211 protein-coding genes and 3 pseudogenes (1 of these 214 cut by a window edge) are annotated in these 230,686 nt (G+C 58.2%); 126 read left to right on the top strand and 88 right to left on the bottom strand.

Features of this window, described 5'->3' with window-relative positions:
• Window positions 1–690 carry the 5' portion of a GntR family transcriptional regulator gene (locus JZY08_RS16215; protein WP_216332517.1) on the bottom strand. 27 nt of this gene lie to the left of the window's left edge, so the window shows 690 of its 717 coding nt (coding positions 1–690); the start codon lies at window positions 688–690; the stop codon falls past the left edge of the window.
• A gap of 105 nt (window positions 691–795) precedes the next feature.
• Here JZY08_RS16215 and JZY08_RS16210 point away from each other — a divergent pair, with 105 nt between their 5' ends.
• From JZY08_RS16210 to JZY08_RS16165, 10 genes are all read left to right on the top strand, one after another.
• Window positions 796–1,656 carry a fumarylacetoacetate hydrolase family protein gene (locus tag JZY08_RS16210; protein WP_216332515.1) on the top strand — a complete coding sequence of 287 codons (861 nt, stop codon included), beginning with the start codon at window positions 796–798 and terminating at the stop codon, window positions 1,654–1,656.
• A 26-nt stretch (window positions 1,657–1,682) separates the two neighbouring features.
• On the top strand, window positions 1,683–2,648 hold the full coding sequence (locus JZY08_RS16205; protein ID WP_216332514.1) for a VOC family protein: 966 nt from the start codon (window positions 1,683–1,685) through the stop codon (window positions 2,646–2,648).
• A 185-nt stretch (window positions 2,649–2,833) separates the two neighbouring features.
• Window positions 2,834–4,090 (top strand): sugar ABC transporter substrate-binding protein, encoded by a 1,257-nt coding sequence (locus JZY08_RS16200; protein WP_216332512.1) that lies wholly within the window; start codon window positions 2,834–2,836, stop codon window positions 4,088–4,090.
• Window positions 4,091–4,123: 33 nt separating this feature from the next.
• Window positions 4,124–4,990, top strand: a complete 867-nt coding sequence (locus tag JZY08_RS16195; protein ID WP_216332510.1) for a carbohydrate ABC transporter permease — start codon at window positions 4,124–4,126, stop codon at window positions 4,988–4,990.
• Between the two features lie 15 nt (window positions 4,991–5,005).
• On the top strand, window positions 5,006–5,821 hold the full coding sequence (locus JZY08_RS16190; RefSeq protein WP_216332508.1) for a carbohydrate ABC transporter permease: 816 nt from the start codon (window positions 5,006–5,008) through the stop codon (window positions 5,819–5,821).
• Between the two features lie 10 nt (window positions 5,822–5,831).
• Window positions 5,832–7,004 carry an ABC transporter ATP-binding protein gene (locus tag JZY08_RS16185; protein WP_216332506.1) on the top strand — a complete coding sequence of 391 codons (1,173 nt, stop codon included), beginning with the start codon at window positions 5,832–5,834 and terminating at the stop codon, window positions 7,002–7,004.
• A gap of 1 nt (window position 7,005) precedes the next feature.
• Window positions 7,006–7,794 (top strand): PIG-L deacetylase family protein, encoded by a 789-nt coding sequence (locus tag JZY08_RS16180; protein WP_216332504.1) that lies wholly within the window; start codon window positions 7,006–7,008, stop codon window positions 7,792–7,794.
• A gap of 14 nt (window positions 7,795–7,808) precedes the next feature.
• Window positions 7,809–8,711, top strand: coding sequence for an aldo/keto reductase family oxidoreductase (locus JZY08_RS16175; protein WP_216332502.1), 903 nt, complete (start codon window positions 7,809–7,811; stop codon window positions 8,709–8,711).
• A gap of 53 nt (window positions 8,712–8,764) precedes the next feature.
• Window positions 8,765–9,391 (top strand): HAD-IA family hydrolase, encoded by a 627-nt coding sequence (locus JZY08_RS16170; RefSeq protein WP_216332500.1) that lies wholly within the window; start codon window positions 8,765–8,767, stop codon window positions 9,389–9,391.
• A 240-nt stretch (window positions 9,392–9,631) separates the two neighbouring features.
• Complete coding sequence (locus JZY08_RS16165) at window positions 9,632–10,924, top strand: SLC13 family permease (protein ID WP_253204123.1); 1,293 nt, start codon at window positions 9,632–9,634, stop codon at window positions 10,922–10,924.
• A gap of 32 nt (window positions 10,925–10,956) precedes the next feature.
• Here the strand turns inward: JZY08_RS16165 and JZY08_RS16160 are convergent, their stop codons facing one another.
• Complete coding sequence (locus tag JZY08_RS16160; RefSeq protein WP_216332499.1) at window positions 10,957–11,937, bottom strand: substrate-binding domain-containing protein; 981 nt, start codon at window positions 11,935–11,937, stop codon at window positions 10,957–10,959.
• 90 nt (window positions 11,938–12,027) lie between these two features.
• Between JZY08_RS16160 and hisD the strand changes: the two genes are divergently transcribed.
• The 4 genes from hisD to JZY08_RS16140 are packed head-to-tail and all read left to right on the top strand — an operon-like array spanning window position 12,028 to window position 17,154.
• On the top strand, window positions 12,028–13,338 hold the full coding sequence (hisD, locus tag JZY08_RS16155; protein WP_216332498.1) for a histidinol dehydrogenase: 1,311 nt from the start codon (window positions 12,028–12,030) through the stop codon (window positions 13,336–13,338).
• Window positions 13,335–14,108 carry an SDR family NAD(P)-dependent oxidoreductase gene (locus JZY08_RS16150; RefSeq protein ID WP_216332497.1) on the top strand — a complete coding sequence of 258 codons (774 nt, stop codon included), beginning with the start codon at window positions 13,335–13,337 and terminating at the stop codon, window positions 14,106–14,108. The genes hisD and JZY08_RS16150 overlap by 4 nt, the downstream gene beginning before the upstream one ends.
• Window positions 14,109–14,129: 21 nt before the next feature.
• A complete protein-coding gene (locus tag JZY08_RS16145; protein WP_216332496.1) occupies window positions 14,130–15,704 on the top strand; it encodes a Re/Si-specific NAD(P)(+) transhydrogenase subunit alpha in 1,575 nt (524 codons plus the stop codon).
• Between the two features lie 16 nt (window positions 15,705–15,720).
• Window positions 15,721–17,154, top strand: a complete 1,434-nt coding sequence (locus tag JZY08_RS16140; RefSeq protein WP_216332495.1) for an NAD(P)(+) transhydrogenase (Re/Si-specific) subunit beta — start codon at window positions 15,721–15,723, stop codon at window positions 17,152–17,154.
• A 105-nt stretch (window positions 17,155–17,259) separates the two neighbouring features.
• Here JZY08_RS16140 and JZY08_RS16135 read toward each other — a convergent pair whose 3' ends face one another.
• Window positions 17,260–18,738, bottom strand: a complete 1,479-nt coding sequence (locus JZY08_RS16135) for an FAD-dependent oxidoreductase (protein WP_216332494.1) — start codon at window positions 18,736–18,738, stop codon at window positions 17,260–17,262.
• Window positions 18,739–18,796: 58 nt separating this feature from the next.
• Here JZY08_RS16135 and JZY08_RS16130 point away from each other — a divergent pair, with 58 nt between their 5' ends.
• Together JZY08_RS16130 and JZY08_RS16125 are read left to right on the top strand one after the other, a co-directional pair.
• The gene (locus JZY08_RS16130; RefSeq protein WP_216332493.1) at window positions 18,797–19,279 is read left to right on the top strand and encodes a MarR family winged helix-turn-helix transcriptional regulator; all 483 of its coding nucleotides are present in this window, start codon (window positions 18,797–18,799) and stop codon (window positions 19,277–19,279) included.
• Between the two features lie 208 nt (window positions 19,280–19,487).
• The gene (locus JZY08_RS16125) at window positions 19,488–20,516 is read left to right on the top strand and encodes a LacI family DNA-binding transcriptional regulator (protein ID WP_216332491.1); all 1,029 of its coding nucleotides are present in this window, start codon (window positions 19,488–19,490) and stop codon (window positions 20,514–20,516) included.
• 273 nt (window positions 20,517–20,789) lie between these two features.
• On the opposite strand, the gene JZY08_RS16120 is transcribed toward JZY08_RS16125, so the two are convergent.
• Complete coding sequence (locus tag JZY08_RS16120; protein WP_216332489.1) at window positions 20,790–21,428, bottom strand: NUDIX hydrolase; 639 nt, start codon at window positions 21,426–21,428, stop codon at window positions 20,790–20,792.
• 105 nt (window positions 21,429–21,533) lie between these two features.
• Window positions 21,534–22,583 (bottom strand): LacI family DNA-binding transcriptional regulator, encoded by a 1,050-nt coding sequence (locus tag JZY08_RS16115; RefSeq protein ID WP_216332487.1) that lies wholly within the window; start codon window positions 22,581–22,583, stop codon window positions 21,534–21,536.
• A 273-nt stretch (window positions 22,584–22,856) separates the two neighbouring features.
• Between JZY08_RS16115 and JZY08_RS16110 the strand changes: the two genes are divergently transcribed.
• The 5 genes from JZY08_RS16110 to JZY08_RS16090 all read left to right on the top strand — a co-directional run bounded on the left by JZY08_RS16110 (window position 22,857) and on the right by JZY08_RS16090 (window position 29,835).
• Complete coding sequence (locus JZY08_RS16110) at window positions 22,857–23,999, top strand: PotD/PotF family extracellular solute-binding protein (RefSeq protein ID WP_216332485.1); 1,143 nt, start codon at window positions 22,857–22,859, stop codon at window positions 23,997–23,999.
• A gap of 12 nt (window positions 24,000–24,011) precedes the next feature.
• Entirely contained in the window at window positions 24,012–25,739 is a 1,728-nt protein-coding gene (locus JZY08_RS16105) for an ABC transporter permease subunit (protein ID WP_216332483.1), read from the top strand.
• A gap of 16 nt (window positions 25,740–25,755) precedes the next feature.
• The gene (locus JZY08_RS16100; RefSeq protein WP_253204183.1) at window positions 25,756–26,856 is read left to right on the top strand and encodes an ABC transporter ATP-binding protein; all 1,101 of its coding nucleotides are present in this window, start codon (window positions 25,756–25,758) and stop codon (window positions 26,854–26,856) included.
• Between the two features lie 49 nt (window positions 26,857–26,905).
• The gene (locus JZY08_RS16095; protein ID WP_216332479.1) at window positions 26,906–28,207 is read left to right on the top strand and encodes an aspartate aminotransferase family protein; all 1,302 of its coding nucleotides are present in this window, start codon (window positions 26,906–26,908) and stop codon (window positions 28,205–28,207) included.
• Window positions 28,208–28,683: 476 nt separating this feature from the next.
• Window positions 28,684–29,835 (top strand): glycosyltransferase family 4 protein, encoded by a 1,152-nt coding sequence (locus tag JZY08_RS16090; RefSeq protein WP_253204182.1) that lies wholly within the window; start codon window positions 28,684–28,686, stop codon window positions 29,833–29,835.
• Between the two features lie 91 nt (window positions 29,836–29,926).
• Here the strand turns inward: JZY08_RS16090 and JZY08_RS16085 are convergent, their stop codons facing one another.
• Window positions 29,927–30,970: a LacI family DNA-binding transcriptional regulator gene (locus JZY08_RS16085; protein WP_253204122.1), complete on the bottom strand. Its 1,044-nt coding sequence runs from the start codon at window positions 30,968–30,970 to the stop codon at window positions 29,927–29,929.
• 268 nt (window positions 30,971–31,238) lie between these two features.
• Here JZY08_RS16085 and JZY08_RS16080 point away from each other — a divergent pair, with 268 nt between their 5' ends.
• Complete coding sequence (locus JZY08_RS16080; protein ID WP_253204121.1) at window positions 31,239–32,042, top strand: TIM barrel protein; 804 nt, start codon at window positions 31,239–31,241, stop codon at window positions 32,040–32,042.
• Between the two features lie 83 nt (window positions 32,043–32,125).
• Entirely contained in the window at window positions 32,126–33,019 is an 894-nt protein-coding gene (locus tag JZY08_RS16075; protein WP_216332477.1) for a sugar ABC transporter substrate-binding protein, read from the top strand.
• Between the two features lie 40 nt (window positions 33,020–33,059).
• Here the strand turns inward: JZY08_RS16075 and JZY08_RS16070 are convergent, their stop codons facing one another.
• Both JZY08_RS16070 and iolD (JZY08_RS16065) read right to left on the bottom strand, forming a co-directional pair.
• Window positions 33,060–33,932 (bottom strand): SMP-30/gluconolactonase/LRE family protein, encoded by an 873-nt coding sequence (locus tag JZY08_RS16070; protein WP_216332475.1) that lies wholly within the window; start codon window positions 33,930–33,932, stop codon window positions 33,060–33,062.
• An 11-nt stretch (window positions 33,933–33,943) separates the two neighbouring features.
• Complete coding sequence (iolD, locus tag JZY08_RS16065) at window positions 33,944–35,821, bottom strand: 3D-(3,5/4)-trihydroxycyclohexane-1,2-dione acylhydrolase (decyclizing) (protein ID WP_216332473.1); 1,878 nt, start codon at window positions 35,819–35,821, stop codon at window positions 33,944–33,946.
• A gap of 165 nt (window positions 35,822–35,986) precedes the next feature.
• On the opposite strand from iolD (JZY08_RS16065), the gene JZY08_RS16060 reads away from it, so the two are divergent.
• The 7 genes from JZY08_RS16060 to JZY08_RS16030 all read left to right on the top strand — a co-directional run bounded on the left by JZY08_RS16060 (window position 35,987) and on the right by JZY08_RS16030 (window position 42,523).
• Window positions 35,987–36,721, top strand: a complete 735-nt coding sequence (locus tag JZY08_RS16060) for an SDR family NAD(P)-dependent oxidoreductase (RefSeq protein WP_216332471.1) — start codon at window positions 35,987–35,989, stop codon at window positions 36,719–36,721.
• A 22-nt stretch (window positions 36,722–36,743) separates the two neighbouring features.
• Window positions 36,744–37,886, top strand: coding sequence for a Gfo/Idh/MocA family protein (locus JZY08_RS16055; protein ID WP_216332469.1), 1,143 nt, complete (start codon window positions 36,744–36,746; stop codon window positions 37,884–37,886).
• Window positions 37,887–38,025: 139 nt separating this feature from the next.
• Window positions 38,026–39,012 (top strand): Gfo/Idh/MocA family oxidoreductase, encoded by a 987-nt coding sequence (locus tag JZY08_RS16050; protein WP_216332467.1) that lies wholly within the window; start codon window positions 38,026–38,028, stop codon window positions 39,010–39,012.
• A 91-nt stretch (window positions 39,013–39,103) separates the two neighbouring features.
• Window positions 39,104–40,231: a Gfo/Idh/MocA family protein gene (locus tag JZY08_RS16045; RefSeq protein WP_216332465.1), complete on the top strand. Its 1,128-nt coding sequence runs from the start codon at window positions 39,104–39,106 to the stop codon at window positions 40,229–40,231.
• 9 nt (window positions 40,232–40,240) lie between these two features.
• Window positions 40,241–41,224 carry a phosphoglycerate dehydrogenase gene (locus JZY08_RS16040; RefSeq protein WP_216332463.1) on the top strand — a complete coding sequence of 328 codons (984 nt, stop codon included), beginning with the start codon at window positions 40,241–40,243 and terminating at the stop codon, window positions 41,222–41,224.
• A gap of 3 nt (window positions 41,225–41,227) precedes the next feature.
• Complete coding sequence (locus tag JZY08_RS16035; protein WP_216332462.1) at window positions 41,228–42,004, top strand: HpcH/HpaI aldolase/citrate lyase family protein; 777 nt, start codon at window positions 41,228–41,230, stop codon at window positions 42,002–42,004.
• 255 nt (window positions 42,005–42,259) lie between these two features.
• On the top strand, window positions 42,260–42,523 hold the full coding sequence (locus tag JZY08_RS16030; RefSeq protein ID WP_216332461.1) for a DUF982 domain-containing protein: 264 nt from the start codon (window positions 42,260–42,262) through the stop codon (window positions 42,521–42,523).
• Window positions 42,524–42,809: 286 nt separating this feature from the next.
• Here the strand turns inward: JZY08_RS16030 and tcuB are convergent, their stop codons facing one another.
• From tcuB to JZY08_RS16005, 5 genes are all read right to left on the bottom strand, one after another.
• Window positions 42,810–43,970 carry a tricarballylate utilization 4Fe-4S protein TcuB gene (tcuB, locus tag JZY08_RS16025; protein ID WP_216332460.1) on the bottom strand — a complete coding sequence of 387 codons (1,161 nt, stop codon included), beginning with the start codon at window positions 43,968–43,970 and terminating at the stop codon, window positions 42,810–42,812.
• Between the two features lie 16 nt (window positions 43,971–43,986).
• A complete protein-coding gene (tcuA, locus tag JZY08_RS16020; protein WP_216332459.1) occupies window positions 43,987–45,378 on the bottom strand; it encodes an FAD-dependent tricarballylate dehydrogenase TcuA in 1,392 nt (463 codons plus the stop codon).
• Window positions 45,379–45,456: 78 nt separating this feature from the next.
• Window positions 45,457–46,461 (bottom strand): LysR family transcriptional regulator, encoded by a 1,005-nt coding sequence (locus JZY08_RS16015; RefSeq protein ID WP_216332458.1) that lies wholly within the window; start codon window positions 46,459–46,461, stop codon window positions 45,457–45,459.
• Between the two features lie 12 nt (window positions 46,462–46,473).
• Window positions 46,474–47,202: an IclR family transcriptional regulator gene (locus JZY08_RS16010; protein WP_253204120.1), complete on the bottom strand. Its 729-nt coding sequence runs from the start codon at window positions 47,200–47,202 to the stop codon at window positions 46,474–46,476.
• Between the two features lie 60 nt (window positions 47,203–47,262).
• The gene (locus JZY08_RS16005) at window positions 47,263–48,711 is read right to left on the bottom strand and encodes an aldehyde dehydrogenase (protein ID WP_216332457.1); all 1,449 of its coding nucleotides are present in this window, start codon (window positions 48,709–48,711) and stop codon (window positions 47,263–47,265) included.
• Window positions 48,712–48,944: 233 nt separating this feature from the next.
• Between JZY08_RS16005 and JZY08_RS16000 the strand changes: the two genes are divergently transcribed.
• The 3 genes from JZY08_RS16000 (at window position 48,945) to JZY08_RS15990 (ending at window position 53,214) form a co-directional block, all read left to right on the top strand.
• Window positions 48,945–49,898, top strand: coding sequence for an NAD(P)-dependent oxidoreductase (locus JZY08_RS16000; protein WP_216332455.1), 954 nt, complete (start codon window positions 48,945–48,947; stop codon window positions 49,896–49,898).
• A gap of 106 nt (window positions 49,899–50,004) precedes the next feature.
• Window positions 50,005–51,675 carry a thiamine pyrophosphate-binding protein gene (locus JZY08_RS15995; protein ID WP_216332453.1) on the top strand — a complete coding sequence of 557 codons (1,671 nt, stop codon included), beginning with the start codon at window positions 50,005–50,007 and terminating at the stop codon, window positions 51,673–51,675.
• Window positions 51,676–51,768: 93 nt separating this feature from the next.
• Window positions 51,769–53,214 carry an aldehyde dehydrogenase family protein gene (locus tag JZY08_RS15990; RefSeq protein ID WP_216332451.1) on the top strand — a complete coding sequence of 482 codons (1,446 nt, stop codon included), beginning with the start codon at window positions 51,769–51,771 and terminating at the stop codon, window positions 53,212–53,214.
• A 95-nt stretch (window positions 53,215–53,309) separates the two neighbouring features.
• Here the strand turns inward: JZY08_RS15990 and JZY08_RS15985 are convergent, their stop codons facing one another.
• The 7 genes from JZY08_RS15985 to JZY08_RS15955 form a co-directional block, all read right to left on the bottom strand.
• The gene (locus tag JZY08_RS15985) at window positions 53,310–54,047 is read right to left on the bottom strand and encodes an SDR family oxidoreductase (RefSeq protein ID WP_216332449.1); all 738 of its coding nucleotides are present in this window, start codon (window positions 54,045–54,047) and stop codon (window positions 53,310–53,312) included.
• Window positions 54,048–54,068: 21 nt separating this feature from the next.
• Complete coding sequence (iolG, locus tag JZY08_RS15980; protein ID WP_253204118.1) at window positions 54,069–55,091, bottom strand: inositol 2-dehydrogenase; 1,023 nt, start codon at window positions 55,089–55,091, stop codon at window positions 54,069–54,071.
• Entirely contained in the window at window positions 55,088–56,083 is a 996-nt protein-coding gene (locus tag JZY08_RS15975) for an ABC transporter permease (protein WP_216332447.1), read from the bottom strand. The genes iolG and JZY08_RS15975 overlap by 4 nt, the downstream gene beginning before the upstream one ends.
• Window positions 56,080–57,597 carry a sugar ABC transporter ATP-binding protein gene (locus JZY08_RS15970; protein WP_216332445.1) on the bottom strand — a complete coding sequence of 506 codons (1,518 nt, stop codon included), beginning with the start codon at window positions 57,595–57,597 and terminating at the stop codon, window positions 56,080–56,082. The genes JZY08_RS15975 and JZY08_RS15970 overlap by 4 nt, the downstream gene beginning before the upstream one ends.
• The gene (locus JZY08_RS15965) at window positions 57,594–58,631 is read right to left on the bottom strand and encodes an ABC transporter permease (RefSeq protein WP_216332443.1); all 1,038 of its coding nucleotides are present in this window, start codon (window positions 58,629–58,631) and stop codon (window positions 57,594–57,596) included. The genes JZY08_RS15970 and JZY08_RS15965 overlap by 4 nt, the downstream gene beginning before the upstream one ends.
• A gap of 11 nt (window positions 58,632–58,642) precedes the next feature.
• A complete protein-coding gene (locus JZY08_RS15960) occupies window positions 58,643–59,707 on the bottom strand; it encodes a sugar ABC transporter substrate-binding protein (RefSeq protein ID WP_216332441.1) in 1,065 nt (354 codons plus the stop codon).
• 390 nt (window positions 59,708–60,097) lie between these two features.
• Complete coding sequence (locus JZY08_RS15955; protein ID WP_216332439.1) at window positions 60,098–60,895, bottom strand: IclR family transcriptional regulator C-terminal domain-containing protein; 798 nt, start codon at window positions 60,893–60,895, stop codon at window positions 60,098–60,100.
• A 230-nt stretch (window positions 60,896–61,125) separates the two neighbouring features.
• Between JZY08_RS15955 and iolD (JZY08_RS15950) the strand changes: the two genes are divergently transcribed.
• The 4 genes from iolD (JZY08_RS15950) (at window position 61,126) to JZY08_RS15935 (ending at window position 66,935) form a co-directional block, all read left to right on the top strand.
• Window positions 61,126–62,973 carry a 3D-(3,5/4)-trihydroxycyclohexane-1,2-dione acylhydrolase (decyclizing) gene (gene iolD, locus JZY08_RS15950; RefSeq protein ID WP_216332438.1) on the top strand — a complete coding sequence of 616 codons (1,848 nt, stop codon included), beginning with the start codon at window positions 61,126–61,128 and terminating at the stop codon, window positions 62,971–62,973.
• A 3-nt stretch (window positions 62,974–62,976) separates the two neighbouring features.
• Window positions 62,977–63,810: an NAD(P)-dependent oxidoreductase gene (locus JZY08_RS15945; RefSeq protein WP_216332437.1), complete on the top strand. Its 834-nt coding sequence runs from the start codon at window positions 62,977–62,979 to the stop codon at window positions 63,808–63,810.
• Between the two features lie 12 nt (window positions 63,811–63,822).
• Window positions 63,823–64,800, top strand: coding sequence for a hydroxyacid dehydrogenase (locus JZY08_RS15940; RefSeq protein WP_216332436.1), 978 nt, complete (start codon window positions 63,823–63,825; stop codon window positions 64,798–64,800).
• 326 nt (window positions 64,801–65,126) lie between these two features.
• Complete coding sequence (locus JZY08_RS15935) at window positions 65,127–66,935, top strand: hypothetical protein (RefSeq protein WP_216332435.1); 1,809 nt, start codon at window positions 65,127–65,129, stop codon at window positions 66,933–66,935.
• A gap of 367 nt (window positions 66,936–67,302) precedes the next feature.
• On the opposite strand, the gene JZY08_RS15930 is transcribed toward JZY08_RS15935, so the two are convergent.
• Complete coding sequence (locus tag JZY08_RS15930; protein WP_216332434.1) at window positions 67,303–69,621, bottom strand: restriction endonuclease; 2,319 nt, start codon at window positions 69,619–69,621, stop codon at window positions 67,303–67,305.
• A gap of 156 nt (window positions 69,622–69,777) precedes the next feature.
• On the opposite strand from JZY08_RS15930, the gene JZY08_RS15925 reads away from it, so the two are divergent.
• Complete coding sequence (locus JZY08_RS15925) at window positions 69,778–72,345, top strand: P-loop NTPase fold protein (RefSeq protein ID WP_216332433.1); 2,568 nt, start codon at window positions 69,778–69,780, stop codon at window positions 72,343–72,345.
• A gap of 115 nt (window positions 72,346–72,460) precedes the next feature.
• A complete protein-coding gene (locus JZY08_RS15920) occupies window positions 72,461–72,712 on the top strand; it encodes a hypothetical protein (RefSeq protein WP_216332432.1) in 252 nt (83 codons plus the stop codon).
• 32 nt (window positions 72,713–72,744) lie between these two features.
• On the opposite strand, the gene JZY08_RS15915 is transcribed toward JZY08_RS15920, so the two are convergent.
• Together JZY08_RS15915 and JZY08_RS15910 are read right to left on the bottom strand one after the other, a co-directional pair.
• The gene (locus tag JZY08_RS15915) at window positions 72,745–72,966 is read right to left on the bottom strand and encodes a hypothetical protein (protein ID WP_216332430.1); all 222 of its coding nucleotides are present in this window, start codon (window positions 72,964–72,966) and stop codon (window positions 72,745–72,747) included.
• A gap of 183 nt (window positions 72,967–73,149) precedes the next feature.
• A complete protein-coding gene (locus tag JZY08_RS15910; RefSeq protein ID WP_253204116.1) occupies window positions 73,150–74,280 on the bottom strand; it encodes a site-specific DNA-methyltransferase in 1,131 nt (376 codons plus the stop codon).
• A 61-nt stretch (window positions 74,281–74,341) separates the two neighbouring features.
• Between JZY08_RS15910 and JZY08_RS15905 the strand changes: the two genes are divergently transcribed.
• Window positions 74,342–75,187 carry a hypothetical protein gene (locus JZY08_RS15905; RefSeq protein WP_216332428.1) on the top strand — a complete coding sequence of 282 codons (846 nt, stop codon included), beginning with the start codon at window positions 74,342–74,344 and terminating at the stop codon, window positions 75,185–75,187.
• A 123-nt stretch (window positions 75,188–75,310) separates the two neighbouring features.
• Here JZY08_RS15905 and JZY08_RS15900 read toward each other — a convergent pair whose 3' ends face one another.
• On the bottom strand, window positions 75,311–75,736 hold the full coding sequence (locus tag JZY08_RS15900) for a hypothetical protein (RefSeq protein WP_216332425.1): 426 nt from the start codon (window positions 75,734–75,736) through the stop codon (window positions 75,311–75,313).
• 286 nt (window positions 75,737–76,022) lie between these two features.
• Here JZY08_RS15900 and JZY08_RS15895 point away from each other — a divergent pair, with 286 nt between their 5' ends.
• Window positions 76,023–76,274 (top strand): hypothetical protein, encoded by a 252-nt coding sequence (locus tag JZY08_RS15895; RefSeq protein WP_253204115.1) that lies wholly within the window; start codon window positions 76,023–76,025, stop codon window positions 76,272–76,274.
• Window positions 76,275–76,320: 46 nt separating this feature from the next.
• Here the strand turns inward: JZY08_RS15895 and JZY08_RS15890 are convergent, their stop codons facing one another.
• Window positions 76,321–76,932, bottom strand: coding sequence for a type II toxin-antitoxin system VapC family toxin (locus JZY08_RS15890; RefSeq protein WP_253204114.1), 612 nt, complete (start codon window positions 76,930–76,932; stop codon window positions 76,321–76,323).
• Between the two features lie 453 nt (window positions 76,933–77,385).
• Between JZY08_RS15890 and JZY08_RS15885 the strand changes: the two genes are divergently transcribed.
• The 5 genes from JZY08_RS15885 (at window position 77,386) to JZY08_RS15865 (ending at window position 81,135) form a co-directional block, all read left to right on the top strand.
• Window positions 77,386–77,775: a hypothetical protein gene (locus JZY08_RS15885; protein WP_216332423.1), complete on the top strand. Its 390-nt coding sequence runs from the start codon at window positions 77,386–77,388 to the stop codon at window positions 77,773–77,775.
• Between the two features lie 35 nt (window positions 77,776–77,810).
• The gene (locus tag JZY08_RS15880; protein ID WP_216332420.1) at window positions 77,811–79,724 is read left to right on the top strand and encodes an AAA family ATPase; all 1,914 of its coding nucleotides are present in this window, start codon (window positions 77,811–77,813) and stop codon (window positions 79,722–79,724) included.
• The gene (locus tag JZY08_RS15875; RefSeq protein WP_216332418.1) at window positions 79,721–80,488 is read left to right on the top strand and encodes a metallophosphoesterase; all 768 of its coding nucleotides are present in this window, start codon (window positions 79,721–79,723) and stop codon (window positions 80,486–80,488) included. The genes JZY08_RS15880 and JZY08_RS15875 overlap by 4 nt, the downstream gene beginning before the upstream one ends.
• Window positions 80,489–80,655: 167 nt before the next feature.
• Window positions 80,656–80,832 (top strand): hypothetical protein, encoded by a 177-nt coding sequence (locus JZY08_RS15870; RefSeq protein WP_216332416.1) that lies wholly within the window; start codon window positions 80,656–80,658, stop codon window positions 80,830–80,832.
• A 120-nt stretch (window positions 80,833–80,952) separates the two neighbouring features.
• The gene (locus tag JZY08_RS15865; protein WP_216332414.1) at window positions 80,953–81,135 is read left to right on the top strand and encodes a hypothetical protein; all 183 of its coding nucleotides are present in this window, start codon (window positions 80,953–80,955) and stop codon (window positions 81,133–81,135) included.
• A gap of 40 nt (window positions 81,136–81,175) precedes the next feature.
• Here the strand turns inward: JZY08_RS15865 and JZY08_RS15860 are convergent, their stop codons facing one another.
• Entirely contained in the window at window positions 81,176–81,595 is a 420-nt protein-coding gene (locus tag JZY08_RS15860; RefSeq protein WP_216332413.1) for a hypothetical protein, read from the bottom strand.
• 449 nt (window positions 81,596–82,044) lie between these two features.
• On the opposite strand from JZY08_RS15860, the gene JZY08_RS15855 reads away from it, so the two are divergent.
• The gene (locus tag JZY08_RS15855; protein WP_216332411.1) at window positions 82,045–82,341 is read left to right on the top strand and encodes a hypothetical protein; all 297 of its coding nucleotides are present in this window, start codon (window positions 82,045–82,047) and stop codon (window positions 82,339–82,341) included.
• A 73-nt stretch (window positions 82,342–82,414) separates the two neighbouring features.
• Here JZY08_RS15855 and JZY08_RS15850 read toward each other — a convergent pair whose 3' ends face one another.
• Window positions 82,415–83,635 carry a Fic family protein gene (locus JZY08_RS15850; RefSeq protein WP_216332409.1) on the bottom strand — a complete coding sequence of 407 codons (1,221 nt, stop codon included), beginning with the start codon at window positions 83,633–83,635 and terminating at the stop codon, window positions 82,415–82,417.
• Window positions 83,636–83,823: 188 nt separating this feature from the next.
• On the opposite strand from JZY08_RS15850, the gene JZY08_RS15845 reads away from it, so the two are divergent.
• Window positions 83,824–84,156, top strand: coding sequence for a hypothetical protein (locus tag JZY08_RS15845; protein WP_216332407.1), 333 nt, complete (start codon window positions 83,824–83,826; stop codon window positions 84,154–84,156).
• An 858-nt stretch (window positions 84,157–85,014) separates the two neighbouring features.
• On the opposite strand, the gene JZY08_RS15840 is transcribed toward JZY08_RS15845, so the two are convergent.
• Together JZY08_RS15840 and JZY08_RS15835 are read right to left on the bottom strand one after the other, a co-directional pair.
• Window positions 85,015–85,254 (bottom strand): hypothetical protein, encoded by a 240-nt coding sequence (locus tag JZY08_RS15840; RefSeq protein WP_216332405.1) that lies wholly within the window; start codon window positions 85,252–85,254, stop codon window positions 85,015–85,017.
• 588 nt (window positions 85,255–85,842) lie between these two features.
• Window positions 85,843–86,673 (bottom strand): hypothetical protein, encoded by an 831-nt coding sequence (locus JZY08_RS15835; RefSeq protein ID WP_216332404.1) that lies wholly within the window; start codon window positions 86,671–86,673, stop codon window positions 85,843–85,845.
• A gap of 659 nt (window positions 86,674–87,332) precedes the next feature.
• On the opposite strand from JZY08_RS15835, the gene JZY08_RS15830 reads away from it, so the two are divergent.
• From JZY08_RS15830 to JZY08_RS15810, 5 genes are all read left to right on the top strand, one after another.
• Window positions 87,333–87,734, top strand: coding sequence for a MarR family winged helix-turn-helix transcriptional regulator (locus tag JZY08_RS15830; RefSeq protein WP_003500039.1), 402 nt, complete (start codon window positions 87,333–87,335; stop codon window positions 87,732–87,734).
• Window positions 87,735–87,823: 89 nt separating this feature from the next.
• Window positions 87,824–89,119 (top strand): MFS transporter, encoded by a 1,296-nt coding sequence (locus JZY08_RS15825; RefSeq protein WP_137038829.1) that lies wholly within the window; start codon window positions 87,824–87,826, stop codon window positions 89,117–89,119.
• Between the two features lie 295 nt (window positions 89,120–89,414).
• On the top strand, window positions 89,415–90,113 hold the full coding sequence (locus JZY08_RS15820; RefSeq protein WP_216332402.1) for an OmpW family protein: 699 nt from the start codon (window positions 89,415–89,417) through the stop codon (window positions 90,111–90,113).
• A gap of 200 nt (window positions 90,114–90,313) precedes the next feature.
• The gene (locus JZY08_RS15815; protein ID WP_216332399.1) at window positions 90,314–90,757 is read left to right on the top strand and encodes a glyoxalase superfamily protein; all 444 of its coding nucleotides are present in this window, start codon (window positions 90,314–90,316) and stop codon (window positions 90,755–90,757) included.
• Window positions 90,758–90,986: 229 nt separating this feature from the next.
• Window positions 90,987–92,093: an acyltransferase gene (locus tag JZY08_RS15810; protein ID WP_216332397.1), complete on the top strand. Its 1,107-nt coding sequence runs from the start codon at window positions 90,987–90,989 to the stop codon at window positions 92,091–92,093.
• A 51-nt stretch (window positions 92,094–92,144) separates the two neighbouring features.
• Here the strand turns inward: JZY08_RS15810 and JZY08_RS15805 are convergent, their stop codons facing one another.
• The 4 genes from JZY08_RS15805 to ugpB all read right to left on the bottom strand — a co-directional run bounded on the left by JZY08_RS15805 (window position 92,145) and on the right by ugpB (window position 96,325).
• Window positions 92,145–93,206, bottom strand: a complete 1,062-nt coding sequence (locus JZY08_RS15805; protein ID WP_003500027.1) for a sn-glycerol-3-phosphate import ATP-binding protein UgpC — start codon at window positions 93,204–93,206, stop codon at window positions 92,145–92,147.
• Window positions 93,206–94,054 (bottom strand): sn-glycerol-3-phosphate ABC transporter permease UgpE, encoded by an 849-nt coding sequence (gene ugpE / locus JZY08_RS15800; protein WP_003500025.1) that lies wholly within the window; start codon window positions 94,052–94,054, stop codon window positions 93,206–93,208. The genes JZY08_RS15805 and ugpE overlap by 1 nt, the downstream gene beginning before the upstream one ends.
• Window positions 94,055–94,064: 10 nt before the next feature.
• Entirely contained in the window at window positions 94,065–94,946 is an 882-nt protein-coding gene (gene ugpA, locus JZY08_RS15795; RefSeq protein WP_035243432.1) for a sn-glycerol-3-phosphate ABC transporter permease UgpA, read from the bottom strand.
• A 68-nt stretch (window positions 94,947–95,014) separates the two neighbouring features.
• Entirely contained in the window at window positions 95,015–96,325 is a 1,311-nt protein-coding gene (gene ugpB / locus JZY08_RS15790) for a sn-glycerol-3-phosphate ABC transporter substrate-binding protein UgpB (RefSeq protein ID WP_216333415.1), read from the bottom strand.
• 450 nt (window positions 96,326–96,775) lie between these two features.
• Between ugpB and JZY08_RS15785 the strand changes: the two genes are divergently transcribed.
• From JZY08_RS15785 to JZY08_RS15775, 3 genes are all read left to right on the top strand, one after another.
• Window positions 96,776–97,882: a GTP-binding protein gene (locus tag JZY08_RS15785; protein ID WP_216332396.1), complete on the top strand. Its 1,107-nt coding sequence runs from the start codon at window positions 96,776–96,778 to the stop codon at window positions 97,880–97,882.
• Window positions 97,879–98,172 (top strand): hypothetical protein, encoded by a 294-nt coding sequence (locus JZY08_RS15780; protein ID WP_216332394.1) that lies wholly within the window; start codon window positions 97,879–97,881, stop codon window positions 98,170–98,172. The genes JZY08_RS15785 and JZY08_RS15780 overlap by 4 nt, the downstream gene beginning before the upstream one ends.
• A gap of 81 nt (window positions 98,173–98,253) precedes the next feature.
• The gene (locus tag JZY08_RS15775; protein WP_003499998.1) at window positions 98,254–98,691 is read left to right on the top strand and encodes a YqaA family protein; all 438 of its coding nucleotides are present in this window, start codon (window positions 98,254–98,256) and stop codon (window positions 98,689–98,691) included.
• A gap of 159 nt (window positions 98,692–98,850) precedes the next feature.
• Here the strand turns inward: JZY08_RS15775 and zigA are convergent, their stop codons facing one another.
• Window positions 98,851–100,056, bottom strand: coding sequence for a zinc metallochaperone GTPase ZigA (gene zigA / locus JZY08_RS15770; protein WP_216332392.1), 1,206 nt, complete (start codon window positions 100,054–100,056; stop codon window positions 98,851–98,853).
• 434 nt (window positions 100,057–100,490) lie between these two features.
• On the opposite strand from zigA, the gene aztA reads away from it, so the two are divergent.
• The 19 genes and pseudogenes from aztA (at window position 100,491) to JZY08_RS15675 (ending at window position 118,481) form a co-directional block, all read left to right on the top strand.
• Entirely contained in the window at window positions 100,491–101,318 is an 828-nt protein-coding gene (gene aztA / locus JZY08_RS15765) for a zinc ABC transporter ATP-binding protein AztA (RefSeq protein ID WP_216332390.1), read from the top strand.
• On the top strand, window positions 101,311–102,177 hold the full coding sequence (gene aztB / locus JZY08_RS15760) for a zinc ABC transporter permease AztB (protein WP_216332388.1): 867 nt from the start codon (window positions 101,311–101,313) through the stop codon (window positions 102,175–102,177). The genes aztA and aztB overlap by 8 nt, the downstream gene beginning before the upstream one ends.
• A gap of 28 nt (window positions 102,178–102,205) precedes the next feature.
• On the top strand, window positions 102,206–103,225 hold the full coding sequence (gene aztC, locus JZY08_RS15755) for a zinc ABC transporter substrate-binding protein AztC (RefSeq protein WP_216332387.1): 1,020 nt from the start codon (window positions 102,206–102,208) through the stop codon (window positions 103,223–103,225).
• Window positions 103,226–103,411: 186 nt separating this feature from the next.
• Window positions 103,412–104,104, top strand: a complete 693-nt coding sequence (locus tag JZY08_RS15750; RefSeq protein ID WP_003499983.1) for a FadR/GntR family transcriptional regulator — start codon at window positions 103,412–103,414, stop codon at window positions 104,102–104,104.
• A pseudogene (locus tag JZY08_RS15745) lies at window positions 104,101–104,808 on the top strand (PLP-dependent transferase); the annotation flags it as partial. The gene JZY08_RS15750 and the pseudogene JZY08_RS15745, both read left to right, overlap by 4 nt.
• Before the next feature lie 173 nt (window positions 104,809–104,981).
• A complete protein-coding gene (gene tnpB, locus JZY08_RS27775; protein WP_080600525.1) occupies window positions 104,982–105,275 on the top strand; it encodes an IS66 family insertion sequence element accessory protein TnpB in 294 nt (97 codons plus the stop codon).
• Window positions 105,276–105,483: 208 nt separating this feature from the next.
• Window positions 105,484–106,293: a phosphonate ABC transporter ATP-binding protein gene (phnC, locus tag JZY08_RS15735; protein WP_006473175.1), complete on the top strand. Its 810-nt coding sequence runs from the start codon at window positions 105,484–105,486 to the stop codon at window positions 106,291–106,293.
• On the top strand, window positions 106,290–107,138 hold the full coding sequence (gene phnD / locus JZY08_RS15730; RefSeq protein ID WP_003501103.1) for a phosphate/phosphite/phosphonate ABC transporter substrate-binding protein: 849 nt from the start codon (window positions 106,290–106,292) through the stop codon (window positions 107,136–107,138). Before phnC ends, phnD begins: the two co-directional genes overlap by 4 nt.
• Window positions 107,139–107,208: 70 nt before the next feature.
• Window positions 107,209–108,015 (top strand): phosphonate ABC transporter, permease protein PhnE, encoded by an 807-nt coding sequence (phnE, locus tag JZY08_RS15725; RefSeq protein WP_006473411.1) that lies wholly within the window; start codon window positions 107,209–107,211, stop codon window positions 108,013–108,015.
• Between the two features lie 13 nt (window positions 108,016–108,028).
• Window positions 108,029–109,027, top strand: a complete 999-nt coding sequence (locus tag JZY08_RS15720) for a phosphonate dehydrogenase (RefSeq protein ID WP_003501101.1) — start codon at window positions 108,029–108,031, stop codon at window positions 109,025–109,027.
• 12 nt (window positions 109,028–109,039) lie between these two features.
• Complete coding sequence (locus JZY08_RS15715) at window positions 109,040–109,960, top strand: LysR family transcriptional regulator (RefSeq protein WP_003501100.1); 921 nt, start codon at window positions 109,040–109,042, stop codon at window positions 109,958–109,960.
• Window positions 109,961–110,305: 345 nt separating this feature from the next.
• Window positions 110,306–110,902: a recombinase family protein gene (locus JZY08_RS15710; protein ID WP_024710158.1), complete on the top strand. Its 597-nt coding sequence runs from the start codon at window positions 110,306–110,308 to the stop codon at window positions 110,900–110,902.
• Window positions 110,895–112,547 carry an IS481 family transposase gene (locus JZY08_RS15705; RefSeq protein WP_003501095.1) on the top strand — a complete coding sequence of 551 codons (1,653 nt, stop codon included), beginning with the start codon at window positions 110,895–110,897 and terminating at the stop codon, window positions 112,545–112,547. Before JZY08_RS15710 ends, JZY08_RS15705 begins: the two co-directional genes overlap by 8 nt.
• Window positions 112,544–113,524 carry an ExeA family protein gene (locus tag JZY08_RS15700; protein WP_003501092.1) on the top strand — a complete coding sequence of 327 codons (981 nt, stop codon included), beginning with the start codon at window positions 112,544–112,546 and terminating at the stop codon, window positions 113,522–113,524. The genes JZY08_RS15705 and JZY08_RS15700 overlap by 4 nt, the downstream gene beginning before the upstream one ends.
• A gap of 178 nt (window positions 113,525–113,702) precedes the next feature.
• Window positions 113,703–114,173, top strand: a pseudogene (locus tag JZY08_RS15695) (PLP-dependent transferase); the annotation flags it as partial.
• Window positions 114,174–114,210: 37 nt separating this feature from the next.
• The gene (locus JZY08_RS15690) at window positions 114,211–115,470 is read left to right on the top strand and encodes a sugar ABC transporter substrate-binding protein (RefSeq protein WP_003499972.1); all 1,260 of its coding nucleotides are present in this window, start codon (window positions 114,211–114,213) and stop codon (window positions 115,468–115,470) included.
• A gap of 151 nt (window positions 115,471–115,621) precedes the next feature.
• Window positions 115,622–116,566, top strand: coding sequence for a carbohydrate ABC transporter permease (locus JZY08_RS15685; protein WP_003525091.1), 945 nt, complete (start codon window positions 115,622–115,624; stop codon window positions 116,564–116,566).
• A 3-nt stretch (window positions 116,567–116,569) separates the two neighbouring features.
• Window positions 116,570–117,400, top strand: coding sequence for a carbohydrate ABC transporter permease (locus tag JZY08_RS15680; RefSeq protein ID WP_003499970.1), 831 nt, complete (start codon window positions 116,570–116,572; stop codon window positions 117,398–117,400).
• A 4-nt stretch (window positions 117,401–117,404) separates the two neighbouring features.
• Complete coding sequence (locus tag JZY08_RS15675) at window positions 117,405–118,481, top strand: ABC transporter ATP-binding protein (protein WP_216332386.1); 1,077 nt, start codon at window positions 117,405–117,407, stop codon at window positions 118,479–118,481.
• Between the two features lie 229 nt (window positions 118,482–118,710).
• On the opposite strand, the gene JZY08_RS15670 is transcribed toward JZY08_RS15675, so the two are convergent.
• The 5 genes from JZY08_RS15670 to JZY08_RS15650 form a co-directional block, all read right to left on the bottom strand.
• Window positions 118,711–119,709, bottom strand: coding sequence for an ABC transporter ATP-binding protein (locus JZY08_RS15670; RefSeq protein WP_082184902.1), 999 nt, complete (start codon window positions 119,707–119,709; stop codon window positions 118,711–118,713).
• Between the two features lie 12 nt (window positions 119,710–119,721).
• A complete protein-coding gene (locus JZY08_RS15665; RefSeq protein ID WP_129565653.1) occupies window positions 119,722–120,546 on the bottom strand; it encodes a carbohydrate ABC transporter permease in 825 nt (274 codons plus the stop codon).
• A 241-nt stretch (window positions 120,547–120,787) separates the two neighbouring features.
• Window positions 120,788–121,660 carry a carbohydrate ABC transporter permease gene (locus JZY08_RS15660; protein ID WP_135855660.1) on the bottom strand — a complete coding sequence of 291 codons (873 nt, stop codon included), beginning with the start codon at window positions 121,658–121,660 and terminating at the stop codon, window positions 120,788–120,790.
• Window positions 121,661–121,725: 65 nt separating this feature from the next.
• Window positions 121,726–123,003, bottom strand: coding sequence for a D-tagatose-bisphosphate aldolase, class II, non-catalytic subunit (locus JZY08_RS15655; protein ID WP_216332385.1), 1,278 nt, complete (start codon window positions 123,001–123,003; stop codon window positions 121,726–121,728).
• Entirely contained in the window at window positions 123,000–124,007 is a 1,008-nt protein-coding gene (locus tag JZY08_RS15650) for a sugar kinase (RefSeq protein ID WP_216332384.1), read from the bottom strand. Before JZY08_RS15650 ends, JZY08_RS15655 begins: the two co-directional genes overlap by 4 nt.
• Before the next feature lie 307 nt (window positions 124,008–124,314).
• Here JZY08_RS15650 and JZY08_RS15645 point away from each other — a divergent pair, with 307 nt between their 5' ends.
• The 10 genes from JZY08_RS15645 (at window position 124,315) to JZY08_RS15600 (ending at window position 134,539) form a co-directional block, all read left to right on the top strand.
• Window positions 124,315–125,628, top strand: a complete 1,314-nt coding sequence (locus JZY08_RS15645; RefSeq protein WP_082185879.1) for a sugar ABC transporter substrate-binding protein — start codon at window positions 124,315–124,317, stop codon at window positions 125,626–125,628.
• A gap of 229 nt (window positions 125,629–125,857) precedes the next feature.
• A complete protein-coding gene (locus tag JZY08_RS15640) occupies window positions 125,858–126,628 on the top strand; it encodes a galactitol 2-dehydrogenase (protein ID WP_216332383.1) in 771 nt (256 codons plus the stop codon).
• Window positions 126,629–126,644: 16 nt separating this feature from the next.
• Window positions 126,645–127,655, top strand: a complete 1,011-nt coding sequence (locus JZY08_RS15635; RefSeq protein ID WP_216332382.1) for a D-altritol 5-dehydrogenase — start codon at window positions 126,645–126,647, stop codon at window positions 127,653–127,655.
• Between the two features lie 116 nt (window positions 127,656–127,771).
• Window positions 127,772–128,785 (top strand): LacI family DNA-binding transcriptional regulator, encoded by a 1,014-nt coding sequence (locus JZY08_RS15630; RefSeq protein WP_003499958.1) that lies wholly within the window; start codon window positions 127,772–127,774, stop codon window positions 128,783–128,785.
• A gap of 262 nt (window positions 128,786–129,047) precedes the next feature.
• Complete coding sequence (locus tag JZY08_RS15625; RefSeq protein ID WP_167373937.1) at window positions 129,048–130,406, top strand: NAD(P)H-dependent oxidoreductase; 1,359 nt, start codon at window positions 129,048–129,050, stop codon at window positions 130,404–130,406.
• Window positions 130,407–130,423: 17 nt separating this feature from the next.
• The gene (locus tag JZY08_RS15620) at window positions 130,424–130,726 is read left to right on the top strand and encodes a putative quinol monooxygenase (protein WP_003499956.1); all 303 of its coding nucleotides are present in this window, start codon (window positions 130,424–130,426) and stop codon (window positions 130,724–130,726) included.
• 12 nt (window positions 130,727–130,738) lie between these two features.
• On the top strand, window positions 130,739–131,641 hold the full coding sequence (locus JZY08_RS15615; RefSeq protein WP_082185881.1) for an NAD(P)-dependent oxidoreductase: 903 nt from the start codon (window positions 130,739–130,741) through the stop codon (window positions 131,639–131,641).
• Between the two features lie 21 nt (window positions 131,642–131,662).
• A complete protein-coding gene (locus JZY08_RS15610) occupies window positions 131,663–132,658 on the top strand; it encodes a DctP family TRAP transporter solute-binding subunit (protein ID WP_046800386.1) in 996 nt (331 codons plus the stop codon).
• 55 nt (window positions 132,659–132,713) lie between these two features.
• Window positions 132,714–133,262: a TRAP transporter small permease gene (locus JZY08_RS15605; protein ID WP_052820014.1), complete on the top strand. Its 549-nt coding sequence runs from the start codon at window positions 132,714–132,716 to the stop codon at window positions 133,260–133,262.
• Entirely contained in the window at window positions 133,259–134,539 is a 1,281-nt protein-coding gene (locus JZY08_RS15600; protein ID WP_003499948.1) for a TRAP transporter large permease, read from the top strand. The genes JZY08_RS15605 and JZY08_RS15600 overlap by 4 nt, the downstream gene beginning before the upstream one ends.
• Window positions 134,540–134,554: 15 nt before the next feature.
• Here JZY08_RS15600 and JZY08_RS15595 read toward each other — a convergent pair whose 3' ends face one another.
• Together JZY08_RS15595 and JZY08_RS15590 are read right to left on the bottom strand one after the other, a co-directional pair.
• Entirely contained in the window at window positions 134,555–135,457 is a 903-nt protein-coding gene (locus tag JZY08_RS15595; protein WP_216332379.1) for a LysR substrate-binding domain-containing protein, read from the bottom strand.
• Between the two features lie 90 nt (window positions 135,458–135,547).
• A complete protein-coding gene (locus JZY08_RS15590; protein WP_216332377.1) occupies window positions 135,548–136,744 on the bottom strand; it encodes an MFS transporter in 1,197 nt (398 codons plus the stop codon).
• 124 nt (window positions 136,745–136,868) lie between these two features.
• Between JZY08_RS15590 and JZY08_RS15585 the strand changes: the two genes are divergently transcribed.
• Window positions 136,869–137,723 carry a helix-turn-helix domain-containing protein gene (locus JZY08_RS15585; RefSeq protein ID WP_137038808.1) on the top strand — a complete coding sequence of 285 codons (855 nt, stop codon included), beginning with the start codon at window positions 136,869–136,871 and terminating at the stop codon, window positions 137,721–137,723.
• A gap of 144 nt (window positions 137,724–137,867) precedes the next feature.
• On the opposite strand, the gene JZY08_RS15580 is transcribed toward JZY08_RS15585, so the two are convergent.
• Window positions 137,868–138,764 carry a helix-turn-helix domain-containing protein gene (locus JZY08_RS15580; protein WP_216333414.1) on the bottom strand — a complete coding sequence of 299 codons (897 nt, stop codon included), beginning with the start codon at window positions 138,762–138,764 and terminating at the stop codon, window positions 137,868–137,870.
• Between the two features lie 87 nt (window positions 138,765–138,851).
• Between JZY08_RS15580 and JZY08_RS15575 the strand changes: the two genes are divergently transcribed.
• The 6 genes from JZY08_RS15575 to JZY08_RS15550 all read left to right on the top strand — a co-directional run bounded on the left by JZY08_RS15575 (window position 138,852) and on the right by JZY08_RS15550 (window position 146,903).
• Window positions 138,852–140,123, top strand: coding sequence for a sugar ABC transporter substrate-binding protein (locus JZY08_RS15575; protein ID WP_137038806.1), 1,272 nt, complete (start codon window positions 138,852–138,854; stop codon window positions 140,121–140,123).
• 251 nt (window positions 140,124–140,374) lie between these two features.
• The gene (locus JZY08_RS15570) at window positions 140,375–141,235 is read left to right on the top strand and encodes a carbohydrate ABC transporter permease (protein WP_216332376.1); all 861 of its coding nucleotides are present in this window, start codon (window positions 140,375–140,377) and stop codon (window positions 141,233–141,235) included.
• On the top strand, window positions 141,232–142,068 hold the full coding sequence (locus JZY08_RS15565) for a carbohydrate ABC transporter permease (protein ID WP_082185888.1): 837 nt from the start codon (window positions 141,232–141,234) through the stop codon (window positions 142,066–142,068). Before JZY08_RS15570 ends, JZY08_RS15565 begins: the two co-directional genes overlap by 4 nt.
• A 10-nt stretch (window positions 142,069–142,078) precedes the next feature.
• Window positions 142,079–143,164, top strand: coding sequence for an ABC transporter ATP-binding protein (locus JZY08_RS15560; RefSeq protein ID WP_216332374.1), 1,086 nt, complete (start codon window positions 142,079–142,081; stop codon window positions 143,162–143,164).
• 36 nt (window positions 143,165–143,200) lie between these two features.
• Entirely contained in the window at window positions 143,201–145,204 is a 2,004-nt protein-coding gene (locus JZY08_RS15555; RefSeq protein WP_216332372.1) for an aldo/keto reductase, read from the top strand.
• A 466-nt stretch (window positions 145,205–145,670) separates the two neighbouring features.
• A complete protein-coding gene (locus JZY08_RS15550; RefSeq protein ID WP_216332370.1) occupies window positions 145,671–146,903 on the top strand; it encodes a Xaa-Pro peptidase family protein in 1,233 nt (410 codons plus the stop codon).
• 10 nt (window positions 146,904–146,913) lie between these two features.
• On the opposite strand, the gene JZY08_RS15545 is transcribed toward JZY08_RS15550, so the two are convergent.
• From JZY08_RS15545 to JZY08_RS15535, 3 genes are all read right to left on the bottom strand, one after another.
• Window positions 146,914–147,231, bottom strand: coding sequence for a cupin domain-containing protein (locus JZY08_RS15545; protein ID WP_216332368.1), 318 nt, complete (start codon window positions 147,229–147,231; stop codon window positions 146,914–146,916).
• Between the two features lie 41 nt (window positions 147,232–147,272).
• On the bottom strand, window positions 147,273–148,010 hold the full coding sequence (locus JZY08_RS15540; RefSeq protein ID WP_137038802.1) for a FadR/GntR family transcriptional regulator: 738 nt from the start codon (window positions 148,008–148,010) through the stop codon (window positions 147,273–147,275).
• Between the two features lie 133 nt (window positions 148,011–148,143).
• Window positions 148,144–148,941 carry an NAD(P)-dependent oxidoreductase gene (locus JZY08_RS15535; protein WP_216332366.1) on the bottom strand — a complete coding sequence of 266 codons (798 nt, stop codon included), beginning with the start codon at window positions 148,939–148,941 and terminating at the stop codon, window positions 148,144–148,146.
• Window positions 148,942–149,115: 174 nt separating this feature from the next.
• On the opposite strand from JZY08_RS15535, the gene kduI reads away from it, so the two are divergent.
• The 9 genes from kduI (at window position 149,116) to JZY08_RS15490 (ending at window position 157,956) form a co-directional block, all read left to right on the top strand.
• Complete coding sequence (gene kduI, locus JZY08_RS15530) at window positions 149,116–149,940, top strand: 5-dehydro-4-deoxy-D-glucuronate isomerase (protein WP_216332365.1); 825 nt, start codon at window positions 149,116–149,118, stop codon at window positions 149,938–149,940.
• Window positions 149,937–150,680, top strand: coding sequence for a 2-dehydro-3-deoxy-D-gluconate 5-dehydrogenase KduD (gene kduD / locus JZY08_RS15525; RefSeq protein WP_035225647.1), 744 nt, complete (start codon window positions 149,937–149,939; stop codon window positions 150,678–150,680). The genes kduI and kduD overlap by 4 nt, the downstream gene beginning before the upstream one ends.
• Before the next feature lie 113 nt (window positions 150,681–150,793).
• Window positions 150,794–151,705: a 5-dehydro-4-deoxyglucarate dehydratase gene (gene kdgD, locus JZY08_RS15520; RefSeq protein ID WP_003499897.1), complete on the top strand. Its 912-nt coding sequence runs from the start codon at window positions 150,794–150,796 to the stop codon at window positions 151,703–151,705.
• A 33-nt stretch (window positions 151,706–151,738) separates the two neighbouring features.
• Window positions 151,739–152,875 carry a D-galactarolactone cycloisomerase gene (locus tag JZY08_RS15515; RefSeq protein WP_216332363.1) on the top strand — a complete coding sequence of 379 codons (1,137 nt, stop codon included), beginning with the start codon at window positions 151,739–151,741 and terminating at the stop codon, window positions 152,873–152,875.
• The gene (locus JZY08_RS15510) at window positions 152,872–153,750 is read left to right on the top strand and encodes an amidohydrolase family protein (RefSeq protein ID WP_216332361.1); all 879 of its coding nucleotides are present in this window, start codon (window positions 152,872–152,874) and stop codon (window positions 153,748–153,750) included. The genes JZY08_RS15515 and JZY08_RS15510 overlap by 4 nt, the downstream gene beginning before the upstream one ends.
• 141 nt (window positions 153,751–153,891) lie before the next feature.
• The gene (locus tag JZY08_RS15505) at window positions 153,892–154,869 is read left to right on the top strand and encodes a TRAP transporter substrate-binding protein (protein WP_216332360.1); all 978 of its coding nucleotides are present in this window, start codon (window positions 153,892–153,894) and stop codon (window positions 154,867–154,869) included.
• Window positions 154,870–154,947: 78 nt separating this feature from the next.
• A complete protein-coding gene (locus JZY08_RS15500; RefSeq protein ID WP_082185897.1) occupies window positions 154,948–155,469 on the top strand; it encodes a TRAP transporter small permease in 522 nt (173 codons plus the stop codon).
• Window positions 155,470–156,750 (top strand): TRAP transporter large permease, encoded by a 1,281-nt coding sequence (locus JZY08_RS15495; RefSeq protein ID WP_137038797.1) that lies wholly within the window; start codon window positions 155,470–155,472, stop codon window positions 156,748–156,750.
• A 111-nt stretch (window positions 156,751–156,861) separates the two neighbouring features.
• Window positions 156,862–157,956 carry a glycoside hydrolase family 88 protein gene (locus JZY08_RS15490; RefSeq protein WP_216332357.1) on the top strand — a complete coding sequence of 365 codons (1,095 nt, stop codon included), beginning with the start codon at window positions 156,862–156,864 and terminating at the stop codon, window positions 157,954–157,956.
• A 177-nt stretch (window positions 157,957–158,133) separates the two neighbouring features.
• On the opposite strand, the gene JZY08_RS15485 is transcribed toward JZY08_RS15490, so the two are convergent.
• The 5 genes from JZY08_RS15485 to JZY08_RS15465 form a co-directional block, all read right to left on the bottom strand.
• Entirely contained in the window at window positions 158,134–160,629 is a 2,496-nt protein-coding gene (locus JZY08_RS15485) for a TonB-dependent receptor (RefSeq protein ID WP_253204113.1), read from the bottom strand.
• A 91-nt stretch (window positions 160,630–160,720) separates the two neighbouring features.
• Window positions 160,721–161,671, bottom strand: coding sequence for a FecR domain-containing protein (locus JZY08_RS15480; protein WP_216332355.1), 951 nt, complete (start codon window positions 161,669–161,671; stop codon window positions 160,721–160,723).
• A complete protein-coding gene (locus JZY08_RS15475; RefSeq protein WP_216332353.1) occupies window positions 161,668–162,192 on the bottom strand; it encodes an RNA polymerase sigma factor in 525 nt (174 codons plus the stop codon). Before JZY08_RS15475 ends, JZY08_RS15480 begins: the two co-directional genes overlap by 4 nt.
• Before the next feature lie 145 nt (window positions 162,193–162,337).
• Window positions 162,338–163,603 carry an ATP-binding protein gene (locus JZY08_RS15470; protein WP_216332351.1) on the bottom strand — a complete coding sequence of 422 codons (1,266 nt, stop codon included), beginning with the start codon at window positions 163,601–163,603 and terminating at the stop codon, window positions 162,338–162,340.
• Window positions 163,600–164,331, bottom strand: coding sequence for a response regulator (locus JZY08_RS15465; RefSeq protein WP_216332349.1), 732 nt, complete (start codon window positions 164,329–164,331; stop codon window positions 163,600–163,602). The genes JZY08_RS15470 and JZY08_RS15465 overlap by 4 nt, the downstream gene beginning before the upstream one ends.
• A gap of 202 nt (window positions 164,332–164,533) precedes the next feature.
• Between JZY08_RS15465 and JZY08_RS15460 the strand changes: the two genes are divergently transcribed.
• The 4 genes from JZY08_RS15460 (at window position 164,534) to JZY08_RS15445 (ending at window position 168,711) form a co-directional block, all read left to right on the top strand.
• A complete protein-coding gene (locus JZY08_RS15460; RefSeq protein ID WP_216332347.1) occupies window positions 164,534–165,151 on the top strand; it encodes a hypothetical protein in 618 nt (205 codons plus the stop codon).
• 124 nt (window positions 165,152–165,275) lie between these two features.
• Window positions 165,276–165,524 carry a hypothetical protein gene (locus JZY08_RS15455; RefSeq protein WP_216332345.1) on the top strand — a complete coding sequence of 83 codons (249 nt, stop codon included), beginning with the start codon at window positions 165,276–165,278 and terminating at the stop codon, window positions 165,522–165,524.
• A 2-nt stretch (window positions 165,525–165,526) separates the two neighbouring features.
• Window positions 165,527–166,750, top strand: coding sequence for an efflux RND transporter periplasmic adaptor subunit (locus JZY08_RS15450; RefSeq protein ID WP_216332343.1), 1,224 nt, complete (start codon window positions 165,527–165,529; stop codon window positions 166,748–166,750).
• A gap of 2 nt (window positions 166,751–166,752) precedes the next feature.
• Window positions 166,753–168,711, top strand: a complete 1,959-nt coding sequence (locus JZY08_RS15445; protein WP_216332341.1) for a MacB family efflux pump subunit — start codon at window positions 166,753–166,755, stop codon at window positions 168,709–168,711.
• Between the two features lie 16 nt (window positions 168,712–168,727).
• Here the strand turns inward: JZY08_RS15445 and JZY08_RS15440 are convergent, their stop codons facing one another.
• Window positions 168,728–168,964, bottom strand: coding sequence for an acyl carrier protein (locus JZY08_RS15440; protein WP_003499836.1), 237 nt, complete (start codon window positions 168,962–168,964; stop codon window positions 168,728–168,730).
• Between the two features lie 312 nt (window positions 168,965–169,276).
• Between JZY08_RS15440 and JZY08_RS15435 the strand changes: the two genes are divergently transcribed.
• The gene (locus JZY08_RS15435) at window positions 169,277–170,374 is read left to right on the top strand and encodes an acyltransferase (RefSeq protein WP_216332340.1); all 1,098 of its coding nucleotides are present in this window, start codon (window positions 169,277–169,279) and stop codon (window positions 170,372–170,374) included.
• Window positions 170,375–170,653: 279 nt separating this feature from the next.
• Here JZY08_RS15435 and JZY08_RS15430 read toward each other — a convergent pair whose 3' ends face one another.
• From JZY08_RS15430 to JZY08_RS15365, 14 genes are all read right to left on the bottom strand, one after another.
• Window positions 170,654–170,962, bottom strand: coding sequence for a hypothetical protein (locus tag JZY08_RS15430; RefSeq protein ID WP_003499825.1), 309 nt, complete (start codon window positions 170,960–170,962; stop codon window positions 170,654–170,656).
• 12 nt (window positions 170,963–170,974) lie between these two features.
• Entirely contained in the window at window positions 170,975–171,265 is a 291-nt protein-coding gene (locus JZY08_RS15425; RefSeq protein ID WP_216332339.1) for a hypothetical protein, read from the bottom strand.
• 577 nt (window positions 171,266–171,842) lie between these two features.
• Window positions 171,843–171,980, bottom strand: a complete 138-nt coding sequence (locus JZY08_RS15420) for a hypothetical protein (protein ID WP_216332338.1) — start codon at window positions 171,978–171,980, stop codon at window positions 171,843–171,845.
• A gap of 86 nt (window positions 171,981–172,066) precedes the next feature.
• Entirely contained in the window at window positions 172,067–172,345 is a 279-nt protein-coding gene (locus JZY08_RS15415; protein ID WP_082185907.1) for a hypothetical protein, read from the bottom strand.
• Window positions 172,346–172,493: 148 nt separating this feature from the next.
• On the bottom strand, window positions 172,494–172,709 hold the full coding sequence (locus JZY08_RS15410; RefSeq protein WP_003499818.1) for a hypothetical protein: 216 nt from the start codon (window positions 172,707–172,709) through the stop codon (window positions 172,494–172,496).
• A gap of 35 nt (window positions 172,710–172,744) precedes the next feature.
• Window positions 172,745–172,981: a 30S ribosomal protein S21 gene (rpsU, locus tag JZY08_RS15405; RefSeq protein ID WP_035225615.1), complete on the bottom strand. Its 237-nt coding sequence runs from the start codon at window positions 172,979–172,981 to the stop codon at window positions 172,745–172,747.
• Window positions 172,982–173,008: 27 nt separating this feature from the next.
• On the bottom strand, window positions 173,009–173,296 hold the full coding sequence (locus JZY08_RS15400; RefSeq protein WP_003499813.1) for a hypothetical protein: 288 nt from the start codon (window positions 173,294–173,296) through the stop codon (window positions 173,009–173,011).
• A gap of 111 nt (window positions 173,297–173,407) precedes the next feature.
• Window positions 173,408–173,617 (bottom strand): cold-shock protein, encoded by a 210-nt coding sequence (locus JZY08_RS15395; protein ID WP_003499811.1) that lies wholly within the window; start codon window positions 173,615–173,617, stop codon window positions 173,408–173,410.
• Between the two features lie 270 nt (window positions 173,618–173,887).
• Window positions 173,888–174,058 carry a hypothetical protein gene (locus JZY08_RS15390; protein ID WP_003499808.1) on the bottom strand — a complete coding sequence of 57 codons (171 nt, stop codon included), beginning with the start codon at window positions 174,056–174,058 and terminating at the stop codon, window positions 173,888–173,890.
• Between the two features lie 336 nt (window positions 174,059–174,394).
• Window positions 174,395–175,630: a Gfo/Idh/MocA family protein gene (locus JZY08_RS15385; RefSeq protein WP_216332337.1), complete on the bottom strand. Its 1,236-nt coding sequence runs from the start codon at window positions 175,628–175,630 to the stop codon at window positions 174,395–174,397.
• A gap of 19 nt (window positions 175,631–175,649) precedes the next feature.
• Window positions 175,650–176,471, bottom strand: coding sequence for a sugar phosphate isomerase/epimerase (locus tag JZY08_RS15380; protein ID WP_216332336.1), 822 nt, complete (start codon window positions 176,469–176,471; stop codon window positions 175,650–175,652).
• Window positions 176,472–176,497: 26 nt separating this feature from the next.
• Window positions 176,498–177,661 carry a dihydrodipicolinate synthase family protein gene (locus JZY08_RS15375; protein ID WP_082185909.1) on the bottom strand — a complete coding sequence of 388 codons (1,164 nt, stop codon included), beginning with the start codon at window positions 177,659–177,661 and terminating at the stop codon, window positions 176,498–176,500.
• A 10-nt stretch (window positions 177,662–177,671) separates the two neighbouring features.
• Window positions 177,672–178,814, bottom strand: coding sequence for a Gfo/Idh/MocA family protein (locus tag JZY08_RS15370; RefSeq protein WP_216332335.1), 1,143 nt, complete (start codon window positions 178,812–178,814; stop codon window positions 177,672–177,674).
• Window positions 178,815–179,059: 245 nt separating this feature from the next.
• Window positions 179,060–179,758, bottom strand: coding sequence for a TetR/AcrR family transcriptional regulator (locus tag JZY08_RS15365; protein WP_082185910.1), 699 nt, complete (start codon window positions 179,756–179,758; stop codon window positions 179,060–179,062).
• Window positions 179,759–179,876: 118 nt separating this feature from the next.
• Between JZY08_RS15365 and JZY08_RS15360 the strand changes: the two genes are divergently transcribed.
• The 4 genes from JZY08_RS15360 to JZY08_RS15345 all read left to right on the top strand — a co-directional run bounded on the left by JZY08_RS15360 (window position 179,877) and on the right by JZY08_RS15345 (window position 184,156).
• A complete protein-coding gene (locus tag JZY08_RS15360) occupies window positions 179,877–181,166 on the top strand; it encodes an ABC transporter substrate-binding protein (protein ID WP_035243412.1) in 1,290 nt (429 codons plus the stop codon).
• Between the two features lie 6 nt (window positions 181,167–181,172).
• Window positions 181,173–182,126 carry a carbohydrate ABC transporter permease gene (locus JZY08_RS15355; protein WP_020810284.1) on the top strand — a complete coding sequence of 318 codons (954 nt, stop codon included), beginning with the start codon at window positions 181,173–181,175 and terminating at the stop codon, window positions 182,124–182,126.
• Window positions 182,119–182,994 carry a carbohydrate ABC transporter permease gene (locus tag JZY08_RS15350; protein ID WP_035225589.1) on the top strand — a complete coding sequence of 292 codons (876 nt, stop codon included), beginning with the start codon at window positions 182,119–182,121 and terminating at the stop codon, window positions 182,992–182,994. Before JZY08_RS15355 ends, JZY08_RS15350 begins: the two co-directional genes overlap by 8 nt.
• Before the next feature lie 88 nt (window positions 182,995–183,082).
• Complete coding sequence (locus JZY08_RS15345; protein ID WP_216332333.1) at window positions 183,083–184,156, top strand: ABC transporter ATP-binding protein; 1,074 nt, start codon at window positions 183,083–183,085, stop codon at window positions 184,154–184,156.
• 42 nt (window positions 184,157–184,198) lie between these two features.
• On the opposite strand, the gene JZY08_RS15340 is transcribed toward JZY08_RS15345, so the two are convergent.
• From JZY08_RS15340 to JZY08_RS15315, 6 genes are all read right to left on the bottom strand, one after another.
• Complete coding sequence (locus JZY08_RS15340) at window positions 184,199–184,678, bottom strand: hypothetical protein (RefSeq protein ID WP_216332330.1); 480 nt, start codon at window positions 184,676–184,678, stop codon at window positions 184,199–184,201.
• Window positions 184,675–184,935 carry a DUF4160 domain-containing protein gene (locus JZY08_RS15335; protein WP_216332328.1) on the bottom strand — a complete coding sequence of 87 codons (261 nt, stop codon included), beginning with the start codon at window positions 184,933–184,935 and terminating at the stop codon, window positions 184,675–184,677. Before JZY08_RS15335 ends, JZY08_RS15340 begins: the two co-directional genes overlap by 4 nt.
• Before the next feature lie 99 nt (window positions 184,936–185,034).
• On the bottom strand, window positions 185,035–185,811 hold the full coding sequence (locus JZY08_RS15330) for a sugar phosphate isomerase/epimerase (protein ID WP_216332326.1): 777 nt from the start codon (window positions 185,809–185,811) through the stop codon (window positions 185,035–185,037).
• Window positions 185,808–186,824 carry a hydroxyacid dehydrogenase gene (locus JZY08_RS15325; RefSeq protein WP_216332324.1) on the bottom strand — a complete coding sequence of 339 codons (1,017 nt, stop codon included), beginning with the start codon at window positions 186,822–186,824 and terminating at the stop codon, window positions 185,808–185,810. Before JZY08_RS15325 ends, JZY08_RS15330 begins: the two co-directional genes overlap by 4 nt.
• A complete protein-coding gene (locus tag JZY08_RS15320; protein WP_216332322.1) occupies window positions 186,821–188,698 on the bottom strand; it encodes a DUF2264 domain-containing protein in 1,878 nt (625 codons plus the stop codon). The genes JZY08_RS15325 and JZY08_RS15320 overlap by 4 nt, the downstream gene beginning before the upstream one ends.
• A complete protein-coding gene (locus tag JZY08_RS15315) occupies window positions 188,691–189,755 on the bottom strand; it encodes a LacI family DNA-binding transcriptional regulator (protein WP_216332320.1) in 1,065 nt (354 codons plus the stop codon). Before JZY08_RS15315 ends, JZY08_RS15320 begins: the two co-directional genes overlap by 8 nt.
• 112 nt (window positions 189,756–189,867) lie before the next feature.
• Here JZY08_RS15315 and JZY08_RS15310 point away from each other — a divergent pair, with 112 nt between their 5' ends.
• Window positions 189,868–191,160, top strand: coding sequence for an ABC transporter substrate-binding protein (locus tag JZY08_RS15310; protein WP_216332318.1), 1,293 nt, complete (start codon window positions 189,868–189,870; stop codon window positions 191,158–191,160).
• A gap of 101 nt (window positions 191,161–191,261) precedes the next feature.
• Here JZY08_RS15310 and JZY08_RS15305 read toward each other — a convergent pair whose 3' ends face one another.
• From JZY08_RS15305 to JZY08_RS15260, 10 genes are all read right to left on the bottom strand, one after another.
• A complete protein-coding gene (locus tag JZY08_RS15305; RefSeq protein WP_216332316.1) occupies window positions 191,262–191,996 on the bottom strand; it encodes an ABC transporter ATP-binding protein in 735 nt (244 codons plus the stop codon).
• Window positions 191,993–192,862 carry an ABC transporter permease gene (locus JZY08_RS15300; RefSeq protein ID WP_216332315.1) on the bottom strand — a complete coding sequence of 290 codons (870 nt, stop codon included), beginning with the start codon at window positions 192,860–192,862 and terminating at the stop codon, window positions 191,993–191,995. Before JZY08_RS15300 ends, JZY08_RS15305 begins: the two co-directional genes overlap by 4 nt.
• Entirely contained in the window at window positions 192,859–193,854 is a 996-nt protein-coding gene (locus JZY08_RS15295; RefSeq protein WP_216332313.1) for an aliphatic sulfonate ABC transporter substrate-binding protein, read from the bottom strand. The genes JZY08_RS15300 and JZY08_RS15295 overlap by 4 nt, the downstream gene beginning before the upstream one ends.
• A gap of 149 nt (window positions 193,855–194,003) precedes the next feature.
• A complete protein-coding gene (locus tag JZY08_RS15290; RefSeq protein ID WP_216332311.1) occupies window positions 194,004–195,332 on the bottom strand; it encodes an LLM class flavin-dependent oxidoreductase in 1,329 nt (442 codons plus the stop codon).
• Between the two features lie 728 nt (window positions 195,333–196,060).
• Entirely contained in the window at window positions 196,061–197,182 is a 1,122-nt protein-coding gene (locus tag JZY08_RS15285; RefSeq protein ID WP_216332309.1) for a sn-glycerol-3-phosphate import ATP-binding protein UgpC, read from the bottom strand.
• Between the two features lie 40 nt (window positions 197,183–197,222).
• Window positions 197,223–198,107, bottom strand: coding sequence for an ABC transporter permease subunit (locus JZY08_RS15280; RefSeq protein ID WP_137038768.1), 885 nt, complete (start codon window positions 198,105–198,107; stop codon window positions 197,223–197,225).
• A gap of 7 nt (window positions 198,108–198,114) precedes the next feature.
• Window positions 198,115–199,005: a carbohydrate ABC transporter permease gene (locus JZY08_RS15275; protein ID WP_035243448.1), complete on the bottom strand. Its 891-nt coding sequence runs from the start codon at window positions 199,003–199,005 to the stop codon at window positions 198,115–198,117.
• Window positions 199,006–199,092: 87 nt separating this feature from the next.
• Window positions 199,093–200,436, bottom strand: a complete 1,344-nt coding sequence (locus tag JZY08_RS15270) for an extracellular solute-binding protein (RefSeq protein ID WP_216332307.1) — start codon at window positions 200,434–200,436, stop codon at window positions 199,093–199,095.
• A 260-nt stretch (window positions 200,437–200,696) separates the two neighbouring features.
• Window positions 200,697–201,170: a VOC family protein gene (locus JZY08_RS15265; RefSeq protein WP_216332305.1), complete on the bottom strand. Its 474-nt coding sequence runs from the start codon at window positions 201,168–201,170 to the stop codon at window positions 200,697–200,699.
• 165 nt (window positions 201,171–201,335) lie between these two features.
• Window positions 201,336–201,926 carry an isoprenylcysteine carboxylmethyltransferase family protein gene (locus tag JZY08_RS15260; RefSeq protein ID WP_216332303.1) on the bottom strand — a complete coding sequence of 197 codons (591 nt, stop codon included), beginning with the start codon at window positions 201,924–201,926 and terminating at the stop codon, window positions 201,336–201,338.
• A 293-nt stretch (window positions 201,927–202,219) separates the two neighbouring features.
• On the opposite strand from JZY08_RS15260, the gene JZY08_RS15255 reads away from it, so the two are divergent.
• The 3 genes from JZY08_RS15255 to JZY08_RS15245 all read left to right on the top strand — a co-directional run bounded on the left by JZY08_RS15255 (window position 202,220) and on the right by JZY08_RS15245 (window position 205,700).
• Window positions 202,220–204,004, top strand: coding sequence for a PAS domain-containing methyl-accepting chemotaxis protein (locus tag JZY08_RS15255; RefSeq protein ID WP_216332301.1), 1,785 nt, complete (start codon window positions 202,220–202,222; stop codon window positions 204,002–204,004).
• A 215-nt stretch (window positions 204,005–204,219) separates the two neighbouring features.
• Window positions 204,220–205,137: a transglycosylase SLT domain-containing protein gene (locus JZY08_RS15250; protein ID WP_216332299.1), complete on the top strand. Its 918-nt coding sequence runs from the start codon at window positions 204,220–204,222 to the stop codon at window positions 205,135–205,137.
• Between the two features lie 149 nt (window positions 205,138–205,286).
• Window positions 205,287–205,700, top strand: a complete 414-nt coding sequence (locus tag JZY08_RS15245) for a hypothetical protein (protein ID WP_216332297.1) — start codon at window positions 205,287–205,289, stop codon at window positions 205,698–205,700.
• 46 nt (window positions 205,701–205,746) lie between these two features.
• Here the strand turns inward: JZY08_RS15245 and JZY08_RS15240 are convergent, their stop codons facing one another.
• The 3 genes from JZY08_RS15240 to JZY08_RS15230 all read right to left on the bottom strand — a co-directional run bounded on the left by JZY08_RS15240 (window position 205,747) and on the right by JZY08_RS15230 (window position 211,004).
• Window positions 205,747–209,169, bottom strand: coding sequence for a TonB-dependent receptor (locus tag JZY08_RS15240; RefSeq protein ID WP_253204111.1), 3,423 nt, complete (start codon window positions 209,167–209,169; stop codon window positions 205,747–205,749).
• A gap of 313 nt (window positions 209,170–209,482) precedes the next feature.
• Window positions 209,483–210,406: a FecR domain-containing protein gene (locus JZY08_RS15235; RefSeq protein WP_216332295.1), complete on the bottom strand. Its 924-nt coding sequence runs from the start codon at window positions 210,404–210,406 to the stop codon at window positions 209,483–209,485.
• Window positions 210,407–210,494: 88 nt separating this feature from the next.
• Window positions 210,495–211,004 (bottom strand): sigma-70 family RNA polymerase sigma factor, encoded by a 510-nt coding sequence (locus tag JZY08_RS15230; protein ID WP_216332293.1) that lies wholly within the window; start codon window positions 211,002–211,004, stop codon window positions 210,495–210,497.
• A gap of 253 nt (window positions 211,005–211,257) precedes the next feature.
• On the opposite strand from JZY08_RS15230, the gene JZY08_RS15225 reads away from it, so the two are divergent.
• The 6 genes from JZY08_RS15225 to JZY08_RS15200 all read left to right on the top strand — a co-directional run bounded on the left by JZY08_RS15225 (window position 211,258) and on the right by JZY08_RS15200 (window position 217,649).
• Complete coding sequence (locus JZY08_RS15225; protein ID WP_216332291.1) at window positions 211,258–212,238, top strand: 3'-5' exonuclease; 981 nt, start codon at window positions 211,258–211,260, stop codon at window positions 212,236–212,238.
• Window positions 212,239–212,451: 213 nt separating this feature from the next.
• Complete coding sequence (locus JZY08_RS15220) at window positions 212,452–213,537, top strand: ABC transporter ATP-binding protein (protein ID WP_216332289.1); 1,086 nt, start codon at window positions 212,452–212,454, stop codon at window positions 213,535–213,537.
• 30 nt (window positions 213,538–213,567) lie between these two features.
• Window positions 213,568–214,857: a PotD/PotF family extracellular solute-binding protein gene (locus tag JZY08_RS15215; protein ID WP_035225495.1), complete on the top strand. Its 1,290-nt coding sequence runs from the start codon at window positions 213,568–213,570 to the stop codon at window positions 214,855–214,857.
• 237 nt (window positions 214,858–215,094) lie between these two features.
• Window positions 215,095–216,006, top strand: a complete 912-nt coding sequence (locus JZY08_RS15210) for an ABC transporter permease (RefSeq protein WP_216333411.1) — start codon at window positions 215,095–215,097, stop codon at window positions 216,004–216,006.
• A gap of 3 nt (window positions 216,007–216,009) precedes the next feature.
• Window positions 216,010–216,828, top strand: coding sequence for an ABC transporter permease (locus JZY08_RS15205; protein WP_216332287.1), 819 nt, complete (start codon window positions 216,010–216,012; stop codon window positions 216,826–216,828).
• Between the two features lie 11 nt (window positions 216,829–216,839).
• On the top strand, window positions 216,840–217,649 hold the full coding sequence (locus tag JZY08_RS15200) for an aspartate/glutamate racemase family protein (RefSeq protein WP_216333409.1): 810 nt from the start codon (window positions 216,840–216,842) through the stop codon (window positions 217,647–217,649).
• On the opposite strand, the gene JZY08_RS15195 is transcribed toward JZY08_RS15200, so the two are convergent.
• On the bottom strand, window positions 217,604–218,335 hold the full coding sequence (locus JZY08_RS15195; RefSeq protein ID WP_216332285.1) for a hypothetical protein: 732 nt from the start codon (window positions 218,333–218,335) through the stop codon (window positions 217,604–217,606). The two genes, JZY08_RS15200 and JZY08_RS15195, sit on opposite strands and share 46 nt — an antisense overlap.
• Before the next feature lie 675 nt (window positions 218,336–219,010).
• On the opposite strand from JZY08_RS15195, the gene JZY08_RS15190 reads away from it, so the two are divergent.
• The 5 genes from JZY08_RS15190 (at window position 219,011) to chrA (ending at window position 224,613) form a co-directional block, all read left to right on the top strand.
• The gene (locus JZY08_RS15190; RefSeq protein WP_082185937.1) at window positions 219,011–219,910 is read left to right on the top strand and encodes a hypothetical protein; all 900 of its coding nucleotides are present in this window, start codon (window positions 219,011–219,013) and stop codon (window positions 219,908–219,910) included.
• A gap of 50 nt (window positions 219,911–219,960) precedes the next feature.
• Window positions 219,961–221,829: a tyrosyl-tRNA deacylase gene (locus JZY08_RS15185; protein WP_216332283.1), complete on the top strand. Its 1,869-nt coding sequence runs from the start codon at window positions 219,961–219,963 to the stop codon at window positions 221,827–221,829.
• A 231-nt stretch (window positions 221,830–222,060) separates the two neighbouring features.
• The gene (locus tag JZY08_RS15180) at window positions 222,061–222,603 is read left to right on the top strand and encodes a hypothetical protein (protein ID WP_216332282.1); all 543 of its coding nucleotides are present in this window, start codon (window positions 222,061–222,063) and stop codon (window positions 222,601–222,603) included.
• Between the two features lie 134 nt (window positions 222,604–222,737).
• The gene (locus JZY08_RS15175) at window positions 222,738–223,220 is read left to right on the top strand and encodes a hypothetical protein (protein ID WP_082186097.1); all 483 of its coding nucleotides are present in this window, start codon (window positions 222,738–222,740) and stop codon (window positions 223,218–223,220) included.
• A 184-nt stretch (window positions 223,221–223,404) separates the two neighbouring features.
• Window positions 223,405–224,613, top strand: coding sequence for a chromate efflux transporter (gene chrA, locus JZY08_RS15170; RefSeq protein ID WP_216333407.1), 1,209 nt, complete (start codon window positions 223,405–223,407; stop codon window positions 224,611–224,613).
• Here chrA and JZY08_RS15165 read toward each other — a convergent pair.
• Window positions 224,608–225,498 carry a LysR family transcriptional regulator gene (locus JZY08_RS15165; protein ID WP_216332281.1) on the bottom strand — a complete coding sequence of 297 codons (891 nt, stop codon included), beginning with the start codon at window positions 225,496–225,498 and terminating at the stop codon, window positions 224,608–224,610. The two genes, chrA and JZY08_RS15165, sit on opposite strands and share 6 nt — an antisense overlap.
• A 266-nt stretch (window positions 225,499–225,764) precedes the next feature.
• Between JZY08_RS15165 and JZY08_RS15160 the strand changes: the two genes are divergently transcribed.
• A complete protein-coding gene (locus JZY08_RS15160) occupies window positions 225,765–226,931 on the top strand; it encodes an IS110 family transposase (RefSeq protein WP_072495381.1) in 1,167 nt (388 codons plus the stop codon).
• A gap of 132 nt (window positions 226,932–227,063) precedes the next feature.
• Here JZY08_RS15160 and istB read toward each other — a convergent pair whose 3' ends face one another.
• Window positions 227,064–227,969 (bottom strand): IS21-like element helper ATPase IstB, encoded by a 906-nt coding sequence (gene istB / locus JZY08_RS15155; RefSeq protein ID WP_246669768.1) that lies wholly within the window; start codon window positions 227,967–227,969, stop codon window positions 227,064–227,066.
• Window positions 227,911–229,470: pseudogene (istA, locus tag JZY08_RS15150) on the bottom strand (IS21 family transposase). Before istA ends, istB begins: the two are co-directional and overlap by 59 nt.
• Window positions 229,471–230,686: the final 1,216 nt, after the last annotated feature.

Here is a 230,686-nt window from a genome sequence, read left to right as displayed (position 1 = left end):
CAAACCATCGAGAATTATTTTGGTTGTCAGGTTGAGATGCTCACCCATTAACTTGGTAGCCAAGTCTACATTTCGGGCAAGGCAAGCATCACTCAAAGCCTTGTGCTCCGATGCAACATCTCGTTCCGCATCGAAGAGTGGCACGGACAGCCAGCGGTATCGCTCGCTGCGAAGATACAGTGTGTTTCTAACCCAACTTAGCCACGGATTGTTCGCTCCTGACACAAGTGCCTCATGGAAAGCACTGTGAGCGCTGGACCATTCACGGTTCAGGTTTTTTTTGCCGTCCGCGTTTTCTTCCCAATACGGGGTGCGCGACAAACGGTGGAACGTTGCCACGACGGCAGTCTCCCACTCAACTCCACCCAGATCGATCGACTTCACCAGGCACAGGTTCTCGATATCGATCCTTGCGGCAGTCAAATACTTGAGATCCGAGGTTGAAACCGGGGCAACCCGATATCCCTTTTGAGGTTCTGCGAGGACAAAGCCTTCTGCGGTCAGACGGGACAGAGCTTCCCGAACGCCACTCAAGCTAATGCCGTGCTCTTCCGTCAGGGGTCCGATCAGCAGTTTTGCGTTAGGCCGGAGACGGCACGTGAGGATATCCGCCTTCAGCAGATTATATGCCGTCTCGGCCATGGTGGCGCTTTTCGCACCTTCCCCCACGTTCATAAGTTTCTGCTCCATGGTGCTCCCTAATTCTTGCGAGATTGTCGCAAAAAATATATTTTACGTTGACGAATAGATATTCCTAGCATATCAAGATTTCAGTTCAAAGGCGAGAGATCTATAATGCGCTTCGCAATCTTTTCGAAAAACGACGTTCGCGGTATCGCGCTGGTAGACAATGCCGGCGGTGCCAAGGGTTTGCTCGAGACGGATACCAATTATCCTGGTGACCTCGACGCTCTGGTGAAAAAGGGCGACGGTGCGCTCGCAGATGCAGCGAAAGTGCTCTCTAGTGCGCCTGCCGTAGCGCTGCAGGAGGTCCGGGTTCTGCCGCCTTTCAGTAAGTCAAACAAGGTCCTCTGTGTTGGGCTCAATTACTCCGATCATACCGCAGAAACGCACTACAAGCAGCCGGATCACCCAACGATTTTCCCGCGTTTTGGCTCCACGTTGATTGGCCACAAGGCAGCAATCGTACGTCCCAAGGTGTCGCAGGCGCTCGATTATGAAGGCGAGGTCGTCGCGGTAATCGGTCGTCCAGGCCGCTATATCGCGGAGAGCAATGCTCTCGATCATGTTATCGGGTACACGATCTTCAATGACGGCTCAGTCAGGGATTATCAGCATCGTACGCCTCAGTGGACGCTGGGTAAGAACTTCGAGAATACCGGCGCGCTGGGGCCGCTATTCGTCACCGCAGACGAGCTTCCGCAGGGCGCAAAGGGCCTCAAGCTGGAAACTCGGCTAAACGGCGAGGTGGTGCAGTCGTCAAACACGGACAATCTGATTTTCAGCGTCGAGAACCTCGTAGCGGCGGTGAGCGAAGCCTTGGCGCTTGAGGCGGGCGATCTTATTATCACAGGCACGCCCGCAGGCATCGGTCATTCGCGGAAGCCTCCGCTTTACATGAAGCCGGGCGATGTCGTCGAAGTAGAGGTCGAAGGAATTGGCACGCTGGAAAATCACGTCGTAGACGAGATTTAGTCGGCCGGTCGAGGAGGAAGATCGCCATGACACAGATCAAGCATCAGTATCAACCGAACCGTAGGCCGGGGGAGCTCGGCGTTCACTCGCTGAACCACTTCGCACTTACGGTGCCGGATCTTAGCACTGCTGACCAGTTCTATAAGTCTTTCGGCCTCGACACGCGAGCTGCTGGCGATCGGTTGGCGCTACACACATTCGGTCGGCAAGAGCAATGGGGGGTTCTTGTCGAGGGTAGCCAGAAGCAACTCCATCACCTCTCGTTCGGCATATTTGAAGACGATGTTGCGCTCTTCAAGCGTCATGTCGAGGATTGCGGGGTCAAGCTCCTTGATCCTCCGCTTGGAATGGAATCCAACGGCCTGTGGTTCCAGGATCCAGACGGAATGTTCATCGAGCTGAAGGCTATGCCTAAGAGCTCACCCGACGAGAAGCAGTCCGCGACTTTCACTTCGACGCCCGCTGGCGTTCCCGGCGCACCCAAGAACAGTCAAAGGCCAAACGTGTCTCCCACCCGTCTGGCGCACTGCTTGATGTTCACCCGCGATGTGCAGGCGGCCATCACGTTCTATCATCGCGTCCTCGGAATGCGTCTGTCAGACCGGAGCGGGAACGATATCGCGTTCATGCATGGCATACATGGGAGCGATCATCACATGATCGCATTTGCCCGCTCCGATGCGCCCGGACTTCATCATTGCAGCTGGGATGTTTCCGGCGTCAATGACATCGGTATGGGTGCAATGCAGATGGCCGACAAGGGCTACTCGAAAGGTTGGGGCTTGGGCCGCCACGTCCTCGGGTCGAACTATTTCCACTACGTTCAAGACCCATGGGGAAGCTACAGCGAGTACTCCTGCGACATGGATTACATCCCGGTTGAGCAGAACTGGGAGGCGGCCGATCATGAAGCCGAGGACTCGTTCTACATCTGGGGCCCCAAGCCGCCGGAAGATTGGACGGTCAATTATGAAGCAGAGAACCTGCGGTAGCGCCGCTCGTACCTGATCTAAAGAATTCAAGCCTGCAGTGCACGCCAAAGCGATTGTGAGACCTCTCACATTCGTTGCTGGTGAGGCGCGCGCATGCCTGACGATGGTTCGGCTCCGACAGATGTCAGGCCGTTACACGCCTGCAAAGGCAGACAACTAGCTCGAAGAAAAGGGGAGTGCATAACATGCATGCAAATAAACAAAATCTTCGTACTCACGGGAGAATGGTCGTGTTGCTCGCGTGCGCGGCATCGCTGACGTACTCGTCGGCGTTTGCGCAATCTGCGAAAGTAGTCACGTTCTGGAAGGCTCCGCATCATGCCCAGGAAGCGGAACTCTGGCAGCCGATCATCGATGAATTTCAGAAGCAGCACCCCGACGTAAAAATCGAACACGTTGTGACGCCTTGGGCCACGTGGCAGGAGCAGTATTCGTCTGCTTTCGCCAGCGACAGCCCGCCATGCGTTTCGTACATGCCGGATTCTTACGGCACCTCCTTTATCTTCGGGAATAAACTGGTTGACCTGAGCGATGCGAAATACGCTGACCAGGTGAAGGATGGATACGGCCCGAACTGGAAGGCGGCCAACTTCGGTGGCATCCAGGCCGGGATTCCCTTCGCTGGCGCGCCCACGATGTGGATGTACAACAAGGATATCTTCGACAAGGCCAAGGTTGCCTATCCGAAGGACGATTGGACATTCGACGACTTCAAGAACACTTTGAAGGCCCTGAAGGACGCGGGCGTTGAAGTTCCTGCGAACATCCCGACGGGTGGCTTCGCCGGTGGCGGTTTCCAAGGCTACCTCCCGTTCCTGTGGTCAATGGGCGGGGATCTGCTCACCAAGGATCAAAAAGCGCCAGCTGCGAATAGCCCCGAAGCCGTAGCCGCGCTGAAGTTCGTCAAGAGCCTCTTCGATGAGGGCTTGGTCGCGCCTGTTGGCTCCTATACGCACCTCGAAGGCGAAGATCTGTTTGTCCGCGGGGGGATGGCCATGGACAACATGGTTGCAGAGTACCTCGGTACGCTGCGCTCTCAGGCACCAGACCTTCATTACGGAATCGTTCGCGCACCCAAGGGCCCGGCACTCCAAGCCAATTTCGGGAACTGGGGCTTCTTTGCTCTGTCCAAGGATTGCAAGGCCAAGGATGAAGCTTTCGAATTCATGAAGTTCATCACGTCGAAGGAAAACACTGAAAAGTACCTCGGCGCTGTCGGTTTGTATCCTGCACGCACGGACACGACCCTCTTCGCCGACAAGCCTGAGGAGAAGCAGTTCCTTGCTGGCATGCAGTACAACAAGAACGTCCCGATCGTGCCCAAGGGTCAGGAACTGATCGACGTCTTCTTCCGTGAGATCGAAGGCGCCCTTACCGGCCAGGTGACGCCGGAAGAAGCCAGCGAGAACGCACAGCAAGCGATGCAGGCGATCATCAAGTAGTAGCTGAAAACTGAAAGTGAGAAAGGGTCTCCTGTGAAAAACAGTCGCTCATCCACTCTAGTCGCACTGGCTTTCCTGGGCCCCTTTCTCGCGATGTTCGCGATTTTCATGGCGTATCCTCTTGCAGAAACGCTTTGGCTATCGCTGCATCGCGGAGGCCTCATCGGCGGACTAGAATTCAATGGCCTGAATAGTTATTTCGACGCATTTCACGACCGTGCGTTTGTGCGAGCAATGCTCTTCACCATCACTTATGTCGTGTTGATCATTCCAACGGTATTGCTGATTTCGCTGCTATTGGCACTTCTGGTCACCAAGAGCTGGGTACGGGGTGCGAATGCGTTTCGTGCGCTCCTGTTCCTGCCGAACCTTATGCCGATGGCTACCTTGGCAGTGCTTTGGACCTTCATGGTTCATCCCCAAATCGGTCTCATAAACATGGGCTTCAAGTCGCTTGGCTTGGTGCCACCCGTCTGGCGAGGCAGTGCCTCCGCGGCAACTGCCTCGATTGTTCTGGTCGAACTGTGGCGGGGTATCGGGTTTTACATGATCACATTCATGGCGGGCATCGTGGCGATTCCGCGCGAACTCTACGAAGCGGCCAAGATGGACGGGGCAACGGACTTCCAGCAGTTCATGTTCGTGACGTTGCCCAACCTCCGTAAAACGATCTTCTTCTGCGTCGTTATCGCGACGATCTTCAATCTACAGGTCTTCGACTCGATCTTCGTGGTTACAGGCGGCGGCCCCGCTGGCGCGACCGAGTCAGTTGCCTGGTACATCTTCTCAAATGCTTTCCGATACGATCAGATCGGGCGTGCTTCGGCCATGGCAACCTTGCTTTTCATCGCCATCGGAGCTCTCACGTTCGTGCAGTTTCGCCTCTTTCGGAAAATGTAAGGAAAGGCGAAAGCGATGAAAATCGGCAAAATATTCGGGTACCTTGTGTTGGCCGCGATGGCCGGTCTGGTGATCTACCCGATCGCATTCATGATCTCGCTGTCGTTTCAGAACGCCACCCAGATCTTTAGCGAACCCGGTCGGATTATTCCGGCCGAGCCCACCATTGGCAACTACGTCAAGCTGATTTCGGAAGGCAACATTCTAAAGTGGCTGACCAACAGTGCGATCGTGGCGGTCTCCACGACAATACTCAAACTCTTCATCGATTCACTGGCTGGTTTCGCTTTTGCTCGCTTGAAGTTCCGCTACAAGGATTTGCTGTTCGGACTTGTCATTGCCACAATGATGGTCCCCGTAGCCGTGACGATGATACCGCGGTTCCTGCTTCTGAAAGAAGCTGGTCTGTTAAATTCGCTCTGGGCTCTGATCCTCCCATATCTTGCCTACCCGCTTGGAATTTTCCTTCTGCGTCAGGCGATCAGTGAGATCCCGGAAGAATTGGACGAAGCCACCATCATGGATGGCGGAACTATGTTCGACGTCTACTGGCGGGTCATCCTCCCGCTGGTAAAGCCTGCCTTGGCGGTCGTGGCGATCACGACATTCATGGCTCAGTGGGTCGATCTGTTGTGGCCTGTAGTTTCCATTAACGCGACCGAGCTGCGAACCGTCACGGTCGGCGTTGCCACGATGAAATCAGAGCAGACCACCAATCAATGGGGCTTGATCATGGCGGCTAATACCCTGGCAGTCCTCCCAATCATCGTTGTCTTCCTCTTCGCCCAACGGTTCTTCATGTCCGGGCTGACGGCGGGAAGCGTTAAGTAGGTTATCGAAAATGAGTCAGATCGAGCTGAAGCAAGTCGCTAAGAAGTATTCCGTCCACGAGGTACTTCGAAATATCAACTGTTCCGTTGAATCCGGGGAATTTCTCGTTCTTGTCGGTCCGTCCGGATGCGGAAAGTCAACACTGCTGCGGATGATCGGTGGTCTCGAGGACATCAGTTCCGGAGATTTGTCGATGAATGGCAAAGTCCTGAACGACGTGCAGCCTCGCGAGCGCGGGATGGCTATGGTCTTTCAGAATTATGCGTTGTATCCCCAGCTCACGGTTGCGGAGAATATCGGCTTCCCGCTGAAGCTTCGTCGCGTTAAAAAGGAAGAGCGTACCCGGCGCGTAAAGGAAGTCGCCGCCTCGATCGGCCTGAGCCATCTGCTTGATAGGAAGCCGAAAGAACTCTCGGGCGGCCAAAGACAGCGTGTTGCGATCGGTCGTGCGATCGTTCGTGAGCCTAGTGTGTTCCTCATGGACGAACCACTGTCGAACCTCGACGCAAAGCTTCGTGTCGACATGCGCGCAGAACTTCGCGCCCTTCACAGCAGGCTTGGTATCACCACCATCTACGTTACACACGATCAGACGGAGGCAATGACGCTCGGTACACGAGTTGCTGTGCTGCGTCCGTTGACGGAAACGATGTCGACGAACCTCCAGCAGATTGCCAGCCCTGCAGAGATGTATCGCCGTCCGGCGAACGTGTTCGTTGCTGGCTTCGTCGGAAGCCCCAGCATGAACATGATGCTGGGAGCCGTCGAGAGTAAGGGTAGCGATTTTCGAGTTTCCGTTGGTAGCGGCTATTTCGATTTTGAAAGTGGGGATCGTCTCGCACCTCTACTGAGGGCCGCTGTCGGTAAGCAGGTAATTGTTGGCGTGCGGCCAGGGGACTTCGAAATCGGGAGAAACGGATCCGAGCTTTCAGGCACCGTGAAAGACAGTGAGCTCCTTGGTGACGACATCGCGGTCCAGGTTCAAATCGACGCGCCTTGTGTGCCCTATGATTGGCGGTTCGGTGAGCAAAAACTCGAAAGCCTAAGCAAGACTGCAACGATCGTAGCTAGGCTGCCGGCGACGGCATTGCCTGCCCGCGGTGAAAAAATTTCACTGAAGGCAAAAAGCCAGCGGGTCATGTTATTTGACGCTGCTCACGGAAAGAACATGGAGTTGGTGTGAGATGGCAAGTCGCCTCTACGTTTCCCCCCACCTAGATGACGCGGCCCTCAGCTGCGGCGGTCGCATATCTCGCGACATCGCCAATGGCGACGATGTACTTGTGCTCAACATATTCACGGCGGACCCACCGGAAGAAGGACTGTCCCCTCTAGCTGAGCACTACCATAAAGAATGGAGCAATGGTGCCGCAAGCTATCAGGTCCGTCGCCAGGAAGAAGTAGCGGCGATGGGAACGTTACGCTGCCAATACATCAACGCCGGATTGTTGGATGCCATCTACCGGAGGGGCGACGGTGGAGAGTTTTATATGAGCAATCTCGAGCTGTTCGCGAAGTCGACCCCTGAGTGGGACGGCAATGTCAAAGAACTCATCCGGAAAGCACTGCAGCGCATGTTCCAGTCGCGGCACTGGACTACTGTTTACGCGCCTTTGGGCGTCGGCGGCAACGTCGACCACATTCAGGTAAGAGACGCCCTTGTGAGCCTCCGGAATGATATCCCGAACACGGAAATCATGCTTTACGAAGAAATCCCTTATGCCATGCAAAGCTACCCGTGGCCGGAATATGACTCCACGCAGGAAGCGCTGAAGAGATTTCCGAGAGCGGGGGAACCCGATGTCGCGTCGATCTCCTTCGATTACAAGGCGCCGGCGATCGGTGCCTATACCAGTCAGCTCGAGGGTCTATTCGGCTCGATGGGAACTGCGATCGAGAAGGTCGAGGCGTACGCCAAGAAACTCGGAAACGGGAGTCCGGCCGAGCGCGCCTTCTATATGACCAAAAATTGAGGAACGGAAGCCAGATGAGCGACCTGCACACTCCGCCGCTATTCCGGAAGCTTGGAAAAAGTGACATCACCGTCAGCTCGATGTCGTGGGGTATGTGGCGGTTTGGCCAACGGGAAGGGGATCCCGCACGGTCTCTAATCGAAGCCGTTTTAGAGACGGGTGTCACGCTTTTTGATACGGCCGACATCTACAGGCCGGACGATCAGCCATTCGGCACGGCGGAAAGAGTGCTAGGCGATGTCTTCGCGGCAAGCCCATCGCTGCGCGACAAGATGGTTCTTGCGACAAAGGGCGGCATCGACTTCGGGACGTATGATTCCTCGGCGGAGTATCTAGCGTCCGCCATTGACGGTTCGCTGGCTCGCCTTCGTACGGACTATGTCGACCTCTGGCAGGTACACCGTCCGGATATTCTGACGCACCCGGCGGAGATCGCATCGGTGCTCCAGAAGGCTTATGAGGCCGGGAAAATTCGATCCGTCGGGGTTTCGAATTTCACGACGGAACAGACGAGGGCACTTCTCGCATTTCTTGACCTTCCTCTTGTCAGTCATCAGGTGGAGTTTTCTCCGCTGGCACTCGACCCGATCGTCGATGGAGTTCTCGACCAGGCGATGGAGCATAATCTGGCAGTTCTCTGCTGGTCGCCTCTCGGCGGCGGAAGGCTTGGTTCGCCGCAGGACGACAGAAGCAAAACGGTCGCGGCGGCACTTGACGAAAAGGCTGAGCGGGAGGGCGTCTCGCGCGCAGCTGTTGTCTACAGCTGGCTGATGGCTCATCCGTCGCGTCCGATACCGATCGTTGGAACACAGGATATTCAACGTATCAAAGACATCCCGAAGGCGTTTGTGCCCAGGTGGACCCGGAAAGAGTGGTACGCCATCTTTGTTGCTGCGACAGGGCGGCCCTTGCCATAAAGGGGTATGTCGTGGTGGTTTCTGAGGAGGCCGATTTCTTGGTGTCTTGGCCCATGGACATCCAACCCGATGGCGCGTTCTTGTTCGACATGGACGGCACGCTCGTCGACTCGACATCCGTCGTTGAGCAACTTTGGCTGGATTGGTCAGATAGCCACGGTCTCGACTACTCGTCGATAATCGCAGTTGCCCACGGAAGACGAGACGTTGACGTCATCCAAGAAGTTGCGCCGTGGCTTGACGCGGAAGAAGAAGCGATTTGGATCCTGAATGAAGAGCTCAAGCGAACCCATGGCCTCAAGGCGGTGCCAGGGGCAGCTAGGCTTCTTTCAAACCTCGATCCAGCGAAATGGGCAGTCGTAACATCAGCATCAGACGAACTAGCCCGTATGCGTCTAGGCGCTGCAAACTTGCCGGTTCCCCCGGTCCTTGTCAGCGCCGAGGACGTATCGGTTGGAAAGCCCGATCCACAGGGCTACCTGCTGGCTGCTGCGAGACTGGGTTGCGACATACGCCATTCAATCGTGTTTGAGGATACGGTAGCTGGTCTTACCGCTGGAAGCGTAGCCGGCGCATCGGCTGTATTGGTGAAAGCCACGGCGGCCGCGAGAACCATTGAGTGGCCAGCGAGCATTCGGGACTTCCGCGATGATCGCTTACGACTATCGCGTAAGCTGTGAGGCGGTCATACCCGCTATCAGAATTCCGGTGAGGATCGCGTTTTCCTAACTGACGCGGTCAGCACAGCAATCAGGTGCGATCCGACTCAGGCAAATCGGAGAAGTGCCGCGGCGAAGTGCGGTCCTACTATGTATAAAATGGATCTGCTGGATATGCAGATCGTGCGCATGGGAGGGCAAAATGTGGGTGATTAGCCGCTAAACTCCAATTCACTTTAAGCCGACAAACTGGGGCAAATCGTGGACACGAACCTTCTAATAGTCACCGCGCTTATTGCGACGACCGTCGGTCTTTGGGCAACTGGAAAGCTACCAGAGTACCTGACTGCGCTCCTGTTTTTCACTTTCGCGATGATCTTCGCTGTCGCGCCAGCCTCTGTCGTCTTTTCAGGCTTTGCCTCCTCGGCCTTTTGGTTGGTGGTAAGTGGATACGTGATCGGCATCGCGATCGCAAAAACCGGGCTAGCGGCCAGAGTTGCTCGGGTTCTCGCTGCGCGCTTAGCCAGTTCCTATCCGCGCATGGTATTCGGCACAGTGGGACTGAGCTACGCGCTGGCCTTCGTCATGCCGTCGAACATGGGCCGCATCGCACTTCTAATGCCTATCGTTTTGGCGCTAGCAGACCGCACGGGCTTTAAACAAGGACGCGCCGGTAGAACCGGATTGGCATTGGCCGTGGGATTTGGCACCTTCCAGCTCTCGGCCTCGATCCTACCGGCGAATGTCCCCAACCTCGTGATGGCCGGCGCGATCGAAGCCAACTACGGCTTGCATCTTTCTTACGTTCCATATCTCTTGCTTCATGCACCGGTTCTCGGTGTCCTGAAGGGGATCGCATTATCGGTATGCGTCCTGATCCTATTCCGGGATAGTCCCGACATGGCGACAGAGCTGGAACCCGCCAGTCCATTTTCGCCGCCTGAAAAGCGACTTGCAGTAATCTTGATGGCCACACTTGTTCTGTGGTTTACAGACTCGATACATGGCATAGCGCCCGCTTGGGTCGGGCTTTTCGCAGCTTGCATTTGTCTGCTTCCGAAGGTCGGCTTCGTCAGCGGTGAGGAATTTGGCAAGGACGTCAACCACCGTACTGCCATCTACGTTGCTGCGATTCTTGGCCTTGCGGCTTTAGCAGGCCAGAGTGGTTTGGGTACGGTCGTTGGAACGGCGCTGTTGAGGTTCGCGCCGCTTGATCCCTCAGCATCGTTCCTGAGCTTTGCTTCGATCGTCGGCATCACGACGGCGCTAAATTTCATTGTGACAGCGAACGGTGTCCCTGCACTCTTCACGCCACTAGCCAATTCCTTAGCATCGGCTTCAGGGTTGCCTCTGCTCACGGTTTTGATGATTCAGGTGATCGGCTTCTCTACCCCGCTGCTTCCGTACCAAGCGTCTCCGATTGTTGTGGCGATAGGGATGGGGAAAGTACCCATGATGGCGGCTGTGCGTCTCGGAATTGCTCTTGCAGCGATCACCTTTCTAGTCCTGTTGCCAATCGATTACATATGGTTCGGCCTTTTGGGCTGGATGTGACCGCCGGTGTCGTCCTAACGGCGACCGACCCATCAAGCGCTAGTTCTAACGACTAAGCTGCCTGGTATGACACGTACTGAACCGTCGTCTGAGGGCCTAACGGTGTCGTCGTTGATCATGTCCAGAGCTTCCCGGATCATCCGATCAACCGGCTGCTGGATTGTTGTCAGTTGGTAAGAAGTCCAGGAAGCCATCGGAATACCGTCGAAGCCGATAACTGCAACATCCTCACCGATTTTCAGACCCCGCTCCTTTGCAACGTCGATGGTAGCGAGCGCCATAATGTCGTTGCAGCAGAAAATGGCATCTGGCGAGCCGCTTCCTGAAAGGAGTGATGTCGCCGCTGCGTACGCTCCGTGGTAGGAGAAATTGCCGACTGCCTCCCCGTGAACGGTCATCCCGGCCTCTCGCAACATATCCTTAAATCCGCGAGACCGTTCGACATGGGTCGAGGTGTTCGTGATGCCCCCGATGAACCCAATTCGCTTGCGCCCCGTCGTTATGAAATGACGTGCAACGTCCTGCCCCCCGCCGTAATTATCGCAGGCGATGCAATTTATTTTGATGTTTCTTTGGATGCGATTGAGCAAAACAACCTTGATCTGATGTTGCCTACACGCGCGCGCCATGCCGGAGGAAAGCGAAGCCGACGTGACAATCACCGCGGCTGGCCGCGCCGCTAGGATCTGTTCGGTTATGGCGTCGGTATCCTGGCCAGCGGGTAACGCATAAACGAGCAACTGTTTGTTGGATAGCTGGAGCTGCTTAGCGAGCCTATCGAGAACCATCGGATAAAACGGATTGAGAAGATCGCCTGCCACAAGAGTGACCGTGTTTGCCGCAATTGCCTCGGCCGTGCGGCGGGCGGGACTGATGTAGCCGATTGCCTCGGCTGCCGCGAGAATCTGCCTTCGTTTTTGAGGATCCAGCGATGCTCCCGGCGTAAATGCCCTCGATACTGCGGACAATGACACCCCCGCAGCGTGGGCAACTTCTTTGGCGGTCGGTTTCATAGGAGGCCTGAAAATTTTTCACTGGAGCGCTGAAAACTTGCAATCCCCTTCTATCACCATATCCTCGCGCTCGAAAGGGAGAACACTCTTATGGCAATCACTTATCTGAAACGCGGCAAACCCGAACAGGCCCGCTCCGAAGACGATGCTAAGGTTCGCGCAACCGTCGAAGGTATCCTCAATGATATCGAGATCCGCGGAGACGCGGCCGTCCGCGAACTGTCGGAGAAGTTCGACAAATACACGCCGGCGTCGTTCCGCCTGAGTGAAGGCGAAATCGAAGCGCTCATGAACCGGGTTTCCGCGCGGGACATGGAAGACATCAAGTTCGCGCAGGCGCAGGTCCGCAATTTCGCCCAGGCCCAGCGCGACTCCATGTTGGATATCGAAGTCGAAACGCTCCCGGGCGTCATCCTCGGACACCGCAACATCCCGGTTCAATCCGTAGGTTGCTACATCCCAGGCGGTAAATTCCCGATGGTCGCTTCCGCTCACATGTCGGTAGCTACGGCCTCGGTAGCAGGCGTGCCTCGCATTATCGCTGCAACCCCTCCATTCAAGGGCGAGCCGAACCCGGCCGTGATCGCCGCCATGAAACTTGGCGGTGCACATGAAATCTATGTGATGGGCGGTATTCAGGCGATTGGTGCTATGGCGATTGGCACCGAAACGATCAAGCCAGTCGACATGCTCGTCGGTCCTGGTAACGCCTTCGTTGCCGAAGCCAAGCGCCAACTTTACGGTCGCGTTGGTATCGATCTCTTCGCGGGCCCCACCGAAACCATGGTCATCGCGGACGAGACGGTGGATGCTGAAATCTGCGCAACTGACCTCCTTGGGCAGGCGGAGCACGGCTATAATTCGCCTGCTGTTCTTCTTACTAACAGCCGTAAGCTGGCTGAAGCAACCTTGGCTGAGATTGATCGGCTTCTCGGTATTCTCCCAACCGCCGATACGGCGCGCCGCAGCTGGGAAGATTATGGCGAAGTCATCGTGTGCGATACACACGAAGAGATGCTCGACGTCGCGAATGACATCGCTAGCGAGCACGTTCAGGTCATGACCGATCGCGATGATTGGTACCTCCAGAATATGCACAGCTACGGTGCTCTTTTCCTCGGTCCTCGGACAAACGTCGCCAACGGTGACAAAGTCATCGGTACGAACCACACGCTGCCGACCAAGAAGGCCGGGCGTTACACTGGCGGCCTGTGGGTCGGCAAGTTCCTCAAGACGCACAGCTACCAGAAGGTTCTGACCGACGAAGCTGCGGCGATGATCGGCGCGTATGGATCGCGTCTGTGCATCCTCGAAGGTTTCGTGGGACATGCCGAGCAGTGCAACGTCCGCGTTCGACGCTACGGTGGTCGCAACGTCGGTTATGGGCAGGCCGCCGAATGAGTGCCCCGTCGCTGCCAAGGACGCCATCGTTCCGCTTAGACGGGAAGTCAGCACTTGTGGTTGGTGCGTCATCTGGAATCGGCATGGCAGCGGCAGTCGCTCTGGCCGAAGCGGGCGCGCAGGTCACTCTTGCGGCCCGTTCGGCAGACAAATTGGAGCGGACCGTCGAGGAGTTGGTGAAGGTGGGCTTGGCTGCTACCGCGCTCTCCCTCGACGTCCAAGACATTGCGGCAACGGAGCAGGCCATCGAGGCCTGCTCCCCGTTCGACGTTTTGGTAAATAGTGCAGGGCTCGCACGTCACGGCCCTGCGCTTGAAACCACATTGACGGATTTCGACACCGTCATGGGTATTAACGTCCGGGGTGCCTACTTCGTTACTCGAGCAGTCGCACGGAAATTGATCGCTGCAGGGAAGCCTGGCTCGCTTATCAACATTTCCTCGCAGATGGCTCATGTCGGCGGGATCGATAGGGCGGTCTACAGCGCCACCAAACACGCCATCGAGGGCTTCACGAAGTCCATGGCGATCGAGTGGGGCAAACACGGGATTCGGGTCAACACCATATGCCCAACGTTCATTCGCACTCCGCTGGCTGAGCAGACCTTTGCCAATCCCGAACGGGTTCGCTGGATTGAGGAGAAGATCAAGCTCGGACGCATCGGGGAGCTTGAAGACATTATGGGGCCAGTGACATTCCTGGCGTCAGATGCAGCTGCAATGATTACCGGATCAGCTTTGCTTGTAGATGGCGGCTGGACGGCGGACTGACTGGAGCAATAGGGGAGAGATATGAGAATAGGGACGCCGCGGGAGATATCTGCCGGTGAGGCACGCGTCGCGATGACGCCTGACAGTGCCACGCAACTGCAGAAAATCGGATACGCTTGTTTTCTTGAAGCGGGCGCTGGCAAGGCGGCGGGCTTCTCCGACGATGCTTATCGAGCGGCAGGAGTAACATTGGTCGATACCGCTGCGGCCCTGTTCGAGGCCGTCGATGTCGTGGCCAAGGTCCGTCCTCCTGAAAAAGACGAGCTCGCTAGATTGACGCCTGGCAAGACGCTGATCTCATTCTTCTACCCCGGCCAGAGTAAAGACCTGGTGGAGCAGGCAAAAGCAACCGGCGCAAACGTGATCGCCATGGATATGGTACCGCGCATCTCGCGGGCCCAGAAAATGGACGCGCTTTCCTCGATGGCAAACATCGCGGGCTACCGTGCAGTTATCGAAGCGGGCAACAATTTTGGCCGCTTCTTCACGGGCCAAGTAACGGCGGCAGGCAAGGTTCCGCCAGCCAAGGTTCTGGTTATCGGAGCGGGAGTCGCCGGCCTCGCCGCGATCGGCACTGCGACTTCTCTTGGCGCTATCACCTATGCATTCGACGTGCGCCCGGAAGTCGCCGAGCAAATCGAGTCGATGGGTGCCGAGTTTGTTTTCCTTGATTTCAACGAAAGCCAACAAGACGGTGCAGCGACGGGCGGCTATGCTGCTCCGTCATCGCCGGAGTTCCGCGAAAAGCAGCTTGCTAAGTTTCGGGAGCTCGCGCCGCAGATCGACATAGTCATCAGCACCGCGTTGATTCCGGGTCGGGATGCACCGAAACTGTGGTTGGCGGACATGGTCGCAGCCATGAAGCCTGGCTCGGTTATCATCGACCTTGCTGCAGAACGTGGCGGCAATTGCGACCTTACAATCGCCGATCAGAAGGTGGTGTCGGAGAACGGCGTCACCATCGTCGGTTACACCGACTTCCCCAGCCGCATGGCGGCACAGTCATCGACCCTCTATTCGACCAACATCCGACACATGATGACGGATCTAACGCCTGCGAAGGACGGTAAGCTCGTCCACAACATGAGCGACGACGTGATCCGGGGCTCGACCGTCGCATATCAAGGCGAAATCACTTTCCCGCCACCGCCGCCCAAAATCCAAGCGATCGCAGCGCAAAAACCTCGTGAGAAACACAAGGAGCCAACACCTGAAGAGAAGCGTGCTATCGAAGTCGCGGCATTCAAAGCTCAAACGAAGAGCCAAGGTTTTCTGCTTCTCGTAGGCACCTCGCTTCTCCTCCTGGTCGGAGCGTTTGCGCCTTCAAGCTTCATGGCGCACTTCGTCGTTTTCGTTCTTGCCTGCTTCATTGGGTTCCAGGTGATCTGGAACGTGTCGCACTCATTGCACACGCCGCTGATGGCCGTAACAAACGCAGTTTCCGGCATCGTCATCCTTGGCGCTTTGTTGCAGATCGGGTCTAGCAGTTGGCTCGTCGTGGTGCTGGCGGCTCTCTCGGTGCTCGTCGCCACCATCAACATCGTTGGTGGGTTCCTTGTGACACGGCGCATGCTCGCCATGTTCCAGAAGTCTTGATCGGGTAGGATTCAACATGACGATCGGTATTGTTTCGGCAGCCTATATCGCTGCCGCGGTTCTATTCATCTTATCTCTGGGCGGCCTCTCTGGTCAGGAAAGCGCCAAACGAGCTGTGTGGTATGGCATCGTCGGAATGGCGCTTGCCGTTGTTGCGACCATCTTCGGCCCGGGTGTTGGTAACTGGGCGATCATCTTAGGCATGATCGCCGTAGGTACGGTAGTCGGTACCTTGGTTGCAAGCCGTGTGCAGATGACTGAGATGCCACAGCTCGTAGCAGCCCTGCATTCCTTCGTAGGTCTTGCAGCCGTGTTCATCGGGTTCAACGCCCATCTTGAGGCGGAGCACGTTCGAACGCTTGACGAAGCGGGAAGAGCCGCGCTCTCAGGGTTTGCGGCAATCCTTGCTCATAAGACTCCTGTCGAGCTTGCGATCATGAAAGTAGAGGTCTTTCTCGGTGTCTTTATCGGTGCTGTCACGTTCACCGGTTCGGTCGTCGCCTTCGGTAAGCTGGCAGGCAAAGTCGATGGCAAGGCGAAGAAGTTGCCAGGCGGCCATTTCCTGAATGCGGCCGCAGCCGTGCTATCACTCATCCTGCTGCTCATGTACGTCAACGGTGGAGGAGTTTGGACGCTGCTGTTGATGACGCTGCTTGCCTTCTTCATCGGCTACCATCTGATCATGGGTATCGGTGGCGCGGACATGCCTGTAGTCGTGTCGATGCTAAACAGCTATTCCGGTTGGGCTGCAGCGGCAATTGGTTTCACTCTCGGCAACGATCTCCTCATCGTCGTCGGCGCGTTGGTCGGCTCTTCCGGCGCAATCCTTTCCTACATAATGTGCAAGGCAATGAATCGATCGTTCGTTTCGGTCATCCTTGGTGGTTTCGGTGGCGCGGCGGGACCGCAGATGGAAATCGTTGGCGAGCAGATCGCGATTGATGCGGATGGTGTCGCGGCCGCACTCAACGACGCGGATTCCGTGATCATCGTTCCCGGCTACGGAATGGCGGTCGCCCAAGCTCAGCAATCGGTGTCGGAACTGACGCGCAAACTCAGGGCTGCCGGCAAGAACGTTCGCTTCGCTATCCACCCGGTAGCTGGCCGCCTGCCAGGCCATATGAACGTGCTGTTGGCAGAGGCGAAGGTGCCTTACGACATCGTTCTGGAGATGGACGAAATCAACGAGGACTTCCACGAAACGGATGTGGTGATCGTCATCGGTTCCAACGATATCGTCAATCCTGCTGCAGAAGAGGATCCGAATTCGCCGATCGCAGGTATGCCGGTACTTCAGGTGTGGAAGGCGAAACAAGTGTTCGTTTCTAAACGTGGGCAGGGGACCGGTTACTCCGGGATCGAGAACCCGCTCTTCTTCAAAGAGAACACGCGGATGTTTTACGGCGATGCCAAGAAAAGCATCGATCAGCTGGTAGCCCTACACACTTAGGCCGCTAGCAGACGCGGCCGGGTTATAGCCTTTGTTCGATGTCGGGATAGTGACCGAGCCGTTGAAAACCGGTGGCCCACGGGCCACCGGAAACGTTTGAGGCAGCTAAACGACGCCAACCGCTGAGAGATGGCTTTCCAAAGCTCCGAGGCCATCGGAGGCCGCTGTGCCAGCTATATAGCCATCCGGGCGCACCAGTACCCAATCACCCGCTTTAAGAGCGTAGATAGCAGAGAAATGGCCCTGGTCGTCATGGTAGTCTCCGCCAGCTCCGATGGTGTGCACATGCAATCCCTGCCTGGATGAAACAGTTCCACCTCCAACCTCATATCCTAGCAGGGTCCAATGCGGTCCCTTCAACAGATTGAAAACGCGAGCCGGCTGTCCTGCCGCTCCACGGATCGACGCATCGGGCGCACGACTGCCGGCGATCAACAACGCGTCTGGCTTGGATGTCCGCAAAGACACCTGTGAGCTTTCATAGGAAACATCCAGTTGGTGGACCTCGCGTCCGCGACGCATGTCGCCGTGCCTAGCCTTTTCCAGCAGACCCGTTGCCAAGCCAAGCATTCCGGCAGCGATGGGACGTCGCTCTGCCTGATAGCTATCTAGCAGCCAATCCGGCGCGCCAGATAGGACGCCGTCTAGTTTCCAACCGAGATTGTAAGCGTCTTGCACGCTGGTGTTAAGACCTTGGCCGCCAGTTGGGGGGTGAATGTGCGCGGCATCCCCGACGAGTATTACGCGACCGACCCGATATCTTTCCGCTAGGCGCGCATTCATGCTGTAGCACGAAGCCCAAGCTACATCGCGCACAGTGATCTTGCCGATGGGAAGCCTACTGTCGATGAAGGATTGTAGAGCTTCAACAGAGAGTTCCATATCGCCGTCGTGCGAAATAGGTGCTTGAAGCTGAAATACGTCCCCGTGCGGTAACGGGCAAAAGGAGATTTGCCTTGCCATATCTCCATCGTTAAAGCGGTGCCACGCGTCGCGCGGGAGACCGTCCAGCGAGATGTCGGCGACGATGGCCCTTATTCCAAGCGTTTTGCCAGGGAACTCCACACCCAACGCATGGCGGACCACCGAACGTCCGCCGTCCGCCCCGACGAGGTAACGGCAAACAATTGTCTCCTTGCCATTCGCTCCATCGACTTGAGCTTCAACGCTATCGTTAGTCTGCTCGAAACCAATCAGCTCCAAGCCATACTCGGGAGCGCCCCCAAGCTCGGCTAGCCGATTGCGCATAGCCAACTCCGTCAGGAATTGCGGAATAAGGAGGGGAGTGCGGTAAGGCTCACCGACGATCGGCGCTTCGAGAGCCATGTTCTGCTCGTCGCGATAACTGTCATCCCCGCGATGAAGTCGCTGCGGGGGATATTTGCTGCCGGCAGCAGCAATCCGGTCGACAATACCAAGATCCTCAAAAACCTCCAACGTACGGGGTTGGATGCCTTTTCCTCGCGAACCTGAAAAGGGAACATCGAGCCTATCAATCAGACGGAACGAAACGCCTCGGCGGGCAAGATCAATAGCTAGCGTCAAGCCAGCCGCCCCAGCGCCGGAAATCAAAACATCAATCATGCTTATCCCTTTCAATGGGTGAACATAAGTGTATAATACACATATATTCAGGAGCAAAATGATGTCAACTAATAATGTGCAGAATACACATATCTTGGCCACTCTGCCCGAACTGCATAATTCGCTTCTTGAAATAGTCAGCGCCATAAATCGGCCCGAGCGAGATGAGGCCCTTCTCGAAAGGGCTGGCCTCAGTCTGGAGCGCGCCCTTTTTCCCCTCATTGTTATAATTGGGCGTTTGGGGCCTATCGGGATTGTCGATCTTGCGGGCCGCGTTGGACGCGACTACACGACGGTGAGCCGTCAGGTGGCAAGGCTCGAAGAACTCAAGCTTGTAACGCGCCAGGCCAGCGCCAATGACCGCCGCGTGCGAGAAGCAGCGATCACAGCCGAAGGGAAAGTTGTGACGACGGCTGTAGACGAGGCGCGGGGCCAAATGGCCGTCGAGCTTTTCAAAAACTGGAGCCACAAGGATTTCGATGATCTCGCTCGGCTACTGAAGCTGCTTGCTCAAGATTTCAGCGCCTTGCCTGAGAAGTAACTTGGTCGCAGGAACTCGGCCAGGAGGACTTCTCTACGCAATGATCGTCCCCGCCAGTTCCGTTCTATAAGGCGCGCAATAGGAATTCGCCTCACGAGGGTGAAGCTACGAAGAGTGACCCTACACGGCATTATATCTTCTAGTAGCCAACGTTCTTAGGAGATATATGGGGTCGAAATCTGGAGGCGCGCGAGAGGACGTAAACCACGTGGATCTCAAACAGCTGTCGAAAATGTTGGGCCTTTCCCAGACCACAGTAAGCCGCGCTTTAAGCGGATATCCAGAGGTCAGTGAGGAGACTCGCGGGCGAGTGCTGCGAGCGGTAGGGGAGACTGGCTATCGGCCAAACAAAGCTGCACAGCGACTGGCAACCGGAAAGGCCCGTTCAATTGGGCTTGTCATGCCAACAGCGCCTGCTCACCAATCCGACGTTCAGATTGGAGAATTTCTTATCGGGCTTGGCGAAGAAGCCGCGCGCCACGAATTTCACCTAGTGGTGATGCCCGCTGATCCTAACGACGAATTAGGGGCGCTCCGGCGGCTGGCTTACAGCGGAAATGTCGATGCGCTATTGGTGACCCACATGCGAGGACATGATCCCCGCTTGCAACTGCTGAAATCCCTTTCGATAACCTACATTGTGCATGGCCGTTCATTCGGAAGCGCGGACGATTATCCGTATCTCGATATCGACAACCAGAGTGCATTTTACCAAGCAACGCGGCTGCTTCTGCAGCTCGGACACACGCGCTTGTGTTTGCTAAATGGACCGGAACTTCTCGACTTTGCAGTCCGACGTAAAAATGGCGTTATCGGTGCTCTCGCGGAGCATGGGCTGAAGCTGGCTCCAGAGCACATCAGCCATTCGATGATGGATGACGAGCAGGGACAGCTAGCAATGAACGCGTTTTTAAGATCGCGAGAGCGGCCGACCGCCGTGATATGTTCGAGCACCGGTCTTGCGATTGGCGCGATCCGCGCGGTGAAACAAGCTGGACTGAGGCTCGGCGAAGACATTTCGTTGATCGCTCATGATGATGGGTTGCCGCATTTTAAGCCGGAGAATTTCCCGGTCCCACTAACAACAACGAGATCGTCGCTGCGAGCCGCTGGGGTTCGAATAGCTGAACGCCTCATCGGTACAATCACGCAGCAGGAGTCATTCCCAACGCAGGAGCTTTGGAAAACGGAGCTCATTGTTCGCGCATCGACTGGTGCCGCGCCATCCAGCGGATAAGAGTGCGACAATCGCCAGTTCTCGCCCCCAGAAGATTGGCTACCGCCGCCCGCACCCCGACGTGCCGATCTGCGCTCGGGGTTCGGATGTCCATGGAACGACACTGTTCTGTGGGCATGCGGTCGTCCGCCTTGGCAGGCGTCACCGACCGGGACTTTTGTTCCGACCCACCGTGACGACGGTCAAGCCGGACGCAGTAGTTCGGACTTTCTAGTTACAACGTGGAAGTGTTCTAGCGAGCGAGCCTTTCCACACGAAAATCCGAATAGCCGATCAGTCGAAGTCTGTCGCCAAGCCAGGCTGTTCTTTGTGTTCGAACATACGCTTGATCTGTTTCATCATAACGCGCTCAGACGACAGTTCAGCTGGAAGTTCGTACTGCCAAAACCACCGCACCTCAGACGTTTCGAGCCCAGTCGCCGGCGCTCCACCCTCGACCTCACACGTGAAGAACATCTTGCAGCAGGAGAACACACCAACGGGATGTCCTTGTCGGGTACGGTCCCAAACGGCCGCGAGCTTCGTCACACGGACCTGGTATCCGCTTTCTTCCCGGACCTCCTTCACGACGTTCTCGGCCGCCGTGAGATTGACGTCCGCCCAACCGCCGGGAAGCGTCCAACGTCCGTTGTCTGCGGTCTCGCGCACCAACAGTATGCGTCCTTCATCATCGAAGACCGCGCCTCGAACATCGACTTTGGGGGTCGCGTATCCGACTTGCCCAGCGAACAATCCCGCTATGATTTCCGGTGAGACATCGGAATGCCTATGGAAAATCTCAGCCGATAAAGCGAGAAGGCGCTCATAGCGTTCGCGGTCATAAGGGTCTTTGGTGAAAGTCAGCCCGCATTGGGCCATCGCTTGCAATTCCCGTGCCCAAGGAAGCCATTTCGGTTCGCTATAAGTCGTCATTCTCTTCTGCACCGGGGTTGGTTTTTTTCACGACGGCGTGTTTGCTGAAGGACGATCGCATTCCCTCGCTCACACCAAAGGCAGTATCGCACGATTTTGCGGCGATCAATTGATCGATCGAGTTCCACTCGACTTGCGCTCGATTATCTCGGAGGGTGTCACTCTAAGTATGCCCGCGTCAGGGCTGCCATCGCGAAGCATTATGGTGAGAACTTCGAGCGCTTCCTGGACCATCAGCTGAACATTTTGCCGAGCCGTGGTAAGTTGGTGGCTCGGCCAGGCAGCCATGGGAATATTGTCAAAGCCAGCCACTTTAACATCTGTTGGGACATCCAGCCCAAACTCGAAGCGAATTGCCTCCATCGCTCCAATAGCCATGAGATCGTTGGCACAAAAAATGGCATCCGGAGGTGATTTCGTACGCATTAGACGAACAGCGGCCTCGTAGCCACTCTCGTAGCTGTAGTTTCCATTCTCGATAAGCATCCCCGAGGAGCCATTGGCCATAAGGTAGCCTGCGTAACCAGCCAACCGCTCCTGACTTGGAAGGTTGTTGTCTGGAAGCCCAATATAGGCAAACCTTGATGCTCCATTCGCGACGAATATTTCTGCGATCCCACGGCCGCCCGTGACGTTGTCGCAGCAGATAGAAGCGACAAACTTGTTACGGACCTTTCCGTTGAACAGCACAACCGGGATACCCATGCTTGCGCATGTCGCCGCTGTCTCGGGAGATCGCATGGCCAGTGCCGAGATAATCGCATCAACCCGATAAGGCAAAATAGTCGGGATCACCGCGTCCATATATTGTACGTCTTTGACCGCGAAAAGCAGAATTCGGCTTCCCATTTCCTGGGCCATCAACGCAAAAGTTTCAACCGCGACTGCATAGTCGGGATGTTCTAGCCCCCCAACCACCAGCGCAATCAACGCTGATTTCCGTGTGAGCATCATCTTTGGGAAGACGCTAGGGCTGTAGCCCAGCTCCGCAGCGGCCTTTAAAACCTTTTCCCGCGTTTTGGCCGATACGCTGCCGCCGTCAGTGAAGGTTCGCGACACAGCCGACCTCGAAACACCTGCTCGCGCCGCCACGTCGAATGAAGACGCGTAGCCAGATTTATCGGACGGCTTTTTGGATGGCGTATCTTTTGTCATTCGCGTGCCTAAGGAAGGATTCTTTAGGGATATCCCGAGCGTACGGTATCGTCAAGATGCACAGCGTTCTAAACCAGAAACGAGCGAAAAACGATGAAAAATTTTCAAAAACAAGCATCGATAGTTCATTAACATACCGAATTTGCTTAGATATTATCAAATATGGATCGATCAAACTCATCACAAAACAAATTTGCAACGCTGTGCAGTTTTTGTTAAGGTTTGCTGGTCCGATAAATCTAACGAGCAGCCAAGCTGCCGGGGAACAAAACGATGAAGAAAGACAAGGATACTGCACGCCTTTCTCTTACCCGCCGTACCTTCCTAACAGTAGCCGGCGGCGCAGCTTTGGCCGCTCCTATGGTTCTCAAAGCCCAGGCTGCCGATAGCGGCGAGGTTGTGGTGATGGGATGGGCTCCATATTGGACCGCTGAAATGACGCAGCTGTTCAAAGCCAAGACGGGCCTCAAGTTGAGGATGATCGGCGCTGCGGCCGACCAAGAGATGTTCACAAAGGTGAGGGCAGGGGGCGCGGGCGACTATGACCTCGTCTATGCCAATGCCGGTTGGACACCTGTGTACAATCAAGCTGGCCTCATCGAGCCGATAGCCATTGACGAGGTTAAGGCGAGTTCCAACCTTTATCCAGAATTCCTCAACACCGCATCGCTTCCATTCGTTTCCTCGCCAGGAAAAGAGCTGCTGTTCTATCCGAACATGTGGTCTCCTCTGGCAATGGTTTGGCTGGATAGCGCCATTAAGGCCCCTGACACCGTAAGTTGGAAGATGCTGTGGGACGCTTCCATTAAGCCGGGAACGATACTGCTCGGCGGCGGCGGCGGCGATGATTTCCTTGCGGTTGGCGGCTTGGCGCTGGGGTTGAAGCGGGAAGAGGTCTACTCGATGAGTGCTGAACAGCTCGATACCGTTGTCGCGAATATGCGAAAATTGAAGCCGTTCCAGATCTTGTCGGGAGCTGAGCAGGAGTTCCGAGCTCGCTTCCGTAGCGGGAAAGCGACAATAGGCTTGGCCTCGCAGATCGGCGTCGCCGCATTGATCAACGCTGAAGCAAAAGAGGATATTGCAAAGGCGGCAATCCCCGTTGAAGGAAGCCTTGGTTGGGTTGATGGCCCGATGCTGATGAAAAATGCAAAGAACCGCGCCAATGCGATGGCCTTCTTGGAATTCATCGGCTCGGATGTCGATTATGGCAAGATGATTTTTAAGGAGACCGGTGGGTCTCCGTGCAGCCGGACAGTCACGGAGGCAATTGTTGCGGGTGGCGGCGACGATGCCCAGACCATCAAGACGATTCAGGCCGACAATCCGGCTCTGGCGACGCAGGTTGTGATGCAAGCTCCTCCAGCCGACCCCGTTGCCTACGCCGAGGCGTGGGACAAAGTTCTCGCATCATAAGTGGTTCGAAACATGTCTATCTCAAATGGAACTCATGCGGACGGTGCGCCGCATGAGTACGTGGCATCGCGCGCGTACAATCTGGATGGTTCGCGACGCCGCGGCTTCCAGCTTCCGGCATTGCTCCTCATCCTTGGGGCGTTTGTTCTTCCGCTGAGCGTTATCCTCTGGTACTCGCTCCACGGCTTCGTCTACGGGGCGATTTCCGGCTCTCCGACTATCGCAAATTACACGCGTATCTTTTCCAGCGCAGCATATAGCTGGACCCTGGTGCGTAGCATTGTCTTTGTCGCCGTAGTCTCCGCGATCACGACAGTCGTAGCGTTTCCTATGGCTTACTATGTCGCCATCCACGTGCGCGCGAACCGACGGATTGTCTTCTTGGCACTTGTTATCGTGCCGTATCTATCGAGCTATCTGGCTAAGGTGATCGCCTGGTTGGCCCTCTTGGGGGACACTGGGATCATAAACACCGCTCTCATGTCCTCCGGAATTATTTCCACGCCGATATCAGTCCTTGGGATAGGTCAGCCGGCGATCATCCTCACTTTCGTATATCTCTGCTCGCCCCTCGCTTTCATGACGCTCTACAGCACGCTAGAGCGGATCGATCCCGACCTTTTCGAGGCAACCTCTGATCTTGGCGGACGGCGTTGGCACATATTCTGGAAAGTGGTCCTTCCCCTTTCAAGAAATGGCATCCTCACGACATTCGCCTTTGTCTTCGTGGCCATGTTCGGTGACTACGTCACGCCGGTTTTGATCGGCGGCACCGATGGCGTCTTGTTCGTGAATTTGCTGGTCAATCAGTTTGGCGCATCGATGCAGTGGGGCTTCGGGTCGGCGATGGCGATTGTAATGCTGTTCAGCAGCATTGTGCTCTTCTCCGGACTGCGCGCTGTGTCTGGAACCGTGAAGGGAGGCGAATTCACGAGCCGCACGGTCAAACCTGCCGCGCTCGGACTGAAGGTCTACGTTGGAGCGTTCGTTCTGTTTCTCTACGCTCCCATATCTTTACTCCTCCTGTTCGCAGTGAACGCATCTCCGGCGGTCGGTCTGCCCATTACAGGCCTTTCATTGAAATGGTTCGCTGCGGCCTTTGCCGATCAAGGCTTCAGGGAGTCTTTCCAGAACAGTCTGATTATCGCAACAGGGTCCTCGCTCATTAGCACCTGCTTTGGCACTATGGCGTCAATGTCTCTGGCCCAGTCCACCGGGAAACGCAGAACAGCCGTCGTCGCAGTTTTGACCGCGCCCATGTTCATGCCGCCCGTCATTCTTGGCATTGGCATTTTGATCGCCTGTAGTGCGGCAGGCGTCGATCGTGGCATCTGGGTCTTGATGGTAAGTCATGCCCTTTTGTCGATGCCAGTCGCTATCTTGATCATGCTTGCGAGGCTCGAGGGCATGAGCGGCAATCAGGAATTGGCAGCGATGGACCTTGGTGCGACGCCTTGGAAAACGTTTGTTCGAGTTTCTCTTCCACAGATGATGCCGGCCCTCATCGCCGCTTTGGTGCTAACCTTCGCATTCTCGTTGGACGAGTTCATTCTCACCTTCCTGGTGACCGGACGAACGTCGACGCTACCCATCTTTATCTTTAGCAGCATCCGCTTCCAGTTGAGCCCGAGCGCCATCGCCGCCGCGTCGGTCGTCATGCTCCTATCGCTCTCGCTAATTGCGGTTGGCGCTATTGCATATAACTGGCGATCACTATCGCGCCGCGGAATAGAAAATTAGGAGTAAGCCGGTGTCGATGCTCGAATGCCGAAAAATTACCAAACGCTACGGTGGCCACTTTTATAGCTTGGGCTCTCCGGAAACCAGCGTTGACTTCGACGTGAAGCCCGGCGAGCTGTTCGCCGTGATTGGGCCAAGCGGTTGTGGAAAGTCCACCCTGCTCAAGCTGATCGGCGGTTTTACGTCGACGAGCGCTGGAAAGATAACGATCCAGGGACGAGATGTGACTGGGCTCCCACCCTATTTAAGGCCGACCAACACTGTCTTCCAGAACTACGCCCTCTTTCCTCATCTCACCATCGGAGAGAACGTTTCGTTTGGGCTGGAAATGGCACGCGTACCTCAGGCTGAGTGTGCCGCACGGGTTGAAGATGCGTTGCGCTTGGTTGGGCTGGCGAGCTTCTCGCGGCGTTACGTAAGCGAGATGTCTGGCGGCCAGTTGCAAAGAGTAGCTCTTGCCCGCGCTATCGTGAACAAACCTGCGATCCTGCTACTCGACGAGCCGTTAGGGGCGCTCGATCTCAAGCTTCGGCGTCAAATGCAGGACGAAATCGTCGAGCTAAAAAGAGCGCTCGGCATGACGATTCTGCACGTCACTCACGACCAGGAAGAGGCCTGCGCGATTGCAGACCGGATCGCCGTAATGAACGCCGGCCATATCCTTCAAATTGACTCGCCGGTTGACTTATATCGCAGACCGCGAACCGCATTTGTCGCAGAATTCATCAATGCCGGGACCATCCTACGCGGTGACGTCAAACTGGCAGGCCAGGATGGCCGCCTCTGTTCCAAGGCTGGAACGTTTCTCGGCAGAAACAACTGCGGCGAGGTAAGCGGGAAACTGGCTTTGCTGCTGCCGAGATACGGGGCCAAGGTCCGACGGATATCGGGCAACGAAGTTTCGGACGTCAATTCACTCGTCGCAACCGTCGTGCGGATCGCCTTCACGGGCACTGAATTTGCAGTCCAGCTTGAGGCGAAAACGGGTGACCGTTTCACTGTCCAGCTAACAATAGAAGAAATGGCTCAGGGTGGCCTCGATCTAGGCGCACAGGTGAATGCGAGCTGGGCGGCTGAAAATCTTCAAATCGTTCGGGACGACTTACCGGAAGCATAGGCATCCGCCGTCTCGTTAGGTGCTAAATCTGTTAATTGAAGGAGTCGATATGAGTGTCAACTTGAGGAACGAGCGGTCGACGGAGCTGTTCGATCGGGCCAAGCTGGTGGTTCCAGGCGGAGTCAATACCGCGCGTCGTAAAATCAATCCGCCATTGGCAATCTCCCACGCCAAAGGTTCCCGGATGTGGGACCTTGATGGGAACGAGTTCATTGATTACCACGCTGCATACGGAGCTGTTTTCCTTGGGCATAGCGATGAGCGCATTGTTGAAGCTGTCACCAAGGAAGCCGGGCGGCGTGTTCTGACCGGGGTTGGCATTACGGAGACCGAGGCCGAACTCGCAGAACGGATCGTCAGGTCAATCCCTTCAGCAGAACAGGTTCTACTGTGCAACACTGGCTCTGAAGCAACGTTCTATGCGCTGCGTCTTGCTCGTGCGATCACCGGAAAGCAAAAAATTCTGAAGTTCCAAGGCTGCTATCATGGCTATCATGATGCCGTCGCCATGAACAATCAGAGTTCAAAAGACGCCTTGGGTCATAAGGACGTCCATTCCGCTGGTCTGAATCCGGGCGTAGTCGAGAACACCGTCATCGCGCGGTACAACGATCTGGAAGACGTTAAGCGGGTGTTTGCGGAAAACGCAGGCGAGATCGCTGGGATCATCATTGAACCTATCGCCCATAGCTCTCCAGCGATCGTTCCAGTTCCTGGTTTCCTCGAAGGGCTCCGATCGATCTGCGACGCCGAAAACGCCTTGCTCATATTCGATGAGATCGTCACTGGCTTTCGCCATCATATCGGCGGCTACCAGGCTATCGTCGGCGTACTTCCGGATATCACGACCGTCGGCAAGGCCCTCGGCAACGGCTTTCCTGTCGCGGCGGTTTGCGGCAAGGAAGAGCATATGCGGAAGTTTAATACGCACGCAGATGGTATCGCAATGTTTGCCGGAACCTACAACGGCAACGGCGTTGCATCCGCTGCGGGCCTCGCAGTGCTGAAGATCCTCGAGGACACCAACCTCTACGCGCACGTCTTCTCAATGGGCAACATGATGCGCGACGGATTGTCCGAGATCGTGAAACGAAATGGGATAAACTGCGTAGTTTCGGGCTTCGGCGGGGTCTATGCTCTGAGCTTCATGCAGGGACCGCTCAACTCTTACGACGACGTTGTTCGCAACGACGGAATTCAGCAGGTCAGGTATCGGCAGCAGCTCATCAACCGCGGCGTTTTCGAAATGCCAGAGCGGGGCGGACGCAATCACATCAGTATCGCGCACAGTGAAAGCGATATCGCCAAGACACTTGAAATCGCTGAAGCCGCATTGCTAGCCTCACGCTGATCCCCACACCCTGACGTCACTCTGGCGTCAGGGTATTTTCTTTCGGAGCAAGAAGATGTGGAAGTTATCTGTACGGCACTGGTTACGACACTTAAACCAAATCTTGAACACAGCTTCCGACGGTGCACCACGACGCAAGTCTGAAACGGTTTACACGCTTGGGCAAGCCACCGCTATGCATGCGGGTTGTGGTAGGCGTGAAGAAGAACGGTCGCGACGCGCAAGGGTCGCAAGGCGAGATTTTTAACCAAAAATTCATCTGTCGGTTAAGGTTCGCAGGCTATTTGAAATTTAGCCTCGAACCTTTTGTAAGGGAGGGTGCTAAGTTGAAACTCGACCCATATACCGCAGAGAGGTTGGCCGCAGCCTCTTCCACAGCTTGGGGCCATGAGGTAGAACCGTTGTCCACTGCCGCAAAGAGCGTTGAACGCTCATCTTCCGTCGGCGATTCTCGCTTTTCCACCACAGCGCGGCCGTTGATCGTTCACGTGATCCGTCAGTTCCTACCAAACCTCGGTGGCCTGGAAGACGTTGTTTCGAACTTAGCCCGAAAGACAATTGAACGTGGCTTTCGAGTGCGCGTTATCACGCTCGATTCTTTGTTCACCGAACAGGGGAAGACGCTGCCAGCACACGAATACATCGACGATATTGAGGTTGTAAGAATTCCTTGGATTGGCAGCTCTCGGTACCCGATCGCCCCGCAAGTCTTCAGGCATCTTGACGATGCCGATGTGGTTCATGTCCATGCAATCGATTTCTTCTATGACGCACTCTCGTGGGGTCGCCTATTCCATCGAAAACCCATGGTGGTGACCACCCACGGCGGATTTTTTCATACCAATAGATACTCTTTCATCAAAAAACTTTGGTTTCAGTCGCTTACCCGTGTTTCGGCGTTGGGCTATCGCAAGGTTATTGGCTGCAGTGTTCCCGACGTAAGAAGATTTTCAGAAATAGCGCCAGAGCGCACGATTTTAATCGACAACGGTGCGGACATTGGCAAGTTCGCAAACTGTGCCTCGTCAACGCCGAGACGTCGGATCGTAACGATTGGCCGGTTCTCAACGAACAAGCGTCTGGACAACCTCCTTGAAACGGTTGCTGTTTTGCGCAGTCGTAATACGGATTGGCATATCGATGTAATAGGTGTCGAATCCGATCTGACGCGACGAGACCTGGTCCAACATATTGAACGTCTTCGACTTGAGGACGCGGTTTCCATTCACGTTGCTGCCCACAACGACGCTATCGGAGACCTCATTGGCAACTCGTCGATATTCGCCTCAGCTTCGGACTACGAGGGCTTCGGAATCGTAGCACTTGAAGCCATGAGCGCAGGATTGCTTCCGGTGTTGAACGCCAATGCCGCCTACTCCGCGCTAGCCGAGCGGCATACGAGCTTGCGGCTAACGAATTTCAATGAGGCGGAACGCGCTGCTGACGATGTCGAGAGCGCATTCGATTCCTTGATGGCGGACTGTGCTACGATCCGCGAAAATCTAATCGCTGAAGTTCGGCCTTATTTGTGGGATGTCGTTGCTGACAAATACATGGGCGTCTATTGCGAGATACTCGGCGCCGACATGAACCCGCTCTCGGCTGCAGCTAAATCCCGGGCCGTTTGAAGCTCTGGCGCAGCCGCCATTCGTCCGGGCCTGTAAACAGCTTAGCTGGTGACACACGTTGATCAGTCACTGTCCCGACACTGCAAGTTTCCTACAGCGCCCGTGCAGTGGACCCTCGCTCCACGAGAGGTGCATGAATGAGATGAAGGGAATTGCCTGCAAGATGTTCGCCTTCAACCATTCGGGCAAGTTGATCCATTGCCCTGTCGATCATGGCGTCGCCGTCTTGTCGAACCGTCGTCAAATCAAAGCTTGGCCACGCTGCCGAGGGGATGTCGTCAAATCCCGCAATAAGTACGTCGCCAGGCACAGTTAATCCAGCTGCCTTGACTGCTTCCATAGCCCCCATCGCCATCAGATCATTCGCACAGAAAATGGCGTCCGGTCTCTTGCGAGCCGAAAGGAGTTTCTTCGCAGCTTCAAACGCATCATCGTGCCGGAAATCGCCATGAGCTACGGCAACGTCACTTATTCCGTTTTGCATAAGCACACCCAGATAGCCTGCAAAGCGATCTTCACTTGCAAGATTGCCGCGTTTCCCACCGATGTAGGCGAAGCGTTGTGCGCCGCGCTTTAAAAACAATGCTGCGACCTGCCGGCCACCTTCGACGTTGTCGCTGCAGATCGATGCGACCCATTGGTTGGAAAGCTTGTTATTGAAGAGTACGACAGGGGTGTGCATTTTGGCGCAACGTTCGGCGGCCTCTTTCGAGACAATTGACAGAGCCGAGATGATGCCATCGACACGGTAGCCGAGGATATCCGGGATGATTTCATCGATGTACTCGCCGTGGTTCACCGAAAAAAGCATTACGCTTGAACCAGACCGTTGAATGGTCTGGGACAATTTTTCAACGACGTTGGCATAGAAGGGGTTGTACAGACCCCCGCTCACGATCGCGATCAGCGAAGACTTGTGAGTAAGCATGATGCGCGGGATCATGCTGGGACCATAGCCGAGTTCGTCGGCAGCCCTCATTACCTTTTCTCGGGTTTTTGCCGAGACGCTAGCTCCTTCGGTATAGGTGCGGGAAACGGCTGACTGAGAGACGCCTGCCAGCCGGGCGACGTCTATCGAAGATGCATACTTCTTCCGTGCGGCATTGGTTTCTAACTCGGTCAGGGTCTTTTTCAAATCGGCTTCCCATTTGCATCTGTAAACAACAGACGAATTCCACAGCGTTCAAGCGAAAATAACACAGGTTGAAGAGAATCCTAGCGGCGATCGCATAGCCATTCAAAAATATTGCATTGCTATGCAAAAATCGATATTGGTGATGCGGGCCGGCGGAGCTGCGCCGGATAACGGAGGTATTTATATGCAAGTGAGATTGGCGAACGCACCTGTGTCTTGGGGTGTAGATTATGCTGGGGACCCCAATAACCCGCCGTGGCAGAAGGTGATGGACGAGATTTCGCAGGCAGGTTACTCCTCTACCGAACTCGGTCCGTACGGTTTCTATCCGACGGACCCAGAGGAACTTTCCAACGAATTCAAACGTCGTTCGCTGAAGGTCGAAGCGGGCTTCGTATTCCAGATACTGCATGATCCGGCAAAGACCGAGGTGGTACTTGAGAACGCCAAGAAGACCGTCGGATTGCTCGCGGCCGTGGGCGGAAAATATCTTGTAACTATCGATCACATTTCCGAAGCGAGAATGGCGACAGCCGGTAGACGCGACCTGGCCCAAAAGCTTAGCGCTAGCCAGTATCAGCACATGATCAGCATCATTGATCGCATTGCCGATATCGCTTTGGCCTCTGGTGTGAAGCCTGTGATCCATCAGCATGCAGGATGCTACATCGAGTTCGAAGATGAAATCGAGGGCGTGCTCGAAAAATTGGACCCGGAACGGGTGGGCATTTGCATCGACACAGGCCACATGGCGTATGCGGGGATCGACCCGGTTGCATTCTACGAACGCCATGCGAAACGTGTTCAGTACTTCCACTTCAAGGACATTGACCGCAACGTCCACGAACGTGTGCTGGCCGAGAAGATCCCGTTCCTGGCAGCCATCGAACAGAAGATTTTTTGCCCGATGGGGGCAGGGGTCGTAGACTGGAAGCGGCTTGCTGGCGCATTTAAGGCACATGGTTACGATGGTGCCGCGAACATTGAACAGGATATCGATCCGACGATTTCGTTCGATCCGCTTGGTGACGCACGCAAGAGTCTGGCCTATCTCAAGTCTGTAGGCTTCTAATAGACGGTGGGCGGCAGATTTGCCGCCCACTTTCGTCCAAAGCAACAAGGTGAAGCCATTCTTGTCTGAGATCGAGATGCACAATGAGTAAGAAGCTAAAAATCTATGCCGTCACCCACGACATCCTGGGCGATGTCTTCTGGGAAGTTTTTCGTCGCGGACTTCTTGATGCTGCGGCTCGTTTCGACGTCGACGTCGAACATCTGCGGCCGGGCAAGTTCTCTCCTGAGATCCAAGCGGGTTTGATCGACGGCGCTCGTCACGCTCGTCCCGACGGCATAATTTCTACCGTGCCGGATGTCGCCGCGGTCGAAGGGGCGCTGAAAGCAACAATTGCTGACGGCATCCCCGTTATCTGCGTGAACGCAAAGGACAGTCGGCCGGAAGGCGAGCGCATTCCCTATCTCTTCTACATTGGAGGTGACGATTTCAACGCCGGTGAACTCGCAGGGCGCTACCTGCTTGAACATGTGAAGCCCAGAGCGGCGATGTGTGTCGATCACTATCTGTACGAGCACATTTGCCACAGCGATCGCTGGCATGGTTTCAAAAGTGCTTTCGACAAAGCGGGCGTGCCTGCTGAGCGGCTGCGTGTTCCAGGCGGTCAGCCTGAAGAGTGTGCCGAAGCCGTTGCAAAGTACATGGAGAACAATCCGAACGTTGACGCCGTCTTGACGCTTGGCCCGCCAGGCGCGCAGGCCGTCCTCGATGCCGAGGCACTTGTCTCCAAGGGGCGGTCGTGGAAGCACCTGACATTCGATGTCGCACAGCTTCAGATCGACGGAATCCGCTCGAGCCGTATCATGGCGACGATTGACAGCCAGCAATACCTTCAAGGCTTCCTTGCGGTCCAGCATATGTGGATGCACAAAACTCAGGGCTTCACACTCGCCGCTGATATATACACCGGACCGGCGATCGTCGACATTTCCAACATTGATGAAGCTGAGCAAGGTGTCAAAGCGGGCACGCGCTGATTAAAAAAAGCCCGGACGCTAACGCATCCGGGCTTTCTTTCTAGCCGAAGAGGTGAGGTTGGAGGCCTCTCACGCCGGGCTCGATAACGAATAGGTCTCCTGCGTGCGGCTGCTCTTTCCGCCCTGCCTCGTCCAGAAGACGCTTGGTCGTGATGATGACCAGGTGCTGCAGATCAGGCCCGGCAAATACGCAGGACGTGACCTGGGTCGCAGGCAACTCCACGGTGCTGACCAGAGTTCCTTCTGCCGAGTAGTGATGCACAGCACCGCCGCCAAATTCGGCAATCCAGAGGCCTCCTTCAGCATCGATTGCCACGCCGTCGGGCATTCCTTTGAAATGGCTGACGTCGATAAAGGTTTCGCGGTCGCTGAGGAATCCTGTTTCGGGATCGTAGCGAAAGCGCCAAACCTTCTTTGTCACACTGTCAGCGAAAACCATCTGCTTTCCGTTTGGCAACCAGGCCAGAGTGTTGGGCACGGAGATTTCACTCAGGACTTCGGTCACGGATCCATCGTGTTCCAACCTGTACAAACACCCGGTGGGAAAGCGTCCAAGGGTGGAGATTGAACCAACCCAAAAACGTCCCTGCGGATCACACTTTCCCTCGTTGAGACGGTGCTCAGGCTTGTGTGGCTCGGGATCGGTCACAAAATCAATCGACCGGGCGGAAGGATCGATTATGTGGATTCCGCTTTGAAGGCCCGCTATCAGGCGTCCGTCCCGCATCAGTGCCAGCGCCCCTCCGAGCGCTGGCAGTTCTAGTACCCGGTCTTCGCCTGTCGACCAGTCGAAACCGTGTAGCGTCTTGCCTGTGATGTCCATGAAGAAGAGAGTGTTGCGGTCTGCATCCCAGACGGGGCACTCTCCCAACTCGGTCTGCGCGGCGAGCAGTAGCTTTGGATCGAAGCTCATTGCGCTCTCCGTTAACCGAGGTAGCGCTGATGTTTGACGCCGGCACGGATCTTGGAGGCAGCATCCGCTGCAGACTTGGTGTTTGTCACCTGCGATGCGCCTACGTCCCACCATACGCCGGAGTTGATCGAGCGCCCGCGCGTTTCTGCCTTGACGGTAATCACTGTAGGGCCGGACGTGGCCCTTGCCTTCGCAAGCGCCTCTTTCAGTTGCTCTTCGTCGGCGGCCGAGAAGACGGTTGCTCCCATCGACCTTGCGTTCGCTGCGTAGTCGATCTCCATGTAGTTGCCATTGGGACGTAGCGCATCGTTATCGCGGGACCGGAATTCGTTGCCCAAGTTGTCGATACCGCTTGAGTATTCCTGGAGGTCACGGATGCACTGATAGCCGTAGTTCTCGATGACAACCACCGTGATCTTGGTGTTCTCCTGGACAGCTGTGACGATCTCAGTCGGTCCCATGAGGTAGGTGCCATCTCCGATGATCACGATGATCTCCTCATTCTGGCGGGCACCGAGGCGGGCACCGATCGCAGCCGGAATTTCGTGTCCCATCGCGGAGAAACCGAACTCGAGAAACGCCTTTGATCCATTGGCGTTATCCCAGGCTTTCAAGATTTCGCCAGGAGGGGTTCCGGCAGCGGCGATCACCACGTCGCCTGAGTTGGTCGCCTCGTTGACGACCCGGACAATGGTCCCCTGGTTCAACTCGCCTCCCGGCGCAACTTCAATATCTTGGCGGTAAGCGGCACGCCAATTGGACTTCTGCGTCTCGACTTCCTGTCGATAGGCGGCCTGTGTCGCATAACGCGCCTCGCGGAGGCCCGCACCGACCCGCTCGATCGACAAACGCGCATCTCCAACGACCGGAACCCCACGGAGCTTGTGGGCGTCGTAGCTGTTGGTGTTGATCGAAATGAAAACGACATTTGGGTCGTGGAAGGCTGAGCGCGATCCGGTTTGGAAATCCTGCAAACGCGTGCCGATCGCAACGACGACGTCGGCGCGTTCGGCGATTCGACCGGACGCCCCGTTCCCGGCAACGCCCATTCCGCCCAGGCAGAGCGGAGTGTCCAGGCTGACGCCTTTGCCAGCATGGGTTTCCGCGACTGGAATGCCGAATTCGTTGGCGAAGTCACGCAGAGCGTTTTCGGCGGCAGAGTAACGTACGCCTCCGCCTGCGATGATAAGAGGCGAGCGTGCGCGTGACAGCGCGGCGACAGCTTCGTTGATGTCATCCTGCGAGGGTTCCCGGCGTCGGATGACCCAGTTCCGCTCGCGGAAGAATTCGACAGGATAATCGTAGGCCTCACCTTCAACGTCCTGAGGGAAGGAAATCGTAACAGCGCCAGTGTCTGCCGGGTCGGTCAGGACGCGCATCGCCTCAGGCAGCGCGGTCAGTATCTGCTCCGGGCGGGAAATCCGGTCAAAGAAGCGGCTTACGGGCCTGAAGCAGTCGTTGACGGTCAGATCGCCGTCGATCGGGTGCTCAAGCTGCTGGAGCACGTTGCCTGTGCGGCGATGGGCGAACGTGTCCGAAGCAAACAACAAAACAGGCACACGATTTACGGTCGCGGTCGCAGCGCCGGTGATCATATTTGTCGAGCCCGGTCCAATCGAAGCGGTGCAGGCAAGGGTCGCGCGACGGTTACGCATTTTTGCATAACCTATAGCAGCGTGGACCATCGCTTGCTCGTTCTTGGGCTGATAGTAGGGCAATTCATTGCCGTACTCGTCGATTGCTTGGCTGATCGATGCCACGTTGCCGTGACCGAAAATGCCGAAAATGCCACCGATAAGCCGCTCTCTTTCCCCGTCGAAAACAGAGAATTGCTTCTGTAAATACATGATGGTGGCTTGTGCTGCGGTTAGTCTGATCGTGTTGGACATGAGTACCTCCCATTTGCGGCGGAGAATTCCCGCGGACTTGGATTTTTTCACTTAAACAATTTTGCAAAGCTATGCAAAGACAAAAATATCCTCTATACGCCAAATATCGACGGTGAATTGGCTGTTGCCTGCCTGTTCACCAGGGGAGAAGGCGAGACATAAGCTATGCAAAGATTCGCAAATAAAGTCGCATTGGTCACTGGCGCATCGACTGGCATCGGCCTGGAGACGATCAAGCGCATTCGCGCGGAAGGCGGAACGGTGTTCGCCGCGCATCGTCGTGGCGTACTAGAGATCGAGGGAGTTCCCTCGATCGCCCTGGACGTCACCAATGAAGAGCACTGGGAGCGCGCCGTCTCCGAGGTCGTTGCAACCGCGGGACGCCTGGACATACTCATCAATAACGCCGGCGTCCGGGAGAGCGGCTCAGTGGAAGAGACCACTCTTGAGCAGTGGCATCGCCTTATCGACACAAACCTCACAAGCATATTCCTTGGATGCCGTGCGGCGGTTCCGGCAATTCGTAACGCAGGTGGCGGAGCCATCGTCAATGTAGGGTCGATCACTGGGATACGGGGCACCGAGAACATGGTGGCCTACAGTGCGTCCAAGAGCGGGGTAACCTCGATGACCTCGTCTCTTGCGTTGGATCTCGCCCGCGACAACATCCGAGTGAACGCTGTCTGCCCCGCGGCAATCCGGACCCGCATGGTAACCGATTGGCTGGGCGCTGCGGATGACGTCGACGCCGCTGAGGCTGCCGTTCTGGCAAAGCATCCGATCGGGCGTATCGGTCGGCCGGACGAGGTTGCGAGCGTCATCGCATTTCTAGCAAGCGACGATGCGTCGTTCATGACCGGAATGTCCATCCCAGTCGATGGCGGAAGAAGCATTCGTTAATCAAGCATCCAAGGAGGAACTCATGGAAAAAATCCGTTTTGGTATCGTTGGCTCCGGCTACATGGCCAAGCTGCATAGTCTCGCGCTACGTAACATTGGTGCGTACCTCTGGCCCAAGCTGCCCCAGATCGAGATGGTCCGGATGGCGGATATCGTGCCGCAAGCCGCAAAGGACGGGGCCGAACGGTGGGGATGGAAGAGCCACACCAGCGACTGGAAGGAAGTCACCCGTGCGGACGACATCGACGTCGTCATCATCATCACGCCCAACAACAGCCATGCCGATATTGCGATCGATGCCTTCGAACACGGAAAGCACGTTTTCTGCGAAAAGCCGCTGTCGAGCACTGTCGCGGAAGCAGAGCGGATGACCAAAGCAGCCCAGGCGTCGGGCAAGGTGAACCTGGTCAACTTCTCGTATCGGACGTGGCCTGGTGTCGAGCTTGCGCGACAATTGATCCGGGAAGGTGAACTTGGCGAGGTGCTGCATTTCGAGGGCCGCTACTTCCAGGAATATGCGGCCGATCCCGAGCTCCCTTTCTCGTGGCGTTTTGATAAGTCGGTCTCCGGCGGCGGTGCGTTCGGCGATATCGGCTCCCATATCATGGATATTGCCTGCGCCCTGATGGGCCCGGTCGACTCTATCGCTGCGAAAACAAAACGCTTCTACGAAAAGCGTCCGGTGAATGGTCCGAACTCGAAGGAGGTAACGGTCGACGATCTGACTACATCTCTGGTGCAGTTTTCAAATGGGGCCCTCGGATCGGTGCACGCTTCGTGGGCCGCCACAGGCCATAAATGCGATCTCAGCTTCTCGGTTATCGGCACAAAAGGCTCACTCTCCTTTAGCTGGGAACGCAGCAACGAACTGCATTTCTTCAGCGCTGACGATCCTCAACGCGTCGGCGGCTTCCGCCGGATCATGCTCGGCGGTATCCATCCCGAGGCGGATCCGTTCTGGTATGCGCAGGGCCAGGGGCTTGGCTACGGTGAGGCCTTCGTTATCACGGCACGCCGCGCCATCGAGGCGGTTATCAACGCCAACACTAACGCCGCCCCGAACTTCGCGCAGGCTCTTCACATCAACCGCGTTATCGCAGGCGCGTTCCAGGCCGCGGAAGAGGACCGCTGGGTGAAGATCGAGAAGACGGACGCGTTCGACTGAGCGGTCTCGGACCGGTAGCAGCAAACAAACGACGCGATTATCGAGATGCACAGACCACGCGGCGGCGGACACTCCCCCGCCGCGTATGGCCGCGCTCGAAAGCGTCTGCAACTGAGTCTAAACACGCAGGGAGGATGTCATGGCAAAATACAAGGTCGTGATTATCGGCACGGGGCGGATTGCCGATGTCCACGCCATATCGGTAACGCGCAGTCCCCGCTTGGAGCTTGCCGGTTGCGTCGACCCTTTCGGCGGTGCGAGCTTCGCAGACAAGTGGTCGGTTCCTGGATTTACAACACTCGATGCGGCTGTTGATGCCTGCAAGCCGGATGCGCTTGTCATCGCATCGCCAACCGAAACGCATGTTCCCTACGTGCTCGAAGCCTGCCGTTTGCGCATTCCGACGTTGTGCGAGAAGCCAGTTGCTTTTACGCGCGAACCTATCGTCGAGGCGATTGCAGCGGCGCGTGCTGTGGCCATACCTGTCGTGCTCGGCTTTCACCGGCGGTTTGACTCGTATCGGCAGGAAGTGCATGCCCGTGTGCGGGAAGGAGCCGTCGGCCGCCCTGAACACATCCTTCAGTTCAGCCGTGATCCGCGCCTTGCCGGTCGCTCTGAGGTTGCCCATCAAGGCGGCATTATCGCTGATATGGTCGTCCATGATCTGGATGAGCTGAACTGGCTTATGGGCCGACTTCCCGACCACGTTTGCACGCGGCTCGATCGCAATGTCGATCCGACTCTGGCTGAAATCGGCGAATTCGACACTGCAAACATCATGCTTTCCTGGAGCGAGGGCACCGTGGCCCATATATCGGCGACGAGACGCGCGGCACATGCTTTCGAGCAGCGTCTCGAAGTCTTCGGAGGTGAGGGCCGGATCATCTGTGAAGATCCGCGCCTCAGTCCGATTGTATTCGATGGCCTCAATGATACGCGCATTTCCAGGCGGTTCGAGCATTTCTGGGATCGCTACCGCCCCGCTTACCAGGCGGAGATCGACCATTTGGGGGACATCCTCGCGACAGGAGCAGCTCCGCTCTGCACGTTGGAGGACGGCCTCAAGGCGTACGATCTCGTCGAAATGGTGATGGCAGGTATCCAGCCGCTGCCAGAGACCGCATAATCGCGTTTTCGCGATTTTTTAGAGCCCGGTCGGGGTTGAACTGACATCCGATCGGAGTTAGATGTTGCATAGCTATGCATTGGAGGAATTCATGACTGAAGAAAAGACGATTGGCGTTGGGATGATCGGCCACGCGTTCATGGGCAAGACCCATTCAATCGGCTACCGAGACGTGCCAGTGATCGCGCCGTTGGACGTGCCGCGCCCACGCCTCAAAGCGATCTATGGGCGTGACACCACCAAACTGGAGGAAGCACGACAGCGCTACGGTTGGGAGCGCGCCGTCTCCGACTGGCGTGAGATTATCGACGACCCGGATATTCAACTCGTCGACAATGTCGGACCGAATTCCATCCACGTTGAGCCGATCATTGCTGCTGCACGTGCTGGCAAGCACGTCTATTGCGAGAAGCCACTTGCTCCAGACGCGGCTCAGTCCTTTGAAATGTGGAAAGTGGCCCATGAAGCGGGCGTGAAGCACATGTGTGCCTTCAACTACCGTTTTTTTCCGGCGTTGCAGCTCGCTCGCCAAATGATTCAGGACGGTGAACTCGGCGACATCTATCATTTCCGCTCGAATTTTCTTGTTTCCTCCTCTCTCTCCGAGAACCGGGTGAAGGGATGGCGCGACGACAAGACCCTAGCCGGTTCCGGGGCGCTAGGCGATCTAGGCTCGCACCACATCGATATCTCGCGCTTCCTCTTGTCGTCCGATCCCGTGCGCGCCACTGCGGTGACGGGGATCGCGGTCGGCAAGGCCGGCGACGAACAGCGCATCGAGACCGACGATTTGTTTGCCGCTATCCTGACCTACCAGAACGGTGCGCTTGGTGTGCTTGAAGCCTCGCGTGTAGCCGGAGGCAACATGGTGACCAGCCGCATCGAGGTCGACGGATCGCGTGGCTCGATCCGCTTTTCGATGCAGAACCTGAACGAGCTGGAGTTTGCTGGGACAGACAAGACATGGCGCAGAATCAATGTGCTGCGCGACGGCGATCCCTATCAGAAGAACTGGTTGCCACCGGGACATCCCTTGGGTTGGGTCGACACCTTCAGCCACGAGGCAATGCACATGCTCGCAGCGATCGGTGGGCTGGGGGAAATCGCGCCCATCGGCGCAACGTTCCGCGATGGCTACTACTGCGCGGAAATCGTCGACGCAATCGTCCGCTCGGCGGCCGAACGCACGGGTGCCGACATTTCCTATCGCAAGGTGTGAGGATCGGACATGGCAAAGATTTTCGTAAGCTGGCCCGGCTATAGCCCGGCCGACAATGACACAGGTGCGCGATTGGTCGCCGCCGGCCACGAACTGGTGTTGCGGCCCAAGACCGGCAACCGGACGCCGGAAGAGCTCGCAGCGCTACTCGAGGACTGTGACGCGGCCATCGTATCCACCGATCCCTTCACCCGCGACGTTCTTGCTGGTGACAGAAACCTCAAGGTGATCGCGCGCGTTGGCGTCGGTACCGACTCGATCGACCACGAAGCGGCGAAAGAGTTCGGCGTTGGCATTTCGATTACGCCTGGAATGAATGCCGAGACGGTGGCCGACCAAACACTCGCGATGATCCTCGGTCTGTTGCGCCGGGTTGTTACGCAGGACCAAGCCGTAAAAGCGGGCCGCTGGGACCGCGTAGGGGAGGCGACGCCGACCGAGCTCTACCGCAAGACCGTTGGCCTGATCGGCGCGGGCATCATCGGTAAGGCCGTCATCCGCCGTCTCCTCGGGTTCGGTGTTCGCGTCATCTATTTCGACGCGATGGTCGAAAGCGTCGAGGGAGCGGAGCGCTGTGGTTCCTTGGAGGAGTTGCTTCAGATTTCCGACCTGGTTTCGCTGCATGCTCCATTGCTGGCCGACACCCGCGACTTGATGAACGCCGAACGGATCGCACTGATGCCGAAGGGGTCCTATCTAGTCAACACATCGCGTGGCGGGCTGGTTCATCAGCCGTCGCTCTTCGCCGCACTTCGCTCCGGCCACCTTGCCGGCGCGGCTCTCGATGTCTTCGAAGTCGAGCCGCCAGGAGCAGAAGCGCTAGCGGACGTGCCGAACCTTATCACCTCGGCTCATATCGGAGGTATCAGCAGAGAGTCGATCGCGCGCATGACCCAGTCCGCGACAACCTCTGTACTCGATGTCCTGGGCGGAGAGATCCCCGACACGGTGATCAATCCTGATGCGCTGCGCGCTCGTTTTGCAGGAGCTTGAATCATGGAAAGAACCCGTAGTTTCAAGGCGCGCACCCGTGCACGCGAACGCACCGTGGGAACATGGATAAAAACGCCATCGAGGATTGTCACGGAGGTTCTGTCGGGCTCCGTACTCGACGTGCTATGCCTTGATGCCGAGCATGCGCCATTCGACAGAATGGACCTTGACGGTGCGATCCTCTCGGCTCGCGCCCAGGACATGCCAGTCTTGGTGCGCGTGCAAGCGCCAACTGCCTCCGAAATCCTGAACGCCCTCGACCTCGGCGCAACGGGAATCGTGATCCCGCACGTCTACGACGTCGCCAATACGAAGGAACTCGTTAAGTCGTGCCTCTATGGGCCTGGCGGGCGAGGATTTGCGGGCTCTACTCGTGCTGCTGGCTACACGCGTGTGAAGATGGCCGATCATATCGCGGCGTCCAACAGCCTCACGACGATTGTTGCGCAAATCGAAGATGTCGAGGCGCTTTCCGTTCTCGATGATCTGATGGCGATCGACGAGATTGACTGCTTTTTCATCGGCCGGGCGGACCTTGCTGTCGCTCTTGGCGCGCCGTCGGCGGTAGCGCCGGAAGTGATTGAAGCATCGAAAAAGATATGCGAAGCCGCCGCACGCCATGGCAAGGCCGTGGGGATGTTCGTACCCAACCTGGCCGAAATTCCCGAATGGACCAAGCTCGGAGTTAGCCTCTATCTTCTCGAATCCGATCAGGTGTTTCTGCTCAACGGAGCAGATCGGTTAAAGAAAGCCGTCGAGCAGCAGGCTAGTGGCGGCTAGAACTGTCACAATGAGCAGAGCCGTGCCTCGACGGCTCTGCTTCCATGCGACTGACAACTGAGGATTATCTTTATGTGTTCTGCCGCGGGTGCGCCTCTTCAGTCTTCAGAGACGTTATCGACCGAGGGTTATGTTTCCAATTGCGCCGTCGAATGTGGGTGCACAAAAAATTTAACGCTTTGCTTTTCAATTTTTGTTGCCTAGCTGCCTTGCTTTCCTAAAATCTTGGCCGAAAGCCCGCCGCTGGAGGACAAGATGAGCGAGCGTAAGGATGCTTTTCCGGAGGCAAGAATTTGGGAAACGCCCGTGTTCGTGCGGATAGGACACGGTATGACCGAGCCCATAAATGGTCCCCGGGAGGCCTTGTACTATCTGTCGAATAGGTGGCCTGCCGAGCGGGGACCAAAGTTTGAGATTGCCAAATTGGCCTGCAGGCTGACCGTTGAACACTACGGTTCACTCAATGACGCCCGCCAAGCGTTCTTAGACGCTGCTGTTGAAGTAGATGTTTTGGCTTAGGCTCATACGCCACCCCCGACGAGCAACGCTCCTGAACCACCGAACCACCGTGAAGTCGCAGCGAGTAGTTGTTACGAGATCGCGGATCGCGGTAACGATTGCCTCTTCTTCGTTCTCGTTGGTCAGCACGTCTGGTGATCAGGGCGACGAGCACGATGTAGGAGCCGGTCATTTGGTGCGGCCCATGCACCTGCGCGATTTAGCTATAAGGACACACTCTCCGCGTATCGTATCTGCAGTAGAGTCTCCATGCGACGATTGATGGGTCACGCTACTAGCGACGAGCTCAATCGCTGCCGGCCTGAACCGGATTAGGCCGCCGTTTCTCGATAGCGTCTTTCAAGAGTGCGGCGCAGCGGAATATCCCGTGTGCGAACTTGCTGTAAGGCAAAGTCAAAAACAGCCCCATCACAAATCCAAGGTGGATCGCGAGCAGCAGCGGCATCCAAGATGTGTCACGCAAGAACATCAGCGCAAGCCCTGTGAGGCTGATGAGGAATAAGAGGGCGATGAATCCCCGGTCCATAGGTTTCTGCCGTTCGTCTGTTTGCAAGTCATTTCGCTGGATACTAAGCCAGAGGAGCCCAGCTGGGCCGATGAGGAGGCCGATGCCTCCCGCCGTCCCCAGAGCTACGGGAAGACTAAAGATTGGATAGGGTGCCTCTAACCCAAACAGGTAGTGATAAGCGGTTGCGACGGAAGTGGATGCAAAGCACAACATGAAGCCGTAGAAAGTGAAGTGGTGAAAGCGCCGACGCCATAGGCTGAAAGCATCGTTCTCATTATTGCAGCCGTCCCCGTGCCCGCCACCGAGATATCGCAGGGTGAGGGCCGACGTCGCCGCCTCGCCAATAGCGCTTCCCATCGCAACGGGTGTTCCCGGTTCCGAAACACGCCGCCAGAAACGGGTTACGCCTATGGCCAATGCGATGACAGAAAAACCGAAAGCCGAGCCGAAGACGACTGCTAGCGTGTTGTGCGGAAAAATGGCGTAGAATTCGCCTTCCAGGCCGTGCACAAAAAGACTTCCTTGGCTCAGGATCGTCGCGATGAGGAACAAAGCGATACCAATGCTTGTCGCCATTGCAACCGCCAGGCCGTTGCTGCGGTACATTTCACCGAAGGCCCGCGGAAACGCATAGTTGATGTATGTGTCTCGTCTGACGCGGGCCAATGTTTTTGGCAGATTGACGCCAAAGTCATGCGGAGGGGCGTATTGGCAGGCATAGAGACAGGCAGAGCAGTTGTGGCACAGGTTGGCTAAGTAGTGAGCATCCGCAACGTTGAAGTCTAGCCTGCGTGTCATGGCGGGAAAGACCGCGCAGAAACTCTCGCAATACCGGCAGGCATTGCAGATGTGAAGGAGGCGGTCTACCTCCATGACGTTCGCATCGAGCTCCTCGGATGCTTTGCGGGCTAGATGGCTCAGATCGTCGATGGCAGTCATTCATTTTCCCCGAAATTTATATCGTTCGCCCAGCCGCCGCAGCAGCGCGTGTGCCAGCTATTCGGCCGAACGCCGTACCAATGCTCATTCCGACACCGGCCGTGTAGCCTTTGCCAAGGACGTTTCCGGCCATCATCTCGCCAGCGACAAACAAGTTGGGACTTGGTCGGCCACCAAATCGGACAGCGGCTGTATCATCCACCTTGAGCGACAAGTAAGTGAATGTAATTCCAGGCCGGAGCGCGTAACCGTAGAACGGTGGACTATCGATGCGCTGTGCCCAATGCGTTTTCGCAGGAGTCACGCCTTGGGTGTCGCAGTCATCGAGGACCGTGTGATTAAATGTTCCGGGACGACATGCAGCGTTGTATTCCTCGACAGTCTGAAGAAAGCTTTCAGAGGGCAGGCCGAGTTTTGCCGCCAATTCCGGTAGCGTCTGCGCGACAACGCCGGGAAATACCGGGGGCATAAAGCGACCGATGACCTTTTTGTCGATGATCGAATACCCAATCTGTCCTGGTTGCTGTGCTACAAGGCGGCCCCAGATTGCGTAGCGCTTCGGCCAGAAATCTTCGCCTTCGTCATAAAAGCGTTTGCCTTCGCGGTTCACGACTATGCCGAGCGAAACGCAGTCAATGCGAGTACAGATCCCGCCATCGTAAAGCGGAGCTCGGGCGTCGATGGCGACACAATGGCCCTGCGATGGATCGCCGATGGTATCGGCCCCGGCACTCATCATATATTTGAGTAGGACGCCTTGGTTGAACCTCGTGCCTCGGATGATGAAGTTGTCCGCCGGCCATTCACCTCTGTCATTTCGGCCCCAGGCCTCACGTAGCCATTCGCGATTGGATTCAAATCCACCCGCCGCCAAGACGCCCGCCTTGGCGTAGATCTTTTCGCCCGATTCCGTAACGACTCCGACGAACCTGTCGCCATCCAGGATTACTTCGGACACCGGAGTGTCGTAGCGGATCGTTACGCCGAGAGTTTCTGCGCTGCGATAGTATGCGTTCACGAGAGCCTTGCCACCGCCCATGAAGAACGCGTTCGTCCGAGCGACGTGCAGCGCGCCCGACAGCGGAGGCTGAAATCGGACGCCGTGCTTGCGCATCCAGTTGCGACAGTTCGAGGATGCTCTAATGACGAGCCGAGCTAAATGTTCGTTCGTCTCGCCACCGGTGACTTTCAAGAGATCCTGCCAATACTCCTCTTCGGGGTAGGCTTCGATCAGAACATCCTGCGGTGCGTCATGCATGCATCGCAGGTTCCGCGTGTGCTGGGAATTGCCGCCTCGCCATTCCTTGGGCGATGCTTCGAGCATCAGTACAGACGCTCCTGCCTCCCTTGCCATGAGAGCCGCACAGAGTGCCGCATTACCGCCCCCAACGATCAAGACGTCGATCAAGTTTTCCGCTCCTCAAGGTGTCGCCCTTTTGTATGGAGATCGGCGTTCATAATCCATCGGAGGACCGTTAAGTGGCCTTCACGATTCGTGAAGGGTAGCCCCTCTCCATCGGTCGTTGCGGACAAGCCCCGTGACTACCTTGCGCAGTTGAGCTCGTAGCGCGAGGGCGGCTGGTGACAATTCTTGATCAGGAAGAGAGGCCAACAGATTTCTGCGACATACCCCAGAATCGGAGATCAGCTTGACCGACAGATTTTGGGCCGGGGCGCGCGTTAGCGCCGCGCCTGGTTGGATGGAATATCCTAAATTGGCGGTGATCGCATCCAGGATGACTGCGAGCGAGTCGATTTCCATCACTATATTTGGACGTACCTTCAACGCATCGAACGAGCGGTCGAGGCTTGCTCGAAGGCCGTGGGTTCTACTCGGGAGGATGAGCGGTAAAAAGGCAATGTCCTCCAGCGCTATGGCATCCGATGACGTGCCGCCGACCTCGTCAGCAGTCAACGGGGTAGAGGGTCCGATCAAGAAAAGGCTTTCATCGAGGAGCGGTATCGCTTCACTCTTGGCGAAGGTTACAGCCTCGTCGTTGAACAGCACCGCGAGATCAATTTGACGAGCCTTGAGCATATTCGCCAAATGACCTGACATCCCTTCTACCAGTTGAAGCCTGATATTCGGATAGTTGCGTGCCAATGCCTCAATGAGTGGGACGGCCAGAACAGAAGAGGTCGTGGGTGCAAGGCCGAGCGAAACAGTGCCTGACAGACGGGCTCCTTCTGCGGATGCTGCCGCCGCGTCGATATGTCTTAGTGCGAGCGTGGCGTGTCTGCAAAATGCGCTGCCGGCCTCAGTCGGCGTTACTCCCGAAGTCCCCCGCACTAGGAGACGTGCCGACAGTTCGCTTTCAAGGCGGCTAATCTGCTGACTGAGGGCGGAGGTCGCCAAGCCCAATTGTGCAGCCGCCCTTCCTAAGCTGCCGCACTCCACCGCCGTGACGAGGTATCTCAGTTGCCGGATTTCCACGAAACCCTCCGAAAGCTCGCAGCCGAGCAAATTCTGCTCTCGATAGAATGTCGGCACTCCAACGCAATATCAAACTGGAGTGGGAACTCCTCCCAGTGCGCTCGTCGCACGCGCAACCGCCTCCAGCAGCAACGTCTCCATCCGTCTCACGGCCTCGATAGTGAACCGTTCGTTTGGACCAGAAAGGGAGATAGTGCCAACAAAGCCGCCTGGGCCGAATACGGCAGCCGCTAGGCCAGCACAGTTAGGATCCCTTTCGCCTCTTGAGAGTGCAATGGGAATCGGCTCGAAGCCAGCGCGCGAATAGCTTCTAATGACCCGACCAGCGGCACCTCGGTCGAGCGGCAAAATGGAGCCCGCGTTTATTCGATCCAAGGTCGCATGGTTTGAATCGACCCGGAACAGACATATGCGGGTGTCAGCGCCGTGAAGGACATGAAACGATGCGCTCTCGGTGTCTTGATCGACCAGTGACTGTAAAATTGGCGGAATATGCTGGCGAAGAGGATTCTGCCGTTCGTAAGCCGTTCCCAACCTCAAGGCGGATCCGCCAAGCCCATACTGGCCGCCCGGAAGGCGGATCGCGTAACCCGCCAGCTCTAAAGAGGTAAGCAGCCTCAAAATCGTGCTTTTGTGAAAGCCAGTAGCCCGCGCGATGTCAGCAAGAGGGATGGGTTCATCGCGTTCCGCCAGCGTCGAGAGAATGGCGAAAGCCCGGTCAACCGCTGCCACCCCGTCCGCTTTGGCCATCGGTTCAGCATCTGAGGGCTTGGTGGTTTCGGTTCGAAGGTCACGCATCAAGGGCGCTTTCTGATTGCCTCGTCCGCATAGCGGCCTGGTTTAGAAGGGAGGCACGCGTCAAATAGACATGCCGCCCAGGTAGATGCTCTTCGATTGTTGATAGAGTCGCAAGCCGGCAAGCCCCTTCTCTCGACCGAGGCCGCTGCTTTTGAATCCACCGAACGGTGTCGAAACGCTCAGCTGCTTGTAGGTGTTGATCCATACTGTCCCTGCGTCGATCTGACGAGCCACACGCATGGCACGCGTTACATCCGGCGTCCAGAGACCGCAAGCAAGTCCATAATCAGTGTCGTTTGCCTGAGCGACTAGATCGTCTTCGTGGTCGAAAGGTAAAATGACCAGAACTGGTCCAAATATTTCCTCCCTGCAAACGCGAGCTCCTCCGCTCAGCCCCGTGATGAGGGTCGGCAAATAAAATGCACCCTTTTCAAGCTCTCGGTCGTCCGGTCGCTTTCCGCCGGCTAGGATTTCCCCGCCCTCATCACGTGCCGAGGCAACGAAACGCTCGATTGTTTCGCGATGCTGGAAGCTCGCGATCGGTCCCATCCGGCTGTCGGGATCAAATGGCATGCCCACCTGTATCCGCTTTACACGGTCCTGCAAGCGCGCGATTACCTCGTCCAAAATCGAACGTTGAACGAAAAGCCTGGACCCGGCCACGCAGGATTGGCCGGAACCCTCGAATATGCCATCCTGCACCGCGTCCAAGGCGGCTTCGAGATCAGCGTCGGCGAAGATAATGTGAGGCGATTTCCCGCCAAGTTCCAGGGCGCATGGGATCAGTCTTTCAGCTGCCGTTTGCGCAATCAGCTTCCCGGTCGCCGTGCCTCCCGTGAAGGAAATCATTCGAACCTTGGGGTGGCGGATAAGTTCGAGCCCCGTCTCCCGACCTGTGCCGGTCAAGACGTTCACGATCCCTGCCGGCACCCCGGCCGCTTGGGCTATCTCGGCAAGTAGAATGGCTACAGTAGGTGTGACCTCCGAGGGCTTCAAGATAATTGCGTTGCCGGCAGCCAGAGCCGGAGCGACCTTTTGAGCCTCCATCGTCAATGGCGAATTCCAAGGGGTCACGGCAGCAACTACGCCGTAAGGCTCGTAGGTTGTCATAGAGAGATAATCGCCGCGTGAGGGGGTAAGCTCACCCCCAACGGTTTCGCAGGCCGCAGCATAGTACCGGAAAACTGCCGCGGCGTTCGAGACCTGCTTGCGCGACTCTGCGATTACTTTGCCGTTCTCTCGACTTTGCGTGATTGCGAGGTCTTCGGCTCGGGACATCATTCCGTCGGCTATCCTGTGCAGGAGAGACGCGCGTTGATGGGGTTTCAGGTTTCGCCACTGGAGGCTGGTAGCCGCGGTCGCGGCCATTTCCACGCAGCTAGCGACGTCGGCTTTGCTGGCCCCCGATACCTCATAGTTTGTCTCGCCAGTAGCCGGGTTCACAGAGCGGAACGGCTGCCCAGCTCCTTCGACACGTTCACCTGCCACCATAAATTTAATCAAGGACATTGCAGCCACTCAGGTTGGGAACATCAACATCGTTCTGCCTAACAGAACACGAATTCTTTTATGTCTTAATATGACGCCGATCCCTTTTGCGCAAGCCCGATTAGTCTTCATAAAATCCCCGTGTCGCGCTTGCCGAGCCATAAGAATGTTGTTAAACAGAATTCTTGTTCTGTCAGACAGAACATCGCTCACGTGGATCTCATCGTAGTGGCCGTTTGAAAGAGGTAATTCGAATGTCGGATTTTAAGGCGGCGGGTTTTATCGGCCTTGGGGTAATGGGAGAGCCAATCTGCCTCAACCTTGTCAAGAAGAGCGGTCTGCAAGTGATGGTTTTTGACCTGAACGCGGAACCGCTTTCGCGACTGGCGGGGCAAGGCGCGATTGCTTCCGGATCCGTTCATGAGGTAGTTGCCAGGTGTGATGTTGTTTTCGTCTGCCTCCCGAGTGCGAGCCATGTCAAAGCGGTGTTCGATATCGAAGGGCTGAGTGATATCCTTCGGCCGGAACAGTTGATCATAGATCTTGGCACGACTTCAGTAGCGCAGACGCGCGAATTCTTCGATTTGATGGCATCCAAAAGCGCTGTCTGGGTCGATGCGCCCATTGCGCGGACACGGCAAGCCGCTCAGGACGGGACGCTAAGTGTAATGGTAGGAGCAGCGCCTGACGTTTACGCTAAAATTCTGCCGCTAATTCGTTGCTTTGCGAGCGATGTGACTAACTGCGGTCTTGTCGGTACGGGCCAAGTCGCCAAGATTCTAAACAACATGGTCTTGTTCGAAACCGTCAATGCGCTCGCCGAGGCAGTCGTGGTAGGCAAACGCAGCGGCATAGACCCGGCGATCCTTCTCGAGACATTCTCAAAGGGTTCGGCCGACAGCTTCGCCCTAAGAAATCACGGCATGAAGGCGATCTTACCCGGCGTCTATCCCAGCCGTGCTTTCTCTACCAAATACGCGCTCAAGGATCTGTCCTATGCCCTTGAGCTGGCGGACGACGCCGGAGTGAAGATACGAGGTGCGGAATTGATGGCGGTAATCCTGCAGGAAGCCACCGAGGCTGGTTCGGGTGATCTGTATTTTCCCGTTGTCGCGCAGCACATTCCCAATGTAGCCAGATTTGAGCAACCGTCGCCCACAAGCGCGAAAGAGAGCAATGTGGGCAAAGTTCCCTTGTGGAGCACCTGACGCCGAGCCGCCTGGCGGCCTGCTGCAAATGCGCGTCGCCCAAAGCGCTGGCGGAGAACCACAAATTACCAGGCCAGACGCCTGTTTCGAAACCCGAGGAGGGGTGATGTCTAGCGAATACACTGTCAGCGATCTTCTAGCTGATTTTCTTGAAAAACTGAATATCGACACGGCATTCGGTATTGTGTCGGTTCATAACATCCCGATGCTCGACGCCCTTTCGCGCAAGAACCGCATGCGGTTCGTAACCTCGCGAGGGGAGCTCGGAGCCAGCCACATGGCTGATGGATACGCTCGTGCCAATGGTCACATCGGTGTTCTAGTTACGAGTACCGGCGCGGGGTCCGCCAACGCGGTCGCGGGCCTGGTGGAGGCTCGGTTTGCAAGTACGCCACTTCTTCACATCACTGGCCAGACGTCGACCAAGTTTGTTGATCGCGGTATGGGCACGGTTCACGATATTCCCGATCAGCTGGGGATCATGGCTAGCGCTTGTAAGTCTGCCTACCGCATCCGCGCCGCGTCAGAGGCGTTCGCCGTTCTGCAACGTGCTGTCGCCGACGCTGTTACCTTTCCGCGTGGCCCGGTTACCGTCGAGATCCCGATCGACATTCAGAGAGCGCCAGTCGAGCGTCCCGCTAGCCTGGACTATTACGGGCTTGCTGACGATACCATCGTCCCCAGCCTGGACAGCGAAGTGGACGCACTGGTTGAGGCGGTTTTGAATGCAAAGCGGCCAATGCTATGGCTCGGTCGGGGGGCGGCTAAAGCAAGAGAGCCAGTACTCGAACTTCTCGATCTTGGCGTCGGAATGGTGACCAGTTGGGCCGGACGCGGCGTGGTTCCCGAGGGGCACCCGATGAATCTAGGGGCGCTGAACGGAGCTGGAGTGCTTCCTGTCGAGGATTTCTACAAAACCGTCGATTTAATGATCGTCGCGGGCTCAAGGCTACGCGGCCATGAGACCCTGGACTTTAGCGTTGGCCTGCCCGGAAACCTATGGCAAATCGATATCGATCCGGCAGCGAACAACCGAACCTATGCAAACAAGGGCTTCGTCACGGGCGAAGCGACGCTGGTATTGGCGGAGCTCGCCCGCCGGATTAGGGGTAAGATCCAGATCGATCCGGGTTACGCCGAAGACTTCAAGCGCATGAAGAATGAAGCTAGGACCTCGTTTGCGCGAACCCTTGGTCCTTACGAAACATTCTCGGAGCAACTTGCCGCCGTTATGCCCAAAGACGCACTCTGGGCTCGTGACATCACGATCAACAACAGCACTTGGGGCAACAAGCTCCTTCAGTTGCAGGATACACGCCAGAATATTTACCCGATCGGCGCGGGCATTGGGCAAGGAATGTGCTTGGGTATCGGAGCTGCGCTTGCGGCGAACGGACGTAAGACGATCGTCATGACCGGAGACGGCGGCTTCTTTCTAAGCATGGCGGAGCTGTGGACTGCGACCCAGGAAAATCTCGATATGGTCATTTTGATCATGAACGATCGCGGGTACGGCGTTATCCGCCATATCCAGGACAAGGCCGCCGGCGGACGCCGCCGGTTCGACACCATCGACGGACCCGATCTGAAGGAGCTGTGCGCGATCTCGGGGATCCCATTCTGGCGGGTCGATCGGGTTGAGGATTTCGGCGCGACTGTCGCGAACGCGATTGCCGTCAAGGGGCCGACAGTTGTCGAAGTCGATATGAAGACCATCGGCGATCACCCACCGTACTTCCCTTATGGCCCCAAGGCGGGACGGCTAGAAGCCAGCTGATGGCTCATCGACGGGCGTGGCAAGTAGGTCAACGGTAATCTCCAAAACTTGCCACTGATGATCGCGCCGCATTGATCTGAGAGGCATTTTGTAATGAAAAAAGCTGTCGGCAACTACATTAATGGCGAATGGCGAACACCCGATGCGGTGAAAGCCAATGTCAATCCGTCTGACCTTGCGGACACGATTGGCGAGTATGCCAGTAGTAGCGCCTGGGATGTCGACGAGGCAGTTAGTGCGGCGAAGGCCGCCTTTCCGAAATGGTCGCGTAGCGTTCCCATGGAACGGCATGTCATATTGAAGCGCATCGCGAGCCTACTCGCCGACCGTGCGGCGGAGCTTGGCGAGTTCATCTCGAGAGAAGAAGGGAAGATACTCTCCGAAGGAATTGGCGAGGCGAACCGAGCCGCGCAGATTTTCGACTTTTTCGCTGCGGAGACTATACGTCTCGCCGGCGATGTTGTCGCGTCGGTTCGCCCTGGTGTGGGCATTGAGGTCACCCGCGAGCCGATGGGAACTATCGGCATGATCACTCCTTGGAACGTGCCCCTAGCTATCCCGGCATGGAAAATCGCACCCGCGTTGGCTTACGGAAACTGCGTAGTTTTGAAACCGGCCGATCTCACTCCAGCGTCCGCACAAATGCTCGCGGAGATCATTGCGGCGTCAGGTTTGCCGAAGGGTGTGTTTAATCTCGTCTTGGGGCGGGGCGGGACTGTCGGCCAGCGACTGCTCGAGCACCCCGACATCCACGCGATCTCGTTTACAGGATCGGTGAGTACAGGTCGGCTAGTCGCCGCAACGGCCGTTGGCAGCGTAAAAATGAAGAAAGTCCAGCTCGAAATGGGCGGAAAAAATCCGCTCGTCGTTCTAGACGACGCCGATCTAGATATCGCCGCTGACGTTGCAGTCGATGGCGCCTATTTTTCAACCGGTCAGCGGTGCACCGCATCTTCTCGTCTCATCGTGACGGAAGGCATTCACGATCGCTTCGTCGACGCGGTAAAGCAGCGCATGGAAAAACTGGTCGTCGGCCATGCCTTGGACCCGGCGTCACGTATCGGTCCTGTTGTCGATGCACGGCAGTTTGAACAAAACTTCCGTTACATCGACAAGGGAAAATCCGAGGGCGCGCACTTGGCTTTCGGAGGGGAGCAGCTCGTGCGGCCTACTAAAGGATTTTACATGTCACCAGCGCTGTTCACGGAGGCAACGCCACACTTGACTATCTCTCGAGAAGAGATTTTCGGGCCGGTCGCAGTCGTAATCCGTGTTAAAGACTATGATGAGGCTCTTCATGTTGCCAACGACACGACCTACGGCCTCTCCTCGGGCATCTGCACCACCAGCCTGAAGTATGCGACGGATTTCAAGCGAAATTCAGAGTCAGGTGTGGTGTCCGTAAACCTACCGACTGCAGGGGCAGACTTCCACGTGCCCTTCGGCGGACGAAAGGGATCGTCATATGGACCGCGTGAGCAAGGATCATACGCGCGGGAATTCTACACGCAAGTGAAAACGGCCTATACACGCGCATAAGAGCCGGTAACGGGGCCTAACCTTTGATCGCCGCGCAGCTAGCACCCTTGCATCGAATGTGGGGACGATTAGGCGGTTCGTCCCCACGGAAGACTCTAGAGAAGCGTTCGACCACCGTTAACAGCGAGCTTCTGCCCGGTGATGAAATTTGCCTTCTCAGACGCGAGGAAGACAACCATGTGGGCAATATCGTGAGGCGTTCCGAAGTGTCCCATAGGAGTTCGGTCCAGGTACCAGTCGATCCGCTCCTGAGGCGAGCCTTCGTGTCGTTCCACGGGGATCCAACCTGGCGCTACGAGGTTGACTGTGATCCCCTCCGGAGCGAGTTCCTTCGCCCAAGAGCGGGTCATGGAAAGCATAGCGCCCTTCGCGGAGGCGTAGTTCCCGAAATTGACGTTCCCGAGTTCGGCGATCTCCGAGCCGATATTGATCACTCGTCCAACCTTACGATTGCGCCAGTCGGGCAACACCGCCTGTAGCAGCTCAAGGGGAGCCTTCACGAAAAACTCCAATTGGTCGAGGTGTGTACGCCATGATTGCTCCATCAATGGCATCTCGGGCTGCGGACCGGTCGCGTTGTTTACGATGAGGTCGACGGGCCCGATAGCATGACTGATCGCATCCAGACCGTGCGCGATTGAAGCTTTGTCAATAACGCTGAATTTAGCCGCATGCGCTGTTCCTCCTGCTTCCCGGATTTTGGCGACTACCGATTCCGCTCCATTGGTGTCATTTGCGTAGTTGACGGCGACCGCCCACCCTGCTGCGGCCAATTCGTGCGCCATTACGGCCCCCAGGCCGCGAGACGCTCCCGTTACGAGTGCGACTTTCATGTTGTGTCCTTTCGGTGATTGTCAGACTAGAGCGACCATTTGCCCGGTTTTTGCTGACTCTTCGGCGGCGTAAGCGATCTCCAGCGCTTTAAGGCCGTCGGAGACGGTCGGTGAAATAAGGCTTCCTTCCCGCACGGCCGTGACGAAATAATCAAGTTCGGAGCGATATGCATTTGAGTAGCGTTCAAGGAAGAATGGCTCGGGATTGGCATTCCAAGTGCCCGAACCGCCCATCTTCGTAACGCCATTTTGCAGCCGATTGGCAACTTGCAGCATTCCCAACTTGCCAAGAACCTCGACGCGCTGATCGTAGCCATACGCAGCCCGCCACGAATTGTTGATGGTAACGATCGCACCGGATGGCATGCACATCGTGAGAACGACCGTGTCAGCCAGTCCGGCATCGCTCATCGCCTGCGATGTCAGAGACGACGCGGTTGCTTGGACGGATACGGGATCTTCACCGGTCAACCATCGAGCTACATCGATATCGTGGATTGTTGTTTCTCGAAAAATCCCCCCAGACTTCAAGATATAATCTATTGGAGGAGGGGAGGGATCTCGGCTCGTGAGGACCGCGAATTCGATAGCGCCAATTTCGCCTTCGCGCACGCGACTGACCAGAGCGGCAAAATCGGGGTCGAAACGGCGATTAAAAGCCAGCAGAAAAGGAAGCTTGCTTTGCTCGACCAGGTGGGCGACCGATCGCACGGCGTTCAGGTCGCGTGCCAACGGTTTCTCGCAAAAAATTGCCTTCTTTGTCTCGACGGCTCGTTGGATCAGATGCGGATGAGAGTCGGCTGCACTGGCAATGACGACTGCGTCTATCGTAGCGTCAGCGAATACCGCATCCTCGTCCAATGAAGGGACCGTATATCGGGCAGCCAATGATTCAGCGTTAGCACGATATGAATCGACGATCCCGGCAAGCTGGGCACCGGGATGCCGATCCAACGTCCCGGCATGGATGGCCCCCATCCGCCCCGCTCCAAACAGGGCGACCCGCAGCGGAGCCGCGCTGGCGTCAGTCTTGGATAGCATCATTTAATTATGCCGATCTTTTCACGGTCAATCGTTAAAGCGACCGAGACGACTACCATGACGCCGAACAGGATGTTTTGGTAAGCGGGATTCAGGCCGAGCATAACGGTGCCAAGTCTTACCATAACAGCTATCAGTCCGCCGATGAGTGCGCATCCAACGCCACCAACGCCACCTGAAACTGCGTTGCCTCCAACCACCACTCCCACAATTGCTGGGAGAAGGTAGTTATTGGCCATAGCGGGGGAGCTGTATCCAGTTTGGCTGACGAACATCAAACCAGCGACTGCCGCAAAAACCGACGAGATCGCAAATGCAATGGCTTTCACTCGACCAACTTTGACACCCGCCACCAGTGCAGCTCTTTCTGAGCTTCCCACCGCGAAGAGATCGCGTCCGAGACGGGTGAAGCGCATGGTCAAGCTGAGAGCAATCGCACATAGGACAGCGACGATTAGGCCATGAGGTACTCCTGCTGTCTTCGCTCCAAGCAGAGGGATAATCGTTGAGGGGCCAAGTGGCGCAGCAGTGGCCTGTGTAATGTAATGGGCGGTCCCATAAAGTACGCCCAGGGTGCCAAAACTGACGACGAACGAAGGTATCTGAGCTCTATGGTGTATTGCGCCCTGTGCGAAGCCAATGATTGCCGCGAGTCCAAGGACGACAAGAATGCCGGCGTCTCCAGTCGTAGGCAGAATGATCACGAATAGAACCGCAGAGAACGACGCCATCGTGGCGACAGACAAGTCGATGCCACCGATGAGGATGACGATAGCGGACCCAACCACGAGCATAAGAAGAGGTGCCGCGTCAGTGGCGACGGCCGTGAGCGCCCGTAGGGAAAGGAACCGAGGTTGGAAGAAAGTGATGACTGCGCAGATGAGCAGTAGCGTGAGAAACGGCACAATAAGCATTCGCGTCAATCTGCGTGCCGAAATCTGCTTTAACTTCCGCTTCTCTTCCTGCAAGTCGTAGTTTGGATTGATGACGGTCATACCATAGCCTCCACGATCTTTTCGGGCTTCGGTTTTTCTTTGTAGAGATTGGGGAATGTGGCTGAGACTTTGCCGTCGCGCATTACGACGACGGTATCCGCCATCCCAAGCGTCTCCTCTAGAGTTTCCGAGACAAATACAATTGATATCCCGTGGTCAGAAAGATCACGAATGGCTTCAAACAGATCCGCCTTCGCACCAGGGTCGAGGCCGCGGGTGGGGTGATCTAGAATCAGCAGCCGAAGATTCTCCGACAGCAACCACTTCGCCAGTGAGACCTTCTGTTGGTTTCCACCGCTCAATCGCTCCACGTACTCGGCCGCGTTAGGTGCCTTAACCTTGAGGCGCTTCATCCACCCAAGGGCCGCGTCGATTTCGCGGTCCCTGTCGACAAACATCCCCGTCCCAAGGCTGCTTCCAAATGAGAGGACGATGTTATCGGCAATTGTCCGCCCCGTGACGACGCCTTCTATCTTGCGTTCTGCTGAAACATACCCGATGCCCTGTCCGATCAGGTCACTCGGACGCGCATTTAGAGATTGCTCTTTACCATTGAAAATGATCCGGCCACTTACGCCGTCTTCTAAGCCGAACAGCGCGCGGCAAAACTCCTCCGCGCCGGATCCAGCAACGCCTGTGATAGCAAGAATTTCGCCTTCGCGAACAACGAGCGAAACATCGTTGAAGGCTCCATCGACCGATAGTCGTTCGGCTTGCAGGCTGGGCGGTGCTGAACTCTTGTCCTTCCGCCGTTCTTCGAGGAAGTAGTCCTCCGAACGCCTCGTGCCGACCATCAAGTGATACAGCTCCTTATGATCGGTCTGCGATGGAGTTCGTTCCGCAACGTTCTCACCATTGCTCATGACGTGGACGCGATCGGAAATTTCAAGGACTTCGTCCATGCGGTGCGAAACGAAAACGATTGAAGCACGCTCCTTGAGCCGTCTGATTTGGCGGAATAGGCCGTCAATCTCTGAGGGACTGAGAAGCGATGTGGGTTCGTCGAAAAGGATGACCAATTGCTCGTCGATCAGCTCTTCGACAGCAAGAACCTTTGCAAACTCCACAAGCTGGCGCTCCGGAAAGCTTAGCTGCTCGACGCGAATGTCGGGCGGGATATCGCATTCCAGCTTAGCGAGTTGGCGCTCCGCTGCCTTGTTCAGGGTCCGCCAATTGAAGAAACCGTATCTCTTCCCGGCCGCTTTCTTATCGAAGAAGATGTTTTCTGCGACCGTGAGGTTCGTGATCAGCGATTGTTCCTGGTGCACCATGCCGATGCCAAGCGAAGCCGCTGCTAGAGGAGAGCGTATTACGGTTTCGTTACCTCTTAGGAGCAAAGAACCATTCGTGGGCTGTTCGACCCCGGTGAATATCTTCAGAAGGGTGGATTTCCCGGAGCCGTTTTGACCGATCAGCCCGAGGATTTCGTTCTCGCGCAATTCCATGGACACATCTGCAAGCGCACGTACGCCTGGATAGCTCTTCGACAAATTTCTAGCTGCGAGAACGCTCATTTTACAACCCTCGTACGAGCTCGAAGCTTCCAGTTCCCCACTACGAGCGCACCGATGATAATGATCCCCTCGATGACGTGTCGCAGGTAAGGATCGACGCCGACCTGAACCATTCCGTTCCGGAGAACCTCCAAAATCAACACGCCGACGACAGAGTGCAGAACCCCACCTTTTCCACCGCTGAGCAGCGTACCGCCTATGACTGCGGCGCTGATGGTCGGGAAAAGAAAACCTTGGCCCGCGGTAGGATTGCCGACTGCGAGTTGAGCCGAGATCATAGCGCCGCCAATTCCGGCAAGCAGTCCCATGAACGAAAACGCGAGGATCTTGTGGAGCCGGACTGAATTGCCGGAGAGACGTGTCGTCTTCTCGTCGATCCCGATAGCCAAGGACATGCGGCCAAATTTGGAGTAGTTCTGTAAGAGGACGCCGACCACGGCCGACAAGATCGCAAAGCAGGCAAGATACGAAACGCCAAAAGGCTTCGAAATCGCTAGCATCGTAAGCCGAGGGTCTAGGATTTCCGGTTGCCTTCCGGGAAACAACAAGGTTGCAACGCCAAGGCCAATGAACCAAGTCGCCAAGGTCACTATAAGCGAGGGCAGGCGTAGGTATGTGTAAACGAGACCATTGCCCAGTCCGAAGGCCACGCCCAAGGCCGGCCCCGCGGCGATGGCCAGCCATCCGTAATCATATCCCGTAATCGAGTTGGCGATCAGGAGCGCAACGACCATACTGGACGCTGCCATTACACCTTCTATCGAAAGATCTATCGATCCCTGCAAGATGATGAAGGTGATCCCGACTGCCAGTACCACAGGAATTGCAGCGGATTCGAGAATTGCCTGTGCGTTGGGTATCGATAGGAACTGCGGAGATAACACTGAAAAAGCGAGGGCCAGACCAATTAGGGTAAGTACTGGTCCATAATCCTTGAAGCTCAATTTTGAAGCCTTTGTCGTTTTCTTGGAAAACGGTCGCCCCTCGTCGAAACGAGGGGCGACGCCGGCGGCCGCGCTTGGGAGGTTCGCCATCGTTTGTACCCTTATTTGTTGGCACCGGCCGGAATCTGGCCTACTGAGACAGCCCAGAAATTCTTCTTGAGAGTGTCATACGTGAAGAGAGAGGCGTCTTTCTTCGCTGACAGGATAGAAGCTGCGTTGTCTTTAGTTACGAGGGTCTGCGACAGGTAGAAGTCGCGCTGACTTTGCTTCAACTCATCGAGCTTGATGTCGCCTTTGACGGCAGCGGCGGCGATCGCGACAGCGTAAGCGCCCTGGACATATCCATCGACATACATTGTCGAAAGCATCTCGCCCTTCTCAATGAGCTTGATCACGTCACTCGAGCCATCCGAGCCCGTGACCGGGATTTTTCCCGCTAGGCCTTTTTCGCGTAGAGCGGCGACCGCCCCTAGCGCCATGCCATCGTTGGCGGAAAACACGCCATTGAGGTCATTGCCATACTTCGCGAGCCACGCGCGCGTGATCGACTGACCCTGCGTTTGGTCCCAGTTACCTACCTGCGTATCCAGAAGCTTCACACCGGGGCACTCTTGAAGCGCCTTATGGAGCCCGGCAATTCTCTGCTTTGCCGGCGGATTGTCGGGAATGCCGTTGAGAGCGACAATGTTCCCCTTACCATTCAGCGCCTTGCAAAGGGCCATCCCGTTTTGGTAGCCGGAGTCAACGCCGTCAAATGAGATATTTGCTACCCAGGTGTTAGGCGCGGTGTCCCAAGGATGAATTTCGTCCGGGCGGTTCCAAAGGTTTACGTACTTAGCGCCAGCGGCGTCGGCACGCTCGACCATTGCCTTTGTAAACGCATTGGAAGAGGGGTCGACAGTCACGACGCAATCCTCGCACCCTGCAGCGAACACCGCACCGAACTGCTCGAGAAGCTTTTGCCCATCGAACTCGCTCGGGATCACTTTCACTTCGGTATCGAGCGACTTCGCGACTGCTGTTCCGCCCGCAATGTAGGCGGCCCAGTACTCGCTAGAGGCACTACCGACGCCCAGATAAACCCCGCTGACGTCGTTGGCCGCGGCAGAAGCTGCGAATGCAATGGTAGCTACGCCCGCAATGAGGGCAGTCATCAATTTTTTCATTGTAGTCCTCCAGTGAAAGCTCCTTCTCCCGAGGAGCCGCCATTTTTGTTGCACACATTGCATAGCAATGCAATTGGCTTTAATTCAATTTTTGAAATCCGGCTTTTGGCTTGCTGGGGAGCCTTAGGAGTGGAAGCCGATTTTCATAGCGAAAACAAGCGTAAGGTGCGTGTTTTCCGGAATTGGAGCGGAGGATCGCTGCTCTTGGGCTCGGAGGGCTTTCATTGATCAGTGTGCAATGCTATGCACTTACTGCCCGTTCTGATGACGTGCGTGTCCTGTTTGGGCTCAGCATGGGGATGCTATAAATTGCACATCTGGAACGATCGGCGCGGTCGACGAGGCAGGACTAATGATGACTCGCGCGCTAAGGCAGTGTCTGGATCGTTGTTAAAGTACGGCCCAATTTCTATCCTGGAAATCGCGCAGGATTCCTTGAACTTCCATTGCGGACGCTCGGAGCGACGGTAGGACCCTGTCAGCCAAATCATTCGGTCCCATGCGATCGCGGTGCGATGCAACGCTCATAGCGGCTACAACTCGGCCACCTCTTTCGCGGAGCGGAACTGCAATCGAAATGGTGCCGTTCTCCATTTCATCGACGGCGGTAGAGAAGTCCGCTTGCCGTGCGTCATTGAGGACCACTTTCAGCGTCTCTACATCGGTTATTGAGGCGGGACCCTGTTTGCGCAATGTAATTCCAGAGAGCCGTTGATCCAACTCGCTGACAGGCAATGAAGCCAAGAGCATCTTTCCGCTCGCGGAACAGTGCGCCGGCAGTCGATCTCCCACGCCCAGTCGTGAGGTGTAGATTCGCCGCGTCGCGTCGCGGCTAACAAACAAAATATCCAGGCCCTCTAGCACCGAAATCGAGCATGGCTCGTTCAATTCGTCCGCGAGGGTCATGACGATAGTCGAAGCCGCGCTCCACACATTCGTCCTCCGGAGCACTCCTCTGCCGAGTGACAAGACCTTTGGGGTTGAAGCGTACAATCCCCGCTCTTCTTTGACGTAGCCAAGGCTCTCTAGCGTCAGGAGGATACGCCGGGCCGCGGCGCGACTCACATCCATCGCCCGCGCGACCTCTGTGCAGGTGGCTGCGGCATCGGTTTCCGCCAATTTTTCGAGGCAAGTCAAGCCTCTGGCCAGGGTCTGGGCGAAGTCGCGTTTTTGAATCTCGTTGTCCATGAGCATTTCATCTCACGCCAAGAAAAATCTGTCAATGTGCGATTATCGCACGATTGCGCGATATGTTGACAATAAATTTTGGATATGAAATAGCTGTCGCCATCGTCCCTAAGGCAGACGCTTAGGGAGGTGAACAGATGAGGAGGTCATCTGTCGCGTGAGGAGATGAGGCGGCCGACGGCTTGCTGCCACTCACCGACTTGATGACGGACGACCCGCAGGAGGAATAGATGGGTACGGTTCGGTTGACGCTCGCGCAGGCGATTGTTCGTTTCTTGGTTTCACAGAAAATCGAAGATGGCGGTGATGTTCTCCCGCTATTCACAGGCGTTCATGCCATCTTCGGGCATGGCAACGTGACGTGCTTGGGCTCCGCACTTGAGGAGGTTCAGGGAGAACTCCCAACTTACAGAGGTCAGAACGAGCAGTCCATGGCGCTGGCCGCGGTTGCCTACGCCCGCGCTCGTCGTCGTAAGCAGATCCACGTATGCTCGGCCTCGGTTGGCCCTGGATCCTCGAATATGGTCACGGCGGCTGGCGTTGCGCTTTCGGACCGCCTCCCGGTTCTCTTTTTGTGCGGCGACAACTTCGCTTCGCGCTTACCTGATCCGGTTCTGCAGCAGGTCGAACACTTCCATGACATGTCGTTGACGACCAACGACGCCTTTAAGGCCGTATCCTCCTACTTCGATCGCATCACGCGCCCTGAGCAGATTCTGACCTCGCTGCCTCAGGCAGTTGCGCTGATGCTCGATCCCGCCGCCTGCGGCCCGGCGACAATCTCACTGGCCCAGGATGTACAGGGCGAAGCCTTCGATTATCCGGAGGCGTTCTTCGCCGAGCGTGTGCACCGTATCCCACGCTATCCGGCTGCCGATTATCAAATCGAAGCGGCCGTTGAGCTGATCAAGAAGGCGAAGCGGCCTCTGATTATCGCCGGCGGAGGTGTCCATTATTCCGGCGCTACCGATGAGCTCGCCGAATTCAGTGACCGCTTCGGCATTCCGGTTGCCGAGACGATCATGGGCCGCTCCGCCCTTCTCCACGACCATCCGCTCAACATCGCCTCCATCGGCGTGATGGGCGGCAACGCAGGGAACAATCTCGGTCAGAAGGCCGACCTTGTGATCGCGATCGGCACCAGGATGGCGGACATGATCACCGGATCGTGGAGCGTCTTCCGCGATCCTGACGTGAAGTTCCTGTCCCTTAATGCCAACCGCTTCGACGCGAACAAGCATATGGCTCAGCCTGTCGTCGGTGACGCGAAGCTGTCTTTGGAGGCAATCTCAGGGAAGCTGGAAGAGTGGATGGCTCCCTCTGCCTGGGCAGACGAGGCAAGCCGGGAGAAGGCGGAGTGGGATGCCATTGTCGAACAGCGGACAGGTCGAACCAACCAAGATGTTCCAAACTACCCTCAGGTAATCGGCGCTGTGCAAAGAAGCGCAAAGCCGGACGATGTGATCGTGTCCGCTGCAGGAGGCCTGCCGGGCGAGCTCTATTGCACGTGGAAGTCCATTGGGGTCGGGACATTCGAATCCGAATACGGGTTCTCGTGCATGGGCTACGAGATCGCTGGAGCCTACGGGCAGAAGATTGCCAACCCGCAGCGCGAGATCATCGCCATGCTCGGCGACGGCTCGTACATGATGCTGAACGCCGACATCTACTCGTCGGTTCTAACGGGCAACAAAATCATTTGCATCGTTTGTGACAACGGCGGGTTTGCTGTCATCAACCGTCTTCAAACTGGGAAGGGCGGGGCGGAGTTCAACAACCTACTCGCATCATCAAAGCACGTTGGAGAGGTTCCGCGTATCGACTTCGCTATGCACGCCCGGTCGATGGGCGCTGAATCGGAGAATGTCACGACCATCGACGAGCTCGAGGCCGCGATCGAGCGCGCTCGGCGGAGTGACCGGACCTACGTTATTGCTCTTCGCACGCATCCATACGAGTGGATGGACGGCGGCTCGTGGTGGGACGTCGGTATGCCTGAAGTTACCAACCGAGCTTCGATCGCCGCGGCCCGGGAAACGCAGGAAGATCAACGCAAGCACCAGCGCAAGGGAATCTGACGGATGTCCGCATCGACCGCGAGGCGCGTTCTGATGACAGGGTCGACGGGAAACCTCGGGCATAAAGCTACCATGGCACTCCAGTCAGTCGACGGCCTGTCGTTGACAAGGATCGGTCGAAACGGGACTGCGGATCCTCACGTCATCACTGCAGACCTTGAAGTCTACGACGACAGTTGGGTGAAGCATTTCAACGGCGTTGATACGGTTATGCATCTCGCTGCCGACCCGCGTGCAGCGGGAGATTGGGACACGGTCTCGCCGTTGAACATTGATCTCGCTCTCAACGTGCTTCGGGCGGCCCGACTTGCGGGTGTCAAGCGGTTCGTCTTCGCGAGTTCTAATTGGGTACTGGGCGGGTATCGTTTCGGGAAGGAGCGCCTGAACGCGGCTCTGCCGCCTCGACCCGTCAATCCATACGGCGCGTCGAAGCTTTTCGTGGAGCGTTATGGACGGATGGTCAGCGACGAGGCGGGTATGGCGTTCCTATCGCTCCGGATCGGTTACTGCCAGCCGGGCGAGAACAAGCCCGGCGCGCAAATGGCATTCGGCACATGGGGTCAGCAAATGTGGCTCGGAAACGAGGACTGGGCGCAAGCAGTCGTCAAGTCCGCCACCGCCTCATACCAGGGGTTCCACGCGATCAACATCGTCTCCCGCAACAATGGCATGCGGTGGGACCTGGAAGAGGCTGGTCGCGTCATAGGCTACGCGCCGCTTGAGCGGCATCGACCGGAGTTAAGTTTTGCAGGCTGGCTGAAGGATCGCGGCGCGCTTCTGCGCGAGAGACTCGCACCATCGGGAGCTTCCGCGCCGCCAATAGGCAGACGTTGGTAGGGAGGGATAGAAATGAAAAAGATACTCGTAGTGCAACCGCTTCGACCGGAAGCTCTGAACCTGTTCGACCAAAGATCCGACGTCACCTATGAGATCGTCACCGACTTCTCTCGCGAGAACCTGCTGAACCACGTCACCGATGCGGACGCCATCACAGTTCGCGATGCGCCGCTTCCAGTCGATGTGCTCGAAGCGGCTCCGAACCTCAAGATCGTATCGCGGCATGGGGTAGGCTACGACAATATCCCCGTCGATTACTGCACCTCACGCGGCATTCCCGTCACAGTCGTCGGCGATGTCAACGCGATCTCGGTGGCCGAGCAGACAATGTTCCTGATGTTGGCGGCAGCCAAGTCCGGTGTCCAGCTCGACAAGGCGGTTCGTCAAGGTGACTTTGCGGCACGGTCGAGATTGATAGGCGTAGAACTACGCGGTCGCACGCTTCTGGTAGTCGGCTTCGGACGCATCGGGCGCGAGGTAGCGAAGCGATCCGCGAGCTTCGGAATGAACATTGTTGTATTCGACCCCTATGCCGCCCGGTCCGACGCCAACGACGCTACCTTCGTGGATCGCCTTGAAGACGGTCTCGCGGCCGCGGACGTCGTAACCCTTCACATTCCCCTCTCGGACGCGACGCGTAATCTCATCGACGCCACGGCACTCAAGCAGGTCAAGCGCGGGGCGATCGTCATCAACACCGCCCGTGGCGGGATCATCGATGAGAACGCGCTCGCCGACGCGCTCGCGGACGGGCATGTGCGGGCCGCGGGCCTAGACACTTTCGAGACGGAGCCGCTGCCTTCAACCGATCGCCTGGTGTCGGAAGAGCGGGTCGTCCTCAGCCCTCATAATGCGGCGCTTACTGAGGAGTCATTGGTTGCGATGGGTGTCATGACCGCACGCAATGCCCTTGCCGGGCTGGATGGGAATCTCGATCCGGCGCTGGTTGTCAATCGCTCCGTCTTGAAGGTCTCCGCCGATGCGAAATAACAACATTCGTGATGTCTGGGGTCGTGGCGAGGCCGCAGTCTCGGCTTGATGCCGTAGTGTCAGCCGGCGCGGACATCGCTGCTAAGTTGAATCTCTTGCGGCACGGCGACCCTTCCCAACGAACGCCGGAAAAAGGTACATCGACCGATATCCACGTGAATTCGCTTTCGGAGCTGATAGACCACGGCGACGGAAAGTCGGACTATGGCGATAGGATAGATTACTCTTACGTCCGCGCTGCAGAACGTCTGGCCTGTTCATCTTCGAAAAGCCAGCTGGAGGACTTCCTTCGTAAGCGACCCCACCTAGAAGGGGATGCAAAGTTTATGGCTGAGATCGCTCGTCGTTTCCTGAACTTGGGTCATCGTTCAGACGCCTTGAGATATTTCACGGCTGCGGAACGCGCTGCATATTCTGGACATTGGTCTAGATTCCTGGGCGGCGAGAAACTGGCGGTCCAGCGCGTTCGGCTGGAACTTTACGGCAAGCCAGCTGCTATCCAATCTGGATTCGATATTCTCATTGATGAGCTGTCAAGCGGACAAACCAGCGGTAGCTCGCTTTTCCTCAACATGGACACGGTGCTCGAACTTGTCACCGATCCGCTCCCGTTTGAAGAGTTTTGGGGTGAGACCGAACGGCACCTCATGCAGTATCGCGAGTTCAGGTTGGCGGAACCGGTGACGACGATCGACTCGATTCAGTCTCACCTCGACGTTGTTGCTTTCCTCATTGCGAAGGCATTTAGCTTCAACTGCCCCAAGGTAACGCAACATGCGCGACGAGCGGCGCAGCTCGTTGCTCAATCCGACCTGGGTCCCGCGTTCCTGGAAAAGCTGCTACCTTACCTTCGCGAGTTTCCTGACGGTCCCAGGGAGGCTGCCGCCTTGGTTGATAGGTTGCGAGGCCAGTCGCACCTTCAAGCTATGATAATAGAAGACGCAAAAATCCAAGTAACCAGTCACGACTTTGTCGTCGTCACTCTCGCGAGACGAACGTTGAGCGATCTCGGCGAGCGTTATCGAAAGTCGTCAGCATCGCTGCCGCCGTTCTATCAGATCACCACATCGCAGTCGGATCAGGCAGACGATTTTGATCCGGCACCCGGCCTGCTATCGGGACAGCGTCCCGTCTGGTCGGAAGACCCTTGGACTTGGACAAGCCTTTTGCCTGGCCCATTCAAACTTCTAGCACGCGCAAGCGATTTGCCAATCGAGACCTTGCGTCGCCGTTGCGCACTTTTCATGTCTCAAGAAGGCGGCCGGCATGCTTTTGGACCGGAGGTAGAAGAGCAAATATTACAACGACTGACCCGCGTTTCGCTTCAGTTCAATTATCGGAAGCCAATGGCCAGTTCTTGCCTTCGCGCGTTCGGTAAAGTCTTAGAGGAACTCGACTCGGCGAATGCGGTTGATCCCCGGGTATTCCTATCGATGTGGGGTGATGTCGGTGGCCCCGCCCTTAGCGGGTTCACGCTCGGAGAGGGCCTGCGTCCGAGTTGGTTATCCTGGCCGTCGTTTCCTCGGAGGCAGTACGGTGGCATCGAGACCGATCGGTGGCTTGAACAGGCTAATGCGATGGCGTGCCTACCTTTGTTGCCGGGCGAGTTTCTTCTCGCCGAAGAGTCTTATTTTCTTGTCCAGGCATCGCATGCGGAAGCGGATATGAGGCGCGTGACTTTGCCGGATTATCGGGATTCGACGAAGGGCACGTCCGGTCTCCCTAGATTGCGATCTTGGGACGATCTGCGGCCGCTATACAGACAGGAGGAGAGCCGTACTGTTTGCCGACTTTCCGGTAATCTATTTGACGATTTCCAAGACGAAGCAATGACCATTTGTCCATACCTGGCGAACGAGCTCGGTTGGTCTCGCTCGTCGGTCAATCCACTTGAGCTGTATGATGAAGAAGAGCAGCTTGTTGCGAAAACTATCAGGTGGGTTGAAGGGACGCGCCAGCACGGGCGGAAGTACGACGCGGAGCTATTTGGCCGCGGGCAAGCCGTGGTTCTGACCGAGGCGGGTAGATCTCAGCTGAATGACCTTGGACGGCGGTTATCGCTTAGCGTCAAAGTGACAGCCACTACGAGGGGCGAGAATGGCGAGGTTGATCGGCAAGAAGTCTTCGCCGGCTAGAAATGATCTTCCAGCCACCAGCCCTCGAAGGCAGCACGCTTATCGTTTATGCGTGCCCGCCGTACAGGATTGTTACAACGGCTTGAAAGCAAGGTTGGCAAAATCATCACGGAGTCATCGGAGCAGGTTTTCGAGGGAGCTTCCTCCTTTGACCCAGAACGAGAGATTGTCCTGGAGACAATGCCAGAGCCACGATACGCTGGCGATCAACATGCGGAGGACCGCGGCGAGGGGGTATAAGGGGGCGGGACTGGCAATTATCGAACGTCGCAGCGGAATCGGTCTAGTGCAACAGAGACGGCTATTTGCGATGTGCCCACCGTCATGTTCGCCCAGTACACCGCTCCCGCGGGGGCAGGATCAATCACTACAGATCCACGTCCGAAAAGACAGAGCGGTGTTTCTTCACGTCCTTTTCTTCCGTTACCTCACCCGACAATTTTGCGGTCGTTGCCATTGAGTTCCAATTGGAATTTAGCTCCTGCTCGTGCTCGTCTCTCTCCTCTTGCTGCCGTTTTACATGAGCCACAGCGTCCGCGATCGCCTCGTCAGCCTTATCGAGAAGTTCGAGGGTCGCTTCATCTTGAAAATCAACCCCGCGTAGAACCCGAATGCTTCCCGCCAAATGCGAGAACTGCGACTCCGCGTCGTCATCGAGGTCGGCTTCGATAGAAATTCGCTCGATCTCCTTGGGGATCATGTCCAAAAAATCCGCTCGCAGCCTGAAGCCAAGGGTGGCCAGGCGATACGGCGGAATCAATGCGAGCATTCGCTCGTCGTCCAGGAAGGAGAAGTCGAGCGCGGAAGCAAGGTTTTCAAGCTCGTTTGCCGCACGGTCACGTTGCTCCGAGGAAAGAAGGCCCAACCGATGAAGCCGGGCATAAACCTGCATATCGGTTCCCGGTCCGGAATTGCGGTAGCTCCAAATCTCGCGCTCGAACAAGTCCGGTACTCTATCAACCAGCAACCTCAGAACCTCGTCAGAGGCGGCAAAGGCGAGGAACCATAAAAGGGTACGATTGAGACGCCCCGATCGATCGCCTGAGGAAATGCGGTCAACCAAAACAGCGTTCAATGAAGCGGGAATAACGGCTGCGTCGGTCATGATATCAACCTCGCCCTCGCATACAAATCCTCCCAAAATCGTCTCGAGCCCCGCGCCTCTAAGCAGTGCCGCAACCAGGTGAGGCGATGCGCTCAAGATGCTCGTGATCGCATCTGCGATCGTGGGGTGTGCGAAGCCCCATACATCCTTACCCTGCTCGCGAGACTTATGAGCGAAGGATCCAAGGAGCTGTGGCATGAATTCGAGGATACGCGCGAGCGGTATGCTCTGCATCTCTGCAACGGCCATACAGGCTTCGTCGTTGAAATCTTGGCTCGATAATTTACCTCGGTGCACATAGATGAGCATTAATCCCGATCTCAACTCCGGAGCGAGCGCATTGATCGTTTCGATGAGGTGCTCTTTCGGCTCTCGCATGAACTTGAGCAGTGCATCCTCTGTAGTGGGTAATGTCTTGGTAAAATCCGTGTTTCCCAGTCGTTCTGCGATCCCGGGTAGGAAATTTTCAACGCCAGCGACTTTGTCGAGATGCGATTTCACGACTCGCTTCCATGCAGGCGACTGGTCGCCGAAGGTTATGTGGTTGTAGAGGATTTGAACCTTTTCCTCGGGAGTCAGTTCACCCACGTCGACGACGCAGCGACCCGTTGCCAACAGAGAATGATTACGTTGGCCAAGTTTGACATAGGCGGCATTGTAGATATGACGGCGAGACGTCATCAAAACTTTGTTCCCGTGCGCCAAAGCCGCCTGCATTTTGGCAAAAGCCGATGGCCACTGCTCGATGTAGTCCTCGCGTAACGTGTTCGCGCCAAAGGCATCGTCGATCCAGTAGAAACGGTTCCGTTCAGAAGGAGCCCAATTTCGCTCAAACTCCAAAGGGCTTCCTACCTTCAAAACAGTCACACCCTCACTCTCCGCGGCGATGGTGGACAGAATTGCTCCGATGGTAGACTTTCCGCTAGACGGATTTCCCAATAGCAAGACAAGGCCGTGATCCAGTAGCATATGTACCGCTCGGCGGTGCGGAGCGGTCGGAACATAGCGTTTGAGTGTCGGTATCCAGTTCGCCAAAAGGACTTTGGTTTGTTCAATGATACGCTCATCGAGAATGACGCTGAGGTCGCCAAGACCATAGACCTGAGGGACCAGCGCACGCAACCTTGAACTGCTGCGGATGGCGCGGACTAGAAATTCCTTACCCAGGACATGGGGCTTCTTCACGCCGACCGAGCGTAGCCTCTCTCTGATTTCGCGCCCGACGGCAGCATCGAAGCTCATGCTCGTCATCAGCACGTAGGTGTGTGCTTGCCCTGCTGCGACCAGGCTTTTGACGTTCTCGAGCTCTTCACGGAGGTCCCCCGGTTTTAGTCTCCTACTGGGATCTGAGGAGTGCTTGCACTGGATGGTCGCATCCACCGCATTTCCCTCCTTGTAGGCAAAGAAGACCGCATCCTGACCACCGTCCTGGGCTTCCCGATGAATCTGAACAGGTTGGCGCAGAATTTCGGACGCCACCTGAGAGCAAAGGTCCTGAAAGGCCTTCCATCCGATGGTGTGGAGTGCCAGATCGTTCCATGGCCCCTGCGCATGCGCGCCTTTGTTTCCCACTTGATCCATTCCGTGCCCCAAACATTCAACTTCGCGCGCCTTCTCTCAGATGCTTTGCCCCGGAGGAATACGACTCCGTAAGATTTGTCGCACGTCGACGTTTGCATTTAAATAGTACGCAACTGCCGGGTCGCTACTTTCTGAGCAGTCTGACCCGAGTCGCCGATGTCTCCTTTTTACCTGTCGCCAAAAGCAAGGACCCAAACACCGGGACGGATTCGAGATCATCCGGCTGCACGTGTCGAGATGGGTAAATTTCCAGTCGTTGGTCCTGATCTAGCCGGCCCGACCTATCTCATGGTGCATTGCTGTTTTTTGAGAACTTCATTGCGACATGTGGTTGCATGGGCTTGCCGCCCGCGCCCGAAAAAACTAACAAAAACTATTCGATTTTTTCAGCGATTGTTTCCAATGCGCCACAGCGACCGCCCGATAACACAACCCTCAGAAGACGCTCTTGGAAGAAGCGAATTCGCTTTGGCCTTGGCGCAAGCGATAGACCAACTTTTAGTGGCGAAACACGGGTTCGTTATCGGACTGATCGGCGAATGGGGCTCCGGCAAGTCAAGCGTTGTTGAGCTGACGCTGCGGTTCCTGAGACACAAGGAAATGGCGCTGATGCATGCCGGGAAGGATCAGGAGATCAGCCTCTCGGAACTAGACGTGATGTCAGAGCGGTTCGCGCGAATAGAACCGGTCATAACATCGCTGGAAGCCGAAAACCGCGACGCCACTTTATGGGAGCGTACCCACCGTGACAGAGAATTCCTCCGACTGTGTGGATCTGCCGAGGACGCGGAAATCGCCTCTCAATACTGGGCGCTGCTGCGGAAAGTGCAGGAAAAACCCCGCAACATCGTCGTTCGCTTCTCACCATGGCTAATAGCCCGGAACGCCGAACTGGCAAGCGCCCTGATCAGTGACCTCGCCAGGGCGTCAGGTGAAGCCTTAGGTGAGGAGGTGCGAAACGCGTTCACCGTCCTACTGAGCCGCCTAGCCCAAGTCACTCCGCTCGCGGGAGCCGCGGTGGATATTGTCGGCGGCGGCGGGTTTGGCGGGCTCTTTTCTGCTGGCATGGACATTTCCGACCGTCTGGCAAAGCGTATGACCACCGGACCCACGCTAGACCAAGTCCGATTGCAGCTCCGCAAGACGCTCGGCTCTCTGGTCGACCAGAAGATCGTCGTTGTCGTCGATGATCTCGATCGTCTTACGCCGCCCGAGGCAGCCGAAATGGTAGCACTCGTCAAAGGCTTGGGGGATCTACCAAACGTAGTTTACATCCTGTGTTACGATGAGGATCGCCTGGCAGGTCTGCTCAAAACAGCCTTAGGAATAGACGGCGGCGACTACCTGCAAAAGATCGTTCAGTATCCGGTGCATCTGCCGCCAGTGGAAGTCGAGGACTTGGCGGCGCTTCTTGACGCCGACATACGAAGCATTCTTCCGGAAATCGAGGATGAGACTCGGAGCCGTGTGGGAAACGCTTGGTTCGCCGTCCTCCAAAACTATCTGCGGACACCTCGGGACGTCCGGCGTCTTATGAACGCATACTCGGTTGCGATCGCAGGACTCTCAGATCACACCGATCCCGTTGATCTCCTTCTGATCGAAGCGATACGCCTACATGAACCCGATATCTACACGTGGATACGGCGAAACCTCGGCAATATTACGCAAGGCGAAGAAGAGGACGAAGACAGTTCGTTGATTGGCGACCTGGAAGTCCATCTTGCTAAGACACAGTCGAGAGGTCCACTAGAGGCCGCTCTAGCCCTGCTATTTTCCAAACTTGCAGCCCCGCTAGGTGTCCATCTCTCAGGACTAGAGGACGACGCGGAATCAAATCGATCCTATCGCATTGCAAATAGGGATTCCGCGAGATCGTATTTTCGTCTCACTCCGGACGCCAATGTCTGGAGCAAAACCTTTGTGGAAAGCATCAAGGCCTCTGAACCCCAGGTGGCTCTTGCGAAGCTAGCGTCGCTGTTGGAACATGCCGATGACAAGGACAGGACCCGATTCCAAAGCCGGATTTTAACGATTGCGGAAGATGTCATGTCCGCGCAAAACCCCAATCTCGCCGAATGGTTTGGCGCGATTGTAGACAAACCGTCGATTTTCATGGACGAACGAGGGTGGGAAACTGCGCCGCCCTTTACTAGAAGCTTCCGCCAGCAGGCATCAATCGTTATTGAGAGTGCCCTGCTGGCGTTGCCGCTCGAAAGGCGAGCACGCATCCTTGAGCGTACAATCCGAAGCGCGCGCGACATCTCGCTGCTCTCGATACTTGTCCGCACGCTAGCGCGTGATGTAAACCCTCAGGAGCCATATGCCAGCTCGGAAGCGCTTGGCGGGTACACCAACCAGATCCGCGATTTGTTGTTGAAACGTGTTCGGGTCATGGCGCGGGATGGGTCGCTCCTCGGCCAGTATCGTCCATCTGGCATTCTTTGGTTCTGGTGGGGAGCTGGCCAGGTCGAAGCAGTTCGCAGGTTCACGGAGGTGGCAATGGACAGCAAGGCAGGACTACCGGTCCTCCTTCGAATGCCGATCTCGCTCGTGAAGTCTACTGCGGGCAACTACGAGCGCATCGATAGAGCTGACTGGCAAAATCTATTGGATCTTGATAGGCTCGAAATGCGGGCCATGCTGCTGGCACATAGTGAGGACCCGGAAAATGAGGCGATCGCTCAGAGGTATATCGCGGCGCTTCACCAGACCTTGCAGTAGCGTGACGCGAATTCGGAGATTTGATTAGGCCCGAAGCGCGCGTATAGTGCTCGGCGAGACATGTCTTTTAAGCGGCCATGATGTCGCTGGATGACGATCTGCCGTGGAGGTAAGTGTGAGCGAGATATCGGACAGCCGCTATGTCCAACTGACAACGCAACTGCGTTCGGTGGAGGGCTTCTGCGATTTTCTTACAGGTGGCGGCATAGTACGAATCGCTGAAAATGATGGGGCCGCTTTTATAGAGGTTACGGCATCCATGCTTGCGCGGCAGCGGCACGAAGCCGATGTTATCCGCAAAAGACGCCGGCAGTTGTTTCCCGACTCTCCGGATGAGGAGTTGCAACCGCTTTACAACAGCCATTGAGGCGGCCGTCAGACGGCTAACGATCATCGGCGTCACTCCGCTGCTTGCTTTAACGGGTGGTCGTCAGGTGGATTAACGAGAGCAACAAGCTCGAAATCGCTAATCATATGATGCTGGTCCGACCCAATAACTGCCAAAGTCCAATAGTCAGGGTGCGCGCCGAAAATCGTGGAGACCTGGACGATTGTCATGTGGCCGTCCGGGAAATCAGCAGAGCGAGCCCAGTAGTAAGCCTGCGGAATCAAACTCGTCATAAACCCCACTCCGACACAGGACCGCGACGATACCATAACATCGCATGTTGGTACCCACGGAATCGTGGTTAGTGTGGTTTCCGGCATCTACCCCACTTTAGAGAAAGACACATAGCGCCCCGGTATCGCGACAATTGCGGGCGGAGTAGTCACGCAATCGCGATTGTCGTGCCGCTCAACCGATCAGCCCGCGTTGAAGGCAGAACAAATGCTGGCCTCATTGAGCTCCGTAGTAGGGATGATTGCTCGGAAAAGGTCGCTAATACCCGGAGCGAGCGGGACTACGTCGGTCAGCAGGTCCCGTGGTTTCGTCGCCGAGCCAGACAATCGCTTACGGATGATTTCGACATACTCCGGCGCTCTCTCGACGAGGACGGATCTCCGCTCTAGTCGATTGCATACCGCCCCCACGGTGCCAGAGCCCGCAAACGGGTCGAGGACTGTTTGGCCAGGCGTCGTCAGACTCGTGACGAGACGCTCGACTAGTTCCTCGGGGAACTGACATGGATGGCTGGTCTTCTCGGGATGTCGGTTCTTTACGTTGGATATGTCCCAGACGTCGCCCGGATTTTTACCTAGTGGATTTCCGCTGAGCTGTCCCTTGTTCGGACCTTTGTAATGCCGCTTATTGGGATACTTCTGGGGCACCCGAATGCTGTCCAGGTCAAAATGGTAGTCGTCCGACTTTGTGGCCCACACAATCGTTTCATGGCGGCCCGAAAGGCGCCTCGTGCAGTGCATGCCATGGCCGAATGTCCAGACCACCCGGCTCCTGATCTTCATGCCGAGATTACGGAAGATCGGAATTACAACACTATCCAGCGGAACGATTTCGCCGTCGGAGACCCAGTTTCCCACCTGCCAGCATATCGAGCCGTTTTCGCTGAGGACGCGAAAGCAATCGTTGATGACGTTGGTCTGGAAGCTGACGTATTGGTCAAGCGCCGAACGTTTTTCATACGCTTTGCCGATGTTGTAAGGGGGGCTCGTAACGATGAGATCCACGGATCCATCTTGAAAACTACGAAGGACTTCGGCGCAATCGCCAGTATGGAACGAGCAGAGACCGATAGCCTCCGCGTTCCCGCGAGCAGGTTCATTGAACATAGATATCTGGTTTTCCTTAGGTCTGGGGCGTCGCCCAAACGAGTTGATGTGACGATGGTCATCTGAATTTTCGCGATGCTCAAGCCCATCGATGAAGAAAATCGGAATTTGTTTCGATGGATGTCGCCGCATCGCACACTCGCCAAACGGCATAGATGGGCACGAGCGCCAGAGCGCCAAAGCCTCCATTCGTGCGCCTTTGGTCACACACGTTTTCTATCTTGCAAGAAATTCATCCAAGCTGATCAGACAGTAAGGGAGAATTTGCGTGGAAATTCGGAGAAGAAGAAAGGGGCCCAGGACAGTTTCCGCAACCGTCGTGCCTAACCAGGTTTTTGTCAAAGACGGCTTTGGAACTATTCGTGTGCCGACAAGAGAGTGGCGTAGCCGTATCGCGGCGACGTCGTTCACGCTCGATATCATCAAGACGAGGAAAATTCCTGATAATACGCTGCAGATGCACCAATCGATTCACATGGTAAGAGACATGTTTCGTCGCGTGCACGCCGGCGATAGCTATGACTGGTTCTCGACGTCCAGGCTCTTGGGCCATCCCTCAGCCGAGCTCTGCAAGTCTCTGTTCCTCGATCTGGGAGCAATTCGAGGCTCTATTCGTGCCCGCGATGCGATCCTCTTCAACAGGACGATCGATCGGTTTGAAGAAAACTTCGGCGACGAGATGCTCGAAAACTATCTGCGGATGACAGTCAGTCACGGCCACCTGGTTCGAGAAGAGGGTTGGGCATACGTTCTCTGGTCGTCCTCGTATCGCGACGTCCTGCAGATCGGCGCTACTTCAGGCGAGATCGAGCAAATGCTCCGTCATCTCGATTCCGAGATGCCCAAACGAAATCCATACGGTGTTCTTGCTGCGTGGCTTGTTCACGACCCTGCGCTCGCCCATGACGATATTAGTAAGGACTTCGAACAATACGCCTTGGGCGACGGCTTTTTCAAAATCGACCTTGGTACGGCGAAAGAGCGTATCAGCACCTTGCTCAAGAACGCGAACAACTTCGCACTCTCGCCATGGCACAGCTACGAAGACGACCAGGAAGTGCAAAACGTGTCGACTTCCCCTGGTCTCGAGATGGTGGGCTGTCATAGTCCATAGGGGAATGACATTCAAAACGGCATCCCAAGGGAAGCGCGGACCCAGCATCGGTTGATTCGATGGGCCCGCGTCATCAGATAGCCGGCGGGATGAAACACCGCTGGCTGCCTCACATCAATTCCTTCAAACAGCGAGCTGCTGCAATTTGGCCCTCCACCGCTCCATTGCTTCCAAATGTTCATCTTGCTGGCGAGTCGTCCGTCCGTATAGTTCGAAATCGACAGCCTTCCAGCCACGAGTGTGCTTCCATACCACCTTGGCGATATCCAGCGCCGGCAGCCCATCGTACGTCCACGGACCATAGGATGGATCCCAATACCCTCCGTCGCATTCGCCACTTTCCGCATCTTCAGCGCAATTGTGCAGCCAGTGCTCGACCTCTTCAGCCAAGCCACAAGATCTCTTCAGCCCACAACGCAGGACGTCCTTAATATGGTCGGGGGAATTTGTTTGGAACCAGTTCATAAAGTGCGCCGCACATTGGCTAAGGTGATCCTGAACCAGGATCGGCGAAACGCAGTACTGGATACGCATGGCGGCTTTTGTCACATTGTACTCCTCATCTAGGTTGCCTCTGACGGATACGTGGGAGGAACCTTCCGAGAAAACAAGCGGCAAACCCAAAAAATGTTTCCGTTTTGTTCTAGGTGCATCAGATGGCTTCGCCGGGACTTCAAAAATTGTACTGGGCAGGCGCGCACAAACCACGGAGGTGTGAAGGAAGCTTTCAAATCCAGACTCCGATACGGAGTTCCCTGCCCGGCTACGATCGTCGAGCGCATCAAACGTAGTCGGGTTCGAGCAGGTATTCTGGTGTCCTGAATTCCTCGGAGTCATGCTATTCACGACAGCAGCGGCGAGCTATAATGTGAGTCTAGCTTGGGAGTTTGATCGGATGAGGGACCAACAAGAGTGGTCGCGGGTCGATGCGGAAAAGCGCATACGCGAAGTTTTCGATGACGCCAAAGCAGGTTACCCGCAAATCGTTCGTGACAGCGGCGGGAAGTTTGAAATCAAATTCGTCGCGGATGATGTTGCTGAACCAGCGGGAAGTTATCTGTCCCGTGGCGGACCTGATGAAGGCTGATCGTCTATACCAGCCGGCATAAACTTGCGCGTCAGGTGCAGGCCTCCTAACGTGGAGCCAAAAACTCGAACGACGCTTCCCTATCACTTTCGGGCCTTTGTTCTTCTATAGGGTTGCTGTCCCGGAAACGCGGGAGCTGCAATTCATCGGTTGATTGGGCAATATTTCCGGCTCGTCGTGACCGGGGAACGGCCCATAGGTTGCGATTGGGATTATACACGCCAGGCAACGGGTGGAATTTGTTTATTTGCAGAAAATCGCCGTGGTTCATCGTTGCGATTGGCATATTATATACGATTGAGATCGCCGCAATGAACAGGTCTTGGCCAGGTTTTTTGTCTTCCTCAGGATACCAAAGCTTATGTAGCGGACGGCAACAGTAAAGCTTAGCAAGCACTCGTGCGACTTCAGGCGTGGTAGGCGGATAGTAGAAGCTCGTCTTCAGCAGGCCGTCGATCCAATCGGTCAACTTCCTAGCTCGAACGGGGTCCACCGGTCGCAGCTCGGCTATTCCCGTTTCCACCTCCAAGATGACCGCGAACGGTATCGCGAGAAAACGGGCTTGCTGATCCAGCCACCTTGATACCGCTGGTAATGGAGATGTCTTGCTGGAGTTGCTGATCACGTTTGTGTCCAGCAAGAAGATATCCTTGGTCATTCCTCCGGTCCGCATCACGATGAGTAGTACACCACGGTCACCCGCCATGATTAATAACGGGTAAAGGAAAGGTTAGATTTTCCTAATTTAGATAAGGGATTTGACTCGCACAAAAATGTTCGCTATATGTTCCCGTATGAGCCAGATCGCTGTGAGCCGAATTATTCGAATTATTTGAACGCAGCCGCGCGTGCGGAATTGTGTCCAGTTCGTATGATGTAGGGGTCACACATGCCATCTCAGGATTACGCTAAGCAAAAGCGACGCTCTCCCGAATCCTCCAATCCCATAATCTACCGACCGCAGTTAAAGGGCCCACCACGCCCCTCGTTCCGTTCGAATGCCGTGCGGGATATGGCCTCCATTTTGGATCTAAATCCTAGCGTCCAATCCTGGGCGGGCGGTACCACTGCGTTGAGGGCGGGGCGCACCCGACATATTCCCGACTTCCAGATGGAAGATGCCGACGGTCGCCAATGGCTGCTGGATGTATTCGACCGGCGAAACCCTCCCGATGAAGGCGTCCTGCAGGCCGCAGCGTCCGTGCTCTCGGTCCGATACCGCATGGTCGATCGCGCAGAAATCTACGACGGATTCAGGCTTCGGAACGCTAATGACCTTCTGCGATACGCCGGGCACGTCGTTCCATTGGGTGACCGGATTCGTCTGCTGTCTCTAGTAGGCGAGCACGGCCCGCTTTCCCTGTCCGACTGCTTGCGCGCAGTCCGGGAAACCCAGCCCGTCGCCGCAGTGGCATCCCTTATCCTGCAGGGGTACTTGGAGGTTGAGCTCGACGAGGAGCTGATCGGGCCCGAGACGATGGTGAGGCGAATTAGTAGCTGAAGCTACCGTCGCCGCTCTAATCATCGAGGCTCGCTATGAAAAATCCGAACTGGACGCGATACTTCAATCCACCCGTCAATCTGGTAACAACGGTCGCGGGAATGTCCGTACGCCGATCCATCCGACACTTCCTACATGTTACACACTACATTATCGCCATCCGCTTGCCTGATTTGAATGACGCGCGCGTCTACGAGACGGCGGCGCGCACTCTTCTCGATCCGGAATGTTTAACGGATGAAGAAGGTCACACCCTCGTGCTGGTGACAAACGCCACCAATCTCAAGGAGGGTGCGTGGGACCTGGTGCGCAAGTTCGACAAGCTTCAACGGGCGCTCATCTTTTACACCGACAACAGCAGCATCACAAAGGATATTGCTTTGCTGGTCGATTTCCGGATCGACATGAGGTTGCCTGAGGCAAGACACTTCAAAGCGGCGGCTAAAACGCTAGGTCTCGTCATCGACGATGATGACGCGGACTTCCTGGCAACCGTTCCTCTTTCCGATATCCGATTGGCGTTGCGGCCAAATCGGTCGGTCCGAAGCCTCGTACAGCGCCTGAAGTTTGTCGCTCCTCAGGAACCGCAGCCAGTCGAAGACCAACCTCAACCTCTTCATCCGCGTCTGGAAGACCTTGCGGGGTTTGGAGCAGCCAAGGTATGGGGGTTGCAGCTCGCTGCAGACATCAAGGCTTGGATGGCCGGCGAGATTGAATGGGCCGACGTCGACAAGGGCATTGTGTTGGCGGGCCCAAGTGGCACCGGAAAATCGACGTTTCCAAGAGCCTTATCCAATACCTGCGGCATTAGTTTCGTCAGCAGTTCGGCCGCGGCATGGCAGGCGATGGGACATCTCGGGGACATGCTGAAGGCAATGCGGGCGACCTTTAAAGAGGCGGCGGCCGTCAGGCCCGCGGTCCTATTTATCGATGAAATCGACAGCGTCGGCGACCGAGAAGCAAACAGAGACAGCAGCCATCATGACTACAAGCGGCAGGTGATCAATGGGCTACTGGAATGCATGGATTCCACGGAGGGGCGGGAGGGCGTCATTGTCGTCGGGGCGACCAACGACGCAAGCGCGATCGATGCCGCTTTGTTACGGCCAGGTCGATTTGAGCAGGTCGTCCCAGTCGAACTGCCGGACGAGGATGACCGCAAGGCGATCCTAAAATACCATCTCCCGGAAGTGGCGATCCAGGATTTCGGTCCGTTCGTTGCGCAAACTGAGGCATGGTCGGGTGCCGACATTGAGAAGCTGGCTCGCGACGCACGACGAAAGGCCCGTCGTGCGGGGCGGAAAGCCGTAACAGACGACGACTTGCGAAGCGTAATGCCGGTACTATCGCCTTACACAGATGAGGAGCGATATCGTCTCGCGGTGCACGAAGTTGGCCATGCCGTCGTCGGCGCTACTTTGCGATCCAAGCTTCTACTCCATGTCAAGATCAATAGGTGGAAGCCGTCCAAAGTCGGCTGGAATCAAATCGGCGTTACCTACTTCAGCGACAACCCCGCGCTGATGACGACCGCCTCCTACTTCACAGACACCATCGCGATCCTCCTGAGCGGAATGGCTGCGGAGCGGATTTTCTTTGGCGAACACTCAATCGCGTCCGGCGGCGACACGACATCCGATCTGACCAAAGCCACCGATCTCGCTACGATGATGGAGCGTTCCTTCGCCTTTGGCGACGGGCTCCTCACCGACATGGGCGGTGGCACTCGGCCCATGGAAAACCTGAGGCAATTTGATCCGCACCTTCGGCAGGCTATCCGGCAACGTCTCGACGCTCAATACGATCGGGTGGTCCAAATCCTCACTTCAAAGCGCGCGGCTGTCCAAAGCTTGTCCGAACGACTGTCGGAATGCCTTGAGCTCGATGCTGCGGTCATCCATGAGGCCTTGCGCGACCAAAAGGAAATCGAAATGGGGGTTGAGCGATGAGAGCCTTGGTGTTGTCCGACCTTCATCTAGAATTCGGCAAGCCTTTCAGCGTTTCTCCGCCGGGAGACATCAACGTGATCCTTTGCGCGGGAGACGTCGTCGACAAAGGTGTCGTCCCAAGCATCGAATGGCTTGCCGCCTTCGCGGGTCCAAAGGTTCCAGTGATTTTCGTCGCAGGAAACCACGAATTTTATCGCAGTTTCGTTTCCGACAGCATCGCGGCCGCAAACGGGCTGCGCGAGCGTTACCCGAACATCCACTTCCTCGACGATCGGGATATCGTGATCGACGGCGTCCTTTTCGCCGGGGCGACCTTTTGGACGGATTTCCGTTTGTTCGATCGCAATCCGGAAACGTCAATGTGGTGGGCTGAGAAGGGCATGAATGACTACAAGAAGATCAAACTCTCGAAGAGGCCATTCGGGAAGTTCAAACCCATTCACTCTTTCCGGAGGCATGACGCCTCTGTCAAGTTTTTGACGGAAAGCCTCAGGCAGACGGACGTTAGGAAAAGGGTTGTTATCACGCATCACGCGCCTTCGTCTAGGTCCATTTCTCGGTTCTTCCGAGATGACCCATTGGCACCTTGCTATGCCTCCGATTGCGATGCGTTCATCAGGGAGGCGGAGCCCGACATTTGGATCCATGGGCATGTGCATCAACGCTTCGACTACACGGTTGGCTCTACCAGGGTCGTCTGTAATCCGCGTGGATATCCGGGGGAGGCGACGGGGTTCGATCCGGGTTTAGTGGTTGAAATCTAACTGAGGCGCGGGTGCCTTCTTTAACTGAACGAGCCCGCAGATGGAGGTGGCTACCACCGAGTCTCATCTTGGTTGACGCTGAATCTCACCCCGTTCGCCGCTACGCAGTGCGCCAGGGCTTGACGAGTGAGTTGCCACGCGGTGCAATTTACAGCAGGAGGATGTCAATGAGCGCTGATTTGAGAACGGAACAACGGAACCAGACTGACGCTGGCGACCAAATGGTCGCTGCGCGACGTCTGCATGACTTGCTGGTAGGTAAAGATGATCTTGAACGGTTGCCCTCGATTGAAGAATGCAGGGAGATCGTCGACCTTTTAGTAGCGCACTACAAGCAAGCTTAAACTGTCCTAGATAGCCCAACTTGACGTCGTGGGAGAAGTTATGGCGGCCGAGAGGGCAGTCCTCGACACGAGCCAGCGATCTCTGTAAGCTATTGATAGGGTCGATAGGAGGCCGGTTCAATGGGAACGTCTGTACCGCCAACTGATAACCAAGCCGATGAAAATGCCAGCTTTGGTAGCGGGCTCGGCGCGGACTTCAAGCCCCTCGGTAAACGGATCACTGTCAAGATGGCCCGCGATGCCAAGCCTCTGAAGACAAGGCTTCAGTCGACGGGTAACCCAATCTCGCCGCGCAAACCCTGATGGCCGTCCTGAGTTAACGGCTGGCTAAACGTCTCGCCTGTCATCGAGCGGCGAAAGTTGAGTGGTAGTAGATGGCACCTGCCAGCATCTTCGCCTCAGAAAGCGGCTCGTACTCCGACATGCCACGTTCGGCGTCGACAATACGACGAAGCGACAATCTATTGTGTGGTTCTCTAAGCAGCGCCAAAACATGCTTGGCGGTGGCATGTGCACCGAGGAAAGTTGCGTCGACGCTGGTCCCCCCATGGGCAGAGCCAGTGCGTCGGTAGCGCGGCACAATTTCGTTCGAAGTCACAATCAGTGAGACAATGCGGGTAGCCCGCTCCGTCTGCAGACTCGCCTCGAATTTCGCTACGATGACGTTCGATTCATGGCTCGGCGGGGGTGGCGGCGCATGCGGCGCGAGATCGCCGGAGAATTTGATCCTGATGTTATTTAGCTTATTTGTTTTCTTGGCCACTTTTGGCTGTCTCGTAGGTTGATTTTCTATTGTGTTCAGAAATGGGCTATTCCGCAACAGCCGACAAAGAATAAACGACGCTCTCCGCGCCTAACGGGGGGAGCGCCGTCCAAGCCTGACGGAGTCGACGGTCGGCAGGTGCGCCGGCTGGGGAACTGCCCGGAATGCTTCTAGCAGCAGCTGGTACGCAAATCTTCCAGTTATCCTTTAGTCCCGGAAGACCCTTGGCCCGTCAATCAATCGCCGCCAAGGGAATTCAACGGGCTCTTTCGCTAATATCATCAACCGAAGTGCTTTGCTGGCTACCGGGTTAGGATGCATGGCTGCGTGGAGCTTCCAGTTTGATGCCGCATGGGGATTCTGACACGTCAAAATTTCCATTGCGGCCGACGGCACCCGGCATCACGCTAGGAGCGTAACGAGTCAAGTTCGAACGAATGGAAGCAACTATGTCAAACGAGATACATATCGCTCGTACCAGATTTCAAACGCTGGACGAGGTCGGAAACGTTGTCAGCACGACTTACGGCGCTCGCATCTACGATGACCTTGGATGCACATATGTGAATTTCCATGAAACGCTGGACGAACTGCTGGAATTGGACGCAACCGAACTTGTTGAGTATGTCAAAGGGCACAGCGAGTTAGGCGCGGAGATGCTTTCCATGACCGATTTTTCGCGATTGTTCGTAGATGATGAGTGGCTGAACGAGCCATCGACGGATGAAGATCCTACCTTCGCCTAATATCATGCCGACGGAGCTGGGGACGTAGCCGGCGTGGGGGCGCGGGGAAGGTGATACCATCGTCCAACTCTCGCTAACTGTCTCCGATTGCACGGGAGGCTTCGTTGACTGAGAAGACTCCGGGCAACAACTGATCCGCCAGTTCGACCGGGAAGGACAGTCTGAGCCTTGAATGCGATGTTTCGACTTGGGCTATCCCGCGATCAATTAGCGCTGCGACGGGCGGCGATTTGAAACCGACGCTTGTCCCCGCTAGGCCGTCAATCTCGGCGAAGTCCACCGTACCACGGCCGACTAGGGTCGACACGACCACGTCGGACTTTGGTGGCATTGAACCTGAGCGTATTCCGTTTTGCGCCCATGTCCTAGCTCGTTCACGCAGCTTGTGCGTATCCATGAGGTTGGTCATGAACGCCACCTCTTCGATACAGGTCACCAGGAAGTACTCAGCGAAGGCAGCAAGGGCGCCTTCACTGAGCGTTCCTCGACCATCGAGACCGCCGCGCCGAGGCTCGTCGCACGACTGGAGATGTGCTCTGTATTCCTTTTCCGTTCGCGCAAGACCTCGAGAGAGCGACCAGAGAGAGCTGGTGCTGGTGGCCGACTGAATGGCGGCGTTGGAGACAAGCCTAGCGACGCGACCGTTACCGTCGAGGAACGGATGTACCCAGAGCAGGCGGTGATGGCAGCATGCGGCGGCGAGTATCGCTTCTGCCGGGCCTCTGATTTTGTATGCCTGCTCCATCCGAACGAGAAACCGAGGCACTGCGCCAGGGCTGATCGCAACGTGTCGGCCCACCTGGACTCTCTCGGTCCTTATGGCTCCAGGTTCCAACACGATTTTTCGCCCCTCCTCACTGGGGCCGATTACAAGGAAGGCGGGCGGGAGGCGCTCGCAAAATCGCCTGTGGATTTCGTGGACAACGCCAACCGAGAAACCGGCAGCTAGAACTTTTTCGTCGTCAATCCACTTTTGCGTGGCGATGTGTGCGCAAGCTTCCAACTGCAGATCGCGTATCCTCGCGTCAGGGCTGAATTCACCACGCATCGAACGGTCGATATCAAGCGGATCGATTTGGTGGCCTTCGATCAGGTTGCTACAATAGCATTCTACGGAGCGGACGATATCAGCAAAGGCCTCTGCGATTGCGCCGGGCAGCGAAGCTGAGAACGCCAACGACATCTCAATTAGCGACAAAGTCAGTTCGTTCAGTTTGGTGCGCGTCTTCGCTCCTTCGGAAACGATGAGCGGTTCGAATTGGCCAATGCTTTCGCCGTCATCGGTCGCTGACACATTGGCCTCCTCTCTTCGTCCTCACCCTCGTAGTTGGGGCGAATACGCGCAATGCAAAGACGGCAGATGCGACCGCAGGCACATCAAGAACACCATATGTCCATATCGGCACTCGAAGTTAACTTTTGCAGCATACGAGCACCCTGTCTTAGGTCGATCTGAACACAATATGGATGAGTTGATACAGAATGAACAAGAAAAATATACTCAGGCGCGTCGTGGTCGCCTTGGGTGCCGTTGGCGTGCTGACAATCGTACTGCTGGTGGGCGCGTTGGGGACAGGACTGCGTATCGTCGATGTCCCCGCCGATGATGCATCTGGTAAAATGCGACGGGTAATAGGTCTGCCGCTCTACGGCTATTCGATCCTCGACACTGTTTCAGACTTCTGCTCACGCCGGTTTCCGGAAAGCGGCGCGATTAGCGGCTACGAGAGAACCAAGTGCGTTGACGACGCGGTGCACAACATTGCCACTAAAAAATTTATTGTCACCATCCGCGAGTGGGAGACAGTCTTCTAGTTTTCTGCACGCCGCGGCGTCGGTGAGGGGTTACTTTTGGCCGAATCTTCTCGGTCTCTCAAGTTCATATACCCTTGCCGCTTGCGCGCCTTCTCAAGCATCCCATCTTATAGGCACACAAATGGACTACATAACTTTTTCTCAGGGCGTCCATGTTCTTACCGCAGTTAATCGAGAAAGCATAAAGTGGTGGGACCGCCGGTTCGGAATGTACCCTATTCTCCCAAGGGATATCTGCCAACAGCTGATCGAAGGAATCGATTACCCTCCCCGGTTCGACTTAACGCGGATGTTGACTGAACCTCGTCTCGCTCGTTTTGAAATCGAAAGCTTCGACGAGATCGGAGAGGTTTACCGCGCGGAGCGTGAACTGGTTTTGGACGATGGGGGAAGCTTACATCAATGCTTCTTGGATATACGTCCCAATCTTCGAGATAGTGGTATCGGGACGCACTTCGCGCGAAACTGCTACAACTTAGCTCAGAGGTACGGCCTGTCCCGCTTGACCGTCAAGGCAGTCGCTGGGGGAAGTTACTACTGGGCACGTGCAGGATTTTTACCATCTCGGGAGAGCTGGAACGGACCCGACTGCAAGCCAGCGATCCGCACTAGACTGGATGCTATTCCCGGACTTTCGCCGACGGTGAGAGGGCGAGCAGAGGCGGCACTCGATTCATCCGAGCCAAAAGATATCTGGCAGTTAACGGCGTTACGAACCTTGGTGCGCTCCAAAGACGATCCTTCCCGACACGTAACGTTGGGACGGTCACTGCTTGGCGAGAGCGGAGCGAGCTGGGAGGGATCGATACTGTTTCTCGATCACGAACTCCATGAGCGGCAGCATGCGCGGGCGAGGCTCTATATGGGATTGGGCCCACTAGAATGAGTGGCTTCGTAATCCCTGGCGACTTCTCGAACGAGATTGAGGTCAATGACGAGTAGCTCCGCCACCGCCTCTTCCGGGAGATTCTCTTCCTTCAAGAAGCTCAAAATGTCATGGCGAAGTACATCGGTAAGCTGTCCAGCGTTTGCTCTGTCGATCTCGTCCATGTCCGACAGCATGGCTTCGGTACCATCAATGAACCCTTGTCGTGCCATTAAACTCTCTCCAAGTCCGCAGCTTAACGAGGCCGGCAAAATCCACTGTGGTTAAGTGGATAGCGACCCAACGATCTCCTGGCAAGTCTGATATGCAATCAGGATACAGAGCGTGCCTTATTCAGATAGACACGAGTTTTCGGCCGTTGTCTGAATGGCACAAGTGGGCAGTTGCTAAAAAATTTGCTGGCATCCGAACGCTCACCAGCCTTCCCGTCGGCGACGCCATGGTAATTTGGAAACGATTGAATGAGTAGGCCCGACGCTGCCGTTCAAAACGGTAATACCGCCGTGTTGCAGGCGTTTCGATAGAGGTCCGGACTGCCTCGGTCGCGTTGGCCGGGCTGCGTCGGTCTGCGAAACCGACTTCGAAATTTTACAAGGGTATTGAGTGGCTGTGGGGCTTTCATCCTGGCTCCCACAGATTGGTCCCACCGGCACAACCGCTGTAACGGTAAATCGCACAACGGCCTCCGGATCAAGCGGACTTCGTTTGGTGCGCATTTGACGCACTAGGTAGCGCAGAGTACGCAGTACATGCGTCTCGCCACCACCGTTCGCTGTCATGTTAGCCTAACGATACTGATCTCATCTTGTCAGGCGACGCCTACTGGCATTCACAGCGCACTCTAAGGCATCATAAACTTGGTTCAGCTGACGTCCCGCAAACGCAGGTATCGGCGAGCGAAGCGAGCTCCAGCCGTGGCGAACAACAGCCGGTCGCTCGCCATATCGCTTTATGTAGGTCATTTCCCGGCCGACGGCCGAGCCATTAGCGTAGTCGAACCTGACGATTGCCAGATCGTCATCATATGGGAGAAACTCGACGTTCGTTATCGTCACCTCCTGCACCTCAAGCTCGGACGGAGATAGGAAACGCGTCCAGTCACGGCCTTGGAACAAGTCATCCAAGTTCGCTCCAATGTCGCCGCAAGCCTTAGGGTCCCACAAGAGCAGGTTATCGAATGCTTGTAGGTAGCGGACGACACCATCATTGATGACCTCAAGTGCCGCATCATCCTCCCCGAGATCCTGTGCGCGATATCGGAGCAGGCGCTCCGCTGTTGCAAACTCCTTAGACGCGTCGAATATCTCGAGCTTGTCTTCAAAGGTGACCGATCTCCGCACACCCCATTCGTCGTAGCCGTCCGTAGAGCGATGCTCCTTACCAGGGAAGATGATCTCGTAGCAGTCGTAAGATCGCCCATCTTCAGGCATGCGACGTGCGCCGAATATCGCCGGCTTGGGTGCGATCGACGGCAGCGCCTCGGTGATAGCCATGGAAAGGGTAGGGGCCTCGCCCAGGCGGTTACCGTCGCTGTATTTATCGAAGAATCTCAGCGGAAGCACGCAAAGGTTAGGACAGTCGAGTACTGGATCGAAGGCATGTTCGTTAAATGTGGCGGTAGGTGCAATCACGGGAGTCTCTCGGTTGTCTGTATGACAAAATGGTCGTGTGGATATTGATGCGCCGCAAGTGAAATCTTCTGCAGCGCTCATACGACAGCGGTGGCGATGGGCCAGAGCGATGTCTGACGCGCCAAGGCGTCTGCTCGAACGCGGCTATCAGCGTTGCGCTGCGAGGGTTTCGCAAAGAGGTTCTGGGTTTCGATTATTCGGCTGGCTGGTGAACGGCCCTTGGCAAACGGCGAGCACATAGGTGGCCGATTTAGCGTAATGCTAGGTGACTTTTGCTTCGCCAAGCCCCCCGCATTTGCCTGCACAAGCCGCTGCTGGATATCCGTGGAGCCGGTCTTTGAAATAAATCATTAGTAGTATAAAACGAAAAAATAAAAAAATTTGGAAAATATAAGTATTGTTGCGTAGAACCGAATTAAATCGGTAATTTGGTTTCTAAAAGCGACATGTGCTTCCCAATTATGCGTATTGAATATTTGTAATCAAAATCGATTGCGGCTTGCGTTCGCCTCATGTTCTTGAAGTGTTTGGGCGGAATGGTCGGTGTCGGCAAGATTATTCTAGGACATTAGGTGCTGTTGGGGCGTTCTTGCTGGCTCCCCACACAATCTTCCAAACTCTCTTGCGTTCGGCAGTTTGCGGGTATATACCCGAAACAAATGTCAAACGATAGCTGCCACTGCATTCTGTTGCGCAAAGCATCCCGCAAGGTCTCGTCCTATTATGACGAGGCGCTGGCGCCGCTTGGCGTCAATATCGGCCAGTTCAGCCTGTTGCGGAACATTAATCGCATGGCGCCGGTGTCGCTCACCGATCTCGCCGCACGGGTGGAGCTGGATCGCTCCACCGTCGGCCGCAATGCCAAGGTGCTGGCGCGCATGGGGCTGGTGGCCATCGGCCATGGCGAAGACCAGCGGGAGGCGATGCTGACTGTGACCGGGGAGGGGCAGGCTATCCTGAAGGCGGGTGCTCCGCTCTGGGACGGCGTGCAGGATGAGATCGAGGCCCGGCTTGGCCCGGAAAAGACCATGCAATTGCAGGAACTGCTCGCAGCACTGTAATTTTTTGATGATAAAACGGGTATCTGCCCGCAATATAGGGTATATACCCGTAAAATTCGGCCCTCGGCCGCTGGAAAGGGATTTTGAACATGCTCTCCACACGCCTTGCCAGCTGGATGGCCGGCAGAAACATACACTATGGCTGGCTCGTTGCCGCAACCACCTTTCTGACCATGCTGGCCACTGCCGGTGCGATGGGATCGGCCGGGGTGATGATCCAGCCGCTGCACCAGGAATTCGGCTGGGATATTGCCGATATCTCCTCCGCCATGGCGGTGAGGCTGGTGCTCTTCGGCCTGCTCGGGCCTTTTGCTGCCGCTTTCATGAACCATTTCGGCATTCGCCAGGTGGTGTCGACGGCGCTTGCCCTGATCATGGGCGGCATTGTCGCCTCGTTTTTCATGACTGAGGTGTGGCAGTTGCTGCTGCTCTGGGGCGTGGTGATCGGTGTCGGCACCGGCATGACGGCGCTGGTGCTGGGGGCGACCGTGGCGTCGCGCTGGTTTTCCAAGCGCCGGGGACTGGTGATCGGTCTGATGACAGCCAGCAATGCTACCGGCCAGCTGGTTTTTCTGCCCCTGCTCGCGGCGTTGACGGAAGCGTACGGTTGGCGAACCGCGCTGACGCTGTCGGTGGCGGTGATTGCGGCCGCCATGATTCTCGTGCTGCTTTTGATGCGTGACCATCCCGCCGATGTCGGCCTTCCCGCCTATGGCGAGACGGTGGTGGCGAAACCGCCGAAGCAGGACCACAAGCTCCTTGCAACGCTGGTATCTCCGCTTGTGACGTTGAAGAGCGTGTCCGGGAACCCGGTGTTCTGGGTGTTGTTCGGTACATTCTTCGTTTGCGGACTTTCGACCAATGGTCTTATCCAGACGCACTGGATTTCCATCTGCGGTGATTTCGGCATGGCCGCGGTAACGGCTGCGGGCACATTGGCGGTCATCGGCATTTTCGATTTCTTCGGCACCATCTTCGCCGGCTGGCTTTCCGACCGTTTCGACAACCGCTTCCTGCTTTTCTGGTTTTATGGCCTGCGCGGACTGTCCCTGATTTATCTCTCCTTCTCGGGTTTCAGCTTCGTGGAGCTTTCAGTCTTCGCCGTGTTTTACGGGCTGGACTGGGTGGCGACCGTGCCACCGACGGTGAAACTTGCCGCTGAGAATTTCGGACGCGAAAAGGCGGGCCTCGTTTTCGGCTGGGTGTTTGCAGGGCATCAGCTGGGGGCTGCCACTGCTGCCTTTGGCGCCGGCTTCTTCAAGAGCGACTTCGACACTTACATGCCCGCACTCCAGATTGCCGGCCTGATGTGCATGATCGCCGCTGTCTCGGTGCTGCTGCTCAAAAAGCCGGGCTCCGCGACTTTGGCAACGCAGGCCGCATAACAGCCAGTCGATGCAAACAGGGAGGCCTGTGGACGCGGGCCTCCTTCTTATTGTCCTGCCTCTCTTTGGCAATTGATCGTTGTCACGGCTGCTTGTTGCGCAATTGTCACAATATGCGCCGTGTAGACTTTCTGGCTCCGCATTGGCCTTTCGGTTTGATCCATCTCAATCCGCTTGCCTCTCCCTTGGCGATAGTGGCTGCAGCGGTTGCGGCAAGCGAGGATTCGCGAGGGCCCGCCGTCTTCAGCCGGTTTCCCGGGCTTGCCCGGCTGCGGCGCGCTATAGGAGAGATGGAATGACGAACAGGAACAAAAAAACCGCCTTGCTTGCCAGTATTGCGACCAGTGTCGCAGCGATGCTGATGTCGGCCAACGCGATGGCCGCCGATCTTGCCCCGGCTGCACCGGCGCCCACCGCCGAAGAGGCGATCGCGGCGGCAAGCCCGTGGATGCTGCGCGTGCGTGGCCTGGGCGTCATCACCCATGACAGCGGCAGCGTGGACGGTGTGCCGGGTGCCGGCCTGTCCTATTCGGATACCGTGATCCCCGAACTCGACATCAGCTATTTCTTCACCCCGAATATCGCTGCCGAACTCATCCTTGGCACCACCTACGCCAAGATCAATGGAGAGGGCGTGCTTGCCGGCACGCCGGTGGGCAAGACATGGCTGCTGCCGCCGACACTGACCCTGCAATATCACTTTACCGATTTCGGCGCCTTCAAGCCTTATATCGGCGCGGGCGTGAACTATTCGATGTTTTACAACCAGTCCGAAAAACCCGGTTTCAGCAATCTCGACGTCAAGAACAAGTTCGGTGCGGCCATGCAGGTTGGCTTCGACTATATGCTGGACGAGCATTGGGGTGTGAACTTCGACGTGAAGAAGATTTTCCTGAAAACCGACTGGACCGCGGAACTCGGCGGCACGCCGATCAGCGGCAAGGCAAAGCTTGATCCCTGGTTGATCGGCGCGGGTATCACCTATCGTTTCTGACGCCCTTGTCGCGCCTTTGACGGGCGGCGCGTTATCGGTTATACGGACGGCCACGGGCAAAGAGCCCCGGCCGTCCGCAGGCGTTTACGCCCCTGGTGAAGCTCTTTCCTGAATAACGGTCATCCCCATGTTTTGCATGTCGTCGATGGCAACGCGGACCCCATTCGGAAAATTCGGCATGCGCATGTTGGAGAACCGTTATGAACGCGCCCAAACCGCTTCCCGCGCTTGAGGGACTGAAAGAACAGGCAAAACGGCTGCGTGCCGCCCTTGAGGCAGAGGGACAGGCAATCACCCATTCAAAGGCGCTGGAACTCATCGCCGCGCAATATGGCTTCCGCGACTGGAACACGCTGCATGCCGCGGCCGGCAATCGCCCGGCTTTCAACCCCTATCTGTTGGGTTCCAGGGTGGAGGGTTTTTACCTTGGCCAACCCTTCGTGGCCTCCGTGCTGGGCGTGCAGGCGCTCGGCGGCGACCCGGAACGATATAGGCTGACCCTGCATCTTGACGATCCTGTGGACGTTGTGACTTTCGAGAGCTTCTCGGCTTTCCGGCAGCGCGTCCACTGCAACATCGACACGTCCGGGCGCACGGTGGAGAAAACCTCCAACGGCCGGCCGCAGGTGGAGCTGGTCTGGTAGGGTAACGAGGCAGATTCTGAAGGTTGCGAAGCCAGTCGCACCGCGTTCCGGCCAAGGGTCGGAATGCGGTTTGCCGCTATTGGTGTGCTGTTGTTCGGGTACACACGCTACTACTCGCTTTAATAGGCAGAAATCGCGTAAGCGGTTGCAATCTGGGTTTGGGCGGCAGTATAGTCTCCTCCAAATTACGATTTTTGCATTTTCATAAATAATTTTGGATGAGGTATTGATGAGCGCGGTCCGCAATCCCGGGCGTTGGATTTACGTCGATTCCATTCGAGGCATAGCGGCTCTGGCGGTGATATACATTCATATCGCTGAAGTGGCGTATAAGAATAAATTTACGACAAATGCGCCTGAATATTATCTGTTCTATTTTTTCACGGAATACTTCGACCTCGGAAAAATCGCCGTTGTCATGTTCTTCGCTGTTTCCGGTTTTGTTATTCCATTCTCACTGCTGAAGGCAAACAGGGCGCCTCTGCGCAGCTTTGCGATTTCGCGATTTTTCAGGCTTTACCCCGCCTACTGGGTGTCGATCGTCCTTGCTCTGGCAATTATTCCGCTGGTTCGGGGAGATGCCTTCTCGCCTACCCAGATCATCGCCAATGTGACGATGCTGCAGCAGTTTCTGGGTCAGCAAAATATTCTCGGGGTCTATTGGACGCTGCAGATAGAAATCCTGTTTTACGTCGTCAGCGCCATGCTGTTTTATGTCAGGCTTCTTCACAAGCCGGAGGGGGCCGCCGGCGCCGTGGTGTTCTTCCTGTTCTGCGCGCTCGCCATGGGGGCTGCGCGTTATGGTACGGGCATCAAATTGCCGGTCGCCATTCCGCTTGGGCTGACCGTCATGTTCTGGGGATTGTTATGGCGTCACGGTGCCAGCGAAGAGGCCGGAGCGCCTATGCGGCGGCTCATCCATGCCACTTCCCTCCTCATCATCTTGACCGTGCCCGTCGTCAGCCTTCTGAGCTATAATGTGGATATGGGTTTCGGCGAGACCTGGTATCGTTATACGATCGCCTATTATGCGGGGATGGCGCTGTTTGCGCTCTTCACGACAAGGCTCCGCATCACGCATCCGGTTTTCGTCTGGCTTGGCGCAATAAGCTATTCCGTCTATCTACTCGGACCTGTCGCCCAGCCGATCGTGGAATATATGCTTCCCTATCGACAACTGGCGCCCTATCCGGTTCATGTCACGATCGTCTTGGCCTGGGCTCTGACGGTGGCCATGGCCTATGTGAGCTACAGATTGATCGAATTGCCGGCGCAGACATTGGGCAAGAAACTCGCCTCACGCCAGCCCGCTCAGGCGGCGGTATCATCGGCGTAAAATAGGCCCCGGCATTGCCGCGCTTGGCGGTAATGCCGGGTGCGATCAGTCTCAGATCCGCTTGCCCGATGCGTCGAACAGGTGGAAATCCTTTGCCTGAGCGGCGATCCGCAGTGTTTCGCCAATGCGCAGCTGCGAGCGGCCGTGGACGCGAAAGACGATGGTGGTGCCGTCGGCGAAGGAGCCGTGTACGTAGCTTTCCGCGCCCACCAGTTCCACGGCGTCCACCTGTACGTTGCCCGTAAAGGCGGCGTCCATCGGTTCCGCATCCGCCAGCGTGATGTCTTCCGGTCGGATGCCGAGCGTGGCGACGTTTTGCGGCAGCGCGCCGGTTCCATTCACCGACCAGCCGGACGAAGCGTTGGCTGACGCCGCACCATAGGTCAGAAGGTTCATGGATGGCGAACCGATGAAGGTGGCAACGAAGGTGGTGGCCGGTTTTTCATAGAGCTCGATCGGCGTGCCCATCTGTTCGATGCGCCCGGCATTCAGCACCACCAGCCTGTCGGCCAGCGTCATGGCCTCCATCTGGTCATGGGTCACGTAGACGCTGGTGGTGGCGAGCGAGCGTTGCAGACGGCGGATTTCGACGCGCATCTGCACGCGCAGCTTGGCATCGAGGTTGGAGAGCGGTTCATCGAACAGGAAGGCTGCGGGTTTGCGCACGATGGCGCGGCCCATGGCCACACGCTGGCGCTGGCCGCCGGAAAGCTGGCGCGGCTTGCGCTCCAGGAACTGTTCGATTTCGAGCGCCTTCGCAGCCTCGGTGATGCGCCGCTCGATCTCGTCCTTGGGCGTGTTTCTGTTCTTCAGGCCGTAGGCAAGGTTCTGGCGCACCGTCATATGCGGATAAAGCGCATAGTTCTGGAACACCATGGCGATGTCACGATCGGATGGTTCCAGATCGTTGACGACCCGGTCGCCGATGATGATCTGACCGCCCGATATGCCTTCCAGCCCTGCGATCATGCGTAGCAGCGTGGATTTTCCGCAGCCGGAGGGACCGACCAGCACGATCATCTCGCCATCGGCGATTTCCATCGATACGCCCTTGATGGCCTCGACATTGCCGCCGTAAACCTTGCGGACGTCTTTCAGCGCAATTTTTGCCATTACTTCTCGGTCTCCACCAAACCTTTGACGAACCAGCGCTGCATCAGCACCACAACGATAATCGGGGGGATGATGGCGAGGATCGCCGTCACCATCACATAATTCCAGGGCGTCGAAGCGTCGGTGAAATCCACCATGCGCTTGAGGCCGATGATGATCGTGTTCATCTTGGCGTCGTTGGTCACGAGCAGCGGCCAGAGATATTGGGTCCAGCCGTAGATGAACAGGATCACGAAAAGAGCGGCGATATTGGTTTTCGATAGCGGCAGCAGAATATCGCGCATGAAGCGGAACGGGCCGGCATTGTCGATACGCGCCGCCTCGACCATTTCTCCCGGTATTGTCAGGAAGAATTGCCGGAACAGGAAGGTCGCCGTCGCGGACGCCATCAGCGGCAGTGTCAGCCCTGCATAGGTGTCGATCAGGCCCAGATCAACGATGACCTTGTAGGTGGGCAGGATGCGCACTTCCACCGGAAGCATGAGCGTGATGAAGATCATCCAGAAGAAGCCCATGCGGAATGGAAAGCGGAAAAACACGATGGCGAAGGCCGACAGGAACGAAATGACGATCTTGCCGATGGCAATGGCGAGCGCGACCACGAAGCTGTTGAACAGCAGCCGTTCAAGGCTGACGCCAACCACTCTTTCGACGCCCCCGACCATGGCGTCCTTATAGTTTTCGCCAAGATGGTCGCCGGGCAGCAGCGACATTGGCGGGCGGATGATGTCATTCGACGTCATGGATGACGCGATGAAGGTGTAATAGATCGGGAAGGCCACGATGATGATGCCGAGAACCAGCATCAGATGGGCGATCACGCGGGCGACCGGGCGATTTTCAATCATCAGGAAATCCTCAGCCGTAATGCACGCGCTTCTCGACGAAGCGGAACTGGAAGGCGGTCAGCGCAATGACGATCACCATCAGGATGACGGATTGCGCGGCGGAAGAGCCGAGGTTGAGGTTCACGAAGCCATCATTATAGACCTTGTAGACCAGCGTTTCCGTCGCCTTGGCCGGTCCACCGCCGGTGACGGCATGGATGATGCCGAAGGTATCGAAGAAGGCATAGACGGTGTTGACGACCAGAAGGAAGAAGGTTGTCGGCGCAAGCAGCGGGAAAACGATGGTCCAGAAGCGTCGCGCACCGCGCGCACCGTCAATGGAGGCTGCTTCCAGCAATGATTTCGGAATTGCCTGCAAGCCTGCGACAAAGAACAGGAAATTGTAGCTGATCTGTTTCCAGGCCGCCGCCGCGACGACGAGCAGCATGGCCTGATTGCCGTTCAGCAAAGGGTCCCACATGATGCCGTTGCGGCGCAGGATATAGGAGAAGGTTCCCATGGCCGGGTTGAACATGAAGAGCCACAGCATGCCCGCCACGGCGGGCGCCACCGCATAGGGCATGATCATCATGGTGCGGTAAAAACCCTTGCCGCGTACGACCCGGTCTGCCGCCGTGGCGAGAAGCAGGGCGAGGCCCATCGAGACGAGTGCTGTCAGAATGCTGAAGATGACCGTAACGTGCAGCGCGTTCAGATAGCTTTCGTCCGAAAGCACGGCGGAAAAATTGGCGAGCCCGACGAAATTGCTGTTCAGCCCGAAGGCGTCCTCGCGCATGGTCGACTGGTAGAGCGCCTGGCTGGCGGGCCAGAAGAAAAAGATCACCGTCAGGATGATCTGCGGCGCGACCAGCAGATAAGGTAGGATCTTGTTGGGGAATACGACGCTTTGCACGGCGATCTCCTGATGAGATGGGAATGCCGCCCGCACCCGATAAGGATGCGGGCGGGGCAGGGGATCGGTTAGTTGCCGGCGGCCTGCTTGATGGCCGCATCACCGCGCGTGACAATCTTGTCGAGTGCGGATTTTGCGTCCTGCTTGCCGGCCAGCATCGCCTCGAACTCCTCGTTCATGATGTCGCGCACCTGCGGCAGGTTCACGAGACGCACGCCCTTGGAGTTTTCTGTCGGCGGCTTGCCCATCATCTGCAGAAGCGGTGTTTCGCGGCCGGGGTTCTTTTCATAGAATCCGGATTTTTTGGTTTCCTCATAGGCCGCGATCGTCACCGGCATATAGCCGGAGACCTGATGCAGACGAGACTGGATTTTGGTCTGGGAAAGGAAATGGAAGAATTCGGCCACACCCTTATATTCGGCTTCGCTCTTGCCGCCGAAGACCCAGAGGCTGGCGCCGCCGGGAATGGTGTTTTGCGGACCATGGCCCTCGTAATAGGGAAGCTGGCCGATACCGTAATTCATGCCGGTCTTGATGATATCGCCGAGGCCACCGGAGGATTCGGTCAGGATGCCGCATTCGCCGGACATGAACAGCTGCTTGGCTTCCGAAGTGCGGCCGCCATAACGGAAGGTTCCGTCCTTCGCGAGGTCGGCGATGGCCTGGAAGTGCTCGACGAAGAGCGGTGCATTGACCGCAAGCTTCACATCGTTGCCGCCAAGGCCGTTTTCATTGCTGCCATAGGAGACGTTGTTCCAGGCGGCAAAGTTCTCGGTCTGGATCCAGGTGAGCCATGTGGAGGTGAAACCGCATTGGGCCGCACCGCTGTTCTTGATCTTCTTGGCAGCTTCGAACACCTCGGGCCAGGTCTTTGGCGGATTGGCCGGATCGAGGCCCGCCTTCTGGAAGGTGTCCTTGTTATAATAAAGGATCGGCGAGGACGAATTGTAAGGGAAGGACAGCATGGTGCCGTCAGGCTTGGAATAATAGGCCACGATGCCGGCCAGGTATTCTTCCTTGTTGAAGGTGTAGCCACCTTCCTTCAGCACTTCCGCCACCGGCTTGATGGCGCCGGCAGCGCCCATCATCACGCCGGAACCGGCGTCGAAGACCTGAATGATCGCGGGCGGCTGCTTGGCGCGAAATGCGGCAATGCCGGCATTCAGCGTTTCCGGATAGGTGCCCTTGAAGACGGGCGTGATCTTGTAGTCTTTCTGGCTGTCGTTGAACTCTTTCGCAAGCGCGTCCACGACCTCGTTATTGGCGCCGGTCATGGCGTGCCACCACTGGATTTCCGTCGCAGCGAAAGCATTCGATGTGACAAAAAACGAAAGCGCGGATGCCGCAGCAAGGCGGTAGCTGAGTTTTTTCAAGGCGATTCCTCCCGTTATGAAAACAGTAAAAGATACAGCCCCTTATTGCAGCCTATCCTCCACGATATGGCTACGGGCGACCCTTTCTGTATTAGCGATGTGATTTAAAGCGAACTCTAACGAAAATGCAATAGAACGTGGAACGATTAAAACGAAAGTGAACGAAACGGTTTTATTATTCCATTTCGTCGGCGCTTTGGTTTTTTCGTGTGCTGGCGGTCGAGGGTGAGCAGCAAGGCGTCGGGAGAGGTTCGTCAGCTGCGACGTTGGTGGCTTTTTTGAAGCGCCAGCCTCCCCTCATTCCTGTGACAGGCACAGGAATGAGGGTGGAGGGTGAGGGGGCGCACAAGCACCGGCATGGTGGCGAGTTAAAGTGCGCGGGATATTGATATGTTATTACATTACGTATTAAAGTGCCGCAAATCCTATAACCATAAAGGTGCGGCAGTGTTCGGAATGAAGCGGAAGAAGGCAATTGCACCAAAAGACGATTCGGCTGTCGCGCCATCCTCCCGCACCGTACCGGTCACCCTGCTCACCGGCTTTCTGGGTGCGGGCAAGACCACGCTTCTGAACGAACTTCTGGCCGATCCGGCGATGCGCGATGCCGCCGTCATCGTCAACGAGTTTGGTTCGGTGCCTATCGATCACGGTCTGGTCCGAACGGGTTCGGAACGTTATTTCAGAACTACGACAGGCTGTATCTGCTGCACGGCCATCAGCGATATCCGAACCTCCCTTTACGAGTTGCATCAGGCCTTTCTGGAGGGGATGACGTCGGAAATATCGCGGGTTGTCATCGAGACCACGGGCCTTGCCGATCCCGCGCCGATCATCAACAGCCTGATCCCCGGCGGCACAGCGGCTATCGGCCTGCGGGACCATATCGTCGCCCGGCACTTTCATCTCTCGGGCGTCGTCACGGCCTTCGATGTCACCTCGGGTCGGGTAATGCTCGACAGTTTCATCGAGGGCTGGAAACAGCTCGCCTTTGCCGACCACATCGTTCTGACCAAAACCGATCTCGCCGATGCAACCGCGATGAGCCGCGAAAGCCTCTCCGATCTCAATCCCGCCGCCGCCCTGCATGATCGCAATGCAGGCGATTTCGATCTTCTGTCGCTGTTTGCGGAGGCGAATTATTCGTTGCGCGGCAAGCCGGAGGATGTGCCGGGATGGCTGGCGGTCGACAGGCTGAACCTGCATGCCGGCCATGACCATGATATCAACCGACATGGTGCGGGTATCGAGGCTTTCGATCTGACATTTGACGGGGCGTTCGACCCGCAGGCGATTATTACCTTTCTCGAACTCGTCACCAGCAATGTGCATTCCGGTCTGCTGCGGCTCAAGGGAATTTTCGGCGCGACGGATGATCCGGAGCGTCCGGTGGTCGCCCATGCCGTGCAACACCGGCTTTATCCGCTGAGTCGGCTGGAGCGCTGGCCCGACGGCAACCATGCGACGCGAGTCGTCCTCATCGGCAGGGACATGCCGCAGCGGCCGATCCGCGATCTTTTTGACACATTGGCCTCACAGGCGGGGCGAAAGGTTTATCGATGACGGCGAGAACAAATCCGCTGGCGCGCAGCGGCTCTGCCATCGTTTCGCAGGCCCGCCTTCTAAAGCAATGGACGCGGGAACTGCTTTGCCTCTCAGCGGATGACACCGTTTCCGTCAGCGAGCTTTCCTGCGCCCTGCCGGATTGCCCTCCCATTGAAACCGTGATCCTCGTTCTGTCCACATCCGGCGAAAGCCGGCAATTGTCTGTTCACAAGGCACTTCTGGATGTCGCGTTTGACGATATTGTCAGCGCCATTGCCGCCGAACCGCCTGAAGCCGGCCGTGAGTAACACCGCCGCGCTTGACGGCAACCACCGTCATCCGGCACTTGGGCGGCGGCAGCAGGATTCGCTGATTGTGAAGGGGAAGGGATGGCCGATCTGGCGGTATATGCGGGGTTGTTTCTGACGGCCTTTGTTGCGGCGACCATCCTGCCCATGCAGTCGGAGGCCGCACTTGCCGGCCTCATCCTTTTGAAAGCCCAGCCCGTCTGGCTGCTGGTTGTTGTGGCCAGCGCCGGCAATGTCGCCGGCTCCTTCGCCAACTGGCTGCTTGGCCGCGGCATTGAGCGCTTTCGGCACAGGCGCTGGTTTCCCGTCGGTGAAGCGGCGCTGCAAAGGGCGCAGAACTGGTACAGGCGTTACGGCAAATGGTCGCTCCTTTTAAGCTGGGCGCCGCTGATCGGCGATCCGCTGACGGTTGCCGCCGGGATTATGAAGGAGCCGCTGCCGATTTTTCTTCTGCTCGTCACCATCGCCAAGGTTGGGCGTTATCTCGTGCTGACGCTGGTGACGTTGAATTTTCTCTGAATTCTCTCGTCGCCATGCCGGACTTGATCCGGCATCCAGCCACGGCGCGTCTGCGCCGTGAAAACACTCTTTCGCGATCAAGGACTTGATCGGGCTGGACCCCGGATCTAGTCCGGGGTGACGGCGTGTGGATGCTTCGCCTTAGTCAAAAAGCTTTACTCAAGCCGCCCGCCGATCCCAGCTGGCGAAGGGATCGGGCAGGTGCCGCCACGCATCCGGCGTGAAAGCCTCGGTGTTGATAAGGCAGGCATCAAGCTGGGCGCGGATGCGCGCTTCGCTCATCGGATCGGAGCCGATGAAGACGATTTCCTGTCGGCGGTCGCCAAAGACCGGATCGAGATAGGGCTTCATCATGTCGAGAAACTGCTGTTCGCGCGGCCATTGTTCCCTGGGCACGGCAGACCACCACAGGCCCATCTTGCCGGTGCGCACCAGTGCGCCCGCCTGGCTGATCTCGCCCACATAACCCGGCCGGGTGGCCAGCCAGAAGAACCCCTTGGCGCGCACCACGCCCGGCCAGGCACGGTCGATGAAGCGCTGGAACAGCACGGGATCGAACGGCTTCTTGGCGCGATAGACGAAGGAGCGGATGCCATATTCCTCGGTCTCGGGAATATGGTCCTTGAAACCGTGCAGTTCCTTGAACCACAGGGGATGTTCTTCGGCTCTGGCGAAGTCGAAACGGCCGGTGCCCAGCACTTCTTTCAGCTCCACCTTGCCGAAATCCGCCTCGATGAGTTTCGCATCCGGGTTCAATCCGACGATGATCTTTCGGGCGGCGTCCCGCTCATCCGGCGTCGCGGTGCCGATCTTGTTCAAGACGACGACATCGGCGAATTCGATCTGCTCCACCAGAAGGTCGACGATGGTGCGGTTGTCGCCTTCGCCCGCCGTCTCGCCACGGTCTGCCAGAAAATCGGAAGAGCCATAGTCATTGAGAAGATTGGCGGCATCCACCACCGTCACCATGGTGTCGAGATGCGCCACATCGGAGAGACTGCGGCCGTTCTCATCACGAAAATCGAAGGTGGCTGCGACCGGAAGCGGCTCGGCGATGCCGGTGGATTCGATCAGGAGATAATCGAACCGCCCCTGTTCGGCGAGTGCCCGCACCTCGGTCAGAAGATCATCGCGCAGCGTGCAACAGATGCAGCCATTGGTCATTTCCACAAGCTGTTCCTCGGTGCGGGAAAGATTGGCGCCGCCATCGCGCACCAGTGCCGCGTCGATATTGATCTCGCTCATGTCGTTGACGATCAGCGCGACCCGCAGACCATCGCGGTTGGCGAGTATATGGTTCAGAAGCGTCGTTTTGCCGGCGCCGAGAAAGCCGGAGAGGACGGTGACAGGGAGTTTTTTCGACATCAGGACCTCGTTTTGTAGCAACGGTAGTGTGGGCCTCACAGCGGCCACGGCAGGCGATCTGAAAACGATGTGGCTTACTGCACCATCGTTTTTCGATATGTAACGTAATAACATTACATACACGCATAGTGTCAACAGGTTGTCGGAAAATTGCGGGTCGAGTTGGGTAGTCGTTCGCGCGGACGAGTAAAAAGTGCCCTTTCGTCATCGACGATAAGCCTGGCGCCACACTTGCCGTCATCCTCGGGCTCGACCCGAGGATCCATAGCCCGGTGCGACCATGGACCCTCGAGGCAAGCCCGAGGGTGACGGCGTGGGTGGGGTAGAGTCCGCCTTTCCAAGAGTTAATGTTATTTCATTACGTATTCGTTTGACGAATGTAATAACATTACATATTAGGGGTCATCAATTGAAATCCTGCCCCGGAGGGATCGATGAACGATCCGTGCCTTGCCTTCAAAAATCTGACGCTTGGATATGGCGGCCGCGCAGCGGTGCATCATCTGGATGGCGATATCGCCAAGGGCTCGCTCACGGCGGTGGTCGGCGCCAATGGGTCGGGAAAATCGACGTTGATGAAGGGTATTGCCGGCATTCTGAAGCCACTCGGCGGTGAATGCCGTGTCAGCCCCGGCGTTTCCATTGCCTATCTGCCGCAGCAATCTGAACTCGACCGTACCTTTCCGGCGCAGGTGCGTGATCTCGTTGCGCTTGGTCTCTGGCCGAGGCGCGGCCTGCTCGGCCGCCACCGTTCTGAGGATCGGGTGGCGATGGCCCGCGTGCTGGAAGTGGTCGGGCTTTCCGGTTTTGAAAAGCGCAATATCGATTCACTCTCCGGCGGCCAGCTGCAGCGCGCCCTGTTTGCACGCGCCATGTTGCAGGATGCGCAACTGATTCTGCTGGATGAACCATTCAACGCCGTCGACGAGCGCACGGTGTCCGATCTTCTGGCGATGATCGAGGCCTGGGTTGCTGAGGGGCGGACTGTTCTGGCCGTTCTCCATGACCAGCAATTGGTACGGCAGCATTTCCCGCAGACGCTGTTCCTCGCACGAAAACTCGTTGGACTTGGCCCGACGGCCGACGTCCTGAAGGCGGATAACATCCGGCAGGCGCGGCATTTCCACGAGGCGTGGGAGGAAAATGCGCCCTGGTGTGAACCGGCTGACGCACCTGTGCTCAATACGCGCGCCGTAAGTTCGCCGGTGGCGCCCGCACATTCTCATTCCCCCTCCCACGCGAATTCGAATGCCCATGGCTGATATCTTCATCGAACCATTCGTTCAGTATGTCTTCATGCAGCGCGCCCTTGCCGGCGCCTTGATCCTTGCCATCAGTTGCGGGCCGGTCGGAGTTTTTCTGATGCTGCGCCGCATGAGCCTGACGGGTGACGCCATGTCACACGCCATCCTGCCGGGTGCTGCCGTCGGCTTTCTGTTTTATGGCCTTGAGATTTTGCCGATGACCATCGGCGGGCTGGTTGTCGGCCTTCTGGTCGCGCTCGGTGCCGGTGCGGTATCGCGTTTCACCATCCAGAAGGAAGACGCCTCGCTTGCCGCCTTTTATCTCATTTCGCTGGCGCTTGGCGTGCTGCTAGTCTCGTGGCGCGGCTCCAGCGTCGATCTCATGCATGTGCTTTTCGGAACGGTGCTTGCGTTGAACAATGAAGCGCTAGGCCTGATCGGCGGCATCTCAATCGTAACGCTGGTGGTGATCACGGTGTTCTGGCGGGCGTTGCTGGCGGAGTGCCTCGATCCCCTGTTTCTGCGCTCCGTCAGCAACTGGGGCAGCCCCGTGCACTTCCTCTTCCTCGCCATCGTCGTTCTCAATCTGGTCGGCGGGTTTCAGGCGCTTGGAACCCTGCTTTCGGTGGGGCTGATGATGCTGCCCGCCGCCGCCAGCCGCTTCTGGTCCAACCGCGTCGCGCCCATGTGTTTCATCTCCATCGGCATCGGCATTGTCTCCTGCTTTGCGGGCCTGCTTCTTTCCTATCACGCGTCGCTGCCATCCGGCCCGGCGATCATCCTTTCTGCGGGCGTCATCTATGCGCTTTCCATTCTCGTCGGCACGCGTGGCGTGCTCAGCGATCTTCTCGGTTCCGGTCGTCACCGAACGGCCTGAAAACAGCGTTCGAAAAAAGGAGAACCTCATGTTCAAAACCTTCCGTCTAGCCACTTGCGCTAGCCTTCTCTCCCTTTCCCCGGTCCTGATGGCGCAGGCGTCCGCCGCCGAACTCAAGGTCGTGGCCAGCTTCTCGATCATCGCCGATTTTGCCAAAAATGTCGGCGGCGACCGCGTCGAGATCACCACGCTTGTCGGGCCGGATGGCGATGCGCATGTCTATGAGCCGCGCCCGGCCGATGCCGTCGCCGTCAGCAAGGCGGATGTGGTGCTGGTCAACGGCCTCGAATTCGAAGGTTTCCTGAAGCGGCTGATCGACACCAGCGGCACCAAGGCGCCGGTGGTGGAACTGACCAAGGGCGTGGAACCGCTGAAGCTTTCCGACGAGCCGGCCGGTCACGCCCATCCGGAGGCAGAAGAAGAGGAACCTCACGACCACAAGGCAGAGGAGGCGGGCCACAAGCACGAATCCGCTGAGGCGCATGACCACGATCATGAGGGGCACCACCATCATGGCGAGTTCGATCCGCATGCCTGGCAGTCGATCAAGAATGCGGAAATCTACGTGAAGAATATCGCTGGCGCATTTTGTGAGGTCGACAAGGCGGGTTGCGCCACTTACACCGCCAATTCCGAAGCCTATGTCGCCAAGCTTGCGGCTTTGAACGAGAAGGTGAAGACCGAGATTGCCACCATTCCGCCGGAGAAACGCGTCATCATCACCTCGCATGACGCCTTCGGATATTTCGAGCACGCCTATGGCCTTGAATTCCTGGCACCGGAAGGTGTGTCGACGGAATCGGAAGCATCGGCGGCCGACGTCGCCAAGCTTGTGGACCAGATCAAGCATGACAAGGCCTCGGCCATCTTCGTCGAAAACATCACCAACAAGCGGCTGGTGGACCAGATCGCCAGCGAAACCGGCCTGAAGGTGGGTGGCACACTCTATTCCGACGCGCTTTCCACGGCTGACGGCCCGGCCGCGACCTACATCGACATGGTCAACCACAACATCAATACCATCAAGGCGGCTGTTCTCAGCCAGTAAGTCCTCGATTTCCTGTGAGCCTGGGGAGGGTGATCCGCGTCACCCTCCCTATTTTTTTGGGCAGTCCCCCTCTGCCTGCCGGATTTGCTTCGCCCCATGCTGGTTGACAATCGATTTACCTTTTGAAATGGTAAGATGTCAGACCAATTTAAAGGGCACGTCTTGGACAAATCCAGCCGCGAACTGATGCAGCCTATTCCGCCCAGCGACCGCGTTCGCCAGGTTGAGGCCGCACTTTCGGACTATGTCGAGAGAGCAGGGCTGAAGGCTGGCGACCGGCTGCCGGCCGAGCGGGAACTAATGGTGGCGCTCGGTGTCGGCCGTTCCACCATCCGTGAAGTCATCCGCAAATTTCAGGCGCTTGGCGTCATCGACAGCCGCAAGGGCAGCGGCAATTATCTGTTGAAGCCTATTTCCGCCGCCACCGTGCATATGCCGATTTCCATCGATGCGGAGAGCCTGCGCGACGCGCTGCTGATGACGCTGGAAGTGCGGCGCGGCATTGAGGTGGAAGCCTCCATGGCCGCCGCGCGCCGCCGGACGGCTGAGGATATCGCCACGATGGAAGCGCGGCTCGACGAAATGGAGCGGGTGCATCTGGCCGAGGGAACCTCCGGCAAGGCCGACCTTGCCTTTCATCTTTCGATCTACGATGCCACCCACAACACGCTTTTCAAGCAGCTTCTGGAGCAGATGCGCGAAGGTTTCGAACGCTTCTGGTCGAAGCCGTTCGACCGCCCGGATTTTGCCGGTCGCTCCTTCCCCTTTCACCGCACGCTGTTCAACGCCATCGCCGCCGGCGATGCGGAGACCGCCCGTGAAGAAACACTGAAAATCCTCGCCGTCGTCGAGGAGGATATCAAGGACATGTCGAAATGAACCAAGGCAACGATCTCTTCGATCCCGCCTCCCTGATCGTCGCGCATGACGAGACCCACGCTTTTGAAGCCGTGGTGCCGCCCCTCGTGCAGACCTCGCTTTTTACCTTTTCCAGCTATGACGAAATGGTCTCCACCTATCGCGGCGAAAAGGTGCGGCCGGTCTATACGCGCGGACTGAACCCGACCGTGCGCCTGTTCGAAGAGATGCTGGCGAAGCTCGAAGGCGCGGAAGATGCGCTGGGTTTTGCGAGCGGCATGTCTGCCATTTCCTCCAGCGTGCTCTCCTTCGTTTCGCCGGGTGACCGTATCGTCGCGGTCCGCCATGTCTATCCCGATGCGTTCCGCCTGTTCGGCACCTTCATGCAGCGCATGAATATCGAGGTGACCTATGTTGACGGCCGCGATGAGGCGGCGGTTGAAAAGGCGATGCCGGGCGCAAAACTGTTTTACATGGAAAGCCCGACCAGCTGGGTGATGGAGGCCCATGATGTCGGTGCACTCGCCGCGATTGGCAAGCGGCACGGCGCCGTCACCGTCATAGACAATTCCTGGGCAAGTCCGGTCTTCCAGCAGCCGATTACGCTCGGCGTCGATCTCGTCGTGCATTCGGCCTCGAAATATCTCGGCGGGCACAGCGATGTGGTGTCCGGTGTGGTGGCTGGTTCCAAGGCGATGATCGACCGCATCCGGGCGGAGACCTATCTGTAGCGGCTTGCCAACATAAGCGCCTCTGCTCGCAAACATCGGCATTTTCTGCTCGAATTATCTGACAATGGAGCGGGCGTCGTGCTCACGCTCTTTGCCAATGTGCTCGCAAACATCCGGGTCTGCTTGCAAACATCCGCCACGTGCTCAGATTAATTGCCAGCGACGGCATGGTCAAACCGGGACGCCTGCCTGTCGTAGTTGCTCGGTCAGCTGACGGGAATATTCGGGATCAAGGGTGCCCGCCAGGAAGGCGCGGATATACGGACATGCGCTGTGGCTTTCCCTCCTTGGCGCTTCGGGTGCAGGAGGTTCTGCAGCATGATCCGTTGTCAGGGCATCTCTTCGTCTTCAGGGGCCGCAGATCGGATATTTTGAAGATCATCTGGCATGATGGTCTGGGCGCCTGCCTTTTTACCCGGCGGCTGGAGAAGGGCCGGTTTATCTGGCCGAATATGGGATAGCATCCGTCAAGGTGGTGTAGAATTGGGACCGGGCCGTCATGATCAGGCGGCTCTGGGTGAAATTTCTCCATCGCAGCTACGCGAGGAGGTAGAGCTGAGTTTAAGTGCTGTCATTGAAGTTTCACGAGCCTGATAAACGGACGTCATATGTCGCCCATAGTGATGCAAATATTCAATCGATGCACCACTAACGATCAGGATTATTGTGATGCTGGCTCTGAACGGAGTTGCCGTGACCTATGCCAACGGCACCCAAGCTTTGAAGACAACGACATTGACGTTCAACCAGGGTCAGTTCGTCGTGCTCCTCGGTAGATCCGGCGCAGGCAAATCTACCCTCATCCGGACACTCAACGGCTTGGTTGCGCCGACGTCTGGTTCGATCACTTCTAACGATATTGGTGCTCTGGATGCGGAAACTAAGCTTCGCATTCACCGAAGGCGAACTGGGATGATATTCCAGCAGCACCAACTCATAGGGCGCTTGAGCGCGCTCGACAACGTCATGACGGGCCGCCTGGGCTACCACTCTGGCTGGCGTACGTTGTTCCCTATGCCGCGTTCGGATCGAAGGCTGGGGTTGGAATGCCTTGAACGCGTAGGCCTTCTTGATAAGGCTCTCGTCAGGGCGGATCAACTATCCGGCGGTCAGCAGCAACGGGTGGGCATTGCGCGCGCGCTGGTCCAGAAGCCCCAACTGGTCCTTGCAGATGAGCCCGTTGCAAGTCTGGACCCTGAAACGGCTGTCGAGGTCCTGTCGCAGCTTCGCGAAATATGCACAGCCGACGGCATCACTGCTGTGATCAGCCTTCATCAGATCGATCTAGCTCGCCGGTTCGGCGACCGGGTCATTGCTATGCGCGACGGGGAAGTGGTTGCGGACGCCGCTGTCGACGAACTGACCGATCAAATGTGTGCGTCGATCTACCGCAGCGCCCCAAGAAATCCGACCACAACACAAGATTTGTCCAACTACGAGTATGATCAACCTTTAGCTGCCATGGAGGCCGCATTATGAAGAAGCTTCTGTCCCTCGCATTCCTCGCCGTTCTTGGCTGGAGTTCGTTGGCGCATGCTGGCTCAAATCCAGAGACATTGCGCGTCGCGTTGCTACCGGACGAGAACGCCGCCACTGTCATCAAAAACAATCGTCCTCTCGAGGAGTATCTTGAGAAGACACTCGGTCGGGAGATTGAACTGATCGTAACGACCGACTACTCGTCAATGATCGAAGCGATGCGTTTCGGCCGGCTTGAGTTGGCTTATTTCGGGCCGCTCTCTTACACGCTCGCGAAAACCAAGGCTGATATCGAGCCTTTCGCAGCACTTATGAAGGATGGCGAAACCACCTATCGCGCTGTAGTTGTCGCCAATGCAGAGGCTGGCATCGAAAGCCTTGAAGATGCAAAAGGGAAAAAGGTCGCGTTTGGGGACGTGGCTTCCACCTCAAGCCACCTTATCCCGAAATCTATGCTGCTTAAGGCCGGAGTTGAGGCTGGAAAAGACTATAGCGAGAACTTCGTAGGGTCGCATGATGCCGTGGCTATTGCAGTGCAGAATGGCAATGCTCAGATTGGCGGACTTTCGTTGCCCATCTACAATTCAATGGTCGCTCGTGGCACCATTGATCCTAAGAAAGTTATCGCCCTCGCCGAGTCCGATCCGTTCCCGCAGTACCCCTGGACCATGCGGTCGGATCTTGACACTTCGTTGAAAGAGGCGATCACCAAAGCCTTCATCGACCTTAAAGACGAAAAGGTATTGGCATCCTTCAAAGCCGATGGGTTCGCTCCGATCGATGACAAAGCCTACGACGTCGTCCGTGAGCTCGGTAAAGTGCTGAACTTGGACCTGAGTCAGTAAGGCGCGTTCGAGACAGTTTCTCACCTTTCGACGCAGGCGCTGGCCTGCGTCCTTTCTTCCAGGATATGTGATGACACAGCCGTCGGCCGACTACGACTCTATCCTTCAACATCAAAACAAAGCTTGGACCAGAGCTGGCGTGATCGCGTTGGCAATTGCGTGTGTGATCATTGTTAGCAGTTATCACTCCGGTCTTCTTGATCTGGAGCGTCTGGGATCTGGGTTTCCTGCGCTCTGGCAGCTCGGTACGGAAATGTTTCCCCCGGATTTCAACCGAGGCTTGGAGTGGATCAGCCCTCTCATCGACACTCTGGCGATGAGTATAGCTGGGACTGCGATCGCGGTACTGATATCACTTCCAGTTGGCTTTTTCGCCTCAGGGAAAACAGCACCCAACGCTGTCATCTATATGATCTCGCGTGGATTGTTGAATGGTCTACGGTCGATCCCGGAGCTGATTATGGGCATCGTCTTCGTGGCGGCAGTGGGATTTGGAGCGCTCCCAGGCGTGCTGGCTCTTGGTCTTCACTCGGTTGGCATGGTGGGCAAGTTCTTTGCGGAGGCGATCGAGCATTGCGATAATGCGCCTATAGAAGCCGCACGCGCAGCTGGTGCGTCGCCGTTCCAGATCGTGACGCGGGCGATCTTGCCACAAGTTCTACCGCAATTGGCCGATGTGACCATCTATCGGTGGGAGTACAACTTCCGCGCCTCGACAATCCTGGGCACTGTGGGAGCTGGTGGTATCGGTTTCGAGTTGATGACATCCCTCCGGATCATGAATTATCAGGAGGTTCTTGCGATCATGCTCGTTGTCCTTCTGATGGTCACCATCGTTGACCAGGTCGGCGCTCTCCTCCGCCGCCAGCTGCAATAGAAGGATAAATTAAATGCTCCCAAAGGTAGTAATCACCCATCGCGTCCACGAGGAGATTATCTCAAAGCTATCTCCCCACGCTCGTTTAGTTTGCAACGATACTGATGATACATGGCCCCGCGAGAAACTGCTCGCAGAATTGAGCGACGCCAAGGCGATGATGGCGTTCATGCCGGACATGATCGACGCGTCTGTACTCGCGCACGCTCCCGATCTTCAACTTGTGGCATGTGCGCTGAAAGGCTTCGATAACTTCGACATCGAAGCCTGCACGCAGCGTGGAGTCCACGTCACGATAGTGTCCGATCTTCTCACTGACCCGACAGCCGAACTTACAATCGGTCTGATGATTGCTCTTGGGCGGCACATTCTGCCAGGCGACAAGAGCGTCAGGAGGGATTACAAAGGTTGGCGCCCTCGGTTTTACGGCCTTGGGCTGCAGGGCACAGCAATCGGCATTTTAGGGATGGGAGCGATCGGAAAAGCTATAGCACAGCGCCTAAGTACCTTCGGCGCCATTGTGTCGTACTGGGATCGTCAATCCCTGGACAAAGCCGATGAGATCAGACTGAACGTAAAGCCTCTTGAATTTGACCAGTTGATCTCGTCGTCTACCTTTCTTGTGTGTGCACTCCCGCTTTCGGCCGAAACGAAGCATCTCCTCGGCGCTGAACAACTCGCCAAAATGCCCAAAGGAGCACTTCTTATCAATCCTGCACGCGGAAGCGTGGTTGATGAAGAGGCTGTTGTCGCTGCATTGCAGGCGGGGCGCTTGGGAGGCTACGCCGCTGATGTTTATGAGATGGAGGACTGGGCCAGACCCGACCGGCCTGACAAGGTCCACGGGGGTCTCCTCAATCGCGAACATGATTCGATCTTGACACCCCACATAGGCTCAGCAGTGGCGAAGTCGCGTTTGGCTATCGAGCACGAGGCTGCTGACAACATTATAGATTTTGTCCAAGGCCGAAGACCTCGTGCGGCAATTAACGAGGTTCAACTAATTCCTTGATTAGAGAAAGTAATGTTTAGCCTTTCGCATGTCGCAGCATTCATAGAGGTAATCGAAACTGGCAGCTTTCACGAGGCGTCGCGACGGCTTCAGATATCCCAACCGACTGTCTCACATAATGTGAAACGATTGGAGGATATACTAGGGGTGCGGCTGGTCGAGAGGAGGAAGGACAAGTGTGTGCCGACTCGGCAAGGGCTCGTATTCTTGCCATTCGCACGCAGCCTTTTGACCGTCACGAAGAGATCTCTGGACCGCCTGCACAGCGGCCGGATTACGTTGGGTGCCAGTACTAACATCGGTACCTATATTTTGCCAGTCCACTTGAAGCGTTTACAGGATGCTCAAGGCCGGCCACCTGAGGTGGCCGTTGCCTCAAATCCTGAAATCATCGAAAAGCTCTTGAGGAAGGAGATTGATCTAGCCTTTACCGAATGGTGGGACGATCGAAAAGGATATCAAGCCCGCCTTTGGCGGAAGGAAAAGCTGGTAATAATCGTATCCCCACAGCATAATTGGAGGACGCGAAAAACAATTGAAGCGGCAGAGTTATTTCAAGAGTCCCTCATTGGCGGAGAACGTGGAACCGGTACCGGATCCGTGCTCCGCGAGGCCTTCGGCCAAGCGGCAGAGCAATTCCCAATCTCATTCAATGTCGGGAGCACTGAGGCTGTGAAGCATGCAGTTCGAGCTGGTCTCGGCATTTCGATCGTGATGAGGAGCACTGTCCTCGATGAGCTCGCGTCGGGTAGGCTTTATGAGGTTTCTGTTGAGAATGTGGTTCTCGAAAAGTCTGTGTGGGCTGTACATCCCGTACATATGGAGGATGGTTCACCGGAAGCAATCGCGCTTAAGGTTATACTCGATGCGAGCGCCCCTCTGGGTGACCTAGAGCACGTCCACATTACTCGGGGTCATATCCGCAAGATTTGAAGTAGTTGGCGCATTCCTGCGGCTCGAACATGGTAACGGCCTGGCCGACCGCATCCTTTGGTATCGCCGCCTCAATTCCCGGAGTATCCCATACAAGGGGACAAGATCGGGGACCGCCCGATTTTCGATGCGTAAGGTTCCCTGCTCCATGTCGCGAATATTCGGCCGTCAGACACATAGTTGGTTTCCATGGATCGTTTGTCATAAACGAGGGTTTTTGAGCATGCCATAGCGCATGCCGTCACGCCCCTTGAATGGCGCGATGGAATCTTCTCAAAACTGTTATAGAAACGGTTGTCGCAAAATGCTATGTGTCCAACGACTTTCAAGAACATTTGGATGGCTATGCGGGTCGGGTACGCCAGGGTCAGCACGATCGATCAAAATCCGGAGCTTCAGCTTGAGGCGCTGAGACGCGCCGGTTGCGAGAAGGTGTTTACCGAGCGCGGGTCAGGCGCTCGCGATGACCGCCCGGAATTGGGCCGAATTCTCTCCGACGTGCTTCGCACTGGTGACACGCTCGTTGTCTGGAAACTCGATCGGTTGGCGCGATCGCTAAAGAAGCTCATCGCGACGGCGGAAGAGTTGGAGCGCGCGAAGATCGGGCTCGTGTCCTTGACCGAGAGCATTGATACGACGACGCCGGGCGGCATGCTGACCTTCCATGTCTTCGGTGCGATCGCCCAGTTCGAACGTGCTCTGATCCGCGAACGCACGACGGCTGGACTGGTCGAGGCGCGGCAACGTGGCCGCAAGGGTGGCCGCCCGCCCGCGATGCGCCCGGGCGATATTGCCGCGGCGCGCGCCCTGATGAAGGAAGGCAGCATACCGGTACGCAATATTGCGCAGCGCATGGGGGTTTCTGTTGCAACCCTCTATCGTCATATCGGCAAGAAGGGTGGCTCTCCCAAAACAGTGGAATCCGAGGACGTCCATGGCTGAGCGGAGAAAGCGGCCGCCCGGAGAGGCTCTTGTCGATCTTCGACGCCGATTGTCGCTGCTTTCTCCCCGTGATCCAGGCCGTACCGAGATTGTTGCTCGTGCCGCCGATGCCTACGGCATCTCGATCTGGACCCTGTATCGGGCGCTGCGGGAGTTGAACCGCCCGAAATCCGTACGGCGCGCCGATCACGGAACCTCCCGGATCGCCCCGCAGCCGGAGATGGAAACCTATGCCGAAATCATCGCGGCCCTGAAGATCAGAACGGCGAACCGGAAGGGGCGGCATATCTCCACGGCGCGCGCCATCAAGCTGCTTGAGGAAGACGGCGTGGTGACGCCCGATGGCCTGGTCCGTGCACCGCCCGGCATCTTGAAACGCGCAACGGTCGATCGGCTGCTGCGTGTTTCCGGCCTGGATTATGCGCGCGTCACCCGCCCGGTGGCTGCCGTCCGATTCCAGGCGCGGCGTTCCAACGAACTCTGGCACTTCGACATGAGCCCGTCCGACCTGAAGCAGGTGGAAGCGCCGCTTTGGGTCGAGGAAGGGCGCGGCCGGCCGACGCTGATGCTGTTCTCCGTGGTCGATGATCGCTCCGGCGCGAGCTATCAGGAATACCGCTCCGTCTACGGCGAGGACGCGGAGTCCGCCTTGCGCTTTCTCTACAATGCCTTCGCCGCCAAGCCTGAACCGGAACTGCCGCTTCAGGGGATTCCAACGACCATCCATATGGATAACGGGCCGGTGAGCCGCTCGCGCGTTTTCCAGTCCGTCATGGGTAGCCTTGGTGTCCGGGTTCTCACGCATATGCCCCCGTCGGACAGCGAGCGGCGCACGCCGGCGCGAGCGAAAGGCAAGGTCGAGCGGCCGTTTCGCACGATCAAGGAAGTGCACGAGACCCTCTATCATTTCCACAAGCCGAAGGACGAAGAGGAAGCCAACCTTTGGCTCAGGCGCGCCTTGGTCACCTACAATAACGGCGACCATCGCACAGAGTCTCATGCACGCATCGAGGATTGGCTGCGGCATCTTCCTCCTGACGGGGTGCGGGCGATGTGCTCCTGGGAGCGGTTCTGCGCCTTTGCGCGCGAACCGGAACGACGGACGGTTGCTGGAGACGCGACCGTATCGGTCGAAGGCGCATCCTATGAGGTCGAGCCCGAACTTGCCGGCGAAACGGTGACCTTGCTCTGGGGCCTGTTCGATCAGGAACTGTTCGTCGAGCATGAGGGCAAGCGCTTCGGTCCATTCCAACCTTCGCGCGGGGCGGTTCCCCTCTTTCGCTATCGCAAATACCAGAAGAGCAAGCTCGAAGAGCGGCTCGACAAGGTGGTGCGCCTGGCAGACCAACTTGGGCTCCCCCGCGCCGCGGTCACCGGCGGGGATCGTCCATTGCCTTCGCTGCCCCCGACCACGGCTGGGCTGAGTGTACGGCGGACACCGTTTCCGGAACCCGCAATAGAGACCGCTTATCCAAATGGCCTCGCAGCCCGTGGGGCCATCGCCGACCAGCTCGGCCGGCCGATCGGCGCGATGAATGCCGGTGACCGCGCCTTCATCAATGAACTGCTTGGAGAAACACTCGACAAAAAGATGATCGCGGCCCGTATCCGCGAACGCTTCCAGGCGCGAAGAAAGGAAGAATGATGCTCGCTGACGTTCAATCCAGTTACGGCCTCGACCGGCCTTTCCAAGGGGCCGGCAACTTTGAGACCGAGCATCAGCGCACGATCATCCGCGAGGTGTGTGCGGCCGTCCAGACCGGTCGGCTTGTCGTGGTCTCCGGCCTGGTCGGTTCGGGGAAAACCCACCTTTTGCGCCGCATCGAGGCCGAACTCACCAAAGCCGGCAAGGTCGCACTCGCCAAATCGCTGGCGGTCGACAAGCGGCGCACTTCGCTGCCATCGCTCATTGAAGCCCTGTTCTACGACTTGTCTCCCGGCGATCGTGCGCAGGTCAAGATCCCCAAGCAGGCCGAGCGCCGGGAGCGCGACCTGCGCGACATCATGAAAAAAGGCAAACGGCCGATCGTCCTCGTGGTCGACGAGGCCCATGACCTGCACCACAAGACCTTAACCGGCCTGAAGCGACTGATGGAGGTGGTCGCCGACGCCGGCGTGCTCCTTTCCGTACTTCTTGTCGGGCATCCCCGGTTGCGCAATGATCTGCGCCGGCCGCAAATGGAGGAGATTGGCTACCGCACGACCATTTTTGACTACGAGGGGATCGGCTCCGCGCGCCGCGACTATGTTGCCTGGCTGCTTGGCGCCTGTGCGGCCGAAGGCGTAAAGGTTGGCGAACTCCTCGAGGAAGAAGCCATCGACCTCATCGCCGAACGTTTGCGCACGCCGCTTCAGATCGAGATGCATCTCACCCTCGCATTCGAGCAGGGCTTTCGCCTCGGCGCCAAGCCGGTTACCGCCGAAATCGTCGAGCAGGTCCTGTCCCGCGCCATCGACGATCTCGAACCGACGTTGACCCGAAATGGTTACGATGCGACGGCTCTGGTCACGCACCTCAATGCTCGGCCGTCGGATATCCGCGCCTTCCTGGCGGGCACCCTTGATCCCGAATATTCCCGTCAGCTGACCGAGCAACTACGACAGGCAGGCGTCCCGGTTTGACCATGCCGTCGCTGGCAATTAATCTGAGCACGTGGCGGATGTTTGCAAGCAGACCCGGATGTTTGCGAGCACATTGGCAAAGAGCGTGAGCACGACGCCCGCTCCATTGTCAGATAATTCGAGCAGAAAATGCCGATGTTTGCGAGCAGAGGCGCTTATGTTGGCAAGCCGCTACACCTATCCCTATCTCGGTGGCAAGATGTCGCCCTTCGATGCATGGCTGCTCATCCGTGGTTTGCGCACCCTGCCGCTGCGCATGCGAGCCCATCAGGCCTCGGCGCTGGACATTGCGAGCCGCCTGCAGGCGCTCGATGTGGTGGAAAAGGTCTGCCATCCGGGGCTGGCGAACCGCCTGCCGCCCGGCCTTAACGGCACGTCGGGCCTGTTTTCCTTCATTTTCAAGGAAGGGGTGGATGTGCGCGCTTTCGCCGATCGCCTCAAGCTTTTCAAACTGGGTGTTTCCTGGGGCGGGCACGAAAGCCTGATCGTTCCGGGGGAAGTGGTGCTCGAACAGAAGGCGCAGCCGAACTCCGCCCACACCTTCGGCATCAGCGCGCGTTCGGTGCGCCTGCATATCGGACTGGAGGGCACGGAGGCGCTCTGGAACGACCTCGAACCCGCGATCAAGGCGGCGTCTGCCGCCGCCTGACGCGTTTTTAAACCGACGACAAAAAGGGGAGAACGACATGAAAAAACTGGTAGCAGCAGCAATCTTCACCGCCCTGATGACCGGAACGGCGCTGGCGGACACGACCTTGAAACTGGTCGAAGTCATCACAAGTCCCGAGCGGACGGAAACGCTGAAGGGCATCGTTTCGAAATTCGAAGCGGCCAATCCCGGCACCAAGGTGGAAATCATCTCCCTTCCGTGGAGCGAAGCCTTCCAGAAATTCGCCACTATGGTGTCGGCCGGCGATATTCCCGACGTGATGGAAATGCCCGACACCTGGCTTTCGCTCTACGCCAATAACGGCATGCTCGAAAGCCTCGAGCCCTATCTCGCCAAGTGGGAGCACACAGCAGGCCTCAGCGAGCGCACGCTCGAACTCGGCCGCGACGTGAAGGAAACGGCCTATATGCTGCCCTATGGTTTCTACCTCAGGGCCATGTTCTACAACAAGAAACTGCTGGAACAGGCCGGCGTGAAGGAGCCGCCGAAGACGCTCGACGAGTTCGCCGATGCCTCCAAGAAGGTCGCGGCACTTCCCGGCAAATACGGCTATTGCCTTCGCGGCGGGCCGGGTGGCCTTAACGGCTGGGTCATGTTCGGTGCATCCATGGCGGGCTCGAACGAGTTTTTCACCAAGGACGGCACATCCACCTTCGACAGCCCCGGCTGGGTGAAGGGCCTGACCTATGTGATTGATCTCTACAAGAACGGGCTGGCGCCGAAGGACAGCGTCAACTGGGGCTTCAACGAGATCGTTGCCGGCTTTTATTCCGGCACCTGCGCTTTCCTTGATCAGGATCCCGATGCCCTTATCGCCATCGCCCAGCGCATGAAGCCGGAAGATTTCGGCGTCATGACCATGCCCAAGGGACCTGACGGCAAGACCTTCCCGACCATCGGTTTCGCCGGCTGGTCGATCATGTCGGCCTCCGCCAACAAGGACCTCTCGTGGAAGCTGGTCGAGACGCTTGAAGGGCCAGAAGGCAATATCGAGTGGAACAAGAAGACCGGCGCGCTGCCGGTGCACAAGTCGGCGGAGAAGGATCCCTTCTATGCCAGCGAGCAGTTCAAGGGCTGGTTCGACGAACTCGCCGACAAGAACGCCGTGCCGACGACGATGCCGACCTATCTTGAGGAATTCGCCTTCTTCAAGGATTCGCTTGTGATCAAGACATCGCAGGAAGCGCTTCTCGGCGATATCACGCCGGAAGACCTCGCCAAGCAATGGGCAGATTACATGACCAAGGCGCAGCAGAAGTTCCTGGCCTCGAAGTAACGACACTGACCAGCCGCGCGGGCGAAAAATGCCCGTGCGGCGGGTCTTGCCGGCCTTCGCTGCGACAGGCCTTTTCCTGCAATTTTTCGGATCGGTAAGCCGAGAGGCTGGAAAACCCGTCCGTTCCGTCGTCCGTTCAGGGAGCGATACAATGTCCTATGCCCATGGCGCCGGGCCGGTGGCCGCGCGCAAACCGGCTGGCAAACCAGCGATGCGAAGGTTTGCCGATTGGGCCGAACCCTGGCTCTACAGCGCGCCCGTGCTGGTGCTCATCGTCGCCGTCATGCTGGTGCCGCTGGTGCTTGGCCTCTCCTATGCCTTTCGCGATGTGCAGCTGCTCAATCCGTTTTCCGGCGGTTTCGTTGGCCTGAAACATCTGGAGGCGCTGTCGCAGGATGCGGCCTTTTACCGGGCGCTGAAAAATACGCTGTGGTGGACGGGCGCTTCCGTCTTCCTGCAATTTTTCTTCGGCCTCATTCTGGCGCTGCTGCTGGACAAGCCTTTCGCGGGCAGGGGGTTGGCGCAGGCGCTGGTCTTCCTGCCATGGGCGGTGCCGACCTTTCTTGCGGGTCTCAACTGGGCATGGCTGTTCAACCCGGTCATTGGGCCGCTGCCACACTGGATGGTGTCGCTCGGGCTGTTATCCGCACCCAACAATATCCTCGCCGATCCGCAGCTTGCCATGTGGGGGCCGATCATCGCCAATGTCTGGTGGGGCATTCCCTTCTTCGCCATCACTTTGCTTGCCGCACTTCAGGCCATCCCGCGCGATCTTTACGAGGCGGCGGAAATCGACGGCGCGAACCCGCTGCAGCGTTTCACCTCCATCACCCTGCCATTCCTGGCACCCACCATCGCCATCACCATCCTGTTGCGCACCGTCTGGATCGCCAATTTCGCCGATCTCATCATCGTCATGACCAATGGGGGACCGGCCGACCGCACGCAGATCGTCGCCAGCTATATCTTCACCCAGGCCTTCCGGCGTCTGGATTTCGGTTATGCCTCGGCCATCGCGCTGGTGCTTCTGGTGCTGCTGCTCGCCTATTCCATGCTGATCGTGCTTTTGCGCCAGCGCCTGATCGAGAAGGACTGACCGATGACATCAAGGATATTCCTCACCCTTGCCCATCGCCTCGCGATCCTCGCCTATATCGCCTTTGCGCTTTTTCCGCTGTTCTGGCTGCTCAAGGTCTCCGTCACGCCGAATGACCTGCTTTACAGCGAAGGTGTGCGGATGTGGCCCTCGCGCGCGACATGGGATCACTATCGTTTCGTCATAGAAAACAGTGCCTTCCCGACGTTTTTTAAGAACAGTGTCATCGTCGCCGGCTCCACGGCGCTTGCCGTTACGGTACTCTCGTCACTATCAGGCTATGCGCTGTCGCGCTTCCGCTTCAAGGGCAAATACTGGATCGTCGCGCTGATGCTGATCACCCAGATGTTTCCGCTGGTCATGCTGGTCGCGCCGATCTTCAAGATGCTGTCGCCCCTCGGCCTCACCAACAGCCTGACGGGCCTCGTCATCGTCTACACCGCCTTCAACGTGCCCTTCGCCACCTTCCTCATGCAGTCGTTCTTCGATGGCATTCCGAAGGATCTGGAAGAGGCGGCGATGATCGACGGGGCGAGCCGGTTTACGGCCTTCCGCCAGATCATCCTGCCGCTCACCTTGCCGGGCATCGCCGCCACTCTGGGCTTCGTCTTCACTGCCGCCTGGAGCGAGCTTCTGTTTGCGCTGATGCTGATTTCGGGCAATCAGAGCGCCACCTTCCCGGTCGGGCTTCTGACCTTCGTTTCCAAATTTTCCGTCGATTTCGGGCAGATGATGGCCGCGGGCGTTCTGGCGCTCATTCCGGCCTGCCTCTTCTTCCTGCTCATTCAACGTTATCTCGTGCAGGGCCTGACGGCCGGCGCGGTGAAAGGATAATCCCATGGCTTCCATCGAGCTGAAGAATGTCGGCAAGACCTATGGCGACCTCGCCGTGCTGCACGGCGTCGATCTCAAGATCGAGGATGGCGAGTTCATCGTCCTCGTCGGCCCCTCCGGCTGCGGAAAATCGACGCTGCTGCGCATGATCGCGGGTCTGGAAGAGATATCATCAGGTGATTTGTCCATCGACGGCGAGCGTGTCAACGATCGCAGACCGAAGGATCGCGACATCGCCATGGTGTTCCAGTCCTATGCCCTCTATCCGCATATGAGTGTCGCCGACAATATGAGCTACAGCCTGCGCCTGCGCCGCAGCACCAAGGAAACCATTGCGGCCGCCGTGGCCGGCGCCTCCGCAAAGCTCGGGCTCGATCCCTATCTGGCGCGCCGTCCAAAGGCGCTCTCCGGCGGCCAGCGCCAGCGCGTTGCCATGGGCCGCGCCATCGTGCGCCAGCCCAAGGCCTTCCTGTTCGATGAGCCGCTCTCCAATCTCGATGCCCGGCTTCGCGAGCAGATGCGCGCCGAAATCAAGCGCATGCATGCCGATCTCGGAGCAACCTCGGTTTACGTCACCCATGACCAGATCGAGGCGATGACGCTCGCCTCGCGTATTGTCGCGATGAATGCCGGCCATGTGCAGCAGATCGGCGCGCCGCTCGATCTTTACGATCGCCCCGCCAATCTTTTTGTCGCTGGTTTCATCGGCTCACCGGGCATGAATTTTCTGGAAGGGCGGATCGGACGGGAGAATGGCGGCAGTTTCGTCGTGCTCGGCGATGGCACGCGCCTTGAACTCGGCCGCGATGTGAAGCTTGCCGACGGTGAACCTGTCACACTCGGCATCCGGCCGGAACATGTCACTGTTTCGCCCGCCGAGGGCGGTGTCGAGGCAACCGTCGATCTCGTTGAGCCGACCGGCCTCGGCGTCATCCTGCATCTCACCGTACACGGATTGCCCTTCAAGCTGTTTTCATCGGACCGGGCGCTGTTGCAGCCGGGCAAGTTCCTGCGGGTCGGTTTCCCGCAGGAACGGCTTCATGTCTTTGACAGAGACGGTGTCAGGATCGGCGAGGCGTGAGGTTTGGCATAGTACTCGGCAGGAAGATTTTCTGTGCGGTTGCACATCCACCTCCGTCATTCCGGCCTTGAGCCGGAATCCAGCCGACGCGCGTCTGCGCGGCGGGAGACCCCTTTCAGCCCAAGAACTTGGGATGGCTGGATTCCGGCTCAAGGCCGGAATGACGGAAAGTTGGGAGCCTTTGTAAACGCCGCGCCTCTGGCGTCAGATTATCCTTCCAGTCTCCCCGTCATATTGCGATACCCTTGTCATCGAACCTGTGGATCTTGGTCTCGTCGGGCGTGATGAAGACGGTATCGCCATGCCTGCATTCGAACTCGCCATCGGTCCTTGCGGTGATCGGCCCGATGCCGGGAACATCGAGATGCAGGAAGGTATCCGAGCCGAGATGTTCGGCAACCGTGACCTTGCCTTGCCAGAGACCGCTGTCCTTCGACAGCTTCAGGTGCTCGGGCCGCACACCGGCGGTGGTGGCGCCCTTGCTGCGGGCGTAATCGCCGGTCACCAGGTTCATGCGCGGCGAGCCGATGAAGCCGGCGACGAAGAGGTTGGCGGGGGAGCGGTAAAGCTCCATCGGTGAGCCGACCTGCTCGATATTGCCGCGGTTCAAGACGACGATCTTGTCGGCCATGGTCATGGCCTCCACCTGGTCGTGGGTGACATAGATCATCGTCGTCTTCAGCGTGTTGTGCAGCTCGGAGATTTCCAGCCGCATGGTGCCGCGCAGCGCCGCATCGAGGTTGGAAAGCGGTTCGTCGAACAGAAACGCCTTCGGTTCGCGCACGATGGCGCGGCCGATGGCGACGCGCTGGCGCTGGCCGCCGGACAGCTGCGAGGGCCGGCGTTCGAGATAATCGGTGAGATTGAGGATGCGGGCGGCATCGTCGACCTTTTTATCGATGACGGCCTTGTCGAGCTTGGCCATCTTCAGCGGGAAGGCGATGTTGTTGCGCACGCTCATATGCGGATAAAGCGCATAGGACTGGAACACCATGGCAAGGCCGCGCTCGGCCGGGGCCTTTTCTGTGGCGTCGTTGCCGTCGATGACGATTCTGCCGCCGGAGACGTCTTCCAGCCCGGCAATCAGGCGCAGCAGCGTTGACTTGCCGCAGCCGGACGGGCCGACGAAGACGACGAACTCGCCGTCATGGATATCGAGATCGATCGACGGGATGACTTTTGCCTCACCGAAGAGCTTGGACACGTTCTGAAGGGAAATGCTGCCCATTATTGTCGTTCCTTATTTCACGGCGCCAAAGGTGAGGCCACGCACGAGTTGTTTCTGCGAGAACCAGCCGATGACGAGAATGGGGGCGATCGCCATCATCGAGGCGGCCGAGAGCTTGGCCCAGAACAGCCCCTGCGGTGAGGAGAAGGAGGCGATGAAGGCCGTCAGCGGGGCTGCATTGGTGGTCGTCAGCCGGATGGTCCAGAAGGATTCGTTCCAGGCGAGGATGACGTTCAAAAGCAGCGTCGAGGCAATGCCCGGCACCGCCATCGGCGTCAGCACATGCACGATCTCGTTCCACAAGGATGCGCCATCCATGCGGGCAGCTTCGAGAATCTCGCCGGGGATTTCGCGGAAGTAGGTGTAAAGCATCCACACCACGATCGGCAGGTTGATGAAGGTGAGCATGACGGTGAGCCCGATGCGGGTATCGAGCAGGCCGGCATTGCGGAAGATCAGGTAGATCGGCACCAGCACGGCGACGGCCGGCATCATCTTGGTGGACAGCATCCACATCAAAATGTCCTTGGTGCGCTTGGTCGGCGAGAACGCCATGGCCCAGGCGGCGGGAATGGCAATGATCAGCGCGATGATCGTCGAGCCGAGCGACAGCACCACCGAGTTCATGAACGGCTTGAAGTAATCGCGCTGGGTCTGCACGGTGATGTAGTTTTCGAGCGTGCCCGAGGGAATGAGGCTGAAGCCGGCGATTGCCTCCGGTTCGGTCTTGAGCGAGGTGAGGAAGGCATAGAGGATCGGGAAGAACAGCAGGAGCGCCACGGCCCATGCCGCGATGGAAAAGCCGATCTTCGCACGTGTGGTTGTCTTGCGGGCCATGATTAGACCTCCCCTGAGGTAGCGGTAAAAGCACGGGGCCGTTTTGGTGTGGAGACGGAGGCATCCCCACCTCCCTCATCCCTGTGCTTGTCACAGGGATCCAGCCAGCCCAAGTCTTTGGGCTGAGAAAGAGTCTTCCCGCCGCGCCGACGCGCGTCGGCTGGATTCCTGTGACGAGCACAGGAATGAGGGGTGCTGGAGGATACGTTCGAAGATAAGATCATTGCCCGTGTCCTTCTTCTCAACGATCCAGGTTCTTGCCGACGGCGCGCATCAGGAAGATGGCGACGATATTGGCGAGCACGACGGCGATGATGCCGCCGGCCGATGCGCCGCCGACGTCGTAACCCAGAAGCGCCGTGCGATAGATGAGGAAGGCAAGGTTGGTCGAGGCATAACCGGGCCCGCCATTGGTGGTGACGAGGATTTCCGCGTAGACGCCGAGCAGGAAGATCGTCTGGATCAAAATGACGACGGTGATGGCGCGCGACAGATGCGGCAGCGTCAGGTAGATGAAACGGTTGACGAAATTGGCGCCATCCATCTCGGCCGCTTCCTTCTGCTCGCCATCGAGCGACTGCAGGGCGGTCAGCAGGATCAGCGTCGCGAACGGCAGCCATTGCCAGGCGACGATGATGATGATGGAGAGCAGCGGAAACTGCGCGAACCAGTCGACCGGCTGGAAACCGAAGAAGCGCGAGAGATCGGCGAGCACGCCGTAACCGGGATGCATGATCATGTTCTTCCACACCAAAGCTGCCACCGGCGGCATGACGAAGAAAGGCGAGATGATCATGATGCGCACGATGCCCTGGCCGAAAATGTCATTGTCGAGCAGGAGCGCAATGGCGATGCCGCCGATGACGGTGATCAACAGCACGCCGCCGACGATCAAAAGCGTGTTCCAGATCGACTGGAAGAAGGCCGGATCGGTGTAGAAATACTGGTAATTGAACAGGCCCGCAAAGCTGACATTGGCGGGGTTGAGGAGATTGTAGTTCTGGAACGAGAACCACAGCGTCATCGCCAGAGGCACGATCATCCACACCAGCAACAGCAGCACCGATGGCGCAAGCATCACCCGCGCAAGACCGCTCGTGTTTCGGGTTGCCATTGGTAGTTCCCTCCCTGACCATCCCCGCAACGTCTCCGCCGGGGCATCCTAATTCAACGATTGCCTCAGTGGCGCCCTTCGCCCGTCGCCGCATGGTAGGTCGCCAGCACCTGATCCACCGCCGCGACCAGAACCTCCTCCATATCCTTGCCCGCAACCGTGGCGAGCGGCAACTCGCCGAGATATTGGCGCAGCAGCGTTTCGGGAATTGTCTTCCCTTCAAGCGCCTTATGCAAGGCGGAAACGGCCGCGAGCGCCTCCGGCCTCGTCCAGTAATAGCGGATTCGATCACTGTAGCTGTAGTGACGCTGCAATCTGAGCGTGATGTCATCACCATGGTAATGACCCTGCCAGTCGCCGGGTGCGCCGAGCATCAGCTTTTCCATGGTCCGCGCCAGCGGCCGCTCGCCATAATCACCGACCATCTCGGATGCGATCATATCGAGAGCATAAAGCGCCTCTCGGTAAGCGAAAGTCAGGCCAGGACCGACTTTCAGGATCGGATATCCATCGCGCACCAGAGCGGCTAGCGCTGGTCTCGTCTGATAATCCGTCGAATGTGCCTCGAAGACCAGTTGCGGTTCGCCGTCCAACACCGCGCTGAGCGCCGTGGCTGCCTGCGGATCATAAGCAACGACATTGTCGCTGCCGAATTCCACGCCGGGCTGCACGACGAAGGCGATGACCCGTTCGAACGCATCGGAAAGATCGTGCTGCGCGAATATCTCGCGGTGAAGGTCGATGGTCTGGCGCGCCGCCTGCGGCTCCGTGGGTGCCACCGTGTCGAGCACGTGATCGGCGCCGCCCGGCACCGGCACTTCGGTGCCGAGAATGTAGAGCGGTTTCGGCAGGCCGGCATCGGTGGCGGCCTTTTCTGAGACGGCCGCGAGTTTCGCGGCGCGGTTGGCAATCGTCACGTCATCCAACGCCGCCGGCTCGCCGGCGCAGCCCATCGATGCATCCAGATGAATCTTGCGAAAACCCGCTGTTACATAGGCTTCGACCATGGTGGCGGCCTTTGTCAGCGCATCCTCGGCTTTCTCCCTGCGCCAGGGATTGGGGCCGAGATGATCGCCGCCGAAAATCAGCAGCTCTGAGGGCAGTCCTTCTTCCTGCGCAATGGCGTTGACGAAGGCAACGAAGTCGCGCGGGGTCATGCCGGTATAACCGCCGAGGTGATTGACCTGATTGCAGGTCGCCTCAATCAACACGGCTGTTTGACTGGCGGCGGCGCGGCGGATCGCGGCGCGCAGAACAACGGGGTGGGCGGAGCAGACCGACGTGATGCCCGCGGGCTTGCCGGCGCGGCGCGCGGCGGCGAGGTTTTCCAATATGCCGGTCATCGGGCTTCTCCGGAAGTTTGTGCGGCCAGGAAGGCGTCGAGTTCGGAAAGGCTGGCGGCGCCCTCCATCGGGCCGCGCCTGATAACGTTGTGCGCGCCTGATGCATTGGCATAAGTCAGTGCCTGCGCGGGATGCATGCCGAGGCGGCGGCAGGTGAGATAGGTTGCGCCGAAACAGTCGCCCGCACCGGTCGGATCGATTTCGGTGACCCTCAGCCCGGGGGCGTCGATGCGGCCATGGGCGCGGCTGAAGTGGCTTGCCCCGCCGGCACCGCGTTTCAGCACGATCTCGCCGATACCGGAGGCGAGGAGCTTTTCTATCGCTGCGTTCTCATCATCCAGACCGGAGGCTGCCTGAAGTTCTTCGCCGGAAGGCAGCAGAAGGTCGGTGACACCAAGGAGATCATCGATCAGCTTGCGGCCCTCATTGCCCTGCACCAGTTCCTTGCGGATGTTCGGATCGAAAGATACCGAGCCGCCGCGCGCCTTGACGCTTTTGATCGCCTCCAGAATGATCTCGCCGATACCGGCAATCGCAAATGCCGATCCCATGACGTGCACATGACCCGCCTGTTCGATGAGAGCCTTTGCTTCAACCGTCATGCGCGTTTCGCGCGCCGCCGAATGGGCGATATTGAAAACGAAGTCCCGCGCGCCGTTCTCCCTGTAGCGGACAAAAGCGCTGCCGGTCGGCCGGTCCTCTATGGTGGCGATGGCCGATATGTCGACGCCGTCGCGGCGCAGCCGTTCGATGTTGAGGCGGCCGAAATCGTCATCGCCGACCGCCGCGATGATGCCGGCGGTTCCGCCGCAGCGTGCCACCTGATCGATGAAGATGGCGGGTGCGCCGCTCGGGAAAGGGCCGATCAGCGATTGTGGCTCCAGAAAGCCGTCGCCCACCGTCGTCGCCATGATTTCCACGAGGATTTCACCCGCCGTAATCGTCGGGCCCTTCGCGTGCGGCGCCAGTGCGGATACCTGCCTCATCGTCTCCTCCATATGCATTCGGCTCCATCCATGCGGGGTGCAAACCCCGGCATCGCGGCTCTGTTGTTTTCCGGATAGCAGTTAAAATTTACGCGCGTCAAGATATTGTTTGGCAGAAATTTTGTTGCAACGCAGCAAGTGAAATCGGTATGGCAATAATTTTTAGTGCTATTATTGGCGTTAAAACAAACGATTAGGGTAATATGCCCGTATGTTCGCGCGTCATCGTTTATTTTTGGATGTTGACAAGTGGCGTGAGTTTGCGAGATAAAAATTTACGCATGTATTGTTGTGCGTGGACATCCGTAAAGGAGGAGCGGGTCTCATGAGCAAATTCATTGGAATTCTGTCGTCGTCTGTGGTTGGAGCGGGCCTTTTGGCCGGACTTGCACAGGCGGAAGAGATCAACATCGCCACCGTCAATAATGGCGACATGATCATCATGCAGAAGCTTTCCAGCGCCTGGGAGAAGGAAACAGGAAACAAGATCAACTGGATCGTGCTGGAAGAGAATGTTCTGCGCGAACGCGTCACCACCGATATCGCCACCAATGGCGGCCAGTTCGACATCATGACCATCGGCGGTTACGAAGCGCCGATCTGGGGCAAGCAGGGCTGGCTGGCGCCGGTTGATGATCTCGGCGACGATTACGATTACGCCGATCTGCTCGACCCGATCAAAAAGGGCCTGACGGTGGATGGCAAGCTTTATGCCGTGCCGTTTTATACCGAGAGCTCGTTCACCCTTTACCGCAAGGACCTGTTCGACGCTGCCGGCCTGAAAATGCCTGACAATCCGAGCTACGACCAGATCAAGGATTTCGCCGCCAAGCTGACAGACAAGTCGAAGCAGCAATATGGCATCTGCCTGCGCGGCAAGCCGGGCTGGGGCGAAAACATGGCTTTCCTCGGCACCATGATCAACACCTATGGCGGCCGCTGGTTTGACATGGACTGGAAGCCGCAGCTGACGAGCGAGCCGTGGAAAAAGGCGATCTCGGATTATGTGGCGCTGATGACGTCTTATGGCCCGCCCGGCGCGGCAGCCAACGGCTTCAACGAGAACCAGACGCTGTTTTCATCCGGCCGCTGCGCCATGTGGATCGACGCCACCTCGGCTGCGGGCCGGGTCTATGATCCCAAGCAGAGCCAGGTTGCGGACAAGACTGCTTTCACGCGCGCTCCGGTGGAGGCAACGCCGAACGGCTCCAGCTGGTCGTGGTCGTGGAACCTTGCAATCCCGAACACTTCCAAGAAGCTCGAAACCGCCAAGTCCTTCGTCAAATGGGCGACCTCGAAGGATTACGTGAAGACGGTTGGCGAAAGCGAAGGCTGGGTCGCGGTGCCGCCCGGCACGCGCAAATCCACCTATGACCTGCCGGAATACAAGAAGGCGGCGCCATTTGCGGATACGGTGCTGAAAGCCATCATGTCGGCTGACCCGTCCAAGCCGACCAAGGATCCGGTTCCCTATACCGGCGTGCAGTTCGTCGCCATTCCGGAATTCCAGTCCATCGGCACGATTGTCGGCCAGCAGATCGCGGCAGCCCTTTCCGGCCAGCAGACCGTCGATTCGGCACTCGAAGGCGCGCAGAAACAGGTCGAGCGTGACATGACCCGCGCGGGCTACATCAAGTAGCCGCGTCCTCCCGGCGTGCCGCCCGTTCGCCTTTTGGCGGCGGGCGGCATGGGTCGGTCTGGCGCACCCGCCGCCCTCATTCCTGTGACAAGCACACGAATGACGGGGTGTAGGGCGTGCTGTCACATCTAATCGTTACCCGGTGTTCCGTGTTCGCGGTTGCCGGAAAAATTGCATCTGACAACAAGCGAGCATGGCCAAGTACCCGCCATGCATCACGGAGAACGACATGAGATTGAAGAACAAGGTCGCGCTGATTACCGGCGCTGCCCGCGGCATCGGCCTTGGTTTCGCACAGGCTTTTGCTGATGAAGGCGCGAAGGTGATTATCGCCGATATCGATATTGCCCGCGCGACCGCCTCTGCCGCCGCTATCGGCCCTTCCGCCAAGGCCATCCGGCTGGATGTGACCGATCTGGCCGGGATCGATGCCGTGGTGAAGGCGGTGGATGAGGAATTCGGCGGCATCGATATTCTCGTCAACAATGCCGCGATCTTCGACATGGCGCCGATCAATGGCATTACCGAACAGAGTTATGAGCGGGTCTTCGACATCAATCTCAAGGGACCGCTTTTCATGATGAAGGCGGTTTCCAATGTGATGATTGAGCGGGCGCGCGGTGGCAAGATCATCAATATGGCGAGCCAGGCCGGCCGTCGCGGCGAGGCGCTCGTTACGCTTTATTGCGCCTCCAAGGCGGCGATCATTTCCGCCACGCAGTCGGCGGCGCTGGCGCTCGTCAAGCACGGCATCAATGTCAACGCCATTGCGCCGGGCGTGGTGGATGGCGAGCATTGGGAAGTGGTCGATGCGGAATTTGCCAAATGGGAAGGTCTGAAGCCGGGTGAGAAGAAGGCGGCAGTGGCGAAATCCGTGCCGATCGGCCGTTTTGCGACGCCTGACGACATCAAGGGGCTGGCGGTTTTCCTCGCCTCTTCAGATAGCGATTATATTCTCGCCCAGACATATAATGTCGACGGCGGCAACTGGATGAGCTGAAAAGCCGGAGATGACCATGCATGCCATTCAATTCGTCGAGAAGGGTCAGGCCGTTCTGGCGGAAGTTCGCGTTGCCGATCTGCCGCCGGGCCACGCGCTCGTGCGGGTCAAGGCTTCGGGGCTTTGCCACACCGATATCGATGTGCTCCACGCGCGTTACGGCGACGGTGCCTTTCCGGTCATTCCGGGCCATGAATATGCCGGTGAAGTCGCGGCCGTGGCCGCCGATGTGACGGGCATAAAGACAGGTGACCGGGTGGTGGTCGATCCCAATCTGCCCTGCGGCACCTGCCCGAGTTGCAGGAAGGGGTTGACCAATCTTTGCAGCACGCTGAAGGCCTATGGTGTTTCCCATAATGGCGGTTTTGCGGAATTCAGCGTCGTACACGCCGATCATCTGCACGGCATCGGCTCCATGCCCTATCATGTCGCCGCACTTGCCGAACCGCTCGCCTGCGTCGTCAACGGCATGCAGAGTGCGGGCATCGGCGAGAGCGGGCCGGTGCCAGACAACGCCCTTGTTTTCGGTGCCGGTCCCATCGGGCTGCTGCTTGCTTTGTCGCTGAAATCCCGGGGCATCGCGACGGTGACGATTGCCGATATCAATGAAAGCAGACTGGCCTTCGCCGAAGAACTCGGCCTTCAGGCAGCGGTTTCCGGGTCTGAAGCGCTGCTGCGGCAACAGAAGTCTTTCGATGTCGTCGCCGATGCGACTGGTATTGCACCCGTTGCGGAAGCGATGATCCCGCTGGTTGCCGATGGCGGCACCGCGCTGTTCTTCGGCGTTTGCGCGCCGGATGCCCGCATTTCGGTTGCGCCCTTCGAAATCTTCCGGCGGCAGCTGAAGCTTGTCGGCTCGCATTCGCTGAACCGCAACATACCGCAGGCGCTCGCCATTCTGGAAACGGATGGCGATATCATGGCGCGGCTGGTGTCGCACCGGCTGCCGCTTTCGGAGATGTTGCCGTTCTTTACGAAAAAGCCGTCCGATCCCGCCACGATGAAAGTGCAATTTGCAGCCGAATGATCGTTTGGCCGTTGATAACCGTATTCGACCGGCTTTTCGTGCGAAGGTCGGTCGATATAGAGTACCACATGTAATATTTCATGGGGGCAAGCACTTTGGCCAAATCTATCAGGACGATGGAAGAGTTCTCGGAATTCGTCGGCCTTTCCCGCCCGACCGTTTCGAAATACTTCAATGATCCGGCCTCGGTCCGCAAGAAGACGCGGGATGCCATCGAGGATGCGCTGAAGAAATCGGGCTTCCGGCCCAATATTTTCGCCGTCAACCTCAACCGCCGCCGCTCCAATATCATCGGCATCATCATTCCGAACTCGACCGACCCGTTCTACATGGCGTTGACGAGCCGTATCGAACTCATCGCCAACGAGGCTGGCTTTCTTGCCTTCGTGCTGTCGTCGGATGGCAAGGCGGAAATCGAAGACCGTGCCATCCGCACCTTCAAGTCGATGAATGTCGCAGGCGCGATCATCGCCCCGCTCGGCGTCAAATCCCACCGCGCCACGCTCGAACAGCTGGGGGCCAGCATTCCGATCGTTTATGTCGATTCGCCGCTCGATGAGACCTCGGCCTTTGTCGGCACCGATAACCGCCAGAGTGTCGGCCTGATGGTGGACTACCTCTGCCGCTCGGGCGAACCGCCCTGTTTCTTCGATATGCCGCAGGTCAACACCAACGCGGCGACGCGCCGCACCGCCTATGTTGAGGCCATGCAGCGCCTCGGTTTCGAACCGCATGTGCTCAACGTTCCCGATATCGTTACCTGGGATTTCGAGCGTTTCGCCTTTGACGAAGCTGGCCGGCTGCTGGACCGAAGGGAGCTTCTGCCGTCGCGCACCATCCTGTGCTCGAACGACCGTATCGCCTTCGGCGTCATTGCCGCCGCCTTTCAGAAGGGCATCAAGGTCGGCCATGGGGCGGATTACGACCTCAGGGTCGCCGGCCATGACGATCATCCACTGTCGCGTTATGCCTGCCCGCCAATTACCACGGTGGCGCAGAATTATAACGAGATCGGCAGGCTGTCGATCGAGCTTCTGTTGCAGAAGCTGAATGAAGAGGCGGATGACACGACGCGGATGCGGGAACGCATCCTTCTTAGTGCCGATCTGATGTTGCGCAAATCGGCCTGAAGGTTTGTTAGAAAAATTAAACAAAAAATCTGATTTTCTAAATAGAACTAATATTTGAACACTCCTACTCTGCTCCCAAGGTTGCTTTGGGAGGCGACCGCGAGAACCGGCGCAAAGGCGTGCCGGTATCCGGGAGGAACGCAGAAACGTCGTGTTGTCGGTGCCGCGAGGGGGAAGCCTTCGTAGCCTCGGTATCGCATGGCCTTCGCCGGGAAGCCTGGGTTCTCTCGCCAGCAATTTCCCCAGCGAAGGATGTCAAAACATGAACCTCTATTCTCTTCTGTCGCAGCGTGCAGCCGGTGGTAAGCCCGTGCGGGTCGGTCTCATCGGCGCTGGCAAGTTCGGCTCCATGGTGCTGGCGCAGGCGCAGCGCATTGCGGGTTTCCACATGGTCGCCGTCGCCGATCTCAACGTTGGCAAGGCAAGGGAATCGCTGGGCCGGGTCGGCTGGGCCAAGGAGCGTTATGACGCGACGAGCTGCGCTGATGCGCTGAAGAGCGGCAAGACCTATGTGACGGACGATGTGAACGAGCTTTTCGCCTGCGGCGAGATCGAATGCGTGATCGAGGCGACCGGCCATCCGCTTGCCGGCGCTCGCCATGCGCTTGGCGCCATCGACCACAACAAACATGTCGTCATGGTCAATGTCGAAGCCGACGTCATGGTCGGCCCGATCCTTGCCGAAAAGGCACGTGCCAAGGGCCTGATCTATTCCATGGCTTACGGCGACCAGCCGGCGCTGATCTGCGAACTGGTTGATTGGGCGCGCGCCACCGGCTTCGAGGTCGTTTCCGCCGGCAAGGGCATGAATTTCGAGCCACGCTATCGTTATTCGACGCCCGACACGGTCTGGAGCTATTTCGGCTGGACCGACGAAGAGGTGGCCAAGGGCGACTTCAATCCCAAAATGTACAATTCCTTCACCGACGGCACCAAGGCGGCCATCGAGATGGCGGCCGTCGCCAATGGCACGGGACTGGATTGCCCGGATGACGGTCTGGCCTTCCCGCCCGCCGGTCTGCACGATCTCGCCCGCGTCTTCCGCCCCGCTGCCGATGGCGGTCGCATGGCGCGCTCCGGTCTCGTGGACATTGCCGCAAGCCAGGAGCCGGATGGCCGCGAGGTGTTCAACAACATCCGCTACGGCGTTTTCGTCACCTTCAAGGCGCATAATGAATATGCCCGCGCCTGCTTCAAGCAATATGGCCTGCTGACCGATCCTTCAGGCTGGTACGCTTCCATGTGGCGTCCGTTCCACATCATCGGTCTTGAAACATCGATCAGCGTGCTCTCCGCCGTCCTGCGCAACGAAGCGACCGGTTGCTCAAAGGAATTTCGCGGCGATGCCGTCGCCACGGCGAAGAAGGATATGCAGCCCGGCGAGATGCTGGATGGTGAGGGCGGTTACGCGGTGTGGGCCAATGCGATCCCGGCCACCCGCAGCCTCGACATCAAGGCGCTGCCGATCGGCCTTGCCCATAACGTCAAGCTGAAGCGCGCCATCAAAAAGGATCAGATCGTCAGTTTCGACGATGTGGAACTGGTGAGTGATCTGGATGTGGTGAAGCTTCGCCAAGATATGGAAAACCAGTTCCGCCCGCAAAAAGACGCTGCGGCGTGATGGGCGGAGAACGGGACATGTCGAATGGAGCTTTCGTGGTGATCGCGGAATTCCGCGTCAAACCTGACGCGATGGATGCCTTTCTGGACGCGGCGCGCGATGATGCCACCCATTCGGTTCAGGACGAACCGGGTTGCCGGCAATTCGACGTTGTGCGGCCGGAAGCTGGAAACAACGTGGTGTTCTACGAGGTCTATGACAGCCGTGAGGCTTTCGACGACCATCTGAAAACACCGCATCTCGACCGGTTTCGCGAGGCGTTTCCCGCCCTCATCGAAGAAGAATTGCCGGTGCGTTTCCTGAACCGGCAATGGCTTTGAAGGATGGAGAAAATGCAGGACATCCGCGAGATCGCCGTCATCGGCACCGGCATCATGGGCGCACCCATGGCAACGCGTCTGGCTGAGGCCGGTTTCTCGGTCAAGGCCTGGAACCGTAGTGCTGAAAAAGCCGCTATTCTGGCGGAAAATGGCGTGAAGCCGGCGGCGACAGCCGCCGACGCCGTGGCGAAGGCGGATGTCGTGCTCTGCATGCTGAGTTCCGGCCCGGTTTGCAACGAGGTTCTGCTCGGTGCTTCAGGTGCCATGTCAGCAATGAAACCCGGTGCGGTTCTTCTGGTGATGAGTTCCATTCCCGTCGATGACGCGGTGGAACAGGCGGAGGCGGCCAGGGCTTGCGCTATCAGATATGTCGATGCCCCGGTTTCCGGCGGTGAAAAGGGAGCGATCGAAGGAACGCTCGCGATCATGGCCGGAGGAGAACAGGCGGATGTGGAGGCGTTGAGGCCGCTATTCGATTGCCTTGGCCGCGTCACCCATGTCGGTCCGGTGGGCTGCGGCTCGCTGGCCAAGCTCGCCAACCAGCTGATCGTGGCTTCCACGATCTGCGCTGTCGCGGAGGCCCTTACGCTTGTCGAAGAGGGCGGCGCCGACCCGGCGCAGGTAAGGCAGGCTTTACTTGGCGGCTTCGCCGATTCCACCGTTTTCCGCCAGCACGGGAAACGCATGGTGGAGGGCGATTTCCGCCCCGGCGGGCCGGCAAAATATCAGCTGAAGGATACATCCACGGCGCTGGCCTTTGCCAAAAGCCGTGGCCTGAAACTACCGGTCGGCGAGGAGGTTGACCGGCTGTTCCGTTCCATGGTCGAGCATGGTGCGGGCGAGCTTGATCACAGCGGTGTGATCCTTGAAATTAAGCGCATGAATGCGTTCGGAGGAACGCTCGAAACTGTTTAGAGACAACAAAGGGAGGAACACATGAAAATTTCAAAACTTTACGGGCTGGCTCTCGCCGCCACCATGCTGGTTGCATCGATCGCTCAGGCGGAAACGCTCACACTTTCTACGCCGGATCCGGACAATTCCGAAATTACGCTCGCGGCCAACAAGTTCGCCGAGCTGGTGTCCGCCAAGACAAATGGCGAAGTCACCGTCAAGGTCTTCCCGAACGGCTCGCTTTACGGCGGTGATCCATCGGGCGCCGTGAAGCAATTGGCAGGCGGTTCGCTCGACATGCTGCTGCTTGCCACATCGCTCTATGCGAATTTTGATCCGCGTTTTTCGGCGATTTCAATTCCTTATCTTTTTGACGATGAAGAACAGCTTCGCACCTATCTGGAAGGTGAGCAGGGCAAGGAGCTGATCGCCGGACTGGAAAAGATCGGCATCAAGGCGGTGGATCTGTGGCCGCGCCCTTTCCGCCAGATGACCAATTCCAAGCGCCCGATAACCTCGCCGGATGATCTCAAGGGTTTGAAGTTCCGCGTTCCCAACAATCCGCTCTGGGTGGAATTCTTCAAGAAGATGGGTGCCGCACCGACGCCGCTCGCCTTTGCCGAGGTTTATAACGCGCTGCAGCTGAAGGTCGTCGACGGGCAGGAAAACCCCATCAACGTCCCATTGTCCGCGAAATTCTACGAGGTCCAGAAATACGTCTCGATCACCAACCATATGGGTGACGGCTGGGTTCTGGGCATCAGCCCCGCGAAGTTCAACGCCCTGAGCGATGCACACAAGGCGGCCGTCGAGGAGGCGGCGAAAGAAGCGGAAGTGTGGAAGGTGCAAAACGACGCCTCGAGCGCCGAAGCGACGATCGCCGAACTGCAGAAACACGGAATGGAGATCAATCGCCTGACGCCGGAGCAACAGAAGGCGTTCGTGGAAGTCTCAAAGGGCCTCTATCCCGTCTTTGCCGGGCTGGTGAAGGATCAGGCTTTCTTTGACAAGACCATTGCCGCCGTCGGCAAGAAGTAAGGCCATCAGGTCTTCCGGGCCGGCGCGCAGCCGGTCCGGTTGGGAGGACAGGTTTATGGACGAAACGTCATCATTTTTCGGCAGGGTCATCAGATTGGCGACCGACGTGCTGGCCGGTCTGGCCGCTATCGGGGTTCTGGCCGTCGTGCTTTTGCAGGTGTCGACCCGAATGTGGGGCACTCCGGTCTCCTGGACGGAGGAAGCGACACGGTATCTTTTCATATGGATGGTGTTCCTGGGCGTGGCGGGCAGCTTCCGCACCGCCGACATGGCGCGGGTAACGGTGTTCATCGCGCTGATGCCGGCCTGTGTGCGGCGTCTCGCGCTGCCCATCTACGTCGTGTCGTCGGTCGTCTTTTTCGGCCTGATGATCTGGACGGGCTGGACGCTGGTGCGCCAGCAATATGTGATGAATGAAGCCGCCGCGACGCTTGCCACGCCGATGTGGATGATCGGCATCATCATTCCGCTCAGCGCGGCTCTCGGCATTGCCGCCATCGTGGAATCCCTGCGCCAGCATCGCGACCGCATCGAACTGCCGGAAGGCCTGCAGCCTCTCGCCGATGCCGATCTGGTCGTTGGAAATATGGAGAAACGGCCATGAGCCTGACGCTGCTTGGACTTTTCCTTCTCATGAGCGCCTTCGGCGTTCCGCTTGCCGTTGCACTTGGTCTCGCCAGCCTGGCATCCATCGCGCTTTATACGTCGATGCCGATGGACCTTCTGGCCCAAACCATGTTTTCGGGCATGAACTCCTTCCTTCTGGTTGCGGTGCCGCTTTTCATTCTTGTCGGCGTCCTGATGGAACGGGGCAAGGTCGCCGAACGGCTGTTCGACTTTGCCGAGGCGATTGTCGGCTGGCTTCCAGGCGGTCTCGGCCACGTAAACGTCGCCTCGTCGGTGATTTTCGGCGGTGTTTCCGGTTCGTCCGTCGCAGACATCGCCTCCATCGGGGCAATCGAGATCAAGGCCATGGAGCGTCATGGTTTCCCGAAGGGATACGCCGTTGGACTGACGCTTTGCACATCCACGCTTTCTTCCATCATCCCGCCGTCGATCCTCATCGTCATCGCCGGTTCCGTTGCCAATGCCTCCATCGGAACCCTGCTCGTGGCGGGGCTGGTGCCGGGATTGTTTCTCGCCTTCGTATTCATGGTCTTCAATCACATCTACGCGGTGCGCAACGGCTTCAACCCGCCGACGCCTTTTAATGTTCGTCGTGTCGTGACGACGGGCCTTGCGGCCATTCTGCCGATGCTGACGCCCGTCATCCTGCTGATCGGCATTGTCGACGGATATTTCACGCCAACAGAAGCAGCTGGCATTGCCGTTGTCTACACGCTGTTTCTGTCGGTGATACTTTACCGGACGATCCCGTTTTCGGCGCTGCTCGGCATTTTCATGGAAACGGCACGGACATCTGGCTCGATCCTCTTTATAGCGGCAACGGCGAAACTGGCTGCCTGGGTCTTCACCTTCGATGGCTTGCCGGCGCAGGTCGCAGTCTTCCTTGGCCACATCAGTACCGGGCCTACGATGGCAATGGTTCTGATATTCTTCTTCCTCATTGTCGTCGGCATGTTCATGGATGCGATTGCAGCGATGTTCATTCTCATCCCGGTGCTTATGCCGCCGGCCGTATCGCTCGGGGTCGATCCGATACATTTCCTGATCGTCATGGTCATTACCCTGACGCTCGGGCTGGTCACACCCCCGGTTGGCGTGTGCCTGTTCGCGGTCGCGCAGGTGGCGAAAATGTCAATCGAGGATGTGATCAAGGGCTCGCTCGCGCCCATGTCCATTCTGGTCGCCGCGATCTTCGCTCTGGTGCTCTTCCCGGATCTGACGCTTGCTCCTATCCGGCTCATGGGCCTCTATTGAGGCGATCAAAACAATCTACTGACCCTGAGCGGGGCGACTTTTCCAGTCGTCCCGCTCTTTTCGCAACCAGTCGAGGAAAATCCGGACCTTTTTTTGCCTGAGATGGGCATGGGGGCAGACGATCCATTGCGTGACGAGCCTGATGCGGGGCGCATCGGGAACGGCGGCGATCAAAGCACCGCTTCGCAGCTCCTGCTCCATCATCAATGTGCTTTCCAGCGCCACTCCGATACTGAGTACGGCGGCATCGATCGCCATATGGCTACGATCGAAAAGAACCCGCCGCCACCGCTTTTCTGCTGTCACGCCAGCCAGAGGGAACCAATGGTTCCATTGCGCCTGTGCCTTGACGGAATGAATCAGTCGCTGATTTTGCAATTCTTCGGGTGCATACGTACCTGCTTTCGGATAATTGGGCGAACAGACCGGCAGGAACTCCTCCTCCACCAGTCCCTCCACGAACAGGCCCGGCCAGCGGCCATCACCGTGGCGCAACTCTATATCGACAAGCTCCTGCGAAAAATCCGTGGGTTCGTTGGTGCCGTCGAGGCGCACTTCCAGTTCGGGATGCTCCTCTAGAAAAGAGCCGAGACGTGGCAGAAGCCATTTGTTGGAAATGGTCGGCGTCGCCCGGATTGTCAGCGTCGTCACCGAGCGAAAGCCGCGAATACTATCGGTGGCATCGGTAATCTGCTCGATCTGGGCGGTGATCATCGAGAAATAACGCTCGCCCGCCTCGGTCAGCGTCACCTTGCGCCCCGTTCGCGCCATCAGTGTCGTGCCAAGCTGGCCCTCCAGCAACTGGATCTGCTGGGAAACGGCCGACGGCGTCACGCTCAGCTCTTCCGCCGCCCGCGAAATGCTGCCAGCCCTTGCCGCAGCGTGAAAGACAAGGATCGATTTTATCGGTATCTGCATGGGGCTGGTCTTCGCTCAACGAATTACGGCAGTCACCTGTTGATTAACACAGGTGACTGCCGTGACGAAATGCTTGAGAGCGAAGGGCTTTTACCGGTGGCTTGGCAACTTTGGCAAAAGCACGGTCAACAGGCCGAGCAGGGGCATGTAGGAGCAGATGCGATAGACGAACTCGATGCCTTCCTTATCCGCATAGACGCCCAGAACCGCAGCCCCGATGCCGCCGAAGCCGAAGGCGAAACCGAAGAACATGCCGGCGATGAGGCCGACGCGTCCCGGCACCAGTTCCTGCGCGAACACCACGATGGCCGAGAAGGCGGAGGAGAAGATGAAGCCGATGACGACGACGAGAATGGCGGTCCAGAACAGGTTCGCATAGGGCAGCATCAGCGCGAAGGGAATGACGCCGAGGATCGAGAACCAGATGACGACGCGCGAGCCGAAACGGTCACCGATCGGGCCGCCGAAGAACACGCCGGCCGCCGAGGCGCCGAGGAAGAGGAACAGCAGAACCTGCGCATCCTGTACGCCGAGCCCGAATTTCTCGATGGTGTAGAAGGTGAAGTAGCTGGAAAGGCTGGCGAGATAGGCGTTTTTGGTGGCGGTCAGAACAACCAGCACGGCAAGCGTCATCATCACGGTGCCGCGTGCCAGCGGCAGTGCACGGCTGACCGGAGCCTTGCCGACATTCGCGCGCCGGTGGCGGGTGTACCAGACGCCGACCCAGGACAAAACGGCGAAACCCAGAAGTGCGATCAGCGAGAACCAGCTGAGGCTGGACTGGCCAAGCGGGATGACGATGAAGGCGGCGAGCAGCGGGCCGATGGCCGTGCCGGTATTGCCGCCAACCTGGAAGAACGACTGCGCAAGGCCGTGGCGTCCGCCAGACGCCAGGCGCGCGACGCGCGAGGCTTCCGGATGGAAGATCGCCGAGCCGATGCCGATGAGGCAGGCGCCGATCACCAGAACCTCGAAGCTGTGGGCGAAAGCGAGCGTGATGAGGCCGGCGCAGGTGGACAGCATGGCGACAGGCAGGGAGAATGGCATGGGCCAGCGATCGGTCACCATGCCGACAACCGGCTGCAGCAGCGACGCCGTCACCTGGAAGGCAAAGGTCAGCAGCCCGATCTGCATGAAGTCGAGCGCATAATTGGCCTTCAGCAGCGGATAGAGCGACGTCAGCAGGGATTGCATGATGTCGTTGAGCATGTGGCAGAAGCTGGCAGCTGCTATGATTGAAAACGCCGTGCGTTGCGGGCTGAACCCGGCGCTGGTGACGGTGGCCATGATGTATCCTCTCCGAATTCCCGATGGAAGGGCGGGAAACGTGTCTTTATTTCTTTCCGCTTTTATTCATATTGTTTCTGGCCTGCATTTGTGTTCTGGACGATTTTCTTTGTGAGTGGGCCAAATGGCAAAAATCAAATCGCGGCAGCCTTCAAGCCTGGCGCAGGACGAACATGAGCGAAGCCTGAAATTGATCGACGGCACCAATGAACCGGTGCTGGCGCTTTGCCGCGTTTATCCCACGGGGCACCGGACCCCGCCCCACAGCCACAGTCGCGTGCAGATCTGGTGCGCCCGTCAGGGTGTCGTGCTGGTCAGCACCGCAGACGGGCGCTGGATGATACCGCCCGGCCACGGGCTTCTCATTCCCGCCGGGCTGCAACATGAGGCCGAGACCATCTCCACGGTGGAGATGCACTCGATCTATGTCCATCCGGACCTGTTTCACGCCGAGGCCCCAAGGGTCGTGGAGATAACCGATCTCGCCTCCAGCCTGATCTCGGAATTGCTGGGCGAGGAGCACCAGCCGGCCGCTTTCCACCGGCAGGGTCTGGTGCGGGCCCTTTTGCTGGATGAGGTCAACCGTTTGCCGGAACGTCCGCTTGGGTTGCCCTTTCCCGAGAACCAGCGTCTGGCTGCCCTCTGCCGTGATTTCCTGAAAAAGCCGGTCGCGCGGGTGGAGATAGACGATTGGGCGGCGGCCATGGGCATCAGCCGGCGCTCGTTCACGCGGCTCTTCCGCAAGGAACTCGGGCTGAGCTTCGTCACCTGGCGCCAGCAGGCCTGCATTTTCGCATCGCTGCCGAGACTTGCTGCGGGGGAGGCGGTGACGAATGTGGCGCTCGACGCCGGTTATGAAAACATTCCGGCTTTCACCACCATGTTCCGGCGAATGCTGGGCAGTTCACCCCGGGCTTATCGGCAGGCGGCGCGGCAGCGCAGCGCTGCTTTTTCTGATTTCGAAGAGATGGGTGGCTAGGTTTGGGGTGCTCACTCACCCTCATCCCTGTGCTTGTCACAGGGATCCAGCCAGCCCAAGTCTTTGGGTTGAAAGGACTCTTTTCGTCGCGCAGACGCGCGTCGGCTGGATTCCCGTGACGAGCACAGGAATGAGGAGGGTACCCTAAGCCGCCGTCGCGCGCATGTCGCGGCGGAAATCGGAAGGCGACATGCCGGCGATCTGGCGAAACGCCTTGTTGAAGGCGCTGACGGAGCCGAAGCCGCTTTCCATGGCGATTTGCAGAATATTGTCCTTGCCGTTCATCAGCATCGCTTGCGCGCGGGAGAGCCGGAGCAGGGTCAGATATTTGATGAGCGTCATGCCGGTGGATTTGCGAAACAGGTTCATCGCATATTTCGGATGAAGCGAAGCGGCCCGCGCAATTTCCGTCGCGTCGATGTCATCTAAAAAATTGGCCGCAATGAAATCGCACATGCGCACTACGCCGATGGAGGGAGCCATGCCCTCGTCATCCTGCTTGCGCCTGCCATTGGCGGCGGAGGATATGACGGAATAGGGCTCAAGGAACATGCGCTCCACCCGCAGCAGCAATTCCTCCACCGCGTGCTGCGCCCTGGCCGGGTCCCCCGACGTGACGTAACGGAACCAGCGGCCGAAATTTTCGGCGTCGGCCCGGTCGGTCTCAGCGCTCACCATCGTCGCACCGCTCATCAGCAGGCTGGAGACAGCGGCGGGCAGGCGCATGCGGAAGAAATGCACGAGTGGCAGATGGGCGCCCGCATAAAAGGAATCGTCGGAGGAGCGATCCATCTGGTGCGGCTGCCCGCCCCAGAAAATGCACATCTGGCCGGCATCAAGCGAAAGATCGTGATCGCCCATGCGGTAATGCACCGACCCCGACATCACATAGTTCACCTCCACCTGGGCATGCCAGTGCGGCCGGAGCATGATGGGCGGGTGATTGTGAAAAAGCTGCAGCGTCGTTGGCATGCCCTCGATGCTGCTGGCGCCCGGCTGGTAGAAGGCTCTTTCAGCAATCTTACTTTCCGCCAAATCGATGTTCCCTTTTTACGAGACAGATTTCCTGCCGCCGGTAATGTGCCCATGTTCGCTGAAGAACGGCAATTGAAAAAAGGGAGGTTTTCAATGTGCTTTAAATTTCTTGGCGCGTCTACTGCTCTGGTGCTTCTCGCAGCCCCGGCATTCGCGCAATCCGAGACCGTCACCATCTGGAGCTGGAATGTCGCGGCTTCCGCGCTGAAATCCACGGTCGAAGGCTTCAACAAGCAGAATCCGGATATCAAGATCGTCGTTGAAGACCTTGGAAACAATCAGGTTTTTGACAAGACGCTCGCGGCCTGCGCCGCCGGTGGCGATGGTCTGCCTGACATCGTAACCATTGAGAACTTTGAGGCGGAGCTGTTCTGGAGCCGTTTTCCCGATTGTTTCGCCAATCTGACCGAGCTTGGCTACTCGCCTGAGAAGCAGGCGCTTTTTCCCGATTTCAAGCGCACGGAACTGGAGGTGGAAGGTGTCGCCTATGCCGTTCCTTGGGATTCCGGTCCTGTGGCGGTGTTTTATCGCCGTGACTTCTACGAAAAGGCGGGCGTTGATCCGGCCACCATCAAGAGCTGGGACGATTTCACCGATGCGGGCAAGAAGGTCATGGCGGCCAATCCCGGCACGGTGATGGCGCAGGCCGATTTCAACGGTGACAGCGAATGGTTCCGCATGATCGCCAACGAGCAGGGATGCGGTTACTTTTCGACCGACGGCCAGAGCATCACCATCAACAAGCCTGCCTGTGTCGCGACCCTTGAAAAGGTCAAGCAAATGAAGGACGCGGGCATCATCACGGCCGCGATCTGGGACGAGAAGATCCAGGCCAATACGGCCGGCAAGGCTGCAAGCCAGATGTATGGCGCCTGGTATGAAGGCACGGTTCGCTCCGGCTCCCCCGATCTTTCGGGCAAGTGGGGCGTCTATCTGATGCCGAGCCTTACGCCCGATGGCCCGCATGCCGCCAATCTCGGCGGTTCTTCGCTGGCGATCAGCTCGACGTCCGAGCACAAGGAAGCCGCCTGGAAATATATCGACTATGCGCTCACCACCAATGAGGGGCAGGTGACGATGCTGAAATCCTTCGGCCTCGTTCCCTCGCTGCTCTCCGCCATCGATGATCCTTTCGTCAAGGAAAAGCAGGCCTATTGGGGCGGGCAGGCGGTCTGGACCGATATTCTGGCAACCCTGCCGAAAATCGTGCCGAGCCGCGGAACCGCGTTCCAGTCGGATGCGGATGCGATCTACAAGGCGGCGCAGACCAAATATTTCGCAGGCGGTTATCCCGATGCGAAAGCAGCGCTCGACGATGCGGCCAAGCAGATCGAAACGGCGACAGGGCTACCGGTCGCGGAATAGGCGGTCGGGAACCGAGCGGGTGCCACGAATTTCTTCTCCCCGAGGGGGAGAAGTCCGCGGCAGCGGGATGAGGGGGCGAGGTTGCGGTCCATCGCTGGCGTTGCCCCCTCATCCGACCCTTCGGGCCACCTTCTCCCCCTCGGGGAGAAGAAACACGCCGCGACGCTTTGCAATGGCTTGGCCCCCTAAAGGGCGGGCCTCTTCCAAGCTTTTCCATTTATCCGGCCATCGTCCGGCATCTGGAGGTCGTCATGCCGTCAAGGAACAGGATCGCTTATGCGTTCCTTGCGCCCTATCTCCTGATTTTCGCCACCTTCTGGGTCTGGCCGATCATCAGCTCGTTCATGCTGTCGTTCCAGAATACCCGCATCAATCCCTGGCAGTTCGCGCCCTCCATGAACTGGGGGCGGCTCGTCTCCGATCCGGCGTTTTACAACGCGCTTTATAATACGCTGATCATTCTCGTCATTCAGGTGCCTGTCATGATCGCGCTTGCGACCGTCATGGCGGTGCTTCTGAACTCGCCGCTGTTGAAGGTGCGCCCGCTTTATCGTTTTGCCTTCTTTGCACCCGTCGTCGTTGGAGAGGTCGCTTATGCGGCCGTTTTCCGGCTGATGTTCAGTGCCGATTTCGGCATCATCAACAAGCTCATCACCTCCGTTGGCCTTTCGCCAATCTCGTGGTTCGACAATGCCAATGCGGCGATGGCGCTGGTCATCATCGCCGTCACCTGGCGCTGGGCGGGGTATAACGCCATCATCATTCTGGCCGGGCTGCAATCCATTCCGGGCGATGTCTATGAGGCGGCGACGCTGGACAAGGTGAGCAAGCGGCAGCAGTTCTTCCACATCACCCTGCCGCTGTTGAAGCCCATCATCCTCTTCTGCGTGGTCCTGTCGGTCATCGGCACCATGCAGCTTTTCGCCGAACCTTTCCTCATCACCAACAGGGGCGGGCCGGGCGGCGGCACGGAAACGCTGGGGCTTTTCCTTTACCGACAGGGCTTCACCTCGCTCAATTTCGGTTACGCCTCGGCCATCGCCTACACCATGGCGGCGCTCGCCATCGCCATTTCGCTTCTCAATCTCTGGGTCGGGAGGGAGCCGAAATGAGATCGAAATCCAGATCGCTTTTCTGGCAGAAGATTGCCCTGCATGCGGCGCTGACGCCGCTCGCCGTCATCTGGCTGTTTCCGCTGTGGATGATGTTCGTGTTTTCGACCATGCCGGATTACGGCATTTTCAGCCCGGATATCGTGCTCGTCCCCTCCACCAATTTCATCGAGAATTTCAACAACCTGCAGGCGGATACCGACTTCCTCAGGGCCATGTTCATCTCAATCACCGTCGCCGTCATCTACACCGTTCTTTCGGTATTCCTGACCTCGATGGCGGGCTGGGCGCTGGCGCGGTACCGCTTTGCGGGACGCTCGGTGGTGATTGCCATCATTCTCGGTACCATCACACTGCCTTTCGCGGTCGTCGTCATTCCACAATTCATCATGGTGGCGCGGGAATTCAAGCTCGCAAACACATGGGTGGCGCTGATTGTGCCCCCGCTGTTCAATTCGCTCGGCGTGCTGTTCATGCGGCAGTCCTTCTCGATGATGCCGACGGAGCTTTTCGATGCGGCAAGGGTCGAGGGCGTGAAGGAGTGGCAGATATTCCTGCGCATCGCCCTGCCGCTGGCGCGGCCCACCATGGCGGCGTTGTCGATCATCCTCTTCCTTGCCTCGTGGAACAACTATCTCTGGCCGCTTCTCATTAATTCCCGCCCAGGAATGATGACCGCACCCGTGGCGCTTGGCACCCTCATCGGGCTCACCAAAGTGTCATGGGGCGGCATCATGGCCGGCGCGGTTCTGCTCACCGCGCCCATCCTCGTGGTTTTCGTGGCTCTGCAGCGTCACTTCATCGCCGGCATTTCCGCCGGTGCAGTCAAGTAAGGGAGGCCGCATGGCGGAACTTTCGCTCAAAAACGTCGTCAAGCGTTTCGGCGCGCTCGAAGTCATCCACGGTGCCGATCTCGAAATTGCCGATGGTGAGTTCGTGGTCTTCGTCGGCCCGTCCGGCTGCGGCAAATCCACGCTTCTGCGCATGATCGCCGGGCTGGAGGATATATCGGACGGCGATATCAGCATCGGCGGCAGGACGGTCAACGACGCCGATCCGGCCGATCGTGGCATCGCCATGGTGTTCCAGTCTTACGCGCTCTATCCGCATATGACGGTTGCCGAAAACCTCTCCTTTGGTCTGAGGATGAACGGCAATCCCAAAGCCGATACGCAAAAGCGCGTCAGCCGCGCCGCCGAAATTCTGCAGATCAACGAGTTGATGGAACGCCGGCCGAAACAGCTTTCCGGCGGGCAGCGGCAGCGCGTCGCCATCGGCCGCGCCATCGTGCGTGAGCCGCAGGTCTTCCTGTTCGATGAACCCCTGTCGAACCTCGATGCGGAACTTCGGGTGCAGATGCGGGTGGAAATCTCGCGGCTGCACAAGCAGCTTGGCACCACGATGATCTACGTCACCCATGACCAGACCGAGGCAATGACGCTGGCCGACAAGATCGTGGTTCTGCGCGCGGGCAATATCGAACAGGTCGGCGCGCCGCTCGATCTTTATGACGACCCTGCCAACCGTTTCGTTGCCGGTTTCGTCGGTTCGCCGAAAATGAATTTTCTGGAGGCGACCGTCATCGATATGGGCGCGGAAAGCGTAACGCTGTCGCTCGACAGCGATCCCGCCGTACGGCTGACCCTGCCTGTACGGGATCGCTTGAGCGAGGGAAGCAAGGTCTCGCTCGGTATCCGGCCCGAACATTTTGCCGATGCCGGAAAGGGCGATGCCGATCTCACCGTGCATGTCGATGTCGCCGAGCATCTCGGCAATACCAGCTACGTCTATGCCCGGACGGAAGGCGGCGAGCAGCTTGTGATCGAACGCCCGGAATCGCGCGATGTCGCCAATCGCGACCGGCTGACAGTCGGTCTCTCGGCCCGCAAGGCCTTTCTTTTCGACAGCAAGGGCACCCGCCTGCGCTGAACCTTTTCCCAAGCACCCATGACAGACGAGGATTTCATGACGACCGACAAACCGATCCGCTGGGGCATCATCGGCCCGGGCACCATCGCCAGGACTTTTGCAGACGGCATTGCCCATTCCCGTACCGGCAGGTTAGAGGCCATCGCCACCCGCAATCCGGAAAAGCCCGGCCTTACTGACGCCTTTGTCGGCGCGCGCATCATTCATGGTTACGATGCGCTGCTTTCCGACCCCGATATCGACGCAGTTTATATCGCCACACCCCATACCGGCCACGCGGAATGGGCGATCAAGGCGATCCGGGCGGGTAAGAACGTGCTGGTTGAGAAACCGATCGCGCTTTCCGCCTATGATGCCGACGCCATTTTCCATGAGGCGAAAAAGGCCGGTGTCTTTGCCGGCGAGGCCTATATGTACCGCCTGCATCCGCAGACGGCGAAACTGGTGGAATTGATCAGGAGCCGAGCCATTGGCGATATCCGCATCATCCGCTCCAGCTTCGGTTTCAACATGGGCTCTTTCCGGGCCGATCATCGGCTTTTCGCCAATGAGATGGCGGGTGGCGGCATTCTCGATGTCGGCGGTTATCCCGTATCCATGGTGCGGCTGATTGCCGGCGCCGTGGATGGCAAGCCCTTCGCCGAACCGGAAAAGGTTGTGGGTGCGGCCCATCTCGGCCAGTCAGGCGTCGATGAATGGGCTTCGGCCGTTCTCAAATTTTCAAACGGCATCGTCGCCGAAGTCTCCTGCTCGATCATGGCGGGGCAGGACAATGTGCTGCGCATCATCGGTTCGGAAGGCCGTATCGAGGTTAAGGATTTCTGGTTTGCCGCAGGCCACAAGGGCGGCGCCGGCCGCATCGACATCATTCGTGGTGACAAGGTCGAAACCATCGAATTGCCGGAGGACCGCTGGCTCTATTCATTCGAGGTCGATGCGGCGGGTGAGGCGATCAGGCAGGGCAAGCAGGAGTTCGCTGCGCCCGGCATGGGCTGGGCCGACAGTCTCGGCAATCTGCGGGTCATGGACCAATGGCGCGCCTCTGTCGGCCTTGAATACAGCGTCGAAAAGGCGACCTCTCGTGTCGCGAATATTGCCGGTGGAAAGGTCGTGGCCGGTCATGCGGTTCCGAAGCGGCAGATACCGGGTGTTGCCAAGCCCGCTTCGGTGGTTGCGCTCGGTTTCGAGTTCTTCCCCAACTTCGCCTCCGCATCTCTGACGCTCGATGCCTTTTATGAGGCGGGCGGCAATCTGTTCGATACCGCTTATGTCTACGGCGCGGGCAAAACAGAGGCGATTTTCGGTGACTGGCACACCAGCCGCAACGTGCCGCGCGAGGAGATCGTGCTGATCGGCAAGGGAGCCCATTCGCCGCTCTGCTATCCGGATATGATCGCCAAACAGCTCGATCAGTCGCTCGAGCGTCTGAAAACGGATTATGTCGATGTCTATTTCATGCATCGTGACAATCCGGGTGTGCCGGTTGGAGAATTCGTGGATGCGATGGATGCCGAAGTGCAGCGCGGCCGTATTCGCGGAATTTTCGGTGGATCGAACTGGACGCGCGAACGCATGGACGAGGCGGCGACCTATGCGCAGAAGAATGGCAAACAGGTGCCTGGTGCGCTTTCCAACAACTTCTCGCTTGCCGAAATGCTCGATCCCATCTGGGCTGGATGCGTGGCGGCGTCGGATGATGAGTGGAAGGCATGGCTCCAGTCCCGTCAGATCCCGAACTTCGCCTGGTCGAGCCAGGGGCGCGGATTCTTCACCGACCGCGCCGGGCGGGACAAGCGTGATGACGAGGAGATCGTTCGCGTCTGGTATTCCGACCGCAATTTCGATCGCCGCGACCGCGCGATCGAGCTTGCGCGGAAACTCGGCCGCCACCCGATCCACGTCGCGCTTGCTTACGTCATCGCACAACCCTTCCCGGTTATTCCGTTGATCGGGCCGCGCACCATCGCTGAGCTTGAAGACAGTCTTTCGGCGCTGGATATTGCGCTGACGGCTGAGCAGGTGAAGTGGCTGGAGGCGTGAGGCGTTAGCGGATTCTCCGGGGGCGGTGGGAGCAATTGCCAAAAACCTGTCATCCTCGGGCCTGACCCGAGGATCCACACCCGCCGAAAAAATGGATCCTCGGGTCAGGCCCGAGGATGACGTCGCGGCTGTGGGGAGATTTGTGAGCAGCTCTGCAGTGGATTGCCCCGAACGTCAATCTATGAGGCGTCGCCGCCCGTTTCCTCTCCCCGCCGGGGAGAAGATGCCCCGAAGGGGTAGATGAGGGGGCAAGCTCTCCGCATATCTCTACCGTCGCCCCCTCATCCTGCTGCCGCGGACTTCTCCCCGCGGGGAGAAGAAACGAGAGGCACCCGCTCGCGCCGAATTGTGAGCTTCCGGTTGTGGGTGTCATCTTCCACCTTCATTCCTCTCCCGGCGACTGCTAAAGCGTAGGCTCATAAGCGGTGCGGTCTCGCACCGCAGGCAAACGATCTACGGGGTTACCATGAGCGATATCGACCGAAGCCGTGCGCAGCAGCTGATGCGGGAGGCGGATATCGAGGCGCTGGTGCTTTTCCAGCCGGAAGCCTTTCGTTATGCGGTCGGGGCGCATGCGGGTGTCGCGACGATGTGGGGCAGGGCGGGTTCGGCAATCGCGCTGGTGCCCGCCGATGCCGGGACGAGATTGGGCGCTGTCGTCAGCGATCATGCCGCACCTCTTGTCGCAGGGGCCGCGCCCGATGTCGATTTGCGCTGCCATCGGATCTGGATCGATATGGTCGATCTGTCGAACGTCGAAAACATCTCGCAGGTGGACGATGCCTATCGCCGCCACAATTCCGGTGGGCCGAGACCCGAGACATTCGATCGGGCCGCCTGTTTCGGTCTGCTGGCCGATCTTCTGCGGGAGCGCGGGCTGTCTGTGGCGCGCATTGGGGCGGACTTGGAATTCATGCCCGCCGCTGATTTTCTCGCCCTGCGTCAGGCGCTTCCCGATGTCACCTGGGTGGATGGTTCGACGGTGCTGAAACGTCTGCGTGCCGTGAAATCCGAACGCGAGACAGGGCTCCTCAGACGGGCGGCCGCCGCCGCCGAGGCCGGATTGATCGAGATGGCGGCTGCCGTTCGGCCGGGAGCGGCGCTTGGCCAGCTTTCAGCCGCCTGGAAATCGGGCGCGCAGGCGCATGCCCACAACTCGGGTCTTTCGCTGAGCGGCCATTGGGATTACATATCCATCGGCCCGGCTTTGTCGGATATGGCGGCGGTCGTTACGCCGGGCGCGCTGATCAAGGCCGATGTCGGCACGCTGGTCGACGGTTATTCGTCGGACGGCGCGCGGACGTTTTCATGGGGGCCGGTCTCTCCGCTCGCGGCCGATATTTTCAAGGCGCTGGAGGCAGCCTTTGACAGCGGGCTCGAAGCTCTCCGTCCCGGCAATACTTTCGGTGCGGTGCACGCCGCCATGCTGGCCTCGATGCGCAAAGACGGGTTCAGCGAATATTATCGCGGCCATTTTGGCCATTCGGTTGGCGGCGGGGTCGGGATCGAAGAATGGCCGTTCTTTTCCCATGACAATCCGGAAATCATTCTGCCCGGCATGGTCGTGGCGCTCGAAGCGCCCTTCTATGGCGAAGGGCTAGGGGCGCTGATGATCGAGGACCAGTTTCTCGTCACCTCGGCAGGGGCAGAGTGCATGAACAGCTTGCCACGCACCCTGCGGGATTTGTCTCTAGACTGATTGCCGTCCCTCAGAGAAAATCGTCGCGGCGCGGGGTGAAGCAGTCGATCAGCTCGCCCTCTTCCAGACACAGGCAGCCGTGCTCGATATGGCCGGGAACGACGAGACTGTCGCCTTTCTGCAGGTCGTAAGCCTCGCCATCGCGGTAAAAGCGGAAGCTGCCGCTGGCGACATAGGTGGATTGCACATGCGGGTGGCTGTGCAGCTTGCCTTCCGCACCGGTCTTGAAGCGGAACGAAACCACCATCAGTTCAGGCGCTTCGGACAGCACGGTGCGTTCAACGCCATCGTCGGGTGAAACTGTCGAGAATGTCGGAAGCTGCTGCATGTCGTTCTCCTCGGTCTTGCAATGTGGATATGCGGGAAGTTTCAGCGCGGTGCGCGCAGCATGGCGCGATACCGCGTCTGGCTGCTTTTCAGGTGGTGACGCATGGCGCTTCTGGCCGCCTCTTCGTCACCGTCCTGTATCGCAATCAGGATTGCTTCATGCTCGCCGACAAGCCGGTTGAGATCGGCGGGCGAAAGCACGGTTTCGGTGCCGTTTTCAGCAACGGCGCGGCGTGGAATGAGGGTCGGGCCCAGCACCTGTAGAAACTCACTGAAGCGCGGATTGTTGGTCGCCTCGGCAACCGCCAGGTGAAAGGCGAAATCAGCTTCTGCCGTCGGAATGCCCTTGGCGGCGCTGGCGCGGAAGGCATCGAAGGCTTCGATGATCTTTTCCTCCTGCGCCGGCGAGCGGCGAAGGGCGGCAAGACCGGCAGCATCCCCCTCGACGGCGGTGCGCAGTTCCAGCATTTCGATCAGCGACGAGACACGGGCGAGATCGACATTGTGGAAAGGCCGTCGCTCGACTGGCGCTGGCTCCAGTACAAAGACGCCCGCACCCTGACGCGGTTCGACCAGACCATCGGATCTGAGTGACGCGATGGCCTCACGCACCACGGTGCGGCTCACGCCGAATTCCTGCGTCATCTGCGCTTCGGAAGGCAGGCGCTCGCCCGTCTTGTAACGGCCCTTGGCGATCTGGCTGCGGAGCTCCTCCGAAACCTTCACCACAAGCGTCTTGGCTTGCGGAGCTGCGGGTTCGGAGGTTGTCGCTTTTGTCATTGTCATCGCCGTTCTAAAAAAGGGTGCAGGTTGCGCCCGGTATTCCTCGATACGTTATTCGCGGCCCGGCTTGCAATCCCGCTCCTCGCACAGGAAAGACCGGTTGTCGCGCCTGCCGGTCTCATAGGGCATTTCAGTCCGCCTTGAAGATCGGGTTGTCGATGAAAACGCCGCCCTGAAACCGCGCCACCGCATCTTTCGGGTCCGGTTGCGGCGTTGTCTCGGCAATATGCTGCCGGAAGGTCTCTGCATTGTCCTTCGGTTTCCAGCCAAGCCAGCCGAGGTGCGAATTGTCCCACCAGCCCGCATCATTCGCAGACGCGCCCCAGACGACCGGGCAGCCGAGAACCGGCGCGCGGAAAACCGCCTCGATCAGCGATACGAAATCATCCTGCGAAAACCAGGTCGACAACATGCGGTGGTTTTGCGGTTCCGCCGTGCAGGAGCCGATACGGACCAGCGCCGTCTCCTGACCGAATTTTTCGAAATACATGCGGGCGAGGCTTTCGCCGAAACATTTGGAAACGCCGTAAAGACCGTCCGGCCGGAAGGGGACGTCCGGTCCGAGCCGCTCGGTCTGGGAATAATAACCGATCGTGTGGTTGGAACTGGCGAAGACGATGCGCGGCTGGCCGTGGGCACGGGCGGCTTCGTAGAGATTATAAAGCCCGATGATATTGCCCTGAAGGATCTGCTCGAAAGGCCGCTCCACCGATATGCCGCCGAGATGGACGATGCCGTCACAATCGGCCACCATCGCATCGACGGCCTCGGCGTCGGCCAGATCGCATTGCAGGCATTCTTCGTTCGGCCCGGCCGGATCGAGCGGTGCAAGATCGGCAAGGCGCAATATCTCGGCCATCGGTGCGAGGCGCTTGCGCATGACGCGGCCGAGCTGGCCTGCCGCACCGGTAACAAGAAGCCGTTTCATTGCAATTCTCCTAACGAATGGGCTGCGGATCAACGAAGCTGCGGAAAGCCCGCATCCAGCCTCTCCGGCGTGGTCGAGATATCTCAGCACCTCTTGACCTTATCATACAGATCGTACAAAAAGCGGATAACATATATTATGTCCTATACGCAACAATCATGAAGGATGAGTTTGATGCTGACCGTCGAAACAAGGCAGGCCGTCAACCCGGAATTTGCTAAAACGCTCGATACCGAAGGGCTTCGCAAGCATTTCCTCGCCAGCGACATGTTCCGTTCCGGTGAAATCAGACTGATCTACACCCATTATGACCGTTTCGTCATGGGCGGCGCGGTGCCGAACGGCGCACCATTGACGCTGGACAAAGTGGAGGAAACGAAGACGCCGTCTTTCCTTGATCGGCGCGAGATGGGCATCGTCAATATCGGCGAGACCGGCACCGTCAGCGCCGGCGGACAAAGCTACACGCTCAATCGTGGCGACGTGCTTTATCTCGGCGCGGGCAGCGGTGCCGTTACTTTCAACGGGGCAGGGCGATTCTACATCACGTCGTGCCCGGCCCATCGCAGCCTGCCGGCAAAGCTCGTCAGCCTTGCCGACAGCAAGGAGGTCAAGCTCGGCGCGACGGAGACTTCCAACAAGCGCACCATCAACCAGTTCATCCATCCGCTTGTCATGGAAAGCTGCCAGCTGGTGCTGGGTTATACGACGCTGAAGGACGGTTCCGTCTGGAACACCATTCCGTCCCACATTCATGATCGCCGCATGGAGGCCTATCTCTATTTCGGCATGGATGAGAAATCCCGTGTTCTGCACCTGATGGGTGAGCCGCAGGAAACCCGGCATCTGTTCATCTCGAATGAAGAGGGTGCGGTTTCGCCGCCCTGGTCGATCCATTCCGGCGCCGGCATTGGCTCCTACACCTTCATCTGGGCGATGGCGGGAGACAATGTCGATTATACCGACATGGACTTCATCCAGCCGGGGGATCTGAAATGAAAAATCCCTTTTCGCTTCAAGGGCGTAAGGCATTAGTGACGGGCGCCAATACGGGGCTCGGCCAGGCAATCGCCATCGGCCTTGCCGCCGCCGGTGCGGAAGTGGTCTGCGCCGCCCGCCGTGCGCCGGACGAGACGCTGGAACTAATTGCGAAGAATGGCGGCAAGGCCAGCGCGCTCACGATCGACTTTGCCGATCCCTTGGCGGCGAAGGACAGCTTTGCCAATGCCGGTCTGGATATTCTCGTCAACAATGCCGGCATTATCCGCCGTGCCGATTCCGTCGAGTTTTCCGAACTCGACTGGGACGAGGTGATGGACGTCAATCTCAAGGCGCTGTTTTTCACCACGCAGGCTTTCGCGAAAGAGCTGCTGGCGAAAGGCCGTTCCGGCAAGGTGGTCAATATCGCCTCGCTCCTGTCGTTTCAGGGTGGCATCCGCGTGCCCTCCTACACGGCGGCGAAACATGGCGTGGCCGGTCTCACCAAGCTTCTGGCAAATGAGTGGGCCGCAAAGGGCATCAACGTGAATGCCATCGCGCCGGGTTACATCGAAACCAACAATACCGAGGCGTTGCGGGCGGATGTGGCCCGCAACAAGGCTATTCTCGAGCGCATCCCGGCTGGCCGCTGGGGTCATTCCGAGGACATTGCCGGGGCGGCGGTTTTCCTCGCATCGCCGGCGGCGGATTATGTGCATGGCGCCATTTTGAATGTGGATGGCGGCTGGCTGGCGCGCTGATTTACGCCAGTTCCGAAAATTCATCATATAACTTGTATGATGACTTGTTGACAAATATGCGGCAAGCGGTTTAGGTGGCTTCCAGTCAGTGAACTTGCAGAGGAATACCGATTATGAACCCTGAACAAATCAAGGCGGCGCTTGGCTCCGGCCTGCTCTCCTTCCCGGTAACCCATTTTGATTCCGAGGGCCGTTTTGCGGCCGATAGCTACAGGGCGCATGTGGAATGGCTCGCCGGTTACAAGGCGCCGGTGCTGTTTGCCGCCGGCGGCACGGGCGAGTTCTTCTCGCTGAAGCCGGATGAAATCCCCACCATCGTTTCGGCTGCCAAGGAAGTGGCCGGTGAAACGGCAATCGTTTCCGGCTGCGGCTACGGCACCGAGGTTGCGGTCGATATCGCCCGTTCCGTCGAAAAGGTCGGTGCTGACGGCATCCTGCTTCTGCCGCATTACCTCATCGATGCGCCGCAGGAAGGCCTCTACGCGCATATCAAAAAGGTCTGCCAGTCGGTCGGCATCGGTGTCATGGTTTATAACCGCGACAATTCGGTGCTCCAGGCGGATACGCTGGCGCGTCTTTGCGATGAATGCCCGAACCTTGTCGGCTTCAAGGATGGCACCGGCGATATCGGTCTCGTTCGCCAGATCACCGCCAAGATGGGTGACCGCCTGATGTATCTCGGCGGCATGCCGACGGCGGAACTGTTTGCCGAAGCTTATCTCGGCGCCGGCTTCACCACCTATTCCTCGGCCGTCTTCAACTTCGTGCCGGGTCTTGCCAACGAATTCTATGCGGCGCTGCGTGCCGGCGAGCGCGCCACCTGCGAACGTATCCTGACGGAGTTCTTCTATCCGTTCATGGCGATCCGCAACCGCGCCAAGGGTTACGCCGTCTCCGCCATCAAGGCCGGCGTTCGCCTGCAGGGCTTTGATGCCGGCCCGGTGCGTGCGCCGCTGAAGGACCTGACGAACGAGGAAATCGGCATGCTCGATGCCCTGATCGGCACGCACAAGCGCAAAGCCTGATCAAGGTCTGATCCGGAAAACGGGAGGGGAGCGATGAAGATAACGGCGGTGCGCACGCATCTGCTCGAACATCGGCTGGACACGCCGTTTGAAAGCGCCTCCATGCGCTTTGATAGGCGTGCCCATATTCTGGTGGAGATCGAATGCGATGATGGAACCGTCGGCTGGGGCGAATGCCTCGGTCCGGCGCGACCGAACGCCGCCGTGGTTCAGGCCTATTCCGGCTGGCTCATCGGCCAGGACCCGCGCCAGACCGAAAAGATCTGGGCCGTGCTTTATAATGCCCTGCGCGATCAGGGCCAGCGCGGCCTCAGCCTCACCGCTTTGTCCGGCATCGATATCGCGCTCTGGGATATCAAGGGCAAGCATTACGGTGCTTCCGTCTCGATGCTGCTGGGTGGACGCTGGCGCGAAAGCGTCCGCGCCTATGCCACCGGCAGCTTCAAGCGCGACGGGGTCGACCGAGTTTCCGACAATGCCGCTGAGATGGCGGAACGTCGGGCAGACGGTTTCCAAGCCTGCAAGATCAAGATCGGTTTCGGCATCGAGGAGGATCTTCGCGTCATCGCCGCCGTGCGCGAAGCGATCGGGCCGGATATGCGGCTGATGATCGATGCCAATCATGGTTATACCGTCACGGAAGCCATAACGCTCGGCAACCGTGCGGCTGACTATGGCATCGACTGGTTCGAGGAACCGGTGGTTCCGGAACAGCTCGATGCCTATGCCCGTGTGCGGGCAGGACAGCCTATTCCGGTTGCGGGCGGCGAGACCTGGCATGGGCGTTATGGCATGTGGCAGGCGCTTTCCGCCGGTGCGGTGGATATTCTCCAGCCCGATCTCTGCGGCTGCGGCGGTTTTTCAGAAACGCAGAAGATCGCCACGCTCGCAACACTCCACGGCGTGCGCATTGTGCCGCATGTCTGGGGCACCGGTGTGCAGATTGCCGCCGCCCTGCAATTCATGGCGGCGATGACGCCTGACCCGGTGCGGGTCAACCCCATCGAGCCGATCATGGAATTCGACCGCACGCCCAATCCCTTCCGCCAGGCCGTGCTGAAACAGCCGATCGAGGCGGTGGGTGGCGTTGTCGCCATTCCCAATGGCCCGGGTCTCGGCATCGAGATCAATCGCGATGCGCTCACCGAATTCAGGATGCCGGACGCATGAGCGACCTTGAACGCCAGCTGACCGGTACCCAGCCGAAGCCGCCCTTTCCAAAGGGCGCCGTGGACACGCAGATGCATCTCTATCTGCCGGGATATCCCGCCTTGCCGGGCGGGCCGGGCCTGCCGCCGGGCTCGCTTCCGGGGCCTGCCGAGTACCGACAGCTGATGCAATGGCTTGGCATAGACCGCGTCATCATCACCCAGGGCAATGCCCATCAGCGCGACAATGCCAATACGCTTGCCTGCGTTGCGGAGATGGGCGAGGCGGCGCGTGCGGTGGTGATCATCGATGCCGGCACGACGGAAAAGGACATGGAGCAACTGGCGGCCGCTGGCGCTGTTGGCGCGCGTATCATGGATCTGCCGGGCGGTGCCGTGAACCTTGCCGAACTGGAAGCGGTGGACGAGCGCGCTCATGCGGCCGACTGGATGGTGGCGGTGCAGTTCGACGGCAACACGTTGCTCGATCATCTGCCCAGACTTGAGAAAATTCGCTCACGCTGGGTTTTTGATCACCATGGCAAGTTCTTCAGGGGCATTAAAACCGATGGCCCGGAAATGGCCGCGCTTCTGAAGCTCATCGACCGTGGCAATCTCTGGTTCAAATTCGCCGGGGTGTATGAAAGTTCGTGTGAGAGCTGGCCCTATGAGGATGTCGCCGCCTTTTCGCGCGTAATCGCGGCCCATGCGCCGGAACGCATCGTCTGGGGCACCAACTGGCCGCACAATTCAATCCGTGAAACCGCAGCCTATCCGGATGATGCGCGGCTTGCGGAACTGGTTCTTGGCTGGTTGCCGGATGAGGCGGCACGCCAACGCGCGCTGGTGGAAAACCCTGAAGCGCTGTTCAAGCTGCCACCGTTCAAGGCGGCATAGCGTCAATCCGGGATGGTTGGGAAAGGGAGGTCCCATCGTCCCATCAAGTGAAAGGTCTTTGCATGCCGGCCCGGATGGGCGTGAAAATTCGGTCCTATAGCCTGGAGGGGCTGGACCGTTGTTACAACGGAGGAGGAAGACATGAAAAAGATTGCAAGCATGATGTGCGTCGCGATGGGGATCGCGCTCGCGGGCGTTTCCGCCAAGGCGCAGGAAATCACCCTGCGTTCTGCAGACATCCATCCCGACGGTTATCCGACGGTCGAAGCCGTGAAATATATGGGCGAGCTCCTGTCTGAGCGCTCCAATGGCCGCATCAAGGTGCAGGTCATGAACAATTCGGTTCTCGGCGGCGAGAAAGACACCATCGAGCAGACCCGCTTCGGCGTCATCGACATGAACCGCGTCAATGCCGCGCCCTTCAACAATCTGGTGAAGGAAACCACCGTTCTCGGCCTGCCTTTCCTGTTCCGTTCGACGGAGCACATGCACAATACCGTTGACGGCCCGATCGGCGACGAGGTTCTTGCGGCCTTCGAACCGCATGGCCTTATCGGTCTGGCCTTTTACGATTCCGGTGCGCGCTCTTTCTACACCACCAAAAAGCCCATCGAAAAACTGGCGGACCTCAAGGGCCTGAAAATCCGCGTGCAGCAATCGGATCTGTGGATTTCGATGATGCAGGCGTTTGGCGCCAACCCGACGCCGATGCCGATGGGGGAGGTCTATTCCTCGCTTGAAACCGGTGTCGTCGACGGTGCGGAAAACAACTGGCCGTCCTACGAATCCGCTCGCCACTATGAAGTCGCGAAGAACTATTCGCTGACGGAACATTCCCTCAACCCGGAAATCCTCGTGATGTCCAAGGTCTCCTGGGACAAACTTTCTCCGGAAGACCAGAAGCTCGTGCGCCAGGCTGCGAAGGATTCTGTCGGCAAGATGCGCGAATTGTGGAGCGCGCGCGAAAAGGCCTCGGAAGAAAAGGTGCGTGCCGGTGGCGTCAACGTCATCAAGGTCAACAAGGAGGAGTTCGCTGCAGCGATGGGTCCGGTCTACGACAAGTTCGTGACCGATCCGAAGATGAAGGACCTTCTGGAACGGGTCAAAGCGGTCAAGTGACATAGGGGAAACCGGCTCTGGCGACAGGGCCGGTTTTCTTTTGCAGCCGTCTTGTTTGAAGGAGGAGGAGGAAGGCAAATGCGAAACTTCATGCGGGCGGTTCGCCCATTTCTCGGCGCGCTCAGTCACGTGTCGCTTTATATTGCCGGTATCGGCATGGTCGCCATGACGCTCATCGTCGGCTGGCAGGTTTTTGCCCGTTATATTCTGAACGATTCACCCAGCTGGTCGGAGCCGTTGTCGCTTCACCTCATGTCGTGGTTCATCATGCTGGGGGCCGCGGTCGGTGTGCGGGAGAGCGTGCATCTGGGGCTGGATATCCTGCGTTACATGATGCCGCCGCGCATACAGAAGGGAATGGACCTGACCAGCCTTGCCCTGATCTTTTTCTTCGGTGTCGGCATGGCCTGGTACGGAACATCGCTTTCCATCGGGACATGGACGGCAACGGTCCCGGTTCTCGGCTGGCCGGGCGGCACGGATTTCTTCCCGCTCGTGGGTGGTGGTTTCCTCATTGCGCTGTTTGCGGCCGAACGTTTTGTCGATCTCGCCATCGGCGAGGAGATCGCGGCGGATATTCTCGTGCAGGAGGCCGCGTAAATGGCTTACACCATCCTCTTCGGTGTCTTCACCCTTCTGATGCTGATCGGCACGCCGATCGCCTTCTGCCTTGGCATCGCTTCTTTCGTTACCGTGCTTTATCTCGGCCTGCCGCCCATCGTGGTGTTCCAGCAGATGAATTCCGGCATGAACGTGTTTGCGATGATGGCGATCCCGTTTTTCATCTTCGCCGGTGACCTGATGGTGCGCGGCGGTATCGCCCATCGCCTCATCCGTTTCGCGGCAGGGCTGGTCGGCCATCTGCGCGGCGGTCTCGGGCAGGTCAATATCGTCGCCTCGACGCTATTCGGCGGCATTTCCGGTTCGGCTGTGGCGGATGCATCCGCCGTCGGCGGCCTGATGATCCCGCAAATGGCCAAGCGCGGTTATGACAGGGACTATGCCGTCAATGTCACCGTCAATGCTGCCATCATCGCGCTGATGATCCCGCCATCGCACAATATGATCCTTTATTCGATCGCGGCGGGCGGCAATGTCTCGGTGGCCGATCTCTTCACCGCCGGCATCATTCCGGGCTTCCTGCTTGCCGCGGCCCTGATGGTTACCGCCTATATCGTTGCGCGGCGCAAGGGTTATCCCTCCGAGCCGTTCCCCGGCTTCTCCAAGCTGATGTATTATCTTCTGGCGTCTTTCCCGGGCATCCTGCTGATCGGCATCATCTTCGGCGGCGTGCGTTCGGGCATCTTCACCGCAACGGAAAGCTCCTGCATCGCCGTTCTCTATGCCTTCCTCGTCGCCATGCTGGTCTATCGCGAGCTCAACTGGAGCGGCTTCGTCGAAGCGGTGATGGGAGCGGTTCGGACGACGGCCATGGTTCTGCTCGTCATCGGCACGGCGGCGGCCTTTGGCTGGCTGATGGCGTTCCTCCAGGTGCAGACGCTGATGATCGCAGCCATCAGCGCGATTTCGGACAATCCGATCATCGTGCTTCTGGTCATCAACGTCATCCTGCTGCTGCTCGGCACCTTCATGGACATGGCGCCGATGGTCATCATTTCCACCCCGGTGCTGCTGCCGGTGGTGAAGGCCTTCGGTATCGACCCGGTCCATTTCGGCGTCGTGATGATCCTCAATGCCGGCATCGGTCTCAACACCCCGCCCGTCGGAACGGTGCTTTTCGTCGGCTGCGCGGTCGGCGGCATATCGATCAGGGAGGCGATGCGGACGATCTGGCCGTTCTTCGGAGCGAGCATCGCGGTGCTGCTCGCCGTGACCTATATCCCGTCACTTTCGCTTTGGTTGCCGTCGCTCTTCCGGTGAGTGTAACAGGATTTTCAAAACAAGGCCTCGCCGTTCCGGCGGGGCCGTCATGCATTGGGCCTGGCGCAGGCAAGGCTCATTTCATCTATCCAGAACTTATTGAGAAAACCTATGAAAGCCACTGATTATTTTGACCAATTCTCCATTCGCTATAAGCCCTACAAGGGCGATAGCTGGTGTTATGAGGATGGATGTGTCTATCGGGGGCTACAGCTCTTATTCGAGGCCAGTGGCGATGAGCGCTGGCGTCACCACCTCCATCGGCTGGCCGACGCCCAGATATCGGCGGACGGAACGCTCGCCGGTTACAAACCGTCAGAATATAATATCGATCATATTCTAGCCGGCCGCATTCTCTTTCCCCTTGCCGCGGAAACGGGTGACGCGCGTTACCTTGCCGCGGCGAACCATCTGGCCGGCCAACTCCGCACCCATCCGCGCATTGCCGCCGGCAATTATTGGCACAAGCAGCGTTATCCGCAACAGGTCTGGCTGGATGGGCTTTACATGGGGCTGCCCTTCCAGATCGAATATGCGCAGGTGACAGGCCGCACCGAGTTGGTCGACGATGCGCTAAGGCAGTTTTCGTCCGCACTTTCGCTCACCGCAGATGCCGGCGGGCTATACGTCCATGGTTATGACGATAGCCGCAGCCAGCGCTGGGCTGATCCCGCGACCGGCCAGTCGCCTGCCATCTGGGCGCGCGCCGTCGGCTGGCTTGCCATGGCGCTGGTCGATGCATTGGTCATTCTGCCCGATGACGACGCGACAGCACCGCTTCGCGAGCGCGCGCGTCGGCTTCTGGCCGGCATCGTTGCGCGGCAGACGGAAGCCGGTCTCTGGATGCAGGTGCTCGACAATCCGACCCTTGCCGGAAATTACGAGGAAACCTCCGCGTCGGCCATGTTCGCCTACGCTCTGCTGCGTGCGGCCCGGCTGGGACTTTTGAAGGGCGAGGAGGCCGATGCCGCCGTTTCGGCGGGCCGCCGCGCGCTTAAGGCGCTGCTGGAGACGCGGCTCAAGGTGGACGAAGAGGGTGTTACCCGCCTCACCGGCATCGTCCATGTCGCGGGTCTCGGCGGCTTCGAGGGCAATTATCGCGACGGCTCGCCGGGATATTATCTGACCGAGCCCGTCGTATCAGATGACGCCAAGGGTGTGGGGCCGCTGATGATGGCCTATGCCGAGGGGCTTCTTCTGAGATGATAGTTGGGTGAGGAAATGGAAACGGTTTCCACTGACGGGAGTAGTGCAAAGCCCTCGTCACTCTCGACGTCATCCTCGGGCTTGACCCGAGGATGACGGAAGGTGAGGGCAGGTTTGGATGCCCTTTATCGATGTTCAGGGCGGAAAGCTCCGTCCGCTGGCTCAGTCATCTTCCGCTCAGAACTTGCGGCTGATCGACAGCTTGAAGTTACGTCCCGGCATGGCGGCAATGCGGTCGCTGAGATAGGGGAAGTAATATTTGTCGAACAGGTTGTCGATTGAGGCGTGCACTTCCGTTCCGGCCATCATGCCTTCCTTCGGCGTCCAGTCGAGGGCAATGCCGTGGACCGCGTAGCCGGGGCTTTCGGGCCGAGCGTAGGAGGCGCCCCCCTGGTTGGCGGGTGTATTTTCCTGCGCGGCGACGAATTGTCCGTTCCAGCTGAGCGCCAGATCCCAGTCAGGCAGCTTGTAGCCAAGCTGAACATTGGCTGTGAACGGCGAAAGATCGTTCACATAGGTATCCCGGCCATAGACATTGTTGATTGCGCCGTTACGCGAGCCGTTCATCCACGACAGGCCGAGATTTCCGAAGATGTGGTCGGAATCGTAGCTTGCCGAAACATCGAGGCCGTAAATCTTGTAGGATGGGGTGTTCCAGTAGAAGGGCACGTTCTTGACGCCGGCAAGGTTGGCGGTACCGAACCGGCGCGTGATGGGATTGGTGACGTTGTTATAAAAGCCGCCGATCGAAGCCGTCAGGCTGTCACCATTCAGGAACACGTCGTCGAATTGCTGCGAGACGCCGATGTTGAAATTGTTGTTGCGCTCCACTTTCAGGTTGCGCGATGTTCCCGACGCCGTGGTTGCCAGGCTTTGGCTTGAATAGATCTCGTCGATGACGGGTGCGCGCATCGCATAGGCCCAGTCGGCGAAAAAGGTGGTGCCCGGAACCGCTTCCCAGCGCATGCTGAGAGCCGGCGTCGCGCCGCTATGGGAGACGGCGGAATAATCGTGCCCGGCGGCCGGAGTGTTAAAGCGCGGCGCCGCATTTGGAACGCCTTCGGAGCGGACGTGGTCGAACCTGATGCCGGGTGTCACCTTGAAGGTGTCCGTCAGGCTGATTTCGTCACGGAAAAAGGCCGCTATGGTTTCCTGCGTGCCTTCCGGTTTGATCCACGATGCATAATAGCCGTAATTATATTGCGCACTGGTGCGGTTGGCGATGTCGTACATCCACGAGTCCCGGTCGTGGCGCATATATTGCACGCCGTAATTGGCGACGTGGGACAATCCGCCCAGTTCGAAATTGGAGGTGTTCTCCGCTTCCAGCTTGAAGTCGGTATATTTCGTGTCGTCCTGCATGCCGCCCAGCGATCCGCTGGGAACGAAACCCGGAATGGTCGGGCGGGTCATGTCGAGGCTGGTGGCGGAGAAGCTCGCCATCGCCTTGAAATTCACGAGATCGCTGTCGCCGTCATAGGAATATTTCAGCGTCGAGGAAAAGTCCTCCATGTCGCGCCAGGCAAGTGCCCTCAGCCGCGCCAGATCGTAACCATAGGTCTTGATGGTGTAGGCGGTGAGACCCAGATCGCCGCGATTGGCGGCAAGCGGGCCGTAATCGGCGGATTTGCCGTAGATCACCGAGGCGCGCAGCTCGTGGCCGTCATAGGCAGCGCCGGCATTGGCGGAAAAGGAGGTGATCTTGTCGTTGGAGGCGTCATAGACCTGTCCGCCGCCGACGCGCACATTGTCGCTCTTGCGCCAGATCACCGAGGCAAGCCCGTCATAGGTCACGGGGCCGCCGAAATCCGATTTGCCGTAAATGGCGGCCGATCCGAGCTGCTGCCTGTTGGCCGACTGATAGCTCGTCTTGCCCCAGGCGCCGAAGGTCTGTCCCGGTTTCAGCATGTCGGAGGCCGTCTTGCTTTCCATGATGACGGTGCCGCCGAAGCCGCCATTGCCATAACGAACGGATGTCGCGCCCTTTTGGATTTCCACGCGTTTGAGCAGTTCCGGATCAATGAAGACCGTGCCCTGATCGTAGCGCTCGAAGTTCTTCGGAGCGCCATCGAGCAGAAGGCGCACGTCTGACTGGCGGGCGAAGCCGCGAATGGCGGTGGATTGCCCCTGCAATCGCACGCCGCCGCTGGAACTGACACCGGGCGTCTTCTGGAGAAGTTGCGGCAGGGAGGTGGCTTGCGCCGCCTCGATGGCGACCTGATCGATCTCGACAACGCTTGGCGCGTCGCCGTTGAACACACGGCCGCCCTTGAGCGTGATCGGCTCGAGAAGCGTTCCGTCACCATTTTCGGTCGTTCCGGCGGAACGGCTCGCCATCTCCATCCTGACGGTTTTTTCACCGATGAACTGGTAGCGGATTCCGGTTCCGGAAAGCAGCCGTTCCAGCGCCTCGGCCGGGGTCATGGTGCCCGAAACAGGAGCGCTTTTGAGGCCTCTGGCGACAGAGGCGTCATAGACCATCTGAAGGCCGGACTGGCTGGCAAGGCGGTTAAGCGCGCTTGCCATGTTGCCGGCGGGCAGATTGATCGCGATCCGCTGCGTCTGCTGCGCCAGGGCCGATGCCGGAATGGTTGCCGCCGCCGCACTCGCAAGCAAAATGGATAATAGCGATACGCGGGTCCGGTGGCGGAAAGTCGGTTCTGGTCTTGTCATGGCGGGCACCTCTCCGGGGCAGCAAATGGGGTTCTGCTTCACGAACGAACGAGCCCGCTTTTCAGGGACACCTCCGCCGGAGAAATTTCATTCAATAAAGAACGGTCAGATAAGGACCCGCCCTGACGACACCGATCTCAAGCGCGGCGGCCAGATCCGCAAGGGCCGTGCCCGGGTCGGAAAGGTCGAAATTGCCCGACAGCCGTTTTCTCCTAAGGCTCTCCCGCGTCACGACGATGCGGCCGGGAAGATAACGCTCAAAGGTCTCCAGCACTTCGGAAAGCGGCCTGTCCTCGAAGACGAAGCGGCCGTTGCGCCAGGCGGCGATGGAGGAGGGGTCGACCGTTTCAATGCTGCCCAGCAGGCCATCGGACGAATAGTCGACGCGCTGGTTTTCGTTAAGCCGGCCGTTCTGGCCCTGCTGGCCTGTCACCACGGATACGCTATGTTCCAGCACCGTCACGCTCGTTGCCTCGTTGCGCATATCGATGTCGAAGGCGGTGCCGAGCGCGGTGGTCGTGCCGCCGGCGGCCTCGACGGAAAAGGGCCGCGCCGCATCGGGCGCGACTTCTACGAAGATTTCACCGCGTAGCAGCAGTAGACGCCGCTCCTTTGCGGAAAAACGCAGGGCGATGGCCGAATTGGCGTTCAGGGTAATGGTTGAACCGTCCGGCGTGGTGACGACCTGCCGCTCCGCCGTGGCGGACATATGGTCGGAACGCAGGCGCATGGGCATATCGGTCAGGTAAAAACCTGATAGCAGCGAGACGCCGGCAATTGCCGCCGCTGCCGCCTTGCCTTTGGCGCTGCCGCGCTTGCGGGTCGCCTTCAGGAGAAACGCCCGATCAGCCGCAAGCAGGGCGCTGGCGTCGCCCATCAGACATCGGACACGCTCATAGGCTTTTGCATGTCTCTCATCCCTGGTGAGCCAGGCATCGAAATCCGCTGCCAGTGCTGAGTCGTCCGGCCTTTCCCGCCGTTGCAGAAACCAGTCGACGGCTTCCTCGCGCAGCGCCGAAGCGGTTTTTACCGCCCCCGTCACAGCGTTTCCTCCAGGCATTCCAGGCAATGCAGATAGGCCTTGCGGAGATGGCGATCGACCATGTTCTTGCTGATGCCGCTTCTTTCAGCGATCTCGAGCGAATTCAGGTTTCCGATGCTGCTGGCAAGAAAGACCCGCCGGCGCTGCAACGACATGCCCATCACCGCGCGGCGCAACACTTTCAGGCGATGTTCCCTATCGGCAAGGCTGTCCGCATCGGCTACCGGCTGCGGGGCGGCGAGCGCTTCTTCCATGCTGCCGGAAAACAGCCTGCGCTCGAATTGTTCGCGACGAAGGCGGTCAATGCCGAGATTGGCGCAGGCGCGGACCAGGAAGGCGCGGATGAGCGAGGTATTCTCAGGCAACCTCGGTTTTCCAGTCAGCCGCACGTAAAGATCGTGGACGATCTCCTGCGAAATGGCGGTCGTGTGCCCGCGCCGGTTCATGGCCTTGCACAGTTCCTCATAATAGAGCTGTACGGCATCATCAACGAGTGCGCGTGACGTGGGCTTGCTCCACATGAGGCGGGTTCCCGGTCGGAAGAATTGAGCGATCCCCGGGTCAATAGGTGAAAAATCACCCGATGGCAAGAAACATGACTAATTTTATCATGTATCTTTTTTCTCAGCAAAAAAGGTCAGGCCGACAGACAATGCCGGCCGTTTTTCAAGGTGCCGCTCTGGCAAAGATCACTGTCTGGATCAGGCCCTGTTTCTTGTGGTTCGCAATGGTGATCGTGCCGCCGAAACGTTCGATGATTTCCCTGGCGATGGCCAGGCCCAGCCCGACGCCGGGGATCGATTTGCGCCGGGCGAGATCCACCCGGAAGAAGGGTTCGAAAACCCTGCCGATCAGCTCCTGCGGAATTCCGGGACCTTCATCCCGTATCGTCACGACGATCTCGCTTTCATCTTCGGTCAGGTCGATATGCGCCTTTTTCCCATGGGTGACGGCGTTGAGGACGAGGTTGCGCATGGCCCTTTTGAGCGCGAGCGGCGCGGCCCTGATCGTCATGGTCGCCTCCGGCTCCATGAAATCCAGCGCACCGGCATGGCCGAGATCGGAAAGGTCTCTCACGATTTCGCGGAGCAGCGCGCCGACATCGATCGTCTTGACCGTATCCTGGTTCACCTCTTCGCGCACCAGCATGATGGCGCTGTCGGCGATGGCATCCAGTTCTTCGAGGTCCGCCAGCCATTTGGCCCGTTCCTCGTCGTTTTCGATGAATTCCGCCCTGAGGCGCATGCGGGTCATCGGGGTTCTGAGGTCATGGCCGGCGGCGGCGACAAGGCGCATCCGGCTTTCCATCGCCGCCTTCAGGCGCGTGGCGAGTTCGTTCAGCGCCCGTGCCGTGGCGCGGATTTCGCCGGGCCCTGTTTCCGGCAGGCGCGGCAGCGAACCGTCTGGCCCGATGCTGGCGGCGGCATTTTCCAGCATGTCGAGCGGGCGGGTGATCTTGGTCGCGGCAAAGATCGAAACCGCAGCACTGCCGAGAATGATGAGGCCGATCCACATGCCGAAGACCTTCCAGCCGCCGGGCGGCGGGCCCATATGCGGAATTTCGGCGACCAGCCATCCGCCTTTTTCAAGCGCGATGGCCGCGACCGGCGCGGGGTTTCCCGGCATGCGAACGACGATTGCGGCGCGGGGTTCTCCGACACGGGTGAGCGCCTTTTCCAGAAATTCCGAAAGCATGCCGTCCGGGTCACCTGTCGGCGGCCGTTGTTCGATGCGAAAATAGCCTGGTTGTTGCAGGGTCGGGTCGCGCTCGGCCATCGTCACGGCAAAGGCGAGACTGCGCGCCAAGGGCTCGATGGTGGCGTCGGGCGGCGGCGGCCGCAATGTCCGGTCGGCCACGACAGTCGCAAGCGCGATGACCGCGATGATGGAGGCGATCAGCAGGGCGGCGATACGGTTTCTCAGCGAATTCATCGCGGCACCGGCAGGGTTTTGACCTGCACCGTCATCTGGTAACCGCCGTTGCGCACCGTCTTGAAAATCGGGCTTGCTGCGTCGGCGTCCAGCTTTTTGCGCAACCGGCTCATCAGCACGTCTATCGAGCGGTCGAAAGGACCGCGGTCCCTGCCCTGAGTCAGATCGAGAAGCTGGTCGCGGGAAAGAAGCCGGCCGGGCCTGTCGAGAAAGACTTTCAGCAGATCGAATTCCGCTCCCGTCAGCTCGATCTTTTCACCGCCCGTGTGGATGACGGAGCGCTGTTCCGGATCGGCGGTAAACTGCGCAAAATGATAGGCGGCGGATGCGGCGCGGGGAACTTCCTGCGGTGTCGCACGGCGCAGCACGGCCTTGATGCGCGCCGTCAATTCGCGCGGGTTGAAGGGTTTGCCGAGATAGTCGTCGGCGCCGATCTCCAGCCCGACGATCCGGTCCACATCTTCCTTGAGCGCGGTTAAAAGAATGACGGGCGTGCGTGGCCGGCGGCCCTGAAGATCGCGGCAGATATCGAGGCCCGAGCCATCGGGCAGCATCACGTCGAGCACGATGAGATCGGGATCGGAACTGACGATCTTTTCCTCGAACTCGCGCCTGTCGGCGGCCATCGACACGCGAAATCCCTGCGAGCCGAGATATTTCGCGAGCAATGTGCGTATTTCCGGATCGTCATCAACGATCAATACATGTGTAACCGAAACCGTCGTCATATCGTCCAACCTTTTGATGCCACTATACATAAGCGCCGCAAGGAAACGGCGGATTTTTGCAACGAAAGCTTTCCACGGCCCGTCTGGCAACATTCGGTTACAAATAGGCCGGCTGCGAAAGAAAATCGGAAACATTCGGACCAAAGCCGGAAACCCGGCACTCCTATCGTCCTTTCATGTTGGAAAACGGAAGGAAGGTAAGATGAGAAACTCGTTATTGGCCACCGCCGTCATCGCGACCGCAATTTTGGGCGCTTCCGCCGTCTCGCAGGCCGAGGAGCAGAATGCGCCGGCACCACAGGCAACCGAGCAGGGCGTGCCACCCGGGGCTCCCGATCTCGGCCCGGATCGTGGACCAGATCGGGGGCCGATGCCACACATCCGCAGAATGGCAGGACCTGATGTTCTCGGATTGGCGACGAAGCTTTCGGCCGCCGAAATCTATATCGGCGTTACGCCGGAACAGCTCGGGCCGTGGCGGGCCTATGCCTCGGCGCTGATCGATCTCGTTTCGCCCGGTCCTGAGCGGGCGCCGCTGCCGGCAATGTCGGCCGAAGATTCGGCCAGACCCGAGCCGCGTCTTGCCGGCGAGGAACTGGCAGGCATCGTCGCGAAGAAAGCCGAGCAGGCGAAAACCTTGCAGGACGCCGTCGCAGCGCTGAAGCCGAAGCTCTCGCCGCAGCAGGTACAGAAACTTGCCGAACTCGAGCGTGCCTTGATGCCACCTCCCGGCCCGCGCCACGGACCCGGGGAGGGCGGTCGTTTCGGTCCGCCTCATGGCGACAGGATGCCGCCGGTTCCGCAGGCGGAGCGGGGCTGAAACCACTATTCACAGTTTCCTCCTTTAATCTGCCCCCCAGTAGAGGAGGAAATCAGCCGGTGACGGCTGCAGCCGGGGGATCGCTCGCCTGCGATCCCCCGCGTGATTTTCAAGCGGGAAGACGATGATGAAATATTTCTATGTGGTTCTGGCAACGGTCTTCGGCCTGAGCTTTGTCTGGTCTGTCGCCGCAGCCAAGGAACGGGCGGTGGAAACGCCGGCGACGAAATCGCGGCAGGTAGAAAAGCGGCTGCATCCCGCCTGCAAGACGGACCAGCACGAAAAGACGGGCTCCAAACGTGCTCGCAACACCTGCCGCAAGGCTGACGCTGAAAAATCCACAGGCGCCTATCGCCGGCCGGACTGGACATAAATATGAAAACGGCACGTAAGGCAGGGGCATTGCTGGCGATTGCGGCTCTGGCTGCAGGCGGTTACTGGCTGTCCTCGCAATATACACGGGCCGCCGCGCCCGCCTACATCACATCGCAGGTGACGCGCGGCGATATAGAGCAGACGGTGCTGGCAACCGGAACGCTGAAACCCGTTCGCCTCGTGGCCGTCGGCGCACAGGCCTCCGGTCGCATCACCGCCGTCAAGGTTGCGCTGGGCGACACGGTGAAAGCGGGCGATCTCGTCGCCGAGATCGATTCCGTCACCCAGACCAACAGCCTGCGCACCGCGCAGGCAGCGCTGGCCAATGTGAACGCGCAGCGCGTGGAGAAACAGGCGACGCTTGTTCTCAACCGCCAGAGCCTTGCCCGCCAGCAGGAAATGGTCTCCAAGAACGCCGCCTCCCGTGCCGATTTCGAAAGCGCCACCGCAGCACTCGCCGTTACCGAGGCGCAGATCAAGGCAATTGACGCCCAGATCGAGGAGGCGCAGGTCGCGGTCGAAACCGCCGAAGCCAATCTTGGCTATACGAAGATCACCGCTCCCATCGAAGGCACGGTTCTGTCGATCGTCAGCCAGGAAGGGCAGACCGTCAACGCCACCCAATCCGCGCCGACCATCGTGATCCTCGGCCAGCTTGACCGGATGACGGTGCGCACGGAAATTTCCGAAGCGGATGTAACGAGGGTGAAGCCCGACCTGCCGGTCTATTTCACGGTGCTTGGCGAACCGCAGCAGCGCTACGATGCGAAGCTCGCTTCCATTGAGCCCGCGCCGGAATCGGTGCGCAGCGATTCCAGCTTCAGCTCCTCGACGTCTTCCACATCCACCTCGTCCTCCTCCAGCACCTCGTCATCGGAAGCCATCTATTATAACGGCGTTTTCGAGGTGCCGAACCCGAAAGGCAAATTGCGCACCTATATGACGGCGGAGGTCCATATCCTTCTCGGCGAGGCAAAGGACGTCCTGACGGTTCCTGCCGCCGCACTTGGTAATATGGATGGAAACGGCGATTATTCGGTGCGCGTGGTCGCTGCCGATAGCGGGATTTCCGAGCGCAAGGTGAAGGTGGGGCTGAACAACAAGGTCACGGCTGAGATTCTCTCCGGCCTTGCCGAGAACGAGCGCGTCGTGACCGGAGAGCTTTCAGCCGAAAGCAAAACGAACTCCATGCCGGGGCCGGGCGGGCCGCCGATGGGGCTTTGAATATGGCTGCCCCTCTGATCAGCCTCAAATCCGTGCGGCGGGACTATCCCTCCGGCGAAGGCACCATCAGCGTGCTCAAGAACATCGACCTCACCATCGAGGCCGGCGAGATGGTGGCGATCGTCGGCGCGTCCGGATCGGGCAAGTCGACGCTGATGAATATTCTCGGCTGCCTCGATCGGCCGAGTTCGGGAAGCTACAGCATCAGGGGCCGGGAAACGGCGCATCTCGATGCCGATGAATTGTCGGCGCTCCGACGCGAAAATCTCGGCTTCATCTTCCAGCGTTACCATCTGCTGGCGGAATTGACGGCGCTCGGCAATGTCGAAATCCCGGCAATTTACGCCAGCAAGTCGCAGGCTGAGCGCAGGAGCAATGCCGCAAGGCTTCTTGGCCGCCTTGGCATGACGGAACGCCTCGATCACCGGCCCGGCCAGCTTTCCGGCGGCCAGCAGCAGCGTGTCTCCATCGCCCGCGCCCTGATGAACGATGCCGAGGTCATCCTTGCCGATGAACCGACCGGCGCGCTCGACAGCGCGAGCGGCGATGAGGTGTTGCGTATTCTCGACGAGCTGCATGCCGAAGGCCGCACCGTCATCATCGTCACCCATGACATGTCGATTGCCAGACGCGCGGGGCGGATCATCGAAATCAGCGACGGCGCCATCGTTTCGGACCGGAAGGCGGATACATTGGCGATATTGCCGGAGGAGGCCCGGCCCGCTGCCGTTTCCCGCGGGACTTCAGGCCTCTCCAGTCTCGTTTCCTCACTCCGCGAAGCCTTGCGCATGGCGCTTCTGTCGATGCGGGCGCACAAGCTGCGTACTTTCCTCACCATGCTCGGCATCATCATCGGCATCGCCTCGGTCATCAGTGTCGTGGCGCTCGGGCAGGGGTCGCAGCAGCGCGTATTGCAGAATATTTCGAGCCTCGGCACCAACACGCTCGAAATCTTCGCGGGCAAGGATTTCGGCGACATCAGGTCGGGCAAGATCACCACGCTTGTCGTCTCTGACGCCGATGCGCTCGCCCAACAATCCTATGTCGCGGCGGTCACGCCGACGGTGTCCACCTCCAGCACGGTGCGTTTCGGCGCGAAGGAGGCGAATGCGCTCGTCAATGGCGTCAGCGAGCGTTACTTCGTCGCCAAGGGCACCAAGCTGTCGCAGGGGCGGTTTTTCGATGCGGCTAGCGTCGCGCAGAAGGCGCAGGAGGTGGTGATCGACGAAAATACCCGCAAATCGCTATTTGCGGATTTCAGCGGCAGTCCCGTCGGTCAGGTCATTCTCATCGGCAAGGTGCCGGCCCGCATCGTCGGCATCACGCAGGCGCAGCAGGGCGGTTTCGGTTCAAGCCAGAACCTGTCGCTTTATCTGCCCTATACCGCCGTCCAGTCGCGCTTCCTCGGCAGCCTGTCGCTGCGCAGCATCACGGTGCAGGTAAGCGACGATGCCGACGCCGCCATTGCCGAACAGGCGGTGACCACGCTTTTGACCCAGCGGCACGGCACCCGGGATTTCTACATTCTCAACACCGACGATATTCGTCAGACGATTACCAGCACCACGCAGACGCTCACGCTCCTGATTGCGGCGATTGCGGTGATCTCGCTTCTGGTCGGCGGTATCGGGGTGATGAACATCATGCTCGTTTCCGTCTCCGAGCGTGTGTCGGAAATCGGCGTGCGCATGGCCGTCGGCGCTCGGCGCACCGATATTCTGCGGCAGTTCCTGATCGAGGCAGTGCTCGTCTGCATCATCGGCGGTACGCTCGGCGTGCTGAGCAGTCTCGGCTTCGGGGTGCTTTTCGCCGCCTTCAGCAGCAATTTCGCCATGGTCTATTCCACGACGCCAATCGTTGCCGCTTTCGTCTGCTCGACGCTGATCGGTGTCGTCTTCGGCTACCTGCCGGCGCGCAACGCGTCGAAACTCGATCCCGTCGCGGCACTGTCGGCAGGATAGTGTTTGCCGCTACCGGTCACGCCTTGTTTTTTTCGATAAAACGAATGGCGTCGCCGACGGTCAGGATCGTGTTGGCGGCGGAATCGGGGATTTCCACGCCGAACTCTTCCTCGATTTCCATGACGACCTGAACGACTTCGAGAGAATCGGCACCGAGATCGTCAGCAAAATTGGCGTCGTCGACAACCGTGCCTGGGTCTACACCCAGCTGGTCGACGATGATTTTTTTGATACGGTCTGCGATGCTGGACATGGTGGGACTCCGCGAAAGTTGCTTGCCGCCGTACCGCACGATTGAATTTGCGCCCAGAACATCTGTGCGAAAATCGAAGCCGGTTTTCGCGAGGCATAATGCGCGGAGTCAAAGGTTCAAAGCATCGATGACATCCGGACGTAGCATGCCTTTGGCGACTGCGAAAGAGCGTTGACCGCGCGTAGATGCCCCATAAGAATGCGGGGTGTGCGCCGCGTTGAACAGTTTGTGACTGGAAGCGGTGAACCGCTGCGCGCTAAACCGCGTTTTTATGGAGTAAATATCGTTCAGCCCCACCGAGCATCCACGCCCATGGTCCATTCGTCCCCGGAACGCTTCATATTGCTCGATGGCATAAGGGGTGTGGCCGCCCTATTTATCGTGCACCGTCATGCCGAGGTGCTTTTCGGAAAGAGCACGGCGTCGAGCTATCTCGCCGTCGATCTGTTCTTTGCGCTTAGCGGTTTCGTGCTGGCGCATGCCTATAGCGTAAAACTGCGCGAAGGCGCGATAACGCCCGGCTTTTTCATGAAGGCGCGCTTTGCGCGTCTTTATCCGCTCTATGTGCTGGCCCTGGCCCTGATGGCGGCCTATTTCGTCTGTCTTTACGTTCTCGGTCTGCCAACGCCGATCGATGATCTCCATCGCCTCATCGATCCCGGCGAGCTGGCTTTCGCTCTGGTGACGGGGCTTCTCTTTCTTCCAGCGCCCTTCACGTTGACATTGAACGGGGCCCTGTTCCTGGTCAGTCCGGCATGGTCGCTTTTCAACGAGCTGGTCGTGAATGCGGTTTATTCCCGATGGGGCGTGCGGGCGACAACGAAGCAGACGATTGTGGTGCTGGCCGTCAGCGTTGTCGTGCTGATGGTGGCGGCTGCGGAGTTCGGCAGACTGCATGCGGGATTTCGCTGGAACGAAATGTATGCCGGCATGGGCAGGGTGTTTTTCTCATTTTTCGCCGGCGTATTGATCTACCGTTTCCGCAACCGCGTTCCGGAGTTGAGGCCTGTCCATGCGGCTCTTTGCCTCCTCGTGGTCTGCGTCATCCTTGCCATGCCCATGTCTCGCGAGCTGCGGCCGTTCTTTGACCTTGCAGTCGTTCTTTTTGTCTGGCCGCTGCTGCTGTTCGTTGCCAGCAAGACTGTTCCCGGCCGCAGGGTTGGCATGGTGTCGGCGTTCCTCGGTACGGCGTCCTACGCGGTCTATGTGCTGCATATTCCGCTTCTGGCCTGGGTGGAGTTTCTGGTACCTGCAGTCCACAGGGACAATATCGCCTTGCCGGCCGGTATCGTGTTCCTGATCGGAACGACGTGCCTGTCATGGTACCTGACGGTCCATTACGATCAGCCTGTCCAGAAATGGCTAAAGATCCGCCTGAAAAAGCGGACCGACATCAGGCAGCCGGTGTGACCGCAGGACTGAATGGTCAGTAATGGGCGAAGATCGGGGCCGTTAGCACAAAGGCGGCGACGAGGCTGATGATCGTCAGTTTCGCGGCGCGCATGCGGCGCATTCTACGGCCGCTCCAGTCATACGTCATACTCACCCTCCACGCAGACGCAAACTCCCGGACATGATGTCCGATCGATTTAGTGTCTCCTGATATATCCCGTTTGCCAAGCCGTTATTTTCATCGGTGATTTTGATGGTTATTAAATCTGGTAGACTGGGCCGGTTGTCGGCGGAGCCTCAGGGGAAAAGCCGAATGAGTTGATTATCTTTCAATTTCAGACGGCTGCCCTCGTCAGAAGAGATGCAGCTTTCAATATTCCGGCGCAAATCCTCGGGAACAACAGGGCCACCGGCCTTCAACAGCTTGTCGCCCATCGAAAAGAGAATGCCGAACTGGGCTTCGCATTCCGATGACGTCATCAGTTGCGGCAGCGCCGAAACAACGTTCGGCGCAACAATTTTATCCGTATCGTACAGGGTGACGAGATACCATGTCAGGAACAGCCCGAGCCAAAGGCCGGTGCTGACCATGATGTATTCACGCATCTGCGCTCTCCCTCAATGCCGGTAAAGCAGTGGCAGACCCTGGATTGCATAACGGGGGAGCGGTTTCCATGGTTTGATCCGGTCGTGCTTCTGGACGCCGAACAGGAAACGCATTTCTTTCGTCAGTTCCACAGGATCGGTCAGGCCGTCCTGATACAGTTCGATTATCTTGCGGGCTGCCCTGTTGTGAAGTTTCTTGTCGTTATCCTCGTCCTGGCAATTGAAGCCGACATTTTCGAGGACCGATTGAAGCATTTTGAGATCCTGGGAAGAGATCAGGCAGCTATGGGATGCGGAAGACATTGAATCCTCCTTTCTTGTGAGCTCAGAAAAGCCGGAGCGTCGCGCGTCCCTTATTAAGGCTGCACGGGGACGCTCCAACATTTTGAAACGATACCGGGACGGTTGATGACCGATGCCGGTTTTCGGGGCCGATGCCTTCGGCAGGCCCTGTTGAATTCCAAGGGCGGCCGTTCCATCGAAACATGTGTAAAACGGGCTTGAAATCGGCAACCAGCCTCAAGACGGCAACGCCCTTTAAAATCGCCGCCAATAAAAGGTGCGCTCTTTGCACGGAATACGCAAGTTAATTCCGCCGTCAGCGGCGGTATTGAGCAGGTTTCGGTATGGCCTTTAAAGACAACAAAAAAGGCCGGGGCAATATTGCACCGACCTTCCTCATATCGCTCTTAACACCAGTGCCAGTACATCCGTGGTCAAAAGTCCAAAGCGACTAAAACAACTGCGAACGACAATTTCATTTGCGCTCACCAGCAGCTGCTACATTCTTTATATAGAAGGGCAATGTGGCCAAAACAAGTCCGTATACCAGGAGATGTTTCGTCGCCGGCACCTGTCAGCGACCGGCTTCGACCTTGCCCTATTTCTTTTTGCCATCCGCTGTCGTGGCGTTTGCGAACTTGACCTGCGAGCCAGCTGGCGCTGCTGCTGCGGTCTTGGTCTTGTCCTTCTTCGGCTTGCGGATTTCCTTGTTGCTGCGTACTTGACCCTTGGCCATGGTGTCCTCCTCATATTGAACTGGTATCGGATGCGGTCCGTGCATGGTCGCTCGTCACAGGCCGATTGCGGCAAGCGGCTTTATCGTCACGGGGAAGGTGGTCCAGACAGTGGGTTTTTCTCCACGGCCGGGTTGGTCAGGCGGATACGCCCTGCAGAGAGGAGGCTTCGCGCCATGCGGGTCTGACGGCTGAAATCCGGAAAGGCCGAAAAGCCTGTCGGTTCCCCGCGATAGTAGTCCACGCGCTCAGCCGTTTCTTCGGCTTTGCCCAGGAGTAGACGCAACGAGGCGTTTTCCCGGTAGCCCGCGCCACCGGTGCGGACGAGGTTGCGTGAGAGGCTTGATGAATAAAACTCGGAAGACATCTCGACCTTCTTTCGTTCGGGGGCGAGGACACTCAGCCCTCAATCATCAGCGTCATTCAGCGGAATGCTGACCACGCGAAGCCTGCGCCTGTTATGTATCAGGTTCAAGAATTTTTTGCGGTCGGCCGCGTCAAAAAACGCAGCCGGATCATTTTTTCGCGGAGGGCTTTTTCGGGCGTGCGGGCACAGGGGCGACGATGGTCGCTTCCTGTGCTTCGCGAAGCTGGCGAAGGCGTTCCGTCTTGCGGGCGCGCTGGGCGGACTCAGCATTGATAATCTGCTTTGCCGCGCTGTCCGTCAGCGATGCCTTGTCCTGCGCGGATAATTTGCCGGGTTTGAAAAAGGCTTCTTTTGTCGCAGCCATTGGCATTCTCCTTTGCGCAAGCGCTCTTTTGACGGTTAGCGGGCGCGGGCAACCTTCTTGGGGGAGGGAAGCAGTCCCTCGCGCTGCAATTTCTTCTTCGCCATCTTGCGGTGGCGGCGCACGGCTTCGGCTTCCTCACGGATGCGCTTTTCCGACGGCTTTTCGTAGGATTCACGCGCGCGCATTTCGCGGAAGATACCTTCGCGCTGCATTCTCTTCTTCAGGACGCGAAGGGCCTGTTCAACATTGTTATCTCGGACGAGTACCTGCAAAATATCTCCTTAACGCAGCCACCGCTGCTATTTTCTGATCTTGATCGTATTCGTGTTGATCCAGCTCGATCCCGGCGCGCGGGGTGCTGAATTCTCCACATCTCGGGCCCGCGATGACGAGGAAGCCGCATCAATTTCGTCGAGCGCTATATTCCGTTCGAAATTCTCGTGCTGGAAACGCACCCTGAAACGAACCAGGCCCTGTGTTTCTGGCAGAACCGCTATGATCCGGCCGGGGCCGCTGGGCTGGTTGGCGCCAAGGACGCCTGCCTTCAGAACGATCGCATCGCCGGAGCGGTATAGATTTTTGCGCATGAGGGCCTCCCATGGCCAAAAAAACAAAAGGCCGGGCTTAAACCCGACCTCTCACAATCACTCGAACCGGCAGCCAGTACATCCGTGGTCTGCGGGGTCAAATGACAAATATCAAGCTGCCTGAAGGTTATCGGCGGAGCTTTTGCCGGACTTGCGGTCCTGGACGATGTCGTAGGTGATCTTCTGACCGTCGTTCAGCGAACGCATGCCTGCGCGCTCAACAGCAGAGATGTGGACGAAAACGTCCGTGCCGCCGTTGTCAGGCTGAATGAAGCCGAAGCCCTTGGTGGCGTTGAACCACTTTACAGTACCAGTGTTCATAACGATTTCCTTTCGTAGCAATCGTTGTGGTTCCCGCGATACCTTGCGGGATTAGATCGATTATTTGAGAGGAAATCCGTCGGGACGTAGTGTCCCAGGAGCGACGTCACAAGCAATGGTCGATATGGCGAATATAGGCTCAATTTTTGATTTTGCAATGGGCCGGGGCGGGAATTGCATCATTCGACAATGGTCATGCGCATAAGTCACTGTTAAAATTTGCTTTTTCCACGCGTAGCCCGGTTGCTAAACCAATTTTTCGATGTTTTGTCAGCCTGCACCGGGAGAGACGTCTTTCGCGTCGTCCTCTGGCAGGCTGCCCGCGCCGGGCGTCTTGTCATGGTCGGTAAGGGAGGGTTTGGCATGCGGGCCGGCGGGTGGGATTTCGCTTGCCTTCGAGGGCCGTTTATCGGTCGTTTTCGGCTTTTGCTGCTGCGTCATCGCGCGTTCTCCTGTTGGACAGGGAAACGCCGGGACGAGTGCGAAGTTCCGCGGGCGCGCCAAAGCAGGCGCGCTTTTCACCGTCAGCGGCGGGAGCGCGGCTTTTTCTCTTGCCTGTTCATGTCGCGGCCTACCCATTTGAAAAAAAGGATAAGGCTGGCGCCAATGATGATGAGCGGAACGAGTGATTGAAGACTGGACATGGTTAACTCTTTCTTCCCCCGGCCATCACCTTACCGGCAGGGAAGAAGCGCGTAATCTGTGGAATGTCGTCCGTTCTTTTTGGCAGTTGCGGCGCGCGGCGACAGAATCGAAAGGGCCGCGCACCGGAAATATCTAGCGGGGCAGGGATTTCACCGCCGCCGTGCCGCCTTCGCGGGCACTCTTCAGGGCTGCCACGCCGCAGAGAACGGACATGGCGCCGGCGCGTGAACCGGCCCGCTGCCGCAGCCGGTCGTTGGAGCCGGGCTTGAAGATCATGTCGCGCATGCGGTTGTCGCCGCCATAGTGGCCGCCCGGCTCGTGCGGCACCCAGATACGCTCGACGCCGCCGCCGAAACTTTTCACCAGCAGGATTTCGTCTGCCGGCGGCTCCGTCCAGGGCTGCTTTTCATACTGGCGCATCTCGATTCGGCCCTTGTGCCCGTTAAAGGCGATGTGGTGGCCCTCGATCGGCATATAGGTGTTGAGCGAATAGGAGACCTGCACGCCGCTTGCATAACGGATGGAGGCGCTCATCGTATCAGGGATATCGATCTCCTCGCGGAACACGCAGGCGTCACGCATATAGCCGTCCACGGCCGAAGGGTCTTCATAGAGCGCATCGAGGAAGGGGTCGGCGCCGAGATCCATGAAATAGTCGCACTCATCCTTGTGCGGACAGGTGCGACAGCGCGTTCCCCGGAATGGGCCGTTTTTGCCATAATGCAGCAATTGCCCAAACCCTTTGACTTCGACGGGGTCGGAATCGAGATACCAGTTCAGAAGATCGAAATGGTGGGTGGCCTTGTGCACGAACAGGCTGCCCGAATGTTCGGTGAAGGCGTGCCAGCGGCGGAAGTAATCCGCGCCGTGCTGGTTATCGAGGTACCAGTGGAAATCGACCGAGGTGACGGTGCCGATCGCGCCGTCGTCGATCAGCTCCTTGATGCGCGCGGCCGTCGGCGAAAAACGGTAATTGAAGGACACGTCGACGCGGCGACCGCTTTTTGCCTCCGCCGCGCGGATGCGGTCGATCTTTTCCGGCGTCGTGGTCATGGGTTTTTCACTGATGACATCCGCGCCGCCTTCCAGCGCACGGATGATGATGTCGTCATGGGTGTCGTCTGGCGTGCAGACGATCACCAGCTCCGGTCGTTGCTCCACCATCATCCGGTCGAAGTCATCATAAAGAGGTGCGCTGGATCCCATCATGGCGCGGGCCCGTTCGGCGCGCATCAGGTTCAGGTCGCAAATGCCGACCAGTTCTACATAGTCGCTCCACCCGGCCAGAAGTTCGCGGCCCCACATGGTGGTGCCGCGATTGCCGGTGCCGACCAGCGCATAGCGTTTGCGTTTCACCCTTTCAGGCATTGTCTCTCTCCCGGATATATCAACAAACAGTCTTGAAACGCTCCACCACGGTGGTGAGAACCTCATCCATCGGGCGCGCCTGCCAGCGATGCGAAAAAATCTCCACTTCCTGCGGGCCGTGGAAGCCAGCGGCTTCGATCATGGCGCGAAATGCCTTGAGGTCAATCACGCCGTCGCCCATCATGCCGCGATCGTTGAGCGGATCGGTCGTCGGCACCAGCCAGTCGCAGATATGGTGCGCCAGAATTTGCCCGTTCCTGCCGGCGCGCGCCACCTGTTCCTCCAGTTCCGGGTCCCACCACACGTGGTAGACATCGATGGCGACGCCGGTTCCAGACCCCAGCCTGTCGCAGAGATCGAGCGACTGTTTCAGGGTGTTGAAGCAGGCGCGGTCGGCGGCATAGAAGGGATGCAGCGGCTCGATGGCGAGCGGCACGCCAGCGGCGCGCGCATAGGGCAGAAGTTCGGCCATGCCGTCTTCCACCATCTGCCGCGCACCTTTGAGATCGCGCGAGCCGGCGGGCAGGCCGCCCACGACAAGCACCAGGCAATCGGCCTTCATGGCGGCGGCCTCATCGACGGCGTGTTTATTGTCCTCGATGGCGCGGCGGCGGCCTTCCGCATCGGGGGCGGGGAAAAAGCCGCCACGGCAATGGCCGCTGAGGCGAATGCCGTTCTGTTCAACGATGCGGGCGGCTTCAGTAAGGCCGATGCCGTGCACCTGTTCGCGCCAGGGTGAGATGGCGGTGATGCCATGCGCAAGGCAGGCATCGACGATAGCGCCGAAATCGCCGCCCTGTCGCACAGTGGCGAAATTGATGGAAAGGCCTTCAAGGCTCATGTCGTTCTCTCCCTTGTTCTATTGCCTCAGCCGATGCCCCGGACCGCCAGAAACGCTTTCATGCGGTGCGTGGCGAGATCCGGCTCGGCAAGCGCATTCGCCTTGTCCGCCAGCCGGAAAAGCTCGGCGAAATGCTGGGTGGAGCGGGTGCTTTCCTGCCCGCCGACCATGGTGAAATGGTCCTGCAGGCCATTGAGATAGGCGAGGAATACGACGCCGGTCTTGTAGAAGCGGGTCGGCGCCTTGAAGATATGGCGCGAAAGCGCCACCGTCGGCTCCAGAATGTCGAAGAATTCATTGTCCGCACCGCGCTTCAGGCTGGCGAGCGCCTTGGAGGCGGCCGGCGCAATGGCGTCGAAAATTCCGAGCAGCGCGTCCGAATGACCTTTTTCGTCACCGGCGATCAGTTCGGCATAATTGAAATCGTCGCCGGTATACATGCGCACGCCTGCAGGCAGGCGGCGGCGCATGACGATTTCCTTTTCCTTGGAGAGAAGCGAAATCTTGATGCCGTCGATCTTGTCGGCATTCTCCTCGATCATGGCAAGGCAGGTTTCCATTGCCTCCATGTGGTCGCCAGCCCCCCAATAACCCTCAAGCGCCGGGTCGAACATTTCGCCCAGCCAGTGGATCACCACCTTTTCATCCGCGCGGGACAGAACCTTGGCATAGGCGCGCAGATAGTCGTCCGGTGAACGGGCGGCAGCGGCCAGTGCACGGCTTGCCATCAGGATGACGCGGCCACCTTCTCCCTGAACAAAATCAAGCTGTTCGATGTAAGAGTCGATAATCTGGTTCAGGTCGTGGCTGCCGCCATTGAGATGATCCGTGCCAACGCCGCAGGCAATCAGCGCATCCTTGCGGGTGGCTGCTTCCTTCAACGATCGGGAGATCAGTTCCTGCGCCTGCGGCCATGCCAGCCCCATGCCGCGCTGAGCCGTATCCATGGCCTCGGCAACACCAAGGCCGAGGTCCCACAGGCGGTGACGGAAACGCAAGGTGGCGTCCCAGTCGATGGCGGGCGTCAACCACGGGTCGTTGTCGGCAAGGGGATCGGCCACCACATGGGCCGCGGCGAAGGCGACGCGGTTGAAATCCGCAGCACTTCGTTTTTCGACGGGAACAGGCGTGCCTGACAGCCGGTAGACCTCAATGCTGCGGTCGTCCTTCGGAAGCTTGAGTTCGCTCACTGTCGCCTCCTCAGGAAAGTGTGGGAACGTCGAGCCAGCGGCGTTCCTTCCACGATCTCAGCCCCAGTTCGGCCAGCTGCACGCCCTTCACGCCTTCCATCAGCCCGTAGGGCCATGGGTCGTTATCGACGAGATGGCGCACGAACATTTCCCATTGCGCCTTGAAGCCGTTGTCGTAGACCACATTGTCCGGCACTTCCTGCCAGGTCTTGTAGAAATCGATGGTTTGCGGCTGGTCGGGGTTCCACACTGGCTTCGGCGTGTTGGTGCGGTGCTGGGTAAAGCATTTGGTGAGGCCCGCCACGGCCGAACCATGGGTGCCGTCCACCTGGAAGGTGACGAGATCGTCGCGGCGTACCCGCACGGCCCAGGAAGAGTTGATGTGGGCGATAGCGCCGCCTTCCAGCTCGAATGTGGCATAGGCAGCATCGTCAGCATCTGCCTTATAGGCTTTGCCCTGCTCATCGAAACGTTCAGGAATATGGGTTGCGCCGAGGCAGCTGACGGATTTGACCGGGCCGAACAGATTGTCGAGCACATAACGCCAGTGGCACAGCATATCGAGAATGATGCCGCCGCCATCCTTCAGGCGGTAATTCCAGGAAGGACGCTGCGCCGGCTGCCAGTCTCCCTCGAAGACCCAGTAACCGAATTCGCCGCGCACCGAGAGGATTTTCCCGAAAAAGCCGCTGTCACGCAGCATGGCGAGCTTGCGAAGGCCGGGCAGAAACAGCTTGTCCTGCACCACGCCGTGCTTGATGCCGGCGCTTTCGGCCAGCCGCGCAATCGCCAGCGCCTCTTCCATCGTGTCGGAAATCGGCTTTTCGCAATAAACGTTCTTGCCGGCCTTGATGGCTTTCTCCAGCAGGCTGCCGCGCATCTGCGTCGTGCCGGCGTCGAAGAACAGCGTGTCATCCGGGTTCGCAAGTGCGGCGTCAATATCGGTCGTCCAGCGCGCGACATTGTGCTTTTTGGCGATTTCCTCGATTTTCGCACCATTGCGGCCGACCAGAATGGGGTCGAGCATGACCCTTTCGCCGCTCTTCAAAACCACGCCGCCCTGATCGCGAATGGCGAGAACGGAGCGCACGAGGTGCTGATTGTAACCCATGCGGCCGGTGATGCCGTGCATGATGACGCCGATACGTTTCATGAATTTCCTCCCAAGGCGGCCTCTTCCCGAAAGCCGCTTCCGTCAAACATGGCAATTTGTAACCATTTGGTTATTTGTGATCGTGAAGGACGCGATCTGTCAAGGTGTTTTTGGCAGGAAAATCACATGTTGTGACGGCGGCTGGAATCACGGCCTCGTGCCGCGGCGCAAAAGGAAACGACGCGCTTCGCGAATGCGAATGGCGCGTCGTCGCTGTTGTTAAAGAGGAATTCGGTTTTTGCGGCTCAGACCGGCCGCACTGCAGCAAGCAGGGTGTCAACGATATGCTGGCCCCAGCGTTCGAGTTCGGCGGGGTCGGTCAGGTCGCGCTGGAAGATCGTCGACAGCGTAAATCGATTCGACAGATAGAAAGCGCCGAGCGAGGCAATCGTCAGATAGACGTCGATCGGATCGAGGCCGTCACGGAATTCGCCCGTATCGCTGCCGCGCCGCAGCACGTCCTCAAGTTCGGAAATGAAGTTCGAGTGCATGGCCGCAATCGTCGGGGATTGCTTGAGATAGCGGGCTTTATTGAGGTTTTCGGTGGCGAGGATGCTTAGGAACTCCGGGTGGTCGAGAAAATAATGCCAGGTGAAAAGCGCAAGTTCCCGCAGGCCTTCCGACGGCGCCTTGCGGGTGAGGTCAAGCCGTCTTTCGGTGTGACGGATATGGCGATAGGCGTCTTCCAGAACCGCGAGATAAAGCGCGTCCTTGTCGCCGAAATAATGGTAGATCATCCGCTTGTTGGTGCCGGCCCGCCTTGCGACGACGTCGATGCGCGCGCCTGCCAGCCCCTTGGCGGCCACCTCACGGCGGGCGGCTTCAAGGATGGCTGCCCGCGTTCTCTCGGGGTTTCGCACCTGGGCCGTCGCCCGTTTACGCTTGGGGGCAGGCGCTTTTTCGGGAGCCGGATCGGGCTGATGGTTTTTCGTCGTTTCTTCCATTTCATCACCCGCTTGACAATGTTGTCGATCAGTGTTCCCATGTAACCAATTAGTTATAAAACGGCAATAGTCGTTTACACTCATCATCAATTTGGCAGTCAATAGGGAGGAGTTGCCAATGTCCGTGATGCTTCAGAGGAGAACTGTGCTTTCTGCGGGCCTTGCGGCCCTTTCACTTGCAACATTGGGGGGCGGTTCGGCGCAGGCTCAGGCCGCGCGGCTGCGTATGTTGTGGTGGGGGTCGCAGGAGCGTGCGGATCGTACCAACAAGGCGATAGCCGCCTACAAGCAGGTCAAGCCCGATCTCGACATTGCCGGTGAATTCGCCGGCTGGAGCGATTACTGGCCGCGCCTTGCCACGCAGGTTGCGGGCCGCAATGCGCCGGACCTGATCCAGATGGATTATCGCTATATCTTCGAATATGGCCGTCGCGGCGCGTTGGCGCCCCTCGACGACTATATCGGCAAGGGTCTGAAGATCGAAGATTTCGGCAAGATGAACATCGATTCCGGCCGGGTCGACGGCAAGCTTTACGGCATCAATCTCGGGGTCAATTCCAGTGCTGTCTTCTTCGACAAGGCGGCCTGGGAAAAATCCGGTGCGACGCCGCCGTCGATCGGCCAGACCTGGGAGGAGTTTGCCGAAAACGCCGCCAAGCTCAGCAAAAACAAGCCGAAGCCCGGCTATTACGCGACGGCTGATGCGAGCGGCGTGGAGCCGAGCTTCGAGAACTGGCTGCGTCAGAACGGCAAATCGCTCTACACGCAGGATGGTGGCATCGGTTTTGATCCCACCGACGCGACCAAGTGGTTCACCATGTGGGCGGATCTGCGCAAGAGCGGCGCCTGCGTGCCGGCCGATGTCCAGGCGCTCGACCAGCTCAACATCGAGACGAACCCGCTGACGACGGGCAAGGCGGCAACCGCATTCGCTCATTCCAACCAGTTCGTGGGTTACCAGGCGCTCAACAAGTCCAAGCTGGCGATGAGTTCCTATCCGAAGAGCAAGAAGGATGGCCCTTCCGGCCATTATCTGAAGCCCTCGATGCTGATCAGCGTCGCCAATGGCAGCGCCGGAATTGAGCAGGCGATCGGCTTCATCAACTTCCTCGTCGCGGAACCGCAGGGCATCGATATTCTCGGTGTGGAACGCGGCGTTCCGGCATCGGAATCCATGCGCGACGCGCTGACCCCCAAGCTCGACGAGGTCAGCAAGAGCATGGTGGAATATATTGCCAAAATCACCCCCGATGTCGGCGATCTGCCGCCCGCACCACCTCCAGGCGCCGGCGAATTCGCCTTCGTCCTGAAGCGCACGGCCGAGGAAGTCGGCTTCGGCAAGATCTCGCCGGAACAGGGTGGTGACCGGCTAGTCAAGGAATCTGAAACCGTTATCAAACGGAAGTGATAATGTATGGCCTTTCGATCTGAAACACTCGTTGAGGAGAGCCGTGGCGCGGCTCTCCCGAAGCGGGGCGGCGTGAAGCGGATTTTCGACCGCAACATTCACGCCTACCTGTTTCTTCTGCCCTGGCTGATCGGCTTTTTCGGCCTCACCCTCGGCCCGGCGCTCGCGTCGCTCTATCTGTCGTTCACCAATTACGACCTGTTGCAATCTCCGGATTGGGTGGGGGCGGCCAACTACGTGCGCATCGCCACCGCCGACCCCAAATTCGCAGCCGCCATGCAGGTGACGTTTACCTATGTGCTGCTGTCGGTGCCCTTGAAGCTCATCTTCGCGCTTCTGGTCGCACTCGCCTTCAATCGCGGCATCAAGGGGCTGACGCTCTACCGGGCGATCTTCTATCTGCCGTCGCTGCTCGGCTCCAGCGTGGCGATCGCCGTGCTCTGGCGCCAGCTTTTCGCCTCCGACGGTCTCGTCAACATGATCCTTTGGCAGGCCTTCGGTTATGAAGGGCCAAGCTGGATTTCCAATCCGGATTATTCGATCTACACGCTGGTCATCCTGTCCGTCTGGCAGTTCGGCTCGCCGATGATCATCTTCCTCGCAGGGTTGAGGCAAATCCCGCAGGACATGTATGAGGCGGCCGAAATCGACGGTGCGAGCAAGGTGCGGCAGTTCTTCCGCATTACCCTGCCGCTGTTGACGCCGGTGATCTTCTTCAATGCGGTGATCCAGACGATCGACGCCTTCAAGGCCTTCACGCCCGCCTTCATCATCTCCGAAGGCACCGGCGGGCCGATCAACTCGACGCTGTTCTACACGCTCTACCTCTATCAGGAAGCCTTCGGTTTCTTCCGCATGGGATATGCTTCGGCGCTTGCCTGGATATTGGTGATCATCATCTCGCTGTTTACGGCCTTCTCATTCCTCAGCGCGAAATACTGGGTGCATTACGATGACTGACGCTGTTACCGCTCCCCGGCCGGGACAAGGCCCGCAACGCACGCCGCTGAAATCGGTTTTGCTGCACACGGCCCTGATCATCGCTTCCTTTGCGATGCTCTATCCGATCCTGTGGATGATTTCGGGTTCGTTCCGTCCGCAGGACGAGCTGTTCGGCTCCTCCTCGCTCATTCCTTCATCGGTCGATTTCGGCGGCTACATCCGTGGCTGGTCCGGGCTGCAGGTGAGTTTCGGGCAGTTCTTCTGGAACTCGTTCTTCATCTCGGTGCTCGCTACCATAGGCAACGTGGTCGGCTGCTCGCTCGCCGCCTTCGCTTTTGCCCGGCTGCGTTTCGGCGGGCGCAATTTCTGGTTTGCGCTGATGCTCGGCACGCTCATGCTGCCCTATCACGTCGTGCTGATCCCGCAATATATCCTGTTTCTGGAAATGGGCTGGGTGAACACGTCGCTGCCGCTGATCGTGCCGAAATATCTGGCGACGGATGCCTTCTTCATCTTCCTGATGGTGCAGTTCTTCCGCGGCATTCCGCGCGAGCTGGATGAGGCGGCTGTCATGGATGGCTGCTCGCCCTTCCGCATCTACTGGAAGATCATGCTGCCTTTGTCGCTGCCGGTGCTGGCCACGGCCGCCATCTTTTCCTTCATCTGGACCTGGGACGATTTCTTCGGTCCGCTGATCTATCTGAACGACATCAACACCTACACCGTGCAGCTCGGCCTCAGATCCTTCGTGGATTCCACCGGCAGCTCGGACTGGACCTCGCTTTTCGCCATGTCCAACCTGTCGCTGGTGCCGGTCTTCCTGTTCTTCCTGTTCTTCCAGCGGCTGCTCATCGAAGGCATCGCCACCACCGGAATGAAACGCTGAACGGGACCCGGATCGAGAACGAATTATATCAGACTATCAACACTGTCGCGGCCGCCCCCTGCGCGGCGCGACAGTCGGGAGAAACAGCATGGCAAGCAGTATTACGCTCGAAAAAATCGTCAAGCGGTTCGGCGCTTTTCCGGTCGTTCACGGTATCGATCTAAAGATCGAACCGGGCGAGTTCACCGTTTTCGTCGGCCCCTCGGGCTGCGGAAAATCCACGCTTCTGCGCATGATTGCGGGCCTGGAGGAAATCTCCGAGGGCGATCTTCGCATCGATGGCGAAAGGGTCAACGAAACAGCCGCTTCCAAGCGCGGCATCGCCATGGTCTTCCAGTCCTATGCGCTTTATCCGCATATGAGCGTTTACAAGAACCTCGCTTTCGGGCTGGAAACGGCGGGTTACAAGAAACCGGAAGTCGAGGCGCGGGTGCAGAAGGCCGCCGATATACTGCAGATCGGCCCGCTGTTGCAGCGCAAGCCGAAGGCGCTTTCGGGCGGCCAGCGCCAGCGCGTCGCCATCGGCCGCGCCATCGTGCGCGAGCCGAAGATCTTCCTGTTCGACGAGCCGCTTTCCAACCTCGATGCGGAATTGCGCGTGCAGATGCGTGTCGAAATCGCCAAGCTGCACCAGACGCTCGGCAGCACCATGATCTATGTGACGCATGACCAGGTGGAGGCCATGACCATGGCCGACAAGATCGTCGTGCTGCGCGATGGCCGTATCATGCAGGTCGGCCGGCCGCTCGATCTCTACAACAATCCCGCCAACCAGTTCGTCGCCGGTTTCATCGGCTCGCCGAAGATGAATTTCCTCTCCGCCACGGTGGCGTCAGGCGACAGCTCCAACCGCACCATCGAGGTGGCCGGCCAGCGCATCGTGCTGGAAAAGCCGGTGGCGGCGCAACAGGGCGAACCACTCACCTTCGGCGTGCGTCCCGAACATGTGAACCCGCAGGCGCAATCCTCGCTTGGCGAAGCTTCGATTCAGCTCGTCGAACATCTCGGCGGCTCGACCGTGGTTTATACCAGCACACCCGACGGCCAGGCCGCCACCGTGCTCCTCGACGGCCAGCGCCAGATCCGCATCGGCGAGACCATTCCGTTTGCGTTCGATCTGGCGAAGACGCATCTGTTCGGAGCGGATGGGCGGCGGATATAGCCTGTTGCCCGTCGCGGTTGTGTGAACCGGTGCACGTCTGTCTCAAGCGGCGTGTTTCGGGCGTCCGGGACGGCGTGGCCGGAAATGCGCATGCATGAGAAGCGGGTCGCGCTGGGTGGCCCGCAGCAGCATCTTGACCGCGTGGCTTACGGGCGTGCCCGCACGATAGTTGTTCCACGTCCGTAAAGTGACGCCAAGAAAATCCGCCGCCTCATTATTGGAAAGGCCGATTTCCTCCTGCCATTTGCGCAGGTCCTCCACATCGAAGTCCCGCTGGTCCTCTGCGATCTGGTAGAGGTGATAGGCATCGATCGCCAAGTCGTCTCCGTGCCATTCCACAGTCGCACCATAATCGGCGACTGTCGCGGTCTTCCAGATATCTGTCGAACGGAGCGGATTGAGCAATTCTCCCCCGGTCGCTATCCATCCGGTCAGATCGGCGGTCGATTGGCTTCCGTCAACCCAGTCGATGGTGAGCGTGCAAGGCGGATTGGGCAGGATGGTTTTGACCCGTGGTGTCATGACTTCTCTCCCTTTCCTACAATGGGAAAACGCGGGTTCGTCCGATTCCATTCATTGGCAATCAGCTTCCCATTGGTTTTCGCCCATGCCAAAGCGTCGGCTTCTGCCTTGCGGGATAGCTTGCCGCGGAGGATTTCCAGAGTTTCGATGTCGACAAGAGCATCAGCATCCGGTGTTATGATGTGAAAGTGCGGCGGCAAGTGATCGTTCGCATAGACGCGTATTATGATGTTCCCGATCTGAATTAATTTGCCCATGCCGCACCCACATCGTCAATAAAACATAGTGCATAAATTTCACTATGTGAAGAAGGGATGAAGCATATTTCTGGTAAGGGGGCAGGCAGAAGGTGAACGCTACGATCTATAAAGAACGTCCTTGAGCGTCACTGCATCTTCCGAGAACTGGCTGACATCGTCACCCCTAACGAATTCCAGCATCGCATAGCGCGCCTTCGTCCAGTCACTCTCCGGCAGGGCATCGATGCAGGCCCGCCAATAATCCGCACGCTCGCGAAGGGGCAGGCGGCTGGCGTCTTTGAGCCAGGCGAAGGCATGCAGGTGGCAGATGCGTGAGCCGAGCGCCGATATCTCCGCAAGTGCGTCATCCAGCGGCAGGCCGGGGGCGGGTTGCCAGTAGAAAAAGAGGTTTGGTATCGGCAGGTCCTGCAGAAGTTGCAGGGACGAAGGCAGCGTATCTGTCAGGGAGTTGGGGTGATATTCCAGCCCGATTGTCATGCCATGGTCGTCCGCCCGGCGGGCTAGTGTCGCCAGCGCCTCTGTTGCTGCGCGGCGTTCTGCTAGGGAATAATCGGCAGATGGGCGTTTGCGGCTGCCGGGCCAGATGCGGATATGGCTGGTGCCCAGCGCCTTTGCGGTATCCAGAGTGGCGGTCACATCATCCGGTGCGAAATCCGGCGCGAAGATGTAGGAACCATAGGAGGAAACGGTGAGGCCGGCTTTCGCCGTTCGCGCCGCCACGTCCCTCGCATTGTCGAGGTCGCCGGGCGGAACATGGATGTCGCCGCCCCATTCGATTGCCTTGATGCCATTTGCGGCGGCAAGCTCGATAACCGCCTGCGGTGGCATAGAGCGGAAGGTGACGGAGCAGAGGCCCGGCTCGAAAATTCTCATGCGATCAGTTCCAGATGTTCCGGCCGTATCTGCTGTTGTAATGGTTCCGCCCGGCAGAAACGCTCGATCTCGGCAATCGCCATGTCGCCGAGCCGTGCACGCTCAAGCCCGACGGCGCCGGCGATATGCGGTGTCAGGAATACATTCGGCAGGCTGTAGAAGGGTGAATTCTGTGGCGGCACTTCCGGATCGGTCACGTCGATGACGGCTTCGATGCGTCCGGTTTTCAGCTCGGCCAGAAGCGCGTCTTCATCCACCAGCGCACCGCGCGCCGTGTTGATCAGGGTTGCGCCATCTTTCATCCGGGCAAGTGCATCCGCACCGATCATATGCCGGGTCTGCGGCAGGGATGGCGCATGCAGGGAAATCACGTCGCTCACCAACATCAGCTCATCGAGCGATACAAGGTGCACGCCGAGCTTCTGCGCTTCGGCCACGTTTAAAAACGGGTCGAAAAGGACAAGATCGAGATCGAAGGGCTTCAGCAGATTGATCACCCGACGCCCGATACGCGACGCCCCGACAATGCCGACGGTGAGGCCGAGATTGCCGATGGCCTGCGATTGCAGGCGGTCGACATTGTCCCGCCCGCGGTCGTCAACATAGAGGCGACGGAAACCGAAGGTACGCTTGCCGGACAGCAGGATCATCGCCAGCGTGAACTCTGCGACCGGCTGCGCATTCGCTTCGGCTGCGCTGCACACGGTGACGCCACGTTCGAAAACCGCCTGCGACAGGAAATATTTCACCGTGCCGGCCGCATGCGAAATCAGCCTCAGCTCCGGCATCAGCGCCAGTTCGCGAGCGCCGATATCGGGACAGCCCCAGCCGGTCAGAAGAATATCCGTGCGCGCCAGCTGTTCTTTCACGGATGAATCGTGAAAGTCGCGGATGCAGCGGGTATCGAGAATTTCGACGCTCTGCGACAGCCTTTCGAGCGCCTGTGGCGTCAGCACATGCTGCGTCCGCTCCGGGTCCATGGCGAGGCTGAGACGCGCAAGCGGGCCTGTCATTGCGGTTCTCCCGCCGCCGCCATGCTGCTGACCGGGATGCCGTGTTCCGCAAACAGCCGGTCGAGCACTTCGATATCGGGAAGTGCTGGAACAGCGGCCAGAGCGTTTTTGCTTTCGGTCCCGCTCAATCCCGCAAAGACGGCGCAGGCGAGCAGGGTTTCGCCCGCCGGAATGTCGCCCCGCAATTGCGGCACCGTGGTCTTGGCATAAACAAGGCTGGTATTGGGCAGCGCCTTCAGCGCCACGCCCTGGCGGATTATGCCTGAGCCGAGATCGACGATGGCGGATATGTCGGTGCCGCAATCGGCCGTCGCCCGGCCGGGCGCTTCGCTCACGGCATCGCGGTCACCATCGTTGCGGTTGATCGCAAAACCGCCCTCGATGACCGATAGGGGCCGCGCGGAGGTGATGCGGTGAAGCCTGACATGCCAGTCACCAGCCGCAACGAGCGTCGTTTCGACCGTCACATCCGAGAATGGTTTCCATGTCGCCCGCAGGCTTTCCCCGGCCAGCAGAACCTTTTCATTGGTTTCGCGTACCCGGTAATGCAGGCCGTCTTCGGAGAAGGCCAGCATATTGTCGAAACCATTGGTCTTGAAGCCGCGCTCGTCCACCTCCACACCGAAACCGTAGCGGGAGGAATAGGCGAATTTGGCGTATTTCTCCGGCCCGCCGCGCATCGACAGGTTTTCCTGCCCGCTGGAGAGCGCGGTGACGTTGCCTTTGCTGCGCATCATCACCATGCCGGGATGAAGGAGCGGCCGTGGATTTTGCGATGTTTCGGGCAGCTTTTCTTCCGCCTGCCAGAAGGGATGGCTCTCAGGCAGGGCAAGTGGCAGGAAGGCCTTGAAGGCCCAATAGGGTGAGCCCGCCGAATTATAACTTTCCGACATGGTAAGCTGCGGATAGGCGTAACCGATGGAGAGCACACCATCGCGGTCGGCGATCGGCCTGTTCGCCCACCAGCGCAGATGCTGCAGATACAGCCCCTTGATCTCGCCCCAGGGCAGGGCTTCCTCATCGGCAAAGGCAAGGCCGGCCCAGAAGCCGCCGCAGGCGAAACGGTAGGTCATGGAGCGGCCGAAGGCCAGCGTGCCGCCATCCTCGTCGAACCAGCTGGCGAAATCCTTTGCGAAGAGCCGGGCGCGTTCCCGGTAGCGCTCGGCGAAGGCATCGCCCGGCTTGCTGAGCTTCGCATAGATCAGGCCGTAAAAATGCATGGCGAAGGCGATGTAATGGTCGATGCGGCGGTAGTTTCCGTCGCGATACCAGCCGTCGGCAATGTAAAACCCATCCAGCTCCGTCTGGAATGTCTCCGTCAGGCTGCGGTCAAATTCGATGCCGAGATGATCGAGCGCCATGTCGACCATTATCCGGAAAAATTTCCAGTTATTGTCGGCATAGATACGTTCGCGCGCCGTCAGCAGATAGCGGCGCACATTGTTCTTCTGCGCGTCGGACAGCGGTTCCCACAAATGTTGCGGGGCGAGCCGAAGCGCAAAACCGAGGGCTGCAAGCTCCACCAGACGCTGGTCCTTCTGGCGCACGTCGCCCCAGTAATCGGGATGGGCGGGATCGGTGCCGTTGGCGATGCCCTTGGCTAGAAGCGGCCAATGAGCGAACGTATCGCCGCTGAGCGCCAGCGGTGCGATGCCCCAGAGTGGCCGTGCAAATCCTTCCAGATCGGCCGCCGCCCGGTCGAAATGCGCGGCGGCGCCACTCAGCGTCACCCTTGCGCCGCTTTCGGAGAAATAGGGAAGCAGCGGTGCGAAACTGTCGTCCAGCGCCCGCCGCACGTCGGCGCGGGTCTTGAGCGGATTGCCATATAGTGGATTGAAACGGGTCATCGGATCGTTATTTGCCGCATCATGCATTGCGTATCGCCTTTTCCATCTTCTTCGCCTGACCGGCCGTCTGTCCTTCCACCAGCTGCACACCCAGCTGAACCTGCCGGGCATTGGCTGAAGGTTCCGTCAGCCGGCGGCGCATCAGTTCCACCGCCTCGCGGGCGATCTCGCGGCGGTCGACCCGGATGGTGCTGAGCCGCGGGGTGGAGAGTTCGGCAAAGGGCAGGTCGTCGAAACCGATAATCGAAAGGTCGTCCGGTACGGCAAGACCAAGCTCCTGCGCCGCGCCAAGCGCGCCAAGCGCAATGGCGTCATTCATGCAGAAAATTCCGGTCAGATCTGGGTTTTTGGCCAAAAGCTGACGAACCGCATCGCCGGCTTGCCCAAAGCCGCTATCCGCCGTCGAAAGCAGAAATTCCTCATAGGTGGTTCCCTCGTCCTCCAGGATCGTATGCCGGAAGCCGCGCATGCGTTCTCTGATGGTGTGGCGGTGCTCCGGGCCGATATAGGCGACCTTGCGGTGGCCCAGTTCCAGCAGCCGCCGCGCCGCCATCGCGCCGCCGTAAAAATTGGAAGGCGAGACGCAATCCAGCATCATCGAGGGATCGGCGCTATTGACCAGAACCGGTTGCAGCACGCCCTGCGTGATGCGGTGAATGATCTCTTCTTCCGGATCAAGGCCAATGGCGAGAAGGCCATCAACCTCGCAGACCCGCTGCGTGAGCGCCTCGTCGATCTGCTTCTGGTGCAGCAGCCGGATATCGAGCTCGAAACCATCCGTCTGGGAAAGGCTGCGCAGCATGTCGAAAATATCGTGATAAAAAGCGCCGATATCGCCGGTCGCCCTTTCGGCGGACATGAGGGCGAGGATTTTCTTGCCCTCCAGCGACACGCCGCCCGCCTGGCTCGTAACCGGCCGCAGCGGATAACCGAGTTCCGCCGCCACACCCAGAACCTTGGTCTGTATCGATGCGCTGATGCCTTTTTCCCCGGCGAGGACCCGTGAGACGGTGCTGATGGAAACCCCTGCGCGCTGGGCGATATCCGACTGGCGCGGGCGGCTGATGTCGGGCGTATCGTTCATGTCGTCTCCTGCGCTTGCAAAAAATTCTATTATGATGCAAATATTGCAAATACGGAAAATTTGCAAGAATTTAAGTGATAAGTGAGAAATTTGCAAAACGCGGGAGGAGCAGATGCAAACTATCGATAGACGTGGATTTTTGGTGACGGCGGCACTGGCCGGTCTTGGCGCGGCGGCGGGCGGTTTCCGCGCAATGGCGGCTGAAACCCGGCTTCGTTGCGTGTGGTGGGGGTCGGCTGACCGCAACAAGCGTACCAATGAGGTGATCTCCCTTTATCAGAAGGCAGATCCACAAACGGTGGTCAGTGGGGAGATGATCGCCGGTTCCGATTACTGGACCAAACTTGCGACATCCATGGCGGGACGCAACGTCGCCGATATCTTCCAGCTCGAGCCTTCCACCATTGCCGATTATTCCGGCCGTGGTGCCTGCATGGAGCTTGACCAGTTCGTCGGCTCGTCGCTTGATCTTTCCAGCTTCGGCAAAAGCGAGATCGATCTTTGCCGCATCGACGGCAAGCTTTACGGCGTCGGTCTCGGGCTGAATTCCTTCTGCATGATGTATGATGCCGAGACGCTGAAGGAAGCCGGCGTCTCCGTGCCGAAGGAGCAGATCACCTGGAAGGCGCTGGCGGAACTGGCGCGCGATTTCAAGAAGAACGCTCCGGCAAAACGAAACTACTGGGCTGTGCCCTATGGCGGGCGTTATCATTACGTTTTCGATGTCTGGCTGCGCCAGCGCGGCAAGCTCCTGTTCCAGGATGGCACCATCGGCTTCAACAAGGAAGACGCCAAGGAATGGTTCGCCTATTGGGAGGATCTGCGCGAGAACAAGCTCTGCGTCTCCGCCGATATCCAGACACGTGACGATAATACCATCGAATCCAACGCGCTGACCCTTGGCAATTCGGCAATCGGTTTTGCCTATTCCAACCAGCTCGTGGGTTACCAGGCGCTCAACAAGAAGACGCTGTCGATCGGCATGCTGCCGGGCGAGGGGGCGGACAAGCCGACCGGGCATTATTACCGGCCGGGCCTCATCTGGTGCATTTCGTCCACCTCCACCAATCCGGAAGCGGCGGCGAAGTTCATCAACTTCTTCGTCAACGATCTGGATGCCGGCAAGGTTCTCGGCGTTGAGCGCGGCGTGCCACCGGCAAAGAAGGTGCGCGAAGCGGTGTTGCCAAGCCTCAACGAGACCGAGCGCAAGACGGTGGATTACATCGAAAGCCTGTCCGGCAAGCTCGATCCCTATCCGGAGCCTGCCCCCATCGGCGCCAATGAGTTTGACCGTGGGGTGATGCGCCCCATCGCCGACTCGCTCGCTTTCGGCCGCGCCAGCGTGGATGAGGCGGCGCAAAATCTTGTCGACACCGGCACGCGGACCCTGCGCAAGCGCGGATGACGACGAAAGGGGCACCGCAGCGTGGCGTCAAAACCGCGCTGCGGTGCCCGTTTTTGCATTCTTTCTCACTCACACCGACTATTCGGGCGAGGCCGCAGCCGTCAGATGACGTGGGCGTTGTGCAGGGCGGTCAGCACCTCGTTCTTGAGGCTGGCGAGCTGCGGCGATCTCCGGTCGCGTGGGCGTGGGTCGTCTACCTCTATTCGCTGCTGGATACGGCCATCATGCGCGCCCATCATGTAGATCCGGTCGCCGAGGTAAAGCGCTTCGTCGATATCGTGGGTGACGAGCAGGAAGGATATGCCGTGCTGTTCGACGAGTTTCAGCACGAGGTCCTGCAACTTCATCCGCGTGAAAGCATCGACCGCACTGAAAGGTTCGTCGAGCAGCAAGATGCGTGGCTGGGTATAAAGCGCTCTTGCGATGGCGACACGCTGAGCCATGCCGCCTGAAAGAGCCTTTGGCAGTGCGCTGCCATGGCCGCTCAACCCCACATCGTTGATCAAGCCTTCGACCCGCTCGACATCATATTTCCTGCCAGCCGCATAACCGATGTTTTCGGCAACCGTCAGCCATGGCATCAGGCGGGGTTCCTGAAAGACGAAGGCAATGGGCGGTGAGTCCGATGCCTGACCTTCCCTTGCCTGCTGAACCTTGACCGCGCCTGAAAAACGCCGGTCGAGACCGGCGGCGATGCGCAGCAACGTGCTCTTTCCGCACCCACTGGGGCCAAGAAGAACCGCCGCTTCACCATCGCCGAGCGTCAGATGGATATCCTGAAGAATAACCGTGTCGCCGAAAGCTTTTTCGCGCACATCGACATCGAGCAAACTCATCGCACCCGTCCTCCTTCCTGAAGGGAATAGGTGTCACGCCAGCGCAGGCAGCGTTCCTCGACGATCTTGAAGAGGCTGTCGGAAATCTTGCCGAGTACCGCAAGGCAGATGATGGCGATCATCACCAGATCGGGCCGGGATAGCTCCCGTCCGTCGGACAGCATGTAGCCGATGCCCTCGGAGGCCGCCAGAAGTTCGGCTGCGACGACACTCAGCCAGGCCAGCGACAGCCCATAACGCAGCCCGGTGAAGAGATGCGGCAAGGAGGCGGGAATGAAGATCCGCCACACCAGCACGGGCAGCGGTTGACGATACATTTCGCCCACCTCCACCAGCTTGCGGTCAACATTCCTGATGCCGGAAAAAAGGTTGAGATAAACAGGGAAAAACGCGCTCTTGGCGATCAGCACGATTTTCGAGGTTTCGCCGATGCCAAACCAGATCATCAGCAGCGGCACCCATGCAAGGCTTGGGACCGCCCTCAGCGCCTGAAAGGTCGGCTCGAGATAACGTTCGGCGGCAACCACCAGACCGACCAGCGAACCGACGACGATTGCAAGCAGAGAGCCGATAACGAAACCGACGAAGACACGGGCCGTACTGGCCGCGACATTTGTCCATAGCGGACCTTCCGCAAGGCGCAGAAACGTCTCGTAAAGCTCGGAGGGCGGCGGCAGCACGTAAGGACTGACCCAGCCCAGGCGGACGAAAAGCTCGAGCAGCACCAATGAGCCGACCGGCACGATCGCGCCGCGCAGGTCGAACCGCCCCACGAAATTCCCCGCCCTCTGCAAGAACGGCAATCGGGAAGGGAATTGTTTCGCAGTCTGCTTCACGCGCTGAAATTCGCGCGGATGGGAATTCATGCGCCAAGCGCCTTTTTAGCGGGTGCCGGATCGATCAGCGACGAAAGGACATTATCGACATTGACGCCCGGACGCAGGACATCGTCGCCGAGCAGCGGGGTGACGACGCGGATCGAGTTCAGCAGTTCCTCGCCCGGAACGGGATCTTTCCAGTCACGCTTTTCGATCGTCAGCTTGGTGATCTTGGGGTCGTTGCCGGTGACCTGCGTGACGAAATCGATGAATTCGCCGTTGTTTTCACGGATCCACTTCTGCGTCTGCACCCAGACGCCGAGGAGCCGCTCGACCGCTTTCGGGTGCTTCGCCAGAAATTCCTCGGAAACGCTGAAGACGCTGCCATCGCGCCAGCTGCGCTCATCGAAAATCGCCCTGTCGCCGGCAAGTTCGGCCTGGGAGGTGTGCGGATCGATGCCAACCCAGGCATCAACCTGCCCCTGCTGAAGCGCGTTGAAGCCTTCCGGATGCTGCAGGTTCACCACCTTCAGATCGTTGATCGACAGCTTGTTCTGATCAAGGGCGCGGACGAGGGTGAAATAGGGCGCGGTGCCCTTGGTGACCGCAATGGTCTTGCCCTTGAGATCGGCAACGGTCTTGACCGGTGACTCCGGGCGCACCTGGATGATGGAGGAGCCGCCCCAGCTTGCCACATAAATGACTTTCAGCGGCACGCCGTTGGCGCGGGCCAGAAAGGCCGAAAGTGCCGCCGAACCGGCAAAATCCGTCGATCCGACCTTGAGGAATTCGAGCGAATTGTTGCTGCCCCGGGATTGCACCCAGGTGATCCTGGTGCCGACATCCTTGAAAGCTTCCTCAAGCCAGCCCTTGTTCTTTATCAGCAACGTGTGGGACGAGTAAAATCCCCAGTCCAGCTTCAGCTCCGCGGGGAACTCCGGTGAGCTTTGGGCCAGTGCTTTGCCGGTGACAAGCGGTGCTGCGAGCGCGCCGGCAATGCCGAATTTCAGGATCTGGCGGCGGGAATGTTCAGCCTTCATATTAATTCACCTAATTTATGTATTTTATGTATTTAAAGAGTATGGGCGCGTGTTTTTGAGGTCAATCGGCCCTGCTGGAACCTTATGCCAAACTTCCGGGCGGGTGTGGAAAATCTCCCTACCGTCGGCGGGATTGGCGCGACGGCGCGTTATTCAGGGAAAAAACGGTTGGCCGGCCGTTGCAGGCCGAGATGGTCGCGCAATGTCGGCCCCTCATAGTCCTTCCGGAACAGCCCGCGTCGTTGCAATTCCGGCACGACCAGCGTCGTGAAGTCGTCAAGGCCGGCAGGCAGGAAGGGGAAGGTGACGTTGAAACCGTCCGAGCCCTCTTCATGGAGCCATCGCTCCATCTCGTCGGCGATGGTCTTTGGCGTGCCGACGAAGGCAAGACCCGCATAACCGCCCAACCGCTGGGCAAGCTGGCGCACCGTCAGGCCCTCGCTTCGGGCAAGCTCGATTACCCTTTCACGGCTGGATTTACTCGCATTCGTCTCGGGGATATCAGGCAGGGGACCATCGGGATCGAATCCGGAAACATCGTGGCCGATGGCAATCGAAAGCGAGGCGATCGCGCTGTCATAATGGACGAGGCTATCGAGTTTGGCGCGTTTGGCCTTCGCCTCTTCCACCGTATCGCCGACCAGAACGAAAGCGCCCGGCAGGATGACAATGCTGTCGCGGGAGCGGCCTGCCGCGACGGTCCTGTCCTTGACGTCCTTATAGAATGCTTTTCCCGCCGCAAGCGTGGGTGTTGCTGCAAAAACCACCTCCGCAGTTTCGGCGGCAAGCTGGCGTCCCGGCTCCGAAGCTCCTGCCTGAACGATGACAGGCCAGCCCTGGACCGGACGCGCGATATTGAGCGGCCCGCGCACGGAGAACTCGGGTCCCTTGTGGTTGAGGACGTGCATTTTTTCAGGATCGAAGAACAGTCCGCTATCGACATCCCGTATAAAGGCATCATCGGAAAAGGAGTCCCATAGCCCGGTGACGACATCGTAGAACTCCCGCGCCCGGCCATAACGCTCGGCGTGATCAGGCTGTTCGTCGCGGCCAAAATTCCGCGCCGCATCCGGGTTTGAGGTGGTGACGATGTTCCATCCGGCCCGGCCATTGCTGAGGTGATCGAGCGAGGCGAAACGCCGGGCCACATGATAGGGCTCATCGAATGTGGTGGAGGCGGTGGCGACCAACCCGATGCGGGACGTGACGGCGGCGAGCGCCGAAAGCAGGGTGAAGGGCTCGAAAGAGGTCACGGTATGGCTGCGGCGCAGGGCTTCCGTTGGCATGTTCAGCACCGCCAGATGATCGGCCATGAAGAATGCATCGAATTTTGCGGCTTCAAGCTGTTGCGCGAAGCGCGCCAGATGGGCGAAATTGAAATTCGCGTCCGGGAAGGATTCCGGATACCGCCAGGCACCCGTGTGAAGACTGACGGGCCGCATGAAGGCGCCGAGATGCAGTTTGCGATCATTTGCCATTGGGCATCACTCTTTCGTCGATGTTTCTGATGCGGGCGGCTTATGTTGCCTGTTGCCTCCAAGGGGGCGCGAAGGTGGCCCGATACTCCTCGCGACGATATCCCTACCGAGGAATTGGCGCGGCAAAGACTATTCCGATTATGATTTGCAAACCGAAAGATTTTTCCTGAAAATTTTGGTTTGGCGATGATCCTGTCACCGTCGCCGAGGTTTGGTTCAACCTCGGTGAGCGCGGGAATCGACGGGCGGAACTTCACTTCCTGTCGTCCGAGGGCAGAGCATTTGCTTGAAAAATGTCATGCAAGCGGTGATGGCTGGCACAGCGGATATTGGCGCGATCAGTCGGTCATCTACGCGGTGGAACAGCTGGTGACCACCGCCAGAGGGATAGTGGTAGATATCCCGCAGGTTGTGTTTTTTATAAAATATAATGAATTCAGTAGTTTAATTTAATTGGTTAGTGTAATTTTCTATCCGGCGTGACGGGCAGCCGTCATATAAATTTTCCTTCTAAATAACCTCCCAGCCGCCAGTCAAAAGTAGCATCAGTGCGGCTTTTCGAGGGGAAATTTTATGGCGCGGTATGCCCATCGCGGCAATGCGGGCGCGTGGACAGAGGCGTCCCGGAGAAACTTCATTCAGTGGGTTGATGAGGTCGCTCCCGTTGTAGGAGCGTAGAGCGAAAACAGAAGCGGGCCGGCGATATCCGACCCGCTCTCATACCGCTTTCAAACCGCCAGCAGCTTCTCGTTGCCGATGCGGGTGGTCTCGATCGCTCCTTCCGTCTCGATCCGTTTGCCGGTGGCCGGGTCGAAGAAGTGGAGGTGGGCGGCGGGCAGGTCGAGGTGGATGCGCTGGCCGGGTTTTACCGAGAGATCCTCACCGATGGCAGCGGAGAAGGTCTCGCCGGCGATATCGGCATGCACGATGCGGCCGGAGCCCAGTTCTTCGACGAAATCGACGGTTGCCGGCACGCCGGCGCCATCCGTGCTGACCAGGCATTGTTCCGGGCGGATGCCCACGATCACATCACGGCCGCGCAGTTCGAGGCTGGTTTCAGGAAACAGTTTCACCGGCGTGCCCGCCAGCATCACGGAAGGAGATTCGACCTCTACCCGGGTTGTGAAGAGGTTCATGGCCGGTGAGCCGATGAAGGAGGCGACGAAGGTGCTGGCCGGGCGATGATAGATATCGAGCGGATGGCCGACCTGTTCGACATTGCCCTTGTTCATCACCACCAGCCGGTCGGCCAGCGTCATCGCTTCCACCTGGTCGTGGGTGACGAAGACGGAGGTGGCGGACAGGCGCTGGTGCAGCTTGCGGATTTCGGCGCGCATGGTGACACGCAGCTTGGCGTCGAGGTTGGACAGCGGCTCATCGAACAGGAATACCTGTGGTTCGCGGATGATCGCGCGGGCCATGGCCACGCGCTGTCGCTGGCCGCCGGAAAGCGCGGCAGGCTTGCGCTCAAGATAATCGGAAAGGCCGACGATCTTTGCCGTCTCTTCGATGCGGCGCAGGCGCTCGGCTTTGGGCACGCCTGCGACCTTCAGCGCATAACCGATATTGCCGGCCACCGACATATGCGGATAAAGCGCATAATTCTGGAACACCATGGCGCAACCGCGCTCGCGCGGCTCCAGCGTGTTGACGACACGGCCGCCAATGGCGATTTCACCTGACGTGATCTCCTCCAGCCCGGCGATCATCCGCAAAAGAGTGGATTTGCCGCAGCCCGAGGGGCCGAGGATGACGACGAACTCGCCGGATTGGAAAGAAAGATCCACGCCGTGCAGGGTCGGGGTCTTGCCGTAGGATTTGCGGACCTGGCGAATATCGATCTGAGCCATGATAGGAGAACCTTGTTGTTGAAAGCCACTCGACCCGTCGTCACTTGTCGGACGAGACGAGGCCGCGGACGAACCAGCGTTGCAGGAAGGCCACGACGAGAAGCGGCGGCAGGATGATGATGAGGGAACCGGCAAGCGTGACGTTCCAGTCCGGTATGCCGTCCTCGGCGGGCAGAAGCGCGCGCAGCGACATCATCACCGTCTTGTAGGAAGGATCGGTGATCATCAGCAGCGGCCACAGATACTGGTTCCAGGCATAAACAAACATGATGGTGGTGAGCGCCGCCATGTTGGTGCGCGACAGCGGCAGGAGCATTTCCACGAAGAAACGCACCGGGCCCGAGCCATCCATGCGGGCGGCTTCGGCCAGTTCGTCGGGGATCGTCATGAAGAACTGCCGGTAGAGAAACGTGCCGGTCGCCGTGGCGACCAGCGGCAAGGTGAGGCCGGAATAGGAGTTGAGAAGGTTCCACTCGACCGAGACCTCGATGCCGAACAGCCCAAGAATGGAGCGGAACGGCTGGAATAGATCGGCGGCCACCGAATAGGTCGGCACCACGCGCACTTCGAGCGGCAGCATCAGGGTGATGAAGACCGTCCAGAAGAAGAAGTGTTTCAACGGCGAGCGAAAGAACACGATGGCAAAGGCGGTGCAGGCCGAAAGGGCCACCTTGCCGATCGTGACCAGCGTGGCCATGATCATGCTGTTCAGGAGGGCATTGCCGAGATTGGCACGTTGCCAGGCCGTGGCGGCATTGGTGAAAAGTTCGCCCTGCGGCATGAAGCTGAAGGGCACGCTGTTGACCTGCTGCACCGACTGGCTGGCGCCGGAAATGACGACGATGAAGGGGCCTATGAGCAAAAAGAAGCCGGCGACCATGAGAACATAGGTCAGGGCGTCGGCAAAGGGGGTACGCTGGATCATCGCGGCCTCACTTGTAATGAACCTGCCGCTCGACGAAGCGGAACTGGATGAAGGTGAAAACCATGATGAGGCCGATGAGAACGATGCTCTGCGCCGAGGCGCCGGAGTAATTCAGTCCCTCGAAGGCTTCACTGACGATACGGTAAACCATCACCTCGGTGGCGCGGTTGGGGCCGCCTTCTGTGGTGGTGGCGACGATGCCGAACGTGTCGGCCCCGACGAAACCCTCGGTCATCATGATGACGGTGAGGAAGAACAAAGTGGGGGCAAGCAGCGGCACCTGAATGTCGATCGCGCGGCGAATGGGGCCGGAGCCGTCCATGGCGGCCGCCTCCGTCAGCGAGCGCGGCACCGATTGCAGGCCGGCGAGCACGAAGATGAAGGTGTAGCCCGCCCATTTCCAGATGAAGATGACGATGACGAGGATCAGCGCGTGTTCACCGTATTTGGCCGGGTTCCAGATGTCCGGCCACCAGGCGTTGAGCGAGGCGGCAAGACCGCGTTCCGGCGACAGGATGAAGCGGAAGGCCATGCCCGCGGCGGGTCCGGCAATGGCATAGGGGAGGATGTATAGCACCCTGAAAAAGCCGGAACCGGGCAGCGCTCGATCGACACAAAGCGCCAGAACGAGGCCGATCAGGATGGTGAAGACAGGCCCGGCAATGGCAAAGACCATGCTGACGAGCACCGAATGCCAGTAAAGCGGATCGAGAAAGGTTTCCTCGAAATTGGCGAGACCGACGAACTCTGCCGCGCCACCGAAGGGTGGTTCGAGCGTGAACGCCCAGTTGATGACCGCTGCCACGGGCCAGTAGAAGAACAGGAAGATCAGCAGAAGCTGCGGCAGGGCGAACAGCACGGGCAACCACGTGCTTTTGAAGACGGCGCGCTTTTCCATGAAAAAACCGGCATTACTGGAGAAATGGGCGGACTTGCCCGTGAAGCGAGGCATCACGGGCAAGTCCTTCGAAGTCGGGCTGGAAGCTTAGTTCAGCTTGGCGCCGGCATAGGTCTTTTCAAAGCGGCGAAGAGCAGCATTCGAGCGCTCGACAGCCTTGTCGAGTTCAGCCTGGATGTCGGCATTCTGCATGAAGATGGCTTCGAGCGAGGTGGCGACTTCCTTGCGGATCTGCGTGAAACCGCCAAGACGGATGCCGCGGGTATATTCGGACGGCGGCGTAAACGTCAGGCTTTCGATCGCCTTTTCACGGCCCTTATAGGGAGCCTTGTCGTAGAAGCCGTTGGCCTTCATGGCGTCGAAGCCGGTCTTGGTGACCGGGATGTAGCCGGTGACCGTGGACCACCATTCAACCATGTCCGGCTGGGCGATGAAGTTCAGGAATGCGGCTGCACCCTTGTATTCTGCGTCCGGACGACCGGCCATGACCCAGAGCGAAGCGCCGCCGACGAGCGAATTGTGACGCTCGGTGCCCTTCCAGACCGGCAGCATGGCGACGTCCCACTTTGCGCCTTCCGGCATGGTCTTGCCGACGGTGCCGTGGTTGGCGATGGAGGTCATGAACATCTGGCAGGTCTGCGAGGTGAAGGCGGGCAGGATGTCCATGCCGAGCTGCTTCGTCTTGACGACGAACAGCTTCTCGTCCTGCATCTTCTTGAAGAACTTGACGTGATCCACGAACTTCGTCTTGTTGATCGTCAGTTCGGCATCAAGGCCCTGATAGCCGTTGCCCTTGGTGGCGATCGGCTGGTTGTGGATGGCGGAGAACTGCTCCATCAGCATCCAGGTGTCGAAGTTGAAGGCCAGCGGGCATTCGAAACCGGCGGTCTTCAGCTTTCTGGCGGCTTCTTCAACCTGTTCCCACGTGTCGGGCTTGAAGGTGATGCCGGCTTTCTCGAAGGCGTCGACATTGTAATAGAACATCGCCGTGGAGGAATTGTACGGGAAGGAGTTCAGCTCACCCGAAGCCGTCGCATAATAATTGGCGATGCCGGGGAAATAGTTGTTCCAGTCGATCTTGTAGCCATTGTCGGCCATCAGCTTCTTGGCCGGAACGAAAGCCTTGGACAGCATCATGTCCAGCGTGCCGGCGTCGTAGATCTGGGTGATGGCGGGCTGCTTCTTGGCGCGGTAGGCGGCGATGGTGTTCTGCAGCGTGGCGTCATAGTCGTTCTGCGAGGTGCAGACGATTTCAAATTCAGCCTGCGATTCGTTGAACTTCTTGCAGGTGTCCTGCACGCGATCGCCGAGATCGCCCGAAAGGCCGTACCAGAATTCGAACTTGGTCTTTTCTGCGTGGGCGGCCGTGGCGCCGAAGGCGGCCGCGATGGCGACGCCGGCCACAAAAGAGGTCAGAGCGGAAGATTTCATGAGTTGAGCCCCGTTGATGGATGGATGGCATGATCGGCAAGAACATCATGTTCCCAGCACGAAGCCACGGGCTCTGCTAACAGCCGTCTTTGACGGATCGCTTACATTTTGTTGAACGTTTTATGATGACTGGCCGCGCAGAGATATCTGCGCGGCAAAACAGGCGCGATAAAAGCCGTTAAAGAGAATTTTCCCTTATTTTTCAGGGGATTCCGGCTTGCAGTTCATTTCGCTACTTGCTGCTGAATAGTCTCTCGGAGTCAACCGCGGCGTGCGGCCTCAATGGCGGCGACATCGATTTTCTTCATATCCATCATCGCGGTGAAGGCTCGTTTAGCCTCCGCACCACCGGCTGCCATGGCCTCCATCAGCACGCGCGGGGTGATCTGCCAGGAAATGCCCCACTTGTCCTTGCACCAGCCGCAGGCGCTTTCCTCACCGCCATTGCCGACGATGGCGTTCCAGTAGCGGTCGGTCTCTTCCTGGTCTTCGGTCGATATCTGAAACGAGAAGGCCTCGCTATGTTTGAAGGTCGGTCCGCCATTGAGGCCGATGCAGGGCACGCCGGCAACGGTGAACTGCACCATCAAAACGTCGCCTTCCTTGCCGGAGGGATAGTCGCTCGGCGCCCGGTACACATGGGTGACGGTGCTGTCGGGAAAGGTCTCGGCATAAAATCTGGCGGCGGCCTCGGCATCCTTGTCATACCAGATACAGATCACATTCTTCTTCATGGCGTGTTCCTCCAAATTGAAAGCTGATTTTCGCCCTGCCTGTCAGCGGCAAGGAGATTGACCGGCCGGTGTCGGCTCCCCCATTCGGCATAGAATGCAGCTGCCGGGCGAACGTTCCCAGGGGTTGGGCAACACCGCCATTTTTCAGGGAACTGCAGGTCGCCGTCACAACCACCGCCTCACCCTTTGGCGGTAGGCGTCATAGGAGGGGCCGAGTTCCTTGCTCAGCACCCGTTCCTCAATCGTTACCTGCAGCATCACGGCGATGACGAGGGCAATGGCGATGGCAAGCTGCAGCACCGTTGTGAACACCAAGACCAGCCCAACAAACAGCGCGATCTGCCCGGCAAAGACCGGGTTTCTGGAAAGGCTGAACGGGCCGGTATCCACGATCGCGCCAAGGTGACCTTCAGCCGCGCCGATGCGCCATGACTTGCCCATGTAATGCTGCGCATAAAGCGCGATCAGACCTCCGGCCAGAACCATCGTCATACCGGCAATGCGGATTGCCAAACCGAGATCGCAGCGGCTTAGAAGAAAGCCGGATTGCTGCGGCCCCAGCCACAGACTGACGAGGGGCAGAATGGCGCCGAGAAGAAAGGCAAGACGGAAAAGCATGGCAGGGATAGCCTGCCTTTCGCGGCCTTTTGCAAAAAGCCAGACAGGCTCACCCATCTGTTTCGCCAGTCGCGCCGTCAAGAGCAGAAACCCGGCGATATATGCCCAGACTGCGAGCACGGCTATGATGTCAATCATGGTTCCCCCAAACATTGGCAAGCTCCACCGTCCCAACGTCAAGGACAGCGTTTTTCGACTCGCTCATATCCGGAGTATAGATACAAATATCCATCATTATTACTTCACTCGCGTGACTTGAAGGCTGTGTAGGATTCCCTCTGAAGAACAGCGGACGACCCGAAGGTCGCCGGTAGCAATTAAATCTGAACGGAGAGCATAAACCTTATCATTAAGTATTATTTAATGAGGAAAACGTAGTATTCGATAATTATTTCAGCGGAAACCATTTAGCTGCCATCGGAGGATCGCACGTGAGTTTTCTTGATCGTGGTGCCAATGCTTTCGCGGTTATGGCCGCGCTCTCTAAATCTCAAGCCATCATAGAATTTGATCTGTCTGGAAAGATTCTCACCGCCAATGAGAACTTCTGTCGCGCGCTCGGTTATGAGCTTTCGGAAATCGTCGGCAGGCATCACAGCATGTTTGTCGAACCCGCTGAGGTGTCTTCGCAGGACTACAAGACCTTCTGGGCAAAGCTTTCGGCAGGCGAGTTCGATCAAAGGCAATATAAGCGCATCGGCAAGGGCGGCAGGGAAATCTGGATCGAGGCCTCCTACAATCCGGTGTTTCGCCGCGGCAAGCCGGTGAAAGTGGTCAAGATTGCCACCGATATTACCGCGCGCGAGCTGAAGGCGGCGGAAGATGCCGGCAAGATCGATGCCCTGTCGCGGGCGCAGGCCATCATCGAATTCTCCCCGAGCGGCGAGGTGCTGACGGCCAACGAGAATTTTTTGTCGGCCCTCGGTTATTCGCTGGCGGAAGTGCAGGGCAGGCATCATCGGATGTTCTGCGAGCCCGCCTACACGCAATCTGCCGACTATGCGCAATTCTGGAAAAGGCTCGCCGGGGGTGATCTCGTGGCGGATGAGTTCATGCGGCTCGGCAAGGGTGGCCGCAGGGTTTTTATTCAGGCCTCCTATAACCCAATCTTCGATCTGAACGGCAAGGTGTTCAAGGTGGTCAAATTTGCGACCGACGTGACCGGCCGCGTGGAAAATGTCGAGACACTCGCTCAGTCTCTGACCGAGCTTGCCGAAGGCGATCTCTCGCAGAGCATCGATAAACCCTTCATTCCTTCGCTTGAAAGGCTGCGGACAGATTTCAACGCGGCCTCGGAAAAGCTGAAAAAGGCCATGACGCTGGTTTCTGAAAATGCCGGCGCCATTTCTTCCGGCTCGAATGAAATACGCTCGGCGGCCGACGATCTTGCCAGACGCACGGAGCAACAGGCCGCCTCGATCGAGGAAACGGCCGCAGCGCTTGAAGAGATCACCACCGCCGTCAATGATTCAAGCCGCCGGGCGGAAGAGGCGGGAAAGATCGTCACCCGTGCCCGCGACCATGCCGAACATTCGGGCGCGGTGGTGCGGGATGCGATCGGGGCGATGGACCAGATCGAAAAATCGTCGCGCGAGATTTCCAATATCATCGGCGTGATTGACGAGATCGCTTTCCAGACCAATCTGCTGGCCCTGAATGCAGGTGTGGAAGCCGCGCGCGCGGGTGAGGCGGGCAAGGGGTTTGCCGTGGTCGCGCAGGAGGTGCGCGAACTCGCGCAACGTTCGGCAACGGCCGCGAAGGAAATCAAGAGCCTTATCAACGCATCCGGCGCGCAGGTGGAAAACGGTGTCGGCCTCGTCACCAGAGCGGGCTCCGCCCTGCAGGAGATTGCGGCGCAGGTACGCGATATCAACACAAACGTCGTGGCGATCGTGGAAGCCGCGCGTGAACAGTCCACCGCTCTTGCCGAAATCAACCAGGCGGTCAACACTGTCGATCAGGGAACGCAGCAGAATGCCGCGATGGTGGAGGAGCAGACGGCCGCCAGCCATAGCCTTGCACTGGAAGCGGCGGCCCTGTTCGAGCTTCTCGGGCAATTCCGCTTCGATGACGCGACGCGATCGGCATCGTCTTCGCGCATCAGCTTAGGGCAGCAAACTGCGCCGATCAGTTCGCGACGTCCCGCATCCCGTGCGCTTGCGGCACGCGGTTCGGCTGCAGTCGCTGCCAAACATGAGGAATGGCAGGACTTTTAGAGCGCTTCGCGTATAGGTGGGTCCAGTTTGAGGCCGTGACATTCGTTAACCGACGTCCCGGCCTCCTCATTTTTGAGAAGGCACAGGAATGAGGAAAGGCCGAGAAAAGACCGAAAAACCGAAACTTCCGTTGAAGAACAGCCGAAGCTCTGGGCATATCGTATCGATTGGCTGATAATCGGCACATCGCGTGTGGAGTTTTCGGGGACGTTCGCTTGGTAGGGATATCGACAGGCCGCCTAGCTTTTGCCTTCTGTCTGCTGGCCATTAGCTCTGGCGTAGCCGGGGCGGAAGAGCCGGCAGAGAAAAAGGCGTCCTGCGCTTACGCCCACGACGTTGCGCCGGAATTGTGCATCCGCGTCGGCAGCTACAATAATGACCTGTGTCATGCCATGGAGGTTCTGGCCGGGCGCCATGCCGTTCCGCCGGATTATTTCGCCCGGCTCATCTGGCGGGAAAGCCTGTTCCGGGCCGATGCCGTCAGCCCGAAGGGCGCCGAGGGCATCGCCCAGTTCATGCCGGGAACCGCCAGACTGCGCGGCCTTGAAGACAGTTTCAACATCATCGCCGCGCTTGAGGCATCCTCGCGTTATCTGTCGGAGCTGAAGACGCAATTCGGGAATTTCGGTCTTGCGGCGGCGGCCTATAATGCGGGCGAGGCGGGATTGCGGACATTCATCGCCACCGGTCGCCTGCCTATGGAAACCCGGGATTATGTCTTTGCGATTACCGGATACCCCGTGGAAAGCTGGAAGGACAATCCGCCGGAAAAGGCGGCCCCGGCGCTGGATGACAGCAGGTCCTTCATCGATGCCTGCCTGAAGCTGGCCGATACCCGCACCATGAACGATCCCGTGCTGATTTCCTCGGCCGACTGGGCGCCCTGGGGCGTGCAGCTTGCCGCGCATTATAATCCGGCGGTGGCAAACCGGCTTTTCACCCGTGCGATAGGTCAGCTGGCAGAGCCGCTTAACGCTGAACGAGCCTTGATCGTGCGCCAACGCGGCGGGAATTTCGGTTCGCGCCCGCGTTATGCCGCCCGCATCGGCCGCGAAACACGTGGTGAAGCCAATCAGCTTTGCGGTGCAATCCGGCAGGCCGGCGTTCCCTGCACCGTGTTTCGCAACAGGTAGGCGACTGTCATTTTAAGCCGATCATAACAAGTTGATCGGCATTTCGTTTGCGCCTCCTTCCAGCGGCAAACCATCGACCCTAGATTTGCGCCCGGGCCATGGTCGCGTCTTGTGCGACCACAGGCATTTTACGAGGGGAAGCATTAAAAATGAGATGGCTTGAAACCGGAGGCCTGGCGGCTGCGCTGGCAATCGTCAGCGCCTGCTCCACCACCGGGCAGACGGAGATTTCCCGCACCGTCGCAGGCTTTGTGGGACAGCCCCGCGACGCCGCCATCGCCAGACTTGGCCGTCCGAACAAGGTCATCATCGAAAACGGCGCAACCGAGTCCTATTGGCTGAAGGTCGATGTCGAGACCTATGCCGGCCTCAGCAACAGGCGCGAATATAAGACCGTCAATGGCCAGGCGCAGATATCGGAAACCGAGGGCATGAAGATCAAGGAGCACCGCCGCGACTGCATCATCAAGATCACTGCGGACGCCGCTTCCACCATCAGGACGAGCGAGATCATCGGTAATCCGGCCAGTTGCGAAAATATTCTAAATCGTCCGGCCTCCTGAACCGCGCTCCGGGGGCGGAACGCAGCTCAGGAGGTTGCAAGGGGGCTCAGAAGCGATAGTTCAGCCCGACCTTGATGGCATGCATGTTCAGCGAATTAGAGGCATTGCGGCCGTTTGTTATTCCCGAAGTGCCGGCGTGGTCGACATATTCGTAAACCGGCGATTCATAGGGAGCGCAGACTTCCGGATAGATGGCGCAAAGCCAGGCCATATTGGGATCATTGGCCAAACCGGGGTCGATCATCTCGGTGCCGGTCTGCTCGCTGGTCTGGTAGTCCTTGCCGGTGCCGGCGCGGGCATTCTTGAACTTGAAGGATTTGGCGCGGAAATGGCTGTAGCTGTAATCCGCCCTGATCGACCAGTTTTCATTCAGGGCATATTCCGCGCCAAGCCCGATGGTGAAGCCGGTTCGTGTGCCGGAGGCCTTCTCGACGAAGAACGCCGTTGTTTCGGAACCCATGGGGTTGGTAGCGCTCGCACTGTCTGAGATATACTGGTCGCGCCATTGGGTTTCCCGGGCAAGCGCCAGGCCGGCGGTCGAATAAACCAGCAGCCTGTCGTTGACGGCGTAACCAAGCTTTGCCCGCAACCCGGCAGTCCAGTCGATGTCGTAGCTGGTGGTTGCGTCCACATGCCCGTTTTTCGCCAGTGTTGCATCGGTGGAGGCGAACTTTTCGATGCCGCGAAGATAGGTTTTGGTGTAATCGGCCTCGACGCCGACGACGAAGCCGTTTTCGAGCTGCCGGTCATAACCCGCATGCAGCCCGAATGCGCCGCCGCGCATGTTGAAATCGGCGGATTCCCGCGCGGCTGCATCGCTGAACGTTCCATCCAGAGAGGTCGTGCTGCCTGCGATATTCAGGAAATCGCTGCCCGCATGAGCACCCACATTAAAGCCGGTCCAGTCGCGAACGAAGGCGTTGTTCGTCGGGCTGCTGAAGGGGGAGAGGCCGGGCAGGGCTTCGCCGCCGCCAATGGTTGCCGTAAGGCTGGCATAGATCGTCCGGCCCGGTCCCGGCTGTGTGACGAGGCCGAGAGGATCCACATAGAAACGATCGAACAGGTTTTCCACGCGCAGGCTCGCGGTCATGTTGTCGTTGATCTTGTATTCGGTAAACAGGTCGACCAGCGTATAGGGTTCCCAGTCCACGAGAGCGATGAATTCGGAGGCGCCCTGCGCCGTGACATCGCCGTGACCGATGGCGCGCGGTCCGACATAGGAGATGCGGCCGCCGACCGTCAGCCGGTCCTCGAGGAATTTCTGCGAGAGCGTCAGGTCCACCGTATATTCCGGCTGAACATGGTTGGTCGCATAGTCGCCGTAGAGGGACTTGCTGTCGCAGGTCTGTGTCGTGCGGCAATATTCGACATTCAGGAAATAATTGGCCGAAAGGTCCGCCGAAAAGCCGCCATTGGTATAACGGCCGGAGAGTTCGAGACCTGAAAATTTAGCCCGGGGAATGTTGCCGATATTCAGGGTCAGCACCGGTTCGGTCACCACGGTGCGCGAGATGTAATTCTTCACGTCCCAATTGAAATAACCGAACTTGATCATGGCGGTATCGTCGTCGGACAGAATGCCGTCGCGAATGATGTTGGTGCCGATTTCCCAGTTGCTGGATCGCTCCGGCTGGACGCCGGCATTGGCGATCACGCTGTTGAAGGCGGAGACGGATTCGATGATGGATGGCGATCTGAGCGTATTCGAATAGTTGGCGTAGAACTGCGTATTGTCGAACGGTTCCACCGTCACGCCGGCAGAGGGGCTGAAACCCCCGTCATCCACGGTCAGGCCGATGGGTTTGCCCTGGGCCTGATATTTTTCGTAGGGGTCAAATCGATCCTTGAGCCAATAATGCGAGTATCGCAGGCCGCCATTGAGGGTCAGCCAGTCAACGGGCTTGTAGGCCGCCTTGGCGAAAGCGGCACCTTCATGACGAATGGCATCGCGCGGCGTCAGCCAACCCTCGAGAACAGCGGCGTGCTCGCTGCCATTGGTGTCCTCGGCCCGGTAGGAAATGCCGTAGTTCAGATCGAAGTCGCCGTAATCCGAGCTGAACTGAGAGCGGTTGGTGATCTCCGCGCCCCACATATTGGTGTCGGTGCCGACCCGGAAACCGGATGGCAGGCCGATTTTTTCGGGCGTCAGTCCGCGGCCTCCGCGCACGGGATTTCGGACTTCGAGGTGGTTGAAGTAGAAATTCGACTTGAAGTCGATGAGATCATTATCCTCGGGGTTCCAGTTGTATCTCGCCGTGAACGTGTCGAGGCTGGTGCTGACCGTCTGTTCCTGTTGCTGCGCCTGTCCGGTATTCGACGTCAGCCGCGAGGCAAGCCGGTCTCCGGCCTCGCTTCTATATCCCATATAACCGATCTGGAATGTCTGGTCGTCCGAAAGGCGTGCGGTCACTTTTGCCAGAAGAGATTGCGTTTCCAGTTCGGTGTTGAGGACTTCCTCACCCCCGCGATAGTTGACCAGGCCTTCATTGATCATCGTGTTGGGAAGAATGCCGCCCCAATATTTCGTGTCGCCTATGTTTTTCGGAGAGGCGACGGGGCCATGGCTGCCGGCGTGGTAGTTGCCCTGGCGACGATGCGCGTAGCCCGCAACAACATCGATGTCTTCGCCCTTATAGGCGCCGATCACGCTGCCCGAGCCGGTCGTTGGCTTGAGGAAGGCGGGCCGGTCCATGCCGTCGGCAGACGGCGTCGCGGTGCCCGCACCGGACTGGTAGCTGTAACCGCCCAGCGCGCCGTCCTTCGGGCTTGACGAATTGGTGCCAAAGCCGCCTTTGACCTTGAGGCCCCATTTCTCACCATCCTTGACGATGTCATCGGCACCGACCGTCCTCATCGCGACGGATCCGGCATTGCCGAAGGAAGAGGCATCGGCCCCCTTGGTAATGTCCACACCGGCGATGAAATCGGGATCGACATAGGTGCGGTTAGAGACGCCCTGATAGCCCTGATAGACCGTCACGGAATTCTCGGCGCCGTCTATCGTCGTGGCGACGCGGCCCATTCCCTGCATGCCGCGAATATTGACATCGATGGCGCCCGCGCCGTTGCGCGCCTCGCCGGACATGACGCCAGCCGTGCCGCGAAACATGTCGGCCGGGCTTGAGCCGCGGAAGCGGTCGATATCCTCGCCCGAAATATAGGCCGTCGGCGCGTCGGTTCCGTAGGGTGCGTCAGGGCTGCCGTATCGCCCGCTTTTGCCGGTGACGGTGATTGTTTCGAGTACGAGCGAACCGTCCGCCGAGGTCGCCTGCGCCTGCGATGCGTTGGAGACCGTCACGCGATCGGGTGCCGTAAAGCGGAAGCTCAGACCGGTGCCGTCCAGAAGCTTGCCGAGCGCATCGCGCGGCTGAAGGGTACCGGCCGCGCCGGAGGTTTTCAGCCCCTTCGTCAAAGACGCATCGTAGAGAATCTGTATGCCGCTTGCCGCGCCAAATCGCGTCAGGGCCACGTCGAGAGGGCCCGCGGGAATGGAAAACTGGCGCAGCTCGTGCGCATGAGCCTGGGTGTGCGCGTAAAAAGAGACGGAGCATGCCAGCGATGCGCAGAATGCCGCCAGCCTCAAGCGCGCTGCGCGACTACCGGATTTTTGTCCCGCCGCCAATAAATTCATCCCCGTAACCCCTTCAGTTTCGCCGCGACGATGCGGCCTCTGATAGGGAGGACGACCGAGGCGCAGAAACCCGAAAAGATTTCTGGAGTTTTTTGGTAATATTTTCCGAATCCTACGAAATCTGTGGCAGCGAAGCGGTTCTGAACCGGTTTCAGACGAGAAGAAGTATCCCGCCGGCACCGATAGCCCGCAGATGCAGGGTCTCTTCAAGATGGGCGATAATGTCCTGTGGCCGGTCGAGCTGAAAAACGCCCGAGACATGCAGGGACCGAAGGCTTTCGCGTGTGATGATGATCTTGCCGCGCCGGTGCCGGTTCAGGCTGGCGACGATGTCTTCGAGGGGGCGGTTGTTGAAGACCAGCAGGCCTTCGCGCCAGGCGGAGGCGGTTTCAAGGTCGATTGCGGATTTTTCCCTGAGACCCGAACTCGCATAGGCGATTGCCTCGCCGGGAAGGAGCTGCGCATTGCCGAGACAGTGCACGGTAAGCGGGCCGGACAGGCATTCCACCGTTACGCCGCTGGCGTTGTGTGTCACGCTGAACGAGCCGCCGGAGGCCTCGACATAACCGGCGCCGGCATTCACGACAAATGGCATGTCGGATGCCTGCCTGACGGTGAAGACCGCAGCGCCCGCCGTCAGATCGAACCGCCGTTCACCGTCGAGAGACAGGGCCGTGCCACCATCGAGAAAGGCGGTCGACCCGTCCGGCAGGGTCACATTCTGCTGCTCGCCAACCCCCGTTGAAAAATCTGCAAGCAGTGCGCCCATGGACGGCATGTAACCAAGTTCCGGCAGCGCGACGGCGACGCCGGCAAGGCCGGCTGCCAGGCTGCCGCCAATCATGAAAGACCGTCTGGAGGTGACAGCTACACGCGTGCGCGTTTCGGCTTGCAGAGCCGGACCGAGATTGCGCCAAAGCGCCGACGCCTCGATGAAGGCGCGTTCGTGGTCGGCACTGAGGTTGCGCCAATGGCTGAGCGCCTCCGTATCCTCAACCGTTGCCGCGCCGGAGTGCAGCCTGACGATAAAGGATGTGGCCTTCCTTCTGAGCGCCTCGGATCCGTCGTTCAACACTCAACCCCTATCAAAAGCGCGCCTTGGTGCAGGAATTTTTCACCTGAACCTCATTAGCTCTAACGATTGGCAACCGGAAATCCGAAAATTATCTGCGTCGCTCATGTCCCATTTTCTCCATGCAGTAATTGATCGCGCGGTTGATTTCCATTTCCACCGTGCGGGTCGAGACATGGAATTCCTCCGCGATCTCGGCATGGGGGCGAAACTCCAGCCGGGCTGCGACAAGCATTTTTCGCTGGCGATCCGGCAACTCGCCGATGACGCGCATGAGTTCCCGGATCTGGTCGCGATCGATCACCTGCTGGTCCGGTCCCGGCTGTGCGTCGCGAATTGAAAGGGCATCCTCGATCTGTTCGGTCGTTGCGCGGTGCTTGCGGCCGCGCCCGTGATCGATTGCAAGCGACCTTGCAATCCGCTTGAGATAGGGCACGGGGGCTTCGGACGCATTCGAACTGTTCCTCGCCAGCTTGATCCAGGCTTCGTGGGCAAGATCCTCGGCATCCTCCCGGGAACCCGTCATCCGCGTCAGATATCGCTTGATGTCCGACTGCGTTTTCAGGAATGCCGAAAGGAATTTGTCGTCGCGTTGCGTCATGACCGACCTGAGGATTGCGTTTGAGGCGATACCCCGCACGGCGACTCATTTCAATACTTAACTGAAATAATCATGTTAAAATGGTTTTGCTGATTGCCGTGGTGCTGCGCCATTGACCGTGCTTTGGCCACGCCCTTCCAGCAGATGTGACCCGGTTTCTGTGGATGACGGTAACCGCTGTTGTGACGTTAAGCCTCTGCGCATATGCTGCACTACTCAATCTCAATTTCCGGCCAAGGCGGACAGGACCATAATGACCTCCCAGTTGGATTTTTTCGCTCCCGCAGCCGCGCGGCTTCCAAAGGCCGAAAAAGAGCGAAAAGCGGCTGGACGGGAAACGACACAGAAGACGGTTCCTGACGATGAGGCTCTGGCCGGATATCTCGAATCCACCGGCAACTACCGTATCCTGCGCAGGTTGCAGCCCCGCGCGGTCATCGAGCGGCCGCGGCCGGGTTTCCCCCGCCGAGGCGTGATCCTCGATACCGAGACGACCGGCCTTGATCATCGAACCGATGAGATCATCGAAATCGGCGTCATCGCCTTCACATTCGATGATCAGGGGATGATCGGCGATGTCACCGGCATCTATGGCGGTCTGCGACAGCCGGGCGTTGCCATTCCCGAAGAGATCACGCGCCTGACAGGTATTACCGATGACATGGTTGCCGGACAGACGATAGACATCGACCGGCTGACCTCGCTTGTCACAGATGCCGATCTGATCATTGCCCACAATGCCGGCTTCGACCGTCCCTTTTGCGAGACCTTCTCGCCGATCTTCCGCGACAAGGCCTGGGCCTGTTCCGTAAAGGAGATAGACTGGCGGGCACGGGGCTTTGAAGGCAACAAGCTCGGTTATCTGATCGGCCAATCCGGCTATTTCCACGATGGCCACCGTGCTGTCGATGATTGTTTCGCGCTGCTGGAGGTGCTGGAACAGGAGCGTCCCGGCCAGACAGGAACGCCCTTTGCGGAGCTCCACGAGGCAAGCCGGCTGTCAAGGGTCCGCATCTACGCGGAAAACAGCCCGTTCGAGATGAAGGATCACCTGAAAAAGCGCGGCTACCGCTGGTCGGACGGGTCGGATGGCCGGCCGAAATCCTGGTGGGTGGAACTGCCGGAGGAAAGGCTCGAAGAAGAGCTGCATTTTCTCCGGACAGAAATCTACCGCTGGGATGCCGATCCGACGGTCAAATATCTGACGGCGTTCGATCGGTTCAAGGCCGGGTAGGGCAGCGGCAACTTGGCGTATGCCGATCAGCCTCGCCGCGTAAATCTCCCGGCAAGATCGCATACAATTTCTACAGTCAATCGAAAACAATCGCTGCAAATTTGAGCAGCCGAGCGGTCGGGTCCGCAAGCCGTTCTGAAATCGCCTTTTAGATCAATGGCAAAGCGGATTGGCACGCCTCCTGCATGACAAGGTTGTCGCAGGAGAGTGTTCATGAGCAAAGCCGCAGCAATCGACATCGCTTCCGTTTCCAAGATCTACGGCAACACCACTGCCGTGCATGCGATAAGTCTCAAGATTCCGGCGGGAAGCTATTGCTGCCTGCTTGGCCCCTCCGGCTGCGGAAAGACCTCGACGCTGCGAATGATTGCCGGCCATGAAAGCATTTCCAGCGGCGATGTCCGGCTGGGCAATGTGGTGGTCACCGATCTGCCGCCCGCCCGGCGCGGAACGGCGATGATGTTCCAATCCTATGCGCTGTTTCCGCATCTCGATCTCATCGACAATGTCGCCTTCAGCCTCAAGATGAAGGGTGTGGACAAGGAGACGCGCCGCGCCAAGGCGCTCGATATGCTGCGGCTGATGCAGCTCGAACCCTATGCCAGCCGACGCCCTGCCCAGCTTTCCGGCGGCCAGCAGCAGCGTGTGGCGCTGGCGCGCGCGCTCATCACCGATCCCGAGGCATTGTTGCTGGACGAGCCGCTTTCTGCGCTCGATCCTTTCCTCAAAATTCGCATGCGCGCCGAGTTGAAGAAGCTGCAGACCTCGCTTGGCATCACCTTTGTTCACGTCACGCACAGCCAGGAAGAGGCCATGGCGCTGGCAGATGTCATCGTCGTCATGAATGATGGCCGTATCGAGCAGGCGGCGACGCCACGCGAGGTATTCGAGCGCCCGGCGACCGCTTTCGTCGCCCGTTTCATGGGCGACCACAATGTCATTTCCGGGCGTTTCAAACAGAAGGCCGACGAATTCGTCACGTTGGAAGTGGCTGGCGGCGGCGCATTCACGGCCAGCGGCACCGCCCCTCATGATGGCGCGGTCGATATCGCCATTCGGACCGACCGCGTGCGCGTGGGGGAGGCGGATCAGCCGGGCTTCGGTTTCACCGGCATCGTCTCGAATGTCGAATATCGCGGCGCGAGCGTGAAGATCGCCGTCAGCGGCGCTGGTATCGAGGATTTCAACGTCATCCTCAGCGATGCCGCCTTTTTTGAAAAGCCGGTCAGGACCGGCGACGCCATACCGCTTTCATGGAATGCGGCCGATGCCATCGTGCTCGGCCGGGTAGAGAAGTGACCCCAATAATAACCAGAGGAGAACTTTGAAATGACCGATACCTCAAAGATCAAAACAGGCCTTTCCCGCCGCGGCCTTCTCAAGGCCGGTGCAGCGGCGACGGGTGCGGCGATCGGCTCCGGCCTCATCACCGGCTTCCCGACCATCTGGGCTCAGAACCCGATCACCATCCGCCAGTTCGGCACGGGTGTGTCGAACCTCAACGCCATTGCCGAAAAGTGCAAGGCCGATCTCGGCATCACGCTCGAAATGACGGCGACGGATTCCGACGCCGCCGCCCAGCGTGCGGTGACCCAGCCGAATTCCTATGACATCGCCGATATCGAATACTGGATCCTGAAGAAGGTCTATCCGGCCGGCGTCATCCAGCCGATGGAAATCAAGAAGCTGAAATATTACGACAAGATCGTGCCGCTGTTCAAAAACGGCAAGCTGAAGCCGGACAGCGTCGTGGCGCAGGGCACGGCCCCGCACACCGTCGGTTTCGTCGAAAAGCCCGGCGACAAGAAGTTCGCCAAGGGCGAGACCGATTATTTCACCATGGTCCCGACCATCTACAATGCCGATACGCTTGGCATCCGCCCCGATCTCGTCGGCCGCGATATCTCCAGCTGGGCCGATATCATGGACCCGAAGTTCAAGGGCAAGACCTCGATCCTCAACATTCCCTCCATCGGCATCATGGATGCGGCGATGATCATGGAAGCCCTGGGCAACATCAAATATGCCGACAAGGGCAACATGACCAAGGAAGAGATCGACAAGACGATCGACTTCCTCATCAAGGCGAAAAAAGACGGCCAGTTCCGCGCCTTCTGGAAGAGCTTCGATGAAAGCGTCAACCTCATGGCCTCGGGCGAAGTCATCATCCAGTCCATGTGGTCGCCCGCCGTCGCCGCGGTCCGTTCCAAGGGCATCGCCTGCAAATATCAGCCGCTGAAGGAAGGTTATCGCTCCTGGGGCGGCGGTCTTGGCCTTGCGAAGCACCTCTCCGGCGCCAAGCTCGATGCGGCTTACGAATATATCAACTGGTACACCTCCGGCTGGGTCGGCGCTTATCTCAACCGTCAGGGCTATTACTCTGCCGCCATGGAAACGGCAAAAGAGCATATGTCCGCCGACGAGTGGGGTTACTGGGTCGAAGGTAAACCGGCGCAGGGCGACATCATCGCCCCGGACGGCAAGGTCATGGAAAAGGCGGGCGCCGTGCGCGACGGCGGCTCCTTCGAGGAGCGCATGGGCAAGGTCGCCTGCTGGAACTCCGTCATGGACGAGGACCGCTACATGGTCCGCCGCTGGAACGAATTCATCGCGGCCTGATGTAAAACACAGGACTGGTGGCGGCTTGTCGTCACCGGTCCTGAAAGCGGCAGGCACCCCAACCTCTCCTCCGTCATCCTCGGGCTTGACCCGAGGATCTAACGAACCACCACATCGGACGTGGTTAGATCCTCGGGTCAAGCCCGAGGATGACGTCGAGAGTGCGGAGGACTTGTCAACATGCTCGCTGGCGACATCGCCGCCGGTGCTTCAGCAAATCCAGCGAAAGGCTTCATGATGGTGACGGTCAGACTCATCGGCGTCAGCGACAAAAAGGACAGGCCGCCCCGCAGCTTCGTGCTGCCGCAAAAGCTCGTGTCTTATGTTCAGGCCACGCCGCTTTTCCTGATCCTCGGCTTCTTTCTGCTTCTGCCGATCGTCATGATCGCCGTCGTCAGCTTCTGGGACTATGACTTTGCCCAGATGTATCCCGATTTCGTGACCTTCAACTATCTGGAAACGCTCGGTTCCTGGGTCACCTGGCAGACCTATCTCAATACCCTGAAATATGCCGCCATCGTCTGGGCCATCACGCTGTTCTGCGGTTTCTGGATCGCTTATTTTCTCGCTTTCCATATCCGCACCACCACCATGCAGATGGTTCTCTTCCTCATCTGCACCGTGCCGTTCCTGACATCGAACATCATCCGGATGATCTCCTGGATACCCGTTCTCGGGCGCAACGGGCTGGTCAACAGCACGCTGGTCAGCGCCGGCATCGTGCCCGCGCCGATCGAATGGCTGCTCTATTCGGATTTCGCCGTGGTGCTGGCCATGGTGCATCTTTATACGCTGTTCATGGTCACGCCGATCTTCAACACGCTGATGCGCATCGACAAAGCGCTGATTGAAGCGGCGCGCGATGCCGGCGCGACGGGCTGGCAGACGCTCTGGAACGTCATCATTCCGCTTGCCAAACCCGGCATGGCGATTGGCAGCATCTTCGTCGTGACGCTGGTGATGGCCGATTTCTCCACGGTTCAGGTCATGTCCGGCGGGCAGAGCGCGTCGGTGGCACTGATGATGAAGAACCAGATGTCGCTGCTGCAATATCCGGCGGCGGCCGCCAACGCCGTCATCCTGCTCATCCTCGTTCTCCTGATGGTCGCGGGCATCCTGCGCATCGTCGATATCCGCAAGGAGCTGTGACCCATGCATTCGGAAAAACGCGGACGCGAATTTTACATACTCGCCTTCTTTTTCGCCCTCTTCGTGCTGTTCCTTTACGGCCCGCTGTCAGCAATCCTCATCCTTGCCTTTCAGGGGCCGAATGGCGGACTGACCTTTCCGCTGAACAGTGTTTCGCTGCACTGGTTCGCCAATCTTTTCGAACAGCAGGCGGTCGGTGATTTCGGCGGCTCGTTCCGCCGCTCCTTCGGGCTTGGGCTGATGGTCATGATCGTCACCGTCATCGTTTCGCTTCTGGCAGGCCTTGCCTTCCGGCGAAAATTCATCGGCGCGACGCCTTTGTTTTATCTTTCGGTTGCCAGCCTCGTGGTGCCGTCGATTATAATATCACTTGGCATTGGTGTTCTTTTCCAGCAGCTTGGGCTTGAACCCTCATGGTATACATCAGCTTTTGGCGCGCATCTCACCTGGACGCTGCCATTTGGGGTGCTCATCATGCTGGCCGTGTTCAACCGCTTCTCGCCATCCTATGAGGAGGCAGCCCGTGACCTTGGCGCATCCTCCTGGCAGACCTTTGCCCATGTGGTGCTGCCGATGATCGCGCCGAGCCTGATCGGCGTCGGCCTGTTCGGTTTCACGCTCTCCTATGACGAGTTCGCCCGCACGCTGATGACGGCGGGCACCTACAATACCCTGCCGCTGGAAATTTACGGCATGACCACCAATGTCACGACGCCGGTGCTTTATGCGCTTGGCGCCGTCACGACCCTGTTTTCCTTCCTGGTGATTGCGGGCACGCTCGGCCTGATCGTCACCCTGAACCGCCGCCATTTGCGTGGATGAAAAAACACACCATGCGCATCCTCGTCATCAATCCGAACACGACGCAATCCATGACCGAGACGATCGCCGATGCGGCGGTGCGTGTATCCAATCCGGGAACGGAAATCCTGGCCGTCACCTCATCCATGGGGCCTGTCTCCATCGAGGGATATTATGACGAGGTTTTCGCCGTACCCGGCCTGCTCCTGGAGATTGCAAAGGCTCCGGCGCTCGGTGCGGATGCCGCCATCATTGCCTGTTTCGATGATACGGGGCTCGATGCGGCCCGTGCACTTGCCGATATACCGGTCATCGGCATTTGCGAGGCGGCGGTTTCCGCCACCGCCTTCATCGCACAAAGGTTCACCATCGTGACAACGATGGAACGCTCACGACTGCCGCTCGAACACCTCGTCCATCGTTACGGCATGTCTTCCCGCTGCAATGTCCGTGCCGCCGATATTCCGGTCCTGTCATTGGAAGAGCCCGGCTCGAATGCCCGCGAAAGGCTGCGCGAAGAGATTTCGCTGGCGCTGAAGAATGACCGCGCGGAGGCGATCGTGCTCGGCTGTGCCGGCATGGCCGACCTTACCGCCGAATTGCGCAGCGAATTCGGCGTGCCCGTCATCGATGGCGTCGCCGCCGCCGTCAAGCAGGCGGAAGCGCTGGTGGCAATGGGGCTTTCGACGGCCAAACGCGGCGCTTATGCCACGCCGGTCCTCAAGCCCTATCGCGGATTGCTGGAAACATTCCAGCCGGACAGAATGGTTGCTTCCTCAGGGAGCCATGGAGACCGTCAAGGTTTGGAACTCGCCGACCATAAAACAACGAAGGCGAGCTGATAGGCCAGATCGCGTTGCACATTTCGCAATGTCTGATCGCCCAGAACTATTCTGGAGCCGTTTCTCCGCAGGAAATTCAGTCGCTCTGCCCTCGCCAGCAGCGCCGTGACGTGGGCGCGGCTGATACCGTAGGCGCGTGCTGCCGCCTTGCGGGAAAACTCGCAGCCCGTTGCATCAAATGCGCTGGTTTTGGTGGCAAATACAAGGTCCAGCAGGATGGGGAACCCGGGCGCGTGCCCCATAAACATCCGTGTTTCCTCCGAGACCGGATGCAGTTCGTCCGTGTGCCTCAAAAGCCAGCTCACCCCCTCGATAAGGGCGCTTGCTCCGGCCGCCATCATCCCGGGCGTCTCTGCCTTATGTTCGACCCAGGGGGAGGCTGCCGCGAGATAGGCCGTAGCCAGCGTCTGCACCGCGAGAACCAGCCAGCCATTCAACGACCATGGGCGCTCGCGGTTATCGTGGCTCGGCGGATGCCGCTGTGCCGTGCCCTCAAGCTCAAGCCAGTCGATCAACGCCCGTGTCCTGCGGCTGGAGATCCACCCTCTCGGGACGACGATCGCCTGAACCGCGGCCAGTGTGAACTGTCCGCCATGGATAGACCCCAGCCCGAGAGCGCACACAACGGTGGCGAATGCGCCGAAATCGCCGATCGCACGAACAAGGCGTCGTTCCCGCTGAAACACGATTGATATCTGCGCGCAAAGGTGGGTGACCGCCTCATCAAAAGCCTCGTCGTTCAGAATCCGGTTCGCAAGTGGGGTCAACCTCTCGAGAAGCATGTCCGGCGGCGGCCGAACGGAATTCCCCTGCGGGAGCGGTTTTGAAACTTGCGAAATCTCTCTTCGAGATGCCTTTCTCCCGTAGGCTTCTAGGTCGTCACTACTTTATGGCGAAATACAAGGCGTGAGTTTCATGCGCCGGCTACGCCCATTCATTGAAGGCGGGACAGCCCAGAATTTGCGGTCATGGGGATATGTGCAATTTGTTGCACTCCCCCGCCGTCTCATTGAACGGTATTAAAAAATACTCTCATAAATTGAATGTTAAAGGGCGCGTTAAAATATGTGTTCTTTTGAAACGGTTTATGAAAGTCGCGCTAACGAGAATGTTATCGCCTGTTTTTATTGCCTATTTTTATATGTCCATGGATGCGAAATCTTTCGTTGGGTATCTGGAAACACAATCTTTGATGGTTGTTTTTTTGGGGCTTGACGAAGTTGCAGAGGATGCATCCGGGGCCAGCTGACATCCAGATGTTTCTACCGGGTTCATGGCGCGGTCGGCAGCGATGCCGAGCGGCCACCGGCTTCGCAATGCCTTTTTATCCACCCCCCCAATTCTCCAAGGAGGATGAAGCGATGCAACTTCGACATGTTATTTTTGCCGGCCTCGTCGCAATCGCGGCGCAGTTCGATTTGCCGGCGATGCGCTATGTGGCACCTGCCGATGCGGCCACCCTGTCTGCCGAGCAGCTGGCCGTCTTTCAATCGAAACTGGAGCAGGCGGAAGCAAGCCGGGAGCTGCTCGGCCGTCGATCCGTGTGCCTGATGGAGCATCTGACGGCGCAGCAGCAGCTCAGCGCCGACCGCGAAAAGGCGCTGGGGCAGGCCAAGTATCTGCAGATCGAGCTGGAACGGCAGGTGGTGCAGTCCGAAAGCAGCGTGAAGGGCTACGAGGATCTCGTTCGATCAGAGAGCGAGAACGTCAGGGCGCGTCAGGCCACCTTCGAAAAAGCCCGAAGGGAAAGGGACGAGCAGGCCAAGAGAGTAAGAATATGCAGCGGGGTCCTCTTCTTCCTGCCGGGTATTTGCCAGGCCGGTGACGCCGCGGTGAAGGCGTTTGGCTGGATGAACGACGCGGAGAGGGACTACCGCACCGCGCTGCCGCGGCTGGACAATGCCCGGTCGGCTCTTGAAGGCGTTCGCAACCAGCTCGATAACAATCGCCGCCAGCTTGCGGCGGCAAAGCAGAGCCACGCGGAAAACGAGAATGCGGTGAAAACTCTGGAAGAGCAGATCACCCGGCTCAAAGCGGCGATTTCCACCATCAATGTCAAGGTGCAGGACTTCAACACTCAGGTCGGCAACTTCACCAATGCTCTCAAGGAAGCGCGCGAGGTCAATCCTGACGACGCGAAAATACGTCAGGTCAACCGGCTGTCCGCCGAGATCGACGGCCTGACTAACGACGTGCCGCAGTTCATTTCCTCCACCGAGGCCGGACTGCCTGATGACGCGAAGAAGCAGTGCGGATCGTAAACGATCAACCCCATGACTCTCCATAACCACCCATCAACAGGAGCATGAAAATGAACAATGTCGTTAATCTCGAAAGCCGGGAAGCCAAACTGAACAGCGCGATCGACGCCGATGTCGAGGCGATCGTGTCGAAGCCGGAATTCAGCCTTCCCAAAGCGGATACGGCGCTCGTCCGGTATTATGTCGACAAGATCCAGGGAACCTATGATGTCGAGCGCGCCAAGCGCGACACCGACAATGCGATCGACCTGCTCTACATCGCCTACAACACCACGCCGCAGGAAGAAGGCAAAATCCGCGGCCGCATCAGCGCCATCATGGACAGCCTGATAAAGGCGCAGCAGAACAGTGAAATCACCATGAGGCATGCGATGGATATTGCCAATCGCGTCCGCATTTCAGTCGACGATCTCTTCCCGGAGTGGCTGGACGTCCGCGAGGGAAATGACCAAAGCGAGATCAAGGCCTTCGTCTCCAACGATTTGATCAAGCTCGCGAAAAGCATCCGCGACAAGGCGTTGGACGTGCGGGACGATCTCCTTAAGGTCGCCTCCACCTATGACGACATCATCAAGGCAACGGCGCAGATCACCGATGCCAGCGAAATGGTGTTGAGCAAGCGTCTGGAAGACAAGGCGACGATGGAGCGGGAGATCCGCGAGGCCGACGCGCGTCGTCAGCAGCTTGAAGCGCTTGTGAATGATCTGAAGGCGCAGGTTGCGGAGTTCGAAAAGAAGGCCCGCGAATATGAAAAGCGGGCCAATACGGCCGAGGAGCGTGCTTTTATCATGTCAATCGTCCGGGTCGGCGCACAGATGATTTCAAGCGCCATCCCCGCAATCGCCATGGTGGCGGGCGGGCCGGCCTCCATGCTGGCCTCTTCGGTCGGCGGCGCGCTTCAAGGACAGTCCAGGGGTGGCCAGGATGCCGACGGGCAGGGGCAGGGCGGCGGCTCGCGCACACCGACAACCGGCGGCGGAAAGGCGGATGGGGCAGCTACCCAGAGCAAGCTTTCCGAGCAGAAGGCAGAACTGCGCAAGAGCGAGGAAAAACGCGATAGCTTGAAGACGGACATCAAATCGCTGGAGGACAGCAGGTCGGCGCTGGCGAAAGACGCCGACGGCGCTGACCCGAAATCGAGCAAGGCCGTGGAACTTGCCGAACTCGATAAACGCCTGACCGCCCGCGCCGCGGAACTGAAAGCGCAGGAGGAAAAGATTGCAGGTCAGCAGACCCTGATTTCCAGCCTGCAGGCTTCACTCGACGCGCTCGACAAGGGGCTCGGCAAGCTCACCGACGAGCAGCAGCAACAGGCCGCAAGCCTGCGCGACATGCAGATGAAGATGATCGACAAGGCGGAAGCCTATGAGAACGAACGCCGCACCCAGGCCGCCGAACTCATAAAGATCAACGCTCTGCTCAAGGGGAAACAGGCCGAGGACGACAAGATCAAGCTTGCGGTCCAATCCCTCAATGTCAGCATCACGGCGCTGAAACGCATGAAGGAAATCATTGAGGAAATTGCCTTTTTCTTCAAAAGCTTCGCCGATTTCATGCAGGCCGTGGCCGACGATGCCGAGCACCAGATCAAGGCGATCGACAATGTGGCCGAACTGGAGGTCATCCGCAAGAACCGCCTCGCCCAGCTCGTCCGCTCCGTCAACGAGTTCTTCGTCAGGCAGACCGGCCAATGGTATGCGGTCGCGACCGTCAGCGACAGGTTCAACCGCAGCTTTGCGGATGGATGGTCGAAGCTCAACAAGCTGCAGGGGAAATATCTCACCGGCACTGATCTCACGAACTATATGGCGGAAGCCTCGGAAAAGGTCTCGGCCATCGTCGCCGAACGCGAGGCCGCGGCGGACGCAAAAATCGCGTCGCTGCAGGCCTATCGCCAGGATCTGAGCAAAACCGGCTGATCCTGTTCGCGACTGCATTTCCTGTCCCGGCCGGGCAGGAAGCGTATCCGTGGTCTTAAGCGGTACTCGTCCCCTCCGGAAGATCACGGGCAGTGTCCTGCCGGCGCATATGCCGGCAGGACGGCCAGCCTCACCGAAACCTCAACACCCACCCTGTGAAACATCAAAGCGGGTATCCGGTCGCCATCGAAGCGCAATCCGTGCCCCGTCATTTTCAAGAAGGAGAAGACCATGCCAACAGTCAACAACCCTCCCGCCTTGATCGCCCAGGCAACCGCCGCCTGGTGCTTTGCCGCTGTCGAACAGATGGTACGGGCCTATTACGGGCTCGGCCCAGCCACACAATACGAGATTGCGCGGCGCAATACCGCAGCGCTCGCGACCGTCGATCCGCAGGTTCAGGAGCGCTGGGAGCTGGCGCAGGTTCTGGATCAATCCGCCAACATCAATGAACTGGGCGGCGCCAATCCGAACAGCAATATCGTCAAGCTGGTTTCCAGCCAGTGGAATGCCTTCGATCACACGACGACCGGCGGCCACTTTGTCGACGGCCTGACGGCCGATATCGCCAGACGCGAAATCGATAACAACCGCGTCTTCGTCATCGGCACGCATATCCATTACTACCTCGTCTATGGGTACACCGTGAATGGCAAGGATCTGGAGCTTCATATCCTCGATCCATGGCCGGCCGGACAGGGCGGCACCAGAACACGCATCGGCCTGCGGGAATTCCTGGAAATGCCCGCCCGCGTCGCCATCATCTTCGGCTAAGCGGCAAGCCGACCACCTTTCCATCTGTCGCCGGAGATATCCCGGCACCACCCAAATCAACCCACAAATCCCGCCAACCGACCCCGCACATAAATGTCCGGGAACAGGTGGCTCATGCTCAAAAGGAGATAAAAATGCCAATTCTCAGCAATTTCGTGGTCAAGCATATCCGGCCCTTCGGTGAAGCGGGCTACGATGCCTTCGGCAATGACCAGACCATCGAGTTCCTCTCAAGCCTTGGGCTCGATATGGACGATATCGCTGGTATCTTCGCCGCATGGCGCCGGGCGGCCCTGGCCGATCCCGTGGGTGAGAGCAATCTTCTCGTTGAGGCGGCAAATGCGCTGGCGCAGGCGCGATGGGAGAACCTCTATGAGACCGAGATGAGCACGGTGCTGTTCCTCGACGATGTTCAGCTTGAATCCCTCAGCCACCTCGCACCGGGGGCGAACCGGAACTTTTCGTGGCGATCCCCGACCCCCATCGCCGCCGCGGTGACCATTCACAGCGGCAGCAACAGGCATCACATCATCTGGGATGCCACGGGTTTCTCCGGCGGTACCGATGAAAATGGCTGGATTTCGCACTTCGCCGCATTATTACCGACCGAGCGATAGGCCCTTCGCCGGATAATTGCCAAAGACGCCGGAGAGTGAGCGTGACTTTCCGGCGTCGACCCAGCCAGCCCCTTCATATCCCTGTCGTAATAGTGTCTGATACCGAAATCATTTTGAGGCCGACAGTGTTGACGAACAGCCGTTGCACGCAGGGAGTTCTTTCTTGAAATCGTCAACACAGGCCATGCGCACGGAAGCGGACAGTCAAAAGCACGGCACGCCCGGCGAGGTTTTCACAACCTTCCTGAAACTCGGGGTCACCTCCTTCGGCGGTCCCATCGCCCATCTCGGTTATTTCCGCGATGAGCTGGTCGTTAGGCGCAAATGGATCGATGAGGCGGGTTATGCCGATCTCGTGGCGCTCTGCCAGTTTCTTCCCGGTCCTGCCTCCAGCCAGGTTGGTTTTGCGCTGGGGTTGCTGCGGGCAGGCCCGCTTGGCGCGCTGGCGGCGTGGACGGCGTTTACCCTGCCATCCGCCATCCTCCTCTTTTTCTTCGCCATGGTTGCCGCCTCCATTGAGGGGCCGGTCGGCACCGGCCTGTTGCATGGCCTGAAGATCGTTGCCGTCGCCGTTGTGGCGCAGGCGGTCTGGGGCATGGCGAAAAGCCTCGCCCCGGATCGTGAACGCGCCAGCATTGCGCTGGCAGGCGTCATCTGCGTCGTGTTTCTCGCCGGCGCCTTCGGCCAGATCCTCGCACTTGCCGTCGGGGCGATTGCCGGTCTCGCCTTTTGCCGCACGAATGCCACGCGTGAGGCCGCCCATCCCGCATTCCGGGTGCCAAAAAGCATCGGATATATCGCGCTCGCCACGTTCGCGCTTCTCCTGGCCCTCCTGCCGCTCTTCGCGGCAATGGCCGGGTCGCAAGGCCTGTCATTGTTCGATGCGTTTTATCGTGCCGGCGCGCTCGTCTTCGGTGGCGGCCATGTTGTGCTGCCCTTGCTGCAATCGGAAGTCGTCGCAACGGGCTGGGTCACGGAAGATGCATTTATTGCGGGTTATGGCGCAACCCAGGCCGTTCCCGGCCCGCTCTTCACCTTTGCGGCCTATCTCGGCGCGGTGGTGGGGCCGCAGCCGAACGGCATTGCGGGGGCAGCCATTTCCCTCATCGCGATTTTCCTGCCGGGTATGCTGCTGCTCGTCGGCGCGCTGCCCTTCTGGGAAGGGTTTCGCAGGCATCTTATGGCGCAGGCGGCCATGCGCGGGGCAAACGCCGCCGTCGTCGGCATTCTCGGCGCAGCACTTTATGATCCGGTGTGGACAAGCGCCATCTTCACCCAGAAGGATTTCGCGCTTGCGCTCATCGGTTTCATCCTGTTGACGGTGTGGAAAACGCCGCCATGGATCGTGGTTGTCATCTGCGCGATCGGCGGCGTTCTGCTCGCTTTTTCATAAGCCGTCCTGCGTCGGGTCAATATTGGCGAAGATCCAGTCGGAAAAGGCCTGCATGGCCGCCGTCTGCGGTTTTGATTGCAGCCGCGTCAGCCAGTAGCTGCCAAGCGATATGGTGATGGGAAAGGGCTGCACGATCTCCCCGGAGGAAAGATGCCGCGAAAACATCGAGGGCGGGGCGAGCGCCACGCCCAGCCCCTGCAAGGCGGCCTCCATCATGCCGAGCGAGGTGTCGAAAACGATCCCGGCGTTCACCTGAGCCACCGGTGCCACGCCAGCTGCCGCAAACCACGTGGCCCATTCGTCGGATCTGTAGCTGCGCAGCAGCGTTGCCTCCGCGAGATCGGCGGGTGATTTCAGCGTTTCCGCCAGTTTCGGCGTGCACAGGGGCGACAGGGGCGCCTCGAAAAGCCGGAAAGCATCCGTGCCGTGCCAGGAGCCCTGACCGAAGCGAATGGCAAAATCCAGCCCTTCGGCGGCCATATCCACCCGGTTGTTATTGGTGGAAACCCTGACATCGATGAATGGATGCTGCTTTTGAAATGCCTTCAGCCGCGGCAGCAGCCAGCCCACGGCAAAGGTTCCCACAACTCCCAGAAACAGCAGCTCGCGCACCTGTCCTGCCTCTATCCTGTCAAGCGTGGTCGCCATCTGGTCGAAGGAACTGGTGACCGTCGGCAGCAGGGCCTCGCCTTCGGCGGTGATTTTCAAACCTCTTGGAAGCCGCTGGAAAAGCGAAACCCCAAGCCGCTTTTCCAGCCCTTTCACCTGCTGGCTCACCGCCGCCTGCGTCACACACAGTTCGATGGCCGCGCGGGTGAAGCTGAGGTGCCGGGCTGAGGCCTCAAACGCCCTCAAGCCATTCAGGGGAAGAAATTGCCGAACCATTCGAGACCTAGATTTTATTATGTCTCCTCCGAGATATCATTGTCAATCGGCGTCGTAACGGGACCCCTTATCGGCTCCCAAAAGGGACCCCTGCCTCTAGTTGCATCGGGTCAGCGCGCGTAGGCCCGGGGCTCTCCATTTAGCGCAAGGGCCTGCGGGCGCGGGTTGTTTGTCTTTTCGGCTTTAGATCCCATGAGGAGTGAACAGCGGCCGCCGCTCTGGCAGAGTGAGGTTGCATCTAAACACTCGCTCAGGAGGAGCAGTTTATGGAACCTGCATCCATTCAACCGACCGCTGTCCGCATCGATCTTGGCGCAATTTTTGTGTCATTGGAACTGAGCCGATCGACCTGGTTGATCACTTCGTTGTCGCCAGGCAGCGGCGAGAAGATGTCGAAGCATGTAGTGGCCGGTGGCAATGTAGCCGAGTTGCTGGAACGATTTGAGCAGCTACAGCAGAAGGCGCGATTGAGAACAGGGAAATTATTTCCCATCGTAACGATCCAGGAGGCAGGATTGGACGGCTTCTGGATACACCGCGTGCTGGAGGCTCACGGCATCGAGAGTTACGTCGTCGACGCAGCTTCGATCGCGACTTCCCGTCGACGTCGGCGTGCTAAGACCGACAAGATCGATGGAGAGGCTCTGACGCGCACATTGCTCGCGTTCAAGCGCGGCGAGCCACGCGTATGTGCGATGGTCAGAGCGCCAGATCCGAGTGACGAAGATCGGCGTCGGATTTGCCGGGAACGCAAAGTTTTGATTGCTGAGCGGGTCAGGCATGTCAATCGCGTGAAGGGGCTACTCTTTACTCAAGGCGTCAGCGGCTATCAGCCGCTCCGTAAAGATCGCCGTCAGCGGCTGGAGGAGCTTCAGACTGGAGATGGGCGTGAGTTACCGAAACACTTGAAGGCTCAAATCAATCGGGAACTCGACCGTCTCGAGTTGCTGCTAGAGCAGATCGCTGCAGTGGAGAGCGAGCGTAATTCTCTTCTATCGATGGAGGACCAGCCAGCGGTTGAGGCAACCTCGCCCGCAGCGATGCTGCTGTCCTTGAAGGGTGTTGGCGCTGAATTTGCCGCCGTTCTTTGGACCGAAGCCCTGTCCCGGCATTTTGATAATAGGCGGCAGATTGCCGCCTATGCCGGTTTGACACCAACCCCATGGATGAGCGGGACCATCGACCACGAGCAGGGTGTCTCAAAGGCAGGGAACCCTCGGCTGCGCACTACGATGATCCAACTATCGTGGCTGTGGCTACGCAATCAGCCAGCATCAGCGCTCAGCCGTTGGTTTGTGGATCGGGTTCAGTCGAATGGTGGACGCTTAAAGAAAGCCGCGATAGTTGCCTTGGCGCGCAAACTCCTTATCGCACTGTGGAAATTTGTCACTGCGGGTGTTCTCATCGAGGGGGCTGTCATGAAGACCGCCTGACAACCAAAAAATTGCCGAACACACAATCTTCCAGGACTGATCACTCCTGGCGGATCCAGGTGAGCGAACCGCCTCGAAGTCGGGCTTCAAATGCCGCGCTTTAGATTGGTCCCGTTCTCCTGAGCCTTGCCGCTACGCAAGCGGGATAATGGTGCTGCCGGACAAAACGGCGACCGTATGTGAGTTTGAACCGGTGAAGGAAACGTGCCGCGTCAAGCAAGGTGGCTCAGACCATGGGTTCGATACGAAATCGAAGGGGCACGCTATGAAACGATGATTGATCTTGACGACGAAATCCTCATGTGAGCTTTGAGAGCGGTTTTTAAAGCGCCAGGATTCGTTCCCGGTTTCCACGATCTCGCAATGGTGGGTGAGCCTGTCGAGCAGAGCGGCGGTCATCTTGGCGTCGCCGAATACGGCCGGCCACTCGCCGAAGGCCAGGTTCGTCGTGACGATGATGGACGTCCGCTCGTAGAGCCTGCTGATGAGGTGGAAGAGGAGCTGGCCGCCCGCCTGGGCAAATGGGAGATAGCCCAGTTCGTCCATGATGACGAAGTCGAGCCTGGTGATGAAGTCGGCCAGCCGTCCCTGTTTGCCGCTACGTGCCTCCGTCTCGAGCCGATTGACGAGGTCGACGACGTTGAAGAAGCGGCCGCGTGCGCCATTGCGGATCAGAGCACGAGCAAGGGCGATGGACAGGTGAGACTTTCCCGTGCCGGTTCCGCCGACCAGAACGATATTGTGCTGCTCGGCGAGGAAGGCCCCGGTTGCGAGTTGGCGCACCAGGCCTTCGTTGACCGGCGTGTCGGTGAAGTCGAAGTCGTCGATGTCCTTGGCCAGCGGCAGTTTGGCGACGGTGATTTGGTATTTGATGGAGCGCGCTTGCTTCTCGGCGATCTCCGACTGAAGCAGGTCACCGACGATGCGCGGCGGTTCGTGCTGTCGCTTGATGCCGGAGGCCATGATCTCGTCATAGGCGCTACGCATGCCGAACAGCTTCAGCGTGCCCATCATGTCGAGGATTTGGGATCGTTCCATATCAGCTTGCCCTCCTCAGGCTGTCGTAACGGGCGCAGTCGGCCAGAGGCTCATGGGTCAGGCGAAGCGCATCGGGGATGGAAAGGATGGCGGCCGGCTGCGGATCACGCTTGCGGGCCAGAATGTTGATGATGACGGCGGCCGAGAACACGCCCTGATCGATCGCCTCCTGGCAGGCCGCTTCGACGGCGGGGAGCCCGTCCAGGCCCACGCATTCGAGGATCGACACCATCTGCCGGTCGCCGTCATGCATTGCCTTCAGCCGGCGGCGCACCTTCTCCATGGCGGCGGGCAAAACCCAGTCGTGGAACGGCGCACCGTTGCGCAGTGCTCCCGGTTTGCGGGTCAGGACCGGCACGTAATGCCAGGGATTATAGATCGTCTCGCCACGGCCGAAGCAGCGATCGTGTTGGCCGATTTCCACGCCATCCTGCCGGATGACGATGCGATCTGCATAGGCATGTATCTCGGCAGGGCGGCCGACTGCCGTAGACAGTACCGAGTATTTGTTGTTGTCGAAACGCACGAGGCAGGTCTTGCCGATCGAGGCCTGCACAGCGTGGAAGCCGTCGAATTTGCCGGGATAGCCGACCAGGTGCGGCCGCTCCGCATCGAACACCTCCCAGATCGTGCGCTCCGTCTGATCGACGTGCTTATGAGCGCGGGCGTAACTGATGCACTTGTCCAGCAACCAGCCATTCAGTTCATCGTAGGATTTGAAGCGCAGTCGCGGCGTGAAGAAGCGTTCGCGCACCAGATTGACCTGGTTCTCGACCTGGCCTTTCTCCCACCCCGACGCCGGCGTGCAGGCCACCGGTTCGATCAGGTAATGGCTGCACATCTGTAGGAAGCGGCGATTGTATTGCCGTTCCTTGCCGACGAAGACCGTCTCCACCGCGGTCTTCATATTATCATAGATGCCGCGCGTGCAGGCCCCGCCGAAGAAAGCGAACGCCCTGTCATGGGCGTCGAAGACCATCTCTTGCGTCTCGCGCGGATAGGCTCTCACATACATCATCCGGCTGTGGCAGAGCCGGATATGCGCAACCTTCACCGTCGTCGTCACGCCGTTCAGCACGACAATCTCGTGGCTCCAGTCGAACTGGTAGGCCTCGCCCGGCGCGTAATAGAGCGGCACATAGGCTTGCGCCGTCACGGACCCGCGCTCCTTCGCCCATGTTCGGGCGTAACGCCGGACTGTGTCGTAACCGCCCTCGTAGCCGAGGTCGCGCAAGTCCTCGAATATCCGGATCAGTGTCAGCCGTTCGCGAGAAGATTTGGCCTCATTGGCGAGGAGCATTCCATCGAGCTGACCGCGCCAGGGGCCGAGCTTCGGCTGAGGTTGACGGGTCCGTTCGTATTTGAACTCCGTCTCATCGGTGCGCAAAACCTTCCGCACCACTTTCCGCGATATGCCCAACTCCCGGCAGATCGCCTTGATCGACTTGCCCTGAACATGGGCTAGCCGCCGTATCTTCAGAATTGTTTCCACAATAAGCATCCGAACAAAAAGCCTCCGATGAAACCGGAGGCTGTTGTAACCCCATTGCAGATGGGGGTCCCGTTTGGACGCCGATCACCCCATGTGCGGGGTCCTTATTCCATGCCTAATCACAATCGAGTATCAAGTACTTCCGCAGAAGGCATAAATGATGCCGACGTAGAAATATTTTTGTTTAATGTAGTGGTTTCGACCTGCGTCTTGCGGCATGAAGGGCCCTTTATGTCCAACGGGGGTATAATTTTTTGTGTCTCGCTTGTTGTTTCGACTTATGGCAAGGACTTTTATTTCCCCGTTCATCCCCAGCCTGTTTGCCTGCTCTATACTGCACCTGTTCCGTGATGAACCGGGAGACATCCTGTTTTGAAGCTGAACCAGCGCCGGTTGTGAGAAAAGACGTCATTCTCATGTTCTGGTGTCTGTCAGGGAAAGTCCTCCGGCAATGACCAGAGGAGAGATGGGAGTGGGTTTGTGGTGGGCCTTTCTATTTCTCCGAACGCATTGGCTGAAGGGCAGTCTCTCTAACAGGCCTAAACCGCTGAAGCGGGGCACTGATAAGTGTCATTCATTCCCATAGGCGGCAATTTTTAGTGCCCCGTGAAATGCCCATTAAGCTGAAAGGCTGATGGAAAAAAGAGATGAAGCTCATAACGCAGTCGCAAACGCGTCGCGTGATAGGAAAGGTGTGTTTGATGGGTCTCTACGAGATGTACGTTCTTGCCGCTCGGGCGGATACTGCCTTGATGAGGAGAAAGCTGGCACGATCTCTTTATGCCAGGGCAAAGCTTCGAAATCGGCAGCTCAAGAAGCAATATTTACACAACCAAAAGGAGAATACGGATTCGTTGGCGGATATGAATAGGGTAGGCCAGCTGCGATCTGGAAGGCTCCCATAAACATATATTTATACGGTAACCAGCCCGGAAACATATAAAATATATGTTGCAATGAATTATATATGCACGGCTGAAGGCGGGCGAGAATCCGCTGATAAAATCGACTTTTATAGCCTGCAATTTGCGCGGATTGCGGGACTATTGCGCATAAATATATGAATTTTATGTTGAATTTGCTGTTTTGACCGGAAGATTGTTATGCGCGGAAACTATATGGCCGAGATGGATTTGATTGGAGTTGATTTCAGATTTGAGTGGCGATCGATCATAATAACAATATCATGATATTGTTATTATGATCGATCGCCACTCAAATCTGA

It is taken from the genome of Rhizobium sp. X9, assembly GCF_018873185.1.
In the GTDB taxonomy this organism is placed as follows: domain Bacteria; phylum Pseudomonadota; class Alphaproteobacteria; order Rhizobiales; family Rhizobiaceae; genus Agrobacterium; species Agrobacterium oryzihabitans.
The sequence above is the reverse complement of the archived record's forward strand: the minus strand, read 5'-3'. Positions and strand labels throughout refer to the sequence as shown.

Coding starts and splice junctions, on each gene's coding strand:
- tcuB (WP_216332460.1), bottom strand. CDS start 43,970: ATGACTGCCATCGACGATCTGAGCCATCTAGCCCGCAAAGCATCCGAG.
- JZY08_RS16210 (WP_216332515.1), top strand. CDS start 796: ATGCGCTTCGCAATCTTTTCGAAAAACGACGTTCGCGGTATCGCGCTG.
- JZY08_RS15490 (WP_216332357.1), top strand. CDS start 156,862: ATGAAAGCCACTGATTATTTTGACCAATTCTCCATTCGCTATAAGCCC.
- kduD (WP_035225647.1), top strand. CDS start 149,937: ATGAAAAATCCCTTTTCGCTTCAAGGGCGTAAGGCATTAGTGACGGGC.
- JZY08_RS15535 (WP_216332366.1), bottom strand. CDS start 148,941: ATGAAACGGCTTCTTGTTACCGGTGCGGCAGGCCAGCTCGGCCGCGTC.
- JZY08_RS15985 (WP_216332449.1), bottom strand. CDS start 54,047: ATGAAAGTCGCACTCGTAACGGGAGCGTCTCGCGGCCTGGGGGCCGTA.
- aztC (WP_216332387.1), top strand. CDS start 102,206: ATGTTCAAAACCTTCCGTCTAGCCACTTGCGCTAGCCTTCTCTCCCTT.
- iolG (WP_253204118.1), bottom strand. CDS start 55,091: ATGATGCTATCCAAGACTGACGCCAGCGCGGCTCCGCTGCGGGTCGCC.
- JZY08_RS15350 (WP_035225589.1), top strand. CDS start 182,119: ATGACTGACGCTGTTACCGCTCCCCGGCCGGGACAAGGCCCGCAACGC.
- phnE (WP_006473411.1), top strand. CDS start 107,209: ATGACACAGCCGTCGGCCGACTACGACTCTATCCTTCAACATCAAAAC.
- aztA (WP_216332390.1), top strand. CDS start 100,491: ATGAACGATCCGTGCCTTGCCTTCAAAAATCTGACGCTTGGATATGGC.
- JZY08_RS15590 (WP_216332377.1), bottom strand. CDS start 136,744: ATGGCCACCGTCACCAGCGCCGGGTTCAGCCCGCAACGCACGGCGTTT.
- JZY08_RS15915 (WP_216332430.1), bottom strand. CDS start 72,966: ATGACGAGTTTGATTCCGCAGGCTTACTACTGGGCTCGCTCTGCTGAT.
- JZY08_RS15415 (WP_082185907.1), bottom strand. CDS start 172,345: ATGTCTTCCGAGTTTTATTCATCAAGCCTCTCACGCAACCTCGTCCGC.
- JZY08_RS15750 (WP_003499983.1), top strand. CDS start 103,412: ATGCAGCCTATTCCGCCCAGCGACCGCGTTCGCCAGGTTGAGGCCGCA.
- iolD (WP_216332473.1), bottom strand. CDS start 35,821: ATGTCCAACACGATCAGACTAACCGCAGCACAAGCCACCATCATGTAT.
- JZY08_RS16170 (WP_216332500.1), top strand. CDS start 8,765: ATGGACATCCAACCCGATGGCGCGTTCTTGTTCGACATGGACGGCACG.
- JZY08_RS15810 (WP_216332397.1), top strand. CDS start 90,987: ATGAGCGCGGTCCGCAATCCCGGGCGTTGGATTTACGTCGATTCCATT.
- JZY08_RS16040 (WP_216332463.1), top strand. CDS start 40,241: ATGGCAAAGATTTTCGTAAGCTGGCCCGGCTATAGCCCGGCCGACAAT.
- JZY08_RS15540 (WP_137038802.1), bottom strand. CDS start 148,010: ATGACAAAAGCGACAACCTCCGAACCCGCAGCTCCGCAAGCCAAGACG.
- JZY08_RS15355 (WP_020810284.1), top strand. CDS start 181,173: ATGGCCTTTCGATCTGAAACACTCGTTGAGGAGAGCCGTGGCGCGGCT.
- JZY08_RS15655 (WP_216332385.1), bottom strand. CDS start 123,003: ATGACCGGCATATTGGAAAACCTCGCCGCCGCGCGCCGCGCCGGCAAG.
- JZY08_RS15555 (WP_216332372.1), top strand. CDS start 143,201: ATGACGACCGACAAACCGATCCGCTGGGGCATCATCGGCCCGGGCACC.
- JZY08_RS16005 (WP_216332457.1), bottom strand. CDS start 48,711: ATGTCCTTGATTAAATTTATGGTGGCAGGTGAACGTGTCGAAGGAGCT.
- JZY08_RS15245 (WP_216332297.1), top strand. CDS start 205,287: ATGAGATGGCTTGAAACCGGAGGCCTGGCGGCTGCGCTGGCAATCGTC.
- JZY08_RS15930 (WP_216332434.1), bottom strand. CDS start 69,621: ATGGATCAAGTGGGAAACAAAGGCGCGCATGCGCAGGGGCCATGGAAC.
- JZY08_RS15190 (WP_082185937.1), top strand. CDS start 219,011: ATGCAACTTCGACATGTTATTTTTGCCGGCCTCGTCGCAATCGCGGCG.
- JZY08_RS15880 (WP_216332420.1), top strand. CDS start 77,811: ATGAAAAATCCGAACTGGACGCGATACTTCAATCCACCCGTCAATCTG.
- JZY08_RS15175 (WP_082186097.1), top strand. CDS start 222,738: ATGCCAATTCTCAGCAATTTCGTGGTCAAGCATATCCGGCCCTTCGGT.
- JZY08_RS15595 (WP_216332379.1), bottom strand. CDS start 135,457: ATGCAGATACCGATAAAATCGATCCTTGTCTTTCACGCTGCGGCAAGG.
- JZY08_RS16010 (WP_253204120.1), bottom strand. CDS start 47,202: ATGCGTGACCTTCGAACCGAAACCACCAAGCCCTCAGATGCTGAACCG.
- JZY08_RS15275 (WP_035243448.1), bottom strand. CDS start 199,005: ATGGAAAAGCGCGCCGTCTTCAAAAGCACGTGGTTGCCCGTGCTGTTC.
- JZY08_RS15640 (WP_216332383.1), top strand. CDS start 125,858: ATGAGATTGAAGAACAAGGTCGCGCTGATTACCGGCGCTGCCCGCGGC.
- JZY08_RS15610 (WP_046800386.1), top strand. CDS start 131,663: ATGAAAATTTCAAAACTTTACGGGCTGGCTCTCGCCGCCACCATGCTG.
- chrA (WP_216333407.1), top strand. CDS start 223,405: ATGCGCACGGAAGCGGACAGTCAAAAGCACGGCACGCCCGGCGAGGTT.
- JZY08_RS16160 (WP_216332499.1), bottom strand. CDS start 11,937: ATGAAACCGACCGCCAAAGAAGTTGCCCACGCTGCGGGGGTGTCATTG.
- JZY08_RS15665 (WP_129565653.1), bottom strand. CDS start 120,546: ATGGCCCGCAAGACAACCACACGTGCGAAGATCGGCTTTTCCATCGCG.
- JZY08_RS16000 (WP_216332455.1), top strand. CDS start 48,945: ATGTCGGATTTTAAGGCGGCGGGTTTTATCGGCCTTGGGGTAATGGGA.
- JZY08_RS16190 (WP_216332508.1), top strand. CDS start 5,006: ATGAAAATCGGCAAAATATTCGGGTACCTTGTGTTGGCCGCGATGGCC.
- JZY08_RS15315 (WP_216332320.1), bottom strand. CDS start 189,755: ATGAACGATACGCCCGACATCAGCCGCCCGCGCCAGTCGGATATCGCC.
- JZY08_RS16145 (WP_216332496.1), top strand. CDS start 14,130: ATGAGAATAGGGACGCCGCGGGAGATATCTGCCGGTGAGGCACGCGTC.
- JZY08_RS15815 (WP_216332399.1), top strand. CDS start 90,314: ATGAACGCGCCCAAACCGCTTCCCGCGCTTGAGGGACTGAAAGAACAG.
- JZY08_RS16120 (WP_216332489.1), bottom strand. CDS start 21,428: ATGACGACTTATAGCGAACCGAAATGGCTTCCTTGGGCACGGGAATTG.
- hisD (WP_216332498.1), top strand. CDS start 12,028: ATGGCAATCACTTATCTGAAACGCGGCAAACCCGAACAGGCCCGCTCC.
- JZY08_RS15645 (WP_082185879.1), top strand. CDS start 124,315: ATGAGCAAATTCATTGGAATTCTGTCGTCGTCTGTGGTTGGAGCGGGC.
- JZY08_RS15215 (WP_035225495.1), top strand. CDS start 213,568: ATGACCGATACCTCAAAGATCAAAACAGGCCTTTCCCGCCGCGGCCTT.
- JZY08_RS15565 (WP_082185888.1), top strand. CDS start 141,232: ATGAGATCGAAATCCAGATCGCTTTTCTGGCAGAAGATTGCCCTGCAT.
- JZY08_RS15620 (WP_003499956.1), top strand. CDS start 130,424: ATGTCGAATGGAGCTTTCGTGGTGATCGCGGAATTCCGCGTCAAACCT.
- aztB (WP_216332388.1), top strand. CDS start 101,311: ATGGCTGATATCTTCATCGAACCATTCGTTCAGTATGTCTTCATGCAG.
- JZY08_RS15265 (WP_216332305.1), bottom strand. CDS start 201,170: ATGAAGAAGAATGTGATCTGTATCTGGTATGACAAGGATGCCGAGGCC.
- JZY08_RS15310 (WP_216332318.1), top strand. CDS start 189,868: ATGCAAACTATCGATAGACGTGGATTTTTGGTGACGGCGGCACTGGCC.
- JZY08_RS15570 (WP_216332376.1), top strand. CDS start 140,375: ATGCCGTCAAGGAACAGGATCGCTTATGCGTTCCTTGCGCCCTATCTC.
- JZY08_RS16100 (WP_253204183.1), top strand. CDS start 25,756: ATGCTCGAATGCCGAAAAATTACCAAACGCTACGGTGGCCACTTTTAT.
- JZY08_RS15230 (WP_216332293.1), bottom strand. CDS start 211,004: ATGACGCAACGCGACGACAAATTCCTTTCGGCATTCCTGAAAACGCAG.
- JZY08_RS15200 (WP_216333409.1), top strand. CDS start 216,840: ATGCGCATCCTCGTCATCAATCCGAACACGACGCAATCCATGACCGAG.
- JZY08_RS15445 (WP_216332341.1), top strand. CDS start 166,753: ATGGCTGCCCCTCTGATCAGCCTCAAATCCGTGCGGCGGGACTATCCC.
- JZY08_RS15720 (WP_003501101.1), top strand. CDS start 108,029: ATGCTCCCAAAGGTAGTAATCACCCATCGCGTCCACGAGGAGATTATC.
- JZY08_RS16135 (WP_216332494.1), bottom strand. CDS start 18,738: ATGATTGATGTTTTGATTTCCGGCGCTGGGGCGGCTGGCTTGACGCTA.
- JZY08_RS15435 (WP_216332340.1), top strand. CDS start 169,277: ATGGTCCATTCGTCCCCGGAACGCTTCATATTGCTCGATGGCATAAGG.
- JZY08_RS15585 (WP_137038808.1), top strand. CDS start 136,869: ATGGCAAAAATCAAATCGCGGCAGCCTTCAAGCCTGGCGCAGGACGAA.
- JZY08_RS16080 (WP_253204121.1), top strand. CDS start 31,239: ATGGACGAGATTTCGCAGGCAGGTTACTCCTCTACCGAACTCGGTCCG.
- JZY08_RS15630 (WP_003499958.1), top strand. CDS start 127,772: ATGGAAGAGTTCTCGGAATTCGTCGGCCTTTCCCGCCCGACCGTTTCG.
- JZY08_RS15400 (WP_003499813.1), bottom strand. CDS start 173,296: ATGCGCAAAAATCTATACCGCTCCGGCGATGCGATCGTTCTGAAGGCA.
- JZY08_RS15305 (WP_216332316.1), bottom strand. CDS start 191,996: ATGAGTTTGCTCGATGTCGATGTGCGCGAAAAAGCTTTCGGCGACACG.
- JZY08_RS15505 (WP_216332360.1), top strand. CDS start 153,892: ATGAAAAAGATTGCAAGCATGATGTGCGTCGCGATGGGGATCGCGCTC.
- JZY08_RS15285 (WP_216332309.1), bottom strand. CDS start 197,182: ATGGCTCAGATCGATATTCGCCAGGTCCGCAAATCCTACGGCAAGACC.
- JZY08_RS15500 (WP_082185897.1), top strand. CDS start 154,948: ATGCGAAACTTCATGCGGGCGGTTCGCCCATTTCTCGGCGCGCTCAGT.
- JZY08_RS15180 (WP_216332282.1), top strand. CDS start 222,061: ATGCCAACAGTCAACAACCCTCCCGCCTTGATCGCCCAGGCAACCGCC.
- JZY08_RS15320 (WP_216332322.1), bottom strand. CDS start 188,698: ATGCATGATGCGGCAAATAACGATCCGATGACCCGTTTCAATCCACTA.
- JZY08_RS15775 (WP_003499998.1), top strand. CDS start 98,254: ATGGCCGATCTGGCGGTATATGCGGGGTTGTTTCTGACGGCCTTTGTT.
- JZY08_RS15450 (WP_216332343.1), top strand. CDS start 165,527: ATGAAAACGGCACGTAAGGCAGGGGCATTGCTGGCGATTGCGGCTCTG.
- JZY08_RS16205 (WP_216332514.1), top strand. CDS start 1,683: ATGACACAGATCAAGCATCAGTATCAACCGAACCGTAGGCCGGGGGAG.
- JZY08_RS15485 (WP_253204113.1), bottom strand. CDS start 160,629: ATGACAAGACCAGAACCGACTTTCCGCCACCGGACCCGCGTATCGCTA.
- JZY08_RS15330 (WP_216332326.1), bottom strand. CDS start 185,811: ATGAGAATTTTCGAGCCGGGCCTCTGCTCCGTCACCTTCCGCTCTATG.
- JZY08_RS15380 (WP_216332336.1), bottom strand. CDS start 176,471: ATGAGCCTTGAAGGCCTTTCCATCAATTTCGCCACTGTGCGACAGGGC.
- JZY08_RS15300 (WP_216332315.1), bottom strand. CDS start 192,862: ATGAATTCCCATCCGCGCGAATTTCAGCGCGTGAAGCAGACTGCGAAA.
- JZY08_RS15895 (WP_253204115.1), top strand. CDS start 76,023: ATGCTATTCACGACAGCAGCGGCGAGCTATAATGTGAGTCTAGCTTGG.
- JZY08_RS15965 (WP_216332443.1), bottom strand. CDS start 58,631: ATGGCGAACCTCCCAAGCGCGGCCGCCGGCGTCGCCCCTCGTTTCGAC.
- JZY08_RS15165 (WP_216332281.1), bottom strand. CDS start 225,498: ATGGTTCGGCAATTTCTTCCCCTGAATGGCTTGAGGGCGTTTGAGGCC.
- JZY08_RS15410 (WP_003499818.1), bottom strand. CDS start 172,709: ATGGCTGCGACAAAAGAAGCCTTTTTCAAACCCGGCAAATTATCCGCG.
- JZY08_RS15705 (WP_003501095.1), top strand. CDS start 110,895: ATGGCTGAGCGGAGAAAGCGGCCGCCCGGAGAGGCTCTTGTCGATCTT.
- JZY08_RS15635 (WP_216332382.1), top strand. CDS start 126,645: ATGCATGCCATTCAATTCGTCGAGAAGGGTCAGGCCGTTCTGGCGGAA.
- JZY08_RS15470 (WP_216332351.1), bottom strand. CDS start 163,603: ATGAATTCGCTGAGAAACCGTATCGCCGCCCTGCTGATCGCCTCCATC.
- JZY08_RS15515 (WP_216332363.1), top strand. CDS start 151,739: ATGAAGATAACGGCGGTGCGCACGCATCTGCTCGAACATCGGCTGGAC.
- JZY08_RS15625 (WP_167373937.1), top strand. CDS start 129,048: ATGAACCTCTATTCTCTTCTGTCGCAGCGTGCAGCCGGTGGTAAGCCC.
- JZY08_RS16070 (WP_216332475.1), bottom strand. CDS start 33,932: ATGAGCTTCGATCCAAAGCTACTGCTCGCCGCGCAGACCGAGTTGGGA.
- JZY08_RS15660 (WP_135855660.1), bottom strand. CDS start 121,660: ATGGCAACCCGAAACACGAGCGGTCTTGCGCGGGTGATGCTTGCGCCA.
- JZY08_RS15430 (WP_003499825.1), bottom strand. CDS start 170,962: ATGCGTGAATACATCATGGTCAGCACCGGCCTTTGGCTCGGGCTGTTC.
- JZY08_RS15360 (WP_035243412.1), top strand. CDS start 179,877: ATGTCCGTGATGCTTCAGAGGAGAACTGTGCTTTCTGCGGGCCTTGCG.
- JZY08_RS15615 (WP_082185881.1), top strand. CDS start 130,739: ATGCAGGACATCCGCGAGATCGCCGTCATCGGCACCGGCATCATGGGC.
- JZY08_RS15690 (WP_003499972.1), top strand. CDS start 114,211: ATGAAAAAACTGGTAGCAGCAGCAATCTTCACCGCCCTGATGACCGGA.
- JZY08_RS15875 (WP_216332418.1), top strand. CDS start 79,721: ATGAGAGCCTTGGTGTTGTCCGACCTTCATCTAGAATTCGGCAAGCCT.
- JZY08_RS15600 (WP_003499948.1), top strand. CDS start 133,259: ATGAGCCTGACGCTGCTTGGACTTTTCCTTCTCATGAGCGCCTTCGGC.
- JZY08_RS15870 (WP_216332416.1), top strand. CDS start 80,656: ATGAGCGCTGATTTGAGAACGGAACAACGGAACCAGACTGACGCTGGC.
- JZY08_RS15650 (WP_216332384.1), bottom strand. CDS start 124,007: ATGCATATGGAGGAGACGATGAGGCAGGTATCCGCACTGGCGCCGCAC.
- JZY08_RS15700 (WP_003501092.1), top strand. CDS start 112,544: ATGATGCTCGCTGACGTTCAATCCAGTTACGGCCTCGACCGGCCTTTC.
- kduI (WP_216332365.1), top strand. CDS start 149,116: ATGCTGACCGTCGAAACAAGGCAGGCCGTCAACCCGGAATTTGCTAAA.
- JZY08_RS15970 (WP_216332445.1), bottom strand. CDS start 57,597: ATGAGCGTTCTCGCAGCTAGAAATTTGTCGAAGAGCTATCCAGGCGTA.
- JZY08_RS15205 (WP_216332287.1), top strand. CDS start 216,010: ATGCATTCGGAAAAACGCGGACGCGAATTTTACATACTCGCCTTCTTT.
- JZY08_RS15940 (WP_216332436.1), top strand. CDS start 63,823: ATGAAAAAGATACTCGTAGTGCAACCGCTTCGACCGGAAGCTCTGAAC.
- JZY08_RS15890 (WP_253204114.1), bottom strand. CDS start 76,932: ATGACCAAGGATATCTTCTTGCTGGACACAAACGTGATCAGCAACTCC.
- JZY08_RS16055 (WP_216332469.1), top strand. CDS start 36,744: ATGGAAAAAATCCGTTTTGGTATCGTTGGCTCCGGCTACATGGCCAAG.
- JZY08_RS15995 (WP_216332453.1), top strand. CDS start 50,005: ATGTCTAGCGAATACACTGTCAGCGATCTTCTAGCTGATTTTCTTGAA.
- JZY08_RS15225 (WP_216332291.1), top strand. CDS start 211,258: ATGACCTCCCAGTTGGATTTTTTCGCTCCCGCAGCCGCGCGGCTTCCA.
- JZY08_RS15340 (WP_216332330.1), bottom strand. CDS start 184,678: ATGACACCACGGGTCAAAACCATCCTGCCCAATCCGCCTTGCACGCTC.
- JZY08_RS16030 (WP_216332461.1), top strand. CDS start 42,260: ATGAGCGAGCGTAAGGATGCTTTTCCGGAGGCAAGAATTTGGGAAACG.
- JZY08_RS16200 (WP_216332512.1), top strand. CDS start 2,834: ATGCATGCAAATAAACAAAATCTTCGTACTCACGGGAGAATGGTCGTG.
- JZY08_RS15680 (WP_003499970.1), top strand. CDS start 116,570: ATGACATCAAGGATATTCCTCACCCTTGCCCATCGCCTCGCGATCCTC.
- JZY08_RS16185 (WP_216332506.1), top strand. CDS start 5,832: ATGAGTCAGATCGAGCTGAAGCAAGTCGCTAAGAAGTATTCCGTCCAC.
- JZY08_RS15370 (WP_216332335.1), bottom strand. CDS start 178,814: ATGAAACGTATCGGCGTCATCATGCACGGCATCACCGGCCGCATGGGT.
- JZY08_RS16035 (WP_216332462.1), top strand. CDS start 41,228: ATGGAAAGAACCCGTAGTTTCAAGGCGCGCACCCGTGCACGCGAACGC.
- JZY08_RS15545 (WP_216332368.1), bottom strand. CDS start 147,231: ATGCAGCAGCTTCCGACATTCTCGACAGTTTCACCCGACGATGGCGTT.
- JZY08_RS15715 (WP_003501100.1), top strand. CDS start 109,040: ATGTTTAGCCTTTCGCATGTCGCAGCATTCATAGAGGTAATCGAAACT.
- JZY08_RS15335 (WP_216332328.1), bottom strand. CDS start 184,935: ATGGGCAAATTAATTCAGATCGGGAACATCATAATACGCGTCTATGCG.
- JZY08_RS16180 (WP_216332504.1), top strand. CDS start 7,006: ATGGCAAGTCGCCTCTACGTTTCCCCCCACCTAGATGACGCGGCCCTC.
- JZY08_RS15465 (WP_216332349.1), bottom strand. CDS start 164,331: ATGACGACGGTTTCGGTTACACATGTATTGATCGTTGATGACGATCCG.
- JZY08_RS16150 (WP_216332497.1), top strand. CDS start 13,335: ATGAGTGCCCCGTCGCTGCCAAGGACGCCATCGTTCCGCTTAGACGGG.
- JZY08_RS15865 (WP_216332414.1), top strand. CDS start 80,953: ATGGGAACGTCTGTACCGCCAACTGATAACCAAGCCGATGAAAATGCC.
- iolD (WP_216332438.1), top strand. CDS start 61,126: ATGGGTACGGTTCGGTTGACGCTCGCGCAGGCGATTGTTCGTTTCTTG.
- JZY08_RS16175 (WP_216332502.1), top strand. CDS start 7,809: ATGAGCGACCTGCACACTCCGCCGCTATTCCGGAAGCTTGGAAAAAGT.
- JZY08_RS15425 (WP_216332339.1), bottom strand. CDS start 171,265: ATGTCTTCCGCATCCCATAGCTGCCTGATCTCTTCCCAGGATCTCAAA.
- JZY08_RS15220 (WP_216332289.1), top strand. CDS start 212,452: ATGAGCAAAGCCGCAGCAATCGACATCGCTTCCGTTTCCAAGATCTAC.
- JZY08_RS15160 (WP_072495381.1), top strand. CDS start 225,765: ATGGAACCTGCATCCATTCAACCGACCGCTGTCCGCATCGATCTTGGC.
- JZY08_RS15440 (WP_003499836.1), bottom strand. CDS start 168,964: ATGTCCAGCATCGCAGACCGTATCAAAAAAATCATCGTCGACCAGCTG.
- JZY08_RS15805 (WP_003500027.1), bottom strand. CDS start 93,206: ATGGCAAAAATTGCGCTGAAAGACGTCCGCAAGGTTTACGGCGGCAAT.
- JZY08_RS15560 (WP_216332374.1), top strand. CDS start 142,079: ATGGCGGAACTTTCGCTCAAAAACGTCGTCAAGCGTTTCGGCGCGCTC.
- JZY08_RS15395 (WP_003499811.1), bottom strand. CDS start 173,617: ATGAACACTGGTACTGTAAAGTGGTTCAACGCCACCAAGGGCTTCGGC.
- JZY08_RS15270 (WP_216332307.1), bottom strand. CDS start 200,436: ATGAAATCTTCCGCTCTGACCTCTTTTGTGGCCGGCGTCGCCATCGCG.
- JZY08_RS15990 (WP_216332451.1), top strand. CDS start 51,769: ATGAAAAAAGCTGTCGGCAACTACATTAATGGCGAATGGCGAACACCC.
- JZY08_RS15455 (WP_216332345.1), top strand. CDS start 165,276: ATGATGAAATATTTCTATGTGGTTCTGGCAACGGTCTTCGGCCTGAGC.
- JZY08_RS15385 (WP_216332337.1), bottom strand. CDS start 175,630: ATGCCTGAAAGGGTGAAACGCAAACGCTATGCGCTGGTCGGCACCGGC.
- JZY08_RS15420 (WP_216332338.1), bottom strand. CDS start 171,980: ATGGCCAAGGGTCAAGTACGCAGCAACAAGGAAATCCGCAAGCCGAAG.
- JZY08_RS15925 (WP_216332433.1), top strand. CDS start 69,778: ATGTCTCCTTTTTACCTGTCGCCAAAAGCAAGGACCCAAACACCGGGA.
- JZY08_RS16050 (WP_216332467.1), top strand. CDS start 38,026: ATGGCAAAATACAAGGTCGTGATTATCGGCACGGGGCGGATTGCCGAT.
- JZY08_RS15475 (WP_216332353.1), bottom strand. CDS start 162,192: ATGTGGAGCAAGCCCACGTCACGCGCACTCGTTGATGATGCCGTACAG.
- JZY08_RS15460 (WP_216332347.1), top strand. CDS start 164,534: ATGAGAAACTCGTTATTGGCCACCGCCGTCATCGCGACCGCAATTTTG.
- JZY08_RS15960 (WP_216332441.1), bottom strand. CDS start 59,707: ATGAAAAAATTGATGACTGCCCTCATTGCGGGCGTAGCTACCATTGCA.
- JZY08_RS16060 (WP_216332471.1), top strand. CDS start 35,987: ATGCAAAGATTCGCAAATAAAGTCGCATTGGTCACTGGCGCATCGACT.
- JZY08_RS16110 (WP_216332485.1), top strand. CDS start 22,857: ATGAAGAAAGACAAGGATACTGCACGCCTTTCTCTTACCCGCCGTACC.
- JZY08_RS15210 (WP_216333411.1), top strand. CDS start 215,095: ATGGTGACGGTCAGACTCATCGGCGTCAGCGACAAAAAGGACAGGCCG.
- JZY08_RS15365 (WP_082185910.1), bottom strand. CDS start 179,758: ATGGAAGAAACGACGAAAAACCATCAGCCCGATCCGGCTCCCGAAAAA.
- phnD (WP_003501103.1), top strand. CDS start 106,290: ATGAAGAAGCTTCTGTCCCTCGCATTCCTCGCCGTTCTTGGCTGGAGT.
- JZY08_RS16045 (WP_216332465.1), top strand. CDS start 39,104: ATGACTGAAGAAAAGACGATTGGCGTTGGGATGATCGGCCACGCGTTC.
- JZY08_RS16140 (WP_216332495.1), top strand. CDS start 15,721: ATGACGATCGGTATTGTTTCGGCAGCCTATATCGCTGCCGCGGTTCTA.
- JZY08_RS15855 (WP_216332411.1), top strand. CDS start 82,045: ATGTCAAACGAGATACATATCGCTCGTACCAGATTTCAAACGCTGGAC.
- JZY08_RS16105 (WP_216332483.1), top strand. CDS start 24,012: ATGTCTATCTCAAATGGAACTCATGCGGACGGTGCGCCGCATGAGTAC.
- JZY08_RS15885 (WP_216332423.1), top strand. CDS start 77,386: ATGGAAGATGCCGACGGTCGCCAATGGCTGCTGGATGTATTCGACCGG.
- JZY08_RS15325 (WP_216332324.1), bottom strand. CDS start 186,824: ATGACAGGCCCGCTTGCGCGTCTCAGCCTCGCCATGGACCCGGAGCGG.
- JZY08_RS15820 (WP_216332402.1), top strand. CDS start 89,415: ATGACGAACAGGAACAAAAAAACCGCCTTGCTTGCCAGTATTGCGACC.
- ugpE (WP_003500025.1), bottom strand. CDS start 94,054: ATGATTGAAAATCGCCCGGTCGCCCGCGTGATCGCCCATCTGATGCTG.
- JZY08_RS15345 (WP_216332333.1), top strand. CDS start 183,083: ATGGCAAGCAGTATTACGCTCGAAAAAATCGTCAAGCGGTTCGGCGCT.
- zigA (WP_216332392.1), bottom strand. CDS start 100,056: ATGTCGAAAAAACTCCCTGTCACCGTCCTCTCCGGCTTTCTCGGCGCC.
- JZY08_RS16075 (WP_216332477.1), top strand. CDS start 32,126: ATGAGTAAGAAGCTAAAAATCTATGCCGTCACCCACGACATCCTGGGC.
- JZY08_RS15830 (WP_003500039.1), top strand. CDS start 87,333: ATGTCAAACGATAGCTGCCACTGCATTCTGTTGCGCAAAGCATCCCGC.
- JZY08_RS15945 (WP_216332437.1), top strand. CDS start 62,977: ATGTCCGCATCGACCGCGAGGCGCGTTCTGATGACAGGGTCGACGGGA.
- istB (WP_246669768.1), bottom strand. CDS start 227,969: ATGGAACGATCCCAAATCCTCGACATGATGGGCACGCTGAAGCTGTTC.
- JZY08_RS15840 (WP_216332405.1), bottom strand. CDS start 85,254: ATGGCACGACAAGGGTTCATTGATGGTACCGAAGCCATGCTGTCGGAC.
- JZY08_RS15185 (WP_216332283.1), top strand. CDS start 219,961: ATGAACAATGTCGTTAATCTCGAAAGCCGGGAAGCCAAACTGAACAGC.
- JZY08_RS15575 (WP_137038806.1), top strand. CDS start 138,852: ATGTGCTTTAAATTTCTTGGCGCGTCTACTGCTCTGGTGCTTCTCGCA.
- JZY08_RS15785 (WP_216332396.1), top strand. CDS start 96,776: ATGAAGCGGAAGAAGGCAATTGCACCAAAAGACGATTCGGCTGTCGCG.
- JZY08_RS15975 (WP_216332447.1), bottom strand. CDS start 56,083: ATGACCGTCATCAATCCAAACTACGACTTGCAGGAAGAGAAGCGGAAG.
- JZY08_RS15780 (WP_216332394.1), top strand. CDS start 97,879: ATGACGGCGAGAACAAATCCGCTGGCGCGCAGCGGCTCTGCCATCGTT.
- JZY08_RS15260 (WP_216332303.1), bottom strand. CDS start 201,926: ATGATTGACATCATAGCCGTGCTCGCAGTCTGGGCATATATCGCCGGG.
- JZY08_RS15295 (WP_216332313.1), bottom strand. CDS start 193,854: ATGAAGGCTGAACATTCCCGCCGCCAGATCCTGAAATTCGGCATTGCC.
- JZY08_RS15935 (WP_216332435.1), top strand. CDS start 65,127: ATGGCTGAGATCGCTCGTCGTTTCCTGAACTTGGGTCATCGTTCAGAC.
- JZY08_RS15955 (WP_216332439.1), bottom strand. CDS start 60,895: ATGGACAACGAGATTCAAAAACGCGACTTCGCCCAGACCCTGGCCAGA.
- JZY08_RS15290 (WP_216332311.1), bottom strand. CDS start 195,332: ATGGCAAATGATCGCAAACTGCATCTCGGCGCCTTCATGCGGCCCGTC.
- JZY08_RS15825 (WP_137038829.1), top strand. CDS start 87,824: ATGCTCTCCACACGCCTTGCCAGCTGGATGGCCGGCAGAAACATACAC.
- JZY08_RS16130 (WP_216332493.1), top strand. CDS start 18,797: ATGATGTCAACTAATAATGTGCAGAATACACATATCTTGGCCACTCTG.
- JZY08_RS15685 (WP_003525091.1), top strand. CDS start 115,622: ATGTCCTATGCCCATGGCGCCGGGCCGGTGGCCGCGCGCAAACCGGCT.
- JZY08_RS15710 (WP_024710158.1), top strand. CDS start 110,306: ATGCGGGTCGGGTACGCCAGGGTCAGCACGATCGATCAAAATCCGGAG.
- JZY08_RS15670 (WP_082184902.1), bottom strand. CDS start 119,709: ATGGGCAGCATTTCCCTTCAGAACGTGTCCAAGCTCTTCGGTGAGGCA.
- JZY08_RS16115 (WP_216332487.1), bottom strand. CDS start 22,583: ATGACAAAAGATACGCCATCCAAAAAGCCGTCCGATAAATCTGGCTAC.
- JZY08_RS16095 (WP_216332479.1), top strand. CDS start 26,906: ATGAGTGTCAACTTGAGGAACGAGCGGTCGACGGAGCTGTTCGATCGG.
- phnC (WP_006473175.1), top strand. CDS start 105,484: ATGCTGGCTCTGAACGGAGTTGCCGTGACCTATGCCAACGGCACCCAA.
- JZY08_RS15390 (WP_003499808.1), bottom strand. CDS start 174,058: ATGACGCAGCAGCAAAAGCCGAAAACGACCGATAAACGGCCCTCGAAG.
- JZY08_RS15495 (WP_137038797.1), top strand. CDS start 155,470: ATGGCTTACACCATCCTCTTCGGTGTCTTCACCCTTCTGATGCTGATC.
- JZY08_RS15550 (WP_216332370.1), top strand. CDS start 145,671: ATGAGCGATATCGACCGAAGCCGTGCGCAGCAGCTGATGCGGGAGGCG.
- tnpB (WP_080600525.1), top strand. CDS start 104,982: ATGGTCAAACCGGGACGCCTGCCTGTCGTAGTTGCTCGGTCAGCTGAC.
- JZY08_RS15845 (WP_216332407.1), top strand. CDS start 83,824: ATGAACAAGAAAAATATACTCAGGCGCGTCGTGGTCGCCTTGGGTGCC.
- kdgD (WP_003499897.1), top strand. CDS start 150,794: ATGAACCCTGAACAAATCAAGGCGGCGCTTGGCTCCGGCCTGCTCTCC.
- JZY08_RS15675 (WP_216332386.1), top strand. CDS start 117,405: ATGGCTTCCATCGAGCTGAAGAATGTCGGCAAGACCTATGGCGACCTC.
- JZY08_RS15605 (WP_052820014.1), top strand. CDS start 132,714: ATGGACGAAACGTCATCATTTTTCGGCAGGGTCATCAGATTGGCGACC.
- JZY08_RS15510 (WP_216332361.1), top strand. CDS start 152,872: ATGAGCGACCTTGAACGCCAGCTGACCGGTACCCAGCCGAAGCCGCCC.
- JZY08_RS15280 (WP_137038768.1), bottom strand. CDS start 198,107: ATGATCCAGCGTACCCCCTTTGCCGACGCCCTGACCTATGTTCTCATG.